Below are 221282 nucleotides of genomic sequence, written 5' to 3'. Positions count from 1 at the left end.
TCGAGCCGGAAGCCTATGACGACACCGCCCGCTCCCTGGCCGCCGGCGAACGCATGGGCCACCCCCAGGGACCGCCCTCGATCTGCGACGCCCTGCAGACCCCCATCCCCGGCGTCCTGACCTTCCCGATCAATCAGCGCGTCCTCTCGGGCGCTCTCGCGATCAGTGACCTGGAGGCGGCCGAGGCCGTCGCCTACGCCTTCCGCACCCTGAAGCTTGTGGTCGAACCCGGCGGCGCCGCGGCCCTGGCCGCCGTTCTGGCCGGGAAGATCGAGACGCAGGGCCGGACCACCGCCCTCATCCTGTCCGGAGGCAATATCGACCCCGGACTGTTCGCCGACATCATTCAAGGCCGGTTCGTCCCGGCGACGCAATCCTCAAAGAAATCGGGAGCCGCCGCATGACCAAACCCTCAGACCTCCAGTCCCTGATCGGAACCGAGATCGGCATCTCGAAATGGATCCTCGTGGATCAGGCCCGGATCGACGCCTTCGCCGAGATCACAGAGGATCGCCAGTTCATCCACATCGACCCGGTGGCGGCGAAACAGACGCCGTTCGGCGGAACCATCGCCCACGGCTTCCTGACCCTGAGCCTCGCCTCGGCCATGTCCTATGACGCGGTCAAGCCGCTGGAGGGCATCGTCATGGGCGTCAACTACGGCTTCGACAAACTGCGCTTCCTCGCGCCTGTCCCCGCCGGATCCAACGTCCGCGGCCGCTTCAAACTGCTCAGCGCCGAGGACAAGGGCGGCGGCCGCTGGCTGCTCAAGCACGAACTGACCGTCGAGATCGAAGGCGCCGAAAAGCCCGCCCTGATCGCCGAATGGCTCAGCATGCAGATGGTCGGCGGCTGACGGTACGGAGACCGGCTTGCACCACCACGGCGCGACCTTCCTGCTTCTGGCCTATGCGGTCGCGGTCCTGGCGGCCTGGACGGCGCTCGACCTGTTCCAGCGGCTGAAGGGCCGCGAGGGTCGGGATCGCGCGCCCTGGCTGGGAGCGGCCGCCCTTTCCATGGGCGGCGGCGTCTGGTCGATGCATTTCATCGCCATGCTCGGTTTCGATCCGGGCGCTCCGGTCCGCTACGACCCGGGTCTGACGCTGCTGTCCTTCCTGCTCGCCGTGGCGGGAACGGCGGGCGCCTTCTTCGCCGCCTCGCGCGGGTCGCTGGGCGCGAGCCGCATTCCCGTCGCCGGAGTGGTCATGGGCCTGGCCATCGCACTGATGCACTATGTCGGCATGGCCGCCATGCGGACCGCCGCGACGGTCGGCTGGCGTGGCGATCTGGTCGTGGCCTCGGTGCTCATCGCCATCGCCGCCTCGATCGCCGCCCTGTGGGCCTCGCGGCGAGAGGCCTCCATTCCCTGGCGCGCGGCGGCGGCGGCCATCCTCGGCGTCGCGGTCGTCGGGATGCACTACACCGGCATGGCGGCGCTCGACCTCGCCCCGGTCGCCAGCGTGCTCGCCGAGGACGGCGCCCCGCCGCTCGCCATCGCAGTCAGCATCGCCGCTGTCACCGCCGTCATCCTGTTCATGGCCTTGGCCGCCTCCATGGCCGACGAGCGCTCGCGGCTGGTCTCGGTCCTCGCCGCCGCCGAAGTCGGCTACTGGGAGGTCAACCTCAAGGACCGAAGCTTCCACCTGTCGCCCCGCGCGCGCGAACTCATCGCGCTTCCAAAGGACCGGCCGGACGGGGACGTGATGAACCCGGTCTGGATGGAGGACGACGAGCATCTGGCGCGGCGTCGGTCCGCTCTGGAAGCCGCCCTCGCGGGTGAGGCCGACTATGACGTGGAATACCCCATCGCCGGCACGGACCGCTGGGTGCAATCGCGCGGCAGCCTCGTCCGCTCCCGCTCCGGCCGTCCGCTGAAACTGGCCGGAGTGGTTTCCGACATCACCGACCGCCACCGCGCCCACGCGGCGCTGGAGACCAGCGAGCGGCGCCAGAAGCTCTTGATCAACGAGCTCAATCACCGGGTGAAGAACACCCTGGCGACCCTCCAGTCGATCGCCGCCCTGACGGCCCGCCGCGCGACCTCGGTGGAGGAATTCACAGCCCAGTTCCAGGCCCGGCTGATGGCCCTGTCGGACACCCACAACCTGTTGACCGCCACGGGCTGGGAGCGCGCGACCCTGGGCGACCTGCTGGCCAAGGAGTTCCGCCCCTATGCGCCCGACCAGTTCCGCCTGACCGGTCCCGACGTCCTGGTCGATGCGCCGCAGGCCCTGGCCATGGGGATGATCGTTCACGAACTCGCCACCAACGCCGCCAAGCACGGCGCCCTCAGCACCCCCGACGGCTGCGTCTCCGTCTCCTGGTCGGCGCCCGATGCGGAGGGCCGCACCATGCTCGACTGGATCGAGACCGGCGGCCCGGTGGTCTCGAAGCCCGGCCGCACCGGCTTCGGCTCCCGCCTGATCGCCACCAGTCTGAAGGGCGATCTCCGCGGCTCGGCCGAGCTCGACTATGCGCCCGAAGGCTTCAAGGCGCGGCTGACCTTCCGCCCGCAGCCGCAGGCCTAGCCTACCGTCTGCGCCGCCGCGCCGGACGAGACGACGACCAGCTTGCGGTTCACGAACTCCTTGATGCCGACGTCGCCCAGTTCGCGGCCGTAGCCCGACCGCTTGACCCCGCCGAAGGGCAGTTCGGGCATGCTGGTCGTGGCCGTGTTGATGAACACCATTCCCGTTTCGATCCGCGTCGCCAGGGTCCGCGCCCGGTCGATGTCGTCCGCGAAGATCGAACCGCCCAGCCCATAGTGGGAATCGTTGGCGAGGCGGACGATCTCGTCGTCATCCTTCGCCACATGCACCATGGCGACCGGACCGAAGAACTCCTGGAAATAGGCGGGGTTGTCGCGGTCGATGTCGGTCAGGATGGTCGGCTCGAAGAAGAAACCGGTCCGCTCCGGCCGCTTGCCGCCGGCGACAACCCTGGCCCCGGCCGCGACCGCGGCGTCCACCTGTTTCGTCAGCCCTTTCAGCGCGTCCTCCGACGACAGCGGACCCAGGGTCGTCTTCGTGTCCAGCGGATCGCCCATCACAGCCGCCGTCATGTTGGCATGGAAGGCCGCCAGGAAGTCTTCGGCGATCGCCGCATGAAGGATGAAACGCTTGGCCGCGGTGCAGACCTGTCCGGCGTTGGCCAGCCGCGCCTGGGTTCCGACCTCGGCCGCCGCCTGGATGTCGGCGTCGTCCAGCACGACGAAGACGTCGGCCCCGCCCAGTTCCAGCGTGGATTTCTTCAGCTTTTCCGACGCCCGCGACGCCACCTTGCTGCCGGCCTCCTCCGACCCTGTAAGGGCCACGCCCTGGATCCGGTCGTCCCCGATCAGTTCGGCCACCTTGTCGGACGAGACATAGAGATTGGTCACCGCCCCCTCCGGCGCGCCCGCATCGCGCACCAGCTGTTCGAACAGTTCGGCGCAGCGGGGCACGATGCCGGCGTGTTTGAACATCACCGGATTGCCGACCGCGATGGCCGGGGCGATGACGCGGATCAGTTGATAGATCGGGAAATTCCACGGCTCGACGGCCAGAAGCACCCCGATCGGCTGATGCTGCACCCAGGCCTCGCCGAGAGTGCTGTCGATCTTCTCCGGCCTGAGGAGTTCCTCGGCGTTGGCGGCGTAATAGGCTGCGATCCCCGCACACAGCTCGATCTCCCCGGCGCCCTGTTCGACCAGCTTGCCCATCTCGATCGCCATGGCCTCGGCCAGTTCGCCGGACCGTTCCGTCAGCAGTTCCGACATCCGCGACAGCACCTTCAACCGGGGTGCGATGTCTCCGCGCGACCAGTCCGAGCGGAACAATGCGTCCGCCGTGGCCAGCGCCGCCTCAACCTGCGCGTCGGTGTGCTCGGTATAGTCCTTGATCCGCTCTTCGGTGAGGGGGTTCAGGGTTCTGTAGGCCATGGGGAGGGGCTTTCTGTCTCGCGGAGACAGCCCAACGTCGCCCGGCCGACAGGGTTCATCCCATCCGCAACAGCATCGATCACGAAGCCGCCAGGACCCTCAGCCGAAAGCCGACAGTCTCGCGTCCAGCCCCGCCCTCACGCCCGGCCACTCTCCGGCCAGGACCGAGAAGATCACCGAGCTCCGCACCCGACCGGTCCAGGTGATCTTGTCGTTGCGCATGACGCCTTCGCGCACGGCGCCCAGTTTCGCCATCGCCGCCTGGCTGCGCTGGTTGATCTGGTCGACCTGGAAGGAGACGCGAGCCGCCCCGCAGGCGAAGGCGTGGTCGAGCAATAGCCGCTTGGCCGCAGGGTTCACCACGCCGCCACGCGACGACGGCCGGTAGTAGGTGGTGCCGATCTCGACCGCCCGATTGGCCGGGTCGATGTTGATGAAGGTCGACAGGCCCACGACCTCGCCCCCGCGCACCACGACGAACGGAATCCGCGTCCCGGCCGCCTGCTGGTCCCGCATCGCCGACCAGCCGCTGTCGAACCGGTCGCCGCCCAGCGAAGTGTAGTAGAAGTTGGGCCAGAGCTCCGGATCGTCGTTGCAGGCCAGCCTGAGCGGTTCCTTGTGATGCGCCTCGAACGGCTCCAGCCGGACGAAGTCGTTCTCCAGAACCGCTGACGTCAGCTTCATTCCCCGAGGCACCTCAGGGCGACCTCGAGGTTCCGCAGGCCGTCCTCGCCGGTCACCGCGGGCGTCTCGCCGGTGCGGATGGCGTGGGCGAAGGCTTCCAGCTCCTTCTTCAGCGGCTCGTTCGGCCAGCTCATGACGCCGCGCGTGGAATAGGAGCCGTCCGGCTGCTGGCCGAAATATTCGGTGACCTGGCGGGTCATCAGGTCGGCGACGACGAATTTCGCACTCGTCGCGACCTGAAGCGTGCGGGTCTTGTAGGGGGTGACCCAGTTGGTGGTGATGTGGGCGATGACCCCGTTCTCCAGCCGGAACTGAAGCAGGGCCGTGTCCTCGCGGTCGGCGCGGGTGCGGGCCAGCTGCGGCTGCACCTCGGCGATCTCCGAGCCCGTCAGGTGACGGATGATGTCGATGTCGTGCACGGCCAGATCGATGACCACGCCCACCTCGCCCATGCGCGGCGGGAAGGGGCCGACGCGGGTGATCTGGATGGAGATGACGTCCTCGCCCTCGATGGCGCGTTTGACCGCCTCCACCGCCGGGTTGAACCGCTCGACCTGACCGACCATCAGGACCCGGTCGTTGGCTTTCGCCGCGTCGATCATCCGCTGGGCGTCGGCGACGGTCGCTGCGATCGGCTTTTCGACCAGCACATGGACGCCGGCTTCCAGCAGGGCGACGCCCAGGTCGGCGTGGTGGCGGTTCGGCGTGGCGATGACCGCGGCTTCCAGCCCGCCCGAGACGAACTCGGCGGCGGTGGTGACCGGCTGGGCCCCGTAGGCGGCGGCGACGCCCTCGGCCACCACGGCGTCGGGATCGAAGACCAGGGCCAGGTCGATCTCGCGCATCTCGGACAGGACGCGGGCGTGGTTGCGCCCCATGACGCCGGCGCCGGCGACGCCGGTACGGATCGGCGCGTGCAGATGGGTCGGGTTCATGGTTCTAGACCTTGTAACTGGCGACGGCGGCGACGATCCGGTCCTGGGTCGCCTCGTCCAGATCGGAGTGCATCGGCAGGCTGATGACCACCTTCATCTTGGCCTCGGTGACCGGCAGACCCTGCGGCCCGCGCGGGTGCATGTCATAGGCGGGCTGCAGGTGCAGCGGGATCGGGTAATAGACCGCCGACGGCACGCCCTGCTCCCGCAAATGGGCGGCCAGACCGTCCCGGTCCGGATGTTCGATCGTATACTGGGCCCAGTTCGAGACATTGCCCGTCGGCGTCTGTGGAACCGAGGCGACGTGCGGCGCCAGCAGCGCGTTGTAACGAGCCGCAATGCGGTTCCGCCATTCGATCTCCTCGCCGAAGACCTTCAGCTTCTCGATCAGGACCGCGGCCTGGACCGTGTCCAGACGCGAGTTCATCCCGACCCGCATGTTCAGATATTTGGTCTCGTGCTCGAAGGTCCGGCCGACCAGATCCTGGCTGACGGCCTTGCCGTGCACCCGGAAGCTGTCGATCAGCTCGGCCAGGGCGTCGTCATTGGTCAGCACCGCTCCGCCGTCGCCGTAGCAACCCAGCGGCTTGGCCGGGAAGAAGCTGGTCGTCGTCGCATCGGCCCACTTCAGCGGATGCTCGCCGTTGATGGTGCAGCCGAACCCCTGGGCCGAATCCGAGATCAGCTTCAGCCCGTGCTTGTCGCAGATCGCCTTGATCGCCGGATAGTCGGCGGGCTGGCCGAACAGGTCGACGGCGATGACCACCCTGGGCGTCAGCTTTCCTTCGGCGATCGTGGCCTCGATGGACGCCTCCAGATGGCCGGGGTCGATATTGTAGGTGCCGGCGTCGATGTCGACGAAGACCGGCGTCGCCCCCGTCCACGGCACGATCTCGGCGGTGGCGCAGAAGGTGAAGCTCGGCACGAAGACCGCGTCGCCCGGACCGACGCCCCAGGCCTTCAGCGGCAGGACCAGGGCGTCGGTGCCATTGCCGCAGCCCAGCGCATGTTTCGCGCCGCCGAACGCCGCCAGCGCCGTCTCGAACTCGCGGACCGGGGGGCCCATGACATAGGCCCCGCTCTCGACGGCGGCCATCATGGCGGCCTCGATCTTGCCGCCCAGACGTCGGCGCTGGGCCTGCAGGTCGATGAAGGCGATGCTCATGGGGAACCTCTCTCGAAACAGGGTGGCCCGGCCCCGGATCAGGGGGCGGCCTTCGAAGGTGGCCGCCGTCTAACCCGCCGAGCGCCGCAACGCCAAACACAAGGGGGTCACTTCGCGTTGCGCCTTGCAACGGAGGCTCCTATCCAGTGTCCCTGCGAAGCGGGAGCCGACCGACTTGAACACCGCCCCGACGACCCACCCAGCCGTCTTCCTCGACCGCGACGGCGTCCTGATCCCCGACAGCGGCTATCCGCATCTGGAGGAGCATCTGGTCCTGATCCCCGGCGCGGCCGAGGCCGTCCGTCGTCTGAACAGCCTCGGCTATCTGGTGATCATCGTCACCAACCAGTCGGGCGTGGCGCGGGGCCTGTTCTCCTTCGAACAGATGGAAGCGTTCAACGTTCTCCTCGTCCGCCGGCTGATGGCGAAGGGCGCACGCATCGCCGCCGTCTACGCCTGCCCCTTCCACAACGAGGCCGAGGATCCCAGGTGGTTCCACGCGGATCATCCGGACCGCAAACCCAACCCCGGCATGATCCTGCGGGCCATCGCCGACCACGGCATCGACCCGGCCCGTTCCTTCCTGATCGGCGACCGGCAGAGCGATCTGGAGGCCGCGCGCCGCGCCGGCATGCCCGGCTTCCTGTTCGAGGGCGGCGACCTTGATCATTTCGTCCGCGACCTTCTGGGCGGCTGATCGCAATTCGCTGGCCTGTTCACCGGGCGATGAAATAGTCTCCCGATCGACGCGGGGGCGTTCTGGTTTGGGAGTGCGCCGACATGGCTGAACAGCCTCTGTATTCCGAGCGTCGCTGGACGTCGCACGACGGACTCAGCCTGTTCGCGCGGGACTATCCGGGTGCGGACGGCGCCGCGAAGCTGCCGGTCATCGCCATCCACGGCCTGACGCGAAACTCCGCCGACTTCGACGCCATCGCCCCCCTGATCGCGCGCGGCGGCCGGCGCGTCCTGGCGCTCGACGTGCGCGGGCGCGGCCAGTCGGACCGGGCGACCGACCCCATGACCTATCAGCCGCCGATCTACGCGAAAGACGTGCTGGGCCTGCTGGAAGCCGCCGGAATCGAGCGCGCCGTCTTCCTGGGCACCTCCATGGGCGGGCTGATCACCATGGCGATCACGGCGCTGAAGAGCCGCGTCGTGGCCGCCGCCATCCTCAACGACATCGGCCCCCAGGTCTCGCCCGAGGGCCTCGCCCGCATCGCCGCCTATTCGGGCCAGCCCGTCGACACCCCGACCTGGGCCGCCGCCGCCGCCTATGCGAAGCGGATCAATGAAGTCGCCCTGCCGCACTATACGGACGCCGACTGGGACGCCTTCGCCCGGCGGGTCTTCCGCGACGGCACGGAGGGTTCGCCCGTCCTCGACTACGACCCCGACATCGCCGTGCCGATCCGCGCCGCCGGCGCCAAGGCGCTGGTTCCCAACCTGTGGCCGTATTTCCGGCGACTGGCGAAGAAGCGCCCGACCCTGCTGATCCGGGGCGGGACCTCCGACCTTCTGGGCGCAGACATCGCCGCGAAGATGCAGAAGGCCGCGCCAGACATGCGTTACGCCGAGATCCCCGACATCGGCCACGCCCCCATGCTGGACGAGCCGGAGTCGAAAGCCGCGATCTTCGAATTCCTGAGGGACGTTCCCTAGGCCTTCCGCACGAACTCCGTCCGCAGCACAAGGCCGCGCACCTTGTCGACATTGGCCTCGATCTCGTCGGTGTCGTCGGTCAGGCGGATGTTCTTGACCAGGGTCCCGCGCTTCAGCGTCACCCCGCCCGATCCCTTGACCTTCAGGTCCTTGATCAGGGTCACGCTGTCGCCGTCCGACAGGATGTTGCCGTTGGAATCTTTGGTGGGGGCGTCGGTCATGGGCGGGGAGTAGCGCACCCTTCTTCTTTCGTCATCCTCCGGCAAGCCGCGTCTTCGCGGCGCAGACCGGGGGACGCAGCGGCGCGCGCGAGCGCGAACCTGGCGCGGACCCCGCCTGCGGATACGTCGTACCCGGGACAGATCGCCTACGGCGCCGCTGGGTCCCCCGGTCGCTTGGCGCCGGAGGATGACGAAAGATGGGAAGGCTTAGTCCGGCACGTTCGCGTCCAACTCATCCAGCCAGACCCGCGCATTCCCGTCGGACGGCGCCCGCCAGTCGCCGCGTGGCGACAGCGATCCGCCGGTCACCACCTTGGGCCCGTTCGGCAGGGCCGACCGCTTGAACTGGCTCGTCTGGAAGAACCGCACGAGGAATTTCCGCAGCCAGAACTTGATCGTCGCCAGATCATAGGCGACCCGGTCGCCTTGCGGATGATGCGCCGGCCATTCGCCGCGTGCCGCATCGCCCCAGGCCTGATGACACAGCCATGCGACCTTCGACGGGCTCATGCCGAAGCGGGTGATGTGGAACAGGAAGAAGTCGTTCAGCGCATAGGGACCGACGGTCCCCTCCGTCGACTGGATCTTTCCGTCCGACCCCGCCGGCACGAGCTCAGGCGAAATCTCCGTGTCCAGAATGGCCTGCAGCACGCCCGCGGCCGACGCCATGTCGTCCCGCTGCGCGACCCAGCGGATCAGGTGCCGGATCAGGGTCTTCGCCACCCCGCCGTTGACGTTGTAGTGGCTCATGTGATCGCCGACGCCATAGGTCGCCCACCCCAGCGCCAGTTCCGACAGGTCGCCGGTCCCCAGCACGAAGGCCCTGTTCTGGTTCGCCAGCCGGAACAGATAGTCGGTCCTCAGACCCGCCTGCACATTCTCGAAGGTGATGTCGTGGACGGGCTCGCCGTCCGCATAAGGATGTTTGATGTCGGCCAGCATCCGCTCGGCCGCCGGCCGGATGTCGATCTCCTCGCCCGTGACGCCCAGCGCCATCATCAGGGCCCAGGCGTTCGACTTCGTTCCGTCCGAGGTCGCGAACCCCGGCATGGTGTAGGCGAGAATATGCGTCCTCGGCAGTTTCAGCGTGTCGAACGCCCGGCAGGCGACCAGCAAGGCCTGGGTCGAATCCAGCCCGCCGGACACGCCGATGCAGAGCTTCTCGGCGCCCGTCGCCGTCATCCGCCGCATCAGCCCCTGGACCTGGATGTTGAAGGCCTCGTAGCAGTCCTGATCGAGTCGCCTGGGATCGTCCGGCACGAAGGGGAAGCGGTCGAGGGGGCGGATCAGGGGGCTGATTACTGCAGAATTGCCGGTCCAGAGCGCGACCGTGTTGACGTCGCCGGACTTGAGCTCGCGTCGCGCAGTATCAGCGAAAGTTCCTGTTCGGAGACGTTCAGCGCAAATCCTGTCCACATCGATGTCGGCTACGGTAAGGTGGGCCTCCATCGAGAAACGAGGCCCCTCGGCCAGCTTCGCGCCCAGCTCATAGATTGTCGCTTGACCATCCCAGGCCAGATCGGTGGTGCTTTCGCCCCAGCCCGAGGCGGAGAATACGTAGGCTGCCATCGCCCTCGCCGACTGGCTGGCGCAAAGCATGGCTCGCTCGTCCGATTTGCCGATTAGTATGTTGGAAGCCGAGAGGTTCAGCAGGATGTGGGCCCCCGCCAAAGCCTGACGTGTTGACGGCGGCATTGGCGACCAAAAATCCTCACAGATCTCGACCCCGAAACTGAAATTCGGCCGATACTCGGCGACGAATATCTGGTTTGCGCCGAAGCTGTGACGGGTGTCATCAATCAGGATGCTGAAGTCGAGCGGTTCGTTTTCTGGTGCGGCAGCGAACCACCGCTTCTCGTAGTATTCGCGATAGTTCGGCAGATAGGTCTTGGGCACCACGCCCTGAATGTTTCCGCAGCAAAGCACGACTGCACAGTTGTATAGTCTGTCGCCCCGACGCAGCGGGGCTCCTACGACGGCTACGACGCCGGTGTCCTTTGTCTGCTCGGCCAACACGCCGACCTGCCGCTCCACCTCATCCAGCAGGGCCGCCTGCATATGCAAATCGTCGATGGCGTAGCCGCTGATCGACAGCTCCGGGAAGACGACAAGATCCACTCCCTGTTCGCCCGCCTGACGGATCAGCGCCAGATGCTCCTCGGCATTCGCCTTCGGATCGGCGATGTGCACCACCGGCGTTGCCGCCGCGACCCGGACGAAGCCGTGGGTGCGCGGGGAATGAAAGGCGTGGGTCTTGGCCAAGGCGCGGTCCTCGATCTGTTATGCTCATATAGAGCCAAAGGCCCGGAGCCCCAAACTACTCCCTTCTCCCCTTGCGGGAGAAGGTGGCAGCCGAAGGCTGACGGATGAGGGGTTTCACCGTCAGCTGGAGTGAGGGCTGGCAAAGCTGACTTCGATGTCAGCGTGACCTCTCATCCGACCTCGCTGCGCTCGGCCACCTTCTCCCGCAAGGGGAGAAGGAACGTGGACACGTGACGCGGCTTCACTCCCCCGCTAAAGCCCTCCCATGACCGATACGCCCAAGAAGGGCTGGTTCCAGCGCCTCAGCCAGGGACTGGCCCGCTCCAGCCAGCAGATGACCGAACAGGTCGTCTCCGCCTTCGTGAAGGAGCCTCTGTCGGAGGCCGCCCTCGAGGGCCTCGAGGAGCATCTGCTGGAGAGCGATCTCGGCCCCGCCGCCACCGATCGCATTGTCGCCCGCTTCCGCGACCTGCGCTTCGGCGGCTCTTCCTCCGAGCGCGAGGTCAAGGAAGCCCTGGCCGAGGCCGTCGCCGCCGAACTCCTGCCGCGTCAGGCGACCTTCGACCCGCTCGGCCCCGACGGCGTCGGCGGCGGGATCAAGCCGTTCGTCGTCCTGTTCGTCGGCGTGAACGGCTCGGGCAAGACCACCACCCTCGGCAAGATCGCCGCCGACCTGACCGGCAAGGGCGCCAAGGTGATGATCGTCGCCGGCGACACCTTCCGCGCCGCCGCCCGCGAACAGCTCAAGGTCTGGGCCGACCGCGCCGGGGCCCATTTCGAAAGCCGTCGCGACGGCGCCGACGCCGCCGGCCTCGTCTTCGACGCCTACGCCAGGGCGAAGGCCGAGGACTACGACGTCGTCCTGATCGACACCGCCGGCCGGCTCCAGAACAAGTCCGCCCTCATGGACGAACTGCTCAAGATCGTCCGCGTGCTCAGGAAGACCGATCCGGACGCCCCGCATGAGACCCTGCTGGTGCTGGACGCCACCGTCGGCCGCAACGCCCTGGCCCAGGAACAGATTTTCGGCCGCACCGCCTTCGTCACCGGCCTGGTTATGACCAAGCTGGACGGCACGGCGCGCGGCGGCGTCCTGGTCCCCGTGGCCCAGGCGTCGGACGCCCCCATCAAGCTGATCGGGGTGGGCGAGGGGATCGACGACCTGCAACCCTTCGACGCCCGCGCCTTCTCCCGCTCGCTTGTCGGCCTCGAGGACTAGACCATGACCGACACGCCCGAGACCCCGTCGCACAAGCCGCCGACCTGGATCCGTCAGGTCGTCGATTTCGGCGCTCTGGCAGCCTTCGCCGCCACCTTCATCTTTTTCCGCGCGCGCGGTCTGCCGGGCGATGAGGCCCTGGTCCACGCGACCTGGGGTCTGGTGGCCGGCTCGGTCGTCGCCGTGGTCACAGGTCTTATGGTCGAGAAGCGGCTGGCCCTGATGCCTCTGCTGGTCGGCGGTTTCGCCCTCGTCTTCGGCGTCCTGACCCTCGTCTTCAACGACGACCTGTTCGTGAAGCTGAAGGTGACGGTGCTCAACGCCTCGCTCGCCGTGGCGCTGCTGGGCGGTCTGTATCTCGGCAAGCAGCCGCTCAAGGCGCTGCTGGGCACGGTCATCCCGGTCAACGACGCCGCCTGGCGCACCCTGACCTTCCGCTACGGCCTCTATTTCGCGGCCGTCGCCGTGGTCAATGAACTGGTCCGGTCCGAAGCCCTCGTCGGCTGGGCCGCGACCCGGATGGGATATGACGACGTCGATCCTGCCGACGTCTGGGTCAGCTTCCGCGGCGTCCTGTGGATCGCCTCGTCCGTCTTCGGCCTGTCGCAGGTGCCGCTGATCATGAAGAACCTGATCTCCGGCGAACCCGTCGACGCTTCGGCGCCGGCCCGCCCCGACACGGCGCCGTAAGGGTCGCCCGACGCACGACTGTCGTTAAACCGTAAAGCCTCGCTGATAACCCTCCGCATACGGCACGGAGGCTGATCGGTTGAGCGGATCGCGGCGCGATCGCGACGTCGTGAATCAGCCGCCCTCCGGAATGGGGATAGCGTATGGTCAAGTCCGGCAAACAGGCGCGGCGCGCCGGCACGCTCGCCGAATCGCCCAGCCATCTGATGCACCGCGCCCTCCAGCTGGCGCTCGACATATATTCGGAAGAAGCCGGCGACGGCGGCCCGACCCAGCGACAGTTCGCGGTGATGGAGGCCGTCTCGGTCAAGGAAGGTCTGACCCAGACCGAACTCGTCCGCGCCACGGGCATCGACCGTTCGACCCTGGCCGACCTCGTCGCCCGCATGACCACAAAGGGCCTGCTGTCGCGCGAACGTTCGACGCTGGACGCCCGCGCCAAGGCCGTGCGCCTGTCGGCGGAGGGTCAGGCCCTGCTCGATCAGGCCCGTCCCCGCGTCGAGGCCGCCGACAAGCGGATCATGGGCCTGTTGCCCAAGGCCAAGCGCGACGGCTTCCTCGACATGCTGGCCGAGATAGCCGCCGCCGCCGACGCCGCTCCGGATGTTGAAAAGGCCGAGGCCAAGGCCCTGAAGAAGGCCGCCAAGGAGGCCCGCAAGGCCGAGAAGGCGGCGGAGAAAGCCGCCAGGCCAAAGAAGGCTCCCAAGCCTCCCAAGGTCAAGAAGGCCAAGGCCGTCGAACCGGTCGCCGAATAGGCTTCAGCTCGGGTCGCCCGCCGCGCCTGCCGGACTCAGCTTCCAGCGGATTTTGGTCTCGGCGTCGGTCCGCGCCGAGCCGCGGACCACGACCTGCAATGACCGCCGCGTCAGCCCCTCGTCGACATGCACGGACGGTTCGATCGCCACGTCCGGACCATCGGTTCTGAACCACCAGCCCCGACCGGAATGTCCGCGCAGCAGGATCGAGCGGCGATCGCGCGCCAGCGACACCTGCACCCCCGGCTCCAGATGGAAGCGGACCGCATAGGGGGCGGCGATGACGCGGACCACGTCGCGGGGCCCGGCGGCGGGATGCAGCCGCTCCTCGGCCCGCAGCTCGTCCAGACGCTGGTCCAGATAGAGCCGGCGCTGGTGCATCAGGCCGAACGGCTGGGCCCAGGCGTCGTGCTCGACCTCCAGCCACACCGCCCCGTCCCCGTCCCGGCGCTCCGACGTCACATGATAGGGCCGCCCGTACAGGCGCGCGCCCAGAAGATCGCCCTTCCACCCGCCCAGAGGCTCGGCGAACGACTGCTCGCCCAGGGTCAGGGTCGAATGGCCGGGCGTCAGTCTCAGGCCCTGACGATCGGCGGCGCGGGGCGTCCAGCCGCAGCCGGTGACGATCCGGTCCTTGCCGCAGACGATCTCGAGCGCCAGCGGCTGGGCGCAGGCCGCCTCGGACCATGCGCCTTTCCCCGGCGATCCGGCGTCGGTCATGATGGTCAGCAAGGGCGAGCGGATGCGGCTCAGCCCCCCGACCGTGCCCACGGCTCCGGCCGTCGCCTCGGCATGTTCGTCATGCGCCCGCGCGGCCGCGACACGGGCGACGCTTGATGGCCCCCCGCCCTGGAAGCCCGCCAGTCGCCCGTCGGGCAATACCTGCAGCCGCAGCGCAGTGGTCAGACGAATGATGACCCCGCCCATCGCCTCGGGCGGCGCCTCCGACAACTGTGCAAGGGCGTCGTCCAGGGTCAGCAGGTCGAGCAACAGCTCCATCCCGGCTTCCGGCGCACGCGAGGAATGGCCCCCGTCGCCCCCGACCGTGACCCTCAGCGCCCCCGGCAACCGGCGCAGCGCCGCGCGTCTCAGGCCAGCGCCCGCTGGCCCCGCCAGCACGCAGCCGGCCACGGCCGCCGCGACCAGCCGCTCGGCCTTGCCGGCCAGTCCGCCCGGCGGCCGCAACAGCTGGCGCGCCTGACGCCCAAGGGTGTCGGCCAGTCTCAGCCGGTCGGCCTCCGACGCCACTGCGCCCATCTTTTTCGCAGCGCAGGCCAGGTTGTAGACCCGCCGCCCCAGGATCCGGGGCTCCCAGGCGAAGGGCGACCAGCGCGAGAAGGTGTCGGCCCAGGCCAGGGTCAGCCGCAGCGCCTCGCGCGCGCCCCGCTCGCCCTGCAGCATCAGGCCGGGCAGCCAGGCGAAGGCATGCAGGTCGACGGCGAAGGCCTTCGACGGGCTCGGCCGGTTCCACGGATCGGCCGGCGCCTCGGCCTCCAGATTCGAACCGGCCAGGGGGAAGCGTCCGCCCAGAACCGCCTTGCCCAGATTGATGTCGGCGGGGCGGAAATCGCGCGGCGTGGCGGCGAAGGCCGTCGCCTTGCTCAGCCCCAGCGTCATCGTATAGCCGGGCAGGCCATAGAGCTCGATCCACATCTGGCGGGTCAGCATCCGTCCGGCGACGGCTGGCCACAGGGCAGGGCCCGTGACGACGCCGCTGGAGCGCACGGGCGTTCGGACAGGCGACCCGCGCAATCCCGGAATGGCGCCGCCCTCGCCGACGTTCGGCGTGGAGGGATTGCGGTCGGCGAAGGGCCCGATCGGGTTCATGCTTGCCCAGCGTGGGGGGCGGCCTTGATGGCGGCGATATTGGCCGCATAGGCGCCTGGCCCGCCCTTGAAGACGGCGGTCCCGGCCACGAGCGCATCGGCCCCGGCGGCGACGCAGGCGCCCGCGTTCAGAGCGGTCACACCCCCGTCGATCTGCAGGTGCGCCTTCGATCCGGCGGCATCCAGCATCGCCCGGGTTCGCTCGATCTTCTTCAGGGTCGAGGGAATGAACGACTGCCCGCCGAAGCCCGGATTGACCGACATCAGCAGGACCAGGTCGACCAGATCGACCACCTCTTCCAGAATGGACAGGGGCGTGCCGGGGTTCAGCACGACCCCCGCCTTTGCGCCAAGCTGGCGGATGCGCCCCAGGGTCCGGTGCAGATGCGGCCCGCTCTCGGGATGGACGGTCAGATAGTCGGCGCCCGCCTCGCGATAGGCCTCCAGCCACAGATCGACCGGCGCGACCATCAAATGCACGTCAAACGGCAGGGTCGTATGCGGCCTCAACGCCTTCACCACGTCCGGCCCGAGGGTGATGTTGGGCACAAAATGGCCGTCCATGACATCGACATGGATCCAGTCCGCGCCGGCGGCCTCCAGCGCCCTGACCTCCTCGCCCAATTTGGCGAAGTCCGAGGCCAGGATGGACGGGCAGATCAGGGGCGTCTTGGGCATGATCCGGGGATAAGGCGGGATGACGTCACGGGCAAGGCGTAGCGCCTGAAAGCCCGCGCGCGCCCGATATGGAGGTGGGTGTGATCAGGGACCGGGAGGGTCGCGGTCCCGGCTCTCTGTCGACGATCGCAACTGCCCCGTTGCGGACGATCGACCTCACGGCTCAGAGACCGGCCATCGCGCGATACGCGACGTAGCCCGCGACGATCAGGATGAGCCCGGCGAACATGGTCCGGCCCAGCGCCGCGTTCGCGCCCAGACGTCTCGCCAACGGCAGCCCTGCCAGGGTCCCGGCTACGCCTCCGACCGTCATGGCGGCGACCAGGCCCGGATCGACCCAGCCCGACAGGGCATAGTTGCCGGCCGTCGTCGCCCCGAACGCGGCCACGCTCAGCAAGGATGTGGCCTGGGCGGTGGCCAGGCTCATGCCCGTGGAAGCCATCAGTCCCGGCACGATCAGGAAGCCGCCGCCGATGCCGAAGAAGCCCGCCGCCGACCCCACGCCCGCGCCCGCCAGCCCGATGCGCGGCGACATCGACCAGTTCAGCCTCGGTTCCGGCCGGACCACGATCGCCCTGGGACGCAGCATGGATACGCCGACCGCCGCCATCGCGACCGCGAAAATCAACAGCAGTTGATGTCCGTCGATGGCCTTGGCCAGTGACGACCCGACCCACGCCCCGGCGGCCCCCGTCACAGCGAACAGCGTCGCGCAGGGCCAGCGAACCCTCCCGGCCCGCGCGTGACCGGCCAGCGCCGTCAGGGCGTTCAGCGCCACGCCCGCCGCCGCCACGCCGATGGCGACATGGGGGTCGGTGACGCCGACCACATAGAGCAGCAAAGGCACGGCCAGCACCGATCCCCCGCCCCCGAACAGAGTCAGCAGCAAGGCCACGACGCCGCCGCTCAGCACCGCCAGCAACAGGGGGATCATCTCGGTCGTCATGAGGTCACGCGACCCCGACCGCCTTGCGGTTCCAGGGCATCACGGCCAGCAGCCGCGCCATGCCGCAGAACCCCGTCGCGCCGGCGACGAACAGCCCGGCCCCGACGAACGCCGCCAGGCCCCAGAACGCCGGGTGTACGAGCAGACCCAGCGCCGCGCCGATCAGGATCAAGCCGCCGGCCGTCATCTGCACCTGGCGCATCAGCTCGATCGGCTGCGACCGGTCCGCCCGGATCGGCAGACCCTGCGCCTTCCAGGCATCCAGTCCGCCTTCAAGCACGAACGCCTCGCCCGGCACGCAGGCCGCCAGCTTCACACCGTTCACGCCGGTGCGATTGCCGGTCCGACAGGTATAGATCACCTGCTGCCCCGCATGCTCATCGAACGCCGCGCCGTCAAACCGCGACAGGGGCGCATGCACGGCGCCGGACACATGTTCACGCGCGAACTCGTCGGGTTCCCGGATATCGATCAGGATGGCCCGGCGCGCCTTGAGGCGCTCGGCCACGTCGGCGGGCTTCAGAGGGGTCAGAGTCGTCATGGGATCAGTCCTTGGTGTGTGAAAAGGGGGGGCAGAAGATCTCGGCCAGCACGGCGATGACCTTCAGCACCGAAGGGTCGGCGATACGGTAGAAGATGGTCGTGCCGTCCCGGCGTGTGTCGACCAGCCCCTCCTCGCGTAGCCGCGCCAGATGCTGCGACAGCGCCGACTGCGACAGACCGACGACGGGCAGAAGTTCCCCCACCGACAGTTCGCGGTCGCCGAGCTGGCACAGCACCATCAGGCGCTTCTCATTTGACAGCGCCCGCAACAGGCCGGCGGCCTGGCCGGCGCTGGCCTGAAACAGTTCGAGCGGAAGGGCGTGGGGGTCGGTCATGAACGCCAATATATGCGTACTTGCTAAATAAGCAATACCTAATATATTGGATAGCGAAAGGAGCCCTTCCCATGGCTGCACACCCCGACGTCCGAGGCTTTTTCGACCCGGCGACCCATACCGTCACCTATCTGGTCAGCGACCCTGACACCGGCCAGGCTGCGATCATCGATCCGGTGCTGGACTACGACGCCGCCTCGGCCCGCACCTCGACCGGTTCGGTTGATGCCGTGATGAGTGCGCTACGCGAGGCGGGACTGACCCTGGCCATGGTCCTGGAAACCCATGCCCATGCTGACCACCTGACCGCCGCCGACCATCTGCGCCGGACCGAGGGCGTGCCCATCGGCATCGGTGAGCGGATATGCACAGTCCAATCGACTTTCGGCCCCCTTTTCGACGCCCATGATGTCACGCATGACGGCGCCGTGTTCGACCGCCTGCATGCCGATGGCGACACCTTCAGGCTCGGGAACCTGACCGTTGAGGTGATTCACACCCCCGGCCATACCCCGGCCTGCGTCAGCTACCGCATCGGCGACGCACTGTTCACCGGCGACACCCTGTTCATGCCTGACTACGGGACCGCCCGCGCGGACTTCCCCGGCGGAGATGCCCGCACCCTGTATCGGTCGATCCGGAAATTGCTGGCCTTGCCCCCCGGGACGCGAATGTTCGTCGGCCATGACTATCTGCCGGACGGTCGCCCGGACTTCAGGTTCGAGACGACGGTGGCGGATCAACGCGACCTGAACATCCACATCGGCGGTGGCGTATCGGAAGACGCGTTCGTCGCCATGCGCGAGGCGCGCGACGCGACCCTCAAGGCCCCGCAGCTGATCCTCCCCTCGCTGCAGATCAACATCCGCGCGGGCGCCTTGCCTCCGCCCGAGCTGGACGGACGGCGCTACATGAAACTGCCGCTCAATGTGATCTAGCGCACCAGCCTCCAGGCCCTGGAGGACGGGAAGAGCCGATCAGTCCTTCGTCGGACTGACCGCGTTCGCATCCCCGTAGGTCAGGGCCAGGAAGACGTCCTCCAAGTCCGGGTCCTCGGTGGTGATGTCGGAAATCGTGATCCCGGCGGCGCGCACGGCGGCCAGCACCTGTTCCACCGACGACTGGCCCTTTTTGTAGCTGATGGCGAAGGCCCCGTTGGCCCGCGCCACCACGTCGAACCCGGCCACCGTCGGCACGCCGTCCAGCGGATGCTCGGGCGTCACCACGACGTTGCGCGTATCCAGCCGGCGCAGCAGCTGCGGCGTCGGCTCGCAGGCCACGACCTCGCCCCGGTTCATGATGGCGATGGTGTCGCAGAGCTCCTGCGCTTCCTCGAGGTAGTGGGTGGTCAGCAGGATGGTGACCCCCTCGGCGTTGATGCGCCGGACGTATTCCCACAGCTGGCGCCGCAGCTCGACGTCCACGCCTGCAGTGGGCTCGTCCAGGATCAGGATCGGCGGATTGTGCACCAGGGCCTTGGCCACCATCAGCCGCCGCTTCATCCCGCCCGACAGGGCCCGCACATAGGCATTGGCCTTGTCCGACAGGCCGAGCGCGGCCAGTAGTTCGTCCGAACGCCGCTCCGACTTCGGCACGCCATAGAAACCCGCCTGCACCTCCAGCGCCTCGCGCGGGGTGAAGAAGACGTCGGCCACAATCTCCTGCGGTACGACGCCCAGGGCCGCACGCGCGTCACGCGGCCGTTCGTCGATGTCGCGGCCCCAGATGGCGGCCGTCCCGCCGGTCTTGTTGACGATCCCCGCCAGGATGTTGATCAGCGTCGACTTGCCCGCCCCGTTCGGGCCCAGCAGGCCGAACATCGACCCCCTCGGAATGACCAGATCGACCCCGCGCAGGGCCGTCTTCGGCGGCGACTTCTTCGAGCCGGCATAGGTCTTTTCCAGCCCGCGCACCTCGATGGCGTTGACGGGCAGGGCTTCGGTCTCGGTCATCATTTTCTTTCGACGCACGCCGTTGGCGCGCTGGGGGGGCTTTCGGCGCAGGGGCATGCCGTCTAACTAGGCGTCAGCACCCCCCGCGCCAAGACCACGGACCGATCAATGCCGCCGCGCCATCCCGATCAACTCGTCCTCCCGCCCGAGGAAATCACCGTCTCCACCAAGCGGGTGGCCTGCGACGGCGGCGGCGTGCTGGGCCATCCGCTGGTCTATCTCGACATGGGCGGCGAGAATTTCGTCGAGTGCGGCTACTGCGACCGCCGCTTCGTCCTGTCGGCCGACCATCACGCCGAGAGCGAATACCTCGACCCCGCCGCCCGGCCGCCCGAGGCGCACTAGCAGGCCCGTTCAGCAGGCCTGCCCCGCCGCCCAGCCCGAGCTCCACGCCCACTGGAAATTGTACCCGCCCAGCCAGCCGGTCACGTCGACGACCTCGCCGATGAAATACAGGCCCGGCACGCTCTTCGCCGCCATCGTCGTCTGGTCCAGCTGGTCCGTCGCCACTCCGCCCAGCGTCACCTCGGCCGTGCGATACCCCTCCGACCCCACCGGCTTGACGGTCCAGGCGTTCACCGCCGCATCCAGCCGCGCCAGCACCTTGTCCCCGACCTCGGCCAGCTTGCCGTTGGCGCCCTCACGCGCCGTCAGCACCTCGGCCAGCCTCCGCGGCACGATATGGCCCAGCGCCGTGTGCACGGCCTGCTTGCCTCCATTCTCCGACTTCGCCGCCTTCAGCCGCGCCAGCACATCGACCCCCGGCGCCATCTTCACCGTGATCGCCTCCCCCTCGCGCCAGTAGGAGCTGATCTGCAGGATCGCCGGCCCCGACAGCCCCCGATGCGTGAACAGCATGGCTTCTTCAAACTTCGTCCTCCCCGCCGAGACCACCGCGTCCACCGCCACCCCCGCCAGCGGCGTCGTCTGTTCCAGCAGCCCCGCCTCGAACGTCAGCGGCACCAGCGCCGGCCGCGTCTCCGTCACCCGCAAATCGAACTGCCGCGCGAGGTCATAGCCCCACCCCGTCGCCCCCATCTTGGGGATCGACTTGCCGCCCGTCGCCACCACCAGCGACGCACACCTCACCACCGACCCGTCCGACAGCGCCGCCTCGAACCCCTCGCCGACCCGCTCGACCCGGTCCACGCCCATGCCCAGCGACAGCACCACCCCCGCCGCCCTCATGTCGTCGGTCAGCATGCGGATGATCTGCCTGGCCGAGTCGTCACAGAACAGCTGGCCCAGGGTCTTCTCGTGCCAGGCGATCCCCGCCTGATCGACCCGTTTGACGAAGTCGGCCTGCGTATATCGCCCGAGCGCAGAGGCCGCGAACCTCGGGTTCTCCCCCAGGAAGTTCGCCACGCTCGTCCCGGTATTGGTGAAGTTGCACCGCCCCCCGCCCGAGATGCGGATCTTCTCGCCCGGCGCCCGCGCGTGATCGACGACCCGCACGCGCCGCCCCCGACGCCCCGCCTCGATCGCGCACATCATCCCGGCCGCGCCCGCGCCGACCACCAGAACATCAAGGGTCTCAGTCTTCATCCCCGCCCCCTAGCATGCCACGGGCCGGGGATCAGACTATCCAGCCCCGCCGAGGCCTTCAGCAGTTCGCGGATGTCGTCCATCCGCCCCTCCTGCGCCGCCCGCAGCACCAGCCGCGCGACCGCCTCCCGGTGCACCCGCGCGTCGTTCCGGTCGATGCGAAAGCCCATCTCCGGCCGCGCCGGCCCCGAACCCCACTGCGGCCCGCGCGGCCGCCACACCGCCCCCGCCAGATCGCATTTCCGCATCCGGTACCGTTTCGCCGCCGCCGCGATCGTCGAGGGATGCACCTGATAGTCGAAGGCCAGCCCCTCATCCGCCTCCCCGGCGTTCCTCCGGTCCAGCAACTGCCGCCAGCGTCCGGGCGTCATCCCGCTGCGGCTCTGGGAAAAGACATGGTCCTCCGCCCACCCCTCGACCGGCCGCTTCCGCCGATCGACGGTCAGAGGATCCCCGCCCTTCATCCGCCCGCGCTTGCGCGCCTGCCAGCAGATCGTCCCCACCGAGACCCCGTACCATTCCGCCAGGTCGGCGCGCCTCACCCCCGCCCGATCCATCTCGAACAGCGCCCCCCACTGTTCCTCGCTCAGCTTGCTCGGCTTCCCCATCCCCACAGTCTGGGGCCGCCCCACACCAGGGCGCACAAAAAGCCCCTGATCAGACCCGACCCTTGAAATCACGGGCCGATTCCGCCGATCCGTTGATGGGTCAAAAAGATAGGTGGCGCCCAATCCTCCCAATCTCTCACCGTGCACCCCGGCCCCTCGGGCTGGCGCAGCCAGACCCGGGGGCCGGGGTGCACGGAGAAAGGAGATTGTGGATCATCCAGAACAAACCACGAACATCCCCTTGCCTCCACCCCGCCCCGGGTGTTGAACCACCCCCGGGTCGGCCCCCATCCCCGAGGCGTTTTCAGATGACATCCCCCAACCCCGACCCCCGCCCCGCCGCTCCCGACGTGGAGCATCTTCTGGCCCCCTTGCGCGGCCTCGACCTGACCAGCGCCGACGGCCGCTGCGGCATCAAGAGCCTCCTGGCCGAGATCGAGCGCCTCTCCCCGGGCGCCATCCTGCAACAGGCGGCCGGCATCCAGCTCCGGCGGCTGGGCTGCGTGACCCTCGCCGACCACCGGGACCGGGCGACGGGCTGAAATTCTACAGGAGGCTGCGGACCACCCGGGTCAGGGGCGCCTCGTCGCCCTTGAACGCGGCGATCATGGCCTCGAGATACTGCTGCCGATCGATCCGGCCCACGTCGATGGCATGCCCCGCCCGTTCGGCCAGCAGCATCAGAAAGGCCTTCTGCGCCCGCCCATTCCCCTCCCGAAACGGGTGGATCACGTTCAGCTCGGACAGAAAATGCGCCGCCCCCGTCGCGAACGCTTCGGCATCCCGTCCGCGCAGATGATCGGCCCGCGCCAGATCGCCGAACAGGATCTCCATCTGCCGCCCGATCTGCTCGGGATAGCAGAACATGCTCGTGTCCCTGGCGATGCGGATCGTCCGATCCTTGCCCGCCCAGCGATAGACCGGCCCGAACAGATGCCGATGGATGGCGCGATAGTGTCGGGCGTCCAGCGCGCCGTCAGGCAGGGGCTGCGACGACTGGATCGTCACCATCAGCGCTTCAAACTGATCCAGTTCGCCCTGATCTCTCAGGCTCTCGCGGTTCTTCAGAACCGCCGTTCCCTTGTAGCAATAGGGATCGTCCTCAGCCGCATAGAGCGGTTCGAACGGCGTGTCGGACAGCGCCGCCTACTTCTTGAAGGCGGCGCTGATCGCGCTGCGCTGCTGCGCCGGGGTCATTCCCGACGCCTGGATATCCCGCAATATCCTTCGCGACGCCGCGTTCAGCGCCACACCCTCGATCCCGTTCAGCCGCACGGCCGTGTCCCGCCCGAGGGTCAGCGTCTCGCGCACCTTGCCGTTCGCCTGATGGACGGTCAGCACCCCGCCCTGACGCGCCAGCGCCCGCTTGGCCGCTGTCACGGCCTCGGCCTGGGTCTGGTAGATCGAGCCGCCCTGCGCGCCCTCGCGCACAGCCCACCGGCCGTCGACCTTCGCGACAGCGACGGACCCGGACTGACGCGTTGGGTTTTTGGGCATGACGATGAGTCTATCATGGAACAGGACAGCGCCAAGACGCCGCGTCTGGCGGTGGCTAGCGCGGCCTCGACCTGACCAGCGCCGACGGCCGCTGCGGCATCAAGAGCCTCCTGGCCGAGATCGAGCGCCTCTCCCCGGGCGCCATCCTGCAACAGGCGGCCGGCATCCAGCTCCGGCGGCTGGGGCGCGTGACCCTCGCCGACCACCGGGACCGTGCCTAGACTACCCAGGGGACGGGAGACCATCATGTTCCTGCGCCAGTCCCATTTTCTGGAGAACGCCGGAGGCGGCCCGGTCCACGCCATGGTTCACCGGGACGAGGGCCTGTTCGGCTGCGAAGCCTTCCTGTCGCCCGGCCAGTACCCCCCGTTCGAGGGTCCCGGCGCCTGGTTCCGCCTGATCCGGCACAAGAAGGGGGCTTATAGTTTCATCGAGCGGGTCGCGGACAAGGGCGGGGCACCCTGTTCCGGATAGACCTTGGTCGCCGACAACGACCCGGCCGGCAGGGGCCGCAACATCTCCCCCTCCGGCCGCGTCAGGTCCAGCCACTCCAGCGCCTGACCGGGCGCCAGAACACAGACCTGCCGGTCGTGATACGGCGCGACATCCGGCCCCGGCTCGGTGGTCAGGATGGCGAACGCCCCCTGTTTGACCACCCCCGCCATCCACATCCACGGCGCGTCGATCAGGTCGAACCGCCACTTGGTCTTCTTTTTGTGGCCCGGCTCGGCGTCCGTGAACTCGAAGAAGCCTGCGGCGGGGATCAGGCACCGCTCCGACGACCCGAAGGTCCGCCCGTCGGAGCGAAAGTTGAACACCGGCTTCCCGCCCGGCCCCTTCCACGCCCAGGCCATGGGCGTCAGGCTCAAGCCCGCCCCGGCGCGCAGCACCACGGGCGGACTGTCGCCGATGGCGTATTCGGGCGGCATGTTCGGCCGCCCGGCGGGGAAGATCAGCGGCAGCCCCAGCTGGCTGATCTCGTCATCGATCGTGTCGAGCGTCGGGGGCGGGACGAAGCGGTTGCACATAAAGCAGAGTTTGCAATTACGACCGCCTGGGAGCGGTGCAGGTCGTCGCGGCGCCAACCCTTAGCTCTAGTCTTTCACAAAGCTCTACTCGCAATGTGCGAGAGTCTTCGCCAGCCGTGGGCAAATAATAGACGCGCACACCGCCATATTCCGAACGTGACAACGTATTCATCAAAGCATCAGGATGATCAACGAGGGGGCGCGCTTTACCCGATCTCGGATCCATAATGTGAACTGCTTTCGCTGAAATCTCGGACAGTTCGTCTCCGGCCTGGATTGACGAGAGTTTAATTCCAGTTTGCCAAATATGAAGGCGGTTTGGATCACACCCTACGTCCCGTGCAATTTCGTCAAGTGAAGCGCGGAGAGCCACGTGCTTCGTGTTTGTATTTGCTCGAGCGCTTGGCCCTATTTCTTCCCAGCCAGCAACTAACTTAGGAGGACGTCGGTTGATTATCCCGTCCAAGTGATCAACTAGGATCTGATCGGATGAAGTTTTCCGTATTTCTCTAAAGCAGCTTACCACATACTGATCGTCAAACGTACTCCACTCGCCATTGGTGATCATGGATATCATGGATTTGGCGGAGCAAGAAAACTGACCCTCGGCCAAGCAAGCTTTCAGCCCAGTGACCAAGCTCCATTCTAGGCCCGACACTGTTTTTTGAAAGGGAACCTGCACATAGTCATAGTAGCGTGAGACAAGAAGATGATCGGCGGCTCTCATCGCTTTATGGCTGAAGCAGAACTGTCCAGAGCTATCCAGCATAGCGCTTCCTGCTATAAACCGAATATCGACTGATCCATAGGGCGCTCCGCTAAAGTGAGCGGTTCGTCGAAGGTAGTCGAGCCGGTCACAGTCGAGGTCCGAGCTTACTATGGGCAGCAGATTGTTCTCGGGGCCTGGCTGGAACACCTTTTCCAAAAGGGCGAGGTCAAAGCTGTTACGTTGAAAAACTTCTCTTAGCTCTGCATCGTGAGCAATGATCTGAGCACCAAGTGCCTCATGGTCAAAGTGCGTCGGCAAGGGGCCAGATGAGGCGTCGTCAGCGCTCTCCGACGAAGGTGAGGTGGTCAAGCCAGCAGGAACGCCAGCCTCAGAAAGCAACGCCGCAGCATAGAAATCTTTCACTACATGCTCGGTTGCATGAGAGAAGGGGTAGTGGCCAATGTCGTGCAGCAGAGCTGCTAGGCGAACAGCCTGAATAGTATCATCATCGATCGCATTGCCCGACGCGATGAGGGCGTCAAGCATTATGCCAGCGTTGTGAAGCGCTCCCAAAGAGTGCGAGAATCTAGAGTAGTTCGCACCAGGAAATACCAGGTGAGCTAGGCCGAGTTGCCTTACATTATGTAGCCGCTGAAAAACGCGAGTAGACGTCACATCTGATTCGAGTTGGCTCAGAGAAATAGCGCCGTGAACCGGATCGGTCACCCGCTTGTGATGAAATCTCGTCACGCCTAAATCTACACCAAGCCGAACTGGCGGAGATGATCAAAGCCTCGCTTGCTATAGCCAGACAGGTGCGGCTTCGATGAGTGCAAGGTTACATATGCGTCGGCTTCTGACTTCTTGCTAACTTTGGTAAGGTAGTGAAGAGACGCCAATAATTCATACCAGTGATGAACTGCTAGATTTACGTCGTCAGGTTTTCGAAGCAGCCCTTGGACTTTTTGCAGCGCCTGCTTAGACGGAGCGTTCAGCTCAACATCCGGCCTATCGCCAGCGGCGATCAGGTCCGCAAGTTGATAGTAGTCCTGCGTCAGCGAAGTTGAATATGGTCCACGAAGGTACCAACTGTAATGGTACCCAAGATTAAGTCCCAATTCTTGCGTGAGATATACAGCCTTTTGTAAACGAAGACGTTCTGACACACTAGAAATATCTGAAGTCTCGCCAAGCTCGTCCAGCACGAGCTTTAGTGCAGCAAGTCGCGCATCCATACGGCCTCCTCCATGTGGGGGCGTGTTCTATATATGTTCGCGTTCTGTAACGCAAGCCTCGCTGTAAGCCGATTTTCCGAATCTGGCTACACCACCGTCGCGTGAAATCGTTACGGGTTTGATACCGTCAGTGCGCCTCGTCCCAGTTCTTGGCCGCTCTCGCCTCCACCACCAGCGGCACCGTCAGCGCCACGGCGGGTTCCGCCGCGCCTTCCATCACCCGGCGGATGACGGGGATGGCCGTCTCGGCCAGCGCATCCGGGCATTCGAAGACCAGTTCGTCGTGGACCTGGAGCAGCATCTTCACATCCGACAGACCGGCCGCCTCCAGGGCCGCCGGCATGCGGATCATGGCGCGGCGGATGATGTCGGCGGCGGCGCCCTGGATCGGGGCGTTGATGGCGGCGCGCTCGCCGAACTGGCGTTCGGCGCCCGACTTGGAGTGGATGGCCGGGATGTGGATGCGGCGGCCGAAGACGGTGGAGACGAAGCCCGCCTGGCGGACCTCGGCCTTCGTCTTGTCCATGTAGTCGCGGATGCCGGGGAAGCGCTCGAAATAGGTCTTGATATAGGCGCCGGCCTCGCCCTGGTCGATGTTCAGCTGGGCGGCCAGGCCGAAGGCCGAGATGCCGTAGACGATGCCGAAGTTGATGGCCTTGGCGCGGCGGCGGGTCTCGGGGTCCATCTGGTCGACGGGGACGCCGAACATCTCGGACGCCGTGGCCGTGTGGATGTCGATCCCGGCCTTGAAAGCGCGTTTCAGCTCGGGGATGTCGCCGATATGGGCCAGCAGCCGCAGCTCGATCTGGGAGTAGTCGGCCGAGATCAGGACGCAGTTGTCGCGGGCGATGAAGGCCTGACGGATCTGGCGGCCCGTCTCGGTGCGGATCGGGATGTTCTGCAGATTGGGGTCGGAGGAGGCGAGGCGGCCCGTCGTGGCGGCGGCCAGCTGATAGGAGGTGTGGACCCGGTCGGTGGCCTCGTCCATGGCCGATACAAGCGCGTCCGTATAGGTGCCCTTGAGCTTGCTGAGCTGGCGCCAGTCGAGGATGGCGCGGGGCAGGGGGTGGGTCTCGGCCAGGGTTTCGAGCGTGGCGGCGCCGGTCTCCCACTGGCCCGAGGCGGTCTTCTTGCCGCCGGTCAGGTTGAGCTCGCCGAACAGCAGCTCGCCGATCTGTTTGGGGCTGCCGATCGCGAAGGGACGGCCGGCGATCTCGTGGGCCTGGGCCTCCAGCTCGGCCATGCGCAGGCCGAACTCCGACGACAGGCGGCGCAGGCGGGCGGGGTCGACGCGGATGCCCTCCAGCTCCATGTCGGCGAGCACGGCGGGCAGGGGCCGTTCCAGCGTCTCATAGACGGTCGCCAGACCCTCGGCCGCCAGCCGGGGCTTGAGGATGCGCCAGAGTCTCAGGGTCACGTCGGCGTCCTCGGCCGCGTAACAGGTCGCCGGTTTCAGCTCGACGTGTTTGAACGACTTCTGGGACTTGCCGACGCCGGCCACAGACTTGAACGGGATGGGGTCATGCCCCAGATGCAGCCTTGAGAGCTCATCCATCCCGTGCCCATGCAGCCCGCCCTCCAGGACGTAGCTGATCAGCATGGTGTCATCGGTGGGCGCGACGCGAATGCCCCGTCTGGCCATGACCGCCAGATCGTACTTTCCGTTCTGGACGACCTTGAGGACGGATTCATCCTCAAGAATTATTTTTATCCGGGCTAAAACGGTCGACTTGTCGAGCTGGTTCAGGGGCTCCCGGGTCTCGACCGCATCCCCGAAGTCCAGCCCGCCCCCGCCCGCCTGCGGCTCGTGCTCATGGGTCAAAGGCACATAGCAGGCGTCGTTCGGCCCGATCGCCAGACTGACCCCGCACAGCCCCGCATGGGTCGCCGACAGGGCGTCCGTCTCGGTGTCGAACCCGACCACCCCCGCCTCCGTCGCCCTCGCCAGGAAGGCGTCCAGCGCCTCCAGGGTCTGGATGCAGCGGTACGCCTCGGTGTCGAACGCCTGTTTCTCGACGTCCTCCGAAATCGCCTGGGGCGCATAGCGGGGCGAGATGACGGGCGCGGTCAGGGGCGCGGCCGGACGCGACGGGGCGAAGGCCGAACCGTCGTGCCCGGCCAGCTTGCCGTCGCCGACCCGCCGCTGAAGCCCCCGGAACTCCATCGTCTCAAGGAAGGCCGACAGGGTCGCCGGATCGGGGTCGCGCATGGCGAAGTCGTCGATCGCCTCGGCCGCCGGCGCGTCGCAGGTCAGCCTGACCAGCTCGCGACTGAGCAGGATCTGGTCGCGGAAATTGATCAGGGTCTCGCGCCGCTTCGGCTGTTTGATCTCCCCGGCCCGCTCCAGCAGGGTGTCGAGATCGCCGTACTCGTCCAGCAGCTGGGCGGCGGTCTTGGGCCCGATCCCCGGCGCGCCCGGGACGTTGTCGACGCTGTCGCCGATCAGGGCCTGAAGGTCGATCATCTTGTCCGGCGTGACGCCGAACTTCTCCATCACCGCCTCCTCGGCCAGGCGGCGGTCCTTCATCGGATCCCACATGACGACCGAGGGGCCGATCAGCTGCATCAGGTCCTTGTCGGACGAGACGATGACGCACTCGCCGCCCGCGTCGCGCACCCGACAGGCATAGGTGGCGATCAGGTCGTCGGCCTCGTAGCCGGGCAGCTCGACGCAATGGACCCCGAACGCCGCCGTCGCCTCGCGCACCAGCGGAAACTGCGGGATCAGGTCCTCGGGCGGGGCCGACCGGTTGGCCTTGTACTGGTCGTAGAGATCGTTCCGGAACGTCTTCTCCGAATGGTCGAAGATGGCCGCCAGATGGGTCGGGCCGTCGGCGCCCTTCATGTCCTTCAGCAGCTTCCACAGCATGTTGCAGTAGCCCTGGACCGCGCCCACCGGCAGACCGTCGGACTTGCGCGTGAGGGGCGGCAGGGCGTGGTAGGCGCGGAAGATGTAGGCCGAGGCGTCGATCAGCCACAGCCGGACGCCGGGCCCATCCTGCGTCAGCGAGCGGTCTGCGGGCGGGGTTTCGGCGACGGCATCGGACATGCGGAGAACATAGGCGGGGCCGCCGCGCCCGTCACCGGTCGAAACGGCCGAAGCCTAGAACTCCCGCCAGCTGTCGCCGGGATCGCGTTCGCCGGGACGGGCTGACTGCTGGCCCCAGGTGACCATCATCAGCACCTTGTGGCTGCGGATGCGATATTCGCCGATCATTGGCGAGACGGCGCCCAGAGGCGCGCCCGTGCGGGCGTCATAGACGAAGCCCGAGAATTCGGCGACGCCGACCCGGTCGCGGCGGCTGTAGAGGCTGAGCTCGGGGATCGAGACGACGTTCAGGTTCTCGTTGATCGGCAGGGCCAGCGGCGGCAGTCCCACCACGCGGCGCATCTGCTCCAGCGACAGGGCGCCGGCGCGCAGCTCGAACACGGCGTCGGCCTGGCCCTTGTCGTCGGCCAGGGCGAAGCCGGCTTCCGACAGGGCCGAGCGGATGGCCGAGGTCGCATAGGCCGAGCCTTCGCCCTGCATGTAGCGGTTTTCGACGAAGACGCGCGAACCCGGCGGGATCGGCAACCGCAGACCATCGACGGCGATGTCGGCGGCGCGGGCCATCAGCAGCTGTTCGGTTGCGGTGCGGCCGGGGTTGGTCTCGGAGGTCGAGGCGCACCCGGAAAGCAGGGCGGCGACGCCCAGCATGATCAGACGCACGCCTACCAGGTCCCGGTGTTTGGCATCGACAGCCAGGGCTCCGCGGGCTCCAGCGGTGTCCCCTCCTGCAGCAGTTCGATCGAGATGCCATCGGGCGATTTGACGAAGGCCATGTTGCCGTCACGGGGCGGGCGGTTGATCACCACGCCCGAGTCCATCAGCCGCTGGCAGGTCGCATGGATGTCGTCGACCTTGTAGGCGAGGTGGCCGAAATTCCGGCCGCCCGTGTAGACCTCGGGGTCCCAGTTGTACGTCAGCTCGACCTCCGGCGACCGCTGGGCGGCGGATCGGTCCTTGTCCTTCGGGGCGGCCAGGAAGACGAGGGTGAAGCGGCCTTTCTCGTTCTCGATCCGGCGCACTTCCTCCAGACCGAGCTGGGTGGTCCAGAAATGCAGGGAGGCGTCCAGGTCGGCGACCCGGACCATAGTGTGCAGATAGCGCATGAGATTGCCTCAGGCAGCGGAAGGGGGAGGGTCGCCTTCTAGTCGGGAATCGTCAGCTTCCAAAGGCCGGAAAAGCGCATTAAGCGTGGCGGCTCAACGTCCGTGCGCGAATTGTCGCAAGACGTGACCGTCAGCCAGGGGGGCGGGCGGACAACCAGGGACATTCAGCCGCCTCATGGGATCGCTTACTCGCGCCAACGCCGCGCGCAGCGCCGGCAAGGGCGCCGCCGCCAAACCGAACACCACCAAGGGACATCAGAACGGCGACGTCAGTCTGGGCGAGCGGCTGAAGTACGGCTTCGACAAGTCGATGTCCGGCGGCGCCATGGCGCTCGTCGGCTGGCTCGGTCTGGTCACGCTGATCACCATCCTGTTCGCCGCCACGGTCCTGACCTTGACCCGCTGGGGCCCTGATGGCGGCTGGAGCTTCATCGAGTCCCTTTGGCAGTCGCTGATGCGCACCACGGACGCCGGCACGGTGGCCGGCGATGCGGGCTGGGCTTTCCGCGGCCTGAACCTGTTCGTCACCGCCATGGGCATCCTGGTCTTTTCCGCCCTGATCTCGGTCATCTCTGCCGGGCTGGACTCCAAGATCGACGAGGCCCGCAAGGGTCGCTCCCGCGTCCTGGAAACCGATCACACCATCATCCTGAACTGGTCGGCCTCGATCTTCGACATCATCTCCGAACTGGTCATCGCCAACGAGAGTCGGAAAAATCCGCGCATCGTCATCATGGCCAACAAGGACAAGGTCGAGATGGAGGACGAGATCGCCGACAAGGTCGAAGATCTCAAGAACACCCAGATCGTCTGCCGTTCGGGCGACCCGACCGACCTGTTCGACCTGTCGATCGTCAATCCCCAGGCCTGCCGCTCGATCATTGTGGTCTCCCCGGAGGGCGTCGACGATCCCGACAGCCAGGTCATCAAGACCGTCCTGGCTCTGACCAACGATCCGAAGCGTCGCGAGGAACGCTATCAGATCGCCGCCGAACTGCGCGACGCGAGGAACGCCGAGGTCGCCCGCATCGTCGGCGGCGACGAGGTCCAGCTGGTGCTCGCCGACGACCTGATCTCGCGCATCGTGGTCCAGTCCAGCCGCCAGGCCGGCCTCTCGGCCGTCTATTCCGAACTGCTCGATTTCGACGGCTGCGAAATCTACACGACCGAGCTCGAGGAACTGGTCGGCGTCACCTACGGCGACGCAGTGATGGGCTACGCGGACTCGGCCCTGATCGGTCTGCGCTACGCCGACGGCCGGGTGCGGATGAATCCGCCGATGGACGAGGTGATCCCCGCCGGCGCCCGCGCCATCATCATCGCCGAGGACGACGCGGCCATCAAACTTACACCGCTGCCCGACGACGCGATCGACGCCTCGGCGATCCGCAAGCCCAAGGTCGTGCGCCGCAAGGCCGAACGGACCCTGATCATCGGCTGGAACCGTCGGGGCCCGATGATCGCCTACGAACTGTCGAAATACGTGCGCCCCGGATCGACCCTCGTAGTGGCCGGCGACACTCCCGGCTTCGCCGAGGAGATCGCCGCCATGCCGCTGGGATCGACCAATATGAAGGTCGAGGCCCGGACGATCGACACCAGCCACTCGGCCTCGATCGAGGGGCTGGATCCGGTCAGCTACGACTCCATCATGGTGCTGGGCTATTCCGACACCATGGAGGCCCAGTCGGCCGATACGCGGACGCTGATCACCCTGCTGCATCTGCGGAAACTGTCCGAGCGCCTCGGCACTCACATCAGCGTGGTCTCGGAGATGATCGACATCCGCAACCGCGAGCTGGCCGAGGTCACCCGCGCCGACGACTTCGTGGTGTCCAACAAACTGGTCAGCCTGATGCTGGCCCAGGCGTCGGAAAACGAATACCTCAGCTCCATCTTCGACGATCTGCTGGATGAGGACGGTTCGGAAATCTACATGCGCCCGGTCGGCGACTATGTGGACCTGTCGGCCCCGGTCACCTTCTACACGATCGCCGAGGCCGCCCGTCAGCGCGGCGAGACCGCCATCGGCTATCGCCGCAAGCGCGAGAGCGAGGACGGCGACGGCCGTAACATGGGCGGCGTCGTGGTCAATCCATCCAAGTCCGAGGCGCTCGACTACCTGCCGGAAGATCGCGTCATCGTCCTTTCGGAAGACTGATCGCAGCGACCGGGGCGGGGCTGCGACACCCCGCCCCGGTTGGCGCGTTCAGACAGAGGCGCCATCTGGGCGAGACCGGTCGACTAGGAGAACTGCCGTTGCCCCTTCTGATGTGCCCCAACGACAACGCCCAGATGCAGACCCTGGATCGCAACGGCGTCCAGTTCGACATGTGCCCGACCTGCCGAGGCGTCTGGCTGGATCGTGGCGAGCTCGAAAAGCTCATGGAAAGCGCGGTCGCCTCCGCCGCCCCGGCCCAGCCCGCCTATGCCCCGCCGCCCCAGCAGGCCTCGCCCTGGGCCCAGGCGCCGCAGCCGCAGTACCGCGAGCAGCCGCGATATCGTGACGACGACGACTACCGCTACAAAAAGAAGAAGCGCGACAGCATCTTCGACATCTTCGACTGACATGGCTCAAGCAGCGCGCGACCGTGTCGCGCGCGTTAGCCGAAAGAAATGGGCTCAAGCAGCGCGCGACCGTGTCGCGCGCGTTAGCCGAAAGAAATGGGCTCAAGCAGCGCGCGACCGTGTCGCGCGCGTTGGCCCCTTATATCAAGCCGCCAGCCCCGCCGCCTTCATCAAGCCTTTCAGCGGCGCGATGCTTTCCGGAGCGGCGGTCAGGGCGGCCCGGGCTTCCGGCGCACGGAAGATCTTGATCGCCTCGGCCTTGGCCCGGTCGGCCGCAGGTCCCAGCGGCGCGGTCTCGCCGGCGGCGAGGCGGAGCAAGGCCGAGAGTTTTTGCTGCACCGTGACCGGCGCGCGGGCCAGCTGGACAGTCAGCTTCGCCTCGGCCTCGACCACGCCGCCGACATGGCCGATGGCGGTCATGATCTGTTCGGTGTCGTGTTCCGAAAGGGCGGCCGCCTTCACCGATCGATTCAGCTGGGCCAGCACCTGAAGCTTTCTGGACGCGCTCGGCGCGCTGATGCGCATCTCGCTTTCGAACCGCAGCGAGGTCACGCAGGCGGCCAGCCAGCGGGCCGCCGAGCGCTTGTTCGCACTGCCGGTGACGTTCTCGCACAGGCGCGTCAGCTGTTCGGCCTCGCACAGGACGGTCTCGCAGGGCACGACATAGGCCTGGACGAAGTCGGCGGTGACCAGGCTCTTGGACCTCTCGGTGAAGGCGCTCTGGACCTCCTCGAGCGTCAACAGTCGTCCGGCCGTCGCCGTCAGCGACATGGCCAGGGTGCGCAGGATGTCGATCTCCCCCGACGCATCCGCGGGTCGCAGGCGGCGGGGTCCCATCAGTTCACGCAGGACCATACGCGCCAGGGAGGCGGCCAGGATCGGATATTCGCCCGCCTCGATCCGGGCGCCCAGCCGGGCCGCGGGACCGTCGACGGACGGCATCAGCAAAGCCATGCGGGGATCGTGGCGGATCAGCATGTCGATCTCGCGCGGCGCGACCATCCGCACTACGGCCGCGAGGCTGCCGCCCTGATCGAGGGCCGGCCCCAGAATTTCCGCCAGATTGGTCCGCGCGCCCAGCTGTTCGCAAAGGATCTGTTCGATTGCGACCATCACCATGGCGCGCGGCGCGCCTTCGCCCGGCGCCCGGTCGGCAAGGTCCATCAGCCGGTCGAGACGCGGTCGCGCGCCCCGAACACCGGCCAGGGCGCCGGCGATGATCCCTCCCATGATGAAGGAGCGGTCGGGCGCGCCGGCCAGCTTCTGGGCCACATCGGCCAGCGACCGGTTGGCGAGGTCGGGGAAGGTCCCCTTGCGACCGGCGGCGACCACCCGTTCCATCGCCTGCTCGACGAGCTTCTGATAGTTACGGATCAACTCGTGCGAGGCCTGACCCGTGGCCTGACTCTCGGGGATCGCGACCTTCTGGATCGCGTGCTGCAGTTCGACGCCGGACGCCTCCAGCCTTTCGACCAGGTCCGGCCGGTGCAGAAGCTCGAAGACCGTGACGCCGTTGCGCCCCAGCCAGTCTTCCAGCACTCGCCCGATCAGTTCGCGGGCGTGCGGGGCGTACAGGTCCTGGGGACCGAGGCAGTTCGAACGATCTTCGTCGGCATTGACCAGCCGCTTCTTCGGCGCTTCCGGCGCGCCCCTGGTCAGGACGGTGACGCTGTTGAACTCCATCGTGTCCGGATCGAGCGTCTCTTTGGTGACCCGCACAGCCACGGCGTGCTTGTCCTTCAGGACTTCCTCGGCGGTGTCGATGGCGTGTTTCCGCTCTTCCGTCGCCAGCATCAGCGACCACGGCGCGGGCGCCGTCTTTCGGATGTAGAGCTCGTAGTGGACGGGTCCGGCCATCGGGTCGCTTTCTGCGGTCTTGCCGGGAGGTTAGGCGCGAAGGCTTTAAGGTCCCGTTTCGCGAACGAAATCTGGTCAGCGCGGGACTGTGGCCGTAAAGTCACCGCGATCGCGGGCGAACGGTTACGCTTGCCGCGCGTTCAGACGCTCCCGACTTCTGTCAGGATCAGACGAGGAGACCTTCATATTGGCCAACATCACCCTGGTGGACGACGACGAGAACATCGTCGCTTCCGTGTCGCTGGCTCTGGAGAGCCACGGTCACAAGGTGGTCGCCTATCACGACGGCGCCACCGGCCTTGAAGCCCTTGAGGCCTCGCCGCCCGATCTGGCCATCCTGGACGTCAAGATGCCCCGCATGGACGGGATGGAGGTGCTGCGCCGCCTGCGCCAGACCTCCCAGATTCCGGTCATCATGCTGACCTCGAAGGATGAGGAGATCGACGAGATCCTCGGCTTCAACCTCGGGGCCGACGACTACATCCACAAGCCGTTCTCCCAGCGCCTGCTGATCGAGCGGGTCAAGGCCCTGTTGCGTCGCTCGGGCGGCGACGGCGGCGAGCCCGAGCCTTCGGCCGAAATCAGCGGCAAGGCGATCCGTCGCGGCAAGCTGGTCATGGACCCGGCCCGCCACGAGAGCACCTGGGACGGCAAGGCGGTCAAGCTGACCGTCACCGAGTTCCTGCTGCTCCAGGCCCTGGCCCAGCGCCCCGGCTTCGTGAAGAGCCGCGACAACCTGATGGACGCCGCCTACGACGATCAGGTCTATGTCGACGACCGCACGATCGACAGTCACGTCAAGCGCATGCGCAAGAAGTTCCGGGTCGTCGACAATGAGTTCGACGCGATCGAGACCCTGTATGGCGTCGGTTATCGATACCGCGAGAGCTGATCCTCCGGAATCGTCCGAGGAGCTGCCGCTTCGCCGCCGACTGATCCGCTTCGGCGGCTCGCGGCTCGGCGGGCTGATCCTCGTCCTGAATCTGATCAGCCTGCTGATCCTGCTCGGCGGGGCCCTGGCGCTGAATGAATGGCGCACGGGTCTGGTCGAGGCGCGTCAGGAATCCCTGCTGGGCCAGGCCGAGCTCCTGTCCAAGGTGCTCTCGGACGAAGACTACACGCGGGGTGAGCCCGTCCCTGAGCTGAACCGCGACCAGTCGGCCAAGGTTCTGATCGATCGCTTCGTCCCCGAGGGCCAGCGCGCCCGGATCTTCGACCGCGACGGGGTGCTGCTGGTCGACAGTTTCGACGTCTCCGACACCATCGAGGGCGAGCCCCTGCCGGCGGCCCGTCCAGCCGGAACGTCTGCACCGCCGGACACGGGGGCGGAAAAGGCGGCGGCCACGCTCGAGACCGCCAACATCGCCCTCGAAGACGAAATTCTGGCCGCCCTCGCCGGTGACCCCCAGACGACGGTCCGACGCTCGGAGAACGGGGAGCGGGTCGTCTCCGTCTCCCTGCCCATCCGCCATGTTCAACAGGTCCTCGGCGTCCTGACGCTGGAGGCCAACGACGTCGACCAGATCCTGGACGCCCAGCGACGCGCCCTGATCCCCTTCGCCCTGGTCGCCCTGGCCGTAAACCTGCTGGCCTCGCTGCTGCTGCATCTGTTCGTCGCCCGGCCAGTGATGCGGCTGTCGGCGGCGGCGGATCAGGTCCGGCTGCAGCGCGCCCGCGCGATCTCCCTGCCGGACCTCGAGGACCGTCGCGACGAAATCGGCGACCTCGCCCGGTCTCTGGAATCCATGACCGACACCCTGTCGACGCGAATGGACGCCATCGAACGCTTCGCGGCCGATGTCTCGCACGAGATCAAGAATCCACTGACCTCCATCCGCTCGGCGCTCGAGACGCTGGATCTGGTCCAGGACAAGGACAAGCGCGACCGCCTGACCGCCGTCCTGCAACAGGACGTGCGGCGTCTGGACCGGCTCATCACCGACATCTCTAACGCCTCGCGTCTGGACGCCGAATTGTCGCGGGACCGGCCGCGCCCCGTCGATCTTTCCGCCCTGCTGACCGACATCGTCGGGGTCTATGAGACCACCTCCAAGCCGGGCGAAGCGCCGGTGACGCTGGATGTCGCTGTCGACGCGCCGGCGCGGGTCATGGGCCGCGACGGGCCTCTGGGGCAGGTCTTCCGCAACCTGATCGACAACGCCCGCTCCTTCAGCCCCGCCGGCGCGACGGTTCGCGTCAGCGTGAGCCGTGACGACATCGACGCCCTGCCCCTGCATGTCCGGGTCGAGGACGACGGCCCCGGCATCCCGGCCGAGAATCTGGAGACGGTGTTCGAGCGCTTCTACACCTCCCGGCCGAGGGGCGCGGCTTTCGGGTCCAACTCCGGCCTCGGCCTGTCGATCGTGCGCCAGATCGTCGAGGCCCACGGCGGCCGGGTCACGGCGATGAACCGGCTGGACGCCTCGGGCGCGGTCGAGGGGGCGCGGTTTGAGGTGGCCCTGCCCGCCGTCGGCCGCAGAGCTTGAGACAAGGCGTTTGACCCAGCTCCTCCATGCGACGGCGGTCGCCCGGTTCGGTCGCGACGGCTGGATCGGCGCCCTTTTGCGCGGCCCGTCTGGCTCGGGAAAGAGCGACCTGGCGCTGCGCCTGATCGACGCGGGCTGGCGTCTGGTCGCCGATGACTACAGCCATGTCTGGGCCTCGGGCGGCGAGGTCTATGCCTGTCCGCCGGACCGGATCGCCGGGCGGATCGAGGCGCGGGGACTGGGCATCCTGGACGCGGCCTCCCGGCCCCTGGCGAGGATCCGCCTCGTCGTCGATTGCACCCAGGCGTCTCCTGAGCGTCTGCCTGAACCGGCGTTCGAGACCGTGGCGGACGTGCGTCTGCCGCGTCTGGTTCTGGACATCCGGCCGGCGTCCGCGGCCCGGACTCTGGCCCTCGCCATCGACCGGCTTTAATCCCGCATCGGTTTGGCCTATCTAGGCCCGCTTGGACCGGGGCGGGGGCCTCCGATCCACGGCATAGGGGATACGTAGCGTTGCAGACGCTTTCCAGGACCGGCTCGGCATGATCGGCCTCGTGATCGTCACCCACGGTGGCCTCGCATCCGAATTCCTGTCCGCCATGGAGCATGTGGTCGGCCCGCAGCGCGGCGTCGCGGCCATATGTATCGGGCCCGAGGACGACATGGAGCGGCGGCGTCGCGACATCGTCGACGCCGCCGCCGCCGTCGACGACGGCTCGGGCGTCATCCTGCTGACCGACATGTTCGGCGGCACGCCTTCGAATCTCGCCATTTCGGTGATGGAACAGACCCATGCCGAGGTGATCGCAGGCCTGAACCTGCCCATGCTGATCAAGCTGGCCAGCGTGCGCGGGCGCGAAACGCTGGAGACCTGTGTCGCCCACGCCCAGGACGCGGGCCGCAAATACATCTCCGTGGCCTCCTGGGTCCTGGCGGGCGAGAAGTAGTTTTGGGCGAGACCATGCCGACCGCGAAGGCGACCGCGAACATCTGCAACACGCGCGGCCTGCACGCCCGCGCCTCCGCGAAATTCGTCAAACTGGCCTCCAGCTTCGAGGCCGAGATCCAGGTGACCCGCGACGGCGTCACCGTCGACGCCCGCTCGATCATGGGCCTGTTGATGCTCGGCGCCGGCAACGGCTGCTCGATCGAGATCGCCGCCGAAGGTTCGGACGCGCAGGAGGCCATCGACGCCCTGGGCGAACTGGTCGCCCGAAAGTTCGACGAAGACCAGTAGGGGCTCTCTTTTCGGGCTATCGCTCGATGCGCGGCATCTCGCTGCTTGAGCCTAGTCGCCCTGCTTCGACCCGATGTGGGCGATCCCCAGCCGTTCGGCGATCCGGACCTGACGATCCCGCTCCAGCGCCGCCTGTCGTTGCTCCTCCGTCCGTGCGTCGTGGCAGCGCTCGCAGCAGACGCCCTCGACATGGTGAGGCGACGTGCGACCCTCGGGGCTGACCGGCATCCGGCATCCCCGGCAGAGGGTATGGGTCCCTTCGGCCAGGGCATGCCCGACCGCGACCCGTTCGTCGAAGACGAAGCATTCGCCCCGCCACAGGCTTTCGGCCTCCGGAACCGTCTCCAGATAGCGCAGGATGCCGCCCTGCAGATGGAAGACGTCCGTGAGCCCTTCGGCCTTCAGGAATGCCGTCGACTTCTCGCAGCGTATGCCGCCGGTGCAGTACATGGCGACCTTCGGCGGCCCCCGACCGTCTTCGATGCGTCGGTCGAGCAGGGCGCGGCCCTCGGTCCTGAACCACTCCGGAAAATCGCGGAACGATCGGGTGTTGGGCTGCACGGCCCCGACAAACGCCCCGACCTCGCCCTCATAGTCATTACGGGTGTCGATCACGATCGTGTCCGGATCGGCGATCAGGGCGTTCCAGTCCCCGGGCGCGACATAGGTCCCGGCGTTCACGGCCGGCTCCAGATCCGGCAGGCCCAGCGTCACGATCTCCGGCTTCACCCGCACCTTCAGCCGATGAAACGGCATCCGCTCGGCGGAGGCGTATTTGACGTCGGTCTCGGCGAAGCCGGGCAGGGCGGTCAGGCCCTCTATGACCCGATCCACCGCCTCAACCGGACCGGCGATCGTGCCGTTTACCCCCTCGTGCGCGACCAGAAGGGTGCCCCGCACATCGTCGCCGCACAGTCGCTCAAGGTCACCACGCAGGCGTGCCGGATCGGCGACGGCGGCGAACCGGTAAAGGGCCGCGACGCGGATCGGCGCGGTGTCTGGACTGGCTGGAGAAGTGTGGACGGTCACGATCTGGTGCCTGGTGGAGCCGAGGGGAGTCGAACCCCTGACCTCGTCATTGCGAACGACGCGCTCTACCAACTGAGCTACGGCCCCGTTTTCCGGGTGACAGGCGAGGGCGGGACATAGGCGGGGGCGAGGCGCGGTGTCAATCTCTCCCCAGCCATGCATGCGACCACGCAAATCCTTGGCCTTGTCCGTCCCGACGGCTAGAAGCGGCCTTCCCTCTTTCTAGGAGTTCCCCGCATGGGAATGGCGATCGTCTGGCTCATCAACGCCATCATCAGCCTGATGACATGGTTCATCATCGGCTCGGCGATCCTCAGCTGGCTGTTCGCCTTCGATGTGATCAACCACCGCAACCGCTTCGTGAACCAGCTTGCCGGATTCCTTGACGCCGTGACACGGCCCCTGATGGAGCCGTTCCGGCGGATCATCCCCCCGCTGGGCGGCATCGACATCTCGCCGATCGTCGTGCTGCTGTTGCTGAATTTCGCGCGGATCGCCTTCAACAACATGGCCGCCGGACCGATCATCGCCGTCCTGGGCTAGGTCGATCCCGTGGCCCCGGCGCCGCAGTGCGACATTCCAGCCTTGCGCGACGGACAGACGCTCTTAAGGTGCCACGGCCCGGGCGAGACGCCGCTACTGACCTGACTTCATGACCCCCTCGATCAAGACAGTCGCCGTGATCGGCGCCGGCCAGATGGGCGTCGGCATCGCCCACGCCGTGGCCCTGGGCGGATATCAGGTGCGGCTGTACGACGTGGCCGCCGACCGGCTGCCCGTGGCGATCGGCGTCATCGGCGCCTCGCTCGCCCGCTCAGTCGAGCGCGGCGCGGTCACCCAGGCGCAGGCCGATGCGGCCCTCGCCAATATTTCCGGCGTCGAGACCCTGGCCGAGGCCGGCAAGGCCGACCTGGTCATCGAGGCCGCGGTCGAGGACGAAGCCACCAAGAAGGCCGTCTTCGCCGAACTGGTGCCCCACCTCGGCGCGAACACGCTTCTGGCCTCCAACACCTCCTCGATCTCGATCACCCGGCTGGCCGCGGCGACCGACCGGCCGGACCGGTTCATCGGCCTGCATTTCATGAAGCCGGCCCCGGTGATGAAGCTGGTGGAGATCATCCGCGGCATCGCCACCTCGGCCGCGACCTATGACGCCGCCGTCGCCTTCGCCGAGAGCCTGGGCAAGACCACGACCAATGCCGAGGACTTCCCAGCCTTCATCGTCAACCGCATCCTGGTGCCGATGATCAACGAGGCGATCTATGTCCTGTACGAGGGTGTCGGCAACGTCGCCTCGATCGACAAGGCGCTGAAGCTGGGCGCCAACCATCCGATGGGGCCGCTGGAGCTGGCCGACTTCATGGGTCTGGACGTCGTCCTGGCCATCATGAACGTGCTCTACGACGGTCTGGCCGACTCGAAATACCGGCCCTGTCCCCTGCTGGTGAAATACGTCGAGGCCGGCTGGCTGGGGCGCAAGTCCGGGCGCGGCTTCTACGATTATTCCGGCGACGTGCCGGTCCCGACCCGCTGATGGCCCGTTTCGACACGCCCGCCGATCTTCCCGGCCAGGCGCCGGTCATCTGGCGCCGGACCCGGGCAGCCATCCCGCTGGCCGCCCTGGCCGGCATCATGTGGCCGCCGCTGATGCTCACCCTGCTGATCTGGCCCCCGCAGAACTGGATCCCGGGCCGCGAGATCGACTGGCGACTGACCGTCCTGTTCATCGGACTGTTCGCCGTTCCTGCCGGCCTCTGGTCCATCCGGCGCGAGCGGGATCGCCGCGGCCGTCCGGCTTCCCGCCTCGGGGTCGTGTGGAGGTTCATGCTTTACGGTGGTCTGCTGGCCGCCGCCGCCCAGACGGTGCTGGCCCTTGCCATGATGATCTATGGCTGGGTCCAGTCGGGCAGTCTGGACCAGGGGGTCGGCGCCACCGAAACGACCCTGCTCATCTATGGCGTCGCCGGCCTGCCGGTCGCGATCCTGGTCGGGGTCAGCTATGCCCTGTGGGCGGGTCTCTGCGCCGCCTTCATCGCCTTCATCCCCGCGCCGGAGAAGGTGAAGGACCGTCTGGGCGTCCTCGGCGGCTGATCTTGCGTCCATCGGGCGGTTTACGCCCGACAGCTTTGCGTTAGAGTCGATCCATCGTCTGCTTTGGGGGAAGCGCATGACCATGCCCGCAATCGAGGTCCAGCCTCAATCCGCTGCCGGAAGCCTCGCGCCGACAGGGGCGAAAGACCGCATCTTCCAGCTCGACGTCCTGCGCGGCTGGGCGATCCTGGGAATCCTCGCTGTCAACGCCATCGCCTTCGCCTGGCCTTTCGAGGTCATGATGTCCGAGGCGCCTCCGCCCGGCGCGACCAGCCAGGCCGATCTGATCGGCATGTGGGTGACCGACGTCTTCTTCCACGACAAGTTCCGCACCCTGTTCACCATGCTGTTCGGCGTGTCGATCTTCCTCGTCGGCGGCGAGAAGGACGACGAGGCCCGTGGCTCTCTGCTCTGGCGCCGCCTGCTGTGGCTGGGTCTGTTCGGCATCCTGCACGGGGTCGTGCTCTGGTACGGCGATATCCTGCTCCACTACGCCTACTGCGGCCTGCTGATGATGCTGATGCGCTCGTGGACCGCCCGGCGGCTGCTGTGGATCGGCGGCGGCGTGACCCTGCTGTGGGCCGTCGTCGCCGCGGTCGCCTCCTGGGGCATGGCCAATCTGCCGGCCGAGATCGCGGCCCAGATGGAGGCCGGCCGCCCGGTCTCGACCCCCGAAGCCATCACCGAGGCGGTGGCGGTCTACCGCGCTGGCTGGCCCGGCGGCCTGATGGAGAACATCAAGGTCTGGGCGACCTTCCAGTTGATGGCCAGCCCGTTCCTGATCCCGGTCACCGTCCCTCTGATGATGCTGGGTCTGGGCCTGTTCAAGTCGGGCTATCTGATCGGCCGCGCGCCCCTGTGGACCTATGCGCTGGTCATCCTGGTCGGCGGCGCCAATCTGGCGGCCTTCGCCGTCTGGGGCTGGCAGGACACGATGGCCGGCGAGGCCGATCCGACCAACGGCCTGGCGGCGGGCGCAGGCGGCGCGGCCTTCCTGATCACCCTCTTCTACGCCAGCGTCCTGATCCTGCTGGTCCGCTTCGGGAAGCCGCTTGTCGCCTGGCTGGCGCCGGTCGGTCGGATGGCCTTCACCAACTACCTGACCCAGACCCTGATCATGGTCACCCTCTACTATGCGCCGTGGGGCCCGATGTGGTTCGGCCAGCAGGGTCCGGCCGAGATGTGGATGACGGTCGGCGCGATCTGGGCGGCCCAGATCATCTGGTCCCCCCTGTGGTTGTCCGTCTTCTCGATGGGGCCGCTGGAATGGATCTGGCGCTGCCTGACCTACGGACGGATGGTCCCGCTCCGGAAGTAGGGCTTGGGGCGTAGGAGCAGGACGGCGATCCCGACGCGGGGCCGCCTCCAAGCCCTATTCCCTAAGCCCCAAGCCCTCTCTAGAAGCCCGGCATGACCGACGCCTCCTCTTCTGCCGAAACGCCCGACCCCATCCGTCCCGAAGCCAGAGGTCCACGGGGCTTCGCCGACCGGCGCGGGCCCGAGGTCGCCCAGGAGCGCCGGATCGTCCGCCAGGTGTCGGAGGTCTATGAGCGCTGGGGCTTCGAACCGCTGGAGACCGGCGCCTTCGAGTACGCCGACGCACTCGGCAAATTCCTGCCCGACGCCGACCGCCCGAACGAGGGCGTCTTCGCGCTCCAGGACGACGACGAACAATGGATGGCCCTGCGCTACGACCTGACCGCGCCGCTGGCCCGGTTCGCGGCCCAGACTTGGGAAACCCTGCCCAAACCCTATCGCCGCTACGCCTTCGGACCTGTGTGGAGGAACGAAAAGCCCGGCCCCGGCCGCTTCCGCGAGTTCGTCCAGTGCGACGCCGACACCGTCGGCTCCGACCGCCCGGAGGCGGACGCCGAGATCATCGCCATGGCCTGCGAGGGTCTGAAGGCCGCCGGTCTGGCCGAGGGTCAGGCCGTGGTCCGCGTCTCCAACCGCAAACTCTTCGATGGCCTGTTCGAGGCCGGCGGGGTCACCGACCCGGTCCAGCGCCTGACCGCCCTGCGCGCCATCGACAAGTTCGACCGCCTCGGCTGGGAGGGCGTCGCCCAGCTTCTCGGCGAGGGCCGTCTCGACGACAGCGGCGACTACACCAAGGGCGCCAACCTGCCGCTGGGCCTGGCCGCGACCATCGAGGCCTTTCTCGGATCGGCCTCGGAAGGCACGCGGGCCGAGACCCTGGACGCTATCGCCCGCTCCGGCGGGCTCGGCGCGGCGGGCGAGGCGGCGCTTGAGGAATTGGCCGGCATCGACCGGGCCCTGACCGCCATGCGGGTGGATCAGGCCACGGTCCGGTTCGACCCGACCATCGTGCGCGGGCTCGAATACTACACCGGCGCCGTCTTCGAGGCCGAGCTGCTGCTCGACACCACTGACGACAAAGGGCGCCCGGTGCGGTTCGGCTCCATCGGCGGAGGCGGCCGCTACGACGATCTCGTGGCCCGGTTCACCGGCCAGAGCACCCCGGCGACCGGCTTCTCCTTCGGCGTCTCGCGCCTCGCGTCTGCGTTGCGTGCGGCCGGGCGGGCGGGCGAGGTCGCGCGCGGCCCTGTGGTCGTCATCGTCTTCTCCCAGGACGACATGCAATCCTATCTCGACGCCGTCTCCGAACTGCGGGCGGCAGGCATCGCCGCCGAGCTCTATCTCGGTCGCGCCGGTATGAAGGCGCAGATGAAGTACGCCGACCGCCGCAACGCTCCGGCCGTCGTCCTCCTGGGCGGCGACGAGATCGCGGCCGGTCAGGTGACGATCAAGGACCTCGACGCCGGCCGCGCCGCCGCTGCGGGCCTGGCGGACAACGAGGCCTGGAAGGCCGAGCGTCCCGGGCAGCAAACCGTGGCTCGTGTCGAACTCGTGCGAACCATTCGCACCATTATCGAAGCTTCTTCGAGAATGCCGCCCGCTCACGGATGAGTTATCGATGTTCAGTCATGAAACGGGCTGTTTTCGCCTGTGGTTTGATTGACTTGAGCCGGCCCGGGGCGTCATCTGCTCTCACTCGAACGGCGCGGCGCTGACAAGGCGCAGCCGCTGATCGGAGGCGTTTCGGGGAGGAAACGTCCGCTCCTTAGAGAGCGTGAAAGCCCGCTGCGATGTATCCCCCGCAGCGGGCTTTTTCACGTCTGGGCCTATCCTTGTGCATTGCTGCTCGACGCGCGACGCCCCGCTACTTGAGCGTGATTCAGGCGCGCGCCTGACTCGACTTCAGCCACCGGGTCACCGGACGTGGAAAAGGCCGGAGCAGTGTGCTCCGGCCTCTTGGTCACCTTGGCGAACCTGGTCGTCGCCCTTGGTCAGGTTGACGTCGCCCTACCAGATGCGAACCCGCTCTTCCGGCGTCAGGTAGTACCGCGTGCCCGGCTGGACATCGAAGGCCTCGTACCAGGCGTCCATATTGCGCAGCGGGCCGATGACGCGGAACTCGTCGGGCGAGTGCGAGTCGGTGGCGATGCGGTTCTTCAGGGCGTCGTCGCGGTACTTCGACTGCCAGACCTGGGCCCAGCCGAGGAAGAAGCGCTGGTCGCCGGTGAAGCCGTCGAGGACCGGGGCCTCCGCGCCGTCCAGCGACAGGTGATAGGCCTCCAGACCCACAGCCACGCCCGAGGCGTCGCCGATATTCTCGCCCATGGTCAGGCCGGGGTTGATGAAGTGGCCGGCGATCGGCTCATAGCTGCCGTACTGGGCGCCGAGGCGGGCGGTCAGGGCGTTGAAGGCGGTCGCGTCGGCCGGGGTCCACCAGTCTCGCAGCACGCCCTGACCGTCCGACTTGCGGCCCTGGTCGTCGAAGCCGTGGCCGATCTCGTGACCGATGACGCCGCCGATGCCGCCGTAGTTGACGGCCGGGTCCGCGTCCGGATCGAAGAAGGGCGGCTGCAGGATCGCGGCCGGGAAGACGATCTCGTTGTTTGTCGAGTTATAATAGGCGTTCACCGTCTGGGGCGTCATGCCCCACTCGGTCTTGTCGACGGGCGCGTTCAGGCGGGCGAGATCGTACTCCCAGCGGAAGCGGCTGGCCCGCTCGCCGTTGCCGAACAGGTCGTCGGCGCGGACCTCAAGATCCGAATAGTCGCGCCAGCGGTCCGGATAGGCGATCTTGACGGTGAATGCCGCCAGCTTCGCCTGGGCCGCCGCCTTGGTCTCCGGGCTCATCCAGCTGTAGCCCTCGATGCGGTGGCTCAGCGCGACCCGCAGGTTGGCGACCAGTTGCTCCATCTGGGCCTTGGATTCGGCCGGGAAATATTCGGCGACATACTGGCGACCCACGGCCTCGCCCAGGGCGCCGTCGGCGAAGCTGATGCCCCGCTTGTCGCGGCTGCGCTGCTCCAGGGCGCCCGACAGTTCACGCGAGCGGAACTCCCACTGGGCGTCCGAGAAGCGCTGCGACAGCCGCGGCGCGGCGCGATCCACGGTCTGGAACGCTTGCCAGGCCTGAAGCGTGGCGACCGGCGTCTCGGCGTAAATGGCCGCGATCTTCGGCAGGGCGGTATTCTGGCGCACGATCAGCCGGGGAATGTCGCCCAGACGCGCGGCGCCGAAATAGCCGACCCAGTCGAAGCCAGGCGCGTCGGCGGTCAGGCTCTGGATCGTATACTCGTTGTAGGTCCGGTCGCGGTTGCGGCTCTCGGCCGGCGTCCAGTGGGCGTCCGCGATCGCGGTCTCCATGGCGACGATGGCGGCGGCGGCGCCTGCCGGATCGTCCCAGCCGATCATCTCCAGCATCCTGGCGACATAGGCCTGATACTTGTCCTTCTTCTCGGCGAAGAGCGGCGACAGATAATAGTCGCGGTTGGGAAGGCCGAGACCCGCCTGACTGGTCGAGACGACGTAGCGGTCCGGATTCTTCTGGTCGGTGGTGATGCCTGTGCCGAAGAAGGAGCCGCCCAGGCCGCCGATCGCGCCGCCCATATAGGCCGCCAGGGCCTCATGGCTGTCGGCGGCGCGGATGGCGGTCAGGTAGGGTTGCAGCGGCTGGGCGTCGAGCGCCTCGATCCGGGCGATGTCCATATAGGAGCGGTAGGCATCGGCGATCTTCTGCTCGTCGGTGCCGGGCTGCAGGTCAGTGCGGGCGACGAGGGTGTCGATCATCGCCTTGACCCGGTTGTCCGACAGCTCGCGCAGCAGACCGAAGGAGATGCCGTAGCTGGAACGGTCCGCAGGGATGATGGTGCGGGCCAGGGCCGCGCCGTTGGCGAAGCTGTTGAAATTGTCGCCCGGCAGGACCGACCGGTCCATGCCGGCCGTGTCGAAGCCCCAGGCCCCGTAGTGGGGCGTCTCGACGCCGCGATAGCCGGTGAAGGCCGCGTCGCCGTCCTGGAAGATCGACTGGATCGTGCAGGCCTCGTCGATGCAGCCGTGGTCGTGGTCCTGGGCGAAGGCGGCGGCAGGCAGCAGGAGCGCGCCGAGGGCCGCGCCGATAAGCAGAGACTTCATGGGGATTTCCTGGGATTCCGGATCGTCGCCGCGCAGGTGTCGCGGGTTCGGCGCGGACCCTACGCCCGGCCGGAGGGCTGTCGCCTTAAAAAAAGTTCATGAATCGATGGGCGCGGCTCGCCAAGCGGCGCCTTTAAGGTGACGATCAACCAGCGAGGAGATCGAATGGCGGGCGGACACGGCGGCGGCGACTATAAGGACCTGGTGGTCTTCCTGGCGGCGGCGGGGGTGGTTGTACCCCTGTTCAATCGCTGGAAGATCAGCCCCGTTCTGGGCTTCCTGGCGGCCGGCGTGCTGCTGGGCCCGGACGGGCTTGGCCGTTTCGCCGATGTCGTCCCCTGGCTCGGCTGGCTGACCATCGGCGACGCCGCCCAGCTGGCCCAGCTGTCCGAACTGGGCGTCGCCTTCCTCCTGTTCATGATCGGGCTGGAGCTGTCGTGGGAGCGGCTGAAGGCGATGCGCAAGCTCGTCTTCGGGTTCGGCATGATGCAGGTCGTCCTCTGTTCCGCCGTTCTGGCCGGCGCCTTCATGCTGCTGGGCCAGCCGCTGGCCGGCGCCGCGGTTCTGGGTATGGGGCTGGCCCTGTCGTCGACGGCGGTGGTCCTGCCGGTCATGGCCGAGCGCGGTCGGATGCGGGGGGTGGTCGGACGCGCCACCTTTGCCGGCCTGCTCGCTCAGGATCTGGCGGTCGCGCCGATCCTGATCACCGTCACCGTGCTGACCACCCTGTCGGCGGCCGGAGGGGACCTGTCGCCCGCCGTCCTCGGCCCCGCCCTGCTGACGCTGGCTCCCGCCGCCATCGGCCTGGCCCTGATTGTCCTCGTGGGCCGTCTCGGCCTGCGTCCCCTGTTCAGGTCCGTGGCCCGGAGCCGGACCAAGTCCGGCGGCGGCAGTCAGGAGCTGTTCGTCGCCCTCTGTCTGCTGGTCGTCGTCGGCGCCGGGGTCGCGGCCCAGGCGTCCGGCCTTTCGATGAGCCTTGGCGCCCTGATTGCGGGCGTCCTTCTGGCCGAGACCGAGTACCGCCGCGAGATCGAGATCAACATCGAACCCTTCAAGGGTCTGCTGCTTGGGGTCTTCTTCGTCGGCGTCGGCATCGGTCTGGACCTCGACGTCGTCGCTGCCGAACCGGCTCTGGTGTTCGGCCTCGCGCTCGGCGTCATCGCCATCAAGGCGGTGCTGATCTTCGGCCTGGCACGGGCCTGGGGCCTGTCCGCCCGCGCCGCCATCGAGACGGCCCTGGTGCTCGGCCCCGCCGGGGAGTTCGCCTTCGTCATCGTCAACACCAGTCTTGTGGAAGGCGTGGCGACGCCGGCCTTCACCCAGGCCGTCCTGGTTGCAGCGACCATCAGCATGTTCGCCGTGCCCCTGGCCGCCATGCTGGGCCAGCGTCTCGCCCGCGCCACCTCCGCGCCGTCTGTCTCCGCCCTGCTGCCGGATGTGGGACCCGGGTCGAAAGACGCCTCGGTCCTGATCGTCGGCTTCGGCCGGGTGGGCCATCTGGTCGCCGAGATGCTCAAGGAGCATGGCCAGAGCTTCATCGCCGTCGACACCGATCCGGCCGCCGTCGCGGCCGGCCGCCGCGACGGTTACGACGTCTCCTACGGCGACGCGGCCCGTCCCGAGATGCTGTCCTTGTGCGGCATCGAGACGATCAAGGCGCTGGTCGTCACCATGGACGCCCCGACCAAGGTGGACGAGGTCGTCATCGCCGCGCGCGCCCTGCGCGACGACCTGATCGTCATCGCCCGGGCCCGCGACGACCGCCATGCGGCGCGCCTCTATGGTCTCGGCGTTACGGACGCCGTGCCGGAAACGACCGAGGCCAGCCTGCAACTGGCCGAGAACACCCTGGTCGATCTGGGCGTGCCGATGGGGCTGGTTCTCGCCTCGATCCACGAGCGCCGGGACAAATATCGGGCGGTGTTCCAGGCGGCGATCCCCGAAGACCGGCGGAACCGCAAGACCCGGGCGCTGCGGGCCAGTCCGAGGCCTTAACCAGAAACACGACCCATTTTGGTCATCGTTCCGTGATGAAAGCCCGGCTCCCCCCCGGGGCCCGGCGTTCCACGGGTCGCTCGCTTGCGTCCGATTTCGCGCGATCGATCCAGCCTTAAGCCCCTTCTGTCCATCTGTTTCGCGGACCCCCCGCCGTGAAGCGTCAGCTACAGAGTATTCGTGTTCATGCGTGAGTCCGCGTCGACCGCCACCCTTTCCGCCAGTGAATCCCAGCCCCGGCTGAACCGGCGTCAGGCCGCCAAGGTGCGCACGCGCCAGAAGGTGCTGGACGCCGCCCGCGGTCTGTTCGCCGAGCGCGGCTACGAGCCCGCCACGATCCGCGACATCGCCAAGTGCGCGGGCATGTCCACCGGCGCGGTCTTCGCCAACTTCCAGGACAAGGCCGAACTGTTCGAGGCCGTCCTGACCGAGGACATGGCCGGTCTGGCCGAGGTCATGCTGAACGGCGCGGGCAACGGCTCGACCCGTGATCGCCTCGTCAACGCCCTGACCGCCGGTTATCACGGCTCGATCGACCAACTGCCGCTGTTCCAGGCCATCGTCGCCCGCTCGTGGTTCCAGCCTGTCGCCGCCGAGACCCGCCAGCGTGCCGCGACGCAAGGCTTGACCGACGTCATCTCCGACATCCTGCGCGCCGGGATCGGCGCCGGCGAGATCAGGCAGGACGCCGACATCGCCCTTTTGACCGAGCTGACCTGGGACGCCTATCTGTCCAACTACCGCCGCGCCGCCTACGACGGCTGGACCGTGGACCAGCTGGCCGACCACATCGGCCGTCAGGTCGACACCCTGCTGGCCGGCGTCAGCACGAAGTAAGCGGGTCGGGCCTCAAGTAGCGCGACGCGCGATAGGCCCACCAGGAAGAGCGTTTCAGCTCTTCCACTTCAGAACCGCCGGCTTGACCGGATTGGAGAAGCCGCGCCCCTCAGCGCGGCTTTTCTGCCATTCGCGCTTCAGCTGCTGGTACCATTTCGCCTGTTTGTCGGCATCGTCGATCCAGATCAGGGCGGGGTCGTAACGCAGCCCCTCGTTCTGCAGGTTCACCATTCCGCCGTCCTGTTTCAGGAAGGCGACCACGCCCATCCGCAGGAAGGGTTTGGCAATCCCGAACACCCAGTGGTCGGACCAGAAGATCTGGGTGATCCGGGTCTTCGTCTCGGTGACCGGCGTCAGGCAGGTCAGGGCCAGCACCTGCTTCTCCCCAACCTGAATATGCTCCCAGCGATAGCCGGGCAGGCGGAAGGTGATCTCGGTCGCGGGCGCGCCGCCCAGAATCTTGTAGGCCCGCGAGTTCGACGAGGGCGCGTGGCGGACCATGGCGAAACCCAGCTCGCGCCGCTCGAAGGCCTTGGACTTCTCGTGCATCGAATGCTCGGAGCGCCACCACCACTGCTGGTGGACGTAGGGGCCGTGGGCGGGGTCCATCAGGCCGACGACCGCGTGGTCGATATGGCTGTCGAAATCCATCCATTCGACCAGTTTCGCGTCGCCGCCCACGACGCCGGGGAAGGTCGGGGGCGGATGGTCGGGCTCAGCGTCCGAGCGGGGGTCCGAGCGCAGGAAGACGAACACCATCCCCTGGCTCTCGACCACCGGATAGGACCGCACCCGGACCCGTTCGACCTCGAATGGCTGTTCGTCCACCAGCGACGGGATGGCGGCGCAGACCCCGTCCGTGCGGAATCGCCAGCCGTGGTAGCAGCACTCCACCGTCTCCGGCTCCCCCGGCTTCTGTACCAGCCGCCCGGCCGACAGGGGCGCGGCGCGGTGGGGGCAGATGTCGCGCATCGCATAGATCTGGCCGTCGCGACGGCGCCCGATCAGCACCGGTTCGCCCAGCAGTTCGTAGCGCTTCAGCGAGGCCTCGGCGACGTCGCGCGACAGGGCGGCGAAATACCAGGTGTCGAGCACGAACCCCTTGCCGAAGGCGGCGGGCGGGGCCTTGGCTTCGGGCGAGGCGTTCATCGGGCTGTCGGCTGGCGTCATGGTCGGATGATAGAGGCTCGTTTCGCTTTCGTCATTGTCCGAGGAAATTCGTCGGGGCAGGTTGCGTCCTGCATCCGTTCGCACGACCTGTGACGACAAGGGGTCAGGACGCCGGATCGGACCGGCCCGCGATAACAACGACCCAGGGAAACGACACCATGAACAGCCAGATCCTCACCGGCGTCATCGCCGCCCTCGGCCTGATGGCCAACTTCGCCCTCGTCGGCCCGGCGAGCGCCCAGGACGGTCACGCCGCTCATGCCGCCGACCACGGCCACCATCACGCCGATTTCGAATCGACCCGGATGCACGTCCGCGTCGACGGCGAGGCCGGTCCGGGCGTGCGCGACATCATCCTGATCCCGGGCCTCAGCTCTTCGCCGGAGGTGTGGCAGGGCACGGTGGATCATCTCGGCAGCGGCTGGCGCGTCCACCGCATCCACATCCAGGGCTTTGCCGGCGCGCCGGTCGAGGGCAATGCCGAAGGTCCGGTCGCCGCCCCGGTGGCCGAAGAGATCGCCCGCTACATCGCCGAGAACGATCTCGAGAAGCCCGTCGTCGTCGGTCACTCGATGGGCGGCACCATCGGCATGATGCTGGCGGCCCGCCATCCCGACGCCGTCGGCAAGCTGATGGTCGTCGACATGGTGCCCTTCATGGGGGCCATGTTCGGCGCGCCGGGCGCCACGGCCGAGAGCGTCGCTCCCGTCGCCGAGCAGGTCTATCAGGGCATGGCGACCGCCGCCCCGGCTGAGTATCAGGCTCGCGCCGCCGCCTCTGTCACCGGCATGATCAACACGGAATCGAAGCGCGCCGGCCCGCTGGAGGACACGGCGACGAGCGACCAGGGCGTCTCTTCACGTTCCTTCCGCGAACTGATCCTGACCGACCTGCGTCCCGAACTGCCGCGCATCACGGCCCCGACCGAGGTCCTGTATGTGAAGTTCAACGACGCGCGGATGACCAACGAGATCACCGACATGATCTACCAGGCTTCTTTCGCGACCCTGCCGGGGGTTGAGCTGAAGCGGATCGACGACAGCGCCCACTTCATCTTCCTGGACCAGCCCGAGGCCTTCCATGCCCGGCTGGACGCCTTCCTGGCCGAATGAGCGATCGGGTCGTCCCCGGCGTCTTCGAGGCTGCGGCCGATATCGTCGACCTCTACGATCGGCGGTCCAGCGACTGGATCGCCGATCGCGGTCCGGTCCTGACCGAGGCTGACCGGGCCTGGCTCGACCGGTTTACGGCCCATCTGTCGCCCGGCGATACGATCCTCGACGTCGGCTGCGGGTCCGGGCGGCCGATGGCGGCGGAACTGCTGGAGCGAGGCTTCCGCGTCACCGGCGTCGATTCCTCGGCCCGGCTGGTCGCCCATGCAGCGTCTGACCTGCCAGCGGGCCGGTTCGTCCAGGCGGACATGCGCACGCTCGACCTCGGCGAGACCTTCGCCGGCGTCCTCGCCTGGCACAGCCTGTTCCATCTCTCGCCCGGGGATCAGCGCATCGCCCTGCCACGCCTTCTGGCCCATGCGGCCCCGTGGGCGACGATCATGTTCTCGTCCGGTCCGCGAGAGGGCGTCTCCGTCGGCGTCTGGCGGGGCGAGCCCCTCTATCACGGCAGTCTGGCCCCGGAGGCGTACCAAGGCGAACTCACCTCGCAGGGGTTTCGCGTTGAATCCGGCGTCTGGGCGGACGACGGCTCGGTCTGGCTCGCCCATCGGATGGACGGGCGTTAACCCCCGCGCCATCGTTTCGGCCGAATGGCCCATCACGCTGACGTGAAGTCTTCACGCGCCGTTCACCACAAAAGCGTTTTGGTGAGGGGCGTTTTGATGCACGCGACGAACGGCTATGACGGCCGGGTCTTCTGAGGATGTCGATGGCCGGTCCGGGTTTCGGAAACAGAGGTGGCGGCGGCGCGGCGAAGCCCGCGCGCACGCGACTGCAACAGGTCCTCTACTGGGGCTCGGTTCTCGCCGTCTGGGGCGTCATCTTCCTGGTGGTCTTCTTCGCCGTCTTCGCGCGCGGCCTGCCGGACACCTCGGCCCTCTACGACGTCGATCGCCAGCCCTCGATCACCTATCTGGACCGCAACGGCGCCCTGATCGCCACGCGCGGCTCGCAGCAGGCCCCGCCGGCAGATCTCGAAGCCCTGCCCGACTATGTCCCGGCCGCCTTCATCGCGATCGAGGACCAGCGCTTCTACTGGCACCCCGGATTCGACCCGATCGGCATGACCCGCGCCATGGCGGCGAACATGCGCGCCGGCCGGATCGTCCAGGGCGGTTCGACCCTGACCCAGCAACTGGCGAAGAACCTGTTCCTGACACCCGACCAGAACATGCGCCGCAAGGTGCAGGAACTGATGCTGGCCGTCTGGCTGGAGATGAAATTCTCCAAACAGGAAATTCTCGCCCTCTACCTGAACCGAGTCTATTTCGGCGCCGGCGCCTATGGGATCGAGGCGGCGTCGCAACGCTATTTCGACAAGTCGGCCAAGGACCTGACCGTCGGCGAGGCCGCCCTGCTGGCCGGCCTGCTGAAGGCGCCGTCGCGGTATTCACCGGTGTCAGAGCATGAGCGCGCCGCTGCCCGCGCCACCGTCGTGCTCGACGAGATGGAAGAGTCCCGCGTCATCACCGCCGAACAGCGCGCCGCCGCCGTGCTGGAGCCGGTCCGCGTCTCGCGCACCCTGGCGACCCAGCACGCCCAGTATTTCGTCGACTGGCTCGACAAGGAGATCCGCGGTCTGGTCGGTCAGCCGACCGAGGACATGATCGTCGAGACGACCCTGGATCTGACGCTGCAGACGGCCGCGGAGCGGAACGTCCGCCGCATTCTCGATCGTGACGCCGGGCGGGGGGTGGAGCAGGCGGCACTGGTGGCCCTGGACGGCGATGGCCGGGTGCGCGCAATGATCGGCGGCGCCTCCTATGCCGACAGCCAGTTCAACCGCGCCGTCGATGCCCGTCGACAGGCCGGCTCGGCATGGAAGCCCTTCGTCTATCTGGCGGCCATGGAGGCCGGCTACACGCCCGAGACCCCGGTGGTCGACGAGCCGGTCCGTATCGGCAACTGGAGCCCGCGCAACTACTCCGGCACCTTCGCCGGGAACATGACCCTGGCCAATGCGGTGGCCCAGTCGACCAACACGGTCGCCGCCTATGTCGCCGACCAGATCGGTCGCGACAGCGTGTCCCGCGCGGCCCGCCGCCTCGGCATCTCGTCGCGGATCGGGCTGGAGCCTGCGATGGCGCTCGGCGCGGTCGAGGTCTCACCGATCGACATGGCCACGGCCTATGACGCCTTCGCCAACGGCGGCCGTCGGGTCGAGGCCTATGGCATCAGCCGCATCCGCACGCCCCAGGGGCGGGTCATCTATCAGCGCGGCGCCCGCGACGCGGCCTCGGGTCAGGCGATCAACAATCCGTCCCTCTACTATATGAACCAGATGCTGCGAGGCGTGGTGACGAGCGGCACGGCCCGGTCGGCGGCGATCCCTGGCCGCGACATCGCCGGCAAGACGGGCACGACCTCGGACTACAAGGACGCCTGGTTTGTCGGCTACACCGGCGGCTTCGTCACTGCCGTCTGGGTCGGCAAGGACGACAACACCGCCATGCGCGGCGTCACCGGCGGCGCGGCCCCGGCGGCGATCTGGAAGGGTTTCATGGAGGCGGCCCTGCCGCGCCTGAACGTCCAGCCCATCCCCAACGGCCCGCCCATGCCCGACGGCTGGGTCGCGCCCGATCCGATCGGCGACCTGATCGGCGATGCGGAGGATCCCTATGGCGACTCCACCGTCCTGCCGGGCGGCGTCGATCCCGACCAGGGCCAGCCCTATGACCCGAACGCGCCGGGTGAACGGCCTCGCCAGGACGCCATCCCCACCGATCGCCCGCGTCGCGACGATCCGCCGGACCAGAATCCCGAACCGGCCGTCCAGCCGGAGAAGGAAAGCGCCCCGCTCTTCTTCTAGCGACCTATGGCGTGCAGAGCGGCTCCGTGGTCGCGCAGCCAGGCGCGGAACGGGCGATGGTCGCCGACCAGCCGCTTCACGACGGACCAGTAGGCCGGGCTGTGGTCGGCATGGACCAGATGCGCCACCTCGTGTGCGGCCAGATAGTCCAGCACTTCGGGCGGGGCCATGATGACCCGCCAGGAATAGCGGATCGAGCGCGACATCGGGCTGCACGAGCCCCAGCGCGACGCCGCGTCGTTGATAGTCAGGGTGACCGGCCGCTGGCCAAGGGCGCGAAGATGGAAATCGGTTCGGGTCTGGAGCGTTTCTCTCGCGGCTCTCTTGAGCAGGTTGATCACGCGCCGGGCGAAGGCCTCGCCCTCGCCGCCCGAGAGGATCCGCAGACCGTCGGGGCCTTCGACCAGTCGAGCCGCGCCCGCGCCGCCCGTGGCCTCCAGCCGGACCGTGCCGCCGCGATAGGGAATGACCGCGCCGGGCTCGATCGCCGTGCCGCCGGGTCGCGCCGCCAGCCGTTCGGCGATCCAGGCGGACTTGGTTCGCGCGAAGGCCACAGCATCGGCCAGCCGCCGCTCGGACGGTGCGATCGCCACGGCCTCACCCTTCCGCGTATCGATGCGGATCGAGATGCGCCGGGCGCGCGGATTGACGCTCAGACGAAGGGCGTGACCGCCCTCAAGCGGCAGCCGCTGACCGGTCTGGTACGGCGCAGAGCTTTTCATTCGCGGCGATGAAGTCCCGGGTGCGGGGGTAGATGTCCTCGCGGAACCGCCGCCCGTTGAAGACGCCGTAGTGGCCGACGTCCGGCTGGACGTAAAGCACCCGCCGGTCGTCGGGGATGTTGGGGCAGATCGTGTGCGCCGCCTGGGTCTGGCCGACGCCCGAGATATCGTCCTTCTCGCCTTCGACGGTCATCAGGCCGATGTCGGTGATCTTCGTCAGGTCGACGAGCTCGCCATTGTGCTCCAGCAGGCCGCGCGGCAGCAGGTGCGACTGGAAGACGATGTCGATCGTCTGCAGATAGAATTCCTCGGTCAGATCCAGGACCGACAGATACTCGTCGTAGAATTCCTCGTGCTTCTCGACCCCGTCTCCGTCGCCGGCGACCAGATGGCGGAAATACTCCTGGTGGGCGTCGGTGTGGCGTTGCTCGTTCATCGACATGAAGCTGTAGAGCTGGACGAAGCCCGGATAGACCTCGCGGCCGAAGCCCGGATAGGGCCAGGGCACGGTATGGATCATGTTTGACTGGAACCAGGCGAAGGGTTTGGCCTCGGCCAGCTGGTTCGTCACCGTCGGCGACAGGCGCGCGTCGATGGGCGAGCCCATGAAGGTCATGGACGCCGGACGGTTCGGATCGTTCTCGGCCGCCATCACGGCGGCGGCGGCGAGCACCGGCGGGCCGGGCTGACAGACGCCGACGACATGGGCGCGCGGGCCGATCTGGGCCAGCATGGTGCGGACGTGGTCGATGTAGTCGTGGAAATCGAACCGACCTTCCAGCATCGGCACCTGACGGGCATTGACCCAGTCGGTGACATAGACGTCGTGGTCCTGAAGGAAGGTCTCCACCGTGCCGCGCAGCAGGGTCGCGTAGTGGCCGGACAGGGGGGCCACGATCAGGACGCTGGGGGCCGCAATCGGTTTTTTGGCTCGTTTGAGGTCGCCGACGTTGCGCGCGAACCGCACCAGTCGAACCCAGGGGCTCTGCCAGATGACCTGCTCGGTGGTGCGCACCGGCTGGTCGTTGATGGTCACGACCTCAAGGCCCCAGGCCGGCTTGCCGTAGCGGCGCGTGACGCTCTCGAACAGCTCGGCCGAGGCATAGGCGGTCCGCGCTACGGCCGTCTGCGAAGCCGGATTGAAGGGCGAGGTCCAGAATTTCCGGGCGAATGACGCCCCGATCCGGAAAGGCTGCGCCGACTGATAGGCGAGCTCGTGAAGTGCGTAGAGCATGAAATCCTGTGATCGGCCCCGCCGAAGCGGTGATGCCATCATAGAACGCGCTGCACTGCAAAAGGATTTATTTTAAGGGAGGGCTTGGCCAGTAGGGCTTGGGTCTTGGCCCCTCGCTGCGTCGCGCCATAACGCGTTGAAACTTCTAAGCCCCAAGACCTGAGCCCTGTCGCCTAGCCCCGCGCCATCACCCGCTTGATCAGCTGCGCCGACCGCTCCGGGCCGAGATCGTGGCCCAGCGCCGACCGGAACTGGCCGTCGGGACCCATCAGATAGACGGTGAGAGAGTGGTTCATCGTGTAGTCCTCGCCGTCCCCGACCTTCTGGAAATAGGCGCGATAGACCTTTGCCGCATCTGTGACCTGTTGCTGCGTGCCGGTCAGGCCGATGACGCCGGGCGGGAAGCCGTCGGACGACAGATAGTCCTTGAGGGCCTGGGGCGTATCGCGCTCAGGGTCGATCGAGACGAAGACGATCTGCAGGTTGTCGGCGTCCGAGCCCAGCAGGGTCCGCGTGGCCTCCAGCGAGGTCAGGGTCGTCGGGCAGAAGTCCGGGCAGTAGGTGAAGCCGAAAAAGACCAGGCTCCATTTGCCGTCCAGCATCGTCTGGTCGACCGCCTGGCCGTCCTGGTTGACCAGCTGGAAAGGCCCGCCGACGGCCGGCTGGCCCGTTGCAGTCCCCTCGGCGACAGCGTCGGCGCGCTCACGCCCGGACACCACGACGACCGTCACGGTGGCCAGCGCTGCGGCGATGGCGATACAGGCTCCCGCGAACATCAGGATGGAACGGCGTGGCATCATGTCTCTCCGGGCCGACAGCGGCGCGAGACGGGTCTATAGACGCGGTGTGAACCAGAGCGAAGTCCGTCCCGATCCCTACGACGCCCCCGATGACGTCATGTCGCAGTTCCCGCCCTCGGCGCCGAGCTGGGCCAGTTTGCCGCGTCGCAGCCGGGGCCTGTCGCTCAGGACCCTGATCATCCTGCGCTGGCTGGCCATCGTCGGTCAGACCGCGACCCTGATCGTACTGGATACCCTGTTCCACTTCCCCCTGCCGCGATGGCAGTGCCTGCTGGTCATCCTCGCCAGCGTGATCGTCAACCTGCTGGCCATGGGCCGGCTCCAGAGGGTCGACAGCCGCCTGCCGGACGGGCGCCAGACCGGCATCCATCTGGGTTTCGACATCCTTCAGCTGTCGGCCCTGCTGGCCTTCACCGGCGGGCTCGCCAACCCCTTCTGCCTGCTGCTGGTCGCCCCGGTGACGGTGGCGGCGGCCTCCCTGCCGGGGCGTCAGGCCCTGGTGCTCGGCCTGATGGTGCTGGCCTCGACCACGGCCCTGTTCTTCTGGTCCATGCCTCTGCCTTGGCAACACGGGGCCGACATCGACCTGCCGGTGCTTTACCGGTTCGGCATCGGCCTGGCCCTGACGACGGGGGTGGTTTTCACCGCGGCCTATGCCTGGCGGGTCGCCGCTGACGCCGAGAAGCTGGAGCTGGCGCTGGCGACGACCCAGGACGTGCTCCAGCGCGAACAGCGGCTGGCCGCCCTGGGGGGACTGGCGGCGGCGGCGGCGCACGAACTGGGCACGCCTCTGGCGACGATCCAGGTGGTGGCCAAGGAACTGTTGCGGGCCTCCCCGCCCGACGGGCCGATCGCCGAGGATGCGCGGCTGATGCTGCAGCAGGCCGAACGCTGTCGCGAGATCCTGAAACGCCTGTCCCAGCGGCCGGAGGACGGCGACCCCCTCTATACGGAGATCGGGCTGAAGGCCCTGCTCAACGAGGTGGTCGATCCGCACCTGGGCTTCGACCTCGACATCGAGGTGGCCGTCCACACGCCGGAGGGCATGGAGGAACCGCGCGTGAAACGACTGGCCGAGGTGGTCCACGGCCTCTCCGCCCTGGTCGAGAACGCCGCTGATTTCGCCGCCTCCACGGTCCGGGTCACGGCGAAGGCGGACGCACGGTGGATCACGATTGATGTGCTGGACGATGGCCCGGGCTTCGCGCCCGAAATCCTGCCCCGGCTCGGCGAGCCCTATGTGACCAGCCGTCCGCACGGCAAGTCGCGTCAGGCCCTGGCGGCGCAACTGGCCGCAGCGGCCGCCGCCGCGCGACCGGCCCGGCGCGGCAAGACCCCTCCGCCGCCTCCGCCGGAGCCCGATATCATCCCGAGCCAGGGCGGGATGGGGCTGGGCTTCTTCATCGCCCGCACCCTTCTGGAACGCACCGGCGGCAAGGTGGTGGTCGGCCAGGGCGAGGGCGGGCCCGGTGCGAACCGGGGCGCCCGGGTCACCGTGCGTTGGGACCGTCGCGCGCTGGAACTGATCCCGTGAGGGCGGCCCGGCCTGCGATCCATCGCCGCACCGCTTGACCGGGCGGTCCCGCAAGCCGACTTGACGATCAGGAGATCAAGCCATGCCGACCACAGCCGCCACTCTGGAAGACCGCATCGCCGGACTTGAGGACCGTTCGCTTCTGTTGCTGGACGACGATCAGGCCTTGCGGACGCGTCTCGGGCGCGCGCTGGAATCGCGCGGCTTCCAGGTGACGACCGCCGGATCCGTGGCCGAGGCGACCGAAGCCCTGCGCATCCATCTGCCGGCCTTCGCGGTGCTGGACATGCGTCTGGACGACGGCAACGGTCTGAAGGTGGTCGAGGCCATCCGCGAGCGCCGCGACGACGCCCGGATCGTCATGCTGACCGGCTATGGCGCCATCGCGACGGCTGTCGCGGCGGTCAAGGCCGGGGCCGTCGACTATCTGTCCAAACCCGCCGACGCCGACGACGTGGTCAAGGCCCTGCTCGCAACCGGCGACGCGCCCGAGCCGCCCGAGAACCCGATGAGCGCCGACCGGGTCCGCTGGGAGCATATCCAGCGGGTCTACGAACTGTGCGACCACAATGTCTCGGAAACCGCGCGTCGCCTCGGCATGCACCGCCGGACCCTGCAGCGGATTCTGGCAAAGCGCGCTCCCCGATAGGCTTCGCCTTTCGGGCTTCTTGGGGGCGTTATGCTCGCGACGCGGTCGCTCGCGGCGTGAGCGCGCTAGTCCCGCAGCGTCCGCATCGCCGCCAGACGACCGAAGGCGATCGTCAGCGCCTTCCGCCGCGCTGGCGCGAGCGCCAGCACCGGCGCATCCCGCACCACCGCGCCTCCGAACGCATCGGCGACGATCAGGCCCGGTTCTTCCGGCAGGACCCCTTCCGGAAATTCCGGCGCCACCGCGAAGAAGAAGGCGTCGCAGAAGGGCGCGTATTCGGGCCATTTGCGGTCGACACGATAGTCCTCGATCCCCGACTTCACCTCGACGATGACGATATCGCCCTTGCGTCCCAGAGCCATGACGTCGGCGCGCCGCCCGTTGGGCAGACAGACCTCCAGCAGGGGCGCATAGCCCATGTCGGCCAGCAACCGTGCGCCGCCCCGCGTGACGCCGAGCGTGGTCTCGGGGCGGCTGAAGGCGAGTTCCAGATGAACGGCGGCGGCGGGCATCCGACACTTATGTTCCGGTTGCGTTCCGCCTTCAAGCGGCGAAGCGTTTACGGTTCTCCGCCCACTCCGCCTTCGTCTGGCCCCAGCGATCGACCCGCACCGTTTCGAACGGCGGCGGCAGAACGGTCGGTCCGAGGTTGATCGAGCCCAGAGCCGCGGCAAGCTTCTGCGACGGCCGGTTGTCGGGATCGATGCAATGGATCACCTCGGTCCAGCCCAGCGCATCGAAGGCGTAGTCGAGGGTGGCGACCGCCGCCTCCACGCCATAACCCCGACCTTGTGCGTCAGGGTGCAGGCCCCAGCCGACCTCTGTCCCCGGCCAGCCCAGCGGCGTCCAGGGTCCGATCCGTCCCAGCCAACGGCCGCTGTCGCGCTCGATGAGCGAGAACATGGCGATGCCGGTCAGGGCCCAGGCGCCCGCCATGGTCATGAACCCGCGCCAGGCCGTGGCGGCGGCCATGGGGCCGCCGATGAACCGCGAGGCCTCCGGGTCCGCCATCAGCTCCGCCCAGCGCGGGAAATCCTCCATCGCCGTGGGGCGCAGGATCAGGCGTTCTGTCTCGATGATTGGTCCCGGTGAAATCACAGCGGATACTCCCGTTCCAGTTCGTAGTGGCTGCCGTCGTCGCTCAGGATGCTGGAATAGAGGCCGAACCGGTCGATCCGGATCGGCGGCGAGTGCAGCAGGTTGTGGTTGGTGATCCAGGCCCCGATCCGGTCCGGATTGGTCTGGGTCTTCAGATAGGCGAGGGTGACGTGCGGCCGGTACAGGCGCGGCTCCATCGTCACGCCGGCGCGCTCGGCCGCCGATTTGCAGCGGCCCGCCAGCACATTCAGCCGCTCCGACGGCTCCAGCCCGGCCCACAGGGTGTGGCTGCGGTGTGCATCGCCGAAGGCCCCCACGCCCTTCAGCTCGATATCGAAGGCGCCGCCGGAGATCCGGGCCAGTTCGGAGGCCAGATCGTCGGCGCGCCGCTCATCGACGTCGCCGTAGAAGGCGAGGGTCACATGCAACGCCTCGGCGGGCCGCCAGCGCGCGCCCGGCAGGCCCGTCTGACGTCGCCCGAGCGTCACGGCCACGTCGAAGGGGATCGGAACGGCGGTGAACAGACGCAGCATGCGACCGTTCGTAGCGGCTGGAGCGAATGGCGGAAAGCGGGCGGAACCCCTGCGGCGATCAATCCCTTGCGCTGATGGAACCGGAGCCCGATATTTCGGACTTCGGCGCGGGATTTTTCCCGTCGCCTCAACAGGAGAAGACACTCGCGATGAGCGACTTCAGAAACGGCTACTCGACGCCGGCTCCGGCCAAGGCCGACATGGCCGTCGACGCGGGCCTGCGCAGCTTCATGCTGGGCGTCTACAACAAGCTCGCCCTCGGCCTCGTGGTCGCCGGCGCCCTGGCCTACGCCACCGGCAACGTCCCGGCGGTGCAGCAATTGCTCTTCGCCGTGGGCCCTGACGGCCGCGTCGGCATGACGGTGCTGGGCATGATCGTCCAGTTCCTGCCCCTGGTCCTGCTGTTCGGGTCCATGTTCTTCATGAAGAACCCCACGGCCGGCGGTGTGAACATGCTGTACTGGGCCGTGGTGGCCTCGATCGGCGCGGGCATGGGCATTCTGTTCCTGCGCTACACCGGCGAAAGCCTGGCCTCGACCTTCTTCGTCACGGCCGCCGCCTTCGGCGCGCTGAGCCTGATCGGCTACACGACCAAGAAGGATCTGACGGCCATGGGCTCGTTCCTCATCATGGGCGTGATCGGTCTGATCATCGCCTCGCTCGTGAACATGTTCATGCAGTCGGGCACGATGGCCTTGATCATCTCGGGTCTGGGCGTGCTGATCTTCTCGGGCCTGATCGCCTACGACACCCAGCGTCTGAAGATGACCTACTACCAGCTGGGCGGCGACCAGGCGGCGATGGGCGTGGCCACCGGCTTCGGCGCGCTGAGCCTGTTCATCAACTTCGTGAACCTGTTCCAGTTCCTGCTGGCCTTCATGGGCGGCAACCGGAACTAGGGTCTTTCGAGGCTGTGAGATCGGGGGCTCCGGCGGAAACGCCGGGGCCCTTTTTCGTGGCCGCGCGCTACTCAACCACCTGGAATTTGCGGCTGTCGAAGACCCGCAGGACCTGGGCCAGCTCACGCCCCCGTTTCAGCACCACCCCGCCTTCGCCGATGACCGACCACTGGCCCTGACGCGTCTGCAGCGCCGGGCGTTTCTCGATACGGTAGGCGGGGGCGTCGCCTGAGCGCCGGAAGACGGCGAACTCGGCCGCGTCCTTTCCCCCGACCATGGCGTAGTCGCGCCACTCGGCCTGGGCGACCATACGGCCGTAGACCCGCAGGATCAGGTCCAGCTCGCGCCGCTCGAAGAAGACGGATGAGGGCTGCGCGCTGGTGTCATTGGCGCCGGAATCGAAGGTCATCGCTAACAATCTAGGCGTGGTGCGAGCAAACGCCAGCGCCGGCACGACAAGCCAGCGACGCCGAAATTAGCCACGACACGAAATGGCCCCGTTTCGGTCCTTCGGCGGCCCGGTTGGACAGCGAAACAGTGAGCGTCGGCCTGACGGAGTTCGGTAGCGTCCCGGATCCTGAACAGCCCCCCCAGCCCCCCTGGATGTTGCCGCAGTGGCTTCGCCGGGCCGACGCTTCCTCCAAAGCGAGACCCCCGCCCTGCCACCCCTCCCCCCTCCGGCACGGCGGGGGTTTTGCTGTCTGGCGCGCGCCGAAGGCGCGCTTTTCCTTTGGTCGCTATCGCTCGACGCGCGGCGTCTCGCTGCTTGAGCGAGGCCGCGCTATCCAGCCAAAGCTATGCGGGAAAGGCCTCAGTCCGCCGCAGCGAGGACGATCTCGACCGACTCGTCGCCGCGCTGGACCGTCAGGGCTGCGCCGGCCGTGGACGACAGGGCCCGCGCCAGTTCCGCGAAGCCCGTCACCGACATACCGTTGGCGGCGGTGATGAGATCTCCCGCACGCAGGTCCTGCTGTGCCGCAGTCGACCCACCCTCGACCGCCACGACCAGGGCGCCGGGGGCGCTGATCCCGTCAGACGGCCTGGTGTCGCGGACGTTGGCGCCATAGGCCTGGAGCGAGGTTGCGCCGAGCTGGACCGGATCGGTCGACTGGACCTCGACGTTCAGCGACGTGGTCGCCTCGTGCCCGTCGCGCATGTAGACGAGGCTGATGCGGGTGCCCGGAGGGGCGATGCCGACCGTGGCCTGGACCGAGCCGGCGTTTGCAACCGGGCGGTTCTGGATCCGGGTGATGATGTCGCCGCGCTGCAGGCCGGCGCGCTCGGCCGGGGAGCCCGGCAGGACGTCCTCGACGATGGCGCCGCGCACGAAGCCCAGACCGGCCTCGACCGCACGCTCGGCGTTCAGGGAGCCCAGGGTCGCGCCGATCCGGCCGCGCGTGACCTCGCCGTTGGCCCGCAGCTGCTCGACTACGAACATCAGGATGCGGGTCGGGACGGCGAAGGCGATGCCGTCGTTGCCGCCGTCGATGCCGCCCGACAGGATCGAGGTGTTGATGCCGATCAGCCGACCCCGGCTGTCCAGCAGCGGCCCGCCCGAGTTGCCCGAGTTCACGGCCGCGTCGGTCTGGATATAGTCCTCGACCGCGTCTCCCATGCCGGAGCGGCCGAGGCCCGAGATCACGCCCATGGTCAGGGTCTGGTCCAGGCCCAGGGGATAGCCGACCGCGAAGGCCAGGTCGCCGGTGCGCAGGGTGTCGGAATCGACCGTCTCGACCTGCGACAGGCCCGTTGCGTTGATCTGCAGGACCGCGATGTCGGTCGCCTTGTCCGATCCGATCAGGGTGGCGTCGACCAGGCGTCCGTCGGTCATGTCGACGCGGAACTTCTGGCCGTCCTCGATGACGTGGTGGTTGGTGACGATGATGCCGTTGGCCGCGTCGATGATGACGCCCGAGCCGCTGGAAACCGGGGTGGGCTCCGTCTCGCCCGTGGTCGGGCCGGCCGACATGCCCAGCGTGGTCACCTGGACCACGGCCGGCAGGGACCGCTCCAGCCCGGTAGCGAAGCTGAAGACGCCCCGGCGGGCGTCATAGGGCAGGGTGGAGTCCGGCGCGGTCTGGGCCTGTGCGGCGCCGGCGACGGCCCCCAGCAACGTCAGGGCGAGGGCCGAACCGGTCAGGAGGCGAAGGCGCGTCATCGGATGTATCCCCAGAATGTAAGGCGAGCCTAGCGCGAGAACCTGGCCGTGACGATGGCCCCCGGCTTCGCGTCATCAATCGTCATCTGGCCCCCGTGGCGGCGCAGGATGGCGCGGACGAAGGCCAGGCCCATGCCGTGGCTGTCGGGGCTTCGTGGCGTCGTCGAAGGCGCTCCGGACATGCCGGGCCCCTGGTCGGCGACTGACAGACACGGGCCCTCTCCACAATCCCAGGCGCGGATCGTCACCCGGCCGCCGTCCGGCGAGAACTTCACGGCATTGTCCACCAGGTTGGCCACGGCCCGCTGCAGCAGGGAGCGCACGCCCAGAACCGAGACCGGCTCGCCCTCGGCGACGATGCGGATGTCGCGGATGTCCGCGATCGGCTGATAGAGCTCGACCGCCGCCTCGGCCAGAACGTCCAGCCGCACGGTCTCGAACAGCCAGGCCTCGCCGTCGCGCAACGCCATCGCCTCGTTCATGGCCCGGGTGATCTCGGCGATGTCCCGGCCGACCGCCGCCCCGAGCGCCACCCGCTCGGCCGCATCCTCGGTCTCCATCAGCTTGTCGAGACGGGCCGAGGCGCGAGCCAGCGGTGTGCGGAAATCGTGCGCCAGCTGGTCGGCGGAATCGCGCAACCAGCTCAACAGTTCTTCCAGCCGGTCGAGCGTCCGGTTCACCTGATTGGACAGCTGGGTCAGCTCCGGCGCAACGGCCACGTCGGGCGCTCGGCGCGAGAAGTCTCCCAGCGCGGCCCGATCCAGCACCAGACTGACCTCGGCGATGGCGCTGGTCAGACGCTGGCGCGCGAACAGGGCAGCCGTCAGGCCGGACACCAGGATCAGGGCGCCGGTCAGGGCCACGGCCAGAACGGCCCAGCGCCAGGCGACGCCGGCCGGATCGACGACCCGGCCGACGATGATCGACAGCGACCCGATCGGCCGCTTGACCACGATGACGTCGACTCCGCGGGTCGGGCAAAGCTGGCCGGCCTCAAGGCGGATCAGGAAGACGCCGTCGCCCAGTCGCGGCAGCCGCTCGGCTCGCGTGGTCTCCAGCGCCAGCAGGCCGGCGGGCTTGCCGACCGGCGCGCGGATAAAGCGCACGCCGGCGCCGCCCTGGCCCGTGCGGCAGGTCTGCTCCAGGGTGGTGACATTGCGCGTCGGCCCGTCCTGGAAGGCGCTGAGGAAGGCGGACATATAGGCGGCGTCGCCTTCGGTCATGGCCGAGGCGTCCATCGAGGTGTCGGCCGGCAACTTCGACGCCATGGCTCCGAAGTCGTCGAGCGCCGACAGGGCCGCCTGCTGGCGCTGGTCCAGCCGCGCGGCCTGGCCGGTTATGATCAGCGATCCGGTCAGGGCCACGGCGGCCATGACGGCCAGACCCGACGCGAGCTGGGTCAGGGTCCGCCGCGCCATCCAGGCCATCAGGCCTTCGGGGCGGACCTTTCGCCAGATCGCCGCCAGCCGCTCCAAACGGTCAGGCCGCGTCGAGGTCGCGGAAGATCAGGCTCTGGCTGCGGGCCGAGACGATCAGAGGATGCAGGTCCTCGCCCAGTTCCGGCGCCTGTTCCTTCAGCCGGCGACGCAGGGCCGAGATACGGGCGTCGATGATGTTGACGAAATTGTCGGGCAGGAAGGTCCATTCGACCCAGCACCGGTCCCACAGCATGGTCTTGGTCACCGGCTGGCCGCGCGCGGTCATCAGCTCCGAGACGATGGCGAACTCCAGCGGTGACAGGTCGATCAGACGCTCGGTCCCCTCGATCATCAGCTTCAGGGTGCGGGCGCCGGGCGACAGGCGGAACGGGCCGTTCATCAGGTCGGCGTTGGCGGGCCGGGCGCGACGGGCCACGCGACGCAGCTGGGCCGCGATACGGGCCAGAAGCTCCTCGTCGCCGACGGGCTTGGACAGATAATCGTCGGCCCCGCCCAGCAGGCCCTCGACCCTCTGACGCTCTCCGGTCAGGGCGGTCAGCATCAGGGCCGGCGCGTCCGACGATGGGCCCGACGTCAGGCGCAGACGCTTCAGCGTCTCCAGCCCGTCCAGCCCCTTGGTCAGCCGGTCGAGAATGAGGATGTCATAGGCATGGGCCGCGGCGACGCTCAGGGCCTGTTCGCCCGCATCCACGCAGTCCACGGCCTCGAACCCGGCGCGCAGCAGCCGGTCGGACACATGCTCGGCCAGGGCCGGGTCGTCTTCCAGCACAAGGGCGCGACGGCCGGCGAAGACCTCCGCCAGGGCCGCAAAGGGATCGGCTTCCGCCGCTTGTTCGATGTCCGTCGTGCTCATGCGTTCGTCCCCGGCCGTTCTCCGGTCAGGTATAGGCCCAGCCGGCGCCGGGGCAAATTCGCCCCGGCGGATCCGATCCTAGGGGCTGGGCCCGCCCGCGCCGCTGATCCTTCCTGACGAGGCCCGGCTTGCCGGCCCTGGGCAGCGTGATAGCGTCCCGTCGGCGCGACCCTGCGCCGACGGGAAAGTCGCCATGACCCTGCTCGCTCGCGCCGCCGCCTTCGCGCTCCAGACGATCTTGCCCGCCGATCCGGCCTCGGCCGAGGCGGTCGCCGTCATGGCCCCTGTCAACGCCACCTTCGCGGCCCTCGCGGCCCGGGACGGCGCCTTGCTGACCCCGCATTTCGATCCGGAGGCGACCATGATCATCACCGTCGAGCGTCCCGATGGAAGCCGTGTCATCCGCCGCCTGACCGCCGAGGAATTCGCCGGGGGCCTGCGTCCCGGCGCCGAGCGGTTCGAGGAGATCATGCCCGACCCGATCATCGCCATTGACGGCGACGTGGCCTCGGTCTTCGGCCGCTATCTGTTCAAGGTCGACGGCGCGGTCGCCCACTGCGGCGCCAACCATTTCGACATGGTCCGCAAGGACGGCGTCTGGACCATCGCCGGCATCACCTGGAGCCAGCGCACGACGGGGTGCGAGGGTTAGGTGAGCTCGATGGACGTCTGCCATGGGTTGGTAGCCACCATTGCCCGCCCGCTATAGCGCGGGCGGGCCCAGTCACATCAGCGCACGTCCATCACCGCAGTATGGACAATTCGGTAGCCCTCTTCGGTGAAGCTCAAAACCATGTGGGTGTGGGTCCTGCGCAAATCCTCGCCCTGATTTCGGGAGGGGCCCCGACGGCCTTCTGCATAGAGATGAACAACCGCAGCATCGTCACCCAGGCAACGGTATGAGACCCTGCGCAGCGCCTCGGCTTCTTCGCGCGCGATCGCTGGATCGAACGCCGGAAAAAGCCGTCGCTCCAGAAAGACGTGAAGCTCAGAAGCGCTCTGAAATTGGCGGCCGTAGGCGTTGATCCATTCCGTGTCCGACACATGTAGCGACGCGACCCGACCGGCGTCCTGGCTCGCCCATGCCGACCTGAACTGATCCACCCAAACGTCGAGGCGTTCGATCGCCCCTGGATCACAAGCAAAGGCTTTGAAGTCGGGGACTACACCCCTTTCCTGCGCCCCCGCGGCTGAAGCGGGGAGGATGGCAGCTACAATCATAGCGGCGGCCAGCACGTTTTTTGCGGTCATTGAAAAAGTTCCGTCTTTCCATCTAGATCAAGCGCCCATCAAGGCGACGCGCACTCGTTGGAATGGGAAGCGGCTGCCGAAAATCGAGATTTCGCGAGATGTCCTCCACTGTCGTCAACGGTCCCCCGGATCGACCGGAGTGGGCCTTTGAGCCCCTCTCCGGCCCCGCAAAGGCCGTTGCGTTCGGGGCTTTTCTTGCGGCGATGATGACGATCACGGGCGCCTACGGCACGAGTGATCTTTCCGTAATTCACCGATTGGCGCTTTGGGGCGTGGTCACAAGCCTCCTGCTAAGCCAGGTACTCGGCTTGACCATTTGGGCTGAACGGCGACGACCAGTCTCTTGGCCAACCTGGATTGGGCCCATGGCGGCCCTTGTCGCGACGGTTCCGCTCCTCGCCGCCGAATTGCATTTCCTCAAATTCACGCCGCTGCTTCCCAAGGCACACGATCCCTTTTTGCCGTTCATGGCGTTCTTGACCCCGCCGGTCGTCCTGTTGGGCGGGATAAGTCTTCTGCTGGTTCCGGGGTGGCGCGCATTGGTGACGGTCACCAAGCCTCCCCACGGTCAGCACGCGCCGCTTATCCGTAGCATTCGCGCGCACGACCATTATCTGGAAGTCCGGACGGAGACTGGAAGGCAGTTTGTTCGTGGCGCGCTCAGCGAGCATGTCGCAAGACTTGAAGGCGGGCTCCTGATCCATCGCTCCTGGTGGATCGCGCTTGACGAGGTGAGGTGGCTTGAACGCCGGGGTCGCGACTATGTCGTCGTCCTTGCCAACGGATCGACCGCGCCAGTGGCTCGCTCTCGCCTTGACGCTGTCCGCCAAGCGCTCAAGGAAACCGGGGCGGAACCCAGTCCCTAGAACGCACTCTCGCCAGTGATGGCCCGCCCGAGGATCAGCGCATGCACGTCGTGCGCGCCCTCATAGGTGTTGACCGTCTCGAGGTTCATGGCGTGGCGCATCACATGCAGCTCGCCGGTGATCCCCGCCCCGCCATGCATGTCGCGGGCCTCGCGGGCGATGGCCAGGGCCTTGCCGCAGTTGTTGCGCTTCATCAGGCTGATCGCCTCCGGCACCCAGGCGCCGGTGTCGAGCAGACGGCCCAGGGCATAGGCGCCCTCGAGGCCGAGGAAGATCTCGGTCTGCATGTCGGCCAGCTTCTTCTGCACCAGCTGGCGCGACGACAGCGGACGGCCGAACAGCATCCGCTCCCCGACATAGTCGCGCGTCGCATACAGGCAGAACTCGGCGGCGCCCATCGCGCCCCAGCTGATGCCGTAGCGCGCCTTGTTCAGGCAGGAGAACGGCCCGCGCAGACCCTTCACACCCGGCAGCAGATTGGCCTCGGGCACGAAGACGTCGTTCAGCCCGATGTCCCCGGTGATGGAGGCGCGCAAGGACAGCTTGTCGCCGATCTTGCCGGTGGTGAACCCCTCCATGCCGCGCTCGACGATGAAGCCCCGGATTACACCGTCCAGCTTGGCCCAGACGATGGCGAGGTCGGCGATCGGCGAGTTGGTGATCCAGTATTTGCCGCCGTTCAGCGTGTAGCCCCCGTCGACGGCGACCGCGTTGGTCTTCATCGAGGCCGGGTCCGACCCGCCGTCGGCCTCGGTCAGGCCGAAACAGCCGACCAGTTCGCCCGCCGCCATCCGGGGCAGGAACCGCATCTTCTGCTCCTCCGACCCGAAGGCGTAGATCGGATACATGGCCAGCGACGACTGCACCGACATGGCCGAGCGATAGCCTGAGTCTACCGCCTCGATCTCGCGCGCGATCAGGCCATAGGCGACGTGGCTGACGCCTGAACCGCCGTACTGTTCCGGCAGCATGGCGCCAAGGAAACCCATCTCGCCCATCTCGGTCATGATGGTGCGGTCGAAGACCTCGTCGCGGAAGGCGGCCACGACGCGCGGCAACAGGCGTTCGCGGGCATAGGACCGGGCCGCGTCGCGGATGGCGCGTTCGTCCTCGGTCAGACGGCTCTCCATGTCGAACGGATCGTCCCACTTGAAGGTCTGGGTCACGGGTGCGGCGCCGTCGGCCATGGGAAACATCCTCTGATCTGTCGGGCTTCTCACGCGAGAGTGACGCGCAGGCCCTGTTTCGAGCGCCGGTTTAGGCCAGAATGCGCGCGACGGGTAGAGACGAGGCCCATCTCAAGCTAGGCTGTCAGGATGATCCGAGCCCTGAAGACCCTGTTCGTCGATCACCCGCGGGAGGTCGAGGAAAGCTATCTGCACCACGCGGGCGTCGCCACACGCATGGGCGTGCGACTGGCGAAGCTGTCGGGCTGCGCCTTCATCCACGCCGTGATTCCCGGCCTGCACAAGACGACGGTGTCCGCGGACATCAGGCGGATGGCCGATGACCTCGGCTACCGGGCGGAAGTCGCGCGCGAGACCCGGATGCGGGACGCCGGCGCCTTCGATCCCGGCCTCTAGGATGACCGCACAGGCCCTCGCGGGCGTCCGCGTCCTCGATCTTTCGCGCGTTCTGGCGGGTCCGTGGGCCACGCAAACATTGGCCGATCTCGGCGCCGAGGTGATCAAGATTGAACGGCCCGGCGTCGGCGACGACACCCGCGCCTGGGGCCCGCCGTTCACGACGAAGACCGACGGCACGCGCGGCGACAGCGCCTATTTCCTCTGCGCCAACCGGGGCAAGAAGTCCGTCGAACTGGACATCGCCTCTCCCGAAGGCGCCGAAACCATCCGAAGGTTGGCCGCGACCTGCGACGTCGTGGTGGAGAACTTCAAGGTCGGCGGACTGGCAAAATACGGCCTGGACTATGCCTCCCTGTCCGCCGCCAATCCGCGGCTCGTCTATTGTTCCATCACCGGCTTCGGCCAGTCGGGCCCGCGCGCGTCCCAGGCCGGCTACGACTATATGATCCAGGCTATGGGCGGTCTTATGAGCGTGACCGGCCAGCCGGACGGCGCGCCGGGCGCCGAGCCGATGAAGGTCGGGGTCGCCGTCGTCGACCTGGCCACCGGCCTCTATGCCTCGAACGCCATCCTCGCCGCCCTGCTGCACGTCCGCGCGACGGGTCAGGGCCAGCACGTCGACATCGCCCTGTTCGACGTCCAGGCGGCGATGCTGGCCAATCAGGCGACCAACTGGTTCGTCTCCGGCAAGGCCCCAACCCGGATGGGCAACGCCCACCCGAACCTGGTGCCGTACCAACCCTTCCCTTGTTCCGACGGCATGGTGGTGATCGCGGTCGGCAATGACGGCCAGTTCCGGACCCTGTGCGGGGTGCTGGGCGCCGAAGGACTGGCGGCCGATGATCGCTACGCCGCCAACGCCGGACGGATCGAGCACCGGACCGAACTGGTCGCGGCGATTTCAGCCGTAACCTCGGGCTGGACCATGGCCGAGCTGATGGCCCGGCTGGAACCGGCGGGCGTCCCCTGCGGCCCGGTCAACACCATCGACCAGGTCTTTGACGAGCCCCAGGCGAAGCACCGCGGGCTGGAGATAGAACTTGCGCGCGCCGACCTCTCGACGCCGACGAAGACCGTCGCGTCGCCGATCCGGCTGTCGGAGACGCCCGTTCGCTACGATAGCGCGCCGCCCAGGCTCGGCGCGGACACGGACGAAATCCTGGCCACGCTTTTAGGCGAGCGTCCCTAGGCGGTCTCGCCCAACCGGGCCTCGATCTCGTTTCGTGACAGCACGTCGGGACCGGCCGCCCAGTCGATCAACGGCAGTTCCGCGACCCGGCCGAAATGGCGGATGTTTCGGGTCACCAATGCCCAGCCGCGCGCCAGGGCCTGACCGGCGATCAGGGTGTCAATCTCACCGATCGGCGTGCCGGCCACGCGCAGGCGGGCCCGCAGCGCTCCGGAAGTCCGGCTGTCCTCAACCGAAAAATCGACGGCTGAACACTGGGCGAGCAGGGCCGCCAGCTGCATGCGCCTGCGCTCCGATGAGCCGGCGGCCACCAACCCGGTTTCCAGCTCATGCAGGACCAACGCTGACACCGTCATCGGGGTCTGCGACAGGGTCGTCTCCGAAAACCGCGCCACCACGCCGGCGTCTCGACGGCGATGCAGGTCGATCCAGATGCTGGTGTCGATCGAAAGGATCACCAGCGGACGATGGGGTCGATGCTTTGAGGCGGAGGCTCCGGGAACGGATCGTCCGCATCGTCGAGAGCGGCGATCCGCGCCCACATCGCGTCAAGCTCCGCCTGGGTCGTGGCTCTCTTGCGGACGGGCTCGAGGATGACGGCCTCGCCCTCGCGGCGGATCGAGACCTCGCTGCCATCGAACCGGAAGGCCTTGGGCAGGCGCACGGCCTGGCTGCCGCCGTGCGCGAACAGGCGGGCGGTTTCGGCCACTCCAGGTGTCTTCCGCGATCCAGCCATGACAACCGTTTTCGTATCTACAGAATGTAGATACGTTTTATGGCCGCCAGATTCAACCGGCCGCCGGCTGGCAGCGATCTCGCTCGCCGAAGCCCTAGCGCAGCACCCCGGTCCAGCCCCAGGCGAGGACGGCCAGGGTCGCGAGCCCGTACAGGGCAAAGGCCGGATTGGGCGGCGCCCGCACGGCCTCCGGCAGGCGGCCATGCCAGATCAGATAGATTGCCTGGGCGATCCAGCAGACCACGAAGGCGACCATCGCCCAGCGGCTGAGAAACAGCAGAAGCCCTCCGGACAGGGCCAGCAGCCCGGCCTGCATGAACATCCAGACGCCGATGATCCGCTCATGGCGCGGCGTCGGCTTCAGGGTGATGCCGGCCAACCCCTTGTCCAGCACGGCGTTCATCCGCGCCCGGTGCATCACCCCGACAGCGCCCAGCAGGTAGAAGAAGCCGACGAAGCGGGCGATCCATTCCATGGCGAGAACCTAGGCAAGGACATCGCAATTGAAAACGGCGGGGCCAGAGCGACCCCGCCGTCCAGTCTTTGATGCCGCGCCGACCCTACAGGTCCAGCAGGGCCCGCGCCGGGTCTTCCAGCAGTTGCTTCACCCGCACCAGGAAGGTCACGGCTTCCTTGCCGTCGACGATGCGGTGGTCGTAGCTCAGGGCGATGTACATCATCGGCCGGATCACCACCTGTCCGTCCACCGCCATCGGACGCTGGACGATGTTGTGCATGCCCAGAATGCCCGACTGGGGCGCGTTCAGGATCGGCGTCGACATCAGCGACCCATAGGTGCCGCCGTTGGTGATGGTGAAGGTGCCGCCCTGTAGCTGGTCCAGCGTCAGGTTGCCGTCGCGGGCGTCCTTGCCGAGCGCCCCGATGCCCTTCTCGATCCCCGCCAGCGACAGCACGTCGGCATCGCGCAGGACGGGGACGACCAGACCCTTCTCGGTGCCGACGGCGACGCCGATGTCATAGTGGTTCTTGTAGATGATGTCGGTGCCGTCGATCTCGGCGTTGACCGCCGGGATCTCCTTCAGGGCCGCCACGACCGCCTTGGTGAAGAAGGACATGAAGCCCAGCTTCACGCCGTGGGCCTTCTCGAAGGCCTCCTTGTACTGGTTCCGCAGGGCCATGACGTTGGTCATGTCCACCTCGTTGAAGGTGGTCAGCTGGGCGGCGGTGTTCTGCGATTCCTTCAGGCGACGTGCGATGGTCTGGCGCAGACGGGTCATCTTGACCCGCTCCTCGCGCGGCTGGTCGGCGCGCGGGGCGGCCGGCGCGGCGGCTGCGGGAGCGGGCGTCGGGGCCGTGAAGGCCTGGGCCGCGGCGGCCGGGGCCGGAGCCGCGGCGGCGGCGAGCGCGTCGCCCTTGGTGATGTTGCCCTTCGGACCGGTCGGGGCGATGGCCTTCGGGTCGAGGTTGTTCTCGGCGACGACGCGCTGGACGGCGGGCGAAAGCGTGTCGGAAGAAATCTGGGCCGAGCCGGCGTTGGCCGAGGCGGCCGGGGCCGGAGCGGCGGCGGGAGCAGCAGCAGCACCCGAGCCCGAGATGGAGCCGATGGCCTGACCCGGGGTCACGGTCGCGCCCTCGTCGACGCTGATCGCCAGCACGCCGTCGGCGGGGGCGGAGATTTCGACCGCAACCTTGTCGGTCTCGATCTCGACCAGCAGTTCGTCCTTCTTGACCGCGTCGCCGTCCTTTTTCGCCCACTTGCCGAGCGTGCCTTCGGCGACGCTCTCGCCCATGGCCGGAACGGTGATGGTCAGGGCCGAGGCGGCGGGCGCAGCGGCTGCCGGAGCCGGAGCGGCAACGGCGGGCGCGGCTTCAGCCTTTGCCGGGGCGGCCGGCGCAGCAGCTTCGGACTTTGCGGCGGCGGCGCCTTCGGTCACGGAGCCCAGGATGGCTCCCGGAACAACCGTGTCGCCCTCGCCGAACTTGATGTCGCCGAGCGTGCCGTCGGACGGCGAAACCACTTCCAGCGAGACCTTGTCGGTCTCCAGCTCGACCAGGACCTCGTCCTTCCGGACCGGGTCCCCGACCTTCTTTGACCATTTGGCGATGGTCGCCTCGGAGACGGATTCGCCGAGGGCGGGGGTCAGGATGTCGGCCATGTGTCGTTTCCGGTCGGTGTCAGGCGTGGCGTTATATAGGCGAAGCTCGCCCGTTAGGGGAGCCGGTCAGTGGTTTGTCGTCCCGGACGCCGCACTGCGGCGATCCGGGACAGGATCAGGCGAGGGCCTCTGAGGTGAATTTCTCGAGTTCCTGCAGGTGCCGGCTCATCAGGCCGGCGGCGGTCGAGGCGGAGGCCGGGCGGCCGACATAGCGGGCGCGCTTGGCCTTGATGGACATCTTCTCCAGCGTCAGCTCGATCCACGGATCGACGAAGGTCCAGCCGCCCATGTTCTTCGGCTCTTCCTGGCACCAGACCAGTTCGGCGTTGGGGAAGCGGGCCAGTTCGGTCGACAGCGACTTGATCGGCCACGGATAGAACTGCTCCAGCCGCATCAGATAGACGTCGTTGACGCCCTTCTTCTCGCGCGCGTCCAGCAGGTCGTAATAGACCTTGCCCGAGCACAGCACGACGCGACGGATGTCCTTGTCGCCCTTGATCGTGATGCCCGAAACCTCGGGCCGCGTCTGGGCGTCGTCGTGCAGGACGCGGTGGAAGGACGAACCTTCTGCCATGTCCTTCAGGGTCGAGACCGCCTTCTTGTGACGCAGCAGCGACTTCGGCGTCATGATGACCAGGGGCTTCCTGAACGGCCGATGCATCTGGCGACGCAGGATGTGGAAATACTGGGCCGGCGTCGTGCAGTTGGCGACCTGCATATTGTCCTCGGCGCACTGTTGCAGGAACCGCTCAAGGCGGGCCGAGGAGTGTTCCGGGCCCTGACCCTCGTAGCCGTGGGGCAGGAGCATGGTCAGGCCGCACATGCGCAGCCACTTGCGTTCGCCGGACGAGATGAACTGGTCGATGACGACCTGGGCGCCGTTCACGAAGTCGCCGAACTGCGCCTCCCACATCACCAGGGTGTTGGGGTCCGACAGGGCGTAGCCGTATTCGAAACCGAGCACGGCCTCTTCGGACAGGGCCGAATCGATGACCTCGAAATGCTGCTGGTCGGGGCTCAGGTTGTTGAGCGGGACGTAGCGGTCCTCGGTGGTCTGGTCGATGATGCCGGAGTGGCGCTGGCTGAACGTGCCGCGCACCGAGTCCTGGCCCGACAGACGCACCGGGAAGCCTTCGGTCAGCAGCGAGCCGAAGGCCAGGCTTTCGGCCGTGGCCCAGTCGATGTTCTGGCCGGTGTCGATCGCCTCGCGTCGCGCCTCGATGACCCGCTTCAGCGTCTTGTGGATGTCGACCTGGTTCGGAACGGTGGTCAGCCGGTGGCCGAGATCCCTGAGCTTCGCTTCCGGCACCGCTGTGTCGCCGCGACGGTCCTCGCCCTCGGGCAGGCCCACGCCCTTCCACTGACCGTCGAGCCAGTCGGCCTTGTCCGCCTTGAAGGTCTTGCCGGCCTCGAACTGTTCGTCCAGCCAGGCCTCGAAGCGGGTGACCTCGGCGTCCACCTGTTCCTGGGTCAGCACGCCTTCCTCGACCAGCCGCTTGGCGTAGATTTCGCGCGTCGACGGCAGGGCGCGGATCTTCGAATACATGATCGGCTGGGTGAAGGTCGGATCGTCGCCTTCGTTGTGGCCGAAGCGGCGGTAGCAGAACATGTCCACCACCACGTCCTTGTGGAACTTCTGGCGGTATTCCGTGGCCACCTTGGCGGCGAAGACGACCGCTTCCGGATCGTCGCCGTTGACGTGGAAGATCGGCGCCTGGACCATCAGGGCGACGTCCGAGCAATAGGGCGTCGAGCGCGAGTTGCGCGGCGAGGTCGTGAAGCCGATCTGGTTGTTGATGACGAAATGCATCGACCCGCCGGTGCGGTAGCCCTTCAAGCCCATCAGGGCGAAGCATTCGGCCACGACGCCTTGGCCGGCGAAGGCGGCGTCGCCGTGGATCAGCAGCGGCATGACCTTGGAGCGATCCAGCGCCCACTGGCTTTCCGGCAGGCCCTTGTTGACCTCCCGGATGTCGAACGCCTGTTTGGCGCGGGCCTTTCCGAGCACGACCGGATTGACGATCTCAAGGTGCGACGGGTTGGCGGTCAGGCTCAGGTGGACATGGTTGCCGTCGAACTCGCGGTCAGACGAGGCGCCCATGTGATATTTGACGTCGCCCGATCCCTCGATGTCCGAAGGCACGGACGAGCCGCCCTGGAATTCGTGGAAGATGGTCTTGTAGGGCTTGCCCATCACGGCCGCGAGCGTGTTCAGGCGGCCCCGGTGAGCCATGCCGATGACGATCTCGTCGACGCCCAGGGCGCCGCCGCGCTTGATCATCTGTTCCAGCGCCGGGACCATGGCCTCGCCGCCGTCCAGGCCGAACCGCTTGGTGCCGGGGAACCGCTTGTGCAGGAAGCGTTCGAAGCCCTCGGCCTCGATCAGCTTGTTGAGGATGGCGATCTTGCCTTCCTTGGTGAAGCCGTTCTTCTCGAAGGCGTCGGGCCCCTCGAACCGCTGCTGGAGCCAGGATTTCTCCTCCGGCTCGGCGATATGCATGAACTGGATGCCGATATTGCCGCAGTAGGTGCGCTTGAGGACGGCCATCACCTCGCGGATGGTGCCTGTGTCCATGCCCAGCACGCCGTCCAGATAGATCGGACGGTCCATGTCGGCCTCGCTGAAGCCATAGAACTCGGGCGTCAGCTCGGGATTGTTGGTCGCCGCCTCGATGCCCAGCGGATCCAGCGTCGCCTGCAGGTGACCGCGCACCCGATAGCTGCGGATCAGCATCAGGACGCGGATGGAATCGTGGGCGGCGGCGCGGACTTCCGCAGCCGATGCGCCCGAGGCGGCCGGCGAAGGCGCAGCGGCTGCGGTCGGGGCGGCAGGGGCCGGCTTCGCTTTCGGATCAGGCTTGGGCGCGGGCCAGCGGCCGTCGAATACGCCGGTCTCTTCCGAGGGCTCGGTGACCTGCGAGCGGCCCCACGATCCGGCGGCCGAGGAGGCCTGCACGGTGGCGGCGGTGTCGCGCAGCTGGTCGAAGAAGCCGCGCCATTCAGCGGAGACGCTGGACGGATCGGCCGCCCATTTGTCGTGAAGGCCTTCGATGAAGGCGGCATTCGAGCCGTACAGGAAGCTGGTCTCGGCAAAGACCTGATTCAGCCGACCGGCATCGTCCGCCATAGTATTCGTCGTCCCGCTTCGGCCTCGGGTTTCTGAGCGGTCACATCCGCGTGAGGCCGGCGCGGATCATATAGGCGCTGTTTCCTTATGGGTCATGACCGAACCGGGGCGCCGGGCGAAGAAATTCGCTGAAACCGCAAAGAAAAACGCCCCCGGCGGCAGCCGGAGGCGTCTTCCATGTCATTTCGCCGCACGATCGATGCCCAGAACACCAATCCGCGCTCAAGCAGCGAGCCGCCGCGCGGCGAGCGATAGCGCGTCGCTCCGAAGGAGCGAATGCTGAAGGGCGCTTTAGCCCTTCAGCACTTCGACCAATGTCTTGCCGAGGCGGGCCGGGGATTCCGACATGCGGATGCCGGCGGCCTCCATGGCGGCGATCTTGGATTCCGCATCGCCCTTGCCGCCCGAGACGACGGCGCCGGCGTGGCCCATGGTGCGGCCCTTGGGCGCCGTGCGTCCGGCGATGAAGCCGGCCATCGGCTTCTTGCGGCCCTTTTTCGCCTCGTCGATCAGGAACTGGGCCGCGTCTTCTTCCGCGCCGCCGCCGATCTCGCCGATCATGATGATCGAGGTGGTTTCCGGATCGGCCAGGAACAGCTCCAGCATGTCGATGAACTCGGTGCCCTTGACCGGGTCGCCGCCGATGCCGACGGCCGTGGTCTGGCCCAGGCCCTCATTGGTGGTCTGGAACACGGCTTCGTAGGTCAGGGTGCCCGAACGCGACACGATGCCGACCGAGCCCTTCTTGAAGATCGAGCCCGGCATGATGCCGATCTTGCACTCGTCCGGCGTCAGGATGCCGGGGCAGTTGGGGCCCAGCAGGCGCGACTTCGAGTCTTCCAGGCGCCGCTTGACGTTGACCATGTCCAGCACCGGGATGCCTTCGGTGATGCAGGTGATGAAAGGGATCTCGGCCTCGATGGCCTCGATGATGGCGGCGGCCGCGCCCGGCGGTGGGACATAGATCACCGAGGCGTCGGCGCCCGTCGCGTCCTTCGCTTCAGCGACCGAGGCGTAGATCGGCAGGGTCTCGCCGTGCGAGCCGGTCCAGGTCTGGCCGCCCTTGGTCGGGTGCACGCCGCCGACCATCTGGGTGCCGTGATAGGCCAGCGCCTGTTCCGTATGGAACCCGCCGGTCTTGCCGGTCAGGCCCTGGACGATGATCTTGGTGTTCTTGTCGACGAGAATGGACATGGAAGCTCGTTTCTAGGTTCAGGCGAGGTTGAGAAAGGGGTTTTCGACGCGGACCGACCCGTAGGTCTGCCCGTGATTGAGGTCTTCAGAATACAGGACGCGCGCCCCGATCCGCTCGGCGGCGGCGATGATCGCGCCATCCCAGTAGGACAGTTGATAGCGATGGGCGTGGTCGATGCCCGCAAGCACCACGTCGGGGGTGACGGGCTGACACGGCTTCATGGCGACGACACGCACCCACTCCCGTGCCTTCTGGGGCGAGAGCGGTAGCGCGCCCTTGCGGGTGGAGACGTTGTAGAACTCCGCCAGGACCTGACCGGAGGTGCAATAGTCTTCGCTCAACGCGATCTCGCGAGCCCGCTCCCACCGATGACCTGCGTGGTCACGACCCAGGGCGGCGTAGAGAAGGATGTTGGTGTCGAGGAAGACCTCAGTATTCGCGATCAAACCGAGGTTCCCCGCTATACGCATCCTCCCGGCGGAATTTGTAGTCGCCCATCCGGCCTTCGGACTCATCGATCAGCTTGAGCAGCGCCTCGCGGGCTTCGTCCTTGGAGGTTTCCTGCTCGACCAGCCGGGTCAGGAATCCGCGCACCATTTCGTTGACGCTGGTCCGCTTCATGGCCGCCAGCACCCGCACCTTGTCGAGCAGGTCGTCGTCTATGGCGAGGGTCAGGTTGCGGGTCATCGATCTACACACGGGTTATGTGTAGCACATAGGCCGTGTGGCCCGCGGGTGCAAATCGCTCAGTCGAGACGGGGCAGGAAATAGATCAGGGTGGAGCCGGGGCCCGACCGCTGCAGGCCCACCATCCTCATCTGGCCGGTGCCGGTCATGGCGATGAAGGTCGGGTCGCGCAGGTCGCGGGTCGGCGCACGGCCTTCCGGCGTCTGCAGCCAGGCATAGGCTTCCATGCCGATGCCGGTCACCGGGGCGAATCCCATCGTCTGGCGAAGGCGCTGGTCCAGCGCCCGATGTTCGGTCGGCCGGGCGCTGACGCCGCAGAACTCCATCGTGACCCGATCACGTCCGATGCGGCGTGAAATCGTACCGGTCATGACGAAGACGATGTCGGCGGCGCTGGACTTCATGAAGCCCGCTGTCTCCGACGCATTGCGCAGACCCGGGACCATGGAGTCCGGCACGGGAGAATAACCCGCCTCGATCGCCAACTCGGCTGCGCGCGTCCGGCTGCCTTCGGCGGCCACACAGACTGCGTCCAGGGTGGCGATGAGATCGACCGGCTCTGCCGCCGGCTGCGTCTGGGCCGAAGCCCCCGCCGCCGCCGTCAGAACCACCGCCGCCGCCACCACGCGGAGGCGCAGCATGTCAGCCGACCGCCGCGACGATCTTCTGGGCCGCGTCGTCGAGGTCGTCGGCGGCCTGGATGGTCAGGCCCGACTCGTTCAGGATTTTCTTGCCCAGCTCGGCGTTGGTGCCTTCCAGACGGACGACCAGAGGGACCTTCAGGCCCACTTCCTTCACGGCCGCGACCACGCCCTCGGCGATGACGTCGCACTTCATGATGCCGCCGAAGATGTTGACCAGGATGCCCTGGACGGCCGGGTCGGCGGTGATGATCTTGAAGGCGGCCGCGACCTTCTCCTTGCCTGCGCCGCCGCCGACGTCGCAGAAGTTGGCGGGCTCCTTGCCGTACAGCTTGATGATGTCCATCGTCGCCATGGCCAGGCCGGCCCCGTTGACCATGCAGCCGATGTTGCCGTCGAGCGCGACATAGGCGAGGTCCCACTCCGAGGCCTCGATCTCCTTGGCGTCTTCTTCGGTCTCGTCGCGCAGCAGTTTGATGTCGTCGTGGCGGAACAGGGCGTTGCCGTCGAAGCTGACCTTGGCGTCCAGGACGCGCAGGCGGCCGTTGGTCATGACGATCAGCGGGTTCACCTCCAGCATCGACATGTCGGTCTCGATGAAGGCCTTGTACAGGATCGGGAACAGGCTCTTGCCGTCCTCGGCCGCCGCGCCGTCCAGCTTGAAGGCGGCGTTGATCTTCGCCACGTCGGCCTCGGTCACGCCCGTGGCCGGATCGATGGCGATGGTCTGGATCTTTTCGGGCGTGTCGTGGGCGACGGCCTCGATGTCCATGCCGCCCTCGGTCGAGACGACGAAGGCGACGCGGCCGACTTCACGGTCGACCAGCAGCGAGCAGTAGAGTTCGCGGTCGATGTCGGCGCCGTCCTCGATGTAGAGGCGGTTGACCTGCTTGCCGGCGTCGCCCGTCTGGGCGGTCACCAGCGTATTGCCGAGCATCTCTTTCGCATTGGCCACGACCTCTTCGATCGAGCGGGCCAGGCGAACGCCGCCCTTGGCGTCGGGGCCCAGTTCCTTGAACTTGCCCTTGCCGCGCCCGCCGGCGTGGATCTGGGACTTCACGACATAGAGCGGACCGGGCAGCGAACGGGCTGCGGCCTCGGCCTGATCGACGGACGTGATCGCCACGCCCTCGGCGACCGGCGCGCCAAAGCCCTTCAGGACCTGCTTGCCCTGATATTCGTGAATGTTCATGGGGAGACCGCCGCGATCGCTGGGAGAAGTTGGCCGCGCTTATAGGCGTGGCCGCTTCGCAGGTGCAACCTTCTGACGCAGCAAGCCACGCCGGTCCGGTGCGGGGATTGCGGTCACTGCGGTTCGGGACTGCGGTTTTCAGACGGTTTGCGACGTCTGCCGTAGCCGAAATCGCTTGGGACCGCAGTCACTGCCTGGTCGAAATCGCCGGAATTGGCCGGAAATCCGTAGCCGAAATCGCCGGCGAACTAGTCGATCCAGTCGCGCTTCAGGGTTCTCGAGGCGCCGATCAGCAGCACCGCCGCCAGCAAATAGAAGCCCATGCCGGTGTAGATGGCCCAGCGCAGGCTTTCCTCCCCGAACCGCGGCGCCAGCAGGTCGCTCATCCAGCCGAAGTAGAAGAACCCGACCGCGATCCCGAGCAGGTTGTTGATCAGCAGGAACAGGGCCGAGGCGGTCGAGCGCATTGGTGCAGGCACCAGATGCTGGATCGACGCGGTGATTGGACCCAGCCAGGCCAGGTTCAGGCCGGTGGGGATGATGAAGATCAGGAAGGCCAGGATCAGCTGCTGGGCATTGGTGCCGCCGCCGGGGATGACCAGGCCGATCAGCCAGGGCGAATTCATGGCCAGGATGAACATCGGGGCCGAGATCAGGAAGGCGATGGCGGGCGTCAGGGGATAGGCTCCCTTGCCGCGCTTCGACAGCTTGTCGGCGATCGCGCCGCCGGCCCAGATGCCAAGGACACCGCCGATCAAGGCGATGCCGGCGTAGTACCAGCTGGTCTGGGACAGGGTCAGGCCGAAGCTGCGCATGAAGAACAGCGGCAGCCAGCCGGCGACGCCATATCCGCACACCGAGGACGAGGCCGCGCCCAGCGCCAGCAGCCAGAAGCTGGGTTTGGGAATTACGGCGGAGGCGGTGCGGCGCGCGATGGTCAGCGATATCCCGATGACCGTGGCCAGCAGGCCGCCGAAGGCCAGCACCAGGGCGCTGCCGAGCTGGAGGCCGGCGAAATGGTTCAGGGCCGCCAGAATCAGGCAGCCAGCGCCGAGGCCGAGCATGATCAGGGCGGCGATGGCACCGGATCGGCCCGAACCGACCACGGGCGCAGCGGCGATGATCGCCAGCTCGGCCTCGGTCTTGATCGTGTCGGTGCCGCCCCGGGTGGGGTTCCGCACCGTGAACAGGAGCACGGGGGCCAGCAGCACGCCGACCAGGCCGACCACGATGAAGGCCGTGCGCCAGCCATAGGTCGCCGCCAACAGGCCGCCCACCAGAGTGCCAGCCGCCGTGCCCAGCGGAATGCCGAAGGCGAAGGCTGCCAGAGCCCGGGCCCGCTGATGCGGCGGGAAATAGTCGGCGACGAGGGAATAGGCCGGGGCCACGCCGCCTGCCTCGCCCACGCCCACGCCCATGCGGAACAGGAACAACTGGGTGAACGAGGTGGCCACGCCGCACAGGGCGGTGAAGCCGCTCCAGACCGCCAGCGCCCCTGTCATGATCCAGACCCGGCTGTAGCGGTCCGCGAGCCAGGCCAGTGGAATGGCGAGGGTGGAATACACCGAGGCGAAGGCGATGCCGCCCAACAGGCCGAACTGGCTGTCCGACAGGCCGAACTCCGCCTTCAGCGGGGCGGCCAGGATGCCGATGATCTGCCGATCCAGAAAGTTCAGCATGTAGACGAGGATCAGGACCGCCAGCACGTAGTAGCGATAGCCGGGCTTCGCCGGGACTGCTGCGACCGTATCCGTCATCTGGGTTTCCTCTGGACTCTCGTTCCTTGTCCCGACCGTAAGGCCTGATCAGGAGAAGTGTGAAGCGGTTTTCCGCCGGGATCAGGCCTCGGCGGAATGCGGTGAGGCAGGCTGCAAAAGAAAAAGGGCGGCGGCTCTGTCGAACCGCCGCCCCAGTCGCGTCATGGATGGATCAGTACCGGAGGGTGACCGACGCCGAGAAGGTGCGCGGCGGGCCATAGAAGGCCGAGATCGAGTTGTTGAAGGTGGCCCCGGCGAAGTTGTAGCCGCCGACCTTGTACTCCTCGTCCGTCAGGTTCTTGCCGGTCAGGGCGACCTGGTAGTGACCGTTCGGAGCGGTCCAGATCGCGGCCAGATCGACCAGGGTGTAGGCATCCTGGTCCAGGATCGGATCCGGCGCGTCGAACAGATGGTAGTCCGAGCGGTAGGAGATGGACGGCGTGATGTTCAGCTCGCCGCCGGCCAGATCGCCCGACCAGGTCACGCCCCAGAAGGCCGACCATTCCGGAGAGTTCTGCGGCTCGCGGGTGTTCGAGATATCGACAGGCGTGCCGGTGATCCGGGTGATGAACTGATCGAACTCATTCTTCAGGTAACCGACCGAGAAGTTCGAGGTCAGGTTGTCCGTCAGGAAGGCGCGGCCTTCGAATTCAAAGCCGTAGATGGTCGATGCGCCGGCGTTGTCGACGACCGAGGCCACGCCGACGGCCGGCAGGGTTGCGACCTGCTGGGTCGTGATCTGCTGGTCCGTGTAGTCCGAATAGAAGGCCGCCGAGGCGAACGACAGGCGGTCGTTGAACGCGTTGCCCTTCAGGCCCAGTTCATAGGTGGTGACGGTCTCGGGCTGATAGCCGTTGACGGTCGAGGGCACCAGGGCCGCGTCGCCGCGCATGTCCCAGCCGCCGGACTTGAAGCCCTGGCTGATCGAGGCGTAGCCGGTCAGTTCCTCGGTCAGGTCATAGGAGACGCTGACCCGAGGCGTGAACTTCTCGAAGGTGTCGTCGGCCAGATAGTTGGTGCGCGTGGCGAAGATCGGACGGGCGGTGCCGCCGGTCAGGGGCGAGCGGGTGGCGCCCAGATAGAAGAAGCGCTGAACCCCGGCGTCCTTCTTGTCCTGGGTGTAGCGCCCGCCGATCGAGGCGTGCAGGCGATCCGAGAAGTCGTAGCTGAAGTCGGCGTAGGCCGAGAACGACTCGGTGTTCACGTACCCGGCCGCAGCGATGGCCAGGCCCAGGTTGCCTGCGATGGTGTCGAACACGCCCGAGGACTCGCCGTCGAGGTAGAACAGGCCGGCGACGCCGGACCAGTTGTCGCCCTGCATCAGGGCCTGGAACTCCTGGGTGAACTGTTCGTCGGCATAGACCGCCGGAACGTCCAGGAAGGGCTGGGGCGTCTGGTCGAAGTCGATGACGGTCGCGGTATCGCCGCTGCGCCAGGCCGAGATCGACTTCAGGGTCAGCATGTCGTTGACCGTGTACTCGACGGTGACGGCCGTGCCCTGGGTCTCGACTTCCTGGTTGCCCTGGATGCCGGCGTTGGTGTCGTAGATTCCGGCCGGAGGCGTGAAGCCGCCCGTCGTCGAGTTCACCTCGCGGTGGCCGTGACGCGGAGCCGAGTCATCCTCGACACGGTCCCAGGCGAAGCGCACGAACAGCTGGTCGGTGGGGGTCCACTCGGCGCTGGCGCGATAGGCGGTGACGTCCTTGTCGTACTGCTCTTCGCCTGTGAACAGGTTCGTACCGAAGCCGTCACGGTCGTATTTGGCGAAGGCGCCGCCGACGGCGAAGGTGTCGCCCAGCGGGAGGGTGGCCGAAACCAGGGCGTCGCGCTGGTTATAGCTGCCGATGGTGCCGCGACCCATGAACTCGAACTCGTCGCCGAGGCGCTTGGTCACGTACTTGATGGCGCCGCCGATCGTGTTGCGGCCGTAAAGGGTGCCTTGCGGACCGCGCAGAACCTCGATGCGGCTCACGTCGAAGATGTCGAGCACGGCGCCTTGGGGGCGGGCGACATAAACGTCGTCGATGTACAGACCCACGCCGGGCTCGAAGCCCCACAGCGGATCCTGCTGGCCGACGCCGCGGATGAAGCTGATCAGGGTCGAGTTCGAACCGCGGGCGATCTGGACCGTGGCGTTCGGGGTCTGTTGCTGCAGGGCGGTGATGTCGGTGGCGCCCGTGTTTTCCAGCTGCTCGGCCGACAGGGCCGAGACGGCGACCGGGACGTCCTTCAGCTGTTCGTCGCGACGACGAGCGGTGACGACAACGTCGTCCAGCGCGGTCTGTTCGTCCTGCGGCGCGGCGTCCTGCGCCATGGCCATCGACGACGCGGCGCTCCAGGCGGCCCCGGCCAGCAGCACGCTCTTCATGAGTCTGTTCATGCGAAACCCTTTTCCAAATGATGTTTCCAGCCGTCGACGCTTTTATTCAGCGTTCGATGATTTTCCGAGAAACTGACGACCTTTGGCCCCGGTGTCAAACGGCAGCGCTTCCCCGACGCCACGTGGCTGTCCGTCTGTGGCGCCGTTGCACCGAAACGTTTTTTCGTGGCTAGCTTGGCGGATGAGCAAGCTGGACGTTCCACCGCCCGTTCCCGCCGCGCCCGCCAAACGCGGGCGGCCGCCCAAGGTGAAGGCGGAGGGCGTTGGCGGCGACACTCGCGAGTCCATTCTGGACGCAGCAGAGGACCTGTTCTCGAAGCACGGCTTCTATGGCGTCACCATCCGCGAGGTGGCGCGCGAGGCGGGTGTGGATACGGCCTTGGTCCACTATTATTTCGGCGCCAAGCGCGACCTGTTCGACGCCGTCTTCCTGCGCCGGGCCGAGGTCTGGAACAACGAGAGAGTCGAGGCGATCAATCGCTATGCTCTGGCGAACGTGGGATCGATGACGCTGGAAGGTTTGCTGCGGGCCTTCCTCGAGCCGCCGTTCCAGTGGTCGCTGAAGGGCGGCCCGGGCTGGAAACACTATTCGGCCCTCGTCGCCCAGACCAACGCCAACCCGGCCTTCGGCGGCGAGACCATGGCCCGCTATTTCGACCCGGCGATCCGTCGGCTGATCGAGCTGGTCAAGGTCGTCCTGCCCGATGCGCGCGAGGTCGACCTTTACTGGGCCTATCACAACCTGTCGGGAGCCCTGACCCTGACGCTTGGCGAGACCGGCCGTCTGGACCGTTTGTCCGGCGGGCTGTGCCGCTCCGGCGATCTGGAGACGGCCTGCGATTATATGGTGCGGTTCGCTTCGGCAGGGTTCCGCGCGGTCTGTCCATCCGAACCCCAGACCTAGCCCAGGAAGACCCGCCACATCAGCCGGCCGGGAAAGAGCGTCAGCATCCCGGCGATCACCAGGGCGCCGACGAAGAGGCCGGTCATCCGCCCCCGGTGTTTGACCACCTCGTGACGCCGCGCGGCATAGACAGCCATCGGCAGGATGATGACCGTCCAGCCGCTCAGCAGATGGACCAGCGACAGGGCGCCGCCGTTCAGCTCGCGCACGAAGAACGAACTGATCGCCACGGTCGCCATGGCCATGACCCACACCCACCCCAGGGTCCGGTGGAGGCGGTTGCCCTTGATGCCGGCCAGCAGGATCAGGCCGATCGCCAGGGCGACGACCGCCGCCGCGATGTGGATCTGCAATACTGGGGTCTGGCGGGCCAGAAGCGCCCAGTCCGGCGCGTGGGGCTGGAGCGGCAACCCGGCTTGCGGCCCTGCGACGAACAGGAACCAGCCCAACACGCCGGCCGCGATCACGGGCGGCGCGAACAGGAACAGACGGCGGGTCTGCGACAGCGGCGGATGAACCTGGGTCACGGCGATGGCTCCTTGAAATCGAGGCCACCCTTCCGCTCCGTAGCCCGGATCGCCAGCCCCGGTTCGCCAGCCGACGCCTCAGCTTCGCGAACGAACGTCCTAGTGCAGCCGGAACGCCTGGGTCGCGCCCGTCGCCGGCAGGTCGAAGGCCGCCCGGGCGAAGGGCGGCGGTCCGAACCGGCCCCGCGCGTCGTTCGAGAACCCGTAGGCCTCGCGCGGCAGACCGATGGGCCACAGAGTCAGGTCGCCGTTTCCGTCCGTGTCGTGGAAGGCTGCGACTGCATAGCGGCCCGGCGCCAGGCCCGTGATCGTCACAGAGGTGACGGCGCCGGTGCGCGAGACCATGCGACTCGCGACCGGTCCTTCGCCGCGCCGAAAGGCCTCGGCATCGCGATAGACGGCCACCGCGATCCGCCCGCCCGCGCCCCGCGTCGACAGGCTCAGGACCAGGTCGGCGGCGGTTGCGGCCGAAGCCAAACCGGTGAGAAACATCGCCAAGGCGCCAGCCAGGATTGCCAACTTCATCAAAGCGCCCTTTGGTCCGCGAAAGTCCGACCCACAGTCAACGCCCCGGAGCGCTTCGTCCACCCATGACCACGACCGCCTCTTCTCCGCGTCCGAAACGCCCGGTCGCCCTGGGTCTGTTCCGCGGCCTGATCATTGCGGCGGCGGCGGGCGTCGTCCTGGCCGTGTCGGCCGCGTTCGGCATGATCAATGCACCCCTGTGGCTGCGGCTTGTCTATTGGGTTCCGGTCATGCTGGCGGGCGCGCTTTGGGGTCATGTCTGTTCGCGACTGATCGATCGCTGGATCGACATGGACGAGCGGCCGTGGCTGGCTGTCGTCGCGTTGACGGCCGCCATAACCGGACCGGTGTCTTTCATGGTCTGGTTCGTGACAGGGGTGGTGTTCGAGGGCGGGGCCTATCCCCTGTCGACCCTGCCCCTGATGGTCGGACCGGTGCTGACCATCACCGCGGTGATGAGTGCGATCAATGTCTTCCTGTCGAAGGCTCAGCCGGTCCAGACCCATGCCGCCCCCGCCGGTTCGGCTCCGGCCCGGTTTCCTGACCGGCTGCCGATGAAGCTGCGCGGCGCGGCGATCCGGGCCGTGCAGGCCGAGGATCACTATCTGCGCATTCACACCGACCGGGGTTCGGACCTGATCCTGATGCGGCTGTCGGACGCGCTGGAGGAGCTGGAGGGGCTGGAAGGCTCCCAGACCCATCGCAGCTGGTGGGTGGCGAGGGACGCGGTCCGCGACGTGGCCCGGGGCGACGGGCGGGCGACCCTGACGCTGGACGGCGGCGTGACCGTGCCGGTCAGCCGCCGCTATGCCCGGGCCCTGCGCGAGGCTGGCTGGTACTGATTTTTTGGGCTACCGCGCGGTCGCGCTACTTGAGCCCTTTATCCCCTCCATGCTCCGTGGAAGCCGGCCGGCAGGGCGACGTCGGCGCGCCAGGTCGCGACCGGCCCGCCCTCGACGGAGGCCACGTCAAAGACATGCAGTTCGGTGACGCCCTCGGCCAGGTTGATCGACGGCGCGACCAGCCAGGCGTCGCGTTCGGCCGAGGCGCCGGGCTTGGGCACGAAGACCGCCTCCTCCATGATCTGGTCGTCGCCGAAGCTGAAGGCGTGGTTCTGGCCGCTCTTCCAGTCCTGCACCGCCAGACCGTTCGGCAGGGGGCGGCCGCTGCGTTCGCCCGCGACGTGGACGGTCAGGCTGCGTTCCAGCCCGGCGCGGCGAGGATCGCCCTTGGGAAACTCGGCCGTCACGCCTGACGAGGCCATTTCGGCGCGGCCATCCGGGCGCAGGGTGACCAGTTTCAGCACGCTGGGCTCGCCCGGAACCGTACCGCGACCGGCGACCATCACCCGGGCGCCTTCGATGGCGAAGGCGGCGTCGCGGTTGGCGGCGACGTCGAAGCGGATCGTGCCGTCGGCCTCTTCCCAGGCGTCGCCGAGGTGGAAGAAGCTGAAGGTCTCGAGCTCGTAGATCCGGGTCGAGGTCAGGTCCGCCTTGTCGACGACCAGCACCTGGGTCCCCAGCTCCGGCTTCCAGGCGAACTGGGTGGAGAAGGGCATGCCGGCATGGTCGAACACCCAGGGCTGGAGCACGAAGATCAGGTGACGTTCGGTCGCCGTGAAGTCGTGCAGATAGCTGGCCCGCGGCAGGCGCAGGACCCGGGCGTCGATCAGCGCGCCCGAGGCCTGCAGATGCCAGACGATGACCTGATCGCCGTTGGTGCCGACGTTCCAGATCGTGCCGTCCGGGGCAAATCGGGGATGGGCCTGGAACGGCATGCCCTTCAGGTCGTCGCGCAGGGTGACGAACTGTTCCGTCGCAAGGGTGCCGGCGTCCATCCGCAGCGGCGATCCGCCTTCCCACAGGGCCCAGACCTTGTCGCCCGTCACCATGACGGCGGTGTTCGCGGCATTGGCGTCGTCGTTGGAGCCGATCCGTGCCCGGCCGTCTCCGACGGTGCCGAAGCCGGGCGTGACCACGGCATCCAGTTCCGTCTCTGTGCGGCGCTTGGGCGTGTCGGCGAAACGGGCGGCGAGGGTCACGGCGCCGCCCGACAGGCTGAACGACCGCATCAGGCCGTCGCCGTCGAACCAGTGGGTGGCGCTGCCGCCCGGGCGGCGGAACTTGCCCGGACCGTTGCGGAACAGGGTCCCCTCCAGCCCCGCCAGCGCCCGGCCGTGGACCAGCCGCATGGCGCGCGGCGCGATGTCGCCGTCGAGGTCGGCGGTGGCCAGGGCCCAGGGGGCGGCGGCTTCTTGCGCGATCGCGGCGCGGACCATCTCCGGCGTGGCGACGGCGGCGGACAGGGCGGCGGCGCCCATCAGGAAATGGCGGCGGGAAGGGGTCATGTCGGCCTCTTGGACAAGGGAAACCGGGCTCAAGCAGCAGGCGACCGCGTCGCCTGCCTTAGCCCTCTTCAGGAATGACGATCAGCGGATGCTGATCGTTTGGCTGGTCGCGCCGTCGACGCTGAACTTCGCACGATCCCAGCCGGCGGGGCCCATGTTGCCGACGGCGTTGTTGGAGAAGGCGTAGGGCTCGACCGGCATGCCGAAGGGGTTGGTGTCCATGCGGCCGTTGCCGTTGACGTCGTGGAAGGCCTTCACCCCGTAGTCGCCGGCCGGGAGACCTTCGAAGGTGACGCTGTGCTCGCCGGCGGCGACGTCGATGCGGGCGGCGCGGATCGGCTGGCCGCCGTCGTAGGTCGCCTCGTCATAGAGGGCGACCATGACCGCTCCGGTCGAGGCGCCGGTGTCGAAGGTCAGGGCGACGCTGGCGGGGTCGGAGGCCAAGGCGGGGGCGGCGGTCAGGAGGGCGATGGCGAAAGCGGCGGTGCGGATCATTGTGGCAGTCCTTGAATGAGTGAGGCGTCAGGTGAAGCCTCCCGGGTGTCTCGATGTCCCGACCCTCGGCCCGAGCCCGACGCGCCGCCAGCGGACTTGCGGCGACGGACGGTCCGGCTTCGTGAATGGCGGCCCCCGACCGCCCACGATGCGTGAACGAACACCTGTCGCGACCCTCCTGCGCCAACGGACGGGTGGCGGGCGGAGCCGTTCGGGCGCAGAATGCGTTCCGGGGCTGACCGTCAACCCGGAGACTTGCCGATGACCGCGCGTATCCTCCTTTCCTCCCTCGTTCTCGCCGCCTCGCTGGCGGCCTGTGCCGGGACGCCGCGTTCCAGTCCGACCTATGGCGAGGAAATGGACCAGCTGGCCGCCGACTGCCGTGAGCGGGGCGGCATCCTCAGCCCTGTCTCGGGCGCCCAGACGGGCCGGCCCCAGACCGACTTCACCTGTGACATCCGGGGCGGACCCAGCCGGCTGACCCGCGGCAACTAGGCCTCCTTCCTCTTCGCCGTGTTGTACGCGGCGGCCGCCTGCATCAGGGCGATGAAGGCCGCCTCGTCGACTGTCTCGCCCGCCTTGAGGTCGATGGCGCGACGCGTGCCGCCGCCGAAGCCGGCGTTGAAGACGCCCGCCGGGTCCGGCAGGGCCGCGCCGTACATGAAGGTCAGTTTGACGTAGCTCTTGTAGACCTCGCCCGTGCACAGGATGCCGTCGACCTCCCAGACCGGCACGCCGTTCGGATTGGTCGGCTTTCGCCATTTCACTGTCTCGACCACCTGGGGCAGGGCGCGATGGATCAGGGCGCGCAGGCGGGACAGGGTCGCCCCGCGCCAGTCGCTTAAGCCCGCCAGTCTGGCGTCGATCAGGTTGGAAGCGGTCTCTTCGGTCATCGGCGGCTCCTTGCCTGTGTCGGCGTCAAAGTGACTCCGGAATTGGAGTCCAGATCGTCCACTGAGTCCCATCGGGCGTCCGGACTAGAAAACACTGTCCGCCGGGTCCGGCGAGTCCGGACAGGCCGGGCTGACGGGAGGCGACGGCGGATCGGGGAAGTCTACACCCGCAGAAACGGGCGCCGCACATAAAGCCCCTCGTCAGGGCCGGCCGTTGAAATCGCGGGCGGAATCCGGGTGTGTGATGATGGGTGTCAGTCGTCTTCGGACGGCGGGACCCAGTCCGGATCGTTGACCGGATACCAGTCGGCCGCGAGGTCGAGCCAGTTGGGGTTCGTCTCCTCGATCAGCTTCAGCTTCCAGTCGCGCAGCCATTTCTTCAGCCGCTTCTCGCGCCGGATCGCCCCGGTGACCCACTGATGCTGTTCGTACCAGACCAGTTGATCGCAGCCGTGCTCGGCGGTGTAGCCGTCATAGCGGCCGTTCTTGTGCTTCCAGACCCGCGCGTGCAGGTTCGAGGTCATGCCGACATAGACCCAGCCGTTCCGCCCGCTGGCCATGATGTAGGTCGCGATAAAGGTGCGATGCGTCCCCATCTGTACAACCTATGCGATATCCCTGGGTCCGTCATCCCCCGCCCCCGCCTCCCCCTTTCTTTCGTCATCCTCCGGCGTAGCGCAGCGAAGACCGGGGGACGCAGCGGCGCCGATGGCGATCTGTTCAGCTACGATGTCGGCCGCCTGTGTCCGCGACAGGTTCGCGCTCCCGCGCGCCTCCCCCGGTCCGATCTTCGATCGGCCGGAGGATGACGATGCGTCCCCCGGTCTGCGCCGCGAAGGCGCGGCTTGCCGGAGGATGACGAAGGGGGGTGCGGACCGACTGGTGCCTGAAACTGTATTATCTTGGAGTGGCAGCTATGGAGCGGCCGTTTCTACCGCGAAATGACCGGTGGTCGGATCAAAGTAAGTGACGCGCCAACGATAACCTTGCCGTTCTGTCGGCAGCCACGGGTTCGCGTCTCCGTGCCCCTCCCCAGGGGTGCCTGTGACCACAACCACGTCGACGTATCCATCGAACTCGGCAACTGCCCGAGCGAGATGCGGCAGACGCCGCTTGAAGCCCTGCTTATGGTTCCAAGTCTCGATTGGTTGGGCGTCGGACCTCGTGTCGAACGAAGATCCTGGTCGTTTCGGCTTCATTTCTTTGGCCCAGATCGACAGGCAGACGCCGTCGTCCTTTTCGGCGCTCCAGTCGGTACGGGGTGATGTCAGATTATAGCCGAGGCGAGCAAACGCGCTTGTAAAAGTCATTGGTTCCTCCCCTTCTCAGGTGAGAGCTGAAGAGTGACCAAGTCAACGCGCAGCCCCTCCTTTCGTCATCCTCCGGCGTAGCGAAGCGAAGACCGGGGGACGCAGCGGCGCCGAAGGCGATCTGTTCAGGCACGATGTCGGCCGCCTGTGTCCGCGACAGGTTCGCGCTCCCGCGCGCCGCTGCGTCCCCCGGTCTGCGCCGCGAAGAGGCGGCTTGCCGGAGGATGACGAAAGAAGGGTGTATCCCCGTCCGTGCGACGGCTTCGCCGACGGACAGGCCGGACCCTCATCCGTCCGCTTCGCGGCCACCTTCTCCCAACGGGAGAAGGGACAGGAAGGGCGGCTGCGGCGATCGCCGGCATCCGCAACAGGGTCGCGCTCCCGCGCGCCGCTGCGTCCCCCGGTCTGCGCCGCGAAGGCGCGGCTTGCCGGAGGATGACGAAAGGGGGGAGGCAGGTTGCGCCAAATGCACCCGCGCCTTCCCGATCCCGGCTCCGCAAGCGCGGCCCGGGATGACGATCGGGCCAGGTCCTAATGGACCTGGGCTTTTCCTATGTTGAGCCCGTCGGTCCCCGCCGACACGGCGATCACGGAGCCGTCCTCCAGCTCTCCGGCCAGCAGTTTCTTCGCCATCGGGTCCACCAGGTCCTTCTGGATCACCCGCTTCAGCGGACGCGCCCCATAGACGGGGTCGTAGCCCTTGTCCGCCAGCCAGGCCAAAGCGCCGTCGTCGATCGACAACGTCAGCCTCCGGTCCCCCATCAGCTTTTCCAGACGCGACAGCTGGATGCGGACGATGCCGGCCATCTGGTCGCGGCCGAGGCGGCGGAACAGGATGATCTCGTCGATGCGGTTGAGGAACTCCGGGCGGAAGTGGGCGCGGACGGCCTCCATGACCCAGGGCCGCACCTCCTCGACGTCATCCCCTTCACCCTGTTCTGACAGGGCCTGGGAGCCCAGGTTGGAGGTCATGATGATCAGGGTGTTGCGGAAGTCGACGACGCGTCCCTGACCATCGGTCAGGCGGCCGTCGTCCAGCACCTGCAGCAGGACGTTGAAGACGTCGGGGTGGGCCTTTTCGACCTCGTCGAACAGGACGACCTGATAGGGGCGACGGCGCACCGCCTCGGTCAGGGCGCCGCCCTCGTCATAGCCGACGTATCCCGGAGGGGCGCCGATCAGGCGGCTGACCGAGTGCTTCTCCATGTACTCCGACATGTCCATGCGGGTGATGGCGGTCTCGTCGTCGAACAGGAAGGCGGCCAGCGCCTTGGTCAGCTCGGTCTTGCCGACGCCGGTGGGGCCCAGGAACAGGAAGGAGCCGAGCGGGCGGTGGGGGTCGTTGAGGCCTGCGCGCGCCCGGCGGACGGCGTCGGCGACGGCCTCCAGAGCCGCGTCCTGACCGACGACGCGGCCGCGCAGGGCGTCCTCCATCGACAGCAGTTTCTCGCGCTCGCCCTCCAGCATCTTGTCGACCGGGACGCCGGTCCAGCGGGAGACGACGGCGGCGATCTGTTGCGCGTCGACGACCTCGGGGGTCAGGGGGGAGGCGGTCTTTTCGTCGGCCTCGGCCTGGGCCAGCTGTTTCTCGATCTGGGGGATCTGGCCGTAGGCGATCTCGGAGGCGCGGCCGAGGTCGCCGTTGCGCTGGGCGGCGGCGAGTTCGGCGCGCAGGCGGTCGAGGGTCTCGCGGAGTTGCGCGCCTTGCCCGACCTTGTCCTTCTCGGCCTTCCAGCGGGCGGTCAGGTCGTCGGACTGGCCTTCGAGGTCGGCGATCTCGTCTTCCAGCTTCTCAAGGCGCTGGACCGAGGCGTTGTCGGTTTCCTTCTTCAGGGCCTCGCGCTCGATCTTCAGCTGGACCAGGCGGCGGTCGATCTCGTCCAGCGATTCCGGCTTGGAATCGACGGCCATGCGCACGCGGCTGCCGGCCTCGTCGATCAGGTCGATGGCCTTGTCGGGCAGGAAGCGGTCGGTGATGTAGCGGTTCGACAGGGTGGCGGCGGCGACGATGGCTGAGTCAGAGATGCGGACCCCGTGGTGGACCTCATACTTCTCCTTCAGGCCGCGCAGGATGGAGACGGTGTCCTCGACCGAGGGCTCGTCGACGAAGACGGGCTGGAAGCGGCGGGCCAAGGCGGCGTCCTTCTCGACGTGTTTGCGGTACTCATCGAGGGTGGTGGCGCCGACGCAGTGGAGTTCGCCGCGCGCGAGGGCGGGCTTGAGCAGGTTGGAGGCGTCCATGGCGCCGTCGCCTTTGCCCGCGCCGACCAGGGTGTGCATCTCGTCGATGAACAGGATGATCTGGCCCTCGGCGGCGGTGACCTCGCCGAGCACGGCCTTGAGCCGTTCCTCGAACTCGCCGCGGTATTTGGCGCCCGCGATCAGGGAGCCCATGTCGAGGCTCATGACGGTCTTGTCCTTGAGGCTCTCGGGCACGTCGCCGTTGACGATGCGCAGGGCCAGACCCTCGACGATGGCGGTCTTGCCGACGCCGGGTTCGCCGATCAGGACGGGGTTGTTCTTGGTGCGCCGGGCCAGGACCTGGATGGTGCGGCGGATCTCTTCATCCCGGCCGATGACCGGGTCGATCTTCTGGTCGCGGGCGGCCTGGGTCAGGTCGCGGGCGTAGCGTTTGAGGGCGTCGTAGCCGTCCTCGGCGGCGGCGCTGTCGGCGGTCTTGCCCTTGCGGACATCGGCGACGGCGGCGTCGAGCTTGTCGGCCGTGACGCCCGCGGACTTCAGGGCGTCGCCGGCGGGGCCTCCCTCGCGGGCGATGGCGGCGAGAATCCGTTCGGTGGTGACGAAGGCGTCGCCGCCCTTCTTCGCCGTTTCCTCGGCATTGGCGAAGACGCGGGCGGTGGCGCCGTCGAGATAGAGCTGGCTGGTGGCGCTCTCCACTTGGGGGCGTTTCTTGAGCAGGGCCTCGGCGGCCTCGGACGCCTTCGCGGGGTCGCCGCCGGCGGCGGTGATCAGGTTGCGGGCCAAGCCGTCGCGCTCCTCCAGCAGCACCTTGAGCAGGTGCTCGGGGGCGAACTGCTGGTGTTTGCGGGCAAGGGCCAGCGACTGGGCGGACTGGACGGCCTGTTTGGCGCGGTCGGAATAGAGGTCGAGATTCATGCGGTTCCCCTTGGAGGCGGAGTCCGCCGACGCGCCCTCTGATGCAAGCAACGCGCCGTGCGGCTGCTGATCAGGTGGGCGTGGCGACGGCGCCACACAAGGGGCCGGTTTGAACCGGCGGGATCACCCGCCGGTGGTCGGGGCCGCGAAGTCGAACTGTTCCGGCCGCCGCTGTCCGCCGCCGAAATTCCAGGTCAGGCCGATGAAGGCCGCCCGGCCGCCGAACACCTGATCCGCCCGGTCGGTGAAGGCCGGGGTGACGATGGTGGTCGTGGAGCCGAAATCGTCGAAGACGTCCCGCACCGTCACATTGAGCGACCAGGAGGCGCTGAGCTTGCGGCGATAGCCGAGGTTGACCAGGGTCGACTGTTCGCGCGTGCCCTGGGCCAGCAGTTGCTCACCGCCCCAGACGCCCGACACCTGGAGGAAGTCCGCCTGGGTCGGCGTCCAGTTCAGGGTCAGCCGGCCCGAGACGCTTTCGCCCTCGCTGTCGACAGTGCCGACCAGACCGGCGGCGTCGATCTCCTGACGGAAGACGTTGATGGTGGCGTTGTAGCGCAGGGTCGGATGCAGGGCGCCGTTGGCCACCAGCTCAAGGCCCGTCGAGGTGCTGGCCCCGAGGTTCTCGGGCCGCGTCAGGAAGACGCCGCCGCCCAGATCGGTCGTGACCGGGGTGAAGGCGTCGCGCGTGTCACGGTAATAGAGGGTGGCCTGGTAGAAGGTTTGCTGCTGGCGATACGCCCAGATCAGCTCCAGCGCGTCCGTCTCCTGCGGCAGCAGGTCGGGATTGCCGGAGCGGCGGTTCAGATTGTCCTGATAGGTCAGGAAGGGGTTCAGGTCGCCGGGACCCGGGCGCTGGATCCGGCGGCCATAGCTGGCCCGCAGGGTCCGGGTCTCGTCCAGCTGATAAGACACATTCAGGGTCGGATAGGCGCGGAAATAGTCCTGTGACGACCGGAGACCGGTCGTGACCTGGTTCAGCTCGAGATCGGCCTGTTCGAGGCGCAGGCCGAACTGGGCGGTCAGCTTGTCTCCGAAGGGCCGTTCCAGGGTCGCATAGACGGCGTGCACAGTCTGATCGAGGCGGAACTCATTGGAGACCACGGGGTCGGCGACCAGCGTCGCCGGGGTGGCCCCGCGGGCAAAGAGATTGTCCTGATCGAGGGTCAGGGCCTGACGCTCATAGCCCAGCCGCAGTCGGCCGCCGTCGGCCATCGGCCGGACGTAGGCGCTGGTGAAGCCAATCTGGTCCTGCCGGTTCTGGTTGCTCAGAAACTCGCTGAAGGGGGCCGCCACGGGGATGAGGCGGTCGGCAAGGGTCGCGAGGTCGATACCGAAACGATTGCGGTCATAGCGCAGCTCGTTGGACCACTCATGGCCCGCATCGTCGAAGCGGCGCAGGATGCGCGCGCTCGCACCGGAGAACTGGCCCTGAAAGCCGCCGCCCGAGACACGGCGATAGGCCGAGGCGATGCCGCCGCCGGCCGCGTCGGCCTGATACTGGTCGAGACTGTCGGCGAAGCTGTCGACGTCCGTATGGCGCACATCGGCGGTCAGCTGGGTCCTGGCGTCCAGATTGTGCTCGACCGCCAAGCGGACGAAGACGCTGTCGGAATCGCCCTCGACATTCTGGCTCTGACGGGCCTCGAGGAACCGGCCGGAGCCGGCGTCAAACCGCGTCCGCAACCGCGTCAGCTCCTGCAGATAGGCGTCGTGGCGCACGCCGAAGTCGGCGGACAGGGTCGTCGGTCCGTTCACATGCGAGAGACTGCCGCCGATATTGTAGCGGCCGGTGTCGCCGATATTGGCGCGCAGCGAGCCGGTCGTGGTCTGCCCCGGTCGCACCGTGGTCGGTTTGGAGATCAGATTGATGACCCCTCCCGAGCCCTCGGGGCTGTAGGCGGCGGACGGATTGGTCAGGATTTCGATACGGGCATACTGGGCAGCGGGAATCTGTTGCAGCAACTGTCCCCGGCTGGGACCGTTGAACTGGCTGGCGGGCCGGCCGTCGATCAGGATGGTGACATTGGCATCGCCGCGCAGGCTGACATTGCCGTCCGGATCGACCTCGACCGAGGGGATGTTGCGAAGGGCTTCGGCCAGCGTCCCGGTCGCGGCCTGCAGGTCGTCGGCCAGGCTGTAGCTGGTTCCCTCGCTCGTGGTCCGGATGTCAGTCGGGCGGGCGGTGACGACGACGTCGTCCACGGCGGAAGCGGCTTCCTGGGGCGCGGTCGGGGCGGGGGCCGGCGCGGGGGTTTGCGGGGCGGGTCGTGCGGGCGTCGGAGTCTGGGCCGGAGTCTGCGACTGGGCCACGGCGGTCCCGGCGGTGGCGGTCATGGCCGCGCCGACGAGGAGAAACAGTCTGAAGGAGGTCATGCCCCGGACTCCGGTTGCAGGGGCGCGCTGACCGCGCCCGTCAAGGGTGCTTGACTAACAGCGCCTCTCGCCGGGTCAAGCGTCCTTGACCCGGAATCCCGCCACCTTACGGCGAATTAACCTGGGCCCGGATCGCGCCTGTCGGAACGGGCGGGCGGCTCAGCCGATCCAGAAGATCGTGTCGTCGGGGGTCCAGCCGACGACGGCGTGGCCGGCCTCGCCCGCGTTGCCGACCAGGCGGTAGCGGACGAAGTCGCCGCCTCCGACGCCCTGCCAGCGTTCCACGGGAGCGAACGCTTGCTCCGGTCGGATGCCGCGGCCGGGCGCGGTCGCTCCGCCCGAAGCGACCAGTTCCGGCGCCAGGAGGCTGGGCGGCAGGGGCGCCCCGCCACGGGCGAAGGCGCGGCGCAGGATGTCTGTGCGGTCATCGGTCGGCAGCAGCGGCAGGGTCGCGTAGGTCGAGTCTGGAGCGAGGCCCTCGGCCATGGCCAGACACAGTTTGCCGAGCGGGACGTCGGCGTCGCCGTCGGTGTTGGTCACGGCCCAGACCTGGATGCCCGAGCCGCCGAAGGCCATCCGCTGGGACTCAAACCCGGGGACGCCGCCGCTGTGGTGGTGGAAGGCGGAGCGGCGACACTCCTCCATGAAGACGCCGCAACCGTAGGGCGCCGCCCGGCCGGTGGTCAGGGCGGCGGGGGCGAACAGCTGGTTGCGCGCGGCGCCGGCCAGCAGCCCGTCGTCGGCCAGGGCCACGGCCCAGGGGGCGATGTCGCGGGCGCTGAACAGAACGCCGCCGTCGGCCGCCCGACTCATCTCGTCCTCCATCTCGTCCGCCTTGGCCAGACGGTCGCCGTCCACTGTCCAGCCGATGGCGCGGTCGGGGATGCTGTCGACGGACGAATCGGCGCGGGCGTGCGGCATGCTCGACGGGCGGAAGATGCGGGCCGAGACGTAGTCGGCGTAACTCATCCCCGACAGCGCCTCGATCAGCCAGCCGAGGACGAAATAATTGGTGTTGGAATAGGCCCAGGCCTCGCCGGGCTCGAAGTCGCGACCCTCGGAGACAGCCTCGAAGACCATCCGGCGGGTGACCGGCAGGGACCAGTCCTCGACCACATCCAGATAGTCCGGCAGGCCCGAGGTGTGGTGCAGCAGGTGGGTGATCGGGGTCCCGGCCAGGACAGCCGGCAGACCGGGGACATGGCGGCCGAGCGGATCGGCCAGGGTCATCCTGCCGGCCTGGACGAGCTGGAGCACGGCGACGGCGGTGACGAACTTTCCGTTCGATCCGACGTGGAACAGGGTGTCGGGCGTCACAGGCCGCTTCGGCGACCGGCGCGCGTCGCCCCAGGCATGGAAGCCGGCGAGCCGCCCGTGCTGCGAGGCCGCGACCATGCCGCCGACTGTGCCGCTGTCCGCGACGAGCGCGGCCAGTCGAGCCGCGAGGCCCTCGGGCAGGTCGCGGATCGGGGCGTCGGCCTCGTCTGCGAGCGCGCATCCGCCGATCCCGGCGAGACCCAGTCCGGCCATGGCCGCGGCCATCAGTTCCCTGCGATCCATTGTCTCTATCCCCTGCCCTGACCACAGGGGAGGCTGCCTCCGGCCCGCGGTCAAGGGCGGGCGCCCCGGGAGCGTCTCGACGCGGGCGCGTCTGCGGCGCAGGGTGCCGCATCGCCCTGACGGATGACCATGCTTCACGACCTGTGGCCCATCGACCCCTCCGTGATCCTGCCCTTCCTGCTGGCGGTCTCGTTGATCGAACTGACTCCGGGTCCGAACATGGGCTGGCTGGCGCTGGTCTCCGCGGGTCAGGGCAGAATCGGCGGGTTTGCGGCGGTGGCCGGGGTGACCCTGGGGCTGGCGGTCTGGATGGTCGCAGCGGCGTTCGGCCTGACCTCCGTCCTGCTGGCCTTTCCGTGGCTGTATCAGGCGGTGCGCTGGGCGGGGGTCGTCTTCCTGCTGTGGCTGGCCTGGGAGGCGTGGGCGGGGGCGGGCAAGGCGACCTCGGAAGCGACCTACGACCGTGAGAAGCTGCGCGGCCTGTTCCTGAGAGGCCTGACTGGAAATCTGCTGAATCCCAAGGCGGCGGTCTTCTATGTTGCGCTGTTGCCGACCTTCATCCGGCCGGACCATGGCCCGGCGCTGGGTCAGGCGCTGACGCTGGGCGGACTGCATCTGGGGGTCAGCGTCCTGGTGCATTCGCTGATCGTCCTCGGCGCGGCCACGGCCGGCGGCGCCATGATGCGACGGATGCAGGGGGTCTGGGCGGGCCGGACGATGGCGATCGGCATCGCAGGCGTGGCGATCTGGATGGCTTGGGCGACGCGGGGGTGACGTCGTGGCGGGCGCGCGATAGCGTCCGCCCTCCAATGCCCGGAGAGTTCAATGTCGCTGCGTCTGACCCGCCGTTCCGCCCTGTTCGCTTCCGGTGCGGTCGCCCTGCCCGCCACGTCCTGGGCCCAGGGCGCGGCCAATGACGATGCGGGTCTGGCCGAGGCGATCGACGCCTATGTGAAGGCGGCCATGGCGGCCTGGCCCGACCAGCCGGCGCTGGGCGTCGCCGTGGTCAAGGACGGGCAGACCGTGCTGGCGCGCGGCTATGGCGTCAGGGAGATGGGCCGGCCGGATCGGGCGGACGAGAACACCCTGTTCGCCATCGCGTCCAACTCCAAGAACGTCACCGCCGCCTGCCTGGCCATTCTGGTCGACGAGGGAAAGGTGAAGTGGGACGAGCCGGTGAAGACCTATCTGCCCGGCTTCACCCTGTCGGACCCCTATATCGGCGAGCACATCACGGTGCGCGATACGCTGAGCCACCGGGCGGGTTTCGGCCTGGGCGCCGGGGACCTGCTGTTCTGGCCCAACTCGAACCGCAGCCGCGCGGAGGTGCTGGCCCGGGTCCCGTTCGTACCGATCGAGGACGGATTCCGCGCGAACTATCACTACTGCAACCTGATGTTCGTGGTGGCCGGGGCGGTGCTGGAAGCCGTGTCCGGGATGACGTGGGAGGCCTTCGTCCAGACCCGGATCTTCGACCGGCTGGGGATGGGCGAGAGCGTGCCCATGGCCAGTCTGGCTGACCCCGCAAAGTCGGCCCTGCCGCACGCCCGGGTCGGACCGCCGCTGCGCTATCAGGGACCGATGACGAAGATCTCCGACAGTATCGTCGGCATCTGGGACTGGGATTCGGCGGCCGCCGCCGGGGGCATCTGCGCCTCGGCCGCCGACTGGGCCAAATGGATGATCCTGCGGCTGAACATGGGGGCGCTGCCGGACGGGACGCGGCTGTTCACCGAGGCGCGGGCGACCGAGATGTGGCGTCCGAACGTGATCATCTCCGGCACGCCGGGACCGACGGCGGAACTGCCCGGCCGCTCCATCGCCTCGACCTACGCCATGGGTCATCAGGTGGCGGACTACCGCGGCGAGCGGATCGTCAGCCATGGCGGCGGCTCGCCGGGCGGCAACTCCTTCACCGTCATGATCCCGGGCCGCAAGGCGGGGGTGTCGGTCTTCTCGAACGCGGAGGAGAATTTCCTGCTGCGAAGCCTGCGCAGCGGTCTGGTCGACATCATCATGGGCAAGCAGGGCTTCGACTGGATCTCGGATTCGAAGACGCTGGAGGCGAAGGGGATCGAGGAATCGCTGAAGGCCGCGGCCGAGATCGATGCCAAACAGGCGGCCGGCGCCCCGCCGTCCGTGCCCCTGCCGGCCTTCGTCGGGACCTGGCGCGACCCCTGGTACGGCGACATCACGATCGAGGCGCGCGACGTGACCCTGTGGCTGAGATTCACCCACAATCCGGCGCTGCAGGGCGAGCTGGAGCCCTATGACGGAAACACCCTGCGCACCCGCTTCCCAGACAAGCGCGAGGAGGACGCCTTCTTCACCTTCGAGATCGTGGACGGCAAGCCGGTGCGGGCGACCGTCAAGGGCGTGAGCCCCGACATCGACTTCAGCTATGACTACCAGAACCTGAGGCTGACGAAGGTCTGAAGCCCCGGCGGGCGCTGATGCCGATCAGGCTCTAGAAGGTCGAGGGCCACATGTCGGGCTCCAGGTTCCAGCATTCGAGGAAGGCGTTCTCGCTCTGGAGCTCGAAGGCGGCGCCGGTCCAGACCCATTGGGCCCGGACGCCGCACTGGCTTGGCGCCAGGCTCGCGATCGACAGGACCTGCTGGTCCGGGTTGAACTCCGAGCCATAGAATTCGGTGACGACGTCGTCGGTCAGGGGCAGGACCAGGGGTTGGGGATCGGCGCCGTTCGGGCCGGTCAGGAACCACAGGCGGGTATCGTTCGCCGTGCCCGAGTTGCAGCCGATGCCCCACAGCTCGGTCGCGGCGTTCAGTCGATAGCCCCAGACGCCGCCGGCGGCGCCGTCGAGAGCGCCACAGGCCTGGACGTCGGGTCGCGCACGCAGACGGGCCGTGACGGCCTCGATCAGGGCATTGTCCTCCAGACCCGCCTGATCCGCCGCCGGGGCGGCCTGCGGCGTCTGGATCTGCGGCGCAGCGGGAACGGCGCTGGCGGGTCTGTCGCCGGGATCGACGAGGGCTGTGACAGTTCCTGTCCGGCCCTGTCTTTCGTCCATCCAGCGCAATGCGGCTGCGGCCCCGTCAGTGGAAATGCTGATCGGCGGCTGACCCACGCGCGTCAGGGTCGCCGGGCCGCCGGCGGCAAGCGCCCGGGCAAGGCCGGTGACAGCGTCGTCCTCGACGTTCGTGACCCAGTCGGTGATCGAGGTCGGGCTGCTTGTGATGAAGCGACTCCCGCCGACATTGGCTGTCACCGTCGAGTAGGCGGCGCCGTCCGTCAGGCCAAGGGTCAGCATGGCGCCCGGCTGGGCGTCCGGGCCGGCGTCGCGATAGATGTGGACCCCGACCGCCATTTTGTCTGCGGTCGGGCCGATGGCTTCGCAATGCAGGGCGCGGTTGCAGGTGACGACCCAGTCGCCAAAGGTCTGGCTCGTGCGACCGAGCGGCTGGATCGCGCCCGTCGCGGCGGATGCCTCAGCCGGGGCGGAGGTTGCCGCCTTGTCGCCGCAGGCGCCCAGCAGGCAGGCGAGAGCGACCGCCGGAATCAACATACGCATGGACCGTCTTCCCCCGCGAGCTGTCTCGCTGGCCGATCTTGGTCACGGTTCGGGGCCTCTGGCTAGGTCATAAATCACTGTGTGATCAAAGCGTTCGGCTCAGTGCGCCCTTGGATCCAGCAATACCCCCGACACCGTTGCGGCCAGGATCCGCGCCGCGAACGGCAGGCGTGCGAGCTTGCCCAGCACATGGTCGCGGACCCAGGGCAGGGCTTGGCCGTCGGCCTGGTAGAAGGGGGTGAACCCCATCGACAGGGCCTGATAGAACCGCACGTGCCAGCGGCGGATGCGGGCATAGGCGGTCAGGGCCTCGTCGAGCTCGGCGTGGGTCGCCAGCGCCTCGGCCAGGACGAAGGCGTCGAGCAGGCCCATATTCACCCCCTGACCCAGCTGGGGGCTGGTGGAGTGGGCGGCGTCGCCGACGACGGCGAGACGGTCGGCGAAGGGCAGGGGCAGGGTGTGGTGGCCGTAGCGAGCCAGAGTCAGGGCCCCGGGGTCGGGGATGGTCTCCAGCAGGCCCGCGACCTGGGGCCACAGGCCGCGCACCTCGGCCTTCCACCGCTCCATGCCGGCGCGCAGCCAGTAGTCGTGATCGGCGGACTTCAGGCTCCAGAAGAAGGTGGCGAGCCGGTCGGGGCTGTCGGGGCGGGCGCCGACGGGCAGGACGCCGATCATGCGCGAGGCGCCGCGATAGACCTGTTCCAGAGCCGTGGCGTCGAACGGATCGCCGGGCCAGGGCACGGTGGCCCAAAGGGCGCCCCACTCCAGCTCGTGGCGACGGCCGCCCTGTTTCGCCAGCAGGTCGCGGGCGATGGGCGAGCGGGCGCCCGAGGCGTCGACGATCAGGTCGAAGACGGGGCCGGTCGCGCCCCTGGCGTCGGTCAGGCGGCCGTCCGCGGCGGAGGCGATCTCGCGGCTGGTTTCGAAGGCGACGCCTTCGGCGAGGCAGGCGTCATGGAGGACGTGGAAGATGGCGGCGCGGTGGACGCCCAGCGCGTTGACGCCGTCGGGTCGCGGCGACTTCAGGTCAGAATATTTGACGTCGAGGACGATGCGGCGGCGGCGCGCCTCGCGCCCGAACAGGTGGTTCAGCGGCTGGCCGAGGGCGGCGACCCTGTCGGTCAGGCCGAGGCGATCCAGCACATGCAGGCCGGTCGGCTGGAGCATGAAGCCGGCGCCGATGGGCTTCGGCTCGTCGAAGCGCTCGTGCACCACGACCCGCCGCCCCTGACGCGTCAGCATCAGGGCGAGGGCCAGGCCGGTCGGGCCGGCGCCGACGACGGCGACCGATTGGGCCATTCTAGGTCGGGACCAGTTCGATCAGGTCGAGGTTGGACTCGTTCTGCGGCCAAGGGATGACGAGGCGCCAGCGGGCGTCGCCGATCCGCTCCAGAACGGCGACGATGTCGCGGTCGGGGCGCTGGCCATAGGAGTTGGCGGGCGGCTCGGCGGCCAGGGCGACGGAGCCCAGCATGACCATCTGGCGGGAGTCTTCGGGGAACAGCAGGCCGGAGGGGCGCTGGGAGCCCGTGGTCTTGGAGAATTTCAGGCCCCGCGGCGTCTGTTCGATGCGGCACTGGAACCAGTCGTAGATCACGAAGCCGAGGCCGGTCTCTCCGCCCTGGGAGCCGAGTTTGACGGTGCGGCAGCGATAGTTTCCGGGGGGCGGCGCGACGCTGTTGCGGGCGGCGTCCCGTTCGATCAGTTGCCCGAGCGAGCGAAGGTCGCCCGAGCCGGGCTGACGCCGCGCCTGCTCCAGCGCCAGTCGCCAGGCGGCGTCACGCCGGACGTAGCGATCGCGATCGGTGGCGGTAATGATGCTGCGCCAGTCGCGCAGTTCCACCATGCCCGGTCCGGACGGCGGCGGCGGCGGCGGAGGGGGCGGCGGGGTGCTGGCGCATCCCGCGACAAGGGAGGCGGCCAGCAGCAGGAGGGTCGAAAGGGCGAGAATGCGCATGGCCGCAAGGGGCCTGACGCCTCGTCCGCCGTCAAGCTAGACGATCATCACCGTGCCGATCAGCAGGCGGGCCCCGCGCTGACCGAGGATGATGTTGGTCGCCGACTGCAACTGGGCGGCCAGGCGTTCGACGTTCGGCACGCCGCCGGGCAGGAGGGTGTTGGCCTCGCGCTGGACGAGGATGTTGAACACCGCCCGCATGCGCGGCTGCGACTGTTCTGCGCGCAGCTTCAGCGCAGCGTCGGGGGCGTCGACCCCGGTCTCGACCGTCATCACGCCGCGACGACCATCGGACCGCATCGTGGTGGCGGTGACCGTGGGATAGCGGACGTATCCGCCGGACGAACCGCCGCCGCCGCCGCCTCCGCCGCCCGATGCGAGGGCGGGCGTGGCGGCGAGCGCGAGCGGGGCGAGGAGAAGGGCGCGACGTTTCATGCCCGACCTTATGGCACGGGCTCGCTTAAGGTCCGGTTACGCCGCCGCCTCGACCCGCGCCGGCTCCATCGGCTTGAGGTCGAGGAGGGCGAACAGTTTCGCATCCTCGTCCTGTTCCGGGTTGGGCGTGGTCAGAAGCTTGCCGCCGACGAAGATGGAGTTGGCGCCGGCGAGGAAGCAGAGGGCCTGCATCTCCGGGCTCATGGTCTCGCGCCCGGCCGAGAGGCGGACCATGGCGCGGGGGCAGACGAGGCGGGCGACGGCGACGGTGCGGACGAACTCGATCGGATCGATCTCGCCGGTCTTCAGGACGCGCTCGCCGAGCGGCGTGCCGGTGACGGGCACCAGGGCGTTGACCGGGAGACTGTCCGGATGGACCGGCAGGGTGGCCAGGGCATGCAGGAGGCCGGCGCGATCGCGGCGGCTCTCGCCCATGCCGACGATGCCGCCGCAGCAGGTCGACATGCCCGCGTCGCGGACATGTTCGAGGGTGTCGAGCCGGTCCTGATACGTCCGGGTCGTGACGACCTCGGCGTAGTACTCGGGGCCGGTGTCGAGGTTGTGGTTGTAGTAGTCGAGGCCGGCGGCTTTCAGCTGTTTCGCCTGATCGGCGGTCAGCATGCCCAGCGTCGCGCAGGTCTCCAGACCGAGCGCCTTCACGCCCGAGATCATGGCGGCGAGTTTGGGGGTGTCGCGATCCTTCAGCTCACGCCAGGCGGCGCCCATGCAGAAGCGCGATGCGCCACCGGCCCTGGCGGCCATGGCCTCGGCGAGGACGGCGGTGGTGTCCATCAGCTTCTCGGCCTTCAGGCCCGTATCGAAGCTGGCCGACTGGGAGCAGTAGCCGCAGTTCTCGGCGCAGCCCCCGGTCTTGATCGACAGCAACTGGGACTTCTGCACCTCCGACGGATCGAACCAGCGGCGGTGAACCGTCGCAGCTTCGAACACCAGTTCCATGAAGGGGCGGGCGAACAGGGCCTCGACCTCGGTCAGGGTCCAGTCGTGGCGGGGCAGGGACAGGTCGGTCATGGGCGGCTTGGTGGCTGAAGGCGGGTGCGGACGCAAGGGGGGCGGGGTCCGGTTCAGAGATCAGGCCCCCAGCATGATCTCGCCCCGGCCCAGGTCCACGATCACGGTCTCGAACAGGCCCAGGATATCCACCCCCATCAGGATGGCCGGAACGTCGCCATACCCCCAGTGCCTGAAGACATGAAAGTCGCCCGCCAGCACCGGCACCCGGCTGAGCGCGACGCCGGCGAAATGCAGGTCGTGCAGCAGGACCGCCGAGGCGATGGCCGAGCTGCCGGTCGGGGACATGACCGGGATACGATCCGTGCCGTCGTCCAGCAGAATGGGCGAGACCCGCCCCCCGTCCATGGCGGGCCGGTTGATCAGGCTGACCTGGGCGCCAGTATCGATGATGACCCGGATCGGTGCTCCGCGGGACCGCCCCTCCAGTGTGATCGGCCCGCCAATCCTGTGCGGCCCGCCGTCTGCGAGGGGGCTCACCGTATCGGGCGCATCGAAGAAGCCGATCGGCGGCGGCCGGGAGCGGCTGATCCGCGCCCAGTTGCGCCCCTTGAATTGCAGCACGAGTCGATACCCGGACAGCAGGTCCGCGCCGATCAGGCCGTCGGCCCCGTCGAGGCCTGCTCGGCTGGCCAGGGCGAGCCGCACCTCGGAACGATCCAGGCCACCGGAGCGGATTTGGTCGGCTGTCACAGACTCGACCACCTCGCGGCCGATCAGGGTGTGCATGGCGATCGGGCCGGATCGACGCAGGCCGAGGCTCGAGGCCAGGTCGTCGGCGACGACCGAGGCGCTGGCGGCGGTGTCGATGGCGAACAGAAAGGGCCCTTGACCGTCGATCATGACCGGCAGGGTCAGCCGGCCGCCGTGGATCAGACGGTCCGACCGGCGTTCGAGGGCCTGACGGGCGCCGGCCGGGCTTGCGAGAAGAAGGGCGGAGGCGGAGGCGGCGGCGATGAGGGCGCGGCGGGGGAGCGTCGCGTTGTTCCTAGCGGTCCTCGTCATGGCGATAGATCCGGCCGTCGCGCATGACGAACCCGACCGATTTCAGCACGGTCACATCGGCCAGGGGGTCGCCCTCGACGGCGATGAGGTCGGCGCGCTTGCCCGGCTCCAGCGATCCGACCTCGGCCGAAAGGCCCAGAAGGTCGGCGGCGTTGACGGTGGCGGCCTGGATCGCGGCCATCGGCGTCATGCCGTACTGGACCATCAGCTCGAACTCGTCGGCGTTGCGGCCGTGGAGCGAGACGCCCGCGTCGGTGCCGAAGGCGATGCGGACGCCCGCCGGCCAGGCCGCCTGCAGCGACTGGCCCGTGATGGAGATGCGCCACAGGATCTTGGGCAGGACCTCGGGCGGATAGGCGTTGGGATCGGCGGCCAGACGTGCGCGGTAGCCGTTCACGGTTGAGAGAGTGGGCACATAGTAGGCGCCGCTCTCGCGGAACAGGCGGAGGGTGTCGTCGTCGAAGATGGTGCCGTGCTCGATGGAATCCGCGCCGAGACGCAGCGCCAGGTCGATGCCGTCGGCGCCGTGTGCGTGGACGGCGACCTTCTTGCCATACAGGTGGGCCGTCTCGATCAGGGCGCGCGCCTCGTCCTCGAACATCTGGGCGCCCAGCCCCGCGCTGATCCGGCTGTTGACCCCGGCGGTGGTGGCGATCTTGATGACGTCGGCGCCGCGCCCGACCTGGAGGCGCACCGCCTCGCGGCAGCTTTCGACGCCGTTGCAGACGTTCACCGGCTCGCCCATCATCTCACGCACGTCGTCGGCGAGGCTGAGGCGGCCGTCCATATGGCCCGAGGTGGTCGAGATGGACTGGGCCGCGTCGATGATGCGGGGCCCGGCGATCTCGTGCCGGGCGGTAGCGTCGCGTAGGGCCAGGGTCACTCCGCCCGAGTCGCCCAGATTCCGCACGGTGGTGAAACCGGCCATCAGGGTGTCGCGCGCGTTGCCGGCGGCCTCATAGGCCCGGGCGGGCAGGCTGTCGGTAAAGTTGGCCAGCAACCCCGCCTGGCCGGCGCGGTCGGACGTCAGGTGCACATGGCTGTCGATCAGGCCCGGCAGGACGAACCGGTCGCGCAAGTTCACGACGGTCGCGCCCGGGAAGGCTTCGACCCCGACGAACCCGTCCTGGACCGCCTCGACCTTGCCGTCGCGGATGACGACGGTGGAGGCGCCGCGCGGCGCCTGTCCTGGACGATCCAGCAGATGGCCCGCCTGGACCAGGGTGACGGCGCCGGCGGCGGGCGCCGTGGTCCCGTTCTGGGCCGTCGCCGCGGTTCCTGTCAGCAGGGCGACGATGGCCCCCGCGATCACAGCCTTCATGAACTCACTCCCCGATTTTGAGGGAGTTTAGGCATGCGGCGAGGCGGAGGGGAATGGGCTCAGCCGACCTTGCGGCGAGAGGCCCAGGAACGCTCGTCGAAATGGGTGGCCTGAGCCACGGCGATCAAGGGTTGGCCGCCCGCATCCCCGTCACGGCGCTCGGCCACGACGATGTCTCCGGGCTGGAAGCTCCAGCTTTCGTCCTCGGGAACGATCTGATCAGCGATCTGGTAGGTGGTCTCGCCAAGACGTCGGGCTTCCACCGGGCGCCAGACGTCGGTTCCCTCGTCCAGCAGGCGCACGAAGACGGTCGAGAGTTCAGTAGATGAAGCCATCGCCGCCGACATGGATCACGTCTCCAGAGACCTCTTCGATCACGACCGACCGGCCTGTCTCCGGATGAATATAGCGCGTCGCGGCCTATCCTGTCTCGCGATTGACGGCGGAGTGTCGTTCGCCGCGATCCCGGGCCTCCTCAATCTGCTCAATGGTCCAGCCACGCGCGGCCATCTGCCGAGCCAACCTGTGTGGTGACTTGACCATCTTGCTGGACCGTCAGCTCCGATAGTCCCCGTTGATCTCGATGTAGCCCTTGGTCAGGTCGCAGGTCCACACGGTGGCGGAGGCGCGGCCCGAGCCGACATCGACGGTGATGTCGATCTCGGGCTTCTTCATATAGGCGCTCATCTTCGTCTCGTCGTAGGTGGGCGAGACCGCGCCGTCGACGGCGGCGACGTGGGGGCCGAAGCGGATGGCGAGCTGGTCGCGATCGACCGGCTCCTCGGTCTTGCCGACAGCCATGACGACCCGACCCCAGTTGGCGTCCTCGCCGGCGATGGCGGTCTTGACCAGGGGGCTGTCGGCGATCGACTTGGCCAGCTTGCGGGCCGAGGCGGGGCTGGCGGCGCCATCGACGGTGACGCGGACGAACTTGGTCGCGCCCTCGCCGTCGCGAACCAGCTGGTGGGCGAGGTCGAGCATGACCTTGTCCAGGGCGGCGGAGAAGTCCTTCAGGCGGCGGTCGCCGACCCGGCCGATACGCGGCGCGCCCGAGGCTCCGGTCGCGAACAGCAGGCAGGTGTCGTTGGTCGAGGTGTCGCCGTCGACGGTCACGCTGTTGAACGTCGTGCGGACGTGCAGGCCCAGCAAGGCGCGCAGCACGGTCGGGTGGATGTTGGCGTCGGTGACGATGAAGCCCAGCATGGTCGCCATGTCGGGCGCGATCATGCCCGAACCCTTGGCGATCCCGGCGATGCGGACCTTGAAGCCGTCGATGGTCGCCTCGGCATAGGATCCCTTGGGGAAGGTGTCGGTGGTCATGATGCCGCGTCCGGCGGCGGCCCACTGTTCGGTCGGCGGAACGTCGGAATCGAGCTTCGTCTCGACCTCTTGCAGCCTGGCGGCGATCTTCTTGTCGTCGAGCAGGACGCCGATCACCCCGGTGGAGGCCAGCATGACATCGCGCTGGCGACAGCCGAACCGCTTGGCGACCTCAGAGGCCGTGCGGCGGGCGGCGTCCGCCCCGGCCTTGCCGGTGAAGGCGTTGGCGCAGCCGGCGTTGACCACCAGGGCGCGGACATCGAGGCCCCCGCCAGGCGCATCGAGGTGGCGACGGCACCAGTCGACCGGCGCCGAGCCGATCTTGTGGCGGGTGAAGACGCCGGCGCAGGTCGTGCCGCGCGCGAAGCGGAAGACCGTCAGGTCGTCACGCTGGTGTTTGTAGAAGCCGGCGCGGGCGGTGGTGATCTCGACCCCGCCGACGGGCGGAATGGCCGGGAAGGGGACGGCGAGGGGCGAGACCTTGAGACCTGGCTTGCCGGGGGCGGCCGGAACAGGCGTGGCGGCCGGCTGCGGCTGGGTCGCACGCTTGATGGCGGAGGTCAGGGGATCGAAGGCCTTTTCGATCGCGTTTTCGATGGCCTTGCCGGTGGAGGCGGATTTCTTGTCGTTGCTCACTGGGCGGCGGCTTTCGCAGGCGTGGCGGCGGGGTCGGGCGTTGCGACGGGCGGGGCGGCCGGCGCCGGGGCCGTGGTGGTCGGCGCCGGGGCCGTGGTGGTCGGCGCCGTCGGGGTCGGACTGGGCGCCGCGGCAGCCGAAGCCGGTTCCTGCGGCGCGCCGCTCTCGGCGGCCAGGAGAACGTCGACCCTGGCCTTGCCGCGCAGCTCTTCGAGCAGCTGGCGCACGCCTTCGTAGGTCAGGTAGCGGACGATCTGGGGCCGGGCCTGATCGAGGGTGGGCGGGCTTTCGCGACGGCGATCCTCGACCCGCAGCACGGCCCAGCCGCCTTCGGTCTGGAACGGGCCGACGGTCGAGCCGGCGGCGGCATCGCGCAGCGCATTGGCATAGGCCTGGGGCATGACGTCGGCCGTGGAATAGCCGAGGTCCCCGCCGGAGAAGCGGGTCGCCTCGTCGATCGAACGCTCCTGGGCCACGGCCTCGAAGCTGGCGCCCTGGCCCAGAATGCCCATGACGGCGTCGGCCTCGGGCTTGGTGCGCGACAGGATCAGGCGGACGCGGATCTCCTCCGAGGTCCGGGCGAGGCGCAGCTGCTCCTGATAGAGGGTCTGGACGGCCTGGTCGTTGATCCGGCCATTGACCTCGTTCTCGACCAGCATGTCGCCGAGGATGCGCTCGCGCGTGGCCTGGAGGCGGCGCTGGGCCAGCGGGGAGTTGTCCAGGCCGCGGCGCTCGGCCTCGGCGGCCAGAAGCTTCTGGTCGATGACCTCGTCCAGCACGCGGCGGAACAGGTCCGAGGTGACGTCGAGCGGCTCGCCCTCGCCGACCAGGCCTTGCGCCACCGCCTCGCGTTTGACGTCGGAGGCCCAGATGGTCTGGTCCTGAACCTCTGCGACCGCCCGGTCGCCCGGTTCCGGCGCGCGATCATCGCCGCCGCCGCGACCGCAGGCGCTCAACGCCAGAACCAGCGCGAGGCTGAGGAAAACCAAAGGGTTGCGCGAATGTCGCATCGGACGCTCCGTCCCGTTTGAAGGGGTCCAAACGCCGGGCCAAAAAGCCCCTCGCGTTGACAGGGGTATGGCCGGTGCTTAAGTCCCGCCTGCGCCCAAGTCGAGGGGTTTTCGATCGTATGCGCGGCGTGTTTCGCCGCCTCGCCCGGCAGCCTCTCTCGCGGCGTCTCATCGCCGCCCCCTACGGGCAAATTCCAGAGCTCTAGACCGCTCGACCGCCACCGGATCGCCCATGCTCGGCTTCGCCAAGAAACTCTTCGGCTCTTCCAACGACCGCAAGGTCAAGGACTTCATGAGCCGGGTCCAGAAGATCAACGATCTGGAGCCCAGGTTCGCCGCCCTGTCGGACGACGAACTGCGGATGATGACGCAGACCTTCAAGGATCGGGTCGCTGGCGGCGAGACGCTCGACAAGCTGCTGAACGAGGCCTTCGCCGTCGCACGTGAGGCTTCCAGGCGCGTCCTGGGCCAACGCCAGTACGACGTGCAGCTGACCGGCGGCATGATCCTGCACGACGGCGGCATCGCCGAGATGCGCACGGGTGAAGGCAAGACCCTGGTGGCCGTGGCCCCGGTGTATCTGAATGCGCTCGAGGGCAAGGGCGTCCACGTCATCACCGTCAACGACTATCTGGCCCGCCGCGACGCCGAGTGGATGGGTCGCGTCTATCGCTTCCTGGGTCTGGAAGTGGGCGTGATCGTCAACGGCCTGTCGTCCGGCCAGCGCCAGGCCTCCTACGCCGCCGACATCACCTACGGCACCAACAACGAGTTCGGCTTCGACTATCTGCGCGACAACCTGGTCTATGACCGCAAGGAGATGGTGCAGCGTCCGCACAACTTCGCCATCGTCGACGAGGTCGACTCGATCCTGATCGACGAGGCGCGCACACCCCTGATCATTTCGGGCCCGACCGAGGACCGTTCGGATCTCTACAAGATCTGCGACGCCCTGATCAAAGAACTGATCAAGGATACGTCGACCTTCGACCTCGACGAGAAGCAGCGCCAGGCCCTGCTGACCGAAGAGGGCTCGGAACAGGTCGAACAGCTGCTGGAAGCCGGCGGTCACTTCGCCGAGGACACCACGGGTCTGTACGACGCCGCCAACATCAGCCTGGTGCACCACGTCAACCAGGCCCTGCGCGCCAACACCCTGTACCAGAAGGACAAGGACTACATCATCAAGGGCGGCGAGGTCGTCCTGATCGATGAGTTCACCGGTCGCATGATGACCGGACGCCGCCTGTCCGAAGGCCTCCACCAGGCCATCGAGGCCAAGGAGGACGTCAAGATCCAGCCCGAGAACCAGACCCTGGCCTCGGTGACGATCCAGAACTATTTCCGACTGTACGAAAAGCTGTCCGGCATGACCGGCACGGCCGCGACCGAGGCCCAGGAATTCCTCGACATCTACAAGATGGACGTCCTGGAAGTGCCGACCAACCGCCCGGTCCAGCGCATCGACTATGACGACGAGGTCTATCGGACCTACGCCGAGAAAAACCTGGCCATCGCCAAACAGATCGCCGACTGCCGCGAACGGGGTCAGCCCATCCTGGTCGGCACCGTCTCGATCGAGAAGTCCGAACAGCTGTCCGCCCTGCTCGACACCTATGAGCACAAGGTCGAGGTGTCGCGGACCCTGAAGAAGGAATTCGCCGGCAAGGACAAGGAGGCCGCCAGGATCGGCGACGCCGCCTACGACATCGTCTGGGAGACGAAGTTCAAGGGGATCCCGCACAACGTCCTGAACGCCCGCCAGCACGAGCAGGAGGCCTTCATCGTGGCCGACGCCGGCCTGCCGGGCGCGGTGACCATCGCCACCAACATGGCCGGTCGCGGCACCGACATCCAGTTGGGCGGCAACCTCGAGATGCGGGTCGAGAAGTACCGCCTCGACCAGCGCAACCTCGCCATTGAGGTGACGCCGGAGATGCTGGCGGCCGAGGAGGCCCGGCTGAAGGCGGATATCGCGGTTCAGAAGCAGATCGCGCTGGACGCCGGCGGCCTGTTCGTTCTCGGCACCGAGCGCCACGAGAGCCGCCGTATCGACAACCAGCTTCGCGGCCGGACGGGCCGTCAGGGCGACCCGGGCACGTCGAAATTCTACCTGTCCTGCGAGGACGACCTGCTGCGTATCTTCGCCGGCGATCGTCTGGACGCCATCATGCGCAGCTTCGGCGTGGCGGAGGGCGAGGCCATCTCGCACCCGTGGCTGAACCGCGCCGTCGAGACGGCCCAGAAGCGCGTCGAGACCCGCAACTACGACATCCGCAAGAATCTGCTGAAGTACGACGACGTCGTGAACGACCAGCGCAAGGCCGTGTTCGAACAGCGCCAGGAGTTCATGGACTCCGAGGACCTGTCGGAACTGGTCGGCGAGTTCCGCCGCGACGTGGTCACCGACCTGGTCGACCGCTTCATGCCGCCCAAGGCCTATGCCGAACAGTGGGACATCGACGGCCTCGACGAGAAGGTGAAGTCGACCCTGGGCCTCGACCTGCCGCTGCACGACTGGGCCGCCGAGGAAGGCGTGTCGAACGAGGAGGTCGAGGAGCGTATCCAGGAGGCCGCCGAGGCGCGCACCGCCGAGCGTCTGGCGCAGCTGGGCGAAACCCAGACCCGGGGACTGGAAAAGCAGTTCCTGATGCAGATGATCGACATGCAGTGGCGCGAGCACCTGGTGCACCTCGACCATCTGCGCGGCGTCATCGGCCTGCGCGGCTACGGCCAGCGCGACCCGCTGAACGAGTACAAGACCGAGGCCTTCTCGCTGTTCGAGACACTGCTGCACGAGCTGCGCCATAATGTGACGCGCTGGCTGATGACGGTCGAGTTCCGCTTCGAGGCCCCGCCGCCGATGGAAATGCCCGAGTTCCAGGAAATCCACCTGAACCCCGGCACGGGCGTCAACGAAATGGCCGACCCGTCGTCCCAGAACCCTGAGGGTCAGATGACCGGCGACGCCCGTTCGCGCCTGCCCGTCGAACTGCTGCCGGCCGGCTGGGAGCGCACGCCCCGCAACGCCGACTGCCCCTGCCATTCGGGCCGCAAATTCAAGCACTGCCACGGGGCTCTCGTTTAAGGCGCCAACGCGCGCGACGCGGTCGCTTGCTGCTTAAGCGCGGCTTGGGACGTTATCCGTCGACGCGCTGCTTGAGCGCGGCCCGGGTCTGGGGGAAGAGGGGAGATGACCTACAAGCACCTCTTCTCACGCGCCCTCACTCTCGACCCCGAGCGGCTGCATTTCGCGGCCCACAGCCACCACCTTTGGCCCGACGCCTCGTTCGACGGGCAGGTGCGGGCCTGGGTCGAGGCGAACCATTTCGCCGACCGGAAGTGGGATCTGGTGTTCGGCGAGGTCGTGCCGGAAGCGCAGAAGCATATCGCGAAAGAGCTGGGCCTGCCGGATCCGGAGACGGTGGTCTTCGCGCCCAACACCCACGACTTCCTGATCCGCATCTTCTCTGGCTGGGAGACGAAGCCGGTCCGCATCCTGACCACGGACGGGGAGTTCCACGCCTTCCGCCGCCAGGCCGAGCGCTGGGAAGAGAGCGGCGACGCTGTCGTCGCGCGCGTGCCGCTGGAGCCGTTCGAGACCTTCGACGCGCGGTTCACGGCGGCGGCGAGGGCGGGCGGTCACGACGTCATCGTGGTCAGCCAGGTCTTCTTCAAGACCGGCCAGGCGATCGGCTGCATCGACGATCTGGCGGCCCTGGCGAAGCCGGAAGGGCCGTGGGTGATCGTCGACGGCTACCACGGCTTCATGGCGACGCCGACGGACCTGTCGGCCGTGGCTGACCGGATCTTCTATGTCTCGGGCGGCTACAAATACGCCATGACCGGCGAGGGGGCGGGCTTCCTGCATGCGCCGCAGGGCTTCTGCGAGCGGCCGGTGGTGACCGGCTGGTTCGCCGAGTTCGGCAATCTGATGGGGCCTCCTGACGGCGTGCAGTACCGGGGCGACGCGGGCCGGTTCTGGGGGGCGACGTTCGAGTCGACGCCGCTGTACCGCTTCAACGGCGTGCGCAGGATGCTGGACGAACAGGGGCTGACCACGGCGGACATCTCGGCCCATGCCGACCGGCTGCAGGCGCGGTTCGCCCAGGCCCTGGCGGCGGGCGACTGCGCCGCCCTGGGCGAGGCGGAGGTGCTGAACCCGATCATGGGCGACAACCGTCCTCGCGCGCGGTTCCTGGCCCTGAAACACAGGGACGCCCAGCGCTGGCGCGCCGATCTGCTGGCCGCCAACGTCGTCACCGACGTGCGTGACGACACGATCCGCTTCGGCTTCGGCCTCTATCAGACCGACGAGGATGTCGAGCGTCTGATCGCCGTCTGCAAACGCCTGTTCTGATCTAGAAGAAGGTCGTGTCTTCCGTCTGGCTTGGCTGAGGCGGGGCGGCCGGGGTCGTGCGTGGCGGCGGCGTCGGGCGCGGCTGTGGGGTCGAGGGCGCGGTTCCCGGTTGAGCCGGCGGGATCGTCTGACCTGCGGGCGGGATCGGTCCGAGGGTCGGATAGGGCAGGCTTTCGGGCGTGCCGTCTCCGGGTACCGGCGTCGTCGACGGGATGGCTGGTCCCGGCTCTCCGACACTCGCGGGGGCAACGACGTCCGGGGCCGAGAAATCGTCGCGGATGAAGGCCCAGGAGCGGCTGTCGGCGCAGGCGCAGGCCTTCATGAAGCCGTCCCGGTCGCGCCAGATCACCAGCGGATAGCCCGTCGGAGCGCCGGCCTCGCGCAGAAGGCCGGTCAGCCGGGTGACGAACTGGCGGCTGGCCTCGACCACGGCCGAGCGGGCCAGGTTGCCGTCGGCGGCGGGAATGCCGGCCGCCGTCCAGTTGCGCGAGGGGGTGGCGGTCCAGCGCTGGTATAGGCTCCAGTCGCGGCTCAGCCACAGCTCGGCGACGGTGGCGCGCTCGGCCGGGGTGGACTGGACCTGACCCTCGCGATCGGCGCGGGCGAAGACGATGACGCGGGCTTCCACGCCGCCGGCGCGCAGCTTTTCGGCCTCCTCGCGCTCGTAGCGTTGGGTGGAGGCGCTGTCGCGATAGCCGATGATATAGAGGGGTTCGCCGCCGCCGCCGCCCGAAACCCACGAGGCCTCGTCCAGCAGGCGCTGGATCTCGGCCTGGTTCCGCGAGATCGTGACCGGCTGGAACCGGGCGTAGAAATTCCAGTAGGCCCAGTAGCCTCCGCCGGCCAGGGCCAGGCCGATGACCACCGCGAGGGCGGACCAGATCAGAAAGCGACGCATGCGGGGGAGCGCTCCAGCTTCAGCATATCGGCGAGACTAACGCTTAACACCGAATTGGGTCGCGCGCCTCATTCCTCCCCCATCAAGGGAGGGGGACTGCGAAGCGGTGGAGGCGCATACCCCGGAAGCCCGATTTGAGGTGAGCCCCCTGTTACGCCACCAGGGCCGGTTCCAGCGGCAGCAGTGCCCTGACCACCAGACGGCTCAGCATACGCCCCTCCAGCGGGATGATGGCGTCGACGAACTGGTTGCTGGCGTCGGAGTCCATGGCGGGCGGGGCCTGCAGCAGGCTGGCGGCGAGCTGGAAGGTTTCCTGCACCCCGTCGACCAGAACGCCGGCCATGCGCGTGCCCTCCTGAATGACGACGATGACATGGCGGCTGGAGGGTTCGGTCCGGCCCAGACCCAGCCGGCAGCGCAGGTCCAGCACCGGCATCACCGCGCCGCGCAGGTTGATGACGCCGAGGATATAGTCCGGCGTATGGGGCATCGGCGTGGCCGGGCTCCAGCCCCGGATCTCGCGCACCGAACGGACGTCGATACAGTATTCCTGGCCCCCGATCTCGAACGAGATCAGTTCCACTGTTCCGCCTGCGTCAGGGTCGGTATCCAGGTCGAGCGCAGGCATGGTCAGAACTCCTCCCAGGCGTCGGCCCTGAGGGCCGCATTTCCGATCGAGCGAGGCGCCGGGCGGGATGTCTTGCCCGCCGGTCGGGCATAGGCCGCGATCCGGGCCTGGGCGGAGTGGACCGGGTTGCCCCGATCGGCGCCGGAGACATCGCCGACCTTGAAGCGCGACACCAGGGCCCCCAGCTCGCCCGCCTCGCCCTTCAGCGAATGGGAGGCGGCGGTCGACTGCTCGACCATGGCCGCGTTCTGCTGGACCATCTGGTCCATGTGGTTGACGGCGGTATTGACCTGGCTGAGGCTGGACGCCTGTTCCTGGGCCGAGGCGCTGATCTCCGAGACCAGGCCGTCGATGACGGCGACGTGGTCCACGATCCGGCCCAGGCTGTCGCCGGTCTCGCCGACGAGGGACACGCCCTGGCTGACCTGCTGGCCCGAGGCCGAGATCAGGGTCTTGATCTCCCTGGCCGCTTCCGCCGAGCGCTGGGCCAGGGCCCGGACCTCGGAGGCGACGACGGCGAAACCTCGTCCGGCTTCGCCGGCGCGGGCCGCCTCGACGCCCGCGTTCAGGGCCAGGAGGTTGGTTTGAAAGGCGATCTCGTCGATCACCCCGATGATCTGGCTGATCTCGGCCGAGGACTTCTCGATCTGGCCCATGGCGGCGATGGCGCGCTGGACCACCTCGCCCGAGGTCTCGGCGTCGCTCCGTGCCGAGGCCACGGCCTGGGCGGCCTGCTGCGAGCCCGACGCGGTGCGTTTGACGGTCACCGTGATCTGTTCGAGCGCCGCCGCCGTCTCCTCCAGCGACGCCGCCTGCTGTTCCGTGCGCCTGGACAGGTCGTCCGAGGCCGAGGCGATCTCTTCCGAACCGACGCGGACGGAGTTGGCCGAGCCTGAAATCGACCCAACGGTCTCGGCGAGGGTCGTCACAGCGCTGTTGAAATCGTCCTTGATGGCCTGGAAGCGCGGATCGACTTCAATATCCACCCGGACCGTCAGATCGCCCGCAGCCATCCGTTTCAGGCCGTCGGCGAGGGCCGCGAAGACGACGCTCTGCTGCTCTTCCATTTCAAGACGCGCAGCTTCGGCCGCCTGACGCCTGGCTTCCAGCGATTCAAGATAGACCGATATGGACAGATCCATGTCCAGCAGGCTCGCCTTGACCAGGGCTCCCAGCTCTCCGGCCGTTGAAGCGGCGGTCACGCCCCGGGCGTTGAGCGCGTGCTTCGGCCAGCGCGCCTCCAGCAGCTTGCCCACGATCGCTTCGAGCACCAGGGCATAGCCGCCGATATACCATCTCGGTTCCAGCCCGATCCGGGCGTGCACCTCTCCGACCTTCTTGACGCCGTCGGCATAGCGGTCGTCGTACTGGCCGCTGGAGATGATGTCCCAGTGGGCGATCTGCTTCTTGTGGGCGGCGCCGATATGGGCCTCATCACTGAAGAAGGCACGGGTCTCGGGGGTCGCCCTGACCTGACTGTAAAAACCGTCCAGCGCCGCCGGCATCTCTTTCATGACCAGAGACTTGATCGAGCGGATCCGCGACAGGGCCGCCTCGTCCAGCTTCATGAACCGGATGCGGCTGTCCACGGCGGTGTTGGCTGACATGTTGTTTACGACCGATCAATGCGATGGGACGCGTGTGGGCTGTCCCGCCTCTCGGAACGCTAGAAACGTCGCGGTAAGAATTCATTATTAACGCGCTAGGCATTTCTACCTAGGGGTGGAGCTCACCCCATCGTCGGGATCACGAAAGAGCTGTCCGCGTGTTCCAGGTCGCTGTCCGGCCAGCGGGCGGTGATGGTCTTGACCTTGGTCCAGAACTTCACGCCCTCCATGCCGTGCTGGTTGGTGTCGCCGAAGGCCGAGCGCTTCCAGCCGCCGAAGGTGTGATAGGCGACCGGCACCGGGATCGGGACGTTGATCCCGACCATGCCGACATTGACCCGGGCGGCGAAGTCGCGGGCCGCGCGGCCGTTCTGGGTGAAGATGGCGACGCCGTTGCCGTACTGGTGCTTCGAGGGCAGCGACAGGGCTTCCTCGAACGAGGCAGCGCGGACGATCTGCAGCACCGGGCCGAAGATCTCCTCCTTGTAGGACTCCATCTCAGGCGTGACGTGGTCGAACAGCGACGGGCCGATGAAATAGCCGCGCTCGTGACCCTGCAGGGAGAAGCCGCGGCCGTCGACGACCAGTTCGGCGCCGTCCTTGACGCCCTGTTCGATCCAGCCTTCGACGCGGGCCTTGTGCTGGGCCGTGACGACGGGGCCGTAGTGGGCGCCCGCGTCGGTCGAGACGCCGACCCGCATGGTCGGGATCTCGGCGACCATCCGCTCGCGCAGTTCGTCGGCCGTTTTCTTGCCGACCGGCACCACGACCGGCAGGGCCATGCAACGTTCGCCGGCCGAGCCATAGGCCGCGCCCGACAGGTCCTTGATCACCTGGTCCATGTCGGCGTCGGGCAGGACGATGCCGTGGTTCTTGGCCCCGCCCATGGCCTGGACCCGCTTATGGTTGGCGGCCCCGACCTGGTAGACATAGTGGGCGATGTCGGACGAGCCGACGAAGCTGACGGCGTGGACCAGCGGGTGCTCAAGGATGGCGTCGACCGCCGCCTTGTCGCCGTGGACGACGTTCAGCACGCCGGCGGCGGCGCCCGCCTCCATCATCAGTTCGGCCAGACGGACCGGCACGGACGGATCACGCTCCGACGGCTTGAGGATGAAGGTGTTGCCGACCGCGATGGCGACCCCGAACATCCACATCGGGATCATGGCCGGGAAGTTGAACGGGGTGATGCCCGAGACGACGCCCAGCGGCTGGCGCATCGAATAGACGTCGATGCCGGGCCCGGCGCCCCAGGTGTATTCGCCCTTGAGCGCGTGCGGGATGCCGCAGGCGAACTCGATGACTTCCAGGCCGCGCTGGATGTCGCCCTTCGAGTCGGCGACGACCTTGCCGTGCTCGGACGACAGCAGCTCGGCCAGCTCGGTCATGTTGGCTTCGACCAGGCGCTTGAACTCGAACATCACGCGGGCGCGGCGTTGTGGGTTGGTCGAGGACCAGCCTTCGAAGGCGTTCTGGGCTGACTGGACCGCGCGATCCATCTCGGCGACCGTGGCCAGCTGGACACGGGCCTGGACCTCACCGGTGTTCGGGTTGAACACATCGGCGAACCGGCCCGAGGCGCCGGTGAAGGATGCGCCGTCGATGAAATGGTTGATGTCGCGCATGGCGGCGTTCCCTGGAAGCAGACTGTTCTTGTTTCGCGCGCGGTTTAGCGGCGCGAGGCCGCCGACGCCAGTGTCAGCGCGTCCCTCCCGGGACCCATTTCACATCGGCTGCGCCATTGGCGTTGGCCCGGCGGGCGGCCACGAACAGGTGGTCGGAGAGGCGGTTCAGATAGCGGACGGCCTCGGGCGTCACGGGGGTTCCGGTCTCGACCAGGCGGATCGCGTCGCGTTCGGCGCGGCGGGCGACCGTCCGGGCCAGATGCAGATGCGCCGACAGGGGGGAACCGCCCGGCAGGATGAAGCTGTCGAGCGCCTTGAGGCTCTCGTTCATCCAGTCGATCTCGGTCTCGAGCCGGTCGATCTGCGACTGGACGATGCGCAAAGCCTCCCATTTCGGCGGCGGATCAAGGGGCGTGGCCAGATCGGCGCCGAGGTCGAACAGCTCGTTCTGGATCCGGCCCAGCATGGCGTCGATCCGGTCGTTCTGGCCCGAGTGCAGCCGGGCCACGCCGATGACGGCGTTCAGCTCGTCGACCGTGCCGTAGGCCTCGACGCGGGGATCGGACTTGGACACCCGGGCGCCGGAGGCGAGACCCGTGTCACCGCCGTCGCCGGTGCGGGTGTAGATCTTGTTGAGGACGACCACCTCAGGCCCCGTGCGTGGATTTCCACCACAGGCCGGCCATCAGGAGCACGATCGCCGTGGCCTGCAGAGCGACCCGCAGTCGCATCAGCTTGTTGGAATTGGACCGGGCGTAGTCGCCGCCGCGATACAGCGAGTAGATGCCGAACCCGAGGGTGATGGCGACCGCGCCGATGGCGATCAGGACGAGGATGTCGAAGACGTTCATGGCGGCAATCTAGGCCTGTCCGACACGCCGCGCCAGCGACCGACGGTGCGGCGACTTACCGCCGTTCAGGTTCGGCTAACCCTGCTTCTCGGCCCGATCCTAACCTTTGCCATGGCATGTGGCGGGGGTCAGGAGCCTGAATGACCGACCGCTCGATCCGCAATCTGGACAATCTGAGAACCTCCGCCTCGACCGCGCGGGTGCTCAACCTGCTGCGGGTCAGTCATGAGCACGGCCGCACCGACGGCTGGCGCAAGTCTCCCCTGTTCGAGAACCCGACCCTGAACCGCTGTCTGGTCATCAAGCACCGGCTGCGTCGCAACGAAGTCGATGAGTTCCGGGTGCGACGCTATGTAGCGACCAAGATCATCCTGCCGATCGACGGCGAGGACCTGCGCGTCGGCGGCCGCTATCTGTTCGTGGACCAGGTCGGGTTCGACAAGATGCTGGAACAGTCCATGGGCATCGGCCCGAAGCATCCGGACCGTCGCACACTGTCCTTGATCGACGAACTGCCCAGCCTGGATCCCTTCCTGCTGCGCGAGCAGTTGCGCCGCAACGGTCACGCGCCGGACCCCTGCTATTTCAACGTCTCCGAGGCCGACCTGATGCGGATGGCCGATTTCGTGGCCAACGAGATCACGCCCCTGGTCGACCTCAGCATGGGGCCCGGGGCGGACCTCACGGCCGACAATCCGGTCGCGCGTCTGACGGCCAAGATCATGTCGAACTCGGCCGGCGAGGACATGAGCGCGCTTGGCCAGACCCTGATGCTGGCGCCGGAGGAGTATGAGGAGGGCGTCTTCTGCTGGAAGGGGTTCCTCTATTACAAATGGGCCCTGCAGATGATCACCGGCGACATCGGCTGGGTCGTCGACAGCGTCCGGCGGGTGCGACCACGCGGTCGGGTCGATACCGAACAGCACGTCGCCATCGACCGCGCCAAGGAACAGGTGCGCCGTCGCATCCTGCTGACCTGCGAGGCCACGGCCGACATGCTGCGCGTCTACGACGACGCGTTCCGGGGCCTGACGCGCGAGGGCAAGCCGACGGCCTTCCGCGACTTCCTGCGCGACGCGCCGATCCTGTTCGCGCGTCTGGGCGAGCGGCTGGGCGCGATCCAGCACATCGTCAGCTTCTGGCGCTACCGGATGAGCGGCGACAAGGCGACACCGGGGGCCGAGGAGCTGCTGGATCTCCTCGCCGATTTCGAGACCAGCCTGTCTGGCCGCGAACGTCCGGACGCGCTCGCGCTGGCGGCCTGACCCGACCCCGGGCGTGCGTCATCCGCGCACCGGACGTCGTCGCGCCCGATCAGAAATCACGGTGACGCATGGCGACATCACTGCGGTCATAGCGCGCGCCGAACCGCTCCATGATTTCGGGGTCATGCCGAAAGCCGAGTTTTTCATAGAGATGGATCGCGGCCTCGCACCGTCGATTGGTCATCAGATAAAGAACCCGCGCGTTCAGTCCGATGGCCCGGTCCAGCACCGCCTCCAGCAAGGCTTCGCCCACCTTGTGCCCGCGAGCGGCTTCCAGAACGCCCATCTTGGTCAACTCGAACTGACCGTCGCCCGTCTTCTGTAGCGCGCAGGTTCCCACGACGCCGAGTCCGGGGACCTCGGCGAACAGGATGTCGCCCCCCTGCGAGATGATGAGGGCTTCCGGGTTCTCCAGCACGTCCCGATCCGTCGTTTCCAGCGCGAACATCGCCTCGATCCACTGGACGTTGATGTCATGGAAATCCTTTGCCCGGTCCGACGTGAAGGGAAGGATCTGGACCACCGGGCCAGATCGGGACGCTGCGGCGCGCCGGTGCAGCGGCTGGACGTCGAGTGAACGCTCAACGGCGTCCAGCTGTGCCAGAAGCGGGCCGTCCAGGCTCGCGCACAGAGCCCTGACGCTCGCCTCGACGGCCGGCCAGACGTCGGTCCGGGAGCGAGCGACGACGTCTATGCCGGCCGCAGAAAGCTTTAGAGTCCGGCGGCGGCGGTCTTTGGCGGCGGGGCCGTTCTCGACAAGGCCCGCTTCAACCAGTTTGCCGATGGCCCGCGTCACGCCGGGCTGGCTGACGCCGGTCGCCTCCACCAGCGCTCCGACGGAGAGGGGGCCGTTGGCGTCAAGCGCCGCCAGAATCGGATACTGGCCGGGCTGCACCGGCAGGCCGGCTCGCTCGATCACCACCATGACGTCCGCCTGCATCCGTTCGCCGAGGCGTTTGAGGCGGCTGCCCAGAAAGAGATGAGGTCGAGCCCTGAGAATATCCATGGTCGCTTCTCGAGTTACATATCAGGGTATGTAATGAGGTAAAAAAAGGGGTGTCAACCCCGGGATGGGGCCCTCGCCGGATCGCGCGGCGAGGGCCTCTATCCCTAGTAGCGGTAGGCTTCCGGCTTGAACGGGCCTTGGGTCGGCACGCCGATGTAGTCGGCCTGTTCCTTGTTGAGCACGGTCAGCTTGGCGCCCAGCTTGGCCAGGTGGAGCATGGCGACCTTCTCGTCGAGGTGTTTGGGCAGGGTGTAGACCTGGTTCTCGTAGGCCTTGATGTTGGTCCACAGTTCGATCTGGGCCAGGGTCTGGTTGGTGAAGGACGCCGACATCACGAACGAGGGGTGGCCCGTCGCATTGCCCAGGTTCACCAGACGGCCTTCCGACAGCAGGATGATCTTCTTGCCGTCCGGGAACTCGACGTGGTGGACCTGCGGCTTGATCTCGTCCCACTTGAAGTTCTTCAGGCCGGCGACCTGAATCTCCGAGTCGAAGTGACCGATGTTGCAAACGATGGCGTTGTTCTTCATCGCGCGCATGTGGTCGACGGTCAGGACGTCCAGGTTGCCCGTGGCGGTGACGAAGATGTCGGCCTCGTGGGCCACGTCCTCGACGGTGACGACCTCATAGCCTTCCATCGCGGCCTGGAGCGCGCAGATGGGATCGACTTCGGTGACCTTCACGCGGGCGCCGCCCTGACGCAGCGAAGCAGCCGAGCCCTTGCCCACGTCTCCGTAGCCGCAGACCACGGCGACCTTGCCCGACAGCATGACGTCGGTGCCGCGACGGATCGCGTCGACCAGCGATTCACGGCAGCCGTACAGGTTGTCGAACTTGGACTTGGTGACGCTGTCGTTGACGTTGATGGCGGGGAACGGCAGGTCGCCCTTCTTGGCCATTTCGTACAGGCGGTGGACGCCCGTGGTGGTTTCTTCCGACACGCCGCCGATGGCGTCGCGGATGGCCGAGTAGAAGCCGGGCTTCTCGGCGATGTAGCGCTTCATGACCTTGAAGAGGGCTTCCTCTTCTTCGTTCTGCGGGTTGGCCAGCAGGGACAGGTCTTTTTCAGCCTTCGGGCCGAGCACGCACAGCAGCGTCGCGTCGCCGCCGTCGTCGAGGATCAGGTTCGGATAGCCGCCGTCGGCCCATTCGAAGATCTTGTGGGCGTAGTCCCAGTACTCTTCCAGGGTCTCGCCCTTGGTGGCGAAGACGGGCGTGCCGTTGGCGGCGATGGCGGCCGCGGCGTGGTCCTGGGTCGAGAAGATGTTGCACGAGGCCCAGCGGACGTCGGCGCCCAGGGCTTCCAGCGTCTGGATCAGGACGGCGGTCTGGATCGTCATGTGCAGCGAGCCGGCGATGCGGGCGCCCTTGAGGATCTGTTGCGCGCCGAACTCTTCGCGCAGCGCCATCAGGCCCGGCATTTCCGTTTCGGCGATGGCGATCTCTTTGTTGCCGAAGGGGGCGAGCGAGATGTCGCGGACGATATAGTCGGTCATGAAGGCGGCTCCTTGAGCGCGGCAGGGTTCGAAGATTGCGCGCGCCTATAGCCCGCGAACGGACATAGGGCAAGAATCATATAAGGATGTCTTTATATGATCCTTGGTCCTCCCCCGTTGGGGGAGGTGGCGCGGCGCGGCTTCGCGACGTGACGGAGGGGGCTCACCTCAGACACCGCGTCTGCGGCGGACCCCCTCCACCACTTCGTGGTCCCCCTCCCCCGATGGGGGAGGAATACTACTGCGGCGTTTGCGACCGCACGCCCTGGGTCTCGGGCACATAGAGGCCGGTCACGGCCCGGGTGATGAACCCGCCCGGCTGGTTGCGGGGGCCGAAACGTTCGCAGGGGTCGGGCGTGGCGATGTCGCGCACCTCGCGATCCTTCGGCGCGAAGCTGTCGCCGACCTGGTCTCCGAACAGTTCCGCGAACTGCAGGGCGTCGCCGACGTGCGACAGGGACGGCGTGTCCATGCCCACGACGTTGGCGGAGCGGGCCCAGGCCAGGGCTGCGACCTGGGTTCCGCCCTCGATGACCAGTTCAGCCTCGGCGGCCAGCATGCCCGTGGTGCCCGGAGGGCGCACGCCGATGGGGCCGGGAATGAAGAAGTTGGCGACGGCCGAGGCGCCGGACCCGACCGCCCCGGTGGGCGCGATCCGCGTCACGGCGGTGCGGACCCGCGCGGCGTCGGGCGCAGGCGTCGGCAGAACGGTGAACCGCTCGCTGACTTCGTAGCAGACCTGACGATCGACCTCGCCGAGCACCAGGGCGACATCGGCCGGAGCGATGCCGTCGGCGGCGCCGGCGGTCAGGACGGTCGGCTCGATGAAGACCCGCTCGACGCCCTGCGCCGCCGCGTCATCACGCCGGTCGCGGACGGAGACCCGCAGCGTGCCCTCCTTTGTCTGGAGGCCATCATAGCTCTGCAGAAACCCCGCGTTGGCCGCCGGGGCTGTCTGGCAGGCTGCGAGGGCGAGCGCACTGATGAGCAGAGCGGGAGCGGCCCGAAGAAGGCGTTGGGTCATGAGGCGTATCCGAAGGGGAGGAGGCGGCATAACACCAAAGGAGCTGAAAGGATCATCGCCATGGTGTCACAGTTTTCGGCTTCGAAGGCGCAGTCTGCCCACTTCACCGAGACGGCCTGCGTTGTTCGCGGCCCTGGCCGTTGGCGCGGTCCGGAGATTGCCGTTGACCTTCGCTCGATCTCAGCAGCGATTGCGGCCTAGGCCGCCGCCTGCTCTGCCTTCCTGAGCGTGCTCGCCCGGACCTTTTCGCTCTCGGACTTCAGCTGCCCGCACGCCGCCAGGATGTCCCGCCCGCGCGGGGTGCGGATCGGCGAGGCGTAGCCGGCCTTGTTCAGGATGGCGGCGAACCGCTCGATCGTCTTCCAGTCCGAGCATTCATAGTCCGTGCCGGGCCAGGGGTTGAACGGGATCAGGTTGACCTTGGCCGGGATGCCCTCGATCAGCTTCAGCAGGGCGCGGGCCTCGTCGGGGCTGTCGTTGACCCCCTTCAGCATCACATATTCGAAGGTCACACGGCGGGCGTTGGAGATGCCCGGATAGGCGCGGATGCCGTCCATCAGAGCTTCGAGATTGTATTTCTTGTTCAGCGGCACGAGGACGTCGCGCAGGGCGTCGTTGGTGGCGTGCAGGCTGATCGCCAGCATGGCCTGGGTGCGGGTCCCCAAGGCGTCGAGCTGGGGAACGACGCCCGAGGTCGAGACCGTGATCCGCCGGCGCGACAGGGCGATGCCCTCGTTGTCGGAGATGATGTCGATCGCGTCGGAGACGTGGTCGAGATTATACAGCGGCTCGCCCATGCCCATGAAGACGATGTTTGACAGGCGGCGGTCTTCCTTGGGCGACGGCCATTCGTTCAGGTCGTCGCGGGCCACCTGGACCTGCGCCACGATCTCGGCGGCGGTCAGGTTGCGGACCAGCTTCTGGGTGCCCGTGTGGCAGAAGGTGCAGTTGAGCGTGCAGCCGACCTGGGACGAGACGCAAAGGGCGCCGGCCCGGCCCACGTCGGGGATGTAGACCGTCTCGATCTCGATGCCGGGCGCGGTGCGGATCAGCCATTTGCGCGTGCCGTCGTTCGACACCTGACGCTCGACGATCTCGGGGCGGGCCAGGGTGAAGGCGGCGGCCATCGCCTCCTGGGCGCTGCGGGCGATGTTGGTCATCGCCGCGAAGTCGGTGACCCCATAGTGGTGGATCCAGCTCCACACCTGAGAGGCGCGCATCTTCGCCTTCTCGGGCGGGCAGATGCCGGCGTCGATCAGCGCCTGACGCAGGCCCGCGCGCGTCAGACCGGAAAGGTTGACGGGGGCCGGTCTGGCCGGGGCAGAGGTGCGCGACAGGTCGAGCGTAACGCTCACGGGCGATGATCCTGAGTGGAGGGGAACGCGCCTTATAGCACGGATCGGGATGGATTTAAGGCGTCAGGTCCCTTCTCCCCTTGCGGGAGAAGGTGGCCGAGCGAAGCGAGGTCGGATGAGGGGTCACGCTGACGTTGAAGGTCGGCGTTGGTTCGGCTCACTGCCATAGCCGTCGTGACCCCTCACCCGACCGCACAAGGACGACGGCTTCGCCGCCGTGTGCGGTCTCCCTCTCCCGCACGGGGAGAGGGGTGTCACAGAATAAACCGGCTGAGGTCCGCATTCTTCGACAGGTCGCCGACTTTCTCCCGCACCGCGTCGCCGTCGAAGGTCAGGGTCTGGCCGCCGAGGTCCGAGGCCTTGAACGACGTCTCCTCCAGCACCCGTTCGATCACCGTGACCAGCCTGCGCGCTCCTATGTTCTCGACCGCGCCGTTGGCCGCCACCGCAGCATCGGCCATCGCCTCGACCGCGTCGGGCGTGAACTCCAGCGTCACGTCCTCTGTCGCCAGAAGCGCCTGGTTCTGGCGGATCAGATTGGCCTCGGGCTCGGTCAGGATGCGCACGAAGTCGTCGCGGGTCAGGGCCTTGAGCTCGACCCGGATCGGCAAACGGCCCTGGAGTTCGGGCAGAAGGTCCGAGGGCTTGGCGACGTGGAAGGCGCCTGAGGCGATGAACAGGACGTGGTCCGACTTCACCGGTCCGTATTTGGTCGAGACTGTCGTGCCCTCGATCAAGGGCAGCAGGTCGCGCTGGACGCCCTCGCGGGAGACGTCGGCGCCGCCGCGGTCTTGCCGCCCCGCAACCTTGTCGATCTCGTCGATGAAGACGATGCCCTCGTTCTCGGCCAGCCGAAGCGCGTCGCGGTTCAGGCTGTCCTGATCCAGCAGCTTGTCGCTCTCCTCGGTCACCAGCGGGGCGAGGGCGTCCTTGACCGTGGTGCGGACCGACTTCGTGCGCCCGCCACCGAGCTTGCCCAGCATGTCGGACAGGTTCAGCAGGCCGACATTGCCGCCGCCGCCCACGTCCAGCCCCTGGATCGGGGAGGCGTTGTCGGCCAACTGGATCTCGATCTCCTTGTCGTCCATCTCGCCGGCGCGCAGCTTCTTGCGGAAACTGTCGCGCGTGGCGGGCTGGGCTCCCGGTCCGACCAGGCCGTCGAGGATCCGTTCCTCCGCCGCCGCCTCGGCCTTGGCGCGGACGCCTGTGCGGCGGGCATCCCGGACCATGACCAAAGCCGCCTCGACCAGGTCGCGCATGATCTGGTCGACGTCGCGGCCGACGTAGCCGACCTCGGTGAACTTGGTCGCCTCCACCTTCAGGAAGGGCGAGCCGGCGAGGCGGGCCAGGCGGCGCGCGATCTCGGTCTTGCCGACGCCGGTCGGGCCGATCATCAGGATGTTCTTGGGCGTGACCTCGTCGCGCAGGTCGTCGGGCACGCGTTTCCTGCGCCAGCGGTTCCGCAGGGCGACAGCGACGGCGCGCTTGGCGTCGCCCTGGCCGACGATGAAGCGGTCGAGTTCGGAGACGATTTCGCGGGGAGACAGATCGGTCATGGTCCGCAGATAGTCGCTGTCAGCCCGCTGCGGGAGGGGGTGGCGTCACAGGAGCAGGGGGCGGATCGCTGATGATCTGGGCGAAGACCAGCACCCAGCCCATCGAGCGCTTCTGCCACAGATGAACGTAGTGGCCGGCGCGCGGGGCCACGTCCCGGGTCCACAGGGCGCGGCCATAGGTCCAGACCATGTCGCCTGCGCTCGACGATCCGCCGCCGAACGGGGCGCTGAACTCGAAACTGTGCGGCCAGGCGTCGAGCGCGGCGGGGAAGGCCTTGGCTCCGACGGCGGGCGGCAGGGGGGCGACATAGAGGCGGCCGTCGGGCGCCAGAAGCGACAGATGCGCCTCTTTCTGGTCGCGCAGGGCGGAGGCGGCGAGGACGGCCTCGACAGTGCGGACCTCGGACATCGCCGAGTTCGGGCTCGACGATTCCAGGATGGAGGTGGGCAGGAGAAGCGGCTCTGTCTCCGGGCCGGGCACTTCCGCGGCGCTGGCGCCGACCCCGCCGTCATAGACCCATTTCCACGATCCGTTGGCCTGGCGCTTCCAGATCGTGAAGTAGTGACCGGTGCGGCGACCCCCGACCTCAACCCCGCCCGTGGTGAAGCCGAGATCGCCGGACTTCGAGATTCCCGCCCAGTTCGGCCACCAGACCAGCGACGGAGCGGCCGGGTCGAAGACAGCGGCGGGGTCGAGAATGTCGTGCGCCAGTCGCGGCGCGCCGCCCGCGATCATCACGGCGTCGTCGGCCGACCATTTCAGGAAGGAGCCGTCGACGCCCATGGTCAGGCCGTCGGCCGCAAAGGCGCGCTCGGCCGCCACGACGTGCGAGGCCTCGGCGGGCTGGGCCTGCGCCGGACGGGCGAAGACCAGCAACAGGGCTGCGAGAAGGATCAGACGGGGCATCGGAACTCCAGCCGTCAGTCATGCCGGGATCGGCATGGATGTCCCGTTAAATCGCCGAAACCTGGGCGGCGCCCACCCTGACGGTTCCTGACTGGACATTTCCGGGGCGCTATCGCTCGGCTCGCCCCCCGGTCCGATCTTCGATCGGCCGGAGGACAGGCTCAGCCTCGCTGCTTGAGCGCGCCTGACCTGCCGCTGCTAGGGGGCCTGGAGCCGTTCCACGGTCAGGTTGCCGTTGGTGTAGACGCAGATGTCCGCCGCGATGGCCATTGCGCGGCGGGCGACGGCCTCGGCGTCCAGGTCGGTGTTGTCCATCAGGGCGCGAGCGGCGGCCAAGGCGTAGTTGCCGCCGGAGCCCACGGCCGCGACGCCGTACTCCGGCTCGAGCACGTCGCCGACGCCGGTGACGGTAAAGATGGCGTCCTTGTCGGCGACCAGCAGCATGGCCTCGAGCCGCCGCAGGTAGCGGTCGGTGCGCCAGTCCTTGGCCAGGTCGACGCAGGCGCGGGCCAGCTGGTCCGGATACTGCTCCAGCTTGGCCTCCAGCCGCTCGATCAGGGTGAAGGCGTCCGCCGTGGCGCCGGCGAAGCCGGCCAGCACCTTGCCGCCCGCCAGTGTGCGGACCTTGCGCGCCGCGCCCTTGACGATGGTGGCGCCCATCGAGACCTGGCCGTCGCCTGCGATGACGGTCCGACCGTCCTTGCGGACCGCCAGAATGGTGGTGCCGTGCCAGTCGGGGAAGTTGCTCGAAGTCTGGTTCATTCCCGTCAGATGGCGACCGAAATACGGCGAGACAAGGCGAAAGCTTTGCAAAAACAGTGTTCGCGGTTAGCCATATTTCCACCCATGTAACAGGTTACATGGACACAATCAGTCCCTCAGACCGACCTCAACGAGGATAAGCTTTGCTTTATCGCGTCATTATCGCTGCTGAAACCGTAGGTTCGACCGGTGTGTCGACCCTGTCGCTCGCGCAGATTCTCGGCGTGTCGGAGCGTAACAATCGCCGTGATCACATCACCAGCGGCCTGATGTTCCTCGATGGCTGGTGCCTGCATGGGATGGAAGGGCGCCGCGTGGACCTGGACCGCCTGCTGCGTCGCCTGTCCGAGGATCGTCGTCTGAAGAACCTGCGCGTCCTGATCGACAAGCCGATCGCCGAACGGTCCTTCACCGAAACGATGACCCTGTGCGACAACCCCCGGGGCGTCCTGGCCGCCATGCATATGTCCGATCTGGCCGGGATCACCGGCTATCAGGCCGAGCAGATCGTGGAACTGAAACAGGCGGCGTGACGTCGGAGCCCGTCGCGCCTAACTGAGGCGCATGAATTTCTCCCCCGAAGAGGTCGAGCGCTACGCACGCCACCTGGTCCTGTCGGAGGTCGGCGGACCAGGCCAGCAGAGGCTGAAGGCCGCGACCGTGGTCATCGTGGGCGCGGGCGGGGTGGGCTCACCGGCGGCGCTGTATCTGGCCGCAGCGGGCGTCGGGACGCTGCGCATCATCGACGGCGACGTCGTCTCCCTGTCCAACCTCCAGCGCCAGATCCTGTTCGACACGGCCGACATCGATCGGCCGAAGGTCGAGGCGGCGGCCGGGCGGCTGGAGGCGATCAATCCCCATGTCCGCGTCGAGGCGCTGAACCATTCGCTGACGGCGGACAACGCCGCGTCGGTCATCGCCGGCGCGGACGCGGTGCTGGACGGGACTGACGATTTCGAGACGCGTCATCTGGTCAACGCGGCCTGCGTGTCAGCCGGGATTTCGCTGGTCTCCGGCGCGCTCGGTCGCTGGACGGGCCAGGTGGGGGCTTTCGCCGGCAAGCCCTGTTACCGGTGCCTGGTGCCGGAAAGCCCGCCGGACGCCGAGACCTGCGCCCGCGTTGGCGTCATCGGCGCCTTGGCCGGGGTGATCGGGGCCATGGCGGCGCTGGAGGCGATCAAGCTGATCACCGGCGCGGGCGAACCCCTGACCGGTCGCCTGATGCTCTACGACGGTCTTGCGGCGACCAGCCGGACGGTGACGGTCACGGCGGACCCGGCCTGTCCGGTCTGCGGGGGTCGTCCAGCCTAGACGAAGAAGGGGCGCACGATGGCTCGTGCGCCCCTTCTCTCAGTCTCGAAGGCGCGGTGCGCCTATTCCGGACGCGTGCGCTTCTTGCGGAACGACGGGTTCAGCGTCTGCTTGCGCAGGCGGATGGACTTCGGCGTCACCTCCACCAGCTCGTCGTCGGAGATGTAGGCGATGGCCTGTTCCAGCGACATCTGGCGCGGCGGGGTCAGGCGCACGGCCTCATCCTTGCCGGAGGCGCGGACGTTGGTCAGCTGCTTGCCCTTGATCGGGTTGACGTCGAGGTCGTCCCAGCGCGCGTTCTCGCCGATGATCATGCCTTCATAGGTCTTCTCGCCGGCGCCGACGAACATGACCCCGCGGTCTTCCAGGTTCCACAGGGCGAAGGCAGCGGTTTCGCCGTCCGAGTTGGAGATCAGCACGCCCTTCAGACGGCCGGCGATGTCGCCCTTGTAGGCTTCGTAGTGGCTGAACACGCGGTTCAGCACGCCCGAACCGCGCGTGTCGGTCAGGAACTCGCCCTGATAGCCGATCAGCGAGCGGGACGGGGCCTTCAGGCTGATGCGGGTCTTGCCGGCGCCCGACGGACCCATGTCGGTCATCTCGGCCTTGCGGGCCGATAGTTTCTCGATGACGACGCCCGAGAACTCGTCGTCGACGTCGATCATGACGTCCTCGATCGGCTCCAGCTTCTCGCCGTTCGGACCTTCCTGGAACACCACGCGCGGACGCGAGATCGAGACCTCGAAGCCTTCGCGGCGCATGTTTTCGATCAGCACGCCCAGCTGCAGTTCGCCCCGTCCGGCGACCTCATAGGCGTCGCCGCCTTCGGTCGTGGTGACGCGGATGGCGACGTTGGCCTCGGCTTCCTTGAGCAGGCGATCGCGGATGACGCGCGACTGGACCTTGTCGCCTTCGCGACCGGCCAGCGGGCTGTCGTTGACCGAGACGGTCATGGAGATGGTCGGCGGGTCGATGGGTTGAGCGGGAAGCGCGTCGGTGACTTCCATGGCGCACAGGGTGTCGGCCACGGTCGCCTTGGACATGCCGGCGATGGCGACGATGTCGCCCGCCTCCGAACCTTCGTCCAGGGCCGTGCGCTTCAGGCCGCGGAAGGCCAGAACCTTGGTGATGCGGCCGCGTTCGATTTCCTTGCCTTCGCGGTCCAGGGCGTGGATCGCCATGCCGGGGACAGCCTTGCCGCTCTCGATACGGCCGGTGAGGATGCGACCCAGGAACGGATCGGACTCGATCAGCACGTTCAGGATCTGGAACGGCTTGTCCTTGTTCGCCTGAACCTTGGGCGGCGGGACGTGGTCGACGATCAGGTCGAACAGGGGCGCCAGGTTGTCGTTGGGCTGGTTCAGATCCAGCGTCGCCCAGCCGTTGCGGCCCGAGGCGTAGATGTGCGGGAAGTCGAGCTGCTCGTCCGTCGCGCCGATGGCGGCGAACAGGTCGAAGGTCTCGTTGTGGACGCGGTCCGGATCGGCGTGGGCGCGATCGACCTTGTTGATGCAGAGAATCGGACGCAGGCCCATCTTCAGGGCCTTGGTCAGCACGAACTTGGTCTGGGGCATGACGCCCTCTTCGGCGTCCACCAGGATGACGCAGCCGTCCACCATGCCCAGGATGCGCTCGACCTCGCCGCCGAAGTCGGCGTGGCCCGGGGTGTCGATGATGTTGATGCGCGTCTCGCCCGCCTTGCCGTTCCAGAGCACCGAGGTGCACTTGGCCAGGATGGTGATGCCGCGTTCCTTCTCCTGATCGTTGGAGTCCATCGCGCGTTCGGTCTGGGCCTCATTGGCTCGGAAGACGCCGGACTGGGCCAGGAGTTGGTCCACCAGGGTCGTTTTGCCGTGGTCGACGTGGGCGATGATGGCGACGTTGCGAAGGTTCATTCTGTTTCAATGCGAATAGGCGGCCGACAATGCGGTGGCCGCTCGTTAGAGGCGTCATGCGGGGAGCGCGCGCCTCATACAGGCTGGGCGGCGGAAAGACCATAGCGACCCAAGATGGCGACCGTTTGACAGTGTGCCGGTCGGGGAGCAGCGTTCGCATCTTGGCTTTGGGAGCGAGTGGATGAAGCGTTTGATCGTGGCGGGCGCCGTCGCCCTGATGTGCGCCGGCGGGGCGGCGGGGGCTCAGGAGGACGCGATGTCTCCGGCCGAGATCGTCGCGGCGCGTCAGGCGGCCCTGATGATGTCCGGCGTGACCATGGGTTCGATCAAGGCGGCCCTGGACGCCGGGGCGCCGGCCCAGTCAATGGGCTTCAGCTCGGCGGCCCTGACCCGCTGGGCACGCGCCCTGCCGGGAATGTTCCCGGCCGGCACCGGCCCGGACGCCCTCGGCGCCGCGACCAAGGCCAAACCCGAAATCTGGACAGACCGCGCAGGCTTCGAGGCGAAGGCCGGCGACTATGCCGCCGCCGCCGCGCGTCTGCAGGAACTGATCGCCGCCGGCGACACGGCCGGCGCCCAGGCGCAGTTCATGGTCGTTCGGGCGTCGTGCCAGTCCTGCCACGACGCCTACCGGACGTAAGACAAGGATCGTGTCCGGCTGGAAGAAGGGGCGGGGCGCGCTGGGTCCGCTCGCGCCGCTGATCGGGGCATGGGTGACGACGGGCGCGGGGGAGGGCACGACCCCCGCCCACGGAATGTCGTGCAGCCGCGCATTTTCCGCCTTCGGCAAGGACTGGATCCGTCTGGAGGCGGAATGGCGGATGGGCGACCGGCCGCCCTACCGCGAGGTCGCCCTGTTCGGGACGGACGAGGAAGGGACGCTGGCGTTCCACTCCTTCACCAACGACGGCAAGCGGTCGACCGGGCGGCTGACGGACGGAACCGACGTCCATTCGGACGCCGTCGCCTTCGAGGCGCAGATGAAGGCCGGGCTGGCGCGCATGGTCTACTGGCCGCGCGACGACGGACAGCCCGGCTTCCACTTCACCGTCGAGAGTCGGGTCAAGGCCGGCTGGAAGCGGTTCCTGACCCAGACCTTCGCGCCCGAAGCCTAGGCTCAGACCTTGGCCGAGCGGCTGCGGATCCAGGCGTAGAGCGCGAGCGTCAGGACGGCGAACACCGCGATCCCCGACAGCATGGCCGGCCAGGTCGAGCCTTCCGGCAGCATGGCGAAGGGCGCATCATTGCCGGTGGCGACGATGACCCCGGCGGTCATGACCAGGAACAGGCTTTCGCCCACAATCAGGCCCGAGGCCAGCAAGACGCCCATGCGACGCCCGACGTCGGCGAAGCGGGTGGTCTTGATCGCCTTGTCGTAGAACCAGCCGCAGACGGCGCCGATCACCAGCATCGTGGTCACGGCGGCCGGCAGGTAGAAGCCGATGCCGACGGCCAGAGGCGGCAGTTTCACCTTGCCCTTGGTCGAGGCGTTCAGGACGGCGTCCAGGATGATGATGACCACGCCGATCACCGCGCCGATGCCGATCAGATCCCAGCGCAGGTCGCCGCCAATGACGCCGCGCGCCAGGGCCGAGATCAGGGTCGCCTGAGGGGCCGCCAGAGGTTCGTCGGCGATGCCGGCCGGTCCGCCCTCGAAGCCGAAGGCCTTGTTCAGCAGGTTGAGGATCAGGGGGATGACGATGGCGCCGGCGACGACGCCGACGATCAGGGCCGTCTGCTGACGCCAGGGCGTGGCCTGGACCAACTGGCCGGTCTTGAGGTCCTGAAGATTGTCGTTGGCGATGACCGCGACCGCGAACACGACAGCCGTCACGATCAGGGCGAAGGCTACGACCGAGGGATCGGCGGGCAGGCCGGCGATGGCCAGGACGCCCAGCATCAGCACCGACGCGATGACGATGGCCAGGATGCCGACGCCCGACACCGGGCTGTTGGACGAGCCGATCAGGCCGGCCATGTAGCCGCAGATGGCGGCCACGGCGAAACCGATCAGGACGACATAGATCAGGCCGCCCGCGACCAGCAGGACGGTCGACCCGGCGAGCGTCGGATTGCTGTTGGCGAAGAAGGCCAGGATCCCGCCGATGCCGATCAGGCAGGCGACCGACAGGCCGGCGACGATATTGATCGGAATGTCCTGCTCGGTGCGGTCGAGAATCTCGCCGGCGTTACGGCGGCGGTTGGCGGCGAGCGCCGAGGTCAGCCCGCCGATCAGCGGGCCGGCCAGTTTGATCAGGGTCCAGATGGCGGCGACGCCGATGACGCCGGCGCCCATGAACCGCACCTCCCGTCGCCAGACGGTCGAGGCGAGCTCCTCGGCGCTCACGCCGGCCGGCAGGGTGGTGGCGATGGAGGGAATGCCGTTGGCCGTCAGCCAGGCGATGGTGTCGGGGCTGGTCAGGATCGGCACGGCGATACCCCAGGCCAGCAGCAGCCCGAACGCCTGGGCCAGACCCACGGTCAGGCCGATCAGGTGGCCGGCGCCCAGAAGCGCGAACTGCATGCCGAAGCCCATGCCCGTCGCGCCGCCGCCGAGGGCGGCGGGCAGCTTGATGAACTTGGCCGCTTCGCCGGCGAAGACGCGACCGGCGACCAGAAGGGCGTAACCGGCCGAGATCAACGAACCGACAATGACGATCAGCAGGCCGGCCTTGTTCTCGCGCACGGCGCTGTCGGTCTGTTCGGCTCCGCGCGAGCCGACGGTCAGGACCTCGGCGGCGGCGACGCCTTCCGGATAGGGCAGGCCCGCGTCGACCACGAGGGCGCGGCGCAGCGGGATGGAGAAGGTGACGCCCAGCACGCCGCCGAAGACGCAGATCAGCACCGATTCCCAGAACGGAAACTCAAGCCACCAGCCGACCATGACCAGGCCGGGCAGGACGAAGATGATCGAGCTCATGGCCCCGCCGACCGAGGCCACGGTCTGGACGGTCATGTTCTCCCAGATGGTGGAGGTCTTGAATGCCCGCAGGATGGCCATCGAGATGACCGCCGCCGGGATGGCCGAGGCGAAGGTCAGCCCGACCTTGAGGCCCAGATAGGTGTTGGCGGCGGTGAACACGACCGCCAGCAGGCAGCCCAGGATCAGCGCGCGTACAGTCAGTTCGACGCGCTTTGTCGGAGCGGCGGCGGGCGTATCGGTCATCAGGCGGTCCCCTCGAATATGCGCGAGACCTAATCCTGAAACGGCGCCGCTAGCAACGCTGCGGCGCCGAAGAGGTTAGCGTTGCACCCACTGGCCGGAAGCGTTGCGGTACCATTGCCCCGTCGAGATGCGCGGCAGGAGCTGGCTTTCGAACATCCGGGCGGCGGCGACCTCGGTGGAGGTGCCGACGTCGGCGGCGCTGGCGGCATAGACCCGACGGCGCGCGCTGTTGGTCGCGGCGACGGCGGTCTGCAGCTCGGGATCGGCCGAGGTGCGGACGCCCAGATAGCCATCGGCCTGTTCGCCGACGACGCCTTGCGCCTTGGCCGCATCGATCAGCGACTTCTGGGCCGGTGTCTGAGCCATCGCGGCGCCCGCGGCCACGCCCAGCGCGACGACGGCGGCGCCCAGAACGAAGTATTTGCGGAAGGTCATGGGAGGAGTCTTTTCCATCAGAACAGATTGGGGTTTTCGGCCAGCAGGTCCTGCAGCTCGCGATCCAGCCGCACGCGGACATCGGCGTCCAGCTTGGCGTAGATCTCGATCGGCGCGACCTCCAGACGAATGGTCGGGGTGCATGCGCCCAGCATGGCCGAGGCGGCGAGCGCCAGGAGGCCCAGGCGGGCGATACGGTTCTGTGGCGGGGTCATGCTGCGGTCTCCGGAGACTTCAACGCTTTAACTGGCGTGAGGGATGCGCCTCGTGGTGTGAACGGGCTCTGAACGGTCAAGGCTGTTCCTCGTCAGGACTTCCATTGCGCGCCCGATTGACGGCCAACAGGTCGGAAACGAGCTGGTTCAGGTTCAAGGTCGTGTCGAGCGTCAGGTTGATCCCCGTCCCCGACGGCAAGGGCAGGGTCCGGTTCAGGAACTCCCGGCTGATCAGCTCGGACAGGGACAGACGCAGCTCCTGACGCTGCGGCGGGTCGTGGCGGCCGACGATGTGGAAGCGCACGCCCAAGCGGCCCGCATCCTGGCTGTCGACGTCGGCGGTCAGGGTGTCGAAGGCCAGGTTCTCCATCGCCTGATAGGCCAGATCCTCGACGGTGTTGGGCGGCACCTCGCCGCCGCCGCCCGCCTCCAGATCCGACAGGGCCTCGCGCGCAATCGACAGCCGACCCGGCTGCGCGGCGTAGAGGGTCCCGCCGGCGATTCGCACGCCCGTGTCGGGATCTGAGGTGAAGGGAAGGCGGCCGGACACCACGGCGTCCAGCTTGACCCGGTCGCCGAAGCCGGAGCCGGCGATCAGTTCGCCCAGCTGCACCCGGTCCAGCACGATCACGCCGGAGAAGGGCCGGCGATCCAGCGGGACGGAGAAGGGCTCGACGCTGACCGTGCCGCCCGCCGCGCGGATTTCTCCGCCGGCCACGCTGATCGCGGCCTTGTCCAGCGAGAAGGTCAGGTCAAGTTCGGTGAAGTCGGCGACCGATTCCAGGGTCGCAATCCGCAACGTCTGGCCCGGCGCCGTGGTCAACGGCGCCAGATTGGTGAAGTCGATGGTCCCGCTCAGACCCTTCACAGCCCCGGCCGGGCTGACGAAGTCGATCCCCGGGATGACCAGACGGCCGGAACTCGTGCCCTCGGGCAGATCGTCGCTCCAGCCAAGGCGGCCGTTGAACGAGGCCGAACCGGTCGCAGGCGACTGAACGAAGTCGGCGGCCAGGGGGCTGAGGTCGGCGGGCTGGAGGCCGCCTTCGGCGAAGACCAGCGACGGCGCGTCGATGACGATGCCGCCCTCGCCCGTCTTCCCGTCGTGGGCCAGGGTCAACTCACCGAGTACGACGTCGTTGCGGGCCAGGTCGAAGACGCCGCCCCACGTCTCGTCCGCAAGCGTCGCAGAGCCGGAAGCGGTCAACGGATTGAACCGGCGAGGCCGGGTGGCGTCCTCGACATTCGCCGAGTCAATCGTCGCTTCCAGCCCCAGACCGGCCCGGGAACCCGTGGCGAACGCGACGCCCTGAACGTTGTCGAAGGTCATGGCCAGGAAGGGCGCCGAGGCCTTCACGTCGTCCAGCCTTCCGCCCGCCCGCCAGCGACCGTTCTCGGAGACGACCAGCGGCCCGCCCGAGGCGCACAGTCCACCAGACAGGTCCATGACGTCGTTCTCCTCCAGCTCCAGCCGCTCGGCGGTAAAGGTGAGGCAGTCGGAGGCGACATAGGTCAGGCGGCCCGCATTGGTCGCCAGCACGCCCCGGGTCTGGACGTTCAGCCCCCGCGCCAGGCCGAAGTCGAGCGCGGCCGTTCCGTCGAGCGTCGCCTCGAACCCGCCGGCGGTCAGCCGCCAATTGGGAATAGCGAAGGTCGCCTCGGGCAGGCCCTGTCCCCGCGTGGCGACGACATTCAGCGCCCCGCCGCCCCTCTCGCCGGGACGGGCGGCGAAGATCGGCGCGGCGACGGGGTTGATGGTGACGGCGCCGCCGTTCGCCGGGGTAAGTAGGGCCGCGCGGGGCAGGGTCACGGCCAGACCGGCGTCGCCGCTGGTCAGACGCAGGGCCGGAACGTCGAGGGCAAAGGCGCCGAGCGCCCGCTTCATCTCCGCCAGCTCCGGCACGTCGTCCGATGTCACCGGTCCGAACAGGGGCCAGGCGCCGCGCGCCGAGGCCAGCGATCCGGTCAGGACCAGGGCCGTCGGACGGCCGGAGGCGAAGTCGAGGTCGAACCGGCCGGTCGTCTGGTTCAGATTCAACGTGTCAAAGGACGCGCGGTCCAGACGCGCCGACAGGGGGCCGCTGGCCTCCACCGCTCCACCCGCGCCGCTCAAGGCCAGCCGTGACGAGGTCATGTCGGCCCCGGTCAGGACCAGATCGCCGGCCCGGCCGGATGCGGCGGCGACTCGAACCGGCCCTTCGTGGCTCCAGGACAGACCGTCGGCGCGGCGCAGCAGGGCGACGCGGGCGTCGGACGCCGTGATCTCCGTCGAGCGGGCAGACAGACCGGGCGCGGACAGGCTCGCGGCCCGCAGCCGCGTCGAGGTGGTTCCGTTGAAGGCGAGGGTCTCGATCCAGCCGCTGACCTGCCCGTTGGCGATCAGGGTCAGGACGGCGCCGGTCGTCGCCGCGTCTCCGACCGCCAGCCGGTCGCCGGACAGGGTCAGGTCGACGGCGGCGCGCCCGTCGCCGCGCCGGGTCTTCAGGTCGGGATAGGGCAGGTCGGCGGTCCCCGACAGGCGGGCGGTATCGCCGTTCAGTCCCGGCGCGGCGAACGCTTCCGCCGCCAGATCGACCTGCAGAGCCACCCGGTCACCGGTTGTGGTCAGGTCCAGTTCGCCGCCGAGCCCCCGCGCCTCGATCTCGCCGCTCTTCAGGGAGGCGGCGGGCATCCGCGCCGCCAGCCGCATCAGCTTGCCGTTGTCGATACGCGCATCGGCCAGCAGGGAGACGGGACCGTATTCCGTATCAAGCCTCAGCCGGCCGGTCTCGACGATGACGACCGGACCCCGGCTGTCGGGGCGGGGCGGGCGGCCTGTGAACTCCTCGATCAGCGGATCCAGAGAACCGAACGACAGCTTGCCGTCCTTCCAGCTGGCCCGCGCGACAGGGCGGACGAGGCGAATCCGGCTGGGCGTCACCCCGAGACCGGTCGAGGACCAGGGCAGGCCGAGGGCATAGTCGACCTCGACGCGCTGGATCGTCACGTCGGGATTGCTCTCGTCGCCGATGCGCACGCTGCCGACGAAACCGTTCAGCTCCAGACGCGCGATCTCGACGTCCGCCTCGATGCCGCGCTGGTCCAGCCAGCCGACCAGAATCTCCCGCGCCGCCGCCCGCCGGTTCAGCCATGCGACAGTGGCCAGCAGGGCGAGAACGATCAGCCCGACCGCCAGACCGATGCCGATTGCGCGCGTCAGGCGATGGCTGCGCCGGATTTTTCTCTCGGGAGGCGTATCGCTCATGCCCGGTGCTCCAGCCTGTGCCGGATAGGGACGGAAAGGCCGATGAGCATCCTCAAGGTGTTGCGCGGTGAAACAGCCGTGGCGGCCGTGCCACATTGAGTGGCGCCACGGTCACTTAGAGTGAAGGCGACACTGCGAGGGCCTCGCAATGATTCAGGAACGACAGCAGAGGCGACCATAGCTTGGCGATAGACTGTCCCGTGACCTGTCGAAATACCCAAAAGCGCCTCGAATTACCGACCCGCTTCACTGCGGTTAATCATTTGTAACGACCCGTCTTCCCATCATGCGACCCACAAGGTATAGGACGCGCTTCGTGACCGGGGGGACTTGGGCGCGAACCTTGCTTTGAGTGTGATTGGGCGCCGCGTGGCGTCGTTTTCTGCCGGGGACCGATGGCCCAGTTCGATCCGCGACGCCAGCCGATGCGTTTCGCTCCGCACCTCCTGACCGCCGCCGCCGCCGTCACGGTGGCCATGCTGGCGGGACGAGTCTACCAACCCGCGCAGGCCGAAGTCGTTCCCGAACTGACTGCTCTTCAGGTCGCCTCGCTGGAGGCCCGCGCGTTCGACGCAGCCGGGACCCCCGCCGGTCTGACCGCTCCAGAAGCCATTCCCGTCCAGATCCGTCGCGGCGAGACCTTTGAACAGGCCGTCCGCCGCACCGGCATCGGCGCCGCCGACGCCTCGGCCGTCGCCGCCACCCTCTCCAACGCGTTCGACCTGTCGCAGATGCGCGCCGGTCTGCGGTTCGAAACCGCCATCGCCCGTCCGCGCGGGGGCCGCGGCGACGCCCGCCTGATCGGCCTGACGATGCGCACCGGCCCTGCCAGCCAGCTGACCGTGTCGCGCAGCTTCGACGGCGCCCTGCGCCTGCGCGCTCTGGAAGAGCGGGTCACGCACGAGACCGTCGTCCTCAAGGGCGAGGTTCACGGCTCCCTCTCGGCCACTGCCCAGCGCATGGGGGCGGACGCCGCCATCCGCCGCAAGGCCAACCAGTTGTTCTCCCACAAGCTGGACCTCGAGCGTGACGTGCGCGCCTCCGACGAGTTCACCCTGGTCTTCGGCCGGACGGTGACCGAGAACGGTCGCACGGTGGACACCGACGAACTGCTCTACGCCGAGCTCAAGGGCGTGGTCTTCTATCGCTACCAGCCCGCCGGCGCCCGCGAGGCCCAGTATTACGACGCCACCGGCAAGAACATGCGCTCCTCGATGATGCGCACCCCTCTGGACCGCGCGGCCCGCGTGTCGTCGAGCTTCGGTTTCCGGGTCCACCCGATTTCCGGCTATCGCAAGATGCACCAGGGCATCGACTTCGCCGCCGGCACCGGCACGCCGATCGTCGCCCCCTCGGACGGCGTCGTCGTCGAGGCGCGTCGCTGGGGCGGCTACGGCAACTGGTTGCGCATCCGTCACGCCAACGGCCTCGAGTCGGGCTACGGCCACCTCTCGCGCTACGGCGCAGGAATCCGCGCCGGTCAGCGCGTGTCCCAGGGCCAGGTTGTCGCCTATGTCGGTTCGACCGGCGCCTCGACCGGTCCGCACCTGCACTATGAAATCTGGCGCAACGGCCAGCGGATCAATCCGTCCGGCATCCGGATGGACGAATCCACCGTCCTCGCCGGCGCCGACCTGGCCGGCTTCCGCGCCGAAAAGGCCCGGATCGACCGCATCATCGCCGCCGGCGGCGAGCGTCGCCCGACGGTGCTTCAGGCCAATGTCGAAGGCCTGCGTCCCGCGGCCCGCGCGACCTAGAGGCTTCTGAGGCGCTCCACCGCATCGACCAGCCGCGCCAGATCGCGCGGCGTCGACAGCCGGTGATCGCCGCCCTCGACCAGATCCAGCGTCACGTCGCCGCCGGTCAGGCGCTCGACCAGGGCCAGGGCATGCGCTTGCGGTACGGTCTCATCGGCGCGTCCCTGAAGGATGTGCACAGGCGCCGCGATCGGAATGGCCGCGTCCAGCAGCAGCCAGTCGCGCGCCTCCTCGAACATCCGGCCGGTCAGGACGTATTCCCCCAGCCCCGCCTCGACGATCAGCGCCTCGCCGTCGCGCAGGATCGACTGGCGCACATGGTCGTCCAGCGACGGCCACATCAGTCGTTCGGTGAAGTCCTGGGCCGGGTTGACCAGCACCAGTCCGTACATCCGTTCCGGACGCGCGAGCGCCAGCAGCAGAGCGACCCAGCCGCCCATCGACGAGCCGACCAGTATGACCGGGCCTTCCAGACTGTCGATCAGGGCGATGGCGTCCTCGCGCCAGCGTCCGATGGTGGCCTGACGCCAGTCGCCCGAGGACTGACCGTGGGCGAAATGGTCATACCGGACGTAGGACCAGCCGCGTTCCTGCGCCGCCGCCTCCAGGGCTAGGGCTTTGGTCCCCTCCATGTCCGACCGGAACCCGCCGATCCAGACGATGGTCGGGCCGGATCCGGTAATGCGCCTGTAGGCGAGGGTCTCGCCGTCAGGACGATTTAAAATCGATATTTTATAATTGACAGTCAAAATTATTCTACCTTATATAGTTTTATTCTGACCTAGGAGATTAGGCGTGGGCATTGAGACATACGACGATCTGGCGGCAGCGGTGACATCAGGCGAGGGGGTGTTCACCCTAAAGATGGGCGAGCTTCGTGATATCCACGGAGCCGGAAAACTCGGAGTTCACGTTGTAACGAACATCAGCGAAGCTTTGGACCATCGGGGGCTCAGTCATTATCCTGACCCGCTCCCGCAAAACCAATGGGAGCATGCGAGAATTTACAAACGCGGCACAACGGTCGGTGACTTCATCAAGGCGACCTTGAGCCTCGACAGCGCGGAGCCTGACAAAAAGCTGCGCGAGTTGGCCGCGAACAAATCGGACTCGGTACTCAAGAAAATTCGCGAGTTGGTTTGCGACTAAATTGACATGCCAAAGTCCAACAAGGTCCTGTTCGTCACCTCCAACCGCATTGGCGACTGCGTCATCTCGTCGGGCATCCTGCGCGAGATCGCACGTCAGGTTCCGGGGGCGCAGATCACCGTCGCCTGCGGCCGCCCGCCCGCGCCCTTCTTCCGCTCGGCGCCCGGCGTCGAACGGGTCATCGTGCTCGACAAGAAGAAGGCCGCCGGACATTGGCTGGACCTGTGGCGTCAGGTCTTAGGGACGCACTGGGCTCTCGTCATCGACATCCGTGGTTCGGCTCTCGCCTACCTGCTCAATGCCGACCGGCGCATCGTCTACAACCGGCGCTGGGAGACCGGCCTGCCCAAGGTCGAGATGATCTCACGCCTGATGGGCTCCGGGGCGCCGCTCGAGCCCGAACTCTTCATCGACGACCGCGCCCGCGCCGAGGCCGCCGCCGTCATCGACCCCGCGCTCTCCACCGCCCCCGGCCCCATCATGGCGCTCGCCCCCATCGCCCATCAGCCGGGCAAGAGCTGGCCCGCCGACCGCTGGGGCCAGTTGGTTGAGCTGCTCAAGGCCGACCCCCGCTTCGCCGGCTGGCGCTTCATGCCCGTCGGCGGACCCGGCGACCGGCCGCCCGCGACTCCCGCGCTTGAAGCCGCCGGACCCCTCGCCATCGACTTCGTGGGCAAGGGCGACATCCTGGCCTCGGCCGCCGCCATCGACCGCGCCGCCCTGTTCGTCGGCAACGATTCCGGCCTCATGCATGTGGCCGCCGCCGCCGGAAAGCCGACGCTCGGCCTGTTCGGCCCGACCGAGTGGTGGCTCTATGGCCCGCGCGGTCCGCGCACCGCTATGGCCGCCTCCAACCCGGTCCGGGGAGAGTTCGCGCCGATCGAGGCCCTGACCACCCAGCGTGTCTTCGAGGCCGTGATCGCGCTCCATGACGTCTGGATCGGGGCGGACGCCGCCGCCAAGCCTTGAAGAACGGGCGTTTCGGGCGCATATAGCCCGCCTTGGGGAACGCGGCGGAGCGCCGTGCGCTGACCCCTGCAAGACTACCGACTCCTGGAAACACAAGGAAACGACGCCCATTCGCCGTCCGATGAACCAGCCGCCCACCAAGGACGGCCCGCCCATGAACCAAGACATCCGCGCCCCTCGCGTTCTGCTCATCGACCAGAACGGCGAGAAGCAGGGTGTCATGCCGACCTCCGCCGCTCTGGAGGCCGCCGAGGAGGCGGGCATGGATCTGGTTCAGATCGTCTCGACGTCGGAGCCGCCCGTCGCCAAGATTCTCGACTACGGCAAGTTCCGCTTCCAGGAGCAGAAGAAGAAGGCCGAGGCCCGCAAGCGCCAGAAGGTCGTCGAGCTGAAAGAGATCAAGCTCCGCCCGAACATCGACGTCCACGACTATGAGGTGAAGGCCAAGGCCATGCACCGCTTCTTCGACGAGGGCGACAAGGTCAAGGTGACCCTGCGCTTCCGTGGTCGCGAGATGGCCCACCCCGAACTGGGCATGAAGCTGTTGAACAAGGTCCAGGCCGATTTCGACGAGATCGCCAAGGTCGAATACGCCCCGCGTATGGAAGGCCGCCAGATGATCATGATCCTGGCGCCGAAGTAACAACCGGGCTCAAGTAGCGCGACTGCGCGATAGCCCAGCAAGAATGAACGCCCCGGTTCGCCGGGGCGTTTTGCGTTCAGGCCGCTTCCGCCTCGACCGCCGGCTGTGACCCCAGGGCCAGGCGCATGGCGTTCAGCAGGGCGTCGGGCTGGATCGGCTTCTGGGCCACGCCGTTCATGCCAGCGGCGACATACTCCACCTCATCACGCGGATCGGCGTTGGCGGTCAGGGCCAGGATCGGGGTTCGGCCAGCCGCGCCGGGCAGGCGACGGATGGCCCGGCTCGCGGCGACCCCGTCCATCACCGGCATCTTGATGTCCATCAGGATCAGGTCGAACGACCGGATCGACGCGGCTTCCAGCGCCTCGGCTCCGTTCTCGGCCGTCTCGTGGGTGCAACCGAACATTTCCAGCAGACGGGTGGCGACGAACCGGTTGGTCGCGTTGTCGTCAGCGACCAGCACGTGCAGCGTCTCGTGCGGCGTCGGCTCGGCCAGGGGCCTGGCCGCGGCGCGCATCTCGGGACCGCAGTCGGGCAGGTCCAGCGTGAACCGGAACCGTGCCCCGCCCTGGGGCGAACGGGCCAGGCCGATCGTCCCGCCCATTCGCTCGACAATCTGGCGACAGATGGCCAGACCCAGTCCGGCGCCGGCGCCCTCGCGCCCCGCCTGCCCAGTGTTGAACGGCTCGAAGATGGTCGCGGCCGCATCGTCCGGCACGCCCGGACCACTGTCGTCGACGATCGCGTCCAGCCGAACCAGGCCGTCGATCCGGCGGGTGGCCAGGGACACGACGACCTCCCCGACCTGGGTAAACTTCAGCGCATTGCCGATCAGGTTGTTGAGCAGTTGCTTGATCCGCATGGCGTCAGCCATGACCCAGTCGGCGGCCTCGGCGTCGCAGGCGACGGTCAGGATCAGCCCCTTTTCCTCAGCGCGCGGCCGCCACAGGGCCTCCAGATCGGCGCCCACGCCGTCGATGCGCAGGGGCGCGGGATCGATGCTCAGGATACCGGCCGAGGCCCGCGACATATCCAGCGCGTCGGTCAGCAGCCTCAACAGTGTCTGGCCGGAGTCCAGGATGGTCTCGACGTGCTGCCGCAGCTCCGGTTGTTCGAGTTTCCTCTGCAGCAGGCCGGCGACGCCCAGCACCCCGTTCAGCGGCGTGCGGATCTCGTGGCTCATCACCGCCAGGAATTCGGATTTGGCGCGGCTGGAGGCCCGGGCCTCTGCCTCTGCGATCGCCAGGTTCCGCGCCAGCAGGCCCATTTCCTCGGCCTTGCTGCGATACAGGGCCGCGCCCGCCTGCAGAATCTGCACGCCGGCGCCCACGCCGACATAGAGGCCGTTCTCGACGACGATGAAGCCCCGGAGCAGCATGTTCATCTCTGCGGCGTCGACCGTGCGGAAGAAGGTCTCGGCGCTGGCGCTCGCCTCGGCATAGGGCGGGTTGCCATCCATCAGGCTCGACACCGGACGCCGCGCATAGAGGGCGCGCCCGAACTCGGCGGCCATCTTGAGGGTGAAGGCGTTGCGCTCGATCAGGCCCAGCGGGCGACCCTCCTCATCGACGACGGCGATGGCCAGGGTGTTCGGCTCGGCCTGGAACCGGTCGAACACGACCGACCCCGGCGTCTCGGGCGAGACGGGCTCCACCGCATCCACATAGTCGCCGATCCGGGCCATGACCTCTCCTGTCCTGGTGGTGAGCGATAGCCGTCGGGACTTAATGCGGGCTTTGCCAATCTTGAAATTTTTGCAGCAGTTTCAACGACAAACGTCCGCCTACGGACGGCCCAAATTCAGATGGCCGGGGCCGCGCGTGCCGGGGCGGTTCAAATTTCAGCTTGCGGTGGCGCCGCGCGGTCGTAGGGTCGACAGATTGCAACTTCGGGGGTTCGATGTTCGTCTGCAATCGTTGGCGCGGTGGTCTCGCAGGCCTGTTCCTGGGGCTCGTCCCTTGCCTTTCGGTTCAGGCGCAGGAGACAGCCCCGCTCGAGGCCTACGGCGCCCTTCCCGCCTATGATCTGGTCGAGGTGTCCGGCAGCGGCGACCGCATGGCCTACATCGCCACGACCGGCGAAGACCGCAGCCTGATCATCAACGATCTAAACGACATGTCGCTGATCGGGGGCGTCCGCGCCGGCGAGGTGAAGGTGCGCGACATCGGCTGGATCGGCGAGGACGATGTCTACATCTACAGCACCGCCACACAGGTCGCGGCCAGCCTGGGGATAGGCCGGGCGGAGTTCGCCGACGTGTCGATCTATGACATTCCGACGCGTAACGTCGCGATCGCATTGAACCGCATATACGGCGCGTCCGGATCGCTCAATCGCACCGAGGGTACACTCGGCAAGGTCTCCGGCGCGCCGATCGTGCGCACGATCGACGGCGATCCGACCCTGACCGTGTCCGGCTCGGGCTATCGTGGTCTTGGGCTCTACAGGGTCGATCTGACGACCGGGGGCGGCCGCGAGGTGCACGAACAGGACCAGGCTGGCGGCTATCTGCTCGACGAGGGCGGGGAAATGCGGGCGCGCGTCCGCTACGACGGCGATGAGTGGGAACTGCAGGCGCGTCGCGGGGGCTTCTGGCGCACCGTCTGGCGCACCGATGCGCGCATCGACACGCCAAGCCTGGCTGGATTCGGCCAGACCGCCGACGAGGTCGTCCTGTCCGGCGAGATCGCCGGCCGGCCGGAGGGCTACTACAGCGTCAACCTTCAGAGCGGCGAGATTTCGGCCCTGCCGTTCGAGGGCCGGGTGACCGGCCTGGTCCATCATCCCCGCAGCCGGCTGCTGATCGGCGCCAGGATCGAGGGCGAGGACGAGCGGACGATCTGGCGGTTCGTGGACCCTGCGGCGGAGCGGACGTGGCGTTCGGTCGACGCCGCCTTCCCGGGCAAGCAGGTCACGCTGCAGTCCTGGTCGGACGACCTACGCCAGATCATCGTCTTTACCCAGGGGGCGGGCGATTCCGGAACCTGGCAGCTGGTCGATCTTGATCGCCGCACCGCCGAGATCGTCGGTGAAGCCTATCCCGATATCCAGGGCGACCGGGTCGGGCAGGTGAGGGTGGTCCAGTACGCCGCCGCCGACGGCATGAGCATCCCGGGATATCTGACCCTGCCACCGGGTGTGACCGAACCCGCGAATCTGCCGCTCGTGGTGCTCCCGTACGGGGGACCGGCGGCCCGCGACACCCTCGGCTTCGACTGGTGGGCCCAGGCGCTCGCGTCGCGCGGCTATGTCGTGCTCCAGCCGAACTTCCGCGGCTCGGACGGTCTGGGCAAGGCGCATCTGGAGGCCGGCTACGGCGAATGGGGGGGCAAGATGCAGACCGACCTGTCCGATGGCGTCCGCTGGCTGGCGGGCCAGGGCTGGATCGATCCGGCCCGGGTCTGCATCGTCGGAGCCAGCTATGGAGGCTATGCGGCCATGGCCGGGCCTGTTCTGGATCCAGGCGTCTACCGCTGCGCCGTCTCCGTCGCGGGGGTCTCGGATCTGCGCGGCATGGTGCAGTGGGAGGCCGACCAGGGCGGTCGTCGCGACTCTCCGGTCGTGCGATACTGGAACCGCTTCATGGGGGCGGACCGACTCGGCGACCGCGATCTGGACGCCATCTCCCCGGCGGCCCAGGCGGGGCGCGCCGACGCCCCGATCCTGCTTTTGCATGGCCGCGACGACACCGTCGTGCCGATCGCGCAGAGTCGCGTCCTGGCCGAGGCGCTGCGCCGGGCCGGCAAGCCCTATGAGTTCATCGAACTGACCGGCGAAGATCACTGGCTCTCGCGCGCCGACACCCGGCGACGAATGCTGACGGAGACCGTCCGCTTCCTGGAAACACACAACCCCGCCCGGTGAGCCCGGCCATCGACGCCGGACCCCGTCCCGCCTAGTAGCGTCCCATGACCCAGACGCCCGCCGATCCCGCACCGAAAGCCAAGGCTCCGGCGCTGGCGATGCTGTTCCTGATCGTCTTCATCAACCTGGTCGGGTTCGGCCTGGTGGTGCCGCTGCTGCCCTTCTTCGCCCAGAGTCTGAACGCCGAGCCGTGGCAGATCACCGTGATGTTCGCGGCCTATTCACTCGGCCAGTTCTTCGCCGAACCCTTCTGGGGGCGGTTGTCGGACCGGATCGGCAGGAAGCCCGTGCTGCTGATCACGCTCGTATCCAACGCGATCGGCTATCTGGCCCTGGCCTTTGTGCCGAACATCTGGCTGGCGGTGGCCGTGCGGCTGTTCACGGGACTGGGCGCCGGCAATATCTCGACGGTCCAGGGCTATGTCGCCGACGTCACGCCTCCGGCCGAGCGGGCCGGGCGGATGGGGATGATCGGCGCGGCCTTCGGCATGGGCTTCATCGTCGGTCCCGGCCTCGGCGGCATCCTGACCCAGCCGCAACTGGGACATATCGGCTATCAGCTGCCGATCTTCGTCGCCTCGGCCCTGGCCGCCCTCGCCGCCGTCGGTGTGGTGGTGTTCCTCAAGGAAAGCCGGGCCAAGGCCGATCCTGCCGTGCCCCGTCCGGGCTTCATGTCGGGCCTGCACGACGCCCGGGCCGATCCCGTCGTGTCACGGGTGCTGCTGGTCACCCTGATCTACATGGCCGGCTTCTCGGCGATGGAGAGCGTGTTCGGCCTGTGGGCCGAGGATCGCTACGCTTGGGGCGCCCGCGAGGTGGGGCTCAGCTTCATGATCGTCGGCATCGTCTCGGCCCTGAACCAGGGCGTCTTCACCGGCAAGCTGGCTAAACGGTTCGGCGAGACCCGGGTGCTGGCGACCGGCATGTTGCTGTTCGGCGCGTCGCTGGTGCTTCAGGTGATCGCCCCTGTCGCCTGGTTCCCGGCCTTCCGCCTCGATCTCGGCGCCTTCACCCTGCCGATCGTCCAGGGCTGGAGCATTCCGGTCATCATGGCGTTGGGGGCCTGCGGCATGTCGATGGCCATGCCCAACATCTCGGCCATGATCTCCCGGGCGACGCCGCCCGACCGTCAGGGCGCCATGCTGGGACTGAACATGGCTGTGGGCTCGATCGCCCGCATCTTCGGCCCGTTGTTCGCCGGAGCCCTGTTCTCGGGCCTCGGCCACGACTGGCCTTTCCTCGTCGGCGCGGCCCTCACGGTCCCGGCGGCCATCATCGCCATCAACGCGGGGAGGGCGCTAAGGCGCGGCCAGGCTGCCGCTGCGGTCCCCGCCGACTAGACTCCGCTTGCCTTTGAGCGCCGCTTCCCCTACTAGCCGCGCCTTCGCGTACCGAACCGCCGGGCTAACAGGCATGCCTGGGCGGTTCTTAATCGGGGTTACCTCCCATGGGCTCACGTAGCCGATAGGCGGTAGCCCTCTCAAAGATAGAGAGAGAAAATGCCGAAGCTCAAGACTAAGTCTGGCGCCAAAAAGCGCTTCAAATTCACCGCGACGGGCAAGGTTAAGGCCGGGGTTGCGGGCAAGCGTCACCGCTTGATCAGCCACAACTCCAAATACATCCGCCAGAACCGCGGCACGTCTCTGATGGCCGCCGCCGACGCCAAGAAGATCAAGTCCTACATGCCCTACGCCTGATCGGCGCCGGCAGACCTGATCTCCTCATCGTATTGAATTTGAAAGGATAGCGACATGGCTCGCGTCAAACGGGGCGTAGTTTCCCACGCCCGTCACAAGAAGGTTCTCGAACAGGCCAAGGGCTTCTCGGGTCGCCGCAAGAACACCATCCGCACGGCCAAGGCCGCCGTCGATCGCGCCGGGCAATACGCCTATCGCGACCGTCGCGTTAACAAGCGCAACTTCCGCGCCCTGTGGATCCAGCGCATCAACGCCGCCGCCCGTCAGGAAGGCTTCACCTACTCGCAGTTCATCCACGGCCTGGGCAAGGCCGGCATCGAGCTCGACCGCAAGGTTCTGGCCGCGATCGCCATGGACGGCGTCGGCTTCTCGGAAATCGCCGCCAAGGTGCGCGAAGCCCTGAAGTAAGACCTGTCGTCACCGACGATATGAAGCGCCCGCTCCGGTCACCGGGGCGGGCGTTTTCGTTTCCGCGCGGCGGCGCTAGGGTCTCCACGAGAGCGGAGCCGCCCATGCTGTCCAGACGCCTGATCCCCGGCCTCGTCGCCGCCCTGCTGGTCGGCGCGCCTGCGATGGCCCAGACCCGCACCGTGGCCGTCACTTTCGACGACCTGCCCTATCAGGCGACCGCCGAGGCCCTGTGCGATCCGGTCCAGGTCATGGCCCTGACGCGCGACTTCCTCGCCATGCTCGAGCCGCTGGGCAGCCGCGCTACGGCCTTCGTCAACACCGGCAAGGTGTGCGAGGCGCAGGCCGCAACCCTGCTGCCCGAAGTCCTGAACGCCTGGCTCGACGCGGGCATCGACCTGGGCAACCACACGGCCCACCACGTCAACATCCACCGGATCACGCCCGACGCGTATCTCGCCGACGTCGATGCGGGCGCTCCGGCGCTGCGCACCGCTCTCGAGGCGCGGGGCCGCGCCCTGCGGTACTTCCGGCACCCGTATCTTTTCACCGGCGACACCCCGGAGAAGCACGACGCCATCGCGGCGGGCCTGACCGAGCGCGGCTACACGATCGCCCCGGTGACGATCGACAACGTCGACTGGATGTTCGCCGACGTCTACCGCAAGGCCGAGCAGCTGGGCGACGAGGCCCTGAAACAGCGGGTCGGCGAGGCCTATGTCGCCTTCATGACTACCGTGCTCGACCATTTCGAACCCTATGGCGTCGAGATCGTGGGCGGGCGCGAACCGGCGCAGATCCTGCTGCTGCACGCCTCGACCCTGAACCGCGACTGGTATCCGCAGATCGACGCCCTCTATCGGGCGCGCGGCTATGCGTTCGTGACCCTGGACCAGGCCCTGGAGGACCCGATCTACGCCCACGCCGACACCTATGTGCGCAGGAACGGCATCTCCTGGCTGCATCGCTGGACCCAGACTGACGGCCGCCCGATCCGCTGGGAGCCCGACCCGCCGGCCTGGATCGTCGCGGCCAACGCGGGCACGGTCGAGGACCTCGCCGCCGCCATCGCGGCAGGCGCCGCGACGCCCTGACGGCTTTCCGCCCCGGCGGACGTGACGAATGCGCCTCGGGCCGCTAGACGGTCCGCACCATGCCAGACTCGTCAGCGCCCCTCGCCTCCCTCGAACTCGAACTGATCAACGCCATCGGCTCCGCGACCACCGTCGCCGAGGTCGAGGCCGTGCGCGTGGCGGCCCTCGGCAAGACCGGAACGATCTCGGGCCTGCTCAAGGGCATGGGCGCCATGAGCCCCGACGAGCGCCGCGAACAGGGGCCGATGATCAACGGCCTGCGCGACCGGGTCGCCGCCGCCATCGCCGCGAAGAAGGCCGAACTGGAGGCCGCCGAACTCGACGCCCGCCTCTTGTCCGAGCGTATCGACCTGACCCTGCCGGCCCGTCCGCGTCGCAAGGGCGGGGTCCATCCGACCATGCAGGTCATGGACGAGATGATCGCCCTGTTCGCCGAGATGGGCTTCGCCGTCGCCGAAGGCCCGGACATCGAGGACGACTTTCACAACTTCACCGCCCTGAACTTCCCGCCCAAACATCCGGCGCGGGAGATGCACGACACCTTCTTCCTGAAGCCCGACTCCGAGACGGGCGAGCGCAAGGTCCTGCGTACCCACACCTCGCCGGTGCAGATCCGGACCATGCTGTCGCAGTCGCCGCCGATCCGCATCATCGCGCCCGGCCGGACCTTCCGGAAGGATTCCGACGCGACCCACACCCCGATGTTCCACCAGATCGAGGGTCTGGTGATCGGCAAGGACATCCACATGGGTCACCTGAAGACGACCCTGGAAACCTTCGTCGCACGGTTCTTCGAGCTGGACGGCGTCGACGCCCGTTTCCGCCCGCACCACTTCCCCTTCACCGAACCCTCGGCCGAGATGGACATCCGCTGCGACCGCTCCGGTGGCAAGCTGGTGCTCAACGAGGGCGACGACTGGCTCGAGATCCTCGGCTGCGGCATGGTCCATCCCAATGTGCTCCGCCAATCCGGCATCGACCCGGACGAGTGGCAGGGCTTCGCCTTCGGCATGGGCGTCGACCGCATGGCGATGCTGAAGTACGGCGTCCCCGACCTGCGTCCGATGTTCGAGGCCGACATCCGCTGGCTGGCCCACTACGGCTTCTCCGCCTTCGCCGCCCCCAATCCGGCCTCCGGCCTGAGCTGATCCCCCACGAGCTGACCTCATGACCGACATCCTGTCCGAGACCTACGGCCGCGACCTGACCGCGCGCACAGCCTTCGAGAAGGAGGCCGTCTGGCTTCCGCTCATGGCCGTGCATCAGCTGAACGCCGGCGATCCTGTGATCCGGGGCAAGACCTTCACCGACTGCGTGATCGAGGGGCCGGCGGTGATGGCTCTGGTCGGCGGCGTGACCTTCGACGGCTGCAACATGGGCGTCGCCAACGACCCGACGTCCCTGTTCTACAAGGGCCAGGGACCGATCCTTATCGGCGCCGTCGGTTTCGCGGACACCAGGTTTGTGCGCTGCCGCTTCGTTCAGGTCGGTTTCACCGGTCATACCGCCAGCGTGGATCAGATGGCCGCCGAGCTGGTCTCGGCCCGCGCCGTCTCCGACGTGGGCAAGAACTGATGTCCCGCCTGCCGATCACCCGCGACCTGAACGTCGCCCGGGACCTGACCGCGACGGTGTTCGAGGATCAGGATCTGAACCTCTATGAGCTCCATACCGCCAACCATGGCGCCATGCTGGGCGTGATCGAGGGCCGCACCTTCCGGGGTTGCCGCATCCAGGGGCCGGCGGTCATGCTGGTGTCCTCGGGCGTGCGGTTCGACGACTGCAATTTCGGCGACCCGGACGGCGACATGCGCAATCTGGTTCTGCGCCCCACCGGCGCCCGCGCTCTCGGCACCGTGCCGTTCCGCGACACCCTGTTCGAAGGTTGCGAGTTCTGGAACGTCGGCTTCACCGGCCCCGAACCCGTCCTGAACGACCTTCTCGGCGTGAGGTCGGCGGCATGAGCGTCACGGGTCCCGCAGGCGGCATGCCGATGATCGGCCTTGGTCGCCCCCTGAACATCACAGCCGATCTGTCCAGGCGCGCCTTCGTCAACGAGGACATGGCGCTGTACGATCTGTTCGGCCACCACCTGCGGACCGGTCGGTCGATGATCGACGGCATCACCTTCACCGGCTGCCGCATCGAGGGTCCGGCAATCATGCTGGTCCTGCCCGGCACGACCTTCGATGCGGTCAACTTCGGCGAGTCAAAGGGCGACATCGGCAATCTGGTGCTGCGCCCGGTGCGCAACATGGCCATCGGCGCGATCCCGGTGATCAACTGCAGCTTCCAGAATTGCGAGTTCCACGCCCTGGGCTTCACCGGAAACGAACAGATCCTCAGCGAAATCCTCGCCATCAAGAGCGTCGGCTGACGCGCCCGCACTCGACTTCACCGAAAGCCTGATCCCGTGAAATTCACCCTGTCCTGGCTCAAGGACCATCTGGAAACGGACGCCGACGTCCACGCGATCGCTGAGGCCATGACCATGGCCGGGCTGGAGGTCGAGCATGTCGCCGACCCGGCCGCGGCCCTGGTCCCATTCACCGTGGCGAAGATCGTCTCGGCGGCACAGCACCCGAACGCCGACCGTCTGCAGGTCTGCCAGGTCGAGACCATCGACGGGATGAAGGAAATCGTCTGCGGCGCCCCGAACGCGCGCGCAGGGCTCACCACCATCTACGCCCCCATCGGCGCATACGTGCCCGGCCTCGGCGTCACCCTGGTCGAGAAGCCGGTGCGCGGCGTGGTCTCGAACGGCATGCTGTGCTCGGCCTCCGAGCTGCAACTGGCCGACGAGAGCGACGGCATCCAGGAACTGCCGCCGGAGATCCCGGTCGGCACGCCTGTGGCCAAACTGTTCGGCGCCGAGCCGGTCATCGACTTCGAGGTTACTCCCAACCGTCCCGACTGGCTGGGCGTCGCCGGCATCGCCCGCGACCTGGCCGCCGCCGGGGTCGGCAAGCTGAAGCACTACGACATCGCCACGGTGAAGGGCGGTTTCCAGTCGCCGATATCGGTGCGGATCGAGGCGCCAGAGATGTGTCCGGTCTACGCCGGACGCCTGATCCGGGGCGTGACGAACGGCCCCTCGCCCGAATGGCTGCAGCGGCGGCTGACTGCCATCGGCCTGCGTTCGATCAGCCGACTGGTCGATGTCACCAACCTGATGGCCTACGACCGCTGTCGCCCGGCGCATGTCTATGACGCCGCCAAACTGGTGGGCGGCGAGATTATTGTGCGCGGTGGACAGGTATCGTCCAACACCGGCGAGCCCGAGCATGTGATTGGGCTGGACGGCAAGACCTACGCCATGGATCCGGCCATCTGCGTCATCGCCGACGCGGGCGGTGAACGGCCCATCGGCCTCGGCGGCGCCATGGGCGGCGAATCGACCGGCTGTTCCGACGAGACGGTCGATGTCTTCCTGGAATGCGCCTGCTTCGACCCCATCGTCACGGCCCAGACCGGCCGGACGCTGTCGCTGAACTCCGACGCACAGTACCGTTTCGCGCGCGGCGTCGATCCGGCCTCGGTCGTCCCCGGCCTCGAGCTGGCGACCCGGCTGATCCTCGACCTCTGCGGCGGCGAGCCGTCCGAGATCGTGCTGGCGGGCGAGCATCCAGCCAACCCTGCTCCGTTCGCCTTCGACCCCGCCTATGTGAAACAGCTCTCGGGCATGGATCTCGAGGACGACCGCATCGGCACCATCCTGGGCCAGTTGGGCTTCCTCGTTCAGGCCGCCCCCGCCGGTTCGGACAAGCCCTGGATCGTCACCCCGCCGTCCTGGCGTCGCGACGTCGAGGGCAAGGCCGATCTCGTCGAAGAGGTCGCCCGCATCCACGGCTTCCAGCATCTGCCCAATACGCCGCTTCCGGATCAGGGCGCGCCGTCGAAGGGCGTGCTCAACCCGCGTCAGGCCCGCGTCCGCGTCGCCCGTCGCGCCCTGGCGGCGCTCGGCTATTCCGAGGCCGTCACCTGGTCCTTCATCAGGCAATCGACGGCGGTCCTGTTCGGCGGCGGCGACGAGCGGTTGCTGGTCGAGAACCCCATCGCCTCCGACCTCGACTGCATGCGCCCCTCGGCCCTGCCGAACCTGATCCAGGCGGCGGCCCGCAACGCCGCGCGCGGGCACGGCGACGTCGCCCTGTTCGAGATCGGTCCCATCTATCCGGGCGACCAGCCCAACGACCAGCGCACCGTCATCGCCGGCCTGATCTCGCCGCGAGCCGCCCGCAGCTGGACCGGCCAGGGCGACGACGCCCTGTTCACGCTCAAGGCCGACCTGATCGCGGTGCTCGACGCCATCGGCGCCCCGACCGCCTCGCTGCAACTGGCGCAAGGTCAGAACCGCGACTGGTGGCACCCGGGCCGTTCCGCCCGACTGCAGCTGGGTCCCAAAACCATCGTCGCCGAGTTCGGCGCCGTCCATCCGCGCGTGCTCAAGGCCCTCGACGCCGACGGCCCCATCCTGGCCTTCGAGATCGTGCTCGATTCTGTGCCGGAGCCCAAGGCCAGGGCTGGCGCGACCAAGTCGAAGGGCGTCGCCGACCTGCCCAACCTCATGCCCCTGACCCGCGACTTCGCCTTCGTGGTCGAGGACGCGAAGGCGGCGGGCGACCTCGTCCGCGCCGTCCAGGGTGCCGACAAGACCCTGATCGCCGAGGTCCGGGTGTTCGATGTCTATCGCGGCGCCGGCGTGCCGGAGGGCTCCAAATCGGTGGCTCTTGAGGTCGTCGTCCAGCCCCGCGAGGCCACCCTGACCGAGGTCGAGATCGAGGCCCTCTCGGCCAGGGTCGTCGCCGCGGCCGGCAAGCTGGGGGCCACGCTTCGAAGCTAGGCCTTGATCCCCTCGCGCTGTTTCGGCCAGAACGGACGGGACGGAGGGGGATCGCATGACCAAGCCGAGGCTCGAGACGGCGTTCGAACGCCTGCTGTTCCGCTCGCGCTGGCTGATGGCGCCCTTCTACGTCGGTCTGGCGGCGGCGCTTCTGATGCTGCTCGTCGTCTTCGTGCGCGAGCTGATCTACTATGTGCCCCAGGCCTTCGCGGGCGGCCATGGCATGAGCTCCAACGACGTCATCCTGGCCGTGCTGTCGCTGGTGGACCTGTCCCTGGCCGGCAATCTGCTGCTGATCGTGATGTTCTCGGGCTACGAAAACTTCGTCTCCAAGCTGGACCTGGACGGCGAGACGGATCGTCCGCCGTGGATGGGCACCGTCGATTTCTCGGGCCTGAAAATGAAGCTGATCGCCTCGATCGTGGCCATCTCGGGCATTCAGCTGTTGAAATTCTTCATGAATTTCTCCGAGGGCGGAGGGATCAACCAGGTCGAGGCTCTTTGGGGCGTCGTCATCCACCTGACCTTCGTCGTCTCCGGCGTCATGCTGGCCCTGATGGACTGGCTGACGAGCAAGACCGACAAGCACTGACTAACCCTCTCCCGCCGGGAGAGGGATCACACCACAGCGTACCGCTCTTCGATCCCGTCCGCCTCGAACTCATGGGCCTCGAGCGCGACCAGGCAGCGCTCGAAGAGGTCCTGGAACAGCCCGTCATCCCCCGACGCCACCGCTGGCAGCAGATAGTCCGTCACCTCCGCCCGCACCGGCAGGGTCCCGACCGGTCCCGGCACGCTGATCGCCAGCCGGAGCCCCTCCGACAGCCACTGCGCCACAGTGTCGAATAGCGCGTTCGACTTCAGGAAATCGGTCCGTCGCACCACATACAGGGTCATCTCCCCGGTCAGCAGGCCGTCCGGCCGCACGATGATCCCGCTGAGATCCGGCCGCCAGTCGTCTGACAGCTCCACCACCCGCCAGACGCAGAACCAGGTCCGGCAGGTCTGGGGCCGCACGGCGTGAACCGAACATCCGGCCCCGTCGACGCAATAGCCGCACAGCCGCCCCGTCGGCTTCGACAGCTCGGGCAGGTCCAGCGGAATGAACCGGCAGCATTCGACGCAGGGACCGCACTCGCGGTCGGGGATCAGGGGCAGCTCCATCGCACCATTATAGAGACCGAAACCGCAACCTCTCGTTAACCTTGCCGCCCCAAGGCTGACGCAAAGCCCGGCGACTCTGGAATCAGGCTCAGGGGAACGGGCCGCACCTCTTTCAGGACACCGCCATGCACCGCCGCCACCTGATCCAGACCGGTTTCGCCGCCGCCGCCACGACCGCGCTCGGCGCCTGCGCCACGACCCCGCGCCAGCCGACGGAGCCGAACTACCCGATCGCCTCGGACGCCAACGCCCAGGCCTATACGGCCGATGAACTGGTCGCCGCCGGCTCGCGCGAACTGGGCATCGCCGCCGAGGCCATGGGGTCGGCCATCGAACGCATCTTCCGCGACCAGGGCGACGCCCCCACCGCCTATATCGCGGGCGAAGAGGGCGCCGGCGCCGCCGTCATCGGCCTGCGCTACGGCCGCGGCGCGCTTCACATGAAGGACCACTCCGCCTCGCAGGAAGTGTTCTGGCAGGGAACCTCGATCGGCTGGGACATCGGCGGCAACGCCAGCCGGGTCTTCACCCTGGTCTATGGCCTGTATTCGCCCGACGCGATCTACCGTCGCTATCCGGGCATCGAGGGCACGGCCTATCTGATCGGCGGCCTGGGCGTGAACTATCAGCGCGCCGACGGCATCGTCCTGGCCCCGGTCCGCACCGGTGTCGGCCTGCGCCTCGGCGCCAACGTCGGCACCATGGCCTACAGCCGCCAGCGCAACCTGCTGCCGTTCTAGAGAGTATTGCGGGGCGGCTAGTTCGTCCCGCGCCGGAACGCCACCAGGGCCTGTTCACGAACGCGGGGGTCGCCGACGGCGATGATCCGCCCGTCGCCTGACACGGCCTCGCCGCGCCAGTTGGTGACCTCGCCGCCGGCCGCCTCGACGACCGGGATCAGGGCCGACCAGTCCCACTGCTTCAGGCCCGTCTCGGCGACCATGTCGATCCGGCCCATGGCCAGCATGGCGTAGGCATAGGCGTCGCAGCCGTAGCGGGCCAGCCGCGCGGCCGCCATCACCTGGGTCCAGGCGCCCAGTTCGGGGCCCGTGAAGATCTCCGGCGCGGTCGTGGCGATGACCGCATCGGTCAGTTTCTCGCAAGAGCGCACGCGGATAGCCCGCGTTTCGCCCCGGCTCATCAGGACGGCGCCCGAAGGCCCGCCCAGGAACAGTTCGCCGATGTACGGCTGGGAGATGGCGCCGACGGTGGATCGTCCACCGACCGAGAGTGCAATCAGGGTCGTCCACAACGGCAGGCCGGCGATAAAGGCGCGCGTCCCGTCGATGGGGTCCAGGATCCAGACGTGTTCTGCGTCCGGTCGGTCTTCTCCATACTCCTCGCCGATCACCCCGTGGTCGGGGTATCGGGCCGCGATAAGCTTGCGGATCGCGGCTTCCGCACCCTTGTCCGCCTCGGTGACCGGATCGAAGGCGCCGGGGCCCGCCTTGTTCTCCTCGGCGTAGTCGCCTCTGAAGAACGGCAGGGTCACCCTGGCGGCCTCGGCGGCCAGTTCGACGGCGAAGGATTCAAATTCGGTCATGAGCGGAGGGCATACAGACGCCGCCCCCTCGCGTCATCACCAAGCGCGCAACTCCAGTCGGCAACACTGCGCTCAAGTAGTGAGCGACCGCGTCGCGAGCGTTAGCGCCCTTAAGATCAGGAAGCGACCGCTTCCCCTTCCGTGTGCAGCGACTTGGCCAGGTCCAGAAGGCGACGGCGCGGACGCTCGCCCAGCTGGTAGTAGGCCTGGATCAGGTCGAGGGTTTCTTTGCGGGAAAACATCTCGCCGCCGTTGGCGCCCACCTGTTCCTTGCGTTCCATGGCTTCGGCCAGGCCGTCGTAGAAATAGCTGATCGGCGTCTCGAGCGCTTCGGACAGCTGCCACAGGCGCGCCGCCGAGATGCGGTTCGCGCCGCACTCGTATTTCTGGATCTGCTGGAAGCGGATGCCGACCTGGATGGCCAGCTGTTGTTGCGTCAGCCCCAGCAGGCGACGACGACGGCGCAGGCGGCGCCCCAGGTGAAGGTCGATATCGGTGGCCATTGCCCAGTCCCCTTGATCTAGCGGGCTGTGCCAAAGCGGCACGGCTCGCCTGAACTGCCGCAACGACCATGCCGTCTTCCCGTGACGGGCGAGCGATGCCGAACGCGGGTCGTGGAACTCTTGCATCATGGGCAGGCAACCTCTGCCGCAGACGCGCATTATCTGGCCACCTAAGCTTTGGAAGGAATCGAACTATGGGTCTCGGAATTATCGGCTGGATCGTCATCGGCATCGTCGCCGGCTGGCTCGCGGAAAAGGTCATGGGTCGTAACCACGGCCTCGTCACCAATCTGATCGTCGGCGTCATCGGCGCCCTGCTCGGCGGTTTCATCGCCGGCAACCTGCTCGGCCTGGCGGTCGGCGGCTTCAACCTCGTGACCCTTCTGGTCGCGTTCGGCGGCGCCGTCCTGCTGCTGTTCCTGCTGGGTCTGGTCAAGCGTCGCGCCTGATCCGTCTCTTACGGACACAAGAAAGGGGCGGCCCGACGGGCCGCCCCTTTTTGTTGCGTTGCTCTGACGTCCTAGCCCTGGGGCATCGGCGGGGTCGAGCCATCCGGCTCCGTTGAGGGCTCGGGCTTGGCTTCGGGCTCGCCCGGGACCGGTGCGGGGTTGGCGCTCGGGTCGCTCGGGGTCGGCGCCATGCCGTCGGTGGTGGCCGGCGCGGCCTCTTCCACGACCGGAGCGGTGCTGAACTCGGCCGAGCTGATGCCGACCACGACGTCGGCGCCCTGCTGGGTCAGGCCGCCCAGCGGCACGCCGCGCAGATCGCCGTCAGCGCCCCGGACCGTCAGTTCCTGTTCGCCGGCCGCGTTGCTCTGTACGCCCTCGAGGGTGCCGAGCACGGCCCCATCCGAACCCTTGACGCTGGAGCCGGGCTGAAGCTGGATCGAACCCTGCGTCTGCGCCTCGGCAGCCGGGGGCGCAACGGGTGCGTCCTGGGCGAAGGCCGGGGCGGCGGTCAAAAGTGCGGCGGCGACGCCGGCCAGAAGAACGGTCTTGCGGATCATGTTTCTGTCGCTTGATGACACGGGACAAGAGCGCCCGCTGGTCAAACTAACCCGGCGCGTTACGGATTGTTTCACTGCCTCTGAATGACCTTCGCTCTGCCTCGTTCGGCCGCATCACGCTGGATTCCGGCCTTCACAGCATCGCGGGAATGACACGATCCGGGGGACGGTGACCGTTCTGGAAGGTCATCACGTTCAGGATCACCCGGTCGCCCATGTCCTGACGCGCCTCCAGGGTCGCCGAACCCAGGTGGGGCAACAACACCACGTTCGGAAGCCCGATCAGACCGGGATGGATCGCCGGCTCGTTCTCATAGACATCCAGGCCCACGCCCGACAGCGCGCGCCGCGCCACCGCGTCCGACAGGGCCGCCTCGTCGATCAGTTCGCCCCGCGCCGTATTGATCAGGATCGCATGGGGCTGAAGCAGGCCCAGACGCTGGGCGGACAACAGGTGATGCGTCTCCTTCGTCGCCGGGCAGTTCAGCGAGATGACGTCCATCCGCGCCAGCATCTGGTCCAGATCGTCCCAGTATGTCGCGCCCAGCTCTTCCTCGATCCGGGGGCTGACGGCCTTGCGGTTATGATAGTGGACCTGCATCCCGAAGGCCTTCGCCCGCCGGGCCAGGGCCTGTCCGATCCGGCCCATGCCGACGATGCCGAGGCGCTTGCCCCACAGTTTGCGCCCGCACATCCAGGTCGGGGTCCAGCCCTCGAACTTGCCCGCGGCGACGACCTGGGCGCCTTCCACGATCCGGCGGCTGACGGCCAGGATCAGGCTCATGGCCAGGTCGGCGGTGTCCTCGGTCAGGACGCCCGGCGTATTGGTGATGATGATCTGTCGCGCCACCGCCGCGTCGATGTCGATGTGATCCACGCCCGCGCCGAAGTTGGCGATCATCTTCAGCTGCGGCCCGGCCGCGGCGATCAGGGAGGCGTCGATCTCGTCGGTGATGGTGGGGACCAGGATGTCGGCGCGCTGGACAGCGGCCTCCAGCCCCGCCCGGTCCATCGGGATGTCTTTCAGGTTCAGTTCGGCGTCGAACAGCTCGCGCATGCGCGTCTCGACCGCGTCGGGCAATCTTCTGGTTAAGACGACCTTAAGCCTGGGGCTGGACATAGTGACCTTGGGTTATTCACGGGCGCCACACGGGCAGGCCCGTGTGCGACGGGTCGATGCCAGTGACTAGCAAGTTCGGGTCTAGCAAGTCTCGCAGCCGCTTCCAAAGCCTCTCGCGTCGCCTCTGCGGCGTCGGAGCGATGCTGGGCCTGGCGATCTTCGCCGGAGCCAGCGCCACCATGCCCGACGGCCGTCCCACCCCGACGGGGCTCGAGGTGCCGCGCTGGCTGACCCTGAAGTCCTCGGAAGTGCGCGCCCGCACCGGCCCGGGCCTCGACTACCGCATCCTCTGGGAATACCGCGCCGCCGGTCTGCCGGTTCAGGTGATCGCCGAAACGCGCGAATGGCGAAAGATCTGCGACCCCGAAGGCTCCATCGCCTGGGTTCACCGCAGCGTGGTCTCGGCGCGTCGCGGCGCGTTCAACGCCTCGGTCGAGGAGGTCCCGATCCGCACGGGCCGTTCCGAAGACGCGGCCGTAAAGGCGCGGTTTTCGCCCCGCTCCGTGGTCGCCCTGGACGACTGCAAGGACGGCTGGTGCGAGGTCCGCGCCCGCAAACTGAAGGGCTGGGTGGCGGAAGCCTCCATCTTCGGCGCCGGCGATCAACCTCTCTGCGACGCCTCGCGTCCGGCGGGGGAGGCGGACTGATTGCGGCCCTCTCCCCTTGCGGGAGAGGGAGGCCGCGCACGAGAGCGAAGCGATCGTCCTGGCGCGGGCGGGTGAGGGGTGACTCACGTTCTCGAAGGTGTGGGCTGACAAATTTCTCACTGGCTGGACTCGGAGTCACCCCTCATCCGACCTCGCTTCGCTCGGCCACCTTCTCCCGCAAGGGGAGAAGGAAAACAGGCCATACCCATCAACACATCGCCCGAATTCGCTTTCAAATTCAGAGCGCGTCGCGAAAACATGGCTTTATGTCCGGCGCCCTCCGAAACCGTGCGACACTGTCTCCGGTCTTTGACATCGCCGCCGAACCCCTCGCCTTCGACGTGGACTCTGTGGACTATCTAGACTCGAATTTCGGAGTCTCCCGCTCCGCGGCCGCCTCGCCACAGCCAGGCTTGCCCCCCTTCCACGGTTGAGCCGCCCGCTCCCCTCGTGTAACCCCGGCGCAACACCACGGAGCAGCAACCGCCTTGACCGCCTCGAAATATCCGTCGTCGTTCGACCACGCCGCCCTTCTGGCCTCGGGCCGGGGCGAGCTGTTCGGGCCGGGCAACGCCCAGCTTCCGGCCCCGCCGATGCTGATGTTCGACCGGATCACCGAGATCAACGGCGACGGCGGCGAGCACGGCAAGGGCTATGTCGAGGCCGAGCTGGATATCCATCCCGACCTCTGGTTCTTCCAGTGCCACTTTATCGGCGACCCGGTCATGCCGGGCTGTCTGGGTCTGGACGCGATGTGGCAACTGGTCGGCTTCTACCTGGGCTGGATCGGCGGTCCCGGCCGTGGTCGCGCCCTGGGCGTCGGCGAGGTCAAGTTCACCGGCCAGGTCCAGCCGGACGTGAAGAAGGTCACCTACAAGATCACCCTGAAGCGGGTCATCAACCGTCGTCTCGTCATGGGAATCGCCGACGGGGTGATGGAAGCCGACGGCGTGCCTATCTATACGGCTACGGACATGCGCGTCGGCCTGTTCCAGGCGGGCGAAACCGCCACCGGCGCCTGACCATCACACAATAACCGCGGCCAACGCGGACAAGACTGACAAGAGAAGGAAACTCTTATGCGGCGTGTCGTCGTCACGGGTCTGGGCATCGTCTCCTCTATCGGCACGGGCCAGGAGGAGGTCACGGCCTCCCTGCGCAGTGCCAGGTCGGGCGTGGTCTCGGCCCCCGATCACATCAAATACGGCTTCCGCTCCCAGGTCTGGGCTCCGCCGTCGCTGGGCGTGACCGCCGAGGACTGGGCTCCGCTGGTCGACCGTCGCGCCGCGCGTTTCCTCGCCAACGGCACCGCCTGGGGCCACATCGCCTTCGAGGAAGCCCTGAAGGATTCCGGCATGACGCCGGAAGAAATCAAGGACGACCGCATCGGCCTGATCGTGGGCGAGGGCGGCCCCTCGACCCAGGTCATCCTGCAGGCGGCCCAGACCACGATCGAGAAGGGCGCGCCCAAGCGCATCGGCCCGTTCGCCGTGCCCAAGGCCATGGCGTCCGGCCCCTCGGCGGTCCTGTCGACCTGGTTCGAGATGCGCGGCATCAACTATTCGATCTCCTCGGCCTGCGCGACCAGCGTTCACTGCATCGGCGCGGGCGCCGAACAGATCCAGTGGGGCAAGCAGGACGTGGTCTTCGCCGGCGGCTGCGAGGACATCGACTGGTCCATGTCGAACATGTTCGACGCGATGGGCGCCATGTCCTCCAACTTCAACGAGACCCCTTCGGTGGCCTCCCGCGCCTATGACGCGGCCCGCGACGGCTTCGTCATCGCCGGCGGCGCCGGCATCGTGGTTCTGGAAGAGTACGAGCGGGCGAAAGCGCGCGGCGCGAAAATCTATGCCGAGGTCGTCGGCTACGGCGCCAACGCGGACGGCTACGACATGGTCGCCCCCTCGGGCGAGGGCGCCCAGCGCTGCATGAAGATCGCCATGGCCGAGGCCGGCGGGCGAAAGATCGACTACCTGAACCCGCACGGCACCTCGACGCCGGTCGGCGATTCCAAGGAGATGGAAGCGATCCGCACCGTCTTCGGCGCCGACATGCCGATGATCTCCTCGACCAAGTCGCTGACGGGTCACTCTCTGGGCGCCGCCGGGGCCCAGGAGGCGATCTACTCCCTGCTGATGCTCCAGAACGGCTTCGCCTCGGAAAGCGCCCACATCGAAAACCTGGATCCCCAGTTCGAGGGCATGCCGATCCTGCGCAAACGCTGGGACGGCGAACTGACCACGGTCATGTCCAACAGCTTCGGCTTCGGCGGCACCAACGGGACGGTGATCTTCTCGAAGGTCTGACCTACCGAAATATGATCGGCCTCAAGCAGCGAGCAACCGCGTTGCGAGCGTAGGCCACCAAAGAGGAGACTTTTCCATGGCCGGTGAATCCAGCTGGAACATGCCCGCAGGCGAACTCATGAAGGGCAAGAAGGGCCTGGTCATGGGGGTCGCGAACGCCAACTCCATCGCCTGGGGCATCGCCTCCCAGCTGGCGGCGCAGGGCGCCGAACTGGCCTTCACCTATATGGGCGAGGGGCTGGAACGCCGCGTGCGTCCGCTGGCCGAGAGCGTCGGCGCCAGACTGCTGATCCAGGCCGACGTCACAGACGACGCTTCGATGGACGCCGCCTTCGAACAGCTGGAAGCCGAGTTCGGCACGATCGACTTCGTCGTCCACTCGGTCGCCTTCGCCAACAAGGACGAGCTCAAGGGATCGTTCATCGACAACACCAGCCGCGACAGCTTCCTGCTGGCCATGAACATCTCCTGCTTCAGCTTCGTCGATGTGGCGCGGCGTGCGTCGAAGATCATGCCGAACGGCGGCTCGATGATCACCATGACCTACCTGGGCTCCGAGCGGGCTATCCCCAACTACAACACCATGGGCGTGGCCAAGGCGGCGCTGGAGGCGGCGACCCGCTATATCGCCCGCGACCTGGGTCCGCGCGGCATCCGCGTCAATGCCATCTCGGCCGGCGCCATGCGCACCCTGTCGTTGGCGGGCATCTCGGGCGGCCGGGGCATGATCGCCCAGGGCCGGGCGATGTCGGCGATGAAGGAGGACACCTCGATGGAGGGCGTCGCCGGCGCCGCCCTGTGGCTGTGCTCGGACCTCGGCTTCTCCACCACGGGCGAAGTCATCCACGTCGACGCGGGCTTCCACATGATGGGTCTGGCCGGGGACGAGGAAGCCTGACCTCCCGGTTGCTAGCGGCGAGCAATCCTTTAGTGTCCGGAACCAAGCAAGTTTAGGCGACGGCTGATTCCGCCTCGCCCCGGGCCCTGAGACGACATGCAACTGACCATCGAACGTTCCGCGCTCCTGAAGGCCCTCGGCCACGTTCAGAGCGTGGTCGAGCGTCGGAACACCATTCCGATCCTGTCCAATGTCCTGCTGTCGGCGGGCCGCGACAAGCTGAGCTTCGCCGCCACCGATCTCGACATGGAGATGGTCGATGAGGCCGAGGCGACTGTCCAGGTCGAGGGCCAGATCACGGCTCCCGCCCACACCCTCTACGAGATCGTGCGCAAGCTGCCGGACGGGGCCGAGGTCGCCCTGATCTACAACGGCGACGATCCGCGCCTGACGGTCCAGGCGGGCCGGTCCAAGTTCAACCTGCCGGTCCTGCCGGCAGGGGACTTCCCCGTCATGTCGACCGAGAATTCCGGCACGCGCTTCACCCTGATGAAGGAAGATCTGGCGCGTCTGATCGACAAGACCCGCTTCGCCGTCTCGACCGAAGAGACCCGCTACTATCTGAACGGCCTTTACCTCCACACAGTGGCGGAGGGCGGCATCCCGCTACTGCGCGCCGTCGCCACCGACGGCCACCGTCTGGCCCTGGCCGAGACCCCGGCGCCGGAAGGCGCGGCGGGCGGTCCCGGAGTGATCGTGCCGCGCAAGACCATCGATCAGGTCCGTCGCCTGCTCGACGACGGCTCCGGCCCGGTCGAGATCCAGGTCAGCCCTCAGAAAATCCGTTTCGAGTTCGGCCAGGCCTCCCTGACGTCAAAGGTCATCGACGGCGCCTTCCCGGACTACATGCGCGTCATCCCCAAGGGGAACGACAAACAGGCCGATATCGACAACGCCGTCTTCGCCTCGGCCGTCGACCGCGTCGCCACCATCTCGGCCGAGAAGAGCCGGTCGGTGAAACTGGCCTTCGAACTGGACCGCGTCACCCTGACTGTTCGCAACATGGAGGCCGGTCAGGGCGTCGAGGAGGTCGAGATCGGCTACTCCGAGGCTCCATTCGAGATCGGCTTCAACGCCCGCTACCTGCTGGACGTCGCCGGCCAGATCACCGGCGAGAACGCGACCTTCATGTTCGCCGACCCTGCCTCGCCCACGCTCGTGCTCGATCCGGGCGATCCGGGCGTCCAGTACGTGCTGATGCCGCTGCGGGTTTAAGCCCGGGGCGGCGGGTTCGCCCCTCGTGATCACCTCTCTCACCCTCACCGACTTCCGGTCCTACGCCTCCGCGACCCTGCCCCTTCCGGCGGGGGCGGTGGTGCTGCATGGGCCGAACGGGGCGGGCAAGACCAATCTGCTGGAGGCCTTGAGCCTGTTCACGCCGGGCCGGGGGCTGCGGTCCGCGACGGCGCAGGAGATGGGGCGGCGCGAGCCCGGCGAGGTCGGAGGGCGGGCCTGGGCGGTGGCTCTGACCCTGGACGGCGCGGACGGCGACGAGGTCCGGCTGGGGACCGGGGTCCAGGTCGCCGGGGCCGGGCGGCGGATGGTGCGGATCGACGGCGAGACGGCCCAGCCAGGACGGCTGCTCGACTATCTGCGGCCGGTCTGGGCGACGCCGGAGCAGGATCGGTTGTTCGCCGATGCGCGGGCCGAGCGGTTGAAGTTTTTCGACCGGCTGGTGTTCGCCGCTGACCCCGGCCATGCGGCGGCGGTGGCGGGATACGAGAAGGCGCTGCGCGAGCGGTTGCGACTGTTGATCGACGGAGCCGAGGGGCGGGAAGCCGATCCTCTGTGGCTCGATGCGCTGGAAGCTCGACTGGCGGAGACCGGGGCGCGGGCGGCGACGGCGCGGGCGCGTGCGCTGACGGTGCTTCAGGCGGCGATCGACGCCAGGTCGGAACGGCCCTTCCCGCAGGCGGACCTGGCCCTGGTCGGGGAGACCGAGCGGCTGGCCGAGGGCGGCGAAGACGAAGAGGCGCTGGCAGGGTGGATCCGCGAGGGGATGGCGCGGGCGCGGAATCGGGACGGGGCGGCGGGGCGGTCGTTGTTCGGACCGCATCGGGCTGATCTGACGGCCCTTCACCGGGAGAAGAACCGTCCGGCGGCGGAGGGGTCTTCGGGAGAGCAGAAGGCCCTGGTCCTGAACCTGATCCTGGCCCAGGTCGGCCGGCTGGCCGGAGGCGGGGCGGCGCCCATCCTGTTGCTGGACGAGGCCCCGGCGCATCTGGACGCCGGGCGGCGGGCGGCCCTGTTCGACGAGATTACGGCCCTGGGTCTGCAGGCCTTCATGACCGGGACGGAGGCGGCGCTGTTCGAGCCTCTGGTCGGACGGGCGGCATTCGTGCGGGTCGAGGGCGGGGCGCTGACGCCGACCTAGGCCGTCGCCGGATTGGCCTCGCCTTCCTTGCGCGGGTTCGGCGGCTTGCCGCCCATCCGGTCCATGAAGGCGAAGACGAAGGGGTTCAGCGAGATCGACAGCAGGGCGGCGGCCAGGATCAGGTCGTGGGTCTCCTGTCGCAACGCCCCCAGCGAGACCCCGAGCGCGGCCAGAATGAACGAGAACTCGCCGACCTGGGCCAGGCTGGCGCCGACCGTCAGGCCGGTGGCGCGGTCGAGTCCGAACATATGGGTGATGGCCAGCGCCGCGATGGTCTTGCCGACGATGACGATCCCGAGCACGCCCAGCACCGACAGCGGCCGCTCGACGAGGATCATGGGGTCGAACAGCATGCCGACCGAGACAAAGAACAGCACTGCGAAGGCATCGCGCAGCGGCAGGGACCGCTCCGCCGCATTGTGACCCAGTGGCGTGCCGTTCAGCACCAGCCCGGCCAGGAAGGCGCCGAGGGCGAAGGAGTGGAACAGCTGATAGGCCACCCAGGCGATGCCGAGCGCAATGGCCAGGACGCCGAGGGTGAACAGTTCACGCGACCGGGTATGGGCGATCCGCACCAGGATCCAGGGCAGGACCTTGCCGCCGACGAACAGCATGGCGACCACGAAGCCTGCTACCTTCAACAGGGTCCAGCTGATGTTGAGCGCCAGTGCGGACGGATCGAACGCCGCCCCGTCCTGCACGATGATCATCGGCAGCATGACCAGGGCGATAACGATCACGAGGTCTTCGACGATCAGCCAGCCGACGGCGATGCGCCCAACCTCGCCCTTGTTCTGACGCCGTTCCTCCAGCGCCCGCATCAGGACGACGGTGGAGGCGACGGACAGGGCGAAGCCCATCAGAAGGCCCTCCATGTCCGACATGCCCATCGCGAAACGGCCCAGCGCCCAGCCGAGCACCGTCGCAGAGGCGATCTGCACAAGGGCTCCCGGAATGGCGACCTTGCGGACCTTCATCAGGTCGGCGGGCGAGAAATGCAGACCGACGCCGAACATCAACAGGATGACGCCGATCTCCGCCAACTGGGGCGCGAGGGTCGTGTCGGCCACGAACCCGGCTGTGTGGGGGCCGACGACAATGCCCGCCACCAGATAGCCGACAAGCGGCGACAGCTTCAGCCGATTGGCCAGCATTCCGAAAACGAAGGCCAGCACGAAGCCGCCGACAAGAGTGGAAATCAGGCTGTCGGCATGCGGCATCGGCGCTCCTGGATAGGGCTTGGGTGTCTCTCGATCGGTGAACGCTACATATTGGGTCTCAAGCATCGCGGGACAAGGCGGCAAAACGCCCTGATCGCTCGCTTTTCGCCTGCGAATTCCTATATAAACCCTGCATCCGGACGGCCTGAATCGGTCGTCCGGCGAATGACATATCTTTGCGGGCTGGACGGCGCATGGCGCGGTCCGCGACGCCCGCGTCTCCGGACGAATGAATGACCGACGAACCCCTGAGCGCCCGCACCGAAGACACGGCTGAAGAGGCCGCCTACGGCGCAGAATCCATCAAGGTTCTCAAGGGCCTGGATGCGGTGCGCAAACGCCCCGGCATGTATATCGGCGATACCGACGACGGCTCCGGCCTGCACCACATGGTGTACGAGGTCGTCGACAACGCCATCGACGAGGCTCTGGCCGGTCACGCCGACCTGGTCGAGGTGATCCTGAACGCCGACGGCTCGGTCACCGTGACCGACAACGGGCGCGGCATCCCGGTCGATATCCACGCCGAGGAAGGCGTGTCGGCGGCCGAGGTCATCATGACCCAGCTGCATGCCGGCGGGAAATTCGACCAGAACTCCTACAAGGTCTCCGGCGGTCTGCACGGCGTGGGCGTGTCGGTGGTCAACGCCCTGTCCGACTGGCTGAAACTGGTCATCTTCAGGAACGGCCAGCGCCACGAGATGAAGTTCGAGCGCGGCGACACGGTCGAGAGCCTGAAGGTCACGGGCGAGGCGCCGGTGCGCGAGAACGGAAAGGTTCTGAGCGGCACCCAGGTGACCTTCTATCCGTCGATCACGACCTTCGCCCATATCGACTTCGATCTGAAGACGCTCGAGCATCGCCTGCGCGAGTTGGCCTTCCTGAACTCGGGCGTGGTCATCAAGCTGGCCGACAATCGCCATCCCGAGCCCGTCGAGATCATGCTGCACTACGAGGGCGGCGTTGAGGCCTTCGTGCGCCACCTGGACAAGTCCAAGACGCCGATCCTGAAAGACGTCATCGTCATTCGCGGCAAGAAGGACAATATCGAGATCGACCTCGCCCTCTGGTGGAACGATTCCTACCACGAGACCATGTTGTGCTTCACCAACAACATCCCCCAGCGGGATGGCGGCACCCACCTCTCGGCCTTCCGCACCAGCCTGACCAAGGTGATGGGGGCCTATATGGAATCCTCGGGCGCCCTGAAGAAGGAAAAGGTCGCTCCGACCGGCGAGGACGCCCGCGAAGGCCTGACCTGCGTGCTGTCGGTCAAGGTGCCGGACCCGAAATTCAGCTCCCAGACCAAGGACAAGCTGGTCTCGTCCGAGGTGCGTCCGGCGGTCGAGGGGCTGTGCTCCGAAGGTCTGTCGCAATGGTTCGAAGAGCATCCGGTCGAGGCCAAGATGGTCGTCGCGAAGATCATCGAAGCGGCCTCCGCGCGTGAAGCGGCCCGCAAGGCGCGCGACCTGACGCGGCGCAAGTCGGCCCTCGATATCTCCAGCCTGCCCGGCAAGCTGGCCGACTGTCAGGAACGCGACCCGGCCAAGTCCGAACTGTTCATCGTCGAGGGCGATTCCGCCGGCGGATCGGCCAAACAGGCGCGCAATCGCGAGAACCAGGCGGTGCTTCCGCTACGGGGCAAGATCCTCAACGTCGAGCGGGCCCGGTTCGACCGGATGCTGTCGTCCGAACTGATCGGGACCCTGATCCTGGCGCTCGGCACCGGCATCGGGCGCGACGACTTCGACGCCGACAAGCTGCGCTATCACAAGATCATCCTGATGGCCGACGCCGACGTCGACGGCGCCCACATCCGCACCCTGCTGCTGACCTTCTTCTATCGTCAGATGCCTGAGCTGATCACGCGCGGCCACGTCTACATCGCCCAGCCGCCGCTCTACAAAGTCGCCAAGGGCAAGCAGAGCCGCTACCTGAAAGACCAGTCTGAGATGGATTCCTACCTCATTGAGGAAGGATCTTCCGAGGCCGAACTGGACCTGTCGAACGGTGAGCGCCGGATGGGTCTGGACCTGCAGTCGCTGGTGCGTGAGGCCAAGGCCTGCAGCGCCAGTGTCGATCGTTTGAGCCAGCGTGCTCCGGCCTTCGCCATCGAACAGGCGGCCCTGGCCGGTCTGTTCGCCGACGACGCCGACATGGCGGCGGTGTCCGCCGCGGCTGCCGCGCGCCTGAACCTGTATGCCGAAGAAGGCGACGGGGCGTGGACGGGCGAGCCCGGAGAGCAGGGCGCGGTGGTCTTCACCCGCTCGCGTCGCGCGGTGCAGGAGACGATCGTGCTGGAAGAGGCGCTGATCCGCTCGCTGGACGCCCGTCGTCTGGCCGAACGGGCTGTCGCGTTCGAGGGACTGTTCACGGCCCCGGCGACCTATCGGCGCAAGGACAAGTCGACGACGATCCGGGGGCCGCTCGACCTGCTGAACGCCGTGCTCGACGCGGGCAAGAAGGGCCTGTCGATCCAGCGCTACAAGGGTCTGGGCGAAATGAACCCCGAGCAACTGTGGGAGACCACGCTTGACGTCAACGCCCGCACCCTGCTGCGCGTGCAGGTCGACCACGCCGACGACGCCGACGACCTGTTCGCCAAGCTGATGGGCGACGTGGTCGAGCCGCGCCGCGAGTTCATCCAGGAAAACGCCCTGGACGCCGCCGTCGACGTCTGACGTCGACCTCTGACCGCGACATTTCGGAGAGGCCCCGGGGGCGCCGCCTGATCAGGATCACTCAAGGACTATGGAGGCATCGTCCGGGTCCTGAGCGTCGGTCGTTCTCCGGTCTTTGAATGCTTATCGCCCATTCACGGTTTCGTCGCGAGGCCGACGCGGCATTGGCCTAGCAGCCCCCCATCATCGGGGGATGTCTTCATGCGCACTGTTTTGTCGGCCGGCGTGTCCGTTCTGGCCCTTTTCGTTTCCACGCCGGGCCTGGCCCAGCAGCAATCCGAGGCCACGACTGTCGAAGAGGTGGTGGTCACCGGCCAGAGGGCGACGCAGCAGCGGGCCATCGACCGGCAACGCGCGGCCACCGGCCTGACCAGCGTCGCCGCCGCCGACGAGATCGGCAACCTTCCTGACCGCAACGTCGCCGAGGTGATCGAGCGCCTGCCCGGCGTCGGCGTCCAGTATGACCAGGGCGAGGGCCGCTACGTCTCGGTGCGCGGCGTGCCGTCGGACCTGAACAACTACACGATCAACGGGTTCGAGATCGGCAATCCGGATGGCAACACCCGCCGCCTGCCGCTGGACATCGTCTCGGGCCAGCTTCTGAATCGGGTTGAGGTGGCCAAGGTCAAGACCGCCGGTCAGGACGGCCAGGGCATCGGCGGCAACATCAATCTGGTGACCCAGACCGCCTTTGACTTCCGCAGCGACCGGTTCTTCCAGGTTTCGGCCCAGGCCGGCTATCAGACTCTGAATGAAGAATCGCCAATCCGGGGCGACGTCAGCCTGGGCGGCCGGTTCGGCGACTTTGGCGTGATGGTCGGCGCCAGCTATTCGGATCGCGAGTTCGCCAGCGCCGGCCTGTATCCTGACGACTGGACGCCCTTCACGGGCGCGGCCCGAGGCGCCCTGCCGATCAACGTCAAGTTCACCGACTATCGCCTGACGCGCGAGCGGATCGGGGCCATCGCCTCGCTGGACTGGCGCCCGGACGGGCCTACGTCGCTGTTCCTGCGCGCCCTCTACAGCCGTTTCACCGAGGACGAGTATCGCCAGCGCTATCGCCTGGATTTCGCCACCCCCGCCCTGCGGACCGCCGGTGCGGTGCGGTTGAATTCTGATGGCCTGAGCGGCACGACGACGGGCGCCACCGAAATCCGCCAGGACCTGCGCCTGGAGTACAAGGAGAAGTCAGTCCTGTCGGTCCAGGCCGGAGGACGCACCCAACTCCAGGACTGGACGCTGGACTACGGAATCGCCGGCGCCCACAATGAGGTGATCGAGCCCAACCAGCTGTGGCAGTTCCGCGCCTCGCCAGGCACGGTGGATTTCGACTTCACCGACGAGTTGTTCACGGCGACCCCGCGCACGCCGGTCACCGCCGCCATGCTGGGCTTCCGCCAGTACGCCGAGCAGGACGAGAACGGCGATGAGGACATCGTCTCGGCCCGGTTCGACGCGCGGCGTCCGCTGGATATGTTCGACGGCGCAGAGCTATCGCTGGGTCTGAAGTACCGGTCGACGGACAAGAGTTTCGACTCCGGCAACGCCATCTGGGACCGCGGCGCGACTGCGGCGACTCGTTTCGTCCTGTCGGTCGATCCCTCGCTTGTCGGCCCATCCGTGACGGTCGAGCCGCGCGATGGCCGGCTCTATACGATCAATCCTACGCTGTCGGCCCAGGGGCTGATCGCCTATACGCGCGCCAATCTGGCCGGGCCGTTCTTTGTGCGCAACACGGCCAGCACCCTGGCCAATGCGACCCTGGCCGATACGGACGTGGGCGAGGACGTCGCCGCCGCCTATCTGACCGCCGACATCACGGTCGGAGGCTGGACCTTCACTCCGGGCCTTCGCGTCGAACAGACCGAACTCGACATCACGGGCTTCCGGCTGGTGAACGGAACCAGCGTGGTCCCGGCGTCTGAATCGCAAAGCTACACCGACTGGCTGCCGAGCCTGATCGCGCGGTGGGAGCCGAACGAGGACGTGGTCGTGCGCCTGGCCTACAGCCGCAGCTTGGGTCGTCCCAACTATCTGGACCTCAGCCCCGGCGGCACGAACACTTTCGTCGACAACGGCGACGGCACATTCGACGGCGGGCTGTCGATGGGCAACGCCCAGTTGGACCCTTATCGCGCGGACGCCTTCGACGCCTCGGCGGAATGGTATTTCGCGCCCGGCGGCCTGCTGTCCGCCGGTGTTTTCGCCAAGGCCATCGACAATCCGATCTATACCCGCAGCGAGACCCGGCGCGGGGTCGTCTTCGGCGGCCGTAACTATCGCACCCTGACGTTCAGCCAGAAGGACAACGCCGACTCAGCCGATCTGTACGGGCTGGAGCTGGCCTGGCGCCAGCAGTTCGACTTCCTGCCGGGCCTGTGGTCGGGTCTGGGCGTCGACGCCAACCTGACGCTGATCGACGGTAGTCTGGACCTGCCGGGCCGGTCGGGCGTCAGCTTCCCCGAACAGTCCGATACCCTGTATGGAGTGCAGATCTTCTACCAGTACGGACCGGTGGAGGCCTCCATCGCCTATCACAGCACCGGCTCTGCGCTGCTGGCTCTCGGGGCGGACACGACGACGGACCAGTACAACGACGAGCTTCGCCGCCTGGACGCCAAGGCCACCTTCGCCGTCACCGACAACGCCTCGATCTTCTTCGAGGCCCAGAACCTGACCGACGAACCGACCCGTCAGTATCAGGGCGGGCACGAGGACTGGATCACCCAGAACGAGCGCTATGGCCGGGTCTTCAATGCGGGCATGACGGTCAAATGGTGATTGCTGCGGGTCTCGCCCTGCTGCTCCAGGCGACCGGTCCCGCGCCGGCCCTGACGGCAGTCGAGATGCGTCGGATCGCCGCGCCGGAGGCGGACCAGGGCGTCGCCGTCGACGCCGCATCTGTGTATGCCGTCGACAACAACACCATCGCCAGATACGCCCTGGAGACAGGCGAACGAACCGCCGGATGGCAGGGCGATCCGGCGCTTTTCCCGCATATCAACAGCTGCGCCCGGGTGGATGCCGACCTCGTCTGCGCCGCCTCAAACTATCCGTCCACGCCGATGTCCAGTTCGGTCGAGGTGTTCGACGCCGGGACACTGACCCACAGGCGAACCGTCTCCCTGGGGCCGGACATGGGCGGGTCGTTGACCGTGCTGGACCGGCACGGCGGGTCCTGGTGGGCGGTCTTCGCCAACTATGACGATCGGGGCGGCAATCCCGGCCGCGATCACAGCTGGACCGTCCTGATGAGGCTGGACGAGAATTTCCAGCGCCAGGAGGCCTGGTTGTTCCCCCGGACCGTGCTGGACCGGATCGCGCCCAAGAGCATCTCGGGCGCCGCCTGGAACGCAGACGGCCTGCTGTATGTCAGCGGCCACGACAGGCCCGAGGTCTATGTCATGGCCCTGCCGCAGGGCGGGTCGACGCTCCGACATGTCGCCACCGTCGCCATGCCGACGGGTGGTCAGGCCATCGACTGGGACGCGGGCGACAGCCGGGTGATCTGGTCGATCCAGCGCGACGAGACGGGCGGCGCCATGGTCGCCAGCCGCGTGCCCCCGCTCCCGTCGCTGCCGTAGAGCTCACGGACCCTAGGGTCGGCCGGCGTCGATATAGGCCTTCACGCTCGCATAGGACGGCGGCTGCGGGCGCATGTCGTCGCAGCTGATCTCGCGAATGGCGTCGTCGAAACTGTCGGGGGCGATCGATTCCCACGGTTCATCGGTGTCGTAGGCCTCCTCGGGCACGCCGTCCTCGAAGGCGTCGCTCGAAGTCACGACGTGCGACTGGCGGCCGTTGCAGCGGATGCCGAACTGGTCGACCGTGTGAGAATAGTCCCCTGCGGGGGTGTCCTTGGGCACGCGGGCCACCATGACCGTCAGCTCGTCGCCGGTCCGGACCACGCTGTTGACGTCGATCAGATAGTGTTTCGCCTCGGCGCGAGAGAAGGCCCACCATTCGGGTCCGGTCGATTCCTGCACCGGCTCGGCAGTGCCGCCCAGAACCTCTTCCTGAGGCGGCGCCGTCTGTGCCTGCGCCGCAGCGGCCCACAACATTACCATGGCGGTCGCGATCGCATGTTTCCGGATAGTCATAGTCGCCTCCCCAGACGGTCACTTGTCTGCCATATTTCGCGCCGTTGCAGAGCGAAGATCAAGGGTCGACCGGTCAACCCTTTGCCCATTTCGCCGTTCAGGGTCCTGACATGCTGCGCGCCCTCATCCTGACCCTCGCCCTGATCGTCCTTCCGGCCGCCGTCCAGGCGCAGTCGAGCCCGGCGTTCCGGTCCGACCGGATGGTGGTCACGACGCGGGGCGAGGGGCCGGACGTGATCCTGATCCCCGGACTGGCCTCCACAAGCGACGTCTGGGCGCGGACCGCGAACCGGCTCGATGACCGATACAGGGTGCACCTCGTTTCAATCCGGGGCTTCGGCAACGTCCCGGCAGGAGCCAATACGGACGGAGCCCTCGTCGCGCCGGTGGCGGCTGAGCTGCGCCGCTATATTGCCGCGCAGGGGCTGGAGCGGCCGGCGATCATCGGCCATTCGATGGGTGGGCTGGTGGCGCTGAGGGCGGCCGCCGACGCGGGGCGGGACAGGCGCGGAGCGCAGGTCGGCCGGGTCATGGTGGTCGATGCGACGCCCTTCTTCCCCTCCCTGATCAGCCCCGGCGCCACGGTCGGGGACGTCGAGCCCCTGGCCCGGATCGCCTATCAGGCCCTGCTGTTCCTCGGCGATGAGGCTCTGCGGACGCAGGGTACGGCGCTTGGCGACCAGCTGGGCGGGGCGGCGGACAGTGTGTTCGGGACGCTCGGCTGGCAGGGCGGCGACCGTCAGGTGCTGGCCCAAGGAATCTACGAGGTCATGACCACGGACCTGCGCAGCCGCCTGCCCGACATCGCCGCGCCGGTGACCGTGGTCTATGGCTGGAGCGCCGACGACCGCAGCCCCCGCGCCCACCTCGACGCCCTGTTTGCCGCCGGCTACCGCAACCTGCCGAGGCCTGCCCGTTTCGAGCGGATCGAGGGCGCCGAGCATATGGTTATGATCGACCAGCCGACGCGGTTCCTGGCGGCGGTGGATCGGTTTCTGGGGTAGCGGGCATGGACTTGAGGAACACGAACTGGGTCCACGTGGCCATTCTGGTTGTCTGCGGGGTCGCTATCGCCGCGGTCGCCACGGCCTATGAGTTCACGCCCTTTCAGACCCTAGCTTCTGGCTTGGCGCTGTGCGGCGCGTTCGCCTTGTTTCTGGTCCTTACAAGAAAGCGCTAGGCGACTAAGCCAGCCAGTCCGCTGTCGTCTCGCGCGCCAGCATTTCTTCATACGACGGACGCGCCCGAACGATGGCCCAGCGCTCCCCGTCGACCAGCACCTCGGGAACCAGCGGGCGGGAGTTATACTCGCTCGACATTACCGCACCATAGGCGCCGGCGCCTGTGAAGACGACGAGGTCGCCGGCCTGGATCGGGGGCAGGGAACGGCCGCGGGCGAATGTGTCTCCGGTCTCGCAGACGGGGCCGACGATGTCGTAGACGACGGCCTCGCCCTCGCGCGGGATGACCGGCTTCACCTCATGGAAGGCGTCGTACATGGCCGGGCGCATCAGGTCGTTCATGGCTGCGTCGAGCACCAGGAAGCGGCGACCGTCGGCCCGCTCGGTCACCTGAATCACGCGCGTCAGCAGGACGCCGGCGTTGGCGGCCAGCAGGCGGCCGGGCTCGAAGGCCGCCTCGACGTCCAGACCGTCCAGCACCCGGGCGACCATGTCGGCGTAGTCGGCGGGCGAGGCCGTCTTCGCCCCGCCGGTATAGGGCACGCCCAGGCCGCCGCCGAGGTCGATGCGGGTCACGGGCAGGCCCTGCTGACGCAGGGTCTCGGTCAGTTTGCGCAACAGGCCGAAGGCGGCCTCCAGCGGGCTGAGCTCGGTGATCTGGCTGCCGATATGACAGGCGAGGCCGACGGGGTTCAGGTGCGGGCTGGCGGCGGCGCGGGCGTAGAGGTCGAGCGCCTCGTCGGCGGGGACGCCGAACTTGTCGCCCTCTCCGCCTGTCGTGATCTTGGCGTGACCGCCGGCGCCGATCCTGGGGTTCACCCGGATGGCGATGTCGGGTTTCGCGCCCTTCGCTTCGGCGATGGCGATCAGCCGGTCGAGTTCGGGCACGCTCTCGACGTTGATCTGACGCACCCCGACCTCGAGGGCGAAGGCCAGTTCGGCATCGGTCTTGCCCACGCCCGAGAAGATGATGCGGTCTGCCGGGATGCCCGCCTTGAGGGCGCGCCGGATCTCGCCCTCGGACACGGTGTCGGCGCCGCAGCCGAGGCGGGCCAGGGTCGCCAGCACCGACAGGTTGGAGTTCGACTTGACCGCAAAGGCGATCAAACTGTCGCCCAGCACCGACGGATGGGCGTCCAGCGCCTCGCGCAGCACGCGATAGTGGCGCGTCAGGGTGGCTGACGAATAGACATAGGCCGGGGTGCCGACCGTTGCGGCGAGTGTGGTCAGCGCGACCTGTTCAGCGTGCAGTTCGCCGTCGATGAGATCGAAATGATCCAAGGGCCTATCCAGAAAATCCTCCCCCGGCGGGGGAGGTGGCGCGTCGCGCCTTCGCGACGGGACGGAGGGGGCTCGCCGCGCACGCTGGCGTCTGCGGCAGGCCCCCTCCACCCCTTCGGGGTCCCCCTCCCCCGGTGGGGGAGGATTGAAACTATTGAGGCTCGCGACCGGCGGCGGTGCCGCCGATGGGGTTGGAGGGGCCGCCGTCGATCGGCATCTGGCTGGACGGACGGTTGATCGTCGCCGGGTCGGGCAGGGCCGGGGCGCGGGCGTCGCGCGGCGCGCGTTCGGTCTCGCGCGGCGCGGGGCTCTCAAGGTCGGCCATACGACCGCAGCCGGTGGCGGCGATCGACAGAATGGCGAGGGCGCCGAGGGTTAGGGACCTGGTCATGACAGTCGGACTTTCCAATCGGCGATGCGCGCGCGGACCTGTTCCGGCGCGGTTCCCCCGAAGCTCTGGCGGCTGGCGCAGGAAGCCTCAGGCGTGAGCACCTTGTAAACGGCCTCGGTGACGCCGGGATGCAGGGACTGCAATTCGGCGAGCGGCAGTTGCGCCAGACCCACGCCCAGCTGCTCCGCCCGTTTCACCGCCGCGCCCGTGACATGGTGCGCCTGGCGGAAGGGCAGATCAGCCTCGCGCACGAGCCAGTCGGCCAGGTCGGTGGCGGTCGAGAAGCCCCAGCCTGCGGCTTCGGCCATCCGTTCCGTGTTCGGGCGGAATGCGGAAACCATCGCCGTCATGGCGGTCAGGGCCAGATCGAGCGCGTCCATGGCCTCGAACACCGGCGGCTTGTCCTCCTGCATGTCCTTGGAATAGGCCAGCGGCAGACCCTTCATCACGGTGGACAGGGCGACGAACGAACCCATGATCCGGCCGGTCTTGGCCCGGACCAGTTCGGCGGCGTCGGGATTGCGCTTCTGCGGCATGATCGACGAACCGGTGGTCAGGTCGTCGGGCAGGGTGACGAACCCGAACATCGGCGTCATCCAGACCACGATCTCCTCGGCCAGACGCGACAGGTGGCCCGCCGTGATCGAGGCGGCGGCCAGGGTCTCCAGCGCGAAGTCGCGGTCCGAGACGGAATCCAGCGAGTTGGCCATCGGCCGGTCGAAACCGAGCGCGGTCGCTGTCGCATGACGGTCGATAGGGAAGGGCGATCCGGCAAGCGCGGCGGCGCCCAGCGGGCTCTCGTTCATCCGCGTGCGGGCGTCGGCGAACCGCCCGGCGTCGCGACCGGCCATCTCGACATAGGCCATCAGGTGGTGGCCGAGGGTCACCGGCTGGGCGGTCTGCAGATGGGTGAAGCCGGGCATCAGGTCGCTTGCATGCTGTTCGGCGCGCACCAGCAGGGCGCGCTGCAGGGCCTGCAGCTGTTCCACCGAGCGGTCGCAGGCATCCCGAACCCACAGGCGGAAGTCGACGGCGACCTGGTCGTTGCGGCTGCGGGCCGTGTGCAGACGACCCGAGGGCTCGCCGATCAGCTCGGACAGACGGGCCTCCACGTTCAGGTGGATGTCCTCGTACTCGTCGCGGAAGGGGAAGGTCCCGGCCTCGATCTCGGCCTGGATCGTGTCGAGCCCACCGAGGATCGCCGCGCCGTCGTCGGCCGTGACGATCTTCCGGTCGATCAGCATGCGACAATGGGCCCGCGAGCCGCGCAGATCCTGCGCCCACAACCGCTTGTCCACGCTGATGGAGACGTTGATCGCCTGCATGATGTCGGCGGGGCGCGACGAAAAGCGCCCGCCCCACATACCTTGACCTTCGGGCGTCGGCGCGGTCTTGGTCGGTGCAGTTGAACTGGAACGGTCGTTCATGGACGAACCCCGGAAGCAAAAGGTCGAGACCCGGTGGGCGCTGATCGCCGTGGCCGTCGTCCTGGCGATGATCGTCGTGCCGATCGTGATCGGTGGGGTGCTATGGTATTCCAGCCCCGAGGCCAAGGGCGACATGGCCGCCCTGACCGATACGGGTGCGAAAAGCGAGCTTTCGCGGTTTGCGACAGGCCCGCTGGCGGCGCTGGAGACGCCCGCTGCTCTGGAAGCCGCCCCCGACCATGTCTTCAAGACCCGCGACGGGGCCGACGTCCGCTTCGCCGACTTCCGGGGCAAGGTGGTGCTGGTTAATCTGTGGGCCATGTGGTGCGCGCCTTGCCGCACCGAAATGCCCACCATTGCGGCTCTGGCCTCGGCCTATCCGGACGGCGATCTGGTGGTGCTGCCGATCAATGTCGACACCGGCGAAGACCCCGTGGCCGACGCGAAGAGCTTCATCGACGTCCACGATCCCCTGCCCTTCTACGGCGATCCGAAATTCCAGCTGCCGTTCGAGTTCCCGGGCAAGGGCAAGATGCCCCAGACGATCCTGCTGGACCGTGAGGGGCGTATCCGCGCCGCCTTCGCCGGGGAGGCCGACTGGAACAGCCCGGAGGCGAAGGCCCTGATCGATGCAGTATTGGCGGAGCAAGGCCCCGCCGGGGCCTAGTTGGCTGGAGCGGGTACGCGCTGGTCGGTGTTCGGATTGACGGCGCCCGGGCGGCCTTCGGCGGCGGCCTCGGCCTGATTGGCCTCAAGGCGATCGGCTACGTTGCCGGCGCCGGTCTCCACAGCCTGGGCCGCCTTCATTGTGCCCGCCTCGAGCACCTCGCCCGCCTGTGCGGCCAGCTCGCCCGCCTTGTCGGCGGCCTCGGAGGCCGTGATCTCGGCGTTGTCGGCGGCGACCTCGGCATTCGCTTCGGTCTTCTCCTGTTCGGCCTGGGTGCAGGCCGCGGCGCCCAGCGACAGGACGGCAATGGCGGAGACGGCCAGCAGCGACGGGATACGGATGGTCATGGGGAGCCCTTGAACGGCGTTGAACCTTTGCCGTGAACGCCGTTGACCACGATCGGTTGCGGCATGGTGCGTGCCGCATGAAATCGTCTACTGTCGATATCTGAACCGGGAGGCCCGGGATCATGATCCCGGGCGGCGGCTTGTGATTGCTGTGAGGCGGGCGCCAATGATCTGGGATCTGGCGGGCCGATGCACGGGCTGGCGCCGGCGCAGGCGTCGTCGGCGGCGGCGGCGCGCCGAGGCTGCGACGCATCGGCGCAAGGGTTGAGGCAGGCATCGGCCGCCCGGGCTCCGGTCCGACTGGCAGGGGATTCCAGAGAGATTCCACCTCCAAAGTGCCCGATCCTGACGGAACCTGACAGCGGTATCCAAACCTTACCGCGAAGTATGATTTCCGACATGGTGGGAACACGATTTCTACCTGTTCTGCCGCCGTGGCTGAACAGGGGAAAATGGGGTCCGTCATGATCATTCCGGTACGAGCGGAATTGCTGGAATGGATTCAGGCCAGCATCGGCTGGGCCGTGCTGGCGGCCCGCGCGGCCGGGCCGGTCGCGCCGTCTGCTGCGATTGCGAAGACGCCTGACGCCCGGACTCCGGCGACTACGCTGCGACTTCGCGCCACGATCACGATCGATATTGATGCCCAGGACGCTGAAGACGCCGAGCGCCAGTCCGAGGCCGTTCGCGGTCAGTTCGAGATGATGACGCGCGCCTACCCGACTGCAGCCCTCTCCTTCCAGCGCAGGAAGCCCCGCTCCGGTCGCCGCGCCCCGGCGCCGGCCCTGGTGGTCGCGCCCTATGTCGATGACTGAGGCAGTCGGCCGGCGGCGCAACACCCTGCTCGCCGGCATCGTGCTGCTGAAGAAGCTGGCCCCTGACATCACCATCTCGGAGATGCTGGCCTTCCTCTATGTCGCCGAGAATCCCGGCGTGCGGGTCAAAGAACTGGCCGTCCTGATGGAGACGACCGATGCCACGGCGTCGCGTGCGTCGCGGTCCCTGCTTCAGGCGGACGAGCCCGGGGCGCGTCCGCCGGGGCGAGGCTGGCTCATGATGGCGTCCAACGGGCGTGAGGCGGTGTCGCGACACTTCTATCTGACCGAGGCCGGGATCGAGCTGGTCCAGCGTCTGGACGCCCTGATCGAGAGCCCCCGCCCCATCGGCGTCCGGGCCGCGCCGGCCGAACTGAGGGTCAGGCGATAGGGGGATTGGACTGGTGGCTGGAGGCGGGATCGAACCGCCGACCTGTGGGTTATGAATCCACCGCTCTAACCATCTGAGCTACCCAGCCCAGTCCATGGGCCGTCGTCGATCGCAAACCGGATGACGCGGGAGGCGTGCGTATATCGTCGCCGCCTCTCCGGTTCAAGTCAGTTGAACGAAGGGCCGGTTCTGCGACTTGCTGTCACGTCGAAGCCGGGGCAGGAACGGCGGAGCTTGTGCGCCGTTTCAGGGCGGTCACGCCCTCGTCAGATCCGGAGTTCCCATGCGTCCGTTCGTCCTCGCCGCCACGTCGTCGCTGCTCGTCATGTCTGCCGCCTGCGGGGCCAATGGCCAGACCGCACAGACCGCCGCGCCCGGAGCGCCTGTCGAGACCCGGCCCGCCAACGGCGCGACCCAGACCCCCGCATTCGCCGGCCAGACCCGCGCGCCCGGCGTGCAGACGCAGGGGACGCTGAGGCACGCCGTGGTCGCGTCCGGCCTCGTCCATCCCTGGGGCATGGCCCTGCTGCCCGACGGGAACTGGCTGGTGACCGAGCGGCCGGGCCGTCTGCGGATCGTCAGCGCGGCGGGGCAGGTCGGGGAACCGATCACCGGCCTGCCCGCCGTCGATGCGCGGGGTCAGGGCGGGCTGCTGGACGTGACCCTGTCGCCCGGCTTCGCCGCCGACCGCACCATCTTCTGGAGCTATGCCGAGCCGCGGGACGGCGGCAACGCCACCTCGGTTGCGCGGGGCATACTCTCGGCGGACGGAACCAGCGTGGGCGACGTGCGGGTCATCTTCCGCGCCCTTCCGATCTATGACGGCGACAAGCATTTCGGCTCGACCCTGGCCTTCGACCCGGCGGGCCATCTCTTCATCACCCTGGGCGAACGCTCCGACGCGCCGATGCGGCCCCAGGCCCAGCAGCTCGACAGCCATATGGGCAAGGTCGTCCGCATCAATGCGGACGGCTCGGTCCCGCAGGACAATCCGTTCGTCGGTCAGGCCGGCGCCCTGCCCGAGATCTGGTCCCTGGGTCACCGCAACGTTCAGGGCATCGCCGTCCAGCCGGGCACGGGTGCGATCTGGACCATCGAACACGGCACGCGCGGCGGCGACGAACTGAACCGGCCCGAGGCGGGCAGGAACTACGGCTGGCCGATCATCGCCTATGGCGTCGAATATCGCGGCGCCCCGATCAATGAGGGGATCACGGCGCGGTCCGGTCTGGAGCAGCCCGTCTACTACTGGGATCCGGTCATCGCGCCGGGCGGCCAGACCTTCTATTCCGGCGCCATGTTCCCGGGCTGGCAGGGCAATCTGCTGATCGCCGGACTGGGCGGCAAGTCGCTGACCCGGCTGGTGCTGAACGGCGACCGTGTCGTCGGCGAGGAGCGGTTGCTGACCGGCCTGGGCGAACGGATCCGCGATGTGGCCGTGGGGCCGGACGGTGCGGTCTGGGTCATCACCGACGAGGACGACGGCAAGCTGGTGCGAATGGCGGCGGAGTAGTCTCCCTCTCCCCTTGCGGGAGAGGGCTTGAGCGCCCGGGAGCGCAGCGAGCGGACTCGCGCGAAAGGGTGAGGGGTTGTGCTGAGCTCACTGGTCAGCGCCCCGCGTCACCCCTCACCCGCCGGCGCAAGGACGATCGCTACGCTCTCGTGCGCCGTCTCCCTCTCCCGCAAGGGGAGAGGGGCTCAAATATGAATCGCGTGCCCCAGCGCGCGCAGGCTCGCCTCGTGGAAGGCTTCGCCGAGCGTCGGGTGGACGTGGATGACGCCCGCGACATCCTCGAGCACCGCCCCCATCTCCAGCATCTGGGCGAAGCTGTTGGACAGTTCGGCGACATGCTGGCCGACGGCCTGGATCCCGATCAGCCGGTGATCCGACTTCGACGCCAGCACCCGGACGAAGCCGCCATCCTCGCCGGCCTCGATGGCCAGGGCCCGGCCGATGGCGGCCAGCGGGAAGACCGAGGTAATTACATCGTCCCGGCCCGCGACGTCCAGCGGACCAAGGCCCGCCGAGACGATCTCCGGCTCGGTGAAACAGACGGCGGCGATGGTCACGGGGTCGAAGCGCTTGTCGTGACCCGCGATGATCTCGGCGACGACCTCGCCCTGCGCCGAGCCCTTGTGGGCCAGCATGGGTTCGCCGGTCAGGTCGCCGACAGCCCAGACGTTCTTCATCGAGGTCGCGCAGCGGTCGTCGATCTTCACGAACGGCCCGGCCATCGCGACGCCCATGTTTTCCAGACCCCAGCCTTGCGTGCGCGGTTTGCGGCCGACGGTGACCAGGACCTTGTCGGCGTCCAGCGACAGAGGCTCACCGTCCTTGGTGGTGATCGACAGCTTCCCGTCGCCAAACCCGCCCGCGCGGGCGCCCAGGTGCATCTCGACGCCGTGGTCGGTCAGCCATTTCATGACCGGATCAGTCAGCGCCTTGTCGTAGAGCGGCAGGATACGCTCGGCCATCTCGACGATGGCGACCTGGGCGCCCAGCTTGCGATAGGCGATGCCCAGCTCCAGCCCGATATAGCCGCCGCCAACCACGACGAGCTTGTTCGGCACCGCGTCCAGCGACAGGGCCTCGGTCGAGGAGATGACGTCGCCGCCGAACGGCAGGAAGGGCAGTTCGACCGGCTCGGACCCTGTCGCCAGGATCACATGCTCGGCCGTGATCGTGATCGGCCCGTCGTCGGTCTCGACGCGACAGGTCTTGGCGTCCTGGAAGGTCGCCCAGCCCTTGATGACCTTGACCTTGGCCTTCTTCAGCAGGGCCGCAACGCCGCCGTTCAGCTTGCGGACGATGCCGTCCTTCCACGCGACGGTCTTGGACAGATCGATGGCCGGTTCCGACGCCGTGATGCCCAGGGTGCCGTCGCCGGCGGCCTTGGACACGGTCTCGAACTTCGAGGCCGCGTGGATGATCGCCTTGGACGGAATGCAGCCGACGTTGAGGCAGGTGCCGCCCAGCCCGGCCGAGCCGTCGACCAGAACGGTGTCGAGCCCCAGCTGGCCGCAGCGGATCCCCGCGACATAGCCGCCGGTGCCCGCGCCGATGATCAGGACTTTGGTTTTCAGGGTCTGGGTCATGCGTCGCCGTTACTCGGGGTCATCAGGGCTGCACCTCGCGGACCAGCTCCAGTATAATCTTGACCAGCAGGTCCCCCTGCTGTGCGCCCTCGACAACGGCTGTTGCGCCGTCGCGTAGGATGGATGCGTCTTCGGGGACCATCGCGACGGCCAGGGCGCCGACTTCGGCCTTCCAGCCGACAGCGCAGAACTCGGTCTGGTTCCAGGCGACGCGGAATGGCCCGGTGACGACGTCTTCCCCCTTGATGATCCAGGCGGGTTCCAGCGTCGCGAACCCGAAAGCCTGACAGCCGCGATCGCCGGGATCATAAGGCAGGTTCTCAGTGGCGCGAGCGCGGGCGTCGGCGAGGCATGCGGCCTGATCGCCGGGCTCAACCGATATCACCCGCCCCACGAACGCGGCGCGGGAGCCCGAAATCTCATAGCCGGCATTGGACGGCATCGGCATGCAGGCCAGGGCCGGGGCGGCGACGAATGCAGAGGCGACGGCGACGCAGGTCGTCAGGATACGGTTCATGCTCTGTCCCTTTCGCGGATCAGAGGTCAGTGAACGCCCTGCGAAGCGAGACGGCAAAAGCTTTTCTCTGTCGAACCCTGACACCGGTCTCGCCTCAGCCCATCCAGAGCGTCGCGGGATGTTCCAGCAGGCCCTTGATCCGCTGCACGAAGACAGCCGCGTCGTGGCCGTCGACGATGCGATGATCGAAGCTGGACGACAGGTTCATCATCTTGCGCACGACCATCTGGCCGTTGCGGACCACGACCCGTTCCTCGATCTTGTTGGGGCCGACGATGGCGACCTCGGGGTGGTTGATGATCGGGGTGTGGACCACGCCGCCGAGTGTCCCCAGCGAGGTGATGGTGATGGTCGAGCCGCTGAGTTCCTCGCGCTTGGCCGAACCGTCCTTGGCTGCGCCGGAGACCCGGGCGATCTCGGCGGCGGTCGCGTAGGGATCGAGCGATTCCGCGTGGCGGACGACCGGCACCATCAGGCCGTTCGGCGTCTGGGCGGCGATGCCCAGATGCACGGCGGCATGCTGGGTCAGGATCCCGGCCTCGTCGTCATAGGTGGCGTTGATCTGCGGCTGATCGCGCAGGGCCACGACGATGGCGCGGGCGATGAAGGGCAGGACGTTGAGCTTGGCCTTGCCGCTGGTCTTGGCCTGGGCGTTCAGATGGGCGCGGAGCTCTTCCAGCGCCGTCACGTCGATCTCCTCCACATAGGTGATGTGGGGAATGCGCCGGACGCTCTCGGCCATCTTTTCCGCGATCTTGCGACGCAGACCGATGATGCGGACCTCGGTGGTCCCGTCGGCCTTCGCATAGGTCGAGGCGGGCGACGATCCGTACTCGGACGGTCCGCGCGCGCCGCCCGAGACGAAGGCGTCCAGGTCGCCATGCTCGATGCGTCCGGCCGGGCCGGAGCCGGGCACGAACTGCAACTCGAGACCCAGCTCACGGGCGCGCTTGCGCACCGCGGGCGAGGCAAGCGGGCGGACGCCGGCCGTCTGGGCCTGACGGGCGACGGGAGCGGCGGAGGCTGCCGCAGCCGGCTTTGCCTTGGGCGCCTCGGCCTTGGTGACGGGCGCGACTGTGACCGGAGCGGCGACAGGCGCGGGCGCAGCGGGCTTCGGCGCGGCGGCGACATTGCCGGCGCCCTCGACCTCGAAACTGACGAGAGCGCCACCGACCGGCGACGCCTTGCCGACTTCGCCGTGCAGGGCCGCGACCACGCCGGCAACCGGAGAGGTCAGTTCGACGGTCGCCTTGTCGGTCATGATTTCAGCGAGGAGCTGGTCTTCCTGGACCGTGTCGCCGACGGCGACGTGCCAGGCGACCAGTTCGGCCTCGGCCGTGCCTTCGCCGACGTCAGGGAGCTTGAAGACGTAGTTGCCAGCGGCGGAGGTCGAAGGCGTTTCGACGATCTCTTCGGCCTCGGGCGCTGCCATGGCGGGAGCTGCCTCGGGCTCAGGCGCGGCGACCGGAGCCGGCTCGGCCTCCGCGGAGGCATTGCCCGCGCCCTCGACCTCGAACTCCACCAACGGCCCGCCGACGGGCGACATGGCGCCGGGCTCGCCGTGCAGGGTGGTGACGATCCCCGAGACGGGAGAGGTCAGCTCGACGGTGGCCTTGTCGGTCATGATGTCGGCCAGCAGCTGGTCTTCGGCGACGATATCGCCGACAGCCACGTGCCAGCCGACCAGTTCGGCCTCGGCGGTGCCTTCGCCGACGTCGGGCAGTTTGAAGACGTAGCGGCCCATCAGCGCGACCCTCCGGTCATCACGGATTTCAATGCGGTGGCGACCCGTTCCGGCCCGGGGAAATACTCCCACTCGAAGGCGTGGGGGTAGGGGGTATCCCAACCGCAGACGCGGGTGACGGGCGCCTCGAGGTGATAGAAGCAGCGTTCCTGAACCAGGGCCGAAAGCTCCCCTCCGTACCCGGACGTTTTCGGCGCCTCGTGCACGATAACGCAGCGGCCGGTCTTCTTGACCGAGGCCTCGATGGTCTCGATGTCGAGCGGCACAAGCGAGCGCAGGTCGATGACCTCGGCGTCCACGCCCGCGTGCTCGGCGCCGGCCAGCGACACCCAGACCATGGTGCCGTAGGCCAGAATGGTGACGTCATTGCCCTCGCGCATGATGCGCGCCTTGCCGATCAGCTCGACGTATTTGCCGGTCGGGACCTGGGCCAGGTCCTGCGCCTTCCACGGCGAGACGGGCTTCTGGTGCCAGCCGTCGAACGGGCCGTTGTAGAGCCGCTTGGGCTCGAAGAAGATGACCGGGTCGTCGTCCTCGATGGCCGCAGTCAGCAGACCCTTGGCGTCATAGGGGTTGGACGGAATGACGACCTTCAGGCCGGCGATATGGGTGAACAGGGCTTCCGGCGACTGCGAGTGGGTCTGGCCGCCGAAGATGCCGCCGCCGTAGGGCGAACGCACCACGATCGGCGAGGTGAACTGGCCGCCCGAGCGATAGCGCATCTTGGCGGCTTCACTGACGATCTGGTCGTAGGCCGGATAGATGTAGTCGGCGAACTGGATCTCCACGACCGGACGCAGGCCATAGGCGCCCATGCCGATGGCGGCGGCGACGAGGCCGCACTCCGAGATAGGGGTGTCGAAGCTGCGGGTCAGGCCGTGCTTCTGCTGCAGCTGGTCGGTGACGCGGAAGACGCCGCCGAAATAGCCGGCGTCCTCGCCGAAGCTGAGGACGTTCGGATCCTCGGCCATCTTGACGTGCAGGGCCGAGTTCAGCGCCTGGATCATGTTCATCGGCTGGACGCCCGAGGTCGGGGCCTCGGAAGCCGGCGCGTCGTTCTGATCGACCATGTCGGGCTCGATGCCGTCGGTGCGGTCGGCTTCGGTGAAGGTCTGTTCGCTCATCGGATCAGACTCCTACTTCGCGGCGCTGTTCGGTCAGGCGCCAGTCCTCGGTCGCGAAGACCTCCTCGAACATCGTTTTCACGCTCGGGCGCGACTGGCCCAGCGTGCCGATGGCTTCGGATTCCTTGCCGGCCTGGCGGACCTGGGCGAGGGCGTCGGCCTCGGCTTCCGCCTGGGCGTCGTCCGACCATTCGCCGAGCGCGATCAGATGCTGTTTCAGGCGGGCGACCGGATCGCCCAGCGGCCATTTCTCGTGCTCGTCGCCGGGGCGATAGCGGCTCGGGTCGTCGGACGTCGAGTGGGGCGCGCCGCGGTAGGTGAACAGTTCGATGACGGTGGCGCCCTGGTTCGACCGGGCGCGTTCCTCGGCCCACTGGGTCGCGGCCCAGACGGCGAGGAAGTCGTTGCCGTCGACGCGCAGGGCCGGCAGGCCATAGCCGATGGCCTTGGAGGCGAAGGTCGTCTCCATACCGCCGGCGATGCCCTGGAAGGACGAGATGGCCCACTGGTTGTTGACGACGTTCAGGATCACCGGCGCGCGATAGACGGCGGCGAACGTGAGCGCGTTGTGGAAGTCGCCCTCGGCTGTGGCGCCGTCGCCGATCCAGCTGATGGCGATCTTGTCGTCGCCCTTGTAGGCACTGGCCATGGCCCAGCCGACGGCCTGGGGCACCTGGGTCCCGAGGTTCCCCGAGATAGTGAAGAACCCGTAGTCCTTGGCCGAATACATGATCGGCAGCTGGCGGCCTTTGATCGGGTCCGAGGCGTTGGAATAGATCTGGTTCATCATGTCGACGAGCGGATAGCCGCGCGCGATCAGAAGTCCCTGCTGGCGATAGGTCGGGAAGCCCATGTCCTCGCGGGACAGGATCATGCCCTGTGCGACCGCGATGGCCTCCTCGCCCGTGCACTTCATATAGAAGCTGGTCTTGCCCTGGCGGTGGGCCCTGTGCATCCGGTCGTCGAAGGCGCGGGTCAGGATCATCGCCTTCAGACCCTTCTTCAGGGTCTCGGCATCCAGGCGCGGGTTCCACGGGCCCACGGCATTGCCGTCATCGTCCAGCACCCGGATCAGGCGGAAGGCCAGATCCAGCATCTGGACCGGCCGGGCGTCGACCGCGGGGCGGTCCACGGCGCCCGCGGCGTCGAGCTTCAGGTGGCTGAAATCCGGCGCGTCGCCCGGTCGCCCCGAGGGCTCCGGCACGCGCAGCGAGAGCGGCTTGGTGTTCCTGGTCATTCCATCCTGCCGTTCGGTTGATCCGACCGCATAGTATTGGCGGCTGGATAGCATGGGCGCGAAATCAAGGCTCGCCTATTTTCGCCTTGCGTCAAGCGGTTTTAGGGTATTTTATTGCGTCATAACGACAAATGGAGAAACGCATTGGCGGACGAACTGGATCCCATCGACGCTCGAATTCTGGACATCCTGCAGCAGGACGCTGGATTGTCCGTCGCAGAAGTCGCGGAGCGGGTGGGACTGTCGGCCTCGCCGTGCTGGCGTCGGATAAAGAGACTGGAAGATTCCGGGCTGATCCGCAAGCGGGTGACTTTGCTCGACGCCGCCCTGCTGGGTCTGGACTTCGAGGTCTACGCCATCGTCAAGCTCAGCCTGCCCTCGCGTGAGAACCTGGACGCCTTCGAGGCCGCCGTCGCCAACTGGCCCGAGGTGGTCCAGTGCGCCACCATCACGGGCCGCGAGGACTATGTGCTGCGGATCATCACCTCGGACATGCACGCCTTCGACAAATTCCTTCGCGACAAGCTGTTGTCGCTCGGCATCGTCTCCGACTGCGAGAGCCATATCGTCACTCGCGGCGTGAAGAATGTGACCACCCTTCCGCTCGGCATCATCACGCCGCATCTGGCCTAGGCCAGCCCAAACTCCAGGAGCCCGCCCATGATCGAAATGGTGATCGACGCCCGCAAGAAGGACCTCGGCGGGTTCGAGGTCGGACGCATCCTGCCCTTCCATTCGCGCCGCATGGTCGGGCCCTTCATCTTCCTGGATCATATGGGACCGGCCGAGTTCGCGCCGGGCGCGGATGCGATCAACGTCCGCCCGCACCCGCACATCGGCCTGTCGACCCTGACCTATCTGTTCGAGGGCGAGATCATGCACCGCGACAGCCTGGGCTATACCCAGGCGATCCGTCCGGGCGAGGTCAACTGGATGACCGCCGGCAAGGGCATCACCCACTCCGAGCGCACCGATCCGCTGAAGAAGGCCCAAGGCGGGCCGATGAACGGCATGCAGGCCTGGATCGCCCTGCCAGACGAGGCCGAGGAGACCGACCCCTCGTTCCAGCACTACGGCGAGGACGCCCTGCCGGCCTATGAGAACGGCGGTCTGTTCGCCCGTCTGGTGGCGGGCGAGGCCTATGGCGCCAAGGCCAGGGTCCAGACCTCTTCGCCGCTCTTCTATGTGCACTGGGAGATGCAGGCGGGCATCCGCACCGCTCCGCCTCCCGGCAAGGGTTCGGGCGGCATGTCCGAGCGCGCCCTTTATGTCGCAAAGGGGTCGATCGAGGTCGGCGACCGCGCCTTCCACGAAGGCCAGATGATCGTGCTGGAGCCCAATGTCGAGCCGACGGTGAAGTCCCTGACCAAGGCCACTGTCATGGCGCTCGGCGGCGAGCCGGTGGGCCAGCGCCTGATCTGGTGGAATTTCGTCTCATCGTCCCAGGCGCGTCTGGATCAGGCCAAGGAAGACTGGAAACAGGGCCGGATGAAACTGCCCGACGAGGACGATCTGGAGTTCATTCCCTTGCCGGAGGATTCCGCGGTCACGACGCGGTCGGAGCCGATCAAGCCCGAACCGACACATCCGGTGTAGGAGAGCGGTAGAACAGTGATGCCAGTCGTCGCATACACCACCGGCCGTAGGATTCTGGCGGCTCTCGCGATAATGGCCTCCACCTTTGGAGACGCTTCGGCCGCTCAGAGCGTGCCCGAAGGTGTGCACGAACTTGCCAATGGCCCGACCGAGATGTGCGGGCTGGTTGGTCGGAATGCCGCAGATTTCATAGCCCAAGCCCGACAATCATCAGACCTGCGCGCGGTGCCGATCCCATCCGACAGGTTCGAGATGTTCGATGGCGGCAGCGAGCCGATGTATCAGCTTGTCGTAACCCTGCCGTCCGAGCCGGCCTTCCCCGCCGCCTCCTGCCGTGAACTTTACGAAGAGGGCGGGGCCCTCAGAATGAAGCGCTCCATGCGATGCGACGCGGGGCGCACCGAGTGCGATGCTCTGTTCCTGGAGTTTCAGGCGCTGGATGCGGAGCTAACTCGCGACCTGCAAGGCGGGAACCTCTAGCCATCAGGCCGTAGCTGTAACTATCGGCGCTCTGTCACCCGCACCACCCAGTCCGTCACGGCCGTGATCGCCACGGGCGCCAAGGTCTCGGTGATCGTCGCGTATTCACCCGGCAGACCGGTCGTCGCGTGCTGCATCAGATGGTTCAGTCCCGGCAGGACGACGACTTCAGCGTCCGGTTTCAGGGTCCGGAGATGCGTCGCATTCTGTTCCGCCGGGACATTGCGGTCGCGCTCGGCATAGACCGCCAGCATGGGGACATGCAGCGCCCGGATCGCATCGGCCGGATCATAGGCGGTGAAATAGCGGTACCAGCCGGAGCTCATCTGGCGCGCGGCGGCGCTCGCCTGGGCCGCAGGCTGACCGATCTCGGCGGCCAGAGCTTCAATCGCCCGGGCGGCGGCGGGTCCGTCGTCCCTGTTGTTGAGGACGGCCAGCATGAAACGGGCCTGGATGGCTTCGGTCTGCAAGGCCTGGGCCTCTGTCCCGCCGGACGCGAGAACGATCTGCTTCGTCTGCTCGACCAGGATGTCCGCGCCGGATACGGATGGCCCGGCGACCATGACGACGAAGGCGGCGGGCGCGCCGTTCGAGGCGGCGATCAGGGCGGTCAACCCCCCTTCGCTGTGACCCATCAGGCCGATACGCGCCGCGTCGATGTCCGGTCGCGCGCGCAGGAAGTCCATGGCGGCGACGGCGTCCGTCGCGAAGTCGGCCGTGGTCTCGTCCAGAGACCCGCCGCCCGACCCGCCCATGCCCCGGTCGTCATAGCGCAGCACGGCGATTCCGCGTCGCGTCAGGGCGTCGGCCCAGACGGCGAAGGGCTTGTGGTCGAGGATGGTCTCGTCCCGGTCCTGCGCGCCCGAGCCGGTCAGCAGGATCACGGCGGGGAACGGGCCTTCGCCCTGAGGCAAGGTCAAGGTCCCGGCGAGGGTGATCCCGGCGCCGGCATTCGGGAAGGTCACCTCCTCGGCCGCATAGGGGAAGGGCGGTATGGGGGTCTGGGGCCGGTTCGGCGGCGGGGGCGGCGCGACCTCGACGGTCGCAGCCGTGCGGGTCAGGATCAGGGGCATGGAGACCGCGCCCTGAGACAGGGTCCCCGTCCAGGTCGAGCCGTCCTCGGACCGCGCGCCCTCGAACCGGCCGCCCGCCATCGGCACCGTGAAACGGACGACGCCGGAGGCCTCCGACAGGCCGGCGACAGGGATGTCCCGGGCGTTCTGGGCAGGGCTGTCCATCAGGGCGATCAGTCCGTCCGGACCCTGGGCCACGCGGATGACGACGGGGATGGAGGCGTCGCCGACGCGGATCGCGCCCTCCCACCGACCCGCCAGATCGGCAGCCTGCGCCTGAGCCGGAGCCGTTGCTGTCGCCACTGCCTCGATCATCATGCGCCCCTTTACGTCAGGGGAGTAGACCAGCCCGGGGCCGCCGGAAGCAAGCCCTCGTCAGGCCGCGTGCGACCGGGCGCTGTGGATGTCGCTCGCGGGGGCGTTGATCAGGTCGGTGATCTGGCCCGGCTGCATCGGCCGCCCGATCAGATAGCCCTGGGCCTGGTTGCAGCCCTCGGCCCGCAGGAGGTCGAGCTGCGACCGGGTTTCGACCCCTTCGGCCAGAACCTTGACGCCGATGGCTTCCGACAGGTCGCTGATCGCGCGGATGATGGACGAGGCGTCGCTGCGCAGGCCGAGCGGCGTGACGAAGGCCCGATCGATCTTGATCTTGTCGATCGGGAAGCGGCCCAGATAGCTGAGGCTGGAATAGCCGGTGCCGAAGTCGTCGAGCGCGATCTGGAAACCCATCCTCCGCAGTTGTTCGAGGTTCCCCAGGACGGTGGCGTCGGCCTCCAGCAGCACGCCCTCGGTGATCTCGAACTCAAAACCGTTCGCCTTGGCCCCGTGCTGGGCGAGCAGGCTCTTCACCGTGGCGATGAAGGTCGGGGAGCGCAGCTGGACCGGCGAGACGTTGATGGCGATCTTCAAACCCGGCCACAGGGCGGCGTCGGCGAAGGACCGGTCCATGGCGTAGCGGCCCAGAGCTTCGCCGAGACCCGCGGCCTCGGCCATCGGCACGAAGACGGCCGGAGGAATCTGGCCGCGCGTCGGATGGGGCCAGCGCATCAGCGCCTCGACCCCGATCGTCGCCCCGATCTCGTTGATCTGGGGCTGATAGACCATCTGCAGTTCACCGGCCTGGAGCGCCTGTCTCAGCTCGATCTCAAGATCCAGCTGGAGGCGCTGGGCGTGATCCAGAGAGGCTTCGAAGAAGGCCAGGCCGCTGCCGCTCGAGCGCGCTGCGGAGTTGGCGAGACGGGCCTGACGGATGGCGTCGCGCGGGGCGACGACAGGCATATTGACGAAATTCACCCCGATGGTGGACGGGACGGTCACGTCGCCGCCCGGCGTCCCGACCGGCAGGTCCATCAGACGGTTGATCTGGCCGCCGACCAGGGCCAGCTTGATCCCGCTCGACGCGGGATGGAACACGGCCAGCATGTCCTCGCCGATCCGGCCGACCGGTGCGTCGTCGCCGAAGGCCGAGACGAGGCGCGCGCTGAGGTCGCGCAGGACCTCATCGCCGCAGGATTCGCCGAGCCGATCGTAGATGTCCTTCAGCCGGCCCAGGCTGACACAGAGGATGGCCAGGGACTCTTCGGTGTCGTCGCTTTGCGGCGCGTAGTGGGCGAGCGCGTCGGCAAACCCTTCGGCGTTCAGCAACTGGGTGACCGGATCGCGAAACGCCATATGGGCGGCGCCGGCCTGACCGGCTCGGCGAGCGTTCCAGTCCTGTTTCCACTGGCGGACGAGGACAAGGCTGGATGCGATCAGACCCGCGTAGATCGCAGGCATGGCCGATGCGAGGGTCGGGCTTGAGGCCGCATGGGTGACCAGGAAGCCGACGATGAAGACCAGGGTCAACAGGGCGACGGCGGTGAGGGCGCTCGTCGTGTGCTCCGCCAGCGACCGCGCGGCGGCGCGATCTGACCTGGGGGGCGCAACGGGCGACGCGGGTCGTTTCATCAAGCGGGGCCTTTGGCGGCGTCGTATTGCCGCACCCTAGCGGATGCACCGCTAACAAACGGCTAAGCTCGTTAGTCGCTGTTCTCTAAAGGCCTTTCAGAAACCCGATCAGCGCCGCATTGACCTCGTCCGGCCGCTCCTGCTGCAGCCAGTGGCCGGCGCCCGGCAGGACGGTCCGGGACCGCAGATCGGTCAGCCAGTCCTTCAGGCCGGCCTCGTGCTGACCGGCGTAGTGGCGAACGGGATCGCGTTCGCCGACCATGAACATCGCCGGCTGGCGGATCTGTTTGCCGTGCAGGAAGGCCGTCAGGGCCCAGTTGCGGTCGATGTTCTGATACCAGGCCAGCGGCCCCCGGAAGCCGCCGGCCGAGAAGGCGGCGACATATTCCGCGTGGTGCGCCTCGCTCATCCACGGCGGCAGGGTCGCGTCCTCCGTGACCTGTGACAGGAAGTTCTGGCCCGGCGGGATGAAACCGGTGGACTGGCGATCCGGCGGCGTGGCGCCGTCGTAGGCGTAGAACCCCTTCCTCAGGCCTCCCGCCACGTCGGCCTCGAAGATCGCGTGGTGATCAGGGTCCTGGAACTGGACCATATAGAGCTCGCCCAGTCCGGCGCGCCTGGCGATCGCCGCCATGGCGGCGACCGGCGGCCCCTTGGCGCGGCGCGGCTGGAACGGCACCGACAGGCCGGCGACGGCTGTGAACACGTCCGGCCGCATCAGGGCGCAGTGCCATGCGACCGGTGCGCCCCAGTCGTGACCCACGACCGTGCAGCTCTCTTCTCCCAGAGCGCGGACCAGATCGACCATGTCGCCGACCAGATTCAGGACGGAATAGTCCTCGACGCGCTCCGGCTTGTCGGTCCCGCCATAGCCGCGCATGTCCGGGGCGACGGCGTGGTACCCCGCTCCGGCCAGGGCCGCGACCTGCGCCCGCCAGCTGATGCCCAGTTCCGGGAAGCCGTGGATCAACAGGACGAGAGGCCCTTCGCCGGCCTCGAAAATCTGCTGTTTCAGGCCGTCGGTCTGGACGATCCGGGTCTGCATGGGACGGTTCTCCGAAGAGGCCTTTGAAGCCGAACGCGACGTCGTGCATTGATGTCGCCATGACCCGTATGACCAGCTTCTCCGACGGTACGATCGTTCCGGTCCTGGGCCAAGGGACGTGGATGATCGGCGACGATCCGAAAACCCGCGACGCCGAACAGGCCGCCCTCTCGCGCGGCATCGACCTCGGTCTGACCCTGATCGACACGGCCGAACTGTACGGCGACGGCCGCGCCGAACGACTGGTCGGGGAAGTCATCAAGGACCGCCGCGACGAGGTCTTCCTGGTGTCCAAGATCCGGCCGGAGAACGCCGGCGAGATGACCATGATGCTCCATACCGAGAAGTCGCTGGAACGGCTCGGCGTCGAACGGATCGACCTCTATCTGCTGCACTGGGAGAGCCGGGTCCCCATGGAGGAGATCGTCGCCGGGTTCGAGGAGCTGATCGACGAGGGCATGATCGCCCGCTGGGGCGTGTCCAATCTCGACATCCGCACGATGAACCGGCTGGAGGAGGTCGACGGCGGTGAGCGCTGCGCCACCAACCAGCTTCTCTACAATCTCGGCTCGCGCGGCATCGAGTTCGACCTGCTGCCCTGGTCTCAGGAGCGGCTGATGCCTGTCATGGCCTATTCGCCGCTGGGGCGGGGCGATCTGATGAACCATCCCGCCGTGCTGGCCGTGGCCGACCGGCATGACGCGACCCCCGCCCAGATCGCGCTCGCCGCTGTCCTGCGTCAAGAGGGCGTCATCGCCATCCCCAAGGCCTCAACCGTCGCCCATGTCGAGGCCAATGCCGCGGCGCTGGAGATCGAACTGGACCACGAGGACATCGAAGCGCTCGACCGCGCCTTCCCGCCGCCGACCACCAGCCAGCCGCTCGACATCATCTGACGAAGCCGGAGGGCGCTGACGGAAGATGACGCTGAATACGGCCACGCTTTTCGGTTGACCGTTGTTCGGATACAGAAATATCCATTACGCTGACATGTCGTCGGCTGGGGGAGTTTCCACCATGCGTAGCCTGCTCATGATCGTCGCGGCCGCCGCCGCCATCGCCGTTCCGGCCTCCGCTTCCGCCCAGGCGGCCGCGGTCTCGTTCTCGATCGAGAACAATTCGGACAAGACCGTCGACTCCATCCTGTACGGACAGTCGTCGTCGGACGACTGGAGCGACAACATCCTCGACTATCAGGTCGAGCCCGGCGACACTGTCGAAATTACTGTCGATGATGGTCTGGAAGACTGCATGTACGACTTCTATTACACGTTCGACGATGGCACCGACTATGTCGAGCGCGTCGACATGTGCGAGATCAATGGCACGACGTTCGAGTTCACCGGCGGCTGATCCGTCCACGGATCACCTGAGGAAACGGCCCCGGGAGCGATCCCGGGGCCGTTGTCTTTTCAGGCTCTGAGGGCGATCAGGCCGCGGCCTTGGCGCCCGTGAACGTGCCGTAGAAGGTCTCGCCCTTCGCCGCCATGTCGCGCAGCAGCTGGGGGACCTTGAAGCGGTCGCCGTAGCGGGCGGCATAGTCGTCCGCCTGGGCCACGAAGGCCTTCAGGCCGATCTGGTCGATGTAGGTGATCGGCCCGCCGGTCCAGGGCGCGAAGCCCCAGGCCAGGATGGCGCCGACATCGGCCTCGCGCGGGTCGTCGATGACGCCCTCTTCCCAGCACCGCGCCACTTCTACCGCCTGGCGATAGAGCAGGCGCTGCTTCTGGTCCTCGACCAGCTCGGGCGTCGAGTCGTTGATCTTGACCGGCGCCAGTTCGGCCAGGCCCGACCACAGCTTCTTGGGCTTCACGTCGTAGTCGTAGAAGCCCTTGCCGTTCTTGCGGCCGTACCGACCCAGGTCCTCGACCATGGTGCGGATGATTTCGGCGCCGGCCAGCGGCACGTATTTGGCGCCGAGGTCGAGTGCGGTCTGTTTCGACACCTTCATCGACAAATCGAGCGCGACGTCGTCGTGCATTTCCAGCGGGCCGCGCGGCATGCCGGTCATGCGACCGATGTTGTCGATCAGGGCGGGGGCATAGCCCTCTTCCAGCATGGCCAGACCCTCGGCCACATAGGTGCCGAAGCAGCGCGAGGTGTAGAAGCCGCGGCCGTCGTTGACGATGATCGGCGTCTTCTTGATCTTCATGACGTAGTCGAGCGTCTTCGCGATCGCCGCCTGACCCGTCTTCTCGCCCAGGATGATCTCGACCAGCATCATTTTGTCGACGGGCGAGAAGAAGTGGATGCCGATGAAGTCCTCGGGACGCACGCTCGCCTCGGCCAGGCCGGTGATCGGCAGGGTGGAGGTGTTTGAGCCGAACACGGCGCCGGCTTCCAGCTGGGCTTCGGCCCGTTTGGTCACGTCCGCCTTGATCTCACGGTTCTCGAACACGGCCTCGATGACCAGGTCCGAGCCCTTGATCTGGTCGTAGTCGGTGGTCGCGACCACCGAGCCCAGCAGGGCGTCGTACTTGTCCTGGGTAAGCTGACCGCGCGACAGACGCTTCTTCAGGAGTTCCTCGACATGGGCCTTGCCCTTGTCGGCGTCCTCTTGAGTGCGGTCGATCAGGATCGTCTGGATGCCGGCCAGGGCCTGAACATAGGCGATGCCCGCGCCCATCATGCCGGCGCCGATGACGGTGACCTTCTTCGCGTCCGAGGCGGGGATACCGGCCGGACGCACGGCGCCCTTGTCGAGCTCCTGCTTGGACAGGAACAGCGAGCGGATCATGCCTTGGGCCTGGGGCGTCATCAGGGTCTTGATGAAGTAGCGGGTCTCGATCCGCAGGGCGGCGTCCATCGGCACCTGGATGCCTTCATAGACGGCCTTCATCAGGTTCACGACGGCCGGATAGTTTCCGTAGGACTGCTTGCGCAGCATGGCGTTGCCGACCAGGAAGTTCTGGATGCCGGCCGGATGGTAGGGGCCGCCGCCGGGCTGTTTGAAGTCCTTGGAGTCCCAGGGCTGCACGGCCTTTCCGCCGCCCTTGATCCAGGCCTTGGCGGCCTCGACTTCGGTTCCCTTGGCTACGACTTCGTTGACCACGCCTGCGCCCTTGGCGTCGTTCGGACGCCAGGAGGAGCCGGCGCTCATCGCCGTCATCGCGGCCTGCACGCCGATCATGCGAGGAAGGCGCTGGGTGCCGCCGCCGCCGGGGAAGAGGCCGACCTTGATCTCGGGCAGGCCGAGCTGGATCTTCGAATCGTCGCCGACCACCCGGTAGTGGCAGGCCAGCGTCAGTTCCAGACCGCCGCCCAGGGCCAGGCCGTTGATCGCGGCCGCCACCGGCTTGCCGCAGGTTTCCAGCGCGCGCAGCGAGCCGTTCATCTTCCAGCCCGCGTCGAACGCCTTCTGCAGGTCGCCCGAACCGGACAGCAGGCCCGAGGCCATGTCGCCCAGATCCGCGCCGGCGCAGAAGCCCGACGCCTTGCCCGAGGTGATGACCGCGCCCTTGATGGCGTCGTCGGTCTTGATGCGTTCGACCAGGGCCGGCAGCTCGTCCATGACCTTGCCGGTCAGAGTGTTCATCGACCGGCCCGGCACGTCGAAGGTGACCAGGGCGATGCCGTCGGCGTCGACGTCGATCTTGAAGTTTTCCATCGGTGTGATCCTCAGACGCGTTCGATGACGGTGGCGGTGCCCATGCCGCCGCCGATGCACAGGGTGATCAGGGCGGTTTCCTTGCCGGAACGTTCCAGCTCATCCAGGGCGATGCCGGTGATCATGGCTCCCGTGGCGCCCAAGGGGTGGCCCATCGAGATGCCGCCGCCGTTCACGTTCATCTTGTCGTGCGGGATGTTCAGCGCCTGCATGTAGCGGAGCACGACGGCGGCGAAGGCCTCGTTCAGCTCCCACACGTCGATGTCGGCGACGGTCATGCCCAGCTTGCCGAGCAGCTTTTTGGTCACGAACTCCGGACCCGTCAGCATGATCGAGGGTTCCGAACCGATCGAGGCGGCGCCCTTGATGCGGGCGCGGGGCGTCAGGCCCAGGGCCTTGCCGGCCTCCAGCGTGCCGATGAGGACGCCGGCCGAACCGTCGACGATGCCCGACGAGTTGCCGGGTGTGTGGACGTGATTGACCCGTTCGACTTCGGGGTAGCGCTGGCCGATCACGGCGTCGAAGGCCATCTCGCCCATCATCGCGAAGGAGGGGTTCAGCCCGCCGAGAGACTGCATGTCCGTATTCGGACGAATAGTCTCGTCACGGTCCAGACGAACGAGGCCGAGCTGATCCTTGACCGGCACGACCGACTTCGAGAACCGGCCGTCGGCCCAGGCGGCGGCGGCGCGCTTGTGGCTTTCCATCGAATAGGCGTCGACGTCGTCGCGGCTGAAGCCGTATTTCGACGCGATCATGTCGGCCGAGACGCCCTGGGGCACGAAATAGGTCGGGAAGGCCGAGGACGGGTCGACCGGCCAGGCGCCGCCGTCCGAGCCCATGGCCACGCGGCTCATGGCCTCGACGCCGCCGCCGACGGCGAAATCGGCCTCGCCGGACTTCACCTTGGCCGCGGCCATGTTCACGGCTTCCAGGCCCGAGGCGCAGAAGCGGTTGATCTGTACGCCGGCCACGGTCTGGGCCCAGCCCGCCGACAGCACGGCGGTGCGGGCGATGTCCGCGCCCTGTTCGCCCACTGGCGAGACGCAGCCCAGGATGACGTCGTCGACCTTCGAGGTGTCCAGGCCGTTGCGGTCACGCAGCGCTTCCAGCACCTGGGTCGCCAGCGACAGGGCGGTGATCTCGTGAAGCGATCCGTCCTTCTTGCCCTTGCCGCGCGGCGTGCGCACGGCGTCGTAGATGTAGGCCTCGGTCATGGGGTCAGTCTCCATTGAGGACGGATTGGAAGGTCAAGCGTCTAAAGCCGACGTTTACGTCAACGTCAAGATAAGAGTTGTAGCGCCTTGGAACGGCCCCGGTCACGAGGGATTCGTCTGCGATGAACACCCGATGCCTTCTCGCTGCAATCGTCGCCGCCCTCGCCCCGGCCGTGAGCGCCTGCGCCCAGTCCGGCCCGGCGGAGGAAGCCGTCTGGTTCGAACCGGCCTCGGAACAGGCCCGGACCCTGCGATCCATCGTCCCCGCTGACGACGCCCGGCCTTCCGACGAGGTTGAGGCGCGCCTTCTGGCGGCCCACAACCGTGAGCGGGCGCAGGCCAACACCCGCCCCCTGATCTGGAGCGAGAGGCTGGAGGCCGAGGCGCGCGACTGGGCCGTCGAACTGATCGACAGCGGCCGTTTCGCCCATGATCCGCGCCCGCACGGCCATGGCGAAAACCTGTGGATGGGCTGGGGCGAGCGGGTGTTCACACCCGAGGACATGGTCGGTGACTGGATCGATGAGCGCCGGGATTATCGGCCAGGCGTCTTTCCGAACGTCAGCCGCACCGGCGACTGGGTCGTGGTCGGCCACTACACCCAGCTGATCTGGCGGGACACGACCCATGTCGGCTGCGCGGTCGCGAGCCGGGGCGACCGGGCGGTGCTGGCCTGCCGCTACTCCCCCCCGGGTAACATCGACGGCCGAAGGCCCTGAGGCCTTCACTCCGGCGTGTGGCGCGCCGCGATGTTGAACCTTTCCGGCCTAAAAGCGCGAAAGCCGGCGGGATCGCTCCCGCCGGCTCCGTTCGCTCCATACGCGTTGAGACCTATGCCGCCTTGGCCTGCATGGCTTCGGCGTTGACGGCCGCATCGGCGATCGTCGTCAGATCCTCGTCGGTCTGGCTCTCCTCCTGCAGGGTCTCGTCCAGCAGTTTGGCCGCATCCTTCATGCCGAGCACGAGGGCCCACCGCTTCAGCGTGCCGTAGCGGGTGATCTCATAGTGTTCGACGGCCTGGGCTGCGGCCAGCAGGCCGGCGTCGAGCGCGGCCGTTCCCTTGTATTCCTCGGCGATCTCGTCGCCCTCGGCTAGGATGCCTTCGATGGCGTCGCAGGTCTTGCCGCGCGCCGGCTTGCCGATGATTTCAAAGACCTGCTGCAGGCGTTCGATCTGGCCTTCGGTCTGGCCGATGTGTTTTTCGAAGGCCGCCTTCAGGTCCGGCGACTGCGCCGCCCGAACCATCTTCGGCAGCGACTTCAGGATCTTCCGCTCGGCGTAATAGATGTCCTTGAGCGTGTCGTGAAACAGGGTGTCGAGGGTCTTTTCGACCATGGTGCATATCCTTTGACGGTGCGCCCAGCGCGCGCACCATCAAAGGAAATTGCAGTCTTCGGTTCCCGTGTCGGGGGCCCGACTCAGAGAGCCTTGAGACGCTTCAGATCCGGCGGCGTCGCTTCGTCCGTCAGGATGCGGATGGCTTCCTCGACAGAGACCAATTCCTGCGCCTGGGAGCCCAGACGGCGGATGGCGACCTCGCCCTTCTCGGCCTCGTTGCGACCGACGACGGCGATGACCGGCACCTTGCCGACCGAGTGCTCGCGCACCTTGTAGCCGACCTTCTCGTTGCGCAGGTCGGTCTCGACCCGCAGGCCCGCGGCCTTGAACTTCGCGGCGACGTCTTCCGCATAGCCGTCGGCGTCGGAGGTGATCGTCGCCACCACGGCCTGAACGGGCGCGAGCCACATCGGGAAGGCCCCGGCGTAGTTCTCGATCATGATGCCGATGAACCGCTCGAAGCTGCCCAGGATCGCCCGGTGCAGCATCACGGGCCGGTGCTTCTGGCCGTCCTCGGCGATGTAGGTCGCATCGAGCCGTTCCGGCAGGACATAGTCCAGCTGGATCGTTCCGCAGGTCCATTCGCGGCCAATGGCGTCCTTGACGATGAAGTCGAGCTTCGGAGCGTAGAAGGCGCCGTCACCCTCGGTCACAACCGGCTCGGTCCCGGCGGCGCGGGCGGCCTCGGCCATCAGGGCCTCGGCCTTGTCCCAGAACTCGTCCGAACCGGCGCGGTTCTCTGGCCGGGTGCCCAGGCTGATATAGGCCGTCTCCATGCCGAGATCGGCATGGACGCTGCGGGCCAGATTGATGAACTCCGACGTCTCCTCGACGATCTGGTCCTCGCGGCAGAAGATGTGGGCGTCGTCCTGGGTGAAGCCGCGCACCCGCATCAGGCCGTGCAGCGAGCCTGACGGCTCATACCGGTGGCAGGCGCCGAACTCGGCCATGCGCAGCGGCAGCTCGCGGTAGGACCGCTGGCCCTGGTCGAAGATCTGCACGTGGCCCGGGCAGTTCATCGGCTTGAGGCTCAGTTCCTCGCCCTCGACCGTCTCGCAGACGAACATATTGGGGCGATACTTGTCCCAGTGGCCGCTCTGTTCCCAGAATTTGCGGTCCAGAACCTGGGGCGTCTTGACCTCGACATAGCCGGCGGCATCGAGGCGGCGGCGCATATAGGCCTCCAGCACGCGCCACAGGACCCAGCCCTTGGGATGCCAGAAGACCATGCCCCGGCCCTCTTCCTGCATGTGGAAGAGTTCCATCGCCTTGCCGACCTTGCGGTGGTCGCGCTTCTCGGCCTCCTCCAGACGCAGCAGATAGGCGTCGAGATCCTCCTTCGTCGCCCAGGCCGTGCCGTAGATGCGCTGCAGCTGTTCGCGGTTGGAATCCCCACGCCAGTAGGCGCCGGCCAGTTTGGTCAGCTTGAAGGCCTTGCCCACCGACTTGGTCGAGGGGAAGTGCGGACCCCGGCACAGGTCGATCCACTCACCCTGTTTGTACAGGGTGATCGTGTCCGTGCCCGGCAGGTCGCGGATCAGCTCGGCCTTGAACTTCTCGCCGCGCGCTTCGAAGAAGGTGATCGCCTCGTCGCGGTCCCAGACCTCACGCTCGAACTTCGCGTCGCGATCCACGATGCGCGACATCTCCTTTTCGATGGCGGCGAAGTCGTCGGTCGAGAAGGGCTGCTCGCGGAAGAAGTCGTAATAGAACCCGTCCTCGATGGCCGGGCCGATCGTGACCTGGGTTCCGGGGAACAGCTTCTGGACCGCCTCGGCCAGCACGTGGGCCGTGTCGTGCCGGATGGTGTACAGCGCCTCGGGGTCGTCGCGCATGATCAGGCGGAAGTCGCCGCCCGTCTCCAGCACGCGGTTCAGGTCGCGCTGCTCGCCGTTGAGCTCGGCCAGGACGGCCTTCTTGGCCAGCGAGGGCGAGATGGCGTGGGCCACATCGCGGGCGGTCGATCCGGCCGGATATTCGCGCGTGGCGCCGTCGGGGAATTTCAGTTCGATCATGGGTTGTTCGTCTCGACTGGCGGAACCGGGTCGTATCCCGAACCGCCGAAGGGGTGGCATTTACAGAGCCGACGCACGGTGAGCCATCCCCCCTTGCGCAAACCGTGCTGGATCAGGGCGTCGCGGCCATAGTCCGAACAGGTGGGCAGGAACCGGCACGACTGGCCGAAGAAGGGACTGAGCGTCACCTTGTAGCCTCGATGGGCCGCGCGGACGCCGCGTTCGTAGAGAGTGTTGCCCTCTTTCATGGGGTATGGGCTGGCCATGGTGCGGGCTTATCCCTTGCCGGGCGGCGAGGGGCAACTCGGTCTCAAGTAGCGCGAAGCGCGATAGACCAAGAAAAATGACCTAGGCGGCGCCGGCGAGACTGGTTCGCGATGTGAGCGCTTGGCGGACGGCGTCCAGCGTCGCTTCGATGGCGACCATGGTCGAGGCATGCCGCGCCGGGTAGTCGGCGACCTGCTTCAGGGCGCGCAGGCCTTCGAACCGGCCTTCGGGGCCTTCGCCACGGGACTTCAGCATGGCCAGCATGGCGTCGCGTGCTGACTGCAGGTCCTCGGCCGTGGCGCCGATGACGACCTCTCCGACCACCCCCGCCGCCGCCTGACCCAGGGCGCAGGCCTTCACATCCTGGGCGAAGTCGGCGACGCGGCCGGCTTCATCCAGAACCACGTCGACCGTCGCCCTGGATCCACAGAGCTTGGCGACCCGCTCGCCCGTGCCTTCCGGCGCAGTCAGCCGCCCGGCGTGCGGCAGGTTGGCCGCCAGCGTCAGAATGCGCGCGCTGTAGAGATCGTCGATCATGTCCGCCGATATAGGCGCTGCGGCCTCTGCGGAGAAGACGGGCGGTCATTCGCGCGTCAGGTTCGGTGATTTGCCACCGGAACGATTGCCGGGTTAGCGTTCTTTCCGTTCCCGACACGAATGTCTTCAAAACGCCAAGGATTTTGCATGCGCCTGACCCTGATCGCCGCTGTTTCCGCCGTCGCCCTGCTGGGGGGAGCCGCCCAGGCCTCCGCGGCCGCGCCGCTGACGACCGCAACCCAGGCGACCGAGTATTCCGACGCCCAGCTTCAGGCTTTCGGCACCGCCATGACCGCCGTCCGCGCCGCGTCCCCGACCGACGGTTCGGCCCCGACCGCCGAGCAGCAGTCCACCATGGCCGCCGCCATCCAGGCCGCGGGCATGGACATCACCTCTTTCAACGCCCTGGCCACGGCCGTCTCGACCGATGACGTGCTTCAGGCGCGCCTCGCCGTGCTCGCCACCCCCGAATCGCCGGCCGGTTCGGTCGCGGCCTCGGTGACCGACGCCGAGGTCGTCCAGTTCGGCGCCGCCATGGCCGCCGTTCGCGCCGCCATGCCCGCCGGAGGCGCCGCGCCGACGACGGAACAGCAGGCCGCCATGGCCGCCGGCGTCACGTCCTCGGGTCTGGCTCTGGATCGTTTCAATGCGATCGCCGGCGCAGTGGGCTCCGACGAGCGCCTCCGGGCCCGCCTCGAGCTCGCCGCCGTCCGGGGCAGCTAGGACCTACTGGAGCGAGGACCAGGTCCGGACGAGGGCCGGGGAGGCGGTGTCGGTCGCGACCGGCGCCGTCGCCGGCCGGGTCTGGTTCCTCAGCCATTCCAGATTGCGCTCGGCCGCGTCCGGCGGCAGGTCACGGCGGATGATCTGTTCGGCTTCGGGTAGCTTGCCCTGAAGCCCCAGGGCCATGGCCAGGTTCAGCCGCATCTGCATCGAGGCGTTGGGCTGGGCCACCGCCCGGCGCAACAGGGTCTCGGCGCCCGACGGATCCCCGCCGGTCATCTGGGCCATGGCGGCGTTGTTCATCACCTCGGCATTGTCCGGCGACAGGCGCAGGGCCTCGTTCCAAGCGATCCGCGCGTCCTCGGCCCGGCGCACCTGCTGATAGGCTACGCCCAGCAGAGACAGCGGCCGCCAGTCGTCGGGCGCGAGCGACTTCGCCTGTTCCAGGGCGCCGATGCCGTAGAAGGCCTGGCCGCGCGCGATGTGGGCCCGACCGATCTCAAGCATGGCGTCGACGTTCTGCGGCTGGGTCACCAGCACCTGCTGGGCGGCGATCACGGCCTGGTCGTTCTGGCCCATCTGACGCAGAGCCTCGGCCAGTTTCACGCCCGCCACCGGATCGGCCGGATTGACCTCGACCTCGCGCGACCAGAACACCGACCGCGCCAGAGGATCGAGACGGCTGTAGGCGGCGCGCTGCTCCGCCGTCGCGGGGACGCGAGGCGCGGCCTGTTCGGTCTGCGCGGACGCAGGGCCGTTCAGGGCCAGGCCGCCGACGACGGTCAGTGCGATCAGTGCGATTGAGCTTGAGGCCCGGGTGCGCGACATGGGACGGTCCGATCGGATTTCTGCCCCTCAAGAATCGGCGCTTCGCGTCAAGCATTGGTTAATATCCGCCCCATGTCCGCAGTCTCGCCCGACGCCCTCATCGCTTCAGACGCCCCCGAGGCCGTGACCGCCACCCCCGTCCGTTTCCTGGGCCCGAAAGGCGTGCTGGCGCCTGCGGCCCGGGCCTGGGCTGAACGGCTCGGATTCAAGGGCAAGCCGGGCGAGGTGCTGGTCGTCCCCGGCGCAGATGGCGCTGTCGATCATGTGCTGGTCGGCGCCGGCAAGGCCTTCGATCCGATGAGCGCCCGCGGCCTCTCGGCCAAGCTGCCGGCCGGCCTCTATCGCCTTGAGGCTGAACCGGAGGAGGCCTGTGTCGCCGCCCTGGCCTTCCTGCTCGGTCGCTATGTCTTCGATCGCTACAAGTCGAAGGATCGCCCTGATGTCCGGCTGGTCGCGCCCGCCGGTCTCGATATCGCCGAGGCCCTGCGCATCGCCGCAGCCTGCGCCCTGACCCGCGAGATGGTCGACACCCCGCCCGCCGACATGGGCCCGCTGCAGATGGAGACCATCGCCCGCGAGATCGCCGAGGCCAACGGCGCCGCTATCTCGGTGGTGACCGGCGACGATCTGCTGGAGGAGAACTACCCGGCCATCCACGCCGTCGGACGCGCCGCCGCGCCGCATCGGGCCCCCCGGATCATCGAGATCGGCTGGAATCTGGACAGGACCGACCGGCCCCTGATCGCCCTCGTAGGCAAGGGCGTGGCCTTCGACACCGGCGGACTGGACATCAAGTCGGCCGCCGGCATGCGCAATATGAAGAAGGACATGGGTGGGGCGGCTCACGCCCTGGCGCTCGGCCGGCTGGTCATGCAGGCCGACCTCCCCATCCGTCTGGTGGTCCTGGTCGCAGCGGTCGAGAACGCCATCTCCGGCGACGCCTTCCGGCCGGGCGACGTGCTGCAAAGCCGCAGGGGCCTGACCATCGAGATCGGCAATACGGACGCCGAAGGCAGGCTGATCCTTGCGGACGCTCTGGCGCGGGCGGGCGAGCACGAACCCGATCTGACGCTGGACTTCGCCACCCTGACCGGGGCTGCCCGTATCGCCCTGGGGCCCGAACTGCCGCCCCTCTACACCGACGACGAAGCCCTGGCCGCCGATCTGCTGGCGGCGGCGGAAGCGGTCCGCGACCCCCTCTGGCGGATGCCGCTGTGGCCCGGCTATCGCGCCGCCATCGACTCGGACATCGCCGATGTCCGGAACGACTCTGCCGCCTGGGCCCAGGGCGGATCGATCACCGCCGCCCTGTTCCTGCAAAAGTTCGCGCCGAGCACGGGCGCCTGGGCCCATCTGGACGTCTTCGCCTGGAACAGCCGCGGCCGCCCCGGCCATCCCGAGGGCGGCGAGGCCCAGAGCCTGCGCGCCGCCTACGCCATGCTGAAGGCGCGATACGCGGGCTGAGCCCATCCAAGGCCTTCATCATCGGCGGCTTTTCTTCCCGGGCGCACCGGCCGACGAGGCCGTGTGGCGCGTGCGGCGAATCGAGTCGCGACCGTCACGGAGACGCGGCGGGTAAGGGTCTCGACCCGTGCCTTCACGACCCTCAGGCCGTTGGTCGCCATGACCGCGGTCGTGATCAGCAGGGCGTCGATCACGACCCCGACGTCGAACATCATTGACCAGATCATGACCTCCGACGCCATGGCCCGATAGACGACCAGCCCTTCCGCCTCGAACAGGAGAGCGGCCAGGAACCCGCCCGCGATCAGCCCGCCGTAGAACAATATCCGCCACACCGCCGTCCGGTTCAGCCACTGCGCCGGCGCCTCGATCAGCCAGTGGGTCAGCGACCGGGCGACCTTCGTCTCCGGAAACAGAACGACGACGGCCGCGGCCATCATCGTCATCAAGGCCAGGACCAGCATCACCCCTCCGCGATCACGTCGGACAGAACTGGCGTCGCGCAGGCGTGATTCAAGATCGCTGTGATCGGGCTCAAGCAGCGAACCAGAGCCTGTCCTCCGGCCGATCGGAGATCGGAACGGGGAGTGCGGCGAGCGATAGCCCACTAAAATGTTCGCCATTAACGGGACTTTCGCCTTCGTCTGTCACAAGGATCAGCCAACCGTCAGGGCCTTCGCTTGAACGACCTCTCGACCGACTTCGACCCCCGCACCACCCTCGCCCGGCCCGATCTGGCTGCGCAGGGGCTGGAAGGGCGCGTCCGGGCCGAGGCCTTCCGCGCGACCGAGCCGATGCGGGGCGCCGTCCCCGTCGCCGACATCCACGCCGAGGCTGATCCGGTTTCCGAGCGGATCGACCAGCTTCTGCACGGCGAGATCTTCGACGTCCTGGACCGGCGCGGCGGACGCGTCTGGGGCCAGGCCCGACGCGACGGAACCGTGGGCTGGATGGACGCCTTCGCGCTCGTTCCGCATCGCGCCCTGCCGACCCGCCGCATCACCTCCGCGACGTCCGCCTTGCCGCTGAACGCCCTGACCGACCAGGCCGCCGACAGTGCGCCCATCGGCGAGTTCGAGACCGATCCCGTCGCCGTGGCCGAACGCCTGCTCGGCGTGCCCCACAGCCTCGGCGCGCGCTCGTCGCTGGCCACCGACTGTTCCGGCATGGTGCAACAGGCCCTGTTCGCCTGCGGCCTCGCCTGTCCGCGTCATTCCGACGGTCAGGCTGAACTGGGTGTGGCCGTCTCGCGCGCCCAGGCCCGGCGCGGCGACATTGTCGTCTGGCTGAACATTTCCAGCGACCACAGCTGGACCGGTCATTCGGCCCTCATGCTGGACGAGACCCGCGTCATCCATGCCACCGGCTTTCACGGCGTGGTGAATGTCGAGGATTTCGCCGGGGCCGACGCCCGCTATCTGGCGGACGGGTTCGAGCCCGCCGTGTTCCGCCGCCTCTGATTTCCGCATTCCTGAAACGAAAACAGGCGGCCCGTGAGGACCGCCTGTTCCGAAGTCTGTCCTGTCCCCCGGCCTTATTGGGCCGGGGCGCTCGTCGCGGCCGGCGGAGCGACCGGAGCGGTCTGGGTCGTCGCGGCGCCGGTGGCGGCCTCGGCCGGAGCCGCGCCCGATTCCGTGGCGGCCGTCTCGGCGACGGCGCCCTCGGCGGGAACTTCGCCTTCGGCCGGAGCCGCGGCGCCCGGCTGACGCGCGGGATCCGGCGCGGGGATCGCATAGCCGGCCGAACCCTGGCTGCGCAGATAGGCGATCAGGTTGATTCGGGTCGGGGTGTCGCGCAGACCCGCGAACGACATCTTGGTGCCCGAGACGTAGCGGTTCGGCGCGGTGATGAACTGGTCCAGCTGGTCATAGCCCCAGGTCGGAGCCTCGGCCTTGTGGGCGATCATGGCGTCTGAATAGGCGAAGCCTGCGCTGTGCAGGACCGGACCACCCACGACGCCGTAAAGGTTCGGGCCGATGCCGTTCGCGCCGCCCGCGGCGATGTTGTGGCAGGCCTGGCAGCGCGCGAAGGCGGCTTCACCGGCGGCCAGATCGGCGACCGGCAGGACCGTGCCCCAATCCGGAGCCAGCTCGGCCTCGGCGGCGCCCGCATCGGCCTCGTCAGGGACGTTGACCAGATAGCCCATCTTCTCCGGGGCATGCGGCGCGTAGATCGCGCCCGAAACCTGCTGGACCACCAGGATGGCGAACACCGTCCCCAGGCCCGCGCCAAAAATCTTGTTCCACTTCAGATCGCCGCTCATCGCGTCGTCGCATCCCGCTTCTAGAGGCCCGGCCGGCACGGCAAACCGGGCGAAATCTTGATTGGCGGTCTCTTACACGCTAGCGCCGCCTTCGCAACCGGCCCCGGACCTCAGTTTGAGCGTCGGGGCGTCGCATGACCGAAGGGCCTGCCGTGACGCCTTTGATACTGATACCTACTCGCATGTCGGCGACCCGGCTTCCGGGCAAGCCGATGGCCGATATCGGCGGCAAACCCATGGTGATCCGGGCCTGGGAGCAGGCGGTCCTGTCGGGCCTGCCGGTCGCCGTGGCCGCGGGCGATCAGGAGATCGTCGATGTCATCGAGGCCGCGGGCGGCCGCGCCGTCCTGACTGATCCGGACCTGCCGAGCGGCTCCGACCGGGTTCTCGTAGCGCTGGAGACGCTCGATCCCGACGGCGAATATGATTCGGTCATCAACCTTCAGGGCGACATGCCGCTCGCCGATCCCGGCATCGCCACCGCCTGCGCCGCCCTCCTTCACGGCGAGCCGTCCTGCGACATCGCGACCCTGGTCGCGCCCGAGGCCGATGTCTCGGATCGCACGAATGTCGACGTGGTCAAGGCGGTGCTGGCGATTGCCGAGGGCGAGAGGCACGGCCGCGCCCTCTACTTCACCCGCTCGACCCTGTACGGCGACGCGCCCGTCTGGCGTCACATCGGCGTCTACGGCTATCGCCGCGAGGCCCTGAAACGTTTCTGCGCCGCCCCGCCCTCGCCGCTGGAGAAGCGCGAGAAGCTGGAGCAGCTGCGGGCGCTGGAACTGGGCCTGTCGATCTGGGCGGCGGTGATCGCCGAAGCGCCCATCTCAGTGGACAATCCGGCGGACCTGGAGGCAGCGCGGGCTCTGGCCTAGACCTCGAAGCCGTCAACCCACGCCTGGAGCAGGGTGCGGGCGATGGCGAACCTGGGCGGCGCCTTGAGCTCATGCGCGCCGTCCAGGACCGCCCGCGCCTCGTCCTTCGTCAACCAGCGGACCTCTTCCAGCTCGGTCATGTCCGGGGTCGCATTCGCATCCGACACCTCGGCGATCAGGCCGATCATCAGCTGGGACGGGAAGGGCCAGGGTTGGCTGGAGTGATAGCGCACCGCCGTCACCGTCAGCCCGGCCTCTTCCTTGATCTCGCGGGCGCAGGCTTCCTCGATCGTCTCGCCGGGCTCCAGGAACCCGGCCAGGGCAGACATCCGCCCGGCCGGCCAGGCCGCCTGACGTCCCAAGAGGCAGCGTCCCTCGAACACCGGCAGCATGATCGTCACCGGATCGACGCGAGGGAAATGCTCGGCCGTGCAGGACGGACAGACCCGCCGCCAGCCCCCTGCCGCCGTCTTCGTCTCATGACCGCAGTTGGCGCAGAAGCCGTGCCGCCGCCGCCAGTCGAACAGCGACTTGGCCCCGCCCGCCATGGCCGCCTCGGGGCCCGACAGCACAGCCGCCGCCTCGCGAAGGCCGGTGAAGGCGCCCAGACCCTTGATCGGCCCCTCGGCCGGATCCGATGGCCCTTCGAACTCGACGGCGAACACCGGAGCCGACTTCCACAGCCCCAGGAAAATCTCGCGATCGGCGTCGCGGATCACGTCCCGCGCATGGGTCAGCGCCAGCCAGGCCAGGCGCGGCCCGTCCGGGTGGTCCTCCAGCAGCGGCTGCCCGTCCCAGAAGACCATGGCCAGCGCATCCGGGCTCTCGCCCTGTTCGACCAGCCACTCGGGCGTATTGCGGAAGTCTCCGGCGCGATCCAGCGGATTGCCGGCGAAGGTATTGAGGACGGGGAGGGCCATGTCGCTTCCTAACCGGGTTCTTATCGCTCGGGGAGAGGCGCCTTGATCTCGCCGTCGCGATTCGCGATATGGAACTCGGAGATCGCGGGCGAAGGCTTCGCCAACCTGGTCAGGGCCGGAAGGCAGCAGCCACAACGAATTCCCCTTCGGGTCGCGGTCTCCACTCTCCCTCCTTTGGTGCGCTAACGCTCGCGACGCCGTCGCTCGCTGCTTGAGCGCATTCCTCCCCCAAAGCGCAGCGCAGGGGGAGGGGGACCGCCGCGCGCTTGCGCGGGGGTGGAGGGGGCTCACACCAGACACAGAATTCGCCGTCAGCCCCCTCCGTCTCTGCGCTTCGCTTCGAGCCACCTCCCCCATCGGGGGAGGATGGGAACCTTGGCCGCTCCCGTCCGCTCCCTTGGCCAGTCCAACCGGAGCGACACCATGAGCATTCTCGGCAACATCCTCGGCAAGATCTTCAACCGCGACAAGGACAAGCCCGCGGCCCCGAACGCGCCGGCCCAGCCTGCGCCGACATCCACGCCGGTTCAGCCTCAGGTGACGGCCGCCGCCGCCACGGCGCCTCAACCTGCTCAACCCGTCGATGTCGCCGGCATCCTGAACTTCATGAACGAGCAGCGGGACCAGAAGCTGAACTGGCAGACGTCGATCGTCGACCTGATGAAGCTGCTCGGGATGGAAAGCTCGCTCGCCGAGCGCAAGGAACTGGCTGACGAGCTCGGCTATTCCGGCGACAAGTCCGACAGCGCCTCGATGAACATCTGGCTGCACAAGCAGGTGATCCAGAAGATCGTGGACAACGGCGGCCAGCTGCCCCGCGATATGACGTCGTAATTTCCTTTCGTCATCCTCCGGCAAGCCGCCCTTGCGGCGCAGACCGTGGGACCCAGCGGCGCGCGAGAGCGCGAACCTGTCGCGGACACCGTCACTTCGACATTGTGAGTGAACAGATCGCCTTCGGCGCCGGTGCGTCCCCCGGTCTTCGCTGCGCTACACCGGAGGATGACGAAAGAAGGGACAGAGAGTCGCGCGGTCCGCCTTACTCGCGGTAAGACGGTCCCATGACCGACGTCGACCTTGATTCCGGCGATCCGCCCTGGGCGGAAGACGACGCCCCAGAGCGCGACGAGAACACCGACGACATGTTCGGCGCGCCCGCCCCTGCGCCGGACTCAAATCCTGTCGCCGAGGCGAAGCCGGTCGAACCTATCACTGTCTCCACGCCCGCCCCGGTCGAAGGCGACGGCGAGGCCTACACCGTCCTCGCCCGCAAATACCGGCCGAAGACCTTCGAGGACCTGATCGGTCAGGAGGCAATGGTGAGAACGCTCACCAACGCCTTCGCCACCGGCCGCATCGCCCACGCCTTCATGCTGACCGGCGTCCGGGGGGTCGGCAAGACGACCACGGCCCGTCTGCTCGCCCGCGCCCTCAACAACGAGACTGACGTCATCGACCGGCCCTCGCTGGAGCTGACCGCCTTCGGCCGCCACGACGCCTCCATCATGGCCGGCCAGCATATGGACGTCATGGAGATGGACGCCGCGTCCCACACCGGCGTCAACGACATCCGCGATATTCTCGAAAGCGTGCGCTACGCGCCGGTCGAGGCCCGCTACAAGGTCTACGTCCTCGACGAAGTCCACATGCTGTCGAACCAGGCCTTCAACGCCCTGCTGAAGACGCTCGAAGAGCCTCCGCCCCACGCCAAATTCATCTTCGCCACCACCGAGATCCGCAAGGTCCCGGTGACGATCCTGTCGCGCTGCCAGCGTTTCGACCTGCGTCGCGTCGAGCCCGAAATCCTCGTCGAACACCTCGCCCGGATCGCCGGCAAGGAGGGGATGAAGGTCGAGGACGACGCCCTCGCCCTGATCGCCCGCGCCGCCGAGGGCTCGGTCCGCGACGGCCTCTCCCTGCTCGATCAGGCCCTGGTCCAGGGCGAGAAGGGCGAGCCGGTCGCCACCGACACGGTCCGCGACATGCTCGGTCTCGCCGACCGCAGCCAGACCATCGCCCTGTTCGAACAGGTCATGGCCGGCCGCACGCCCGAGGCCATCGAGACCTTCCGCACCCTCTACGGCTACGGCGCAGACCCGGTCCAGGTCACCAACGACCTGCTCGAACACTGCCACGCCGCCTCGGTCGCCAAGATGCTCGGGCCCAACGCCACCCGCCTGCCCAACGACCAGGCCCAGCGTCTGGCCGCCATGGGCGCGGCGGTCTCGGCCGGCACCCTGTCGCGGACCTGGTCCATGCTGCTGAAGGCCCTGGACGAAGTGCGTCGCGCCCCGTCGCCGGCCGACGCCGTCGAAATGGCCATCGTCCGCCTTGCCTACGCCGCCGACCTTCCCGGCCCGGAAGAGGCGCTGAAGAAGCTCCAGAACGGCGAGGCCCCGGGCGGCTCGGGCGCGCCCCGGGGCGGCGGCGGGGGCGGGGGCGGGGCCTCGGCCCAGCTGGCCATGCGTCCAGCCGCTCAACCCTCCCTGCCCGATCCGCAGACCTTCGAGGCCGTCGTCGCCCTGATCGGCGAGAAGCGTGAAATCGCCCTGCAGATGGATGTGCAGCGCTACGTCCGCCCCGTCTCCTTCAAGCCCGGCGCCCTGACCTATGAGCCGGTCGACGGCGCCCCGGCCAACCTCGCCACCCGCCTGTCGTCGCGGCTCAAGGACTGGACCGGCCGCCAGTGGTTCGTCATCGCCAACGGCCAGGGCGGCGGCGAGACCCTGATCGAACAGGAAAAGAAGGCCACGGCCGCCATCCGCGCGGGGGTCGAGGCCGATCCCTTCGTCAAGGCTGTGCTGGAGGCCTTCCCCGGCGCCGTCGTCGGCGAGATCAAGACGCTGGCCCCCTCGGTCGAGATGCCCGCCATCCCGGATGAGGCTGACGAGGACCAGGACTAAAAATCCCGAGTGAAGGACCCTATCTAGAGCCCATGAAAGATCTCAACGCCCTGATGCAACAGGCCCAGGCGATGCAGCAGAAGCTGCAGGACGCCCAGGCGAAAATGGCCGAAACCACCGCGGAGGGAACCTCCGGCGGCGGCCTCGTCACGATCGGCCTGAAGGGCCCCGGCGAGGTCACCGCGGTGAAGATCGACGACAGCCTGATGGTGCCGGGGGACACCGAGATCCTGTCGGATCTGATCGTCGCCGCCCACGCCGACGCCAAACGCAAGCTGGACGCCATCAACGCCGAGCTCATGCGCGAGGCCGCCGGCCCGATGGCGGGGATGAACATCCCGGGCATGCCGAAACTCTTCTAGCCCCAGCTGCTGAAAAATGGCCGCCTCCGCCGGACCCGAGATCGAGCGCCTGATTTCGCTCCTGGCCAAGCTGCCGGGGCTGGGTCCCCGCTCGGCCCGGCGCGCGGCCCTTGCCCTGCTGAAGAAGCGCGAGCAACTGCTTGAACCGCTGGCCGCCTCGCTGGCCGAGACGGCGGCCAAGGTCGTGTCCTGCTCGGTCTGCGGCGCACCCGACACCCGCGACCCCTGCTCGATCTGTTCGGACCCCGCCCGTGACAACGCCCTGATCTGCGTGGTCGAGGAGGCCGGCTCCCTTTGGGCCATGGAGCGGTCCGGCGCCTTCCGCGGCAAATACCATGTGCTGGGCGGGCTTCTGTCCGCGCTCGACGGCGTCGGCCCCGACGCCCTGCGCGTCTCCGAACTGATCGGCCGGGTCAAGGGCGGAGAGGTGCGCGAGGTCGTTCTGGCCCTGCCCGCCACTGTCGACGGCCAGACCACCGCCCACTACCTCGCCGACCGGATCGCCGGAAATGACGTCGAGATCACCTCACTCGCCCGGGGCGTCCCTGTCGGCGGCGACCTCGACTGGCTCGACGATGGCACCATCGTCCAGGCGCTGCGGGCCAGACGACCCGCGTGACGAAACGCCGGGGTTGAACGGTTCCGCCAAACACGCTCTGATCCCGTCGATGGAGGGCCGTGCGATGGGACGTGAGATCAGGGTGGCGCTCGGCGCCTCCGCCGGCATCGCCGCCCTCGTGATCGGCTTCATCTTCCTGGTTCGCTACGCCGTGCCGGCGATCCTGGAAGCGCATTTCGCGGGCAGTCTGATCACCGCCTCGGTCGTCGGCATCGCCGGTGTTCTGGCCCTCGTCTGGGCTGCGTGGAAATTATTCGCCTGGGCGTCGCGTGCGCTCGGCGCCGGGGGAAACTACCAATGACATTCAGCGCCGGCGTAAGCCGTTTGAAGCCCTCCCTTCCCGGCGCCTCGGCGGGGCGGACCATCGCCCTGATCGTGCTGATCCTCGTCCTGATCACCGTCGGCGGCATCAGCGTCTCGTCGTGCAGTGTCACGGTCGAGAGCGGCTACATGGGCATCAAGACCACCAAGTTCGGTCCCAACCCGGGCGTCCAGCGCGACGAACTCGGCCCGGGCTTCCACTGGGAAGGCATCGGCGAGAAGATCCGCACCTACCAGACCCTCCAGCGCACCTATTCCTACACGCGCGAGGCCAATGCCGACGGCCGCGAGAACGAGGAGATCATGTTCTCCGACGTCCTCGGCCTGCCCATGACGGCCGACGTCGCGCTGACCTTCAAGGTTCGTGAGGACAAGGCCGCCGACCTCTATGCGACCTGGCGCCAGGAATTCGACGCCTTCATCGACGGCCCGCTGCGGACCTCGGTGCGCGCCGCCATCGCCCGCGAGACGGAAAAGCTTCCCGTCGCCTGCAATGCCGAGATGGGGGCTCCGGGCCGCGCGCCGATCGTCGCCGTCGCACCCGTCGAGGGCGCGCCTCTGCCGGTAGGGACCCAGGACGCCGAGGACTGCCCCGGACAACTCATCGGCCCAGGCCGTCAGATCGTGCTTCAGCGCGCCATGGAAGCGCTCCAGCGCGAGTGGACGCCGCAAGGCCTCGACATCATCCGCATGGAGTGGGTCGGTTCGATCCGCTACCCGGAGAGCGTGGTCGCCGCCATCCAGTCGCGCACCACGGCCGAACAGAACACCCGCGCCGCTCTCGAGCGCGTCAATCTCGAGCGCGCCAACGCCGAGGCCCGCATCGCCCAGGCGCGCGGTCAGGCCGAGGCCAACCGCCTGCTGGCCGAATCCATCCGCTCCAACCCGGAGGTGGTGCGTCTGCGCGAGGTCGAGCGCACGCTCGGCATCTGCCCCCTCAGCGCCGACACCTGCGTGGTTGGATCGGACGTCAACATCTCGGCCCTGATCGCCTCGCGGGATGGAGCGGCGGCGGCGCAATAGGGATGCGTCCGATTCCGACGCATGCGCATGTTAGCGGCTGACCATGTTCGACCGCGCCCCGCCTTCGATCCGGACTGGCCGGACTCGCCGGACTGTTTTTCCGGTCCGCAACCCGGACTCGCCGGACTCGGCGGACTGTTTTTTCGGGTCCGGATCGATCGTGGCCCGCCGCCGCGACTCCCGCTAAGGAACGGAGCATGAACACGCTCTCGATCGTCCTCGCCGTCGTTTCGCTGGCCCTCGCCGCCGGCTTCCTCTGGGCCTTCCTCGGCTGGCAGAAGGCGATGAACGCCCTGACTTCGGCGCAGGAAAAGGTCGCCCTGGTCGAGGAGAGCCGCACCACGATGGGCGATCTGCTGCGCGCCCAGGCGGCGCATTCCGCCCAGGTCATCGCCGACCAGATGGTCACCCGCGCTACCGAGACCTTCCAGGCCCAGGACCGCGTCGCCCGCGAGCGGATGGAGGCCCAGCTCAAGCCCGTCGCCGAGACCCTTGCCAAGTTCGAGACCCAGGTCGCGGCTCTGGAGAAGGCGCGAGCGGAGGAGACCGGCACGCTGAAGGAGCAACTCTCCGCCCTGATGATCGCCTCGACCGCCACGCGTGACGAGGCCAAGCGGCTGACCGAAGTCCTGCGCGGCAACACCGGCCGGCGCGGTCGCTGGGGCGAACAGACCTGCCGCAATGTGCTGGAGGCTGCCGGCATGGCGGGCCGGTTCGACTTCACCGAACAGTCGTCCAGCGCCAGCGACGAGGGTCGCCAGATGCGACCGGACTTCCTCGTCCGTCTGCCCGGCGGCGGCCTGTTCGTGATCGACGCCAAGGTCCCCCTGGCCTTCCCCGACGCCGCCGAACCCGACGACGAGGCGCGCGACGCCGCCATGTCCGCCCGCAACGCCGCCAGCATCAAGACCCACGTCCGCGACCTGTCGGCGAAAGCCTATCAGGACCAGTTCAAGCCCAGCCCCGACTTCGTCGCCCTGTTCGTGCCCTCGGACGCCTTCCTGTCGGCGGCCCTGGACCGTGAGCCGGAACTGATGACCGACGCGATGGCGAGGCGCGTCATCATCGTCACGCCTTCGACCCTGTTCGCCCTCTGCAAGGCTGTCGCCTACGGCTGGCGGGCGGAGGAGCAGTCCCGCAACGCCGACGAGGTCGCGAAGCTGGGCAAGGAGCTCTACAAACGCCTGTCAGTCATGGGCGGCCACGTCTTCGGCGTCGGCCGGGCGCTGGAACAGGCCGTCGGCAAGTACAACCAGTTCGTCGGGTCGCTGGAGAGCCAGGTCATGGTCTCGGCCAAACGGTTCGAGGACCTGCATGTCGACCATGAGGGTAAGGACCTGCCGGAGCTGTCCGCCATCGACCAGTCGCCCCGCGTCCTCAGCCGCCCGGAGCTTGTCCACGACAAGGCCGCCGGCGCCTGATTGACCGACGCCTCGACCTCTGACAAGGTCGCTTGACATCAGCCGCGCGGTCGATGTAAAACATCCTTGTCATATCGCCGAGGATGCGTGTCATGGCTCTGGAGGTTCGAGTGTCGGAACAACCGCTGAGGCGCTACGGGGCCGTCATGGGTGTCTGCGTCCTGGCGGGCATGGCCGCCGGCGCAGTGGCCGGCGTCGTCAGCGCGACGTCCGACGAGGCCAGCCTCGGCGGCGCGGCCCTGATCGCCGCGGCCGTGGCCCTGGCCATGGCCGCCGGCCTCTGGGCCTGTTTCCGGTGGTGGAGGGGGCTCGATGAGGCCGCGCAGGAAGCCCACAAATGGGCTTGGTGGTGGGGATCCACCGTCGGTCTCGCCTTCGCCAGCGTCATCCTGATGACCCTTCGCTACGGCGTGGGCGATCTCGG

The 221282-nt window shown here is 67.7% G+C and carries 216 protein-coding genes, 2 tRNA genes and 1 other RNA gene (2 of these 219 only partly in view); 98 read left to right on the top strand and 121 right to left on the bottom strand.

The genetic code is table 11. From position 1 onward, the window contains the following. The 3 genes in view from ACW17Y_RS15520 to ACW17Y_RS15510 are tightly spaced (at most 16 nt apart) and all read left to right on the top strand, a layout consistent with a single transcriptional unit that may run on beyond the window. Window positions 1-404 carry the 3' end of a threonine ammonia-lyase gene (locus ACW17Y_RS15520; RefSeq protein ID WP_492036571.1) on the top strand. 616 nt of this gene lie to the left of the window's left edge, so the window shows 404 of its 1020 coding nt (coding positions 617-1020); the start codon falls outside the window, past its left edge; it ends in the stop codon at window positions 402-404. Next, window positions 401-856, top strand: a complete 456-nt coding sequence (locus ACW17Y_RS15515) for a MaoC family dehydratase (protein WP_492036570.1) — start codon at window positions 401-403, stop codon at window positions 854-856. The genes ACW17Y_RS15520 and ACW17Y_RS15515 overlap by 4 nt, the downstream gene beginning before the upstream one ends. A gap of 16 nt (window positions 857-872) precedes the next feature. Continuing rightward, window positions 873-2528: an MHYT domain-containing protein gene (locus ACW17Y_RS15510; RefSeq protein WP_492036569.1), complete on the top strand. Its 1656-nt coding sequence runs from the start codon at window positions 873-875 to the stop codon at window positions 2526-2528. On the opposite strand, the gene ACW17Y_RS15505 is transcribed toward ACW17Y_RS15510, so the two are convergent. The 4 genes from ACW17Y_RS15505 to ACW17Y_RS15490 form a co-directional block, all read right to left on the bottom strand. Next, window positions 2525-3919: an NAD-dependent succinate-semialdehyde dehydrogenase gene (locus ACW17Y_RS15505; RefSeq protein ID WP_492036568.1), complete on the bottom strand. Its 1395-nt coding sequence runs from the start codon at window positions 3917-3919 to the stop codon at window positions 2525-2527. The two genes, ACW17Y_RS15510 and ACW17Y_RS15505, sit on opposite strands and share 4 nt — an antisense overlap. A 99-nt stretch (window positions 3920-4018) precedes the next feature. Further along, on the bottom strand, window positions 4019-4603 hold the full coding sequence (locus ACW17Y_RS15500; protein WP_492036567.1) for a GNAT family N-acetyltransferase: 585 nt from the start codon (window positions 4601-4603) through the stop codon (window positions 4019-4021). After that, a complete protein-coding gene (locus ACW17Y_RS15495; protein WP_492036566.1) occupies window positions 4600-5538 on the bottom strand; it encodes a Gfo/Idh/MocA family protein in 939 nt (312 codons plus the stop codon). The genes ACW17Y_RS15500 and ACW17Y_RS15495 overlap by 4 nt, the downstream gene beginning before the upstream one ends. A gap of 4 nt (window positions 5539-5542) precedes the next feature. Beyond that, window positions 5543-6703: a DegT/DnrJ/EryC1/StrS family aminotransferase gene (locus ACW17Y_RS15490; RefSeq protein ID WP_492036565.1), complete on the bottom strand. Its 1161-nt coding sequence runs from the start codon at window positions 6701-6703 to the stop codon at window positions 5543-5545. Between the two features lie 175 nt (window positions 6704-6878). Between ACW17Y_RS15490 and ACW17Y_RS15485 the strand changes: the two genes are divergently transcribed. Beyond that, on the top strand, window positions 6879-7400 hold the full coding sequence (locus ACW17Y_RS15485) for a D-glycero-alpha-D-manno-heptose-1,7-bisphosphate 7-phosphatase (protein WP_492036564.1): 522 nt from the start codon (window positions 6879-6881) through the stop codon (window positions 7398-7400). 83 nt (window positions 7401-7483) lie between these two features. Then, on the top strand, window positions 7484-8365 hold the full coding sequence (locus ACW17Y_RS15480; protein WP_492036563.1) for an alpha/beta fold hydrolase: 882 nt from the start codon (window positions 7484-7486) through the stop codon (window positions 8363-8365). On the opposite strand, the gene ACW17Y_RS15475 is transcribed toward ACW17Y_RS15480, so the two are convergent. Both ACW17Y_RS15475 and ACW17Y_RS15470 read right to left on the bottom strand, forming a co-directional pair. Continuing rightward, entirely contained in the window at window positions 8362-8586 is a 225-nt protein-coding gene (locus ACW17Y_RS15475; protein WP_298158631.1) for an alkylphosphonate utilization protein, read from the bottom strand. The genes ACW17Y_RS15480 and ACW17Y_RS15475 overlap by 4 nt on opposite strands. 207 nt (window positions 8587-8793) lie before the next feature. After that, window positions 8794-10848 carry an NAD(+) synthase gene (locus ACW17Y_RS15470; protein ID WP_492036562.1) on the bottom strand — a complete coding sequence of 685 codons (2055 nt, stop codon included), beginning with the start codon at window positions 10846-10848 and terminating at the stop codon, window positions 8794-8796. A gap of 265 nt (window positions 10849-11113) precedes the next feature. Here ACW17Y_RS15470 and ftsY point away from each other — a divergent pair, with 265 nt between their 5' ends. The 3 genes from ftsY to ACW17Y_RS15455 all read left to right on the top strand — a co-directional run bounded on the left by ftsY (window position 11114) and on the right by ACW17Y_RS15455 (window position 13512). Then, window positions 11114-12067, top strand: a complete 954-nt coding sequence (ftsY, locus tag ACW17Y_RS15465) for a signal recognition particle-docking protein FtsY (RefSeq protein ID WP_492036561.1) — start codon at window positions 11114-11116, stop codon at window positions 12065-12067. Between the two features lie 3 nt (window positions 12068-12070). After that, window positions 12071-12757 (top strand): inner membrane-spanning protein YciB, encoded by a 687-nt coding sequence (locus ACW17Y_RS15460; protein WP_492036560.1) that lies wholly within the window; start codon window positions 12071-12073, stop codon window positions 12755-12757. Between the two features lie 143 nt (window positions 12758-12900). Beyond that, entirely contained in the window at window positions 12901-13512 is a 612-nt protein-coding gene (locus tag ACW17Y_RS15455; RefSeq protein ID WP_492036559.1) for a MarR family winged helix-turn-helix transcriptional regulator, read from the top strand. Between the two features lie 3 nt (window positions 13513-13515). On the opposite strand, the gene ACW17Y_RS15450 is transcribed toward ACW17Y_RS15455, so the two are convergent. The 5 genes from ACW17Y_RS15450 to ACW17Y_RS15430 all read right to left on the bottom strand — a co-directional run bounded on the left by ACW17Y_RS15450 (window position 13516) and on the right by ACW17Y_RS15430 (window position 17840). Continuing rightward, window positions 13516-15339 carry a heparinase II/III family protein gene (locus ACW17Y_RS15450; RefSeq protein WP_492036558.1) on the bottom strand — a complete coding sequence of 608 codons (1824 nt, stop codon included), beginning with the start codon at window positions 15337-15339 and terminating at the stop codon, window positions 13516-13518. Beyond that, window positions 15336-16016, bottom strand: a complete 681-nt coding sequence (gene rpe / locus ACW17Y_RS15445) for a ribulose-phosphate 3-epimerase (protein ID WP_492036557.1) — start codon at window positions 16014-16016, stop codon at window positions 15336-15338. The genes ACW17Y_RS15450 and rpe overlap by 4 nt, the downstream gene beginning before the upstream one ends. A 163-nt stretch (window positions 16017-16179) precedes the next feature. Then, window positions 16180-16950 carry a sulfite exporter TauE/SafE family protein gene (locus tag ACW17Y_RS15440; protein ID WP_492036556.1) on the bottom strand — a complete coding sequence of 257 codons (771 nt, stop codon included), beginning with the start codon at window positions 16948-16950 and terminating at the stop codon, window positions 16180-16182. 16 nt (window positions 16951-16966) lie between these two features. Continuing rightward, the gene (locus tag ACW17Y_RS15435; protein ID WP_492036555.1) at window positions 16967-17503 is read right to left on the bottom strand and encodes a rhodanese family protein; all 537 of its coding nucleotides are present in this window, start codon (window positions 17501-17503) and stop codon (window positions 16967-16969) included. A 4-nt stretch (window positions 17504-17507) separates the two neighbouring features. Next, window positions 17508-17840, bottom strand: coding sequence for an ArsR/SmtB family transcription factor (locus ACW17Y_RS15430; RefSeq protein WP_492036554.1), 333 nt, complete (start codon window positions 17838-17840; stop codon window positions 17508-17510). Window positions 17841-17911: 71 nt separating this feature from the next. On the opposite strand from ACW17Y_RS15430, the gene ACW17Y_RS15425 reads away from it, so the two are divergent. Further along, window positions 17912-18778: an MBL fold metallo-hydrolase gene (locus ACW17Y_RS15425; RefSeq protein ID WP_492036553.1), complete on the top strand. Its 867-nt coding sequence runs from the start codon at window positions 17912-17914 to the stop codon at window positions 18776-18778. A gap of 39 nt (window positions 18779-18817) precedes the next feature. On the opposite strand, the gene ACW17Y_RS15420 is transcribed toward ACW17Y_RS15425, so the two are convergent. Then, window positions 18818-19792: an ABC transporter ATP-binding protein gene (locus ACW17Y_RS15420; RefSeq protein ID WP_492036552.1), complete on the bottom strand. Its 975-nt coding sequence runs from the start codon at window positions 19790-19792 to the stop codon at window positions 18818-18820. A 108-nt stretch (window positions 19793-19900) separates the two neighbouring features. On the opposite strand from ACW17Y_RS15420, the gene ACW17Y_RS15415 reads away from it, so the two are divergent. Beyond that, window positions 19901-20137: a zinc-finger domain-containing protein gene (locus ACW17Y_RS15415; protein WP_492036551.1), complete on the top strand. Its 237-nt coding sequence runs from the start codon at window positions 19901-19903 to the stop codon at window positions 20135-20137. A 9-nt stretch (window positions 20138-20146) separates the two neighbouring features. Here ACW17Y_RS15415 and ACW17Y_RS15410 read toward each other — a convergent pair whose 3' ends face one another. Together ACW17Y_RS15410 and ACW17Y_RS15405 are read right to left on the bottom strand one after the other, a co-directional pair. Further along, complete coding sequence (locus ACW17Y_RS15410; RefSeq protein WP_492036550.1) at window positions 20147-21337, bottom strand: BaiN/RdsA family NAD(P)/FAD-dependent oxidoreductase; 1191 nt, start codon at window positions 21335-21337, stop codon at window positions 20147-20149. Then, window positions 21334-21945 carry a hypothetical protein gene (locus ACW17Y_RS15405; protein WP_492036549.1) on the bottom strand — a complete coding sequence of 204 codons (612 nt, stop codon included), beginning with the start codon at window positions 21943-21945 and terminating at the stop codon, window positions 21334-21336. Before ACW17Y_RS15405 ends, ACW17Y_RS15410 begins: the two co-directional genes overlap by 4 nt. Before the next feature lie 308 nt (window positions 21946-22253). Between ACW17Y_RS15405 and ACW17Y_RS15400 the strand changes: the two genes are divergently transcribed. Further along, window positions 22254-22487: a hypothetical protein gene (locus tag ACW17Y_RS15400; protein WP_492036548.1), complete on the top strand. Its 234-nt coding sequence runs from the start codon at window positions 22254-22256 to the stop codon at window positions 22485-22487. A gap of 4 nt (window positions 22488-22491) precedes the next feature. On the opposite strand, the gene ACW17Y_RS15395 is transcribed toward ACW17Y_RS15400, so the two are convergent. Beyond that, a complete protein-coding gene (locus ACW17Y_RS15395; protein WP_492036547.1) occupies window positions 22492-22956 on the bottom strand; it encodes a Fic/DOC family protein in 465 nt (154 codons plus the stop codon). A gap of 135 nt (window positions 22957-23091) precedes the next feature. After that, window positions 23092-23442 (bottom strand): DUF2188 domain-containing protein, encoded by a 351-nt coding sequence (locus tag ACW17Y_RS15390; protein ID WP_492036546.1) that lies wholly within the window; start codon window positions 23440-23442, stop codon window positions 23092-23094. A gap of 246 nt (window positions 23443-23688) precedes the next feature. Between ACW17Y_RS15390 and ACW17Y_RS15385 the strand changes: the two genes are divergently transcribed. Then, window positions 23689-23916 (top strand): hypothetical protein, encoded by a 228-nt coding sequence (locus ACW17Y_RS15385; protein WP_492036545.1) that lies wholly within the window; start codon window positions 23689-23691, stop codon window positions 23914-23916. Here ACW17Y_RS15385 and ACW17Y_RS15380 read toward each other — a convergent pair. From ACW17Y_RS15380 to ACW17Y_RS15355, 6 genes are all read right to left on the bottom strand, one after another. Beyond that, window positions 23862-24470, bottom strand: a complete 609-nt coding sequence (locus ACW17Y_RS15380; protein WP_492036544.1) for an SOS response-associated peptidase family protein — start codon at window positions 24468-24470, stop codon at window positions 23862-23864. The two genes, ACW17Y_RS15385 and ACW17Y_RS15380, sit on opposite strands and share 55 nt — an antisense overlap. A gap of 16 nt (window positions 24471-24486) precedes the next feature. Further along, window positions 24487-25725, bottom strand: coding sequence for an HD domain-containing protein (locus ACW17Y_RS15375; RefSeq protein ID WP_492036543.1), 1239 nt, complete (start codon window positions 25723-25725; stop codon window positions 24487-24489). Between the two features lie 212 nt (window positions 25726-25937). Beyond that, on the bottom strand, window positions 25938-26414 hold the full coding sequence (locus ACW17Y_RS15370) for a hypothetical protein (RefSeq protein WP_492036542.1): 477 nt from the start codon (window positions 26412-26414) through the stop codon (window positions 25938-25940). A 127-nt stretch (window positions 26415-26541) separates the two neighbouring features. Beyond that, complete coding sequence (polA, locus tag ACW17Y_RS15365; RefSeq protein WP_492036541.1) at window positions 26542-29463, bottom strand: DNA polymerase I; 2922 nt, start codon at window positions 29461-29463, stop codon at window positions 26542-26544. A 54-nt stretch (window positions 29464-29517) separates the two neighbouring features. Beyond that, the gene (locus tag ACW17Y_RS15360; RefSeq protein WP_492036540.1) at window positions 29518-30123 is read right to left on the bottom strand and encodes a DUF6655 family protein; all 606 of its coding nucleotides are present in this window, start codon (window positions 30121-30123) and stop codon (window positions 29518-29520) included. 2 nt (window positions 30124-30125) lie between these two features. Beyond that, on the bottom strand, window positions 30126-30566 hold the full coding sequence (locus tag ACW17Y_RS15355; protein ID WP_492036539.1) for a VOC family protein: 441 nt from the start codon (window positions 30564-30566) through the stop codon (window positions 30126-30128). Between the two features lie 175 nt (window positions 30567-30741). Between ACW17Y_RS15355 and ACW17Y_RS15350 the strand changes: the two genes are divergently transcribed. Further along, window positions 30742-32727 (top strand): CASTOR/POLLUX-related putative ion channel, encoded by a 1986-nt coding sequence (locus tag ACW17Y_RS15350; RefSeq protein WP_492036538.1) that lies wholly within the window; start codon window positions 30742-30744, stop codon window positions 32725-32727. Between the two features lie 98 nt (window positions 32728-32825). Then, window positions 32826-33134 carry a TFIIB-type zinc ribbon-containing protein gene (locus ACW17Y_RS15345; RefSeq protein WP_492036537.1) on the top strand — a complete coding sequence of 103 codons (309 nt, stop codon included), beginning with the start codon at window positions 32826-32828 and terminating at the stop codon, window positions 33132-33134. 144 nt (window positions 33135-33278) lie between these two features. Here ACW17Y_RS15345 and ACW17Y_RS15340 read toward each other — a convergent pair whose 3' ends face one another. Next, complete coding sequence (locus ACW17Y_RS15340; protein ID WP_492036536.1) at window positions 33279-34991, bottom strand: hypothetical protein; 1713 nt, start codon at window positions 34989-34991, stop codon at window positions 33279-33281. A gap of 187 nt (window positions 34992-35178) precedes the next feature. On the opposite strand from ACW17Y_RS15340, the gene chvI reads away from it, so the two are divergent. The 5 genes from chvI (at window position 35179) to ACW17Y_RS15315 (ending at window position 38714) form a co-directional block, all read left to right on the top strand. After that, on the top strand, window positions 35179-35883 hold the full coding sequence (chvI, locus tag ACW17Y_RS15335; RefSeq protein ID WP_309628429.1) for a two-component response regulator ChvI: 705 nt from the start codon (window positions 35179-35181) through the stop codon (window positions 35881-35883). Next, entirely contained in the window at window positions 35852-37477 is a 1626-nt protein-coding gene (gene chvG, locus ACW17Y_RS15330) for a two-component sensor histidine kinase ChvG (RefSeq protein WP_492036535.1), read from the top strand. Before chvI ends, chvG begins: the two co-directional genes overlap by 32 nt. Window positions 37478-37487: 10 nt before the next feature. After that, on the top strand, window positions 37488-37910 hold the full coding sequence (locus ACW17Y_RS15325; protein WP_492036534.1) for an HPr kinase/phosphorylase: 423 nt from the start codon (window positions 37488-37490) through the stop codon (window positions 37908-37910). Window positions 37911-38019: 109 nt separating this feature from the next. After that, window positions 38020-38424 (top strand): PTS sugar transporter subunit IIA, encoded by a 405-nt coding sequence (locus ACW17Y_RS15320; RefSeq protein ID WP_271084494.1) that lies wholly within the window; start codon window positions 38020-38022, stop codon window positions 38422-38424. Window positions 38425-38438: 14 nt separating this feature from the next. Then, a complete protein-coding gene (locus ACW17Y_RS15315; RefSeq protein WP_492036533.1) occupies window positions 38439-38714 on the top strand; it encodes an HPr family phosphocarrier protein in 276 nt (91 codons plus the stop codon). A 51-nt stretch (window positions 38715-38765) separates the two neighbouring features. Here ACW17Y_RS15315 and trhO read toward each other — a convergent pair whose 3' ends face one another. Continuing rightward, window positions 38766-39743 (bottom strand): oxygen-dependent tRNA uridine(34) hydroxylase TrhO, encoded by a 978-nt coding sequence (trhO, locus tag ACW17Y_RS15310; protein ID WP_492036532.1) that lies wholly within the window; start codon window positions 39741-39743, stop codon window positions 38766-38768. 11 nt (window positions 39744-39754) lie between these two features. Then, a tRNA-Ala gene (locus tag ACW17Y_RS15305) sits at window positions 39755-39830 on the bottom strand. A gap of 150 nt (window positions 39831-39980) precedes the next feature. Here ACW17Y_RS15305 and ACW17Y_RS15300 point away from each other — a divergent pair. The 5 genes from ACW17Y_RS15300 (at window position 39981) to hisS (ending at window position 44762) form a co-directional block, all read left to right on the top strand. Beyond that, a complete protein-coding gene (locus ACW17Y_RS15300; RefSeq protein WP_492036531.1) occupies window positions 39981-40286 on the top strand; it encodes a YggT family protein in 306 nt (101 codons plus the stop codon). 109 nt (window positions 40287-40395) lie between these two features. Next, a complete protein-coding gene (locus ACW17Y_RS15295) occupies window positions 40396-41277 on the top strand; it encodes a 3-hydroxybutyryl-CoA dehydrogenase (protein WP_492036530.1) in 882 nt (293 codons plus the stop codon). Then, window positions 41277-41834, top strand: a complete 558-nt coding sequence (locus ACW17Y_RS15290) for a phthalate transporter (RefSeq protein ID WP_492036529.1) — start codon at window positions 41277-41279, stop codon at window positions 41832-41834. Before ACW17Y_RS15295 ends, ACW17Y_RS15290 begins: the two co-directional genes overlap by 1 nt. Window positions 41835-41910: 76 nt before the next feature. Then, on the top strand, window positions 41911-43152 hold the full coding sequence (locus ACW17Y_RS15285; RefSeq protein WP_492036528.1) for a DUF418 domain-containing protein: 1242 nt from the start codon (window positions 41911-41913) through the stop codon (window positions 43150-43152). A 92-nt stretch (window positions 43153-43244) separates the two neighbouring features. Beyond that, window positions 43245-44762 carry a histidine--tRNA ligase gene (gene hisS, locus ACW17Y_RS15280; RefSeq protein ID WP_492036527.1) on the top strand — a complete coding sequence of 506 codons (1518 nt, stop codon included), beginning with the start codon at window positions 43245-43247 and terminating at the stop codon, window positions 44760-44762. Window positions 44763-45158: 396 nt separating this feature from the next. Here the strand turns inward: hisS and ACW17Y_RS15275 are convergent, their stop codons facing one another. After that, window positions 45159-47279, bottom strand: coding sequence for a M13 family metallopeptidase (locus ACW17Y_RS15275; protein ID WP_492036526.1), 2121 nt, complete (start codon window positions 47277-47279; stop codon window positions 45159-45161). 165 nt (window positions 47280-47444) lie between these two features. On the opposite strand from ACW17Y_RS15275, the gene ACW17Y_RS15270 reads away from it, so the two are divergent. Together ACW17Y_RS15270 and ACW17Y_RS15265 are read left to right on the top strand one after the other, a co-directional pair. Continuing rightward, window positions 47445-49274, top strand: coding sequence for a cation:proton antiporter domain-containing protein (locus tag ACW17Y_RS15270; RefSeq protein WP_492036525.1), 1830 nt, complete (start codon window positions 47445-47447; stop codon window positions 49272-49274). Window positions 49275-49460: 186 nt separating this feature from the next. Continuing rightward, window positions 49461-50111, top strand: a complete 651-nt coding sequence (locus ACW17Y_RS15265; protein WP_492036524.1) for a TetR/AcrR family transcriptional regulator — start codon at window positions 49461-49463, stop codon at window positions 50109-50111. A gap of 54 nt (window positions 50112-50165) precedes the next feature. On the opposite strand, the gene ACW17Y_RS15260 is transcribed toward ACW17Y_RS15265, so the two are convergent. Next, window positions 50166-51281, bottom strand: a complete 1116-nt coding sequence (locus tag ACW17Y_RS15260) for a Rieske 2Fe-2S domain-containing protein (RefSeq protein ID WP_492036523.1) — start codon at window positions 51279-51281, stop codon at window positions 50166-50168. A gap of 158 nt (window positions 51282-51439) precedes the next feature. On the opposite strand from ACW17Y_RS15260, the gene ACW17Y_RS15255 reads away from it, so the two are divergent. The 3 genes from ACW17Y_RS15255 (at window position 51440) to ACW17Y_RS15245 (ending at window position 55262) form a co-directional block, all read left to right on the top strand. Beyond that, on the top strand, window positions 51440-52393 hold the full coding sequence (locus ACW17Y_RS15255; protein ID WP_492036522.1) for an alpha/beta fold hydrolase: 954 nt from the start codon (window positions 51440-51442) through the stop codon (window positions 52391-52393). Continuing rightward, complete coding sequence (locus ACW17Y_RS15250; RefSeq protein ID WP_492036521.1) at window positions 52390-53019, top strand: methyltransferase domain-containing protein; 630 nt, start codon at window positions 52390-52392, stop codon at window positions 53017-53019. Before ACW17Y_RS15255 ends, ACW17Y_RS15250 begins: the two co-directional genes overlap by 4 nt. Window positions 53020-53162: 143 nt before the next feature. Then, window positions 53163-55262: a transglycosylase domain-containing protein gene (locus ACW17Y_RS15245; protein WP_492036520.1), complete on the top strand. Its 2100-nt coding sequence runs from the start codon at window positions 53163-53165 to the stop codon at window positions 55260-55262. Here ACW17Y_RS15245 and ACW17Y_RS15240 read toward each other — a convergent pair. The 3 genes from ACW17Y_RS15240 to ACW17Y_RS15230 form a co-directional block, all read right to left on the bottom strand. Then, a complete protein-coding gene (locus ACW17Y_RS15240) occupies window positions 55259-55984 on the bottom strand; it encodes a M48 family metallopeptidase (RefSeq protein WP_492036519.1) in 726 nt (241 codons plus the stop codon). The two genes, ACW17Y_RS15245 and ACW17Y_RS15240, sit on opposite strands and share 4 nt — an antisense overlap. Then, window positions 55938-57218: a polyhydroxyalkanoate depolymerase gene (locus ACW17Y_RS15235; RefSeq protein WP_492036518.1), complete on the bottom strand. Its 1281-nt coding sequence runs from the start codon at window positions 57216-57218 to the stop codon at window positions 55938-55940. Before ACW17Y_RS15235 ends, ACW17Y_RS15240 begins: the two co-directional genes overlap by 47 nt. 173 nt (window positions 57219-57391) lie before the next feature. Then, window positions 57392-58015: an SCO family protein gene (locus ACW17Y_RS15230; protein ID WP_492036517.1), complete on the bottom strand. Its 624-nt coding sequence runs from the start codon at window positions 58013-58015 to the stop codon at window positions 57392-57394. 49 nt (window positions 58016-58064) lie between these two features. Here ACW17Y_RS15230 and ACW17Y_RS15225 point away from each other — a divergent pair, with 49 nt between their 5' ends. Further along, complete coding sequence (locus tag ACW17Y_RS15225) at window positions 58065-59552, top strand: ActS/PrrB/RegB family redox-sensitive histidine kinase (RefSeq protein ID WP_492036516.1); 1488 nt, start codon at window positions 58065-58067, stop codon at window positions 59550-59552. 82 nt (window positions 59553-59634) lie between these two features. Continuing rightward, window positions 59635-60201 carry an ActR/PrrA/RegA family redox response regulator transcription factor gene (locus ACW17Y_RS15220; RefSeq protein WP_492036515.1) on the top strand — a complete coding sequence of 189 codons (567 nt, stop codon included), beginning with the start codon at window positions 59635-59637 and terminating at the stop codon, window positions 60199-60201. A gap of 65 nt (window positions 60202-60266) precedes the next feature. Here the strand turns inward: ACW17Y_RS15220 and mmcB are convergent, their stop codons facing one another. Genes mmcB through thpR form a run of 3 tightly spaced genes read right to left on the bottom strand, consistent with a single transcriptional unit; the run spans window position 60267 to window position 61832 of the window. Continuing rightward, window positions 60267-60713, bottom strand: coding sequence for a DNA repair putative endonuclease MmcB (gene mmcB / locus ACW17Y_RS15215; protein WP_492036514.1), 447 nt, complete (start codon window positions 60711-60713; stop codon window positions 60267-60269). Window positions 60714-60744: 31 nt separating this feature from the next. Then, entirely contained in the window at window positions 60745-61242 is a 498-nt protein-coding gene (locus ACW17Y_RS15210; protein ID WP_492038314.1) for a GNAT family N-acetyltransferase, read from the bottom strand. 53 nt (window positions 61243-61295) lie between these two features. Beyond that, the gene (gene thpR, locus ACW17Y_RS15205) at window positions 61296-61832 is read right to left on the bottom strand and encodes an RNA 2',3'-cyclic phosphodiesterase (RefSeq protein ID WP_492036513.1); all 537 of its coding nucleotides are present in this window, start codon (window positions 61830-61832) and stop codon (window positions 61296-61298) included. 149 nt (window positions 61833-61981) lie between these two features. Here thpR and ACW17Y_RS15200 point away from each other — a divergent pair, with 149 nt between their 5' ends. After that, window positions 61982-62731, top strand: a complete 750-nt coding sequence (locus ACW17Y_RS15200; RefSeq protein WP_492036512.1) for a Bax inhibitor-1/YccA family protein — start codon at window positions 61982-61984, stop codon at window positions 62729-62731. A 67-nt stretch (window positions 62732-62798) separates the two neighbouring features. On the opposite strand, the gene ACW17Y_RS15195 is transcribed toward ACW17Y_RS15200, so the two are convergent. The 4 genes from ACW17Y_RS15195 to ACW17Y_RS15180 all read right to left on the bottom strand — a co-directional run bounded on the left by ACW17Y_RS15195 (window position 62799) and on the right by ACW17Y_RS15180 (window position 67181). Continuing rightward, complete coding sequence (locus tag ACW17Y_RS15195) at window positions 62799-63140, bottom strand: DUF2794 domain-containing protein (protein WP_492036511.1); 342 nt, start codon at window positions 63138-63140, stop codon at window positions 62799-62801. A gap of 402 nt (window positions 63141-63542) precedes the next feature. After that, window positions 63543-64889, bottom strand: coding sequence for a trypsin-like peptidase domain-containing protein (locus ACW17Y_RS15190; protein WP_492036510.1), 1347 nt, complete (start codon window positions 64887-64889; stop codon window positions 63543-63545). Window positions 64890-64918: 29 nt separating this feature from the next. Then, window positions 64919-66316 (bottom strand): sensor histidine kinase, encoded by a 1398-nt coding sequence (locus ACW17Y_RS15185; protein ID WP_492036509.1) that lies wholly within the window; start codon window positions 66314-66316, stop codon window positions 64919-64921. Between the two features lie 52 nt (window positions 66317-66368). Next, on the bottom strand, window positions 66369-67181 hold the full coding sequence (locus tag ACW17Y_RS15180; protein WP_492036508.1) for a response regulator transcription factor: 813 nt from the start codon (window positions 67179-67181) through the stop codon (window positions 66369-66371). A gap of 193 nt (window positions 67182-67374) precedes the next feature. Between ACW17Y_RS15180 and ACW17Y_RS15175 the strand changes: the two genes are divergently transcribed. Then, entirely contained in the window at window positions 67375-67833 is a 459-nt protein-coding gene (locus ACW17Y_RS15175; RefSeq protein WP_492036507.1) for a nuclear transport factor 2 family protein, read from the top strand. Between the two features lie 77 nt (window positions 67834-67910). Here ACW17Y_RS15175 and ACW17Y_RS15170 read toward each other — a convergent pair whose 3' ends face one another. Further along, a complete protein-coding gene (locus ACW17Y_RS15170; protein WP_492036506.1) occupies window positions 67911-68432 on the bottom strand; it encodes a hypothetical protein in 522 nt (173 codons plus the stop codon). Between the two features lie 365 nt (window positions 68433-68797). Between ACW17Y_RS15170 and ACW17Y_RS15165 the strand changes: the two genes are divergently transcribed. Beyond that, entirely contained in the window at window positions 68798-69298 is a 501-nt protein-coding gene (locus ACW17Y_RS15165) for a LytTR family DNA-binding domain-containing protein (protein ID WP_492036505.1), read from the top strand. On the opposite strand, the gene ACW17Y_RS15160 is transcribed toward ACW17Y_RS15165, so the two are convergent. Beyond that, window positions 69295-70485: an acyl-CoA dehydrogenase gene (locus tag ACW17Y_RS15160; protein WP_492036504.1), complete on the bottom strand. Its 1191-nt coding sequence runs from the start codon at window positions 70483-70485 to the stop codon at window positions 69295-69297. The genes ACW17Y_RS15165 and ACW17Y_RS15160 overlap by 4 nt on opposite strands. Before the next feature lie 129 nt (window positions 70486-70614). Between ACW17Y_RS15160 and ACW17Y_RS15155 the strand changes: the two genes are divergently transcribed. Next, window positions 70615-70881, top strand: a complete 267-nt coding sequence (locus ACW17Y_RS15155; RefSeq protein ID WP_492036503.1) for a DUF6356 family protein — start codon at window positions 70615-70617, stop codon at window positions 70879-70881. Between the two features lies 1 nt (window position 70882). Next, window positions 70883-72073, top strand: coding sequence for a CaiB/BaiF CoA transferase family protein (locus ACW17Y_RS15150; protein ID WP_492036502.1), 1191 nt, complete (start codon window positions 70883-70885; stop codon window positions 72071-72073). Here ACW17Y_RS15150 and ACW17Y_RS15145 read toward each other — a convergent pair. From ACW17Y_RS15145 to ACW17Y_RS15090, 12 genes are all read right to left on the bottom strand, one after another. Further along, complete coding sequence (locus ACW17Y_RS15145; protein WP_492036501.1) at window positions 72070-72531, bottom strand: PIN domain-containing protein; 462 nt, start codon at window positions 72529-72531, stop codon at window positions 72070-72072. The two genes, ACW17Y_RS15150 and ACW17Y_RS15145, sit on opposite strands and share 4 nt — an antisense overlap. Continuing rightward, window positions 72528-72782: an antitoxin gene (locus ACW17Y_RS15140; RefSeq protein WP_492036500.1), complete on the bottom strand. Its 255-nt coding sequence runs from the start codon at window positions 72780-72782 to the stop codon at window positions 72528-72530. Before ACW17Y_RS15140 ends, ACW17Y_RS15145 begins: the two co-directional genes overlap by 4 nt. A gap of 121 nt (window positions 72783-72903) precedes the next feature. After that, window positions 72904-73284, bottom strand: a complete 381-nt coding sequence (locus ACW17Y_RS15135) for a hypothetical protein (RefSeq protein ID WP_492036499.1) — start codon at window positions 73282-73284, stop codon at window positions 72904-72906. Between the two features lie 85 nt (window positions 73285-73369). Further along, entirely contained in the window at window positions 73370-74926 is a 1557-nt protein-coding gene (odhB, locus tag ACW17Y_RS15130) for a 2-oxoglutarate dehydrogenase complex dihydrolipoyllysine-residue succinyltransferase (protein ID WP_492036498.1), read from the bottom strand. 115 nt (window positions 74927-75041) lie between these two features. Beyond that, on the bottom strand, window positions 75042-78053 hold the full coding sequence (locus ACW17Y_RS15125; RefSeq protein ID WP_492036497.1) for a 2-oxoglutarate dehydrogenase E1 component: 3012 nt from the start codon (window positions 78051-78053) through the stop codon (window positions 75042-75044). Window positions 78054-78344: 291 nt separating this feature from the next. After that, window positions 78345-79247: a succinate--CoA ligase subunit alpha gene (sucD, locus tag ACW17Y_RS15120; RefSeq protein WP_492036496.1), complete on the bottom strand. Its 903-nt coding sequence runs from the start codon at window positions 79245-79247 to the stop codon at window positions 78345-78347. A gap of 18 nt (window positions 79248-79265) precedes the next feature. Then, entirely contained in the window at window positions 79266-79694 is a 429-nt protein-coding gene (locus ACW17Y_RS15115) for a PIN domain-containing protein (protein WP_492036495.1), read from the bottom strand. Further along, window positions 79678-79935: a DUF6364 family protein gene (locus ACW17Y_RS15110; protein ID WP_492036494.1), complete on the bottom strand. Its 258-nt coding sequence runs from the start codon at window positions 79933-79935 to the stop codon at window positions 79678-79680. The genes ACW17Y_RS15115 and ACW17Y_RS15110 overlap by 17 nt, the downstream gene beginning before the upstream one ends. A gap of 59 nt (window positions 79936-79994) precedes the next feature. Next, on the bottom strand, window positions 79995-80576 hold the full coding sequence (locus ACW17Y_RS15105) for a hypothetical protein (RefSeq protein WP_492036493.1): 582 nt from the start codon (window positions 80574-80576) through the stop codon (window positions 79995-79997). A 1-nt stretch (window position 80577) separates the two neighbouring features. Beyond that, window positions 80578-81768, bottom strand: a complete 1191-nt coding sequence (gene sucC, locus ACW17Y_RS15100; RefSeq protein WP_492036492.1) for an ADP-forming succinate--CoA ligase subunit beta — start codon at window positions 81766-81768, stop codon at window positions 80578-80580. 248 nt (window positions 81769-82016) lie between these two features. Next, complete coding sequence (locus ACW17Y_RS15095; RefSeq protein WP_492036491.1) at window positions 82017-83525, bottom strand: spinster family MFS transporter; 1509 nt, start codon at window positions 83523-83525, stop codon at window positions 82017-82019. Window positions 83526-83697: 172 nt separating this feature from the next. After that, window positions 83698-85905 (bottom strand): TonB-dependent receptor, encoded by a 2208-nt coding sequence (locus ACW17Y_RS15090; RefSeq protein ID WP_492036490.1) that lies wholly within the window; start codon window positions 85903-85905, stop codon window positions 83698-83700. 181 nt (window positions 85906-86086) lie between these two features. On the opposite strand from ACW17Y_RS15090, the gene ACW17Y_RS15085 reads away from it, so the two are divergent. Then, window positions 86087-86809: a TetR/AcrR family transcriptional regulator gene (locus tag ACW17Y_RS15085; RefSeq protein WP_492036489.1), complete on the top strand. Its 723-nt coding sequence runs from the start codon at window positions 86087-86089 to the stop codon at window positions 86807-86809. Here ACW17Y_RS15085 and ACW17Y_RS15080 read toward each other — a convergent pair. Together ACW17Y_RS15080 and ACW17Y_RS15075 are read right to left on the bottom strand one after the other, a co-directional pair. Continuing rightward, a complete protein-coding gene (locus tag ACW17Y_RS15080; protein WP_492036488.1) occupies window positions 86806-87336 on the bottom strand; it encodes a DUF2306 domain-containing protein in 531 nt (176 codons plus the stop codon). The genes ACW17Y_RS15085 and ACW17Y_RS15080 overlap by 4 nt on opposite strands. 99 nt (window positions 87337-87435) lie before the next feature. Further along, window positions 87436-87861 (bottom strand): DUF2141 domain-containing protein, encoded by a 426-nt coding sequence (locus ACW17Y_RS15075; RefSeq protein ID WP_492036487.1) that lies wholly within the window; start codon window positions 87859-87861, stop codon window positions 87436-87438. 65 nt (window positions 87862-87926) lie between these two features. Here ACW17Y_RS15075 and ACW17Y_RS15070 point away from each other — a divergent pair, with 65 nt between their 5' ends. Continuing rightward, window positions 87927-88703, top strand: coding sequence for a LytTR family DNA-binding domain-containing protein (locus ACW17Y_RS15070; RefSeq protein WP_492036486.1), 777 nt, complete (start codon window positions 87927-87929; stop codon window positions 88701-88703). Between the two features lie 38 nt (window positions 88704-88741). On the opposite strand, the gene ACW17Y_RS15065 is transcribed toward ACW17Y_RS15070, so the two are convergent. Continuing rightward, on the bottom strand, window positions 88742-90208 hold the full coding sequence (locus ACW17Y_RS15065) for a carotenoid oxygenase family protein (RefSeq protein ID WP_492036485.1): 1467 nt from the start codon (window positions 90206-90208) through the stop codon (window positions 88742-88744). Between the two features lie 81 nt (window positions 90209-90289). Beyond that, complete coding sequence (locus tag ACW17Y_RS15060) at window positions 90290-90703, bottom strand: DUF2141 domain-containing protein (RefSeq protein WP_492036484.1); 414 nt, start codon at window positions 90701-90703, stop codon at window positions 90290-90292. Window positions 90704-90964: 261 nt separating this feature from the next. Between ACW17Y_RS15060 and ACW17Y_RS15055 the strand changes: the two genes are divergently transcribed. Further along, a complete protein-coding gene (locus tag ACW17Y_RS15055) occupies window positions 90965-91198 on the top strand; it encodes a hypothetical protein (RefSeq protein WP_492036483.1) in 234 nt (77 codons plus the stop codon). On the opposite strand, the gene ACW17Y_RS15050 is transcribed toward ACW17Y_RS15055, so the two are convergent. The 6 genes from ACW17Y_RS15050 to ACW17Y_RS15025 form a co-directional block, all read right to left on the bottom strand. Further along, window positions 91195-91596, bottom strand: coding sequence for a DUF1801 domain-containing protein (locus ACW17Y_RS15050; protein WP_492036482.1), 402 nt, complete (start codon window positions 91594-91596; stop codon window positions 91195-91197). The genes ACW17Y_RS15055 and ACW17Y_RS15050 overlap by 4 nt on opposite strands. Window positions 91597-91850: 254 nt before the next feature. Next, window positions 91851-92192: a GIY-YIG nuclease family protein gene (locus ACW17Y_RS15045; protein ID WP_492036481.1), complete on the bottom strand. Its 342-nt coding sequence runs from the start codon at window positions 92190-92192 to the stop codon at window positions 91851-91853. Between the two features lie 318 nt (window positions 92193-92510). Further along, window positions 92511-92906, bottom strand: coding sequence for a hypothetical protein (locus tag ACW17Y_RS15040; RefSeq protein WP_492036480.1), 396 nt, complete (start codon window positions 92904-92906; stop codon window positions 92511-92513). A 531-nt stretch (window positions 92907-93437) separates the two neighbouring features. Continuing rightward, entirely contained in the window at window positions 93438-96023 is a 2586-nt protein-coding gene (clpB, locus tag ACW17Y_RS15035) for an ATP-dependent chaperone ClpB (RefSeq protein ID WP_492036479.1), read from the bottom strand. 123 nt (window positions 96024-96146) lie between these two features. Continuing rightward, window positions 96147-98399: a TonB-dependent receptor domain-containing protein gene (locus tag ACW17Y_RS15030; protein WP_492036478.1), complete on the bottom strand. Its 2253-nt coding sequence runs from the start codon at window positions 98397-98399 to the stop codon at window positions 96147-96149. Window positions 98400-98558: 159 nt separating this feature from the next. Then, entirely contained in the window at window positions 98559-99959 is a 1401-nt protein-coding gene (locus tag ACW17Y_RS15025; protein ID WP_492036477.1) for a serine hydrolase domain-containing protein, read from the bottom strand. 123 nt (window positions 99960-100082) lie between these two features. Here ACW17Y_RS15025 and ACW17Y_RS15020 point away from each other — a divergent pair, with 123 nt between their 5' ends. Both ACW17Y_RS15020 and ACW17Y_RS15015 read left to right on the top strand, forming a co-directional pair. Then, a complete protein-coding gene (locus tag ACW17Y_RS15020) occupies window positions 100083-100733 on the top strand; it encodes a LysE family translocator (RefSeq protein ID WP_492036476.1) in 651 nt (216 codons plus the stop codon). Between the two features lie 51 nt (window positions 100734-100784). After that, complete coding sequence (locus ACW17Y_RS15015; protein ID WP_492036475.1) at window positions 100785-102395, top strand: serine hydrolase; 1611 nt, start codon at window positions 100785-100787, stop codon at window positions 102393-102395. A 31-nt stretch (window positions 102396-102426) separates the two neighbouring features. Here the strand turns inward: ACW17Y_RS15015 and ACW17Y_RS15010 are convergent, their stop codons facing one another. From ACW17Y_RS15010 to ACW17Y_RS14965, 10 genes are all read right to left on the bottom strand, one after another. Continuing rightward, the gene (locus tag ACW17Y_RS15010; RefSeq protein ID WP_492036474.1) at window positions 102427-103491 is read right to left on the bottom strand and encodes a DUF1176 domain-containing protein; all 1065 of its coding nucleotides are present in this window, start codon (window positions 103489-103491) and stop codon (window positions 102427-102429) included. A gap of 99 nt (window positions 103492-103590) precedes the next feature. After that, window positions 103591-104790: an FAD-dependent oxidoreductase gene (locus ACW17Y_RS15005; protein ID WP_492036473.1), complete on the bottom strand. Its 1200-nt coding sequence runs from the start codon at window positions 104788-104790 to the stop codon at window positions 103591-103593. A gap of 1 nt (window position 104791) precedes the next feature. Next, window positions 104792-105448: a DUF4893 domain-containing protein gene (locus ACW17Y_RS15000; protein WP_492036472.1), complete on the bottom strand. Its 657-nt coding sequence runs from the start codon at window positions 105446-105448 to the stop codon at window positions 104792-104794. Between the two features lie 36 nt (window positions 105449-105484). Further along, a complete protein-coding gene (locus ACW17Y_RS14995; RefSeq protein WP_492036471.1) occupies window positions 105485-105883 on the bottom strand; it encodes a Tat pathway signal protein in 399 nt (132 codons plus the stop codon). Between the two features lie 36 nt (window positions 105884-105919). Then, window positions 105920-106912, bottom strand: coding sequence for a biotin synthase BioB (gene bioB / locus ACW17Y_RS14990; RefSeq protein WP_492036470.1), 993 nt, complete (start codon window positions 106910-106912; stop codon window positions 105920-105922). 60 nt (window positions 106913-106972) lie between these two features. Further along, window positions 106973-107917 carry an aspartyl protease family protein gene (locus tag ACW17Y_RS14985; protein WP_492036469.1) on the bottom strand — a complete coding sequence of 315 codons (945 nt, stop codon included), beginning with the start codon at window positions 107915-107917 and terminating at the stop codon, window positions 106973-106975. Continuing rightward, window positions 107901-109238 carry a metal-dependent hydrolase family protein gene (locus tag ACW17Y_RS14980; RefSeq protein ID WP_492036468.1) on the bottom strand — a complete coding sequence of 446 codons (1338 nt, stop codon included), beginning with the start codon at window positions 109236-109238 and terminating at the stop codon, window positions 107901-107903. The genes ACW17Y_RS14985 and ACW17Y_RS14980 overlap by 17 nt, the downstream gene beginning before the upstream one ends. Window positions 109239-109297: 59 nt before the next feature. Then, window positions 109298-109573 (bottom strand): hypothetical protein, encoded by a 276-nt coding sequence (locus tag ACW17Y_RS14975; protein WP_492036467.1) that lies wholly within the window; start codon window positions 109571-109573, stop codon window positions 109298-109300. 220 nt (window positions 109574-109793) lie between these two features. Then, the gene (gene argJ / locus ACW17Y_RS14970) at window positions 109794-111194 is read right to left on the bottom strand and encodes a bifunctional glutamate N-acetyltransferase/amino-acid acetyltransferase ArgJ (RefSeq protein ID WP_492036466.1); all 1401 of its coding nucleotides are present in this window, start codon (window positions 111192-111194) and stop codon (window positions 109794-109796) included. After that, on the bottom strand, window positions 111191-112204 hold the full coding sequence (locus tag ACW17Y_RS14965; RefSeq protein WP_492036465.1) for a peptidyl-prolyl cis-trans isomerase: 1014 nt from the start codon (window positions 112202-112204) through the stop codon (window positions 111191-111193). The genes argJ and ACW17Y_RS14965 overlap by 4 nt, the downstream gene beginning before the upstream one ends. Before the next feature lie 232 nt (window positions 112205-112436). Here ACW17Y_RS14965 and secA point away from each other — a divergent pair, with 232 nt between their 5' ends. Both secA and ACW17Y_RS14955 read left to right on the top strand, forming a co-directional pair. Next, the gene (gene secA, locus ACW17Y_RS14960) at window positions 112437-115292 is read left to right on the top strand and encodes a preprotein translocase subunit SecA (protein ID WP_492036464.1); all 2856 of its coding nucleotides are present in this window, start codon (window positions 112437-112439) and stop codon (window positions 115290-115292) included. Between the two features lie 105 nt (window positions 115293-115397). Continuing rightward, the gene (locus ACW17Y_RS14955; protein WP_492036463.1) at window positions 115398-116564 is read left to right on the top strand and encodes an aminotransferase class V-fold PLP-dependent enzyme; all 1167 of its coding nucleotides are present in this window, start codon (window positions 115398-115400) and stop codon (window positions 116562-116564) included. Between the two features lies 1 nt (window position 116565). Here ACW17Y_RS14955 and ACW17Y_RS14950 read toward each other — a convergent pair whose 3' ends face one another. From ACW17Y_RS14950 to ACW17Y_RS14925, 6 genes are all read right to left on the bottom strand, one after another. Then, on the bottom strand, window positions 116566-117462 hold the full coding sequence (locus ACW17Y_RS14950; RefSeq protein WP_492036462.1) for a hypothetical protein: 897 nt from the start codon (window positions 117460-117462) through the stop codon (window positions 116566-116568). A gap of 151 nt (window positions 117463-117613) precedes the next feature. Continuing rightward, window positions 117614-118090, bottom strand: coding sequence for a chemotaxis protein CheW (locus ACW17Y_RS14945; protein WP_492036461.1), 477 nt, complete (start codon window positions 118088-118090; stop codon window positions 117614-117616). A gap of 2 nt (window positions 118091-118092) precedes the next feature. Further along, a complete protein-coding gene (locus tag ACW17Y_RS14940) occupies window positions 118093-119697 on the bottom strand; it encodes a methyl-accepting chemotaxis protein (RefSeq protein ID WP_492036460.1) in 1605 nt (534 codons plus the stop codon). 122 nt (window positions 119698-119819) lie between these two features. Next, window positions 119820-121322, bottom strand: a complete 1503-nt coding sequence (locus ACW17Y_RS14935; protein ID WP_492036459.1) for a CoA-acylating methylmalonate-semialdehyde dehydrogenase — start codon at window positions 121320-121322, stop codon at window positions 119820-119822. 73 nt (window positions 121323-121395) lie between these two features. Continuing rightward, complete coding sequence (locus ACW17Y_RS14930) at window positions 121396-121968, bottom strand: cob(I)yrinic acid a,c-diamide adenosyltransferase (RefSeq protein WP_492036458.1); 573 nt, start codon at window positions 121966-121968, stop codon at window positions 121396-121398. Between the two features lies 1 nt (window position 121969). Further along, on the bottom strand, window positions 121970-122173 hold the full coding sequence (locus ACW17Y_RS14925) for a twin transmembrane helix small protein (RefSeq protein ID WP_492036457.1): 204 nt from the start codon (window positions 122171-122173) through the stop codon (window positions 121970-121972). Window positions 122174-122313: 140 nt separating this feature from the next. On the opposite strand from ACW17Y_RS14925, the gene ACW17Y_RS14920 reads away from it, so the two are divergent. After that, the gene (locus ACW17Y_RS14920) at window positions 122314-123438 is read left to right on the top strand and encodes a hypothetical protein (RefSeq protein ID WP_492036456.1); all 1125 of its coding nucleotides are present in this window, start codon (window positions 122314-122316) and stop codon (window positions 123436-123438) included. 49 nt (window positions 123439-123487) lie between these two features. On the opposite strand, the gene ACW17Y_RS14915 is transcribed toward ACW17Y_RS14920, so the two are convergent. From ACW17Y_RS14915 to hslV, 7 genes are all read right to left on the bottom strand, one after another. Further along, window positions 123488-124444 carry a bifunctional helix-turn-helix transcriptional regulator/GNAT family N-acetyltransferase gene (locus tag ACW17Y_RS14915; RefSeq protein WP_492036455.1) on the bottom strand — a complete coding sequence of 319 codons (957 nt, stop codon included), beginning with the start codon at window positions 124442-124444 and terminating at the stop codon, window positions 123488-123490. A 104-nt stretch (window positions 124445-124548) separates the two neighbouring features. After that, complete coding sequence (gene ahcY, locus ACW17Y_RS14910; RefSeq protein WP_492036454.1) at window positions 124549-125940, bottom strand: adenosylhomocysteinase; 1392 nt, start codon at window positions 125938-125940, stop codon at window positions 124549-124551. Window positions 125941-126178: 238 nt separating this feature from the next. After that, the gene (locus ACW17Y_RS14905) at window positions 126179-126964 is read right to left on the bottom strand and encodes a DUF3313 family protein (RefSeq protein ID WP_492036453.1); all 786 of its coding nucleotides are present in this window, start codon (window positions 126962-126964) and stop codon (window positions 126179-126181) included. A gap of 197 nt (window positions 126965-127161) precedes the next feature. Next, window positions 127162-128319 (bottom strand): dual-specificity RNA methyltransferase RlmN, encoded by a 1158-nt coding sequence (rlmN, locus tag ACW17Y_RS14900; RefSeq protein ID WP_492036452.1) that lies wholly within the window; start codon window positions 128317-128319, stop codon window positions 127162-127164. A 254-nt stretch (window positions 128320-128573) separates the two neighbouring features. Then, window positions 128574-129875 (bottom strand): ATP-dependent protease ATPase subunit HslU, encoded by a 1302-nt coding sequence (gene hslU / locus ACW17Y_RS14895; protein WP_492036451.1) that lies wholly within the window; start codon window positions 129873-129875, stop codon window positions 128574-128576. 19 nt (window positions 129876-129894) lie between these two features. Then, the gene (locus ACW17Y_RS14890; protein ID WP_492036450.1) at window positions 129895-130782 is read right to left on the bottom strand and encodes a Cif family virulence factor; all 888 of its coding nucleotides are present in this window, start codon (window positions 130780-130782) and stop codon (window positions 129895-129897) included. A gap of 198 nt (window positions 130783-130980) precedes the next feature. Further along, window positions 130981-131544 carry an ATP-dependent protease subunit HslV gene (gene hslV / locus ACW17Y_RS14885; protein WP_492036449.1) on the bottom strand — a complete coding sequence of 188 codons (564 nt, stop codon included), beginning with the start codon at window positions 131542-131544 and terminating at the stop codon, window positions 130981-130983. Window positions 131545-131687: 143 nt separating this feature from the next. Between hslV and ACW17Y_RS14880 the strand changes: the two genes are divergently transcribed. Then, on the top strand, window positions 131688-132077 hold the full coding sequence (locus ACW17Y_RS14880; RefSeq protein ID WP_492036448.1) for a BLUF domain-containing protein: 390 nt from the start codon (window positions 131688-131690) through the stop codon (window positions 132075-132077). A gap of 31 nt (window positions 132078-132108) precedes the next feature. After that, complete coding sequence (locus ACW17Y_RS14875) at window positions 132109-132855, top strand: HesA/MoeB/ThiF family protein (RefSeq protein ID WP_492036447.1); 747 nt, start codon at window positions 132109-132111, stop codon at window positions 132853-132855. 62 nt (window positions 132856-132917) lie between these two features. On the opposite strand, the gene typA is transcribed toward ACW17Y_RS14875, so the two are convergent. After that, complete coding sequence (gene typA, locus ACW17Y_RS14870) at window positions 132918-134750, bottom strand: translational GTPase TypA (RefSeq protein WP_492036446.1); 1833 nt, start codon at window positions 134748-134750, stop codon at window positions 132918-132920. A 181-nt stretch (window positions 134751-134931) separates the two neighbouring features. Here typA and ACW17Y_RS14865 point away from each other — a divergent pair, with 181 nt between their 5' ends. Both ACW17Y_RS14865 and ACW17Y_RS14860 read left to right on the top strand, forming a co-directional pair. After that, the gene (locus ACW17Y_RS14865; RefSeq protein ID WP_492036445.1) at window positions 134932-135390 is read left to right on the top strand and encodes a c-type cytochrome; all 459 of its coding nucleotides are present in this window, start codon (window positions 134932-134934) and stop codon (window positions 135388-135390) included. A gap of 10 nt (window positions 135391-135400) precedes the next feature. Further along, window positions 135401-135865, top strand: coding sequence for a hypothetical protein (locus tag ACW17Y_RS14860; protein WP_492036444.1), 465 nt, complete (start codon window positions 135401-135403; stop codon window positions 135863-135865). A gap of 2 nt (window positions 135866-135867) precedes the next feature. Here ACW17Y_RS14860 and ACW17Y_RS14855 read toward each other — a convergent pair whose 3' ends face one another. From ACW17Y_RS14855 to ACW17Y_RS14840, 4 genes are all read right to left on the bottom strand, one after another. Continuing rightward, window positions 135868-137916 carry an OPT family oligopeptide transporter gene (locus ACW17Y_RS14855; protein ID WP_492036443.1) on the bottom strand — a complete coding sequence of 683 codons (2049 nt, stop codon included), beginning with the start codon at window positions 137914-137916 and terminating at the stop codon, window positions 135868-135870. A gap of 75 nt (window positions 137917-137991) precedes the next feature. Further along, window positions 137992-138351, bottom strand: coding sequence for a YdbL family probable chaperone protein (locus ACW17Y_RS14850; RefSeq protein WP_492036442.1), 360 nt, complete (start codon window positions 138349-138351; stop codon window positions 137992-137994). A 17-nt stretch (window positions 138352-138368) separates the two neighbouring features. Further along, a complete protein-coding gene (locus ACW17Y_RS14845) occupies window positions 138369-138566 on the bottom strand; it encodes a YnbE family lipoprotein (RefSeq protein WP_492036441.1) in 198 nt (65 codons plus the stop codon). Window positions 138567-138642: 76 nt separating this feature from the next. Then, window positions 138643-141807, bottom strand: a complete 3165-nt coding sequence (locus tag ACW17Y_RS14840) for an intermembrane phospholipid transport protein YdbH family protein (protein ID WP_492036440.1) — start codon at window positions 141805-141807, stop codon at window positions 138643-138645. A 395-nt stretch (window positions 141808-142202) separates the two neighbouring features. Here ACW17Y_RS14840 and ACW17Y_RS14835 point away from each other — a divergent pair, with 395 nt between their 5' ends. Then, complete coding sequence (locus tag ACW17Y_RS14835) at window positions 142203-143564, top strand: M23 family metallopeptidase (protein WP_492036439.1); 1362 nt, start codon at window positions 142203-142205, stop codon at window positions 143562-143564. Here the strand turns inward: ACW17Y_RS14835 and ACW17Y_RS14830 are convergent. Next, window positions 143561-144313: an alpha/beta fold hydrolase gene (locus ACW17Y_RS14830; protein ID WP_492036438.1), complete on the bottom strand. Its 753-nt coding sequence runs from the start codon at window positions 144311-144313 to the stop codon at window positions 143561-143563. The genes ACW17Y_RS14835 and ACW17Y_RS14830 overlap by 4 nt on opposite strands. Window positions 144314-144359: 46 nt before the next feature. Between ACW17Y_RS14830 and ACW17Y_RS14825 the strand changes: the two genes are divergently transcribed. The 3 genes from ACW17Y_RS14825 to infC all read left to right on the top strand — a co-directional run bounded on the left by ACW17Y_RS14825 (window position 144360) and on the right by infC (window position 146325). Then, entirely contained in the window at window positions 144360-144713 is a 354-nt protein-coding gene (locus ACW17Y_RS14825; protein ID WP_492036437.1) for a hypothetical protein, read from the top strand. Window positions 144714-144719: 6 nt separating this feature from the next. Beyond that, the gene (locus ACW17Y_RS14820; protein ID WP_492036436.1) at window positions 144720-145682 is read left to right on the top strand and encodes a glycosyltransferase family 9 protein; all 963 of its coding nucleotides are present in this window, start codon (window positions 144720-144722) and stop codon (window positions 145680-145682) included. Window positions 145683-145803: 121 nt separating this feature from the next. After that, window positions 145804-146325 (top strand): translation initiation factor IF-3, encoded by a 522-nt coding sequence (gene infC / locus ACW17Y_RS14815; RefSeq protein WP_269515112.1) that lies wholly within the window; start codon window positions 145804-145806, stop codon window positions 146323-146325. A gap of 76 nt (window positions 146326-146401) precedes the next feature. Here infC and ACW17Y_RS14810 read toward each other — a convergent pair whose 3' ends face one another. Next, window positions 146402-148009, bottom strand: coding sequence for an ATP-binding protein (locus ACW17Y_RS14810; RefSeq protein ID WP_492036435.1), 1608 nt, complete (start codon window positions 148007-148009; stop codon window positions 146402-146404). Between the two features lie 215 nt (window positions 148010-148224). On the opposite strand from ACW17Y_RS14810, the gene ACW17Y_RS14805 reads away from it, so the two are divergent. From ACW17Y_RS14805 to ACW17Y_RS14755, 11 genes are all read left to right on the top strand, one after another. Next, complete coding sequence (locus ACW17Y_RS14805; protein WP_492036434.1) at window positions 148225-150189, top strand: alpha/beta hydrolase family protein; 1965 nt, start codon at window positions 148225-148227, stop codon at window positions 150187-150189. Between the two features lie 44 nt (window positions 150190-150233). After that, a complete protein-coding gene (locus ACW17Y_RS14800; RefSeq protein ID WP_492036433.1) occupies window positions 150234-151529 on the top strand; it encodes an MFS transporter in 1296 nt (431 codons plus the stop codon). A gap of 159 nt (window positions 151530-151688) precedes the next feature. After that, window positions 151689-151886: a 50S ribosomal protein L35 gene (gene rpmI / locus ACW17Y_RS14795; protein WP_426027031.1), complete on the top strand. Its 198-nt coding sequence runs from the start codon at window positions 151689-151691 to the stop codon at window positions 151884-151886. 54 nt (window positions 151887-151940) lie between these two features. Then, window positions 151941-152294 carry a 50S ribosomal protein L20 gene (gene rplT / locus ACW17Y_RS14790; protein WP_492036432.1) on the top strand — a complete coding sequence of 118 codons (354 nt, stop codon included), beginning with the start codon at window positions 151941-151943 and terminating at the stop codon, window positions 152292-152294. A gap of 104 nt (window positions 152295-152398) precedes the next feature. Then, window positions 152399-153388: a polysaccharide deacetylase family protein gene (locus tag ACW17Y_RS14785; protein ID WP_492036431.1), complete on the top strand. Its 990-nt coding sequence runs from the start codon at window positions 152399-152401 to the stop codon at window positions 153386-153388. A gap of 59 nt (window positions 153389-153447) precedes the next feature. Further along, window positions 153448-154536 carry a phenylalanine--tRNA ligase subunit alpha gene (gene pheS / locus ACW17Y_RS14780; protein WP_492036430.1) on the top strand — a complete coding sequence of 363 codons (1089 nt, stop codon included), beginning with the start codon at window positions 153448-153450 and terminating at the stop codon, window positions 154534-154536. Window positions 154537-154555: 19 nt separating this feature from the next. Beyond that, window positions 154556-154963, top strand: a complete 408-nt coding sequence (locus ACW17Y_RS14775) for a hypothetical protein (protein ID WP_492036429.1) — start codon at window positions 154556-154558, stop codon at window positions 154961-154963. Further along, window positions 154963-155352 carry a hypothetical protein gene (locus ACW17Y_RS14770; protein ID WP_492036428.1) on the top strand — a complete coding sequence of 130 codons (390 nt, stop codon included), beginning with the start codon at window positions 154963-154965 and terminating at the stop codon, window positions 155350-155352. The genes ACW17Y_RS14775 and ACW17Y_RS14770 overlap by 1 nt, the downstream gene beginning before the upstream one ends. Next, window positions 155349-155765, top strand: a complete 417-nt coding sequence (locus tag ACW17Y_RS14765; RefSeq protein ID WP_492036427.1) for a hypothetical protein — start codon at window positions 155349-155351, stop codon at window positions 155763-155765. The genes ACW17Y_RS14770 and ACW17Y_RS14765 overlap by 4 nt, the downstream gene beginning before the upstream one ends. 36 nt (window positions 155766-155801) lie before the next feature. Then, complete coding sequence (gene pheT, locus ACW17Y_RS14760) at window positions 155802-158231, top strand: phenylalanine--tRNA ligase subunit beta (protein WP_492036426.1); 2430 nt, start codon at window positions 155802-155804, stop codon at window positions 158229-158231. Between the two features lie 55 nt (window positions 158232-158286). Next, complete coding sequence (locus tag ACW17Y_RS14755) at window positions 158287-158823, top strand: TIGR00645 family protein (protein ID WP_492036425.1); 537 nt, start codon at window positions 158287-158289, stop codon at window positions 158821-158823. 26 nt (window positions 158824-158849) lie between these two features. Here the strand turns inward: ACW17Y_RS14755 and ACW17Y_RS14750 are convergent, their stop codons facing one another. Continuing rightward, the gene (locus ACW17Y_RS14750; protein WP_492036424.1) at window positions 158850-159395 is read right to left on the bottom strand and encodes a hypothetical protein; all 546 of its coding nucleotides are present in this window, start codon (window positions 159393-159395) and stop codon (window positions 158850-158852) included. Between the two features lie 125 nt (window positions 159396-159520). Between ACW17Y_RS14750 and ACW17Y_RS14745 the strand changes: the two genes are divergently transcribed. Further along, complete coding sequence (locus ACW17Y_RS14745; protein WP_492036423.1) at window positions 159521-160135, top strand: DUF1134 domain-containing protein; 615 nt, start codon at window positions 159521-159523, stop codon at window positions 160133-160135. 17 nt (window positions 160136-160152) lie between these two features. On the opposite strand, the gene hisN is transcribed toward ACW17Y_RS14745, so the two are convergent. Together hisN and ACW17Y_RS14735 are read right to left on the bottom strand one after the other, a co-directional pair. After that, window positions 160153-160938 carry a histidinol-phosphatase gene (hisN, locus tag ACW17Y_RS14740; protein WP_492036422.1) on the bottom strand — a complete coding sequence of 262 codons (786 nt, stop codon included), beginning with the start codon at window positions 160936-160938 and terminating at the stop codon, window positions 160153-160155. A 116-nt stretch (window positions 160939-161054) separates the two neighbouring features. Beyond that, complete coding sequence (locus tag ACW17Y_RS14735; protein WP_492036421.1) at window positions 161055-161441, bottom strand: helix-turn-helix domain-containing protein; 387 nt, start codon at window positions 161439-161441, stop codon at window positions 161055-161057. 194 nt (window positions 161442-161635) lie between these two features. Between ACW17Y_RS14735 and ACW17Y_RS14730 the strand changes: the two genes are divergently transcribed. Next, window positions 161636-161890, top strand: a complete 255-nt coding sequence (locus tag ACW17Y_RS14730; RefSeq protein ID WP_298161310.1) for a GlsB/YeaQ/YmgE family stress response membrane protein — start codon at window positions 161636-161638, stop codon at window positions 161888-161890. Between the two features lie 71 nt (window positions 161891-161961). Here ACW17Y_RS14730 and ACW17Y_RS14725 read toward each other — a convergent pair whose 3' ends face one another. Further along, a complete protein-coding gene (locus ACW17Y_RS14725) occupies window positions 161962-162447 on the bottom strand; it encodes a superoxide dismutase (protein ID WP_492036420.1) in 486 nt (161 codons plus the stop codon). Between the two features lie 133 nt (window positions 162448-162580). Beyond that, the gene (locus ACW17Y_RS14720; RefSeq protein ID WP_492036419.1) at window positions 162581-163567 is read right to left on the bottom strand and encodes a 2-hydroxyacid dehydrogenase; all 987 of its coding nucleotides are present in this window, start codon (window positions 163565-163567) and stop codon (window positions 162581-162583) included. Window positions 163568-163707: 140 nt separating this feature from the next. Between ACW17Y_RS14720 and ACW17Y_RS14715 the strand changes: the two genes are divergently transcribed. The 6 genes from ACW17Y_RS14715 to recF all read left to right on the top strand — a co-directional run bounded on the left by ACW17Y_RS14715 (window position 163708) and on the right by recF (window position 169795). Continuing rightward, a complete protein-coding gene (locus ACW17Y_RS14715; protein WP_492036418.1) occupies window positions 163708-164214 on the top strand; it encodes an SH3 domain-containing protein in 507 nt (168 codons plus the stop codon). Window positions 164215-164702: 488 nt separating this feature from the next. After that, window positions 164703-165236, top strand: coding sequence for a 3-hydroxyacyl-[acyl-carrier-protein] dehydratase FabA (gene fabA / locus ACW17Y_RS14710; protein ID WP_492036417.1), 534 nt, complete (start codon window positions 164703-164705; stop codon window positions 165234-165236). A 57-nt stretch (window positions 165237-165293) separates the two neighbouring features. Next, entirely contained in the window at window positions 165294-166523 is a 1230-nt protein-coding gene (gene fabB / locus ACW17Y_RS14705) for a beta-ketoacyl-ACP synthase I (protein ID WP_492036416.1), read from the top strand. A gap of 100 nt (window positions 166524-166623) precedes the next feature. Beyond that, complete coding sequence (locus ACW17Y_RS14700; protein ID WP_492038313.1) at window positions 166624-167421, top strand: enoyl-ACP reductase FabI; 798 nt, start codon at window positions 166624-166626, stop codon at window positions 167419-167421. A gap of 96 nt (window positions 167422-167517) precedes the next feature. Then, complete coding sequence (gene dnaN / locus ACW17Y_RS14695) at window positions 167518-168636, top strand: DNA polymerase III subunit beta (RefSeq protein ID WP_492036415.1); 1119 nt, start codon at window positions 167518-167520, stop codon at window positions 168634-168636. Window positions 168637-168661: 25 nt separating this feature from the next. Next, complete coding sequence (recF, locus tag ACW17Y_RS14690) at window positions 168662-169795, top strand: DNA replication/repair protein RecF (RefSeq protein ID WP_492036414.1); 1134 nt, start codon at window positions 168662-168664, stop codon at window positions 169793-169795. Here recF and ACW17Y_RS14685 read toward each other — a convergent pair. Further along, the gene (locus ACW17Y_RS14685; protein ID WP_492036413.1) at window positions 169792-171015 is read right to left on the bottom strand and encodes a cation:proton antiporter domain-containing protein; all 1224 of its coding nucleotides are present in this window, start codon (window positions 171013-171015) and stop codon (window positions 169792-169794) included. The genes recF and ACW17Y_RS14685 overlap by 4 nt on opposite strands. 233 nt (window positions 171016-171248) lie before the next feature. On the opposite strand from ACW17Y_RS14685, the gene gyrB reads away from it, so the two are divergent. The 3 genes from gyrB to ACW17Y_RS14670 all read left to right on the top strand — a co-directional run bounded on the left by gyrB (window position 171249) and on the right by ACW17Y_RS14670 (window position 177280). Then, window positions 171249-173696, top strand: a complete 2448-nt coding sequence (gene gyrB, locus ACW17Y_RS14680; protein ID WP_492036412.1) for a DNA topoisomerase (ATP-hydrolyzing) subunit B — start codon at window positions 171249-171251, stop codon at window positions 173694-173696. 201 nt (window positions 173697-173897) lie between these two features. Then, on the top strand, window positions 173898-176477 hold the full coding sequence (locus ACW17Y_RS14675; RefSeq protein WP_492036411.1) for a TonB-dependent receptor: 2580 nt from the start codon (window positions 173898-173900) through the stop codon (window positions 176475-176477). Beyond that, complete coding sequence (locus ACW17Y_RS14670) at window positions 176471-177280, top strand: hypothetical protein (protein WP_492036410.1); 810 nt, start codon at window positions 176471-176473, stop codon at window positions 177278-177280. The genes ACW17Y_RS14675 and ACW17Y_RS14670 overlap by 7 nt, the downstream gene beginning before the upstream one ends. 12 nt (window positions 177281-177292) lie before the next feature. Here ACW17Y_RS14670 and ACW17Y_RS14665 read toward each other — a convergent pair whose 3' ends face one another. Next, the gene (locus ACW17Y_RS14665; protein ID WP_492036409.1) at window positions 177293-177796 is read right to left on the bottom strand and encodes a surface-adhesin E family protein; all 504 of its coding nucleotides are present in this window, start codon (window positions 177794-177796) and stop codon (window positions 177293-177295) included. Between the two features lie 110 nt (window positions 177797-177906). On the opposite strand from ACW17Y_RS14665, the gene ACW17Y_RS14660 reads away from it, so the two are divergent. Then, the gene (locus tag ACW17Y_RS14660) at window positions 177907-178800 is read left to right on the top strand and encodes an alpha/beta fold hydrolase (RefSeq protein WP_492036408.1); all 894 of its coding nucleotides are present in this window, start codon (window positions 177907-177909) and stop codon (window positions 178798-178800) included. Window positions 178801-178980: 180 nt separating this feature from the next. Here ACW17Y_RS14660 and lysA read toward each other — a convergent pair whose 3' ends face one another. The 3 genes from lysA to argH form a co-directional block, all read right to left on the bottom strand. After that, on the bottom strand, window positions 178981-180258 hold the full coding sequence (gene lysA / locus ACW17Y_RS14655) for a diaminopimelate decarboxylase (RefSeq protein WP_492036407.1): 1278 nt from the start codon (window positions 180256-180258) through the stop codon (window positions 178981-178983). 151 nt (window positions 180259-180409) lie between these two features. Beyond that, a complete protein-coding gene (locus tag ACW17Y_RS14650; RefSeq protein ID WP_492036406.1) occupies window positions 180410-180649 on the bottom strand; it encodes a hypothetical protein in 240 nt (79 codons plus the stop codon). After that, complete coding sequence (gene argH, locus ACW17Y_RS14645; protein ID WP_492038312.1) at window positions 180646-182013, bottom strand: argininosuccinate lyase; 1368 nt, start codon at window positions 182011-182013, stop codon at window positions 180646-180648. Before argH ends, ACW17Y_RS14650 begins: the two co-directional genes overlap by 4 nt. Before the next feature lie 61 nt (window positions 182014-182074). Between argH and ACW17Y_RS14640 the strand changes: the two genes are divergently transcribed. Then, a complete protein-coding gene (locus tag ACW17Y_RS14640; protein WP_492036405.1) occupies window positions 182075-182743 on the top strand; it encodes a TlpA family protein disulfide reductase in 669 nt (222 codons plus the stop codon). On the opposite strand, the gene ACW17Y_RS14635 is transcribed toward ACW17Y_RS14640, so the two are convergent. Beyond that, window positions 182740-183090 (bottom strand): hypothetical protein, encoded by a 351-nt coding sequence (locus tag ACW17Y_RS14635; protein WP_492036404.1) that lies wholly within the window; start codon window positions 183088-183090, stop codon window positions 182740-182742. The two genes, ACW17Y_RS14640 and ACW17Y_RS14635, sit on opposite strands and share 4 nt — an antisense overlap. 464 nt (window positions 183091-183554) lie before the next feature. On the opposite strand from ACW17Y_RS14635, the gene ACW17Y_RS14630 reads away from it, so the two are divergent. Continuing rightward, a complete protein-coding gene (locus tag ACW17Y_RS14630; protein ID WP_492036403.1) occupies window positions 183555-183905 on the top strand; it encodes a hypothetical protein in 351 nt (116 codons plus the stop codon). Continuing rightward, window positions 183892-184296, top strand: coding sequence for a MarR family transcriptional regulator (locus ACW17Y_RS14625; RefSeq protein WP_492036402.1), 405 nt, complete (start codon window positions 183892-183894; stop codon window positions 184294-184296). Before ACW17Y_RS14630 ends, ACW17Y_RS14625 begins: the two co-directional genes overlap by 14 nt. A gap of 11 nt (window positions 184297-184307) precedes the next feature. On the opposite strand, the gene ACW17Y_RS14620 is transcribed toward ACW17Y_RS14625, so the two are convergent. Then, window positions 184308-184384, bottom strand: a tRNA-Met gene (locus tag ACW17Y_RS14620). Between the two features lie 195 nt (window positions 184385-184579). On the opposite strand from ACW17Y_RS14620, the gene ACW17Y_RS14615 reads away from it, so the two are divergent. Further along, window positions 184580-185809, top strand: a complete 1230-nt coding sequence (locus tag ACW17Y_RS14615; RefSeq protein ID WP_492036401.1) for a PQQ-dependent sugar dehydrogenase — start codon at window positions 184580-184582, stop codon at window positions 185807-185809. Window positions 185810-185994: 185 nt separating this feature from the next. Here the strand turns inward: ACW17Y_RS14615 and lpdA are convergent, their stop codons facing one another. From lpdA to ACW17Y_RS14590, 5 genes are all read right to left on the bottom strand, one after another. After that, complete coding sequence (lpdA, locus tag ACW17Y_RS14610) at window positions 185995-187392, bottom strand: dihydrolipoyl dehydrogenase (RefSeq protein ID WP_492036400.1); 1398 nt, start codon at window positions 187390-187392, stop codon at window positions 185995-185997. A 22-nt stretch (window positions 187393-187414) separates the two neighbouring features. Further along, complete coding sequence (locus tag ACW17Y_RS14605) at window positions 187415-187909, bottom strand: hypothetical protein (protein WP_492036399.1); 495 nt, start codon at window positions 187907-187909, stop codon at window positions 187415-187417. A gap of 94 nt (window positions 187910-188003) precedes the next feature. Next, entirely contained in the window at window positions 188004-189653 is a 1650-nt protein-coding gene (locus ACW17Y_RS14600) for a dihydrolipoyl dehydrogenase family protein (protein WP_492036398.1), read from the bottom strand. Then, on the bottom strand, window positions 189653-190777 hold the full coding sequence (locus tag ACW17Y_RS14595; protein ID WP_492036397.1) for an alpha-ketoacid dehydrogenase subunit beta: 1125 nt from the start codon (window positions 190775-190777) through the stop codon (window positions 189653-189655). The genes ACW17Y_RS14600 and ACW17Y_RS14595 overlap by 1 nt, the downstream gene beginning before the upstream one ends. Before the next feature lie 4 nt (window positions 190778-190781). Then, complete coding sequence (locus tag ACW17Y_RS14590) at window positions 190782-192014, bottom strand: 3-methyl-2-oxobutanoate dehydrogenase (2-methylpropanoyl-transferring) subunit alpha (protein ID WP_492036396.1); 1233 nt, start codon at window positions 192012-192014, stop codon at window positions 190782-190784. Between the two features lie 144 nt (window positions 192015-192158). On the opposite strand from ACW17Y_RS14590, the gene ACW17Y_RS14585 reads away from it, so the two are divergent. The 3 genes from ACW17Y_RS14585 (at window position 192159) to ACW17Y_RS14575 (ending at window position 194090) form a co-directional block, all read left to right on the top strand. Continuing rightward, window positions 192159-192647 carry an Lrp/AsnC family transcriptional regulator gene (locus ACW17Y_RS14585; RefSeq protein WP_492036395.1) on the top strand — a complete coding sequence of 163 codons (489 nt, stop codon included), beginning with the start codon at window positions 192159-192161 and terminating at the stop codon, window positions 192645-192647. A 27-nt stretch (window positions 192648-192674) separates the two neighbouring features. Beyond that, window positions 192675-193610, top strand: coding sequence for a pirin family protein (locus ACW17Y_RS14580; protein WP_492036394.1), 936 nt, complete (start codon window positions 192675-192677; stop codon window positions 193608-193610). Window positions 193611-193682: 72 nt separating this feature from the next. Next, complete coding sequence (locus ACW17Y_RS14575; RefSeq protein ID WP_492036393.1) at window positions 193683-194090, top strand: hypothetical protein; 408 nt, start codon at window positions 193683-193685, stop codon at window positions 194088-194090. A 20-nt stretch (window positions 194091-194110) separates the two neighbouring features. On the opposite strand, the gene ACW17Y_RS14570 is transcribed toward ACW17Y_RS14575, so the two are convergent. The 3 genes from ACW17Y_RS14570 to ACW17Y_RS14560 form a co-directional block, all read right to left on the bottom strand. Next, window positions 194111-195481, bottom strand: a complete 1371-nt coding sequence (locus ACW17Y_RS14570) for an alpha/beta hydrolase family protein (RefSeq protein WP_492036392.1) — start codon at window positions 195479-195481, stop codon at window positions 194111-194113. A 57-nt stretch (window positions 195482-195538) separates the two neighbouring features. Further along, the gene (locus ACW17Y_RS14565) at window positions 195539-197110 is read right to left on the bottom strand and encodes a putative bifunctional diguanylate cyclase/phosphodiesterase (RefSeq protein ID WP_492036391.1); all 1572 of its coding nucleotides are present in this window, start codon (window positions 197108-197110) and stop codon (window positions 195539-195541) included. Window positions 197111-197195: 85 nt separating this feature from the next. Continuing rightward, window positions 197196-198155 (bottom strand): alpha/beta fold hydrolase, encoded by a 960-nt coding sequence (locus ACW17Y_RS14560; RefSeq protein WP_492036390.1) that lies wholly within the window; start codon window positions 198153-198155, stop codon window positions 197196-197198. Between the two features lie 59 nt (window positions 198156-198214). Between ACW17Y_RS14560 and ACW17Y_RS14555 the strand changes: the two genes are divergently transcribed. Continuing rightward, window positions 198215-199051 (top strand): aldo/keto reductase, encoded by an 837-nt coding sequence (locus ACW17Y_RS14555; protein ID WP_492036389.1) that lies wholly within the window; start codon window positions 198215-198217, stop codon window positions 199049-199051. A 121-nt stretch (window positions 199052-199172) separates the two neighbouring features. Beyond that, window positions 199173-199508: a hypothetical protein gene (locus ACW17Y_RS14550; RefSeq protein WP_492036388.1), complete on the top strand. Its 336-nt coding sequence runs from the start codon at window positions 199173-199175 to the stop codon at window positions 199506-199508. A 76-nt stretch (window positions 199509-199584) separates the two neighbouring features. Here the strand turns inward: ACW17Y_RS14550 and ACW17Y_RS14545 are convergent, their stop codons facing one another. Together ACW17Y_RS14545 and ACW17Y_RS14540 are read right to left on the bottom strand one after the other, a co-directional pair. Next, window positions 199585-201762, bottom strand: coding sequence for a 3-hydroxyacyl-CoA dehydrogenase NAD-binding domain-containing protein (locus tag ACW17Y_RS14545; protein ID WP_492036387.1), 2178 nt, complete (start codon window positions 201760-201762; stop codon window positions 199585-199587). 11 nt (window positions 201763-201773) lie between these two features. Then, complete coding sequence (locus ACW17Y_RS14540; RefSeq protein WP_492036386.1) at window positions 201774-202979, bottom strand: acetyl-CoA C-acetyltransferase; 1206 nt, start codon at window positions 202977-202979, stop codon at window positions 201774-201776. A gap of 122 nt (window positions 202980-203101) precedes the next feature. Here ACW17Y_RS14540 and ACW17Y_RS14535 point away from each other — a divergent pair, with 122 nt between their 5' ends. After that, on the top strand, window positions 203102-203698 hold the full coding sequence (locus ACW17Y_RS14535) for a CAP family protein (protein ID WP_492036385.1): 597 nt from the start codon (window positions 203102-203104) through the stop codon (window positions 203696-203698). A gap of 112 nt (window positions 203699-203810) precedes the next feature. Here the strand turns inward: ACW17Y_RS14535 and ACW17Y_RS14530 are convergent, their stop codons facing one another. From ACW17Y_RS14530 to ACW17Y_RS14515, 4 genes are all read right to left on the bottom strand, one after another. Then, window positions 203811-204314: a YciE/YciF ferroxidase family protein gene (locus ACW17Y_RS14530; RefSeq protein ID WP_492036384.1), complete on the bottom strand. Its 504-nt coding sequence runs from the start codon at window positions 204312-204314 to the stop codon at window positions 203811-203813. Window positions 204315-204397: 83 nt separating this feature from the next. After that, entirely contained in the window at window positions 204398-206332 is a 1935-nt protein-coding gene (gene thrS / locus ACW17Y_RS14525) for a threonine--tRNA ligase (protein WP_492036383.1), read from the bottom strand. Beyond that, window positions 206329-206598 carry a membrane protein insertion efficiency factor YidD gene (gene yidD / locus ACW17Y_RS14520; RefSeq protein ID WP_492036382.1) on the bottom strand — a complete coding sequence of 90 codons (270 nt, stop codon included), beginning with the start codon at window positions 206596-206598 and terminating at the stop codon, window positions 206329-206331. The genes thrS and yidD overlap by 4 nt, the downstream gene beginning before the upstream one ends. 82 nt (window positions 206599-206680) lie before the next feature. Then, entirely contained in the window at window positions 206681-207136 is a 456-nt protein-coding gene (locus ACW17Y_RS14515) for an iron-sulfur cluster assembly scaffold protein (RefSeq protein WP_492036381.1), read from the bottom strand. Between the two features lie 147 nt (window positions 207137-207283). Between ACW17Y_RS14515 and ACW17Y_RS14510 the strand changes: the two genes are divergently transcribed. Then, window positions 207284-207859 carry a DUF4168 domain-containing protein gene (locus tag ACW17Y_RS14510; RefSeq protein WP_492036380.1) on the top strand — a complete coding sequence of 192 codons (576 nt, stop codon included), beginning with the start codon at window positions 207284-207286 and terminating at the stop codon, window positions 207857-207859. Window positions 207860-207862: 3 nt separating this feature from the next. Here ACW17Y_RS14510 and ACW17Y_RS14505 read toward each other — a convergent pair whose 3' ends face one another. Continuing rightward, the gene (locus ACW17Y_RS14505; protein WP_492036379.1) at window positions 207863-208687 is read right to left on the bottom strand and encodes a tetratricopeptide repeat protein; all 825 of its coding nucleotides are present in this window, start codon (window positions 208685-208687) and stop codon (window positions 207863-207865) included. 72 nt (window positions 208688-208759) lie between these two features. Here ACW17Y_RS14505 and ACW17Y_RS14500 point away from each other — a divergent pair, with 72 nt between their 5' ends. Further along, window positions 208760-210151: a leucyl aminopeptidase family protein gene (locus ACW17Y_RS14500; RefSeq protein WP_492036378.1), complete on the top strand. Its 1392-nt coding sequence runs from the start codon at window positions 208760-208762 to the stop codon at window positions 210149-210151. Here ACW17Y_RS14500 and ACW17Y_RS14495 read toward each other — a convergent pair. Beyond that, on the bottom strand, window positions 210118-210615 hold the full coding sequence (locus ACW17Y_RS14495) for a hypothetical protein (protein WP_492036377.1): 498 nt from the start codon (window positions 210613-210615) through the stop codon (window positions 210118-210120). The genes ACW17Y_RS14500 and ACW17Y_RS14495 overlap by 34 nt on opposite strands. A 216-nt stretch (window positions 210616-210831) precedes the next feature. Between ACW17Y_RS14495 and ACW17Y_RS14490 the strand changes: the two genes are divergently transcribed. Continuing rightward, window positions 210832-211611 (top strand): C40 family peptidase, encoded by a 780-nt coding sequence (locus ACW17Y_RS14490; protein WP_492036376.1) that lies wholly within the window; start codon window positions 210832-210834, stop codon window positions 211609-211611. 74 nt (window positions 211612-211685) lie between these two features. Here the strand turns inward: ACW17Y_RS14490 and ACW17Y_RS14485 are convergent, their stop codons facing one another. Then, a complete protein-coding gene (locus ACW17Y_RS14485; RefSeq protein ID WP_492036375.1) occupies window positions 211686-212414 on the bottom strand; it encodes a c-type cytochrome in 729 nt (242 codons plus the stop codon). Between the two features lie 182 nt (window positions 212415-212596). Here ACW17Y_RS14485 and ACW17Y_RS14480 point away from each other — a divergent pair, with 182 nt between their 5' ends. After that, the gene (locus ACW17Y_RS14480) at window positions 212597-213289 is read left to right on the top strand and encodes a 3-deoxy-manno-octulosonate cytidylyltransferase (RefSeq protein WP_492036374.1); all 693 of its coding nucleotides are present in this window, start codon (window positions 212597-212599) and stop codon (window positions 213287-213289) included. Here the strand turns inward: ACW17Y_RS14480 and nudC are convergent. Further along, window positions 213286-214209, bottom strand: coding sequence for an NAD(+) diphosphatase (nudC, locus tag ACW17Y_RS14475; RefSeq protein ID WP_492036373.1), 924 nt, complete (start codon window positions 214207-214209; stop codon window positions 213286-213288). The two genes, ACW17Y_RS14480 and nudC, sit on opposite strands and share 4 nt — an antisense overlap. Before the next feature lie 74 nt (window positions 214210-214283). Here nudC and ffs point away from each other — a divergent pair. The 9 genes from ffs to ACW17Y_RS14430 form a co-directional block, all read left to right on the top strand. Beyond that, window positions 214284-214377: signal recognition particle sRNA small type (gene ffs / locus ACW17Y_RS14470), an RNA gene on the top strand. 207 nt (window positions 214378-214584) lie between these two features. After that, window positions 214585-215043, top strand: coding sequence for a DUF3597 domain-containing protein (locus ACW17Y_RS14465; RefSeq protein WP_492036372.1), 459 nt, complete (start codon window positions 214585-214587; stop codon window positions 215041-215043). Between the two features lie 227 nt (window positions 215044-215270). Further along, complete coding sequence (locus ACW17Y_RS14460; protein WP_492036371.1) at window positions 215271-217112, top strand: DNA polymerase III subunit gamma/tau; 1842 nt, start codon at window positions 215271-215273, stop codon at window positions 217110-217112. Between the two features lie 32 nt (window positions 217113-217144). Next, window positions 217145-217474: a YbaB/EbfC family nucleoid-associated protein gene (locus ACW17Y_RS14455; protein ID WP_492036370.1), complete on the top strand. Its 330-nt coding sequence runs from the start codon at window positions 217145-217147 to the stop codon at window positions 217472-217474. Window positions 217475-217490: 16 nt separating this feature from the next. Then, window positions 217491-218093: a recombination mediator RecR gene (gene recR, locus ACW17Y_RS14450; protein ID WP_492036369.1), complete on the top strand. Its 603-nt coding sequence runs from the start codon at window positions 217491-217493 to the stop codon at window positions 218091-218093. A gap of 64 nt (window positions 218094-218157) precedes the next feature. Further along, window positions 218158-218394, top strand: coding sequence for a hypothetical protein (locus ACW17Y_RS14445; RefSeq protein ID WP_492036368.1), 237 nt, complete (start codon window positions 218158-218160; stop codon window positions 218392-218394). A 23-nt stretch (window positions 218395-218417) separates the two neighbouring features. Next, on the top strand, window positions 218418-219437 hold the full coding sequence (locus tag ACW17Y_RS14440; RefSeq protein WP_492036367.1) for an SPFH domain-containing protein: 1020 nt from the start codon (window positions 218418-218420) through the stop codon (window positions 219435-219437). 197 nt (window positions 219438-219634) lie between these two features. Beyond that, window positions 219635-220858 carry a DNA recombination protein RmuC gene (locus ACW17Y_RS14435; RefSeq protein WP_492036366.1) on the top strand — a complete coding sequence of 408 codons (1224 nt, stop codon included), beginning with the start codon at window positions 219635-219637 and terminating at the stop codon, window positions 220856-220858. Between the two features lie 92 nt (window positions 220859-220950). Then, window positions 220951-221282 carry the 5' portion of a hypothetical protein gene (locus ACW17Y_RS14430; protein WP_492036365.1) on the top strand. Its footprint extends 109 nt past the window's final position, so 332 of the gene's 441 nt are visible here — the first part of the coding sequence; its start codon is at window positions 220951-220953; its stop codon lies beyond the right edge, outside the window.

This window comes from Brevundimonas sp. AVps7 (genome assembly GCF_058681545.1).
This window is presented reverse-complemented; position numbering and strand designations above follow the sequence as displayed.

Coding starts and splice junctions, on each gene's coding strand:
- ACW17Y_RS14550 (WP_492036388.1), top strand. CDS start 199,173: ATGCGTAGCCTGCTCATGATCGTCGCGGCCGCCGCCGCCATCGCCGTT.
- ACW17Y_RS14625 (WP_492036402.1), top strand. CDS start 183,892: ATGTCGATGACTGAGGCAGTCGGCCGGCGGCGCAACACCCTGCTCGCC.
- infC (WP_269515112.1), top strand. CDS start 145,804: ATGAACCAGCCGCCCACCAAGGACGGCCCGCCCATGAACCAAGACATC.
- ACW17Y_RS15000 (WP_492036472.1), bottom strand. CDS start 105,448: ATGCGCATTCTCGCCCTTTCGACCCTCCTGCTGCTGGCCGCCTCCCTT.
- ACW17Y_RS15065 (WP_492036485.1), bottom strand. CDS start 90,208: ATGACCCCTTCCCGCCGCCATTTCCTGATGGGCGCCGCCGCCCTGTCC.
- ACW17Y_RS14925 (WP_492036457.1), bottom strand. CDS start 122,173: ATGAACGTCTTCGACATCCTCGTCCTGATCGCCATCGGCGCGGTCGCC.
- ACW17Y_RS15375 (WP_492036543.1), bottom strand. CDS start 25,725: ATGCTTGACGCCCTCATCGCGTCGGGCAATGCGATCGATGATGATACT.
- ftsY (WP_492036561.1), top strand. CDS start 11,114: ATGACCGATACGCCCAAGAAGGGCTGGTTCCAGCGCCTCAGCCAGGGA.
- ACW17Y_RS14820 (WP_492036436.1), top strand. CDS start 144,720: ATGCCAAAGTCCAACAAGGTCCTGTTCGTCACCTCCAACCGCATTGGC.
- ACW17Y_RS15500 (WP_492036567.1), bottom strand. CDS start 4,603: ATGAAGCTGACGTCAGCGGTTCTGGAGAACGACTTCGTCCGGCTGGAG.
- ACW17Y_RS15350 (WP_492036538.1), top strand. CDS start 30,742: ATGGGATCGCTTACTCGCGCCAACGCCGCGCGCAGCGCCGGCAAGGGC.
- ACW17Y_RS15260 (WP_492036523.1), bottom strand. CDS start 51,281: ATGACGCCAGCCGACAGCCCGATGAACGCCTCGCCCGAAGCCAAGGCC.
- sucC (WP_492036492.1), bottom strand. CDS start 81,768: ATGAACATTCACGAATATCAGGGCAAGCAGGTCCTGAAGGGCTTTGGC.
- ACW17Y_RS14455 (WP_492036370.1), top strand. CDS start 217,145: ATGAAAGATCTCAACGCCCTGATGCAACAGGCCCAGGCGATGCAGCAG.
- ACW17Y_RS14720 (WP_492036419.1), bottom strand. CDS start 163,567: ATGTCCAGCCCCAGGCTTAAGGTCGTCTTAACCAGAAGATTGCCCGAC.
- thpR (WP_492036513.1), bottom strand. CDS start 61,832: ATGCTGCGTCTGTTCACCGCCGTTCCGATCCCCTTCGACGTGGCCGTG.
- ACW17Y_RS15490 (WP_492036565.1), bottom strand. CDS start 6,703: ATGAGCATCGCCTTCATCGACCTGCAGGCCCAGCGCCGACGTCTGGGC.
- ACW17Y_RS15095 (WP_492036491.1), bottom strand. CDS start 83,525: ATGACGGATACGGTCGCAGCAGTCCCGGCGAAGCCCGGCTATCGCTAC.
- bioB (WP_492036470.1), bottom strand. CDS start 106,912: ATGACCGACCTGTCCCTGCCCCGCCACGACTGGACCCTGACCGAGGTC.
- ACW17Y_RS14805 (WP_492036434.1), top strand. CDS start 148,225: ATGTTCGTCTGCAATCGTTGGCGCGGTGGTCTCGCAGGCCTGTTCCTG.
- ACW17Y_RS14920 (WP_492036456.1), top strand. CDS start 122,314: ATGACCGACCGCTCGATCCGCAATCTGGACAATCTGAGAACCTCCGCC.
- ACW17Y_RS14435 (WP_492036366.1), top strand. CDS start 219,635: ATGAACACGCTCTCGATCGTCCTCGCCGTCGTTTCGCTGGCCCTCGCC.
- rpmI (WP_426027031.1), top strand. CDS start 151,689: ATGCCGAAGCTCAAGACTAAGTCTGGCGCCAAAAAGCGCTTCAAATTC.
- ACW17Y_RS14670 (WP_492036410.1), top strand. CDS start 176,471: ATGGTGATTGCTGCGGGTCTCGCCCTGCTGCTCCAGGCGACCGGTCCC.
- ACW17Y_RS14765 (WP_492036427.1), top strand. CDS start 155,349: ATGAGCGTCACGGGTCCCGCAGGCGGCATGCCGATGATCGGCCTTGGT.
- ACW17Y_RS14975 (WP_492036467.1), bottom strand. CDS start 109,573: ATGGCTTCATCTACTGAACTCTCGACCGTCTTCGTGCGCCTGCTGGAC.
- sucD (WP_492036496.1), bottom strand. CDS start 79,247: ATGTCCATTCTCGTCGACAAGAACACCAAGATCATCGTCCAGGGCCTG.
- ACW17Y_RS15070 (WP_492036486.1), top strand. CDS start 87,927: ATGACCACGACCGCCTCTTCTCCGCGTCCGAAACGCCCGGTCGCCCTG.
- ACW17Y_RS15250 (WP_492036521.1), top strand. CDS start 52,390: ATGAGCGATCGGGTCGTCCCCGGCGTCTTCGAGGCTGCGGCCGATATC.
- ACW17Y_RS14500 (WP_492036378.1), top strand. CDS start 208,760: ATGTCCGCAGTCTCGCCCGACGCCCTCATCGCTTCAGACGCCCCCGAG.
- ACW17Y_RS15030 (WP_492036478.1), bottom strand. CDS start 98,399: ATGACCTCCTTCAGACTGTTTCTCCTCGTCGGCGCGGCCATGACCGCC.
- ACW17Y_RS14745 (WP_492036423.1), top strand. CDS start 159,521: ATGCACCGCCGCCACCTGATCCAGACCGGTTTCGCCGCCGCCGCCACG.
- ACW17Y_RS14685 (WP_492036413.1), bottom strand. CDS start 171,015: ATGCCGCATGCCGACAGCCTGATTTCCACTCTTGTCGGCGGCTTCGTG.
- ACW17Y_RS14905 (WP_492036453.1), bottom strand. CDS start 126,964: ATGACCCAACGCCTTCTTCGGGCCGCTCCCGCTCTGCTCATCAGTGCG.
- recR (WP_492036369.1), top strand. CDS start 217,491: ATGGCCGCCTCCGCCGGACCCGAGATCGAGCGCCTGATTTCGCTCCTG.
- ACW17Y_RS15410 (WP_492036550.1), bottom strand. CDS start 21,337: ATGAAGACTGAGACCCTTGATGTTCTGGTGGTCGGCGCGGGCGCGGCC.
- ACW17Y_RS15240 (WP_492036519.1), bottom strand. CDS start 55,984: ATGAAAAGCTCTGCGCCGTACCAGACCGGTCAGCGGCTGCCGCTTGAG.
- ACW17Y_RS15255 (WP_492036522.1), top strand. CDS start 51,440: ATGAACAGCCAGATCCTCACCGGCGTCATCGCCGCCCTCGGCCTGATG.
- ACW17Y_RS14855 (WP_492036443.1), bottom strand. CDS start 137,916: ATGACCGATACGCCCGCCGCCGCTCCGACAAAGCGCGTCGAACTGACT.
- ACW17Y_RS15405 (WP_492036549.1), bottom strand. CDS start 21,945: ATGGGGAAGCCGAGCAAGCTGAGCGAGGAACAGTGGGGGGCGCTGTTC.
- ACW17Y_RS15495 (WP_492036566.1), bottom strand. CDS start 5,538: ATGAACCCGACCCATCTGCACGCGCCGATCCGTACCGGCGTCGCCGGC.
- lpdA (WP_492036400.1), bottom strand. CDS start 187,392: ATGACCCAGACCCTGAAAACCAAAGTCCTGATCATCGGCGCGGGCACC.
- ACW17Y_RS15320 (WP_271084494.1), top strand. CDS start 38,020: ATGATCGGCCTCGTGATCGTCACCCACGGTGGCCTCGCATCCGAATTC.
- ACW17Y_RS14915 (WP_492036455.1), bottom strand. CDS start 124,444: ATGGATATTCTCAGGGCTCGACCTCATCTCTTTCTGGGCAGCCGCCTC.
- ACW17Y_RS14635 (WP_492036404.1), bottom strand. CDS start 183,090: ATGACCATCCGTATCCCGTCGCTGCTGGCCGTCTCCGCCATTGCCGTC.
- mmcB (WP_492036514.1), bottom strand. CDS start 60,713: ATGCCCGCCGCCGCCGTTCATCTGGAACTCGCCTTCAGCCGCCCCGAG.
- ACW17Y_RS15045 (WP_492036481.1), bottom strand. CDS start 92,192: ATGGGGACGCATCGCACCTTTATCGCGACCTACATCATGGCCAGCGGG.
- ACW17Y_RS15220 (WP_492036515.1), top strand. CDS start 59,635: ATGCCGACCACAGCCGCCACTCTGGAAGACCGCATCGCCGGACTTGAG.
- ACW17Y_RS15060 (WP_492036484.1), bottom strand. CDS start 90,703: ATGATCCGCACCGCCGCTTTCGCCATCGCCCTCCTGACCGCCGCCCCC.
- ACW17Y_RS15385 (WP_492036545.1), top strand. CDS start 23,689: ATGTTCCTGCGCCAGTCCCATTTTCTGGAGAACGCCGGAGGCGGCCCG.
- ACW17Y_RS15165 (WP_492036505.1), top strand. CDS start 68,798: ATGGCGGCCCTTGTCGCGACGGTTCCGCTCCTCGCCGCCGAATTGCAT.
- clpB (WP_492036479.1), bottom strand. CDS start 96,023: ATGAATCTCGACCTCTATTCCGACCGCGCCAAACAGGCCGTCCAGTCC.
- ACW17Y_RS14540 (WP_492036386.1), bottom strand. CDS start 202,979: ATGACCGAGGCCTACATCTACGACGCCGTGCGCACGCCGCGCGGCAAG.
- ACW17Y_RS14505 (WP_492036379.1), bottom strand. CDS start 208,687: ATGTCGCGCACCCGGGCCTCAAGCTCAATCGCACTGATCGCACTGACC.
- rplT (WP_492036432.1), top strand. CDS start 151,941: ATGGCTCGCGTCAAACGGGGCGTAGTTTCCCACGCCCGTCACAAGAAG.
- ACW17Y_RS14535 (WP_492036385.1), top strand. CDS start 203,102: ATGAACACCCGATGCCTTCTCGCTGCAATCGTCGCCGCCCTCGCCCCG.
- ACW17Y_RS15370 (WP_492036542.1), bottom strand. CDS start 26,414: ATGGATGCGCGACTTGCTGCACTAAAGCTCGTGCTGGACGAGCTTGGC.
- ACW17Y_RS14995 (WP_492036471.1), bottom strand. CDS start 105,883: ATGAAACGTCGCGCCCTTCTCCTCGCCCCGCTCGCGCTCGCCGCCACG.
- ACW17Y_RS14570 (WP_492036392.1), bottom strand. CDS start 195,481: ATGATGATCGAGGCAGTGGCGACAGCAACGGCTCCGGCTCAGGCGCAG.
- ACW17Y_RS14940 (WP_492036460.1), bottom strand. CDS start 119,697: ATGTCAGCCAACACCGCCGTGGACAGCCGCATCCGGTTCATGAAGCTG.
- ACW17Y_RS15020 (WP_492036476.1), top strand. CDS start 100,083: ATGACCATGCTTCACGACCTGTGGCCCATCGACCCCTCCGTGATCCTG.
- ahcY (WP_492036454.1), bottom strand. CDS start 125,940: ATGACCGACTATATCGTCCGCGACATCTCGCTCGCCCCCTTCGGCAAC.
- ACW17Y_RS15480 (WP_492036563.1), top strand. CDS start 7,484: ATGGCTGAACAGCCTCTGTATTCCGAGCGTCGCTGGACGTCGCACGAC.
- ACW17Y_RS14675 (WP_492036411.1), top strand. CDS start 173,898: ATGCGCACTGTTTTGTCGGCCGGCGTGTCCGTTCTGGCCCTTTTCGTT.
- ACW17Y_RS14530 (WP_492036384.1), bottom strand. CDS start 204,314: ATGGTCGAAAAGACCCTCGACACCCTGTTTCACGACACGCTCAAGGAC.
- fabB (WP_492036416.1), top strand. CDS start 165,294: ATGCGGCGTGTCGTCGTCACGGGTCTGGGCATCGTCTCCTCTATCGGC.
- ACW17Y_RS15245 (WP_492036520.1), top strand. CDS start 53,163: ATGGCCGGTCCGGGTTTCGGAAACAGAGGTGGCGGCGGCGCGGCGAAG.
- ACW17Y_RS15040 (WP_492036480.1), bottom strand. CDS start 92,906: ATGACTTTTACAAGCGCGTTTGCTCGCCTCGGCTATAATCTGACATCA.
- ACW17Y_RS15265 (WP_492036524.1), top strand. CDS start 49,461: ATGCGTGAGTCCGCGTCGACCGCCACCCTTTCCGCCAGTGAATCCCAG.
- ACW17Y_RS14575 (WP_492036393.1), top strand. CDS start 193,683: ATGGCCTCCACCTTTGGAGACGCTTCGGCCGCTCAGAGCGTGCCCGAA.
- pheS (WP_492036430.1), top strand. CDS start 153,448: ATGCCAGACTCGTCAGCGCCCCTCGCCTCCCTCGAACTCGAACTGATC.
- ACW17Y_RS15430 (WP_492036554.1), bottom strand. CDS start 17,840: ATGACCGACCCCCACGCCCTTCCGCTCGAACTGTTTCAGGCCAGCGCC.
- ACW17Y_RS15295 (WP_492036530.1), top strand. CDS start 40,396: ATGACCCCCTCGATCAAGACAGTCGCCGTGATCGGCGCCGGCCAGATG.
- ACW17Y_RS14950 (WP_492036462.1), bottom strand. CDS start 117,462: ATGCGTCGCTTTCTGATCTGGTCCGCCCTCGCGGTGGTCATCGGCCTG.
- ACW17Y_RS14955 (WP_492036463.1), top strand. CDS start 115,398: ATGACCTACAAGCACCTCTTCTCACGCGCCCTCACTCTCGACCCCGAG.
- ACW17Y_RS15180 (WP_492036508.1), bottom strand. CDS start 67,181: ATGAGCACGACGGACATCGAACAAGCGGCGGAAGCCGATCCCTTTGCG.
- thrS (WP_492036383.1), bottom strand. CDS start 206,332: ATGATCGAACTGAAATTCCCCGACGGCGCCACGCGCGAATATCCGGCC.
- ACW17Y_RS15415 (WP_492036551.1), top strand. CDS start 19,901: ATGCCGCCGCGCCATCCCGATCAACTCGTCCTCCCGCCCGAGGAAATC.
- gyrB (WP_492036412.1), top strand. CDS start 171,249: ATGACCGACGAACCCCTGAGCGCCCGCACCGAAGACACGGCTGAAGAG.
- polA (WP_492036541.1), bottom strand. CDS start 29,463: ATGTCCGATGCCGTCGCCGAAACCCCGCCCGCAGACCGCTCGCTGACG.
- ACW17Y_RS14545 (WP_492036387.1), bottom strand. CDS start 201,762: ATGGAAAACTTCAAGATCGACGTCGACGCCGACGGCATCGCCCTGGTC.
- argH (WP_492038312.1), bottom strand. CDS start 182,013: ATGTGGGGCGGGCGCTTTTCGTCGCGCCCCGCCGACATCATGCAGGCG.
- ACW17Y_RS14595 (WP_492036397.1), bottom strand. CDS start 190,777: ATGAGCGAACAGACCTTCACCGAAGCCGACCGCACCGACGGCATCGAG.
- ACW17Y_RS15285 (WP_492036528.1), top strand. CDS start 41,911: ATGACCATGCCCGCAATCGAGGTCCAGCCTCAATCCGCTGCCGGAAGC.
- ACW17Y_RS15390 (WP_492036546.1), bottom strand. CDS start 23,442: ATGCCCAAAAACCCAACGCGTCAGTCCGGGTCCGTCGCTGTCGCGAAG.
- ACW17Y_RS14935 (WP_492036459.1), bottom strand. CDS start 121,322: ATGCGCGACATCAACCATTTCATCGACGGCGCATCCTTCACCGGCGCC.
- ACW17Y_RS15475 (WP_298158631.1), bottom strand. CDS start 8,586: ATGACCGACGCCCCCACCAAAGATTCCAACGGCAACATCCTGTCGGAC.
- ACW17Y_RS14800 (WP_492036433.1), top strand. CDS start 150,234: ATGACCCAGACGCCCGCCGATCCCGCACCGAAAGCCAAGGCTCCGGCG.
- ACW17Y_RS14865 (WP_492036445.1), top strand. CDS start 134,932: ATGAAGCGTTTGATCGTGGCGGGCGCCGTCGCCCTGATGTGCGCCGGC.
- ACW17Y_RS14560 (WP_492036390.1), bottom strand. CDS start 198,155: ATGCAGACCCGGATCGTCCAGACCGACGGCCTGAAACAGCAGATTTTC.
- ACW17Y_RS15090 (WP_492036490.1), bottom strand. CDS start 85,905: ATGAACAGACTCATGAAGAGCGTGCTGCTGGCCGGGGCCGCCTGGAGC.
- nudC (WP_492036373.1), bottom strand. CDS start 214,209: ATGGCCCTCCCCGTCCTCAATACCTTCGCCGGCAATCCGCTGGATCGC.
- yidD (WP_492036382.1), bottom strand. CDS start 206,598: ATGGCCAGCCCATACCCCATGAAAGAGGGCAACACTCTCTACGAACGC.
- ACW17Y_RS15210 (WP_492038314.1), bottom strand. CDS start 61,242: ATGGAGGATTTCCCGCGCTGGGCGGAGCTGATGGCGGACCCGGAGGCC.
- ACW17Y_RS15230 (WP_492036517.1), bottom strand. CDS start 58,015: ATGCCACGCCGTTCCATCCTGATGTTCGCGGGAGCCTGTATCGCCATC.
- ACW17Y_RS14840 (WP_492036440.1), bottom strand. CDS start 141,807: ATGAGCGATACGCCTCCCGAGAGAAAAATCCGGCGCAGCCATCGCCTG.
- ACW17Y_RS14510 (WP_492036380.1), top strand. CDS start 207,284: ATGCGCCTGACCCTGATCGCCGCTGTTTCCGCCGTCGCCCTGCTGGGG.
- ACW17Y_RS15505 (WP_492036568.1), bottom strand. CDS start 3,919: ATGGCCTACAGAACCCTGAACCCCCTCACCGAAGAGCGGATCAAGGAC.
- ACW17Y_RS15025 (WP_492036477.1), bottom strand. CDS start 99,959: ATGGATCGCAGGGAACTGATGGCCGCGGCCATGGCCGGACTGGGTCTC.
- ACW17Y_RS14735 (WP_492036421.1), bottom strand. CDS start 161,441: ATGGCCACCGATATCGACCTTCACCTGGGGCGCCGCCTGCGCCGTCGT.
- ACW17Y_RS15275 (WP_492036526.1), bottom strand. CDS start 47,279: ATGAAGTCTCTGCTTATCGGCGCGGCCCTCGGCGCGCTCCTGCTGCCT.
- ACW17Y_RS15515 (WP_492036570.1), top strand. CDS start 401: ATGACCAAACCCTCAGACCTCCAGTCCCTGATCGGAACCGAGATCGGC.
- ACW17Y_RS14965 (WP_492036465.1), bottom strand. CDS start 112,204: ATGCGACATTCGCGCAACCCTTTGGTTTTCCTCAGCCTCGCGCTGGTT.
- ACW17Y_RS15420 (WP_492036552.1), bottom strand. CDS start 19,792: ATGACCGAGACCGAAGCCCTGCCCGTCAACGCCATCGAGGTGCGCGGG.
- ACW17Y_RS14555 (WP_492036389.1), top strand. CDS start 198,215: ATGACCCGTATGACCAGCTTCTCCGACGGTACGATCGTTCCGGTCCTG.
- rpe (WP_492036557.1), bottom strand. CDS start 16,016: ATGCCCAAGACGCCCCTGATCTGCCCGTCCATCCTGGCCTCGGACTTC.
- ACW17Y_RS15150 (WP_492036502.1), top strand. CDS start 70,883: ATGACCGCACAGGCCCTCGCGGGCGTCCGCGTCCTCGATCTTTCGCGC.
- ACW17Y_RS15135 (WP_492036499.1), bottom strand. CDS start 73,284: ATGGAATGGATCGCCCGCTTCGTCGGCTTCTTCTACCTGCTGGGCGCT.
- ACW17Y_RS14985 (WP_492036469.1), bottom strand. CDS start 107,917: ATGACGAGGACCGCTAGGAACAACGCGACGCTCCCCCGCCGCGCCCTC.
- ACW17Y_RS14515 (WP_492036381.1), bottom strand. CDS start 207,136: ATGATCGACGATCTCTACAGCGCGCGCATTCTGACGCTGGCGGCCAAC.
- ACW17Y_RS14700 (WP_492038313.1), top strand. CDS start 166,624: ATGCCCGCAGGCGAACTCATGAAGGGCAAGAAGGGCCTGGTCATGGGG.
- ACW17Y_RS14600 (WP_492036398.1), bottom strand. CDS start 189,653: ATGGGCCGCTACGTCTTCAAACTGCCCGACGTCGGCGAAGGCACCGCC.
- ACW17Y_RS14875 (WP_492036447.1), top strand. CDS start 132,109: ATGAATTTCTCCCCCGAAGAGGTCGAGCGCTACGCACGCCACCTGGTC.
- ACW17Y_RS14770 (WP_492036428.1), top strand. CDS start 154,963: ATGTCCCGCCTGCCGATCACCCGCGACCTGAACGTCGCCCGGGACCTG.
- ACW17Y_RS15085 (WP_492036489.1), top strand. CDS start 86,087: ATGAGCAAGCTGGACGTTCCACCGCCCGTTCCCGCCGCGCCCGCCAAA.
- ACW17Y_RS15355 (WP_492036539.1), bottom strand. CDS start 30,566: ATGCGCTATCTGCACACTATGGTCCGGGTCGCCGACCTGGACGCCTCC.
- ACW17Y_RS15450 (WP_492036558.1), bottom strand. CDS start 15,339: ATGAACCCGATCGGGCCCTTCGCCGACCGCAATCCCTCCACGCCGAAC.
- ACW17Y_RS15110 (WP_492036494.1), bottom strand. CDS start 79,935: ATGACCCGCAACCTGACCCTCGCCATAGACGACGACCTGCTCGACAAG.
- ACW17Y_RS14775 (WP_492036429.1), top strand. CDS start 154,556: ATGACCGACATCCTGTCCGAGACCTACGGCCGCGACCTGACCGCGCGC.
- ACW17Y_RS15235 (WP_492036518.1), bottom strand. CDS start 57,218: ATGCTCTACGCACTTCACGAGCTCGCCTATCAGTCGGCGCAGCCTTTC.
- typA (WP_492036446.1), bottom strand. CDS start 134,750: ATGAACCTTCGCAACGTCGCCATCATCGCCCACGTCGACCACGGCAAA.
- ACW17Y_RS15155 (WP_492036503.1), top strand. CDS start 70,615: ATGATCCGAGCCCTGAAGACCCTGTTCGTCGATCACCCGCGGGAGGTC.
- secA (WP_492036464.1), top strand. CDS start 112,437: ATGCTCGGCTTCGCCAAGAAACTCTTCGGCTCTTCCAACGACCGCAAG.
- ACW17Y_RS14835 (WP_492036439.1), top strand. CDS start 142,203: ATGGCCCAGTTCGATCCGCGACGCCAGCCGATGCGTTTCGCTCCGCAC.
- ACW17Y_RS14650 (WP_492036406.1), bottom strand. CDS start 180,649: ATGACCAGGTCCCTAACCCTCGGCGCCCTCGCCATTCTGTCGATCGCC.
- ACW17Y_RS15195 (WP_492036511.1), bottom strand. CDS start 63,140: ATGACCTTCGATTCCGGCGCCAATGACACCAGCGCGCAGCCCTCATCC.
- ACW17Y_RS15270 (WP_492036525.1), top strand. CDS start 47,445: ATGGCGGGCGGACACGGCGGCGGCGACTATAAGGACCTGGTGGTCTTC.
- ACW17Y_RS15170 (WP_492036506.1), bottom strand. CDS start 68,432: ATGACCGCAAAAAACGTGCTGGCCGCCGCTATGATTGTAGCTGCCATC.
- ACW17Y_RS14980 (WP_492036468.1), bottom strand. CDS start 109,238: ATGAAGGCTGTGATCGCGGGGGCCATCGTCGCCCTGCTGACAGGAACC.
- hslV (WP_492036449.1), bottom strand. CDS start 131,544: ATGAACCAGACTTCGAGCAACTTCCCCGACTGGCACGGCACCACCATT.
- ACW17Y_RS15290 (WP_492036529.1), top strand. CDS start 41,277: ATGGCCCGTTTCGACACGCCCGCCGATCTTCCCGGCCAGGCGCCGGTC.
- dnaN (WP_492036415.1), top strand. CDS start 167,518: ATGCAACTGACCATCGAACGTTCCGCGCTCCTGAAGGCCCTCGGCCAC.
- hslU (WP_492036451.1), bottom strand. CDS start 129,875: ATGACCGATCTGTCTCCCCGCGAAATCGTCTCCGAACTCGACCGCTTC.
- ACW17Y_RS15340 (WP_492036536.1), bottom strand. CDS start 34,991: ATGGCCGGACCCGTCCACTACGAGCTCTACATCCGAAAGACGGCGCCC.
- hisN (WP_492036422.1), bottom strand. CDS start 160,938: ATGACCGAATTTGAATCCTTCGCCGTCGAACTGGCCGCCGAGGCCGCC.
- ACW17Y_RS15435 (WP_492036555.1), bottom strand. CDS start 17,503: ATGACGACTCTGACCCCTCTGAAGCCCGCCGACGTGGCCGAGCGCCTC.
- ACW17Y_RS14445 (WP_492036368.1), top strand. CDS start 218,158: ATGGGACGTGAGATCAGGGTGGCGCTCGGCGCCTCCGCCGGCATCGCC.
- ACW17Y_RS14615 (WP_492036401.1), top strand. CDS start 184,580: ATGCGTCCGTTCGTCCTCGCCGCCACGTCGTCGCTGCTCGTCATGTCT.
- ACW17Y_RS15300 (WP_492036531.1), top strand. CDS start 39,981: ATGGGAATGGCGATCGTCTGGCTCATCAACGCCATCATCAGCCTGATG.
- ACW17Y_RS14460 (WP_492036371.1), top strand. CDS start 215,271: ATGACCGACGTCGACCTTGATTCCGGCGATCCGCCCTGGGCGGAAGAC.
- ACW17Y_RS15380 (WP_492036544.1), bottom strand. CDS start 24,470: ATGTGCAACCGCTTCGTCCCGCCCCCGACGCTCGACACGATCGATGAC.
- ACW17Y_RS14890 (WP_492036450.1), bottom strand. CDS start 130,782: ATGCCCCGTCTGATCCTTCTCGCAGCCCTGTTGCTGGTCTTCGCCCGT.
- ACW17Y_RS15460 (WP_492036560.1), top strand. CDS start 12,071: ATGACCGACACGCCCGAGACCCCGTCGCACAAGCCGCCGACCTGGATC.
- ACW17Y_RS14580 (WP_492036394.1), top strand. CDS start 192,675: ATGATCGAAATGGTGATCGACGCCCGCAAGAAGGACCTCGGCGGGTTC.
- ACW17Y_RS15190 (WP_492036510.1), bottom strand. CDS start 64,889: ATGACGCGCCTTCGCCTCCTGACCGGTTCGGCCCTCGCCCTGACGTTG.
- odhB (WP_492036498.1), bottom strand. CDS start 74,926: ATGGCCGACATCCTGACCCCCGCCCTCGGCGAATCCGTCTCCGAGGCG.
- ACW17Y_RS15200 (WP_492036512.1), top strand. CDS start 61,982: ATGAGCGACTTCAGAAACGGCTACTCGACGCCGGCTCCGGCCAAGGCC.
- ACW17Y_RS14755 (WP_492036425.1), top strand. CDS start 158,287: ATGACCAAGCCGAGGCTCGAGACGGCGTTCGAACGCCTGCTGTTCCGC.
- ACW17Y_RS14845 (WP_492036441.1), bottom strand. CDS start 138,566: ATGACCCCGCCACAGAACCGTATCGCCCGCCTGGGCCTCCTGGCGCTC.
- ACW17Y_RS14590 (WP_492036396.1), bottom strand. CDS start 192,014: ATGACCAGGAACACCAAGCCGCTCTCGCTGCGCGTGCCGGAGCCCTCG.
- ACW17Y_RS14565 (WP_492036391.1), bottom strand. CDS start 197,110: ATGAAACGACCCGCGTCGCCCGTTGCGCCCCCCAGGTCAGATCGCGCC.
- ACW17Y_RS14945 (WP_492036461.1), bottom strand. CDS start 118,090: ATGCCTGCGCTCGACCTGGATACCGACCCTGACGCAGGCGGAACAGTG.
- ACW17Y_RS15315 (WP_492036533.1), top strand. CDS start 38,439: ATGCCGACCGCGAAGGCGACCGCGAACATCTGCAACACGCGCGGCCTG.
- ACW17Y_RS15425 (WP_492036553.1), top strand. CDS start 17,912: ATGGCTGCACACCCCGACGTCCGAGGCTTTTTCGACCCGGCGACCCAT.
- chvG (WP_492036535.1), top strand. CDS start 35,852: ATGGCGTCGGTTATCGATACCGCGAGAGCTGATCCTCCGGAATCGTCC.
- ACW17Y_RS14725 (WP_492036420.1), bottom strand. CDS start 162,447: ATGATCCGCAAGACCGTTCTTCTGGCCGGCGTCGCCGCCGCACTTTTG.
- ACW17Y_RS15395 (WP_492036547.1), bottom strand. CDS start 22,956: ATGGTGACGATCCAGTCGTCGCAGCCCCTGCCTGACGGCGCGCTGGAC.
- ACW17Y_RS14485 (WP_492036375.1), bottom strand. CDS start 212,414: ATGAGCGGCGATCTGAAGTGGAACAAGATTTTTGGCGCGGGCCTGGGG.
- ACW17Y_RS14640 (WP_492036405.1), top strand. CDS start 182,075: ATGGACGAACCCCGGAAGCAAAAGGTCGAGACCCGGTGGGCGCTGATC.
- ACW17Y_RS14495 (WP_492036377.1), bottom strand. CDS start 210,615: ATGCTGGTCCTGGCCTTGATGACGATGATGGCCGCGGCCGTCGTCGTT.
- hisS (WP_492036527.1), top strand. CDS start 43,245: ATGACCGACGCCTCCTCTTCTGCCGAAACGCCCGACCCCATCCGTCCC.
- ACW17Y_RS15075 (WP_492036487.1), bottom strand. CDS start 87,861: ATGAAGTTGGCAATCCTGGCTGGCGCCTTGGCGATGTTTCTCACCGGT.
- ACW17Y_RS14850 (WP_492036442.1), bottom strand. CDS start 138,351: ATGACCTTCCGCAAATACTTCGTTCTGGGCGCCGCCGTCGTCGCGCTG.
- ACW17Y_RS15440 (WP_492036556.1), bottom strand. CDS start 16,950: ATGATCCCCCTGTTGCTGGCGGTGCTGAGCGGCGGCGTCGTGGCCTTG.
- ACW17Y_RS14785 (WP_492036431.1), top strand. CDS start 152,399: ATGCTGTCCAGACGCCTGATCCCCGGCCTCGTCGCCGCCCTGCTGGTC.
- ACW17Y_RS15185 (WP_492036509.1), bottom strand. CDS start 66,316: ATGGCCTGGATGGCGCGGCGGACCCTGACCCAGCTCGCGTCGGGTCTG.
- ACW17Y_RS14660 (WP_492036408.1), top strand. CDS start 177,907: ATGCTGCGCGCCCTCATCCTGACCCTCGCCCTGATCGTCCTTCCGGCC.
- ACW17Y_RS15015 (WP_492036475.1), top strand. CDS start 100,785: ATGTCGCTGCGTCTGACCCGCCGTTCCGCCCTGTTCGCTTCCGGTGCG.
- ACW17Y_RS15005 (WP_492036473.1), bottom strand. CDS start 104,790: ATGGCCCAATCGGTCGCCGTCGTCGGCGCCGGCCCGACCGGCCTGGCC.
- ACW17Y_RS15160 (WP_492036504.1), bottom strand. CDS start 70,485: ATGGCCGACGGCGCCGCACCCGTGACCCAGACCTTCAAGTGGGACGAT.
- ACW17Y_RS14480 (WP_492036374.1), top strand. CDS start 212,597: ATGTCGGCGACCCGGCTTCCGGGCAAGCCGATGGCCGATATCGGCGGC.
- ACW17Y_RS14665 (WP_492036409.1), bottom strand. CDS start 177,796: ATGACTATCCGGAAACATGCGATCGCGACCGCCATGGTAATGTTGTGG.
- ACW17Y_RS14810 (WP_492036435.1), bottom strand. CDS start 148,009: ATGGCCCGGATCGGCGACTATGTGGATGCGGTGGAGCCCGTCTCGCCC.
- ACW17Y_RS14730 (WP_298161310.1), top strand. CDS start 161,636: ATGGGTCTCGGAATTATCGGCTGGATCGTCATCGGCATCGTCGCCGGC.
- ACW17Y_RS15455 (WP_492036559.1), top strand. CDS start 12,901: ATGGTCAAGTCCGGCAAACAGGCGCGGCGCGCCGGCACGCTCGCCGAA.
- ACW17Y_RS15105 (WP_492036493.1), bottom strand. CDS start 80,576: ATGCTGCGCCTCCGCGTGGTGGCGGCGGCGGTGGTTCTGACGGCGGCG.
- ACW17Y_RS15010 (WP_492036474.1), bottom strand. CDS start 103,491: ATGCGTATGTTGATTCCGGCGGTCGCTCTCGCCTGCCTGCTGGGCGCC.
- ACW17Y_RS15400 (WP_492036548.1), top strand. CDS start 22,254: ATGACATCCCCCAACCCCGACCCCCGCCCCGCCGCTCCCGACGTGGAG.
- ACW17Y_RS14750 (WP_492036424.1), bottom strand. CDS start 159,395: ATGGAGCTGCCCCTGATCCCCGACCGCGAGTGCGGTCCCTGCGTCGAA.
- ACW17Y_RS14715 (WP_492036418.1), top strand. CDS start 163,708: ATGCTGGGCCTGGCGATCTTCGCCGGAGCCAGCGCCACCATGCCCGAC.
- ACW17Y_RS15050 (WP_492036482.1), bottom strand. CDS start 91,596: ATGACCGAAGAGACCGCTTCCAACCTGATCGACGCCAGACTGGCGGGC.
- ACW17Y_RS14605 (WP_492036399.1), bottom strand. CDS start 187,909: ATGAACCGTATCCTGACGACCTGCGTCGCCGTCGCCTCTGCATTCGTC.
- ACW17Y_RS15125 (WP_492036497.1), bottom strand. CDS start 78,053: ATGGCGGACGATGCCGGTCGGCTGAATCAGGTCTTTGCCGAGACCAGC.
- ACW17Y_RS14630 (WP_492036403.1), top strand. CDS start 183,555: ATGATCATTCCGGTACGAGCGGAATTGCTGGAATGGATTCAGGCCAGC.
- ACW17Y_RS15055 (WP_492036483.1), top strand. CDS start 90,965: ATGACCGCGCGTATCCTCCTTTCCTCCCTCGTTCTCGCCGCCTCGCTG.
- ACW17Y_RS15175 (WP_492036507.1), top strand. CDS start 67,375: ATGACCCTGCTCGCTCGCGCCGCCGCCTTCGCGCTCCAGACGATCTTG.